This is a genomic window from Sorangiineae bacterium MSr12523 (genome assembly GCA_037157775.1).
GTDB classification, from domain to species: Bacteria; Myxococcota_A; Polyangia; order Polyangiales; family Polyangiaceae; genus Pendulispora; species Pendulispora brunnea.
Genome location: CP089982.1, coordinates 11346537 through 11577222 on the forward strand (window position 1 = coordinate 11346537; position 230686 = coordinate 11577222).

General features: G+C 64.7%; 199 protein-coding genes and 1 tRNA gene (2 of these 200 only partly in view). 90 read left to right on the plus strand and 110 right to left on the minus strand.

Translation table 11 applies throughout. From position 1 onward, the window contains the following. The 3 genes from LZC95_44855 to LZC95_44865 all read right to left on the minus strand — a co-directional run. Positions 1-2791: the 5' end (the start) of an SDR family NAD(P)-dependent oxidoreductase gene (locus tag LZC95_44855; protein ID WXA93571.1), read on the minus strand. 3212 nt of this gene lie to the left of the window's left edge; only the first 2791 of its 6003 coding nucleotides appear in the window; the start codon lies at positions 2789-2791; its stop codon lies beyond the left edge, outside the window. 65 nt (positions 2792-2856) lie between these two features. Beyond that, complete coding sequence (locus tag LZC95_44860; protein ID WXA93572.1) at positions 2857-4488, minus strand: PfaD family polyunsaturated fatty acid/polyketide biosynthesis protein; 1632 nt, start codon at positions 4486-4488, stop codon at positions 2857-2859. A gap of 83 nt (positions 4489-4571) precedes the next feature. Continuing rightward, the gene (locus LZC95_44865) at positions 4572-5396 is read right to left on the minus strand and encodes a 1-acyl-sn-glycerol-3-phosphate acyltransferase (protein WXA93573.1); all 825 of its coding nucleotides are present in this window, start codon (positions 5394-5396) and stop codon (positions 4572-4574) included. Between the two features lie 1042 nt (positions 5397-6438). On the opposite strand from LZC95_44865, the gene LZC95_44870 reads away from it, so the two are divergent. Continuing rightward, entirely contained in the window at positions 6439-7665 is a 1227-nt protein-coding gene (locus LZC95_44870) for a DUF418 domain-containing protein (protein WXA93574.1), read from the plus strand. Between the two features lie 9 nt (positions 7666-7674). Here the strand turns inward: LZC95_44870 and LZC95_44875 are convergent, their stop codons facing one another. Beyond that, a complete protein-coding gene (locus LZC95_44875; protein ID WXA93575.1) occupies positions 7675-9513 on the minus strand; it encodes an MOSC domain-containing protein in 1839 nt (612 codons plus the stop codon). Beyond that, the gene (locus tag LZC95_44880) at positions 9510-10592 is read right to left on the minus strand and encodes a pyridoxal-phosphate dependent enzyme (GenBank protein WXA93576.1); all 1083 of its coding nucleotides are present in this window, start codon (positions 10590-10592) and stop codon (positions 9510-9512) included. Before LZC95_44880 ends, LZC95_44875 begins: the two co-directional genes overlap by 4 nt. Positions 10593-10686: 94 nt before the next feature. On the opposite strand from LZC95_44880, the gene LZC95_44885 reads away from it, so the two are divergent. Continuing rightward, positions 10687-11175, plus strand: a complete 489-nt coding sequence (locus LZC95_44885) for an Lrp/AsnC family transcriptional regulator (protein ID WXA93577.1) — start codon at positions 10687-10689, stop codon at positions 11173-11175. A gap of 59 nt (positions 11176-11234) precedes the next feature. On the opposite strand, the gene LZC95_44890 is transcribed toward LZC95_44885, so the two are convergent. Then, entirely contained in the window at positions 11235-15041 is a 3807-nt protein-coding gene (locus LZC95_44890; GenBank protein WXA93578.1) for a protein kinase, read from the minus strand. A 98-nt stretch (positions 15042-15139) separates the two neighbouring features. Beyond that, positions 15140-16363 (minus strand): trypsin-like serine protease, encoded by a 1224-nt coding sequence (locus tag LZC95_44895; GenBank protein WXA93579.1) that lies wholly within the window; start codon positions 16361-16363, stop codon positions 15140-15142. Positions 16364-16573: 210 nt separating this feature from the next. Between LZC95_44895 and LZC95_44900 the strand changes: the two genes are divergently transcribed. Together LZC95_44900 and LZC95_44905 are read left to right on the plus strand one after the other, a co-directional pair. Continuing rightward, positions 16574-17896: a sigma 54-interacting transcriptional regulator gene (locus tag LZC95_44900; GenBank protein WXA93580.1), complete on the plus strand. Its 1323-nt coding sequence runs from the start codon at positions 16574-16576 to the stop codon at positions 17894-17896. A gap of 23 nt (positions 17897-17919) precedes the next feature. After that, positions 17920-18678: a glucose 1-dehydrogenase gene (locus tag LZC95_44905; protein WXA93581.1), complete on the plus strand. Its 759-nt coding sequence runs from the start codon at positions 17920-17922 to the stop codon at positions 18676-18678. Here LZC95_44905 and LZC95_44910 read toward each other — a convergent pair. From LZC95_44910 to LZC95_44920, 3 genes are read right to left on the minus strand one after another with little or no spacing between them, the layout of a single operon-like run. Next, the gene (locus LZC95_44910; protein WXA93582.1) at positions 18675-19520 is read right to left on the minus strand and encodes an exodeoxyribonuclease III; all 846 of its coding nucleotides are present in this window, start codon (positions 19518-19520) and stop codon (positions 18675-18677) included. The genes LZC95_44905 and LZC95_44910 overlap by 4 nt on opposite strands. Before the next feature lie 17 nt (positions 19521-19537). Next, positions 19538-20416, minus strand: coding sequence for a flap endonuclease (locus LZC95_44915; protein ID WXA93583.1), 879 nt, complete (start codon positions 20414-20416; stop codon positions 19538-19540). 38 nt (positions 20417-20454) lie between these two features. Continuing rightward, positions 20455-20853 (minus strand): hypothetical protein, encoded by a 399-nt coding sequence (locus LZC95_44920; GenBank protein ID WXA93584.1) that lies wholly within the window; start codon positions 20851-20853, stop codon positions 20455-20457. Between the two features lie 30 nt (positions 20854-20883). On the opposite strand from LZC95_44920, the gene LZC95_44925 reads away from it, so the two are divergent. Further along, positions 20884-21843, plus strand: a complete 960-nt coding sequence (locus tag LZC95_44925) for a DUF72 domain-containing protein (GenBank protein WXA93585.1) — start codon at positions 20884-20886, stop codon at positions 21841-21843. Positions 21844-21846: 3 nt separating this feature from the next. Here LZC95_44925 and LZC95_44930 read toward each other — a convergent pair whose 3' ends face one another. Together LZC95_44930 and LZC95_44935 are read right to left on the minus strand one after the other, a co-directional pair. Further along, on the minus strand, positions 21847-22533 hold the full coding sequence (locus tag LZC95_44930; GenBank protein WXA93586.1) for a glutathione S-transferase family protein: 687 nt from the start codon (positions 22531-22533) through the stop codon (positions 21847-21849). A 24-nt stretch (positions 22534-22557) separates the two neighbouring features. Further along, positions 22558-23013, minus strand: coding sequence for a VOC family protein (locus LZC95_44935; GenBank protein WXA93587.1), 456 nt, complete (start codon positions 23011-23013; stop codon positions 22558-22560). 57 nt (positions 23014-23070) lie between these two features. Here LZC95_44935 and LZC95_44940 point away from each other — a divergent pair, with 57 nt between their 5' ends. Genes LZC95_44940 through LZC95_44950 form a run of 3 tightly spaced genes read left to right on the plus strand, consistent with a single transcriptional unit; the run spans position 23071 to position 27854 of the window. Beyond that, positions 23071-24726, plus strand: a complete 1656-nt coding sequence (locus LZC95_44940; GenBank protein ID WXA93588.1) for a DUF255 domain-containing protein — start codon at positions 23071-23073, stop codon at positions 24724-24726. Beyond that, entirely contained in the window at positions 24723-27023 is a 2301-nt protein-coding gene (locus tag LZC95_44945; protein WXA93589.1) for an NB-ARC domain-containing protein, read from the plus strand. The genes LZC95_44940 and LZC95_44945 overlap by 4 nt, the downstream gene beginning before the upstream one ends. Before the next feature lie 15 nt (positions 27024-27038). Continuing rightward, positions 27039-27854, plus strand: coding sequence for a transporter substrate-binding domain-containing protein (locus tag LZC95_44950; protein ID WXA93590.1), 816 nt, complete (start codon positions 27039-27041; stop codon positions 27852-27854). A 4-nt stretch (positions 27855-27858) separates the two neighbouring features. On the opposite strand, the gene LZC95_44955 is transcribed toward LZC95_44950, so the two are convergent. After that, positions 27859-29892: an alpha/beta fold hydrolase gene (locus tag LZC95_44955; GenBank protein ID WXA93591.1), complete on the minus strand. Its 2034-nt coding sequence runs from the start codon at positions 29890-29892 to the stop codon at positions 27859-27861. 95 nt (positions 29893-29987) lie between these two features. On the opposite strand from LZC95_44955, the gene LZC95_44960 reads away from it, so the two are divergent. Then, entirely contained in the window at positions 29988-30557 is a 570-nt protein-coding gene (locus LZC95_44960; protein ID WXA93592.1) for an ABATE domain-containing protein, read from the plus strand. A 14-nt stretch (positions 30558-30571) separates the two neighbouring features. Here LZC95_44960 and LZC95_44965 read toward each other — a convergent pair whose 3' ends face one another. Together LZC95_44965 and lepB are read right to left on the minus strand one after the other, a co-directional pair. Beyond that, the gene (locus LZC95_44965) at positions 30572-31579 is read right to left on the minus strand and encodes a hypothetical protein (GenBank protein ID WXA93593.1); all 1008 of its coding nucleotides are present in this window, start codon (positions 31577-31579) and stop codon (positions 30572-30574) included. Between the two features lie 112 nt (positions 31580-31691). Then, the gene (gene lepB / locus LZC95_44970; protein WXA93594.1) at positions 31692-32741 is read right to left on the minus strand and encodes a signal peptidase I; all 1050 of its coding nucleotides are present in this window, start codon (positions 32739-32741) and stop codon (positions 31692-31694) included. A 96-nt stretch (positions 32742-32837) separates the two neighbouring features. Here lepB and LZC95_44975 point away from each other — a divergent pair, with 96 nt between their 5' ends. Continuing rightward, on the plus strand, positions 32838-33908 hold the full coding sequence (locus LZC95_44975; protein ID WXA93595.1) for a Gfo/Idh/MocA family oxidoreductase: 1071 nt from the start codon (positions 32838-32840) through the stop codon (positions 33906-33908). Here the strand turns inward: LZC95_44975 and kduD are convergent. Continuing rightward, complete coding sequence (gene kduD, locus LZC95_44980) at positions 33857-34615, minus strand: 2-dehydro-3-deoxy-D-gluconate 5-dehydrogenase KduD (GenBank protein WXA93596.1); 759 nt, start codon at positions 34613-34615, stop codon at positions 33857-33859. The two genes, LZC95_44975 and kduD, sit on opposite strands and share 52 nt — an antisense overlap. Positions 34616-34623: 8 nt before the next feature. Continuing rightward, positions 34624-35460, minus strand: coding sequence for a 5-dehydro-4-deoxy-D-glucuronate isomerase (gene kduI, locus LZC95_44985; protein ID WXA93597.1), 837 nt, complete (start codon positions 35458-35460; stop codon positions 34624-34626). A 61-nt stretch (positions 35461-35521) separates the two neighbouring features. Between kduI and LZC95_44990 the strand changes: the two genes are divergently transcribed. Next, a complete protein-coding gene (locus LZC95_44990) occupies positions 35522-37096 on the plus strand; it encodes an L-lactate permease (protein ID WXA93598.1) in 1575 nt (524 codons plus the stop codon). A gap of 212 nt (positions 37097-37308) precedes the next feature. Here LZC95_44990 and LZC95_44995 read toward each other — a convergent pair whose 3' ends face one another. From LZC95_44995 to LZC95_45005, 3 genes are all read right to left on the minus strand, one after another. Then, the gene (locus LZC95_44995) at positions 37309-37665 is read right to left on the minus strand and encodes a four helix bundle protein (GenBank protein WXA93599.1); all 357 of its coding nucleotides are present in this window, start codon (positions 37663-37665) and stop codon (positions 37309-37311) included. A gap of 150 nt (positions 37666-37815) precedes the next feature. Beyond that, positions 37816-38217 (minus strand): hypothetical protein, encoded by a 402-nt coding sequence (locus LZC95_45000; GenBank protein WXA93600.1) that lies wholly within the window; start codon positions 38215-38217, stop codon positions 37816-37818. Positions 38218-38628: 411 nt separating this feature from the next. Then, a complete protein-coding gene (locus tag LZC95_45005) occupies positions 38629-38847 on the minus strand; it encodes a hypothetical protein (GenBank protein WXA93601.1) in 219 nt (72 codons plus the stop codon). A gap of 126 nt (positions 38848-38973) precedes the next feature. Between LZC95_45005 and LZC95_45010 the strand changes: the two genes are divergently transcribed. The 3 genes from LZC95_45010 to LZC95_45020 are packed head-to-tail and all read left to right on the plus strand — an operon-like array spanning position 38974 to position 40353. Continuing rightward, complete coding sequence (locus tag LZC95_45010; GenBank protein ID WXA93602.1) at positions 38974-39462, plus strand: hypothetical protein; 489 nt, start codon at positions 38974-38976, stop codon at positions 39460-39462. A 16-nt stretch (positions 39463-39478) separates the two neighbouring features. Further along, positions 39479-39886, plus strand: a complete 408-nt coding sequence (locus LZC95_45015; GenBank protein ID WXA93603.1) for an HIT family protein — start codon at positions 39479-39481, stop codon at positions 39884-39886. 32 nt (positions 39887-39918) lie between these two features. Next, positions 39919-40353 (plus strand): universal stress protein, encoded by a 435-nt coding sequence (locus LZC95_45020; protein WXA93604.1) that lies wholly within the window; start codon positions 39919-39921, stop codon positions 40351-40353. A 22-nt stretch (positions 40354-40375) separates the two neighbouring features. Here LZC95_45020 and LZC95_45025 read toward each other — a convergent pair whose 3' ends face one another. Both LZC95_45025 and LZC95_45030 read right to left on the minus strand, forming a co-directional pair. After that, positions 40376-40867 (minus strand): hypothetical protein, encoded by a 492-nt coding sequence (locus LZC95_45025; GenBank protein WXA93605.1) that lies wholly within the window; start codon positions 40865-40867, stop codon positions 40376-40378. Between the two features lie 57 nt (positions 40868-40924). After that, positions 40925-41371, minus strand: a complete 447-nt coding sequence (locus LZC95_45030; GenBank protein ID WXA93606.1) for a DUF6184 family natural product biosynthesis lipoprotein — start codon at positions 41369-41371, stop codon at positions 40925-40927. 119 nt (positions 41372-41490) lie between these two features. Here LZC95_45030 and LZC95_45035 point away from each other — a divergent pair, with 119 nt between their 5' ends. The 3 genes from LZC95_45035 to LZC95_45045 are packed head-to-tail and all read left to right on the plus strand — an operon-like array spanning position 41491 to position 44996. Further along, a complete protein-coding gene (locus LZC95_45035; protein WXA93607.1) occupies positions 41491-43506 on the plus strand; it encodes a transketolase in 2016 nt (671 codons plus the stop codon). Beyond that, the gene (tal, locus tag LZC95_45040; protein ID WXA93608.1) at positions 43503-44624 is read left to right on the plus strand and encodes a transaldolase; all 1122 of its coding nucleotides are present in this window, start codon (positions 43503-43505) and stop codon (positions 44622-44624) included. Before LZC95_45035 ends, tal begins: the two co-directional genes overlap by 4 nt. Before the next feature lie 30 nt (positions 44625-44654). Further along, a complete protein-coding gene (locus tag LZC95_45045) occupies positions 44655-44996 on the plus strand; it encodes a cupin domain-containing protein (protein WXA93609.1) in 342 nt (113 codons plus the stop codon). Positions 44997-45101: 105 nt separating this feature from the next. Here the strand turns inward: LZC95_45045 and LZC95_45050 are convergent, their stop codons facing one another. The 6 genes from LZC95_45050 to LZC95_45075 form a co-directional block, all read right to left on the minus strand. Next, on the minus strand, positions 45102-45389 hold the full coding sequence (locus LZC95_45050) for a hypothetical protein (protein WXA93610.1): 288 nt from the start codon (positions 45387-45389) through the stop codon (positions 45102-45104). Between the two features lie 41 nt (positions 45390-45430). Next, positions 45431-47236 carry a CIA30 family protein gene (locus tag LZC95_45055; protein ID WXA93611.1) on the minus strand — a complete coding sequence of 602 codons (1806 nt, stop codon included), beginning with the start codon at positions 47234-47236 and terminating at the stop codon, positions 45431-45433. Between the two features lie 442 nt (positions 47237-47678). Then, the gene (locus tag LZC95_45060) at positions 47679-49223 is read right to left on the minus strand and encodes an ABC transporter ATP-binding protein (protein WXA93612.1); all 1545 of its coding nucleotides are present in this window, start codon (positions 49221-49223) and stop codon (positions 47679-47681) included. Beyond that, entirely contained in the window at positions 49220-50302 is a 1083-nt protein-coding gene (locus LZC95_45065) for an ABC transporter permease (GenBank protein ID WXA93613.1), read from the minus strand. Before LZC95_45065 ends, LZC95_45060 begins: the two co-directional genes overlap by 4 nt. Positions 50303-50318: 16 nt before the next feature. After that, positions 50319-51461 (minus strand): ABC transporter permease, encoded by a 1143-nt coding sequence (locus LZC95_45070; GenBank protein ID WXA93614.1) that lies wholly within the window; start codon positions 51459-51461, stop codon positions 50319-50321. Then, positions 51458-52528 (minus strand): BMP family ABC transporter substrate-binding protein, encoded by a 1071-nt coding sequence (locus tag LZC95_45075; protein WXA93615.1) that lies wholly within the window; start codon positions 52526-52528, stop codon positions 51458-51460. Before LZC95_45075 ends, LZC95_45070 begins: the two co-directional genes overlap by 4 nt. Positions 52529-52997: 469 nt before the next feature. Here LZC95_45075 and LZC95_45080 point away from each other — a divergent pair, with 469 nt between their 5' ends. Both LZC95_45080 and LZC95_45085 read left to right on the plus strand, forming a co-directional pair. After that, positions 52998-53918, plus strand: a complete 921-nt coding sequence (locus LZC95_45080; protein WXB00273.1) for a class A beta-lactamase-related serine hydrolase — start codon at positions 52998-53000, stop codon at positions 53916-53918. Positions 53919-53976: 58 nt separating this feature from the next. Then, positions 53977-55578, plus strand: coding sequence for a hypothetical protein (locus tag LZC95_45085; protein WXA93616.1), 1602 nt, complete (start codon positions 53977-53979; stop codon positions 55576-55578). A gap of 88 nt (positions 55579-55666) precedes the next feature. Here LZC95_45085 and LZC95_45090 read toward each other — a convergent pair whose 3' ends face one another. Both LZC95_45090 and LZC95_45095 read right to left on the minus strand, forming a co-directional pair. Further along, positions 55667-56416 carry an SDR family oxidoreductase gene (locus tag LZC95_45090; protein ID WXA93617.1) on the minus strand — a complete coding sequence of 250 codons (750 nt, stop codon included), beginning with the start codon at positions 56414-56416 and terminating at the stop codon, positions 55667-55669. 67 nt (positions 56417-56483) lie between these two features. Beyond that, positions 56484-57101: a TetR/AcrR family transcriptional regulator gene (locus tag LZC95_45095; protein WXA93618.1), complete on the minus strand. Its 618-nt coding sequence runs from the start codon at positions 57099-57101 to the stop codon at positions 56484-56486. A gap of 175 nt (positions 57102-57276) precedes the next feature. Between LZC95_45095 and LZC95_45100 the strand changes: the two genes are divergently transcribed. Continuing rightward, entirely contained in the window at positions 57277-58134 is an 858-nt protein-coding gene (locus LZC95_45100; GenBank protein WXA93619.1) for a trypsin-like serine protease, read from the plus strand. 23 nt (positions 58135-58157) lie between these two features. On the opposite strand, the gene LZC95_45105 is transcribed toward LZC95_45100, so the two are convergent. Genes LZC95_45105 through LZC95_45115 form a run of 3 tightly spaced genes read right to left on the minus strand, consistent with a single transcriptional unit; the run spans position 58158 to position 62194 of the window. Then, positions 58158-59342, minus strand: a complete 1185-nt coding sequence (locus LZC95_45105; protein ID WXA93620.1) for a beta-lactamase family protein — start codon at positions 59340-59342, stop codon at positions 58158-58160. Between the two features lie 51 nt (positions 59343-59393). Continuing rightward, positions 59394-60431 carry an AraC family transcriptional regulator ligand-binding domain-containing protein gene (locus tag LZC95_45110; GenBank protein WXA93621.1) on the minus strand — a complete coding sequence of 346 codons (1038 nt, stop codon included), beginning with the start codon at positions 60429-60431 and terminating at the stop codon, positions 59394-59396. Then, positions 60428-62194 carry a DUF1446 domain-containing protein gene (locus LZC95_45115; GenBank protein ID WXA93622.1) on the minus strand — a complete coding sequence of 589 codons (1767 nt, stop codon included), beginning with the start codon at positions 62192-62194 and terminating at the stop codon, positions 60428-60430. Before LZC95_45115 ends, LZC95_45110 begins: the two co-directional genes overlap by 4 nt. Positions 62195-62253: 59 nt before the next feature. On the opposite strand from LZC95_45115, the gene LZC95_45120 reads away from it, so the two are divergent. The 6 genes from LZC95_45120 (at position 62254) to LZC95_45145 (ending at position 69503) form a co-directional block, all read left to right on the plus strand. Further along, a complete protein-coding gene (locus LZC95_45120) occupies positions 62254-62886 on the plus strand; it encodes a TetR/AcrR family transcriptional regulator (GenBank protein ID WXA93623.1) in 633 nt (210 codons plus the stop codon). Then, positions 62883-64502 (plus strand): acyl-CoA carboxylase subunit beta, encoded by a 1620-nt coding sequence (locus LZC95_45125; GenBank protein ID WXA93624.1) that lies wholly within the window; start codon positions 62883-62885, stop codon positions 64500-64502. Before LZC95_45120 ends, LZC95_45125 begins: the two co-directional genes overlap by 4 nt. A gap of 11 nt (positions 64503-64513) precedes the next feature. Then, positions 64514-66490, plus strand: coding sequence for a biotin/lipoyl-binding protein (locus LZC95_45130; GenBank protein WXA93625.1), 1977 nt, complete (start codon positions 64514-64516; stop codon positions 66488-66490). 31 nt (positions 66491-66521) lie between these two features. After that, positions 66522-67859: a hypothetical protein gene (locus LZC95_45135; GenBank protein WXA93626.1), complete on the plus strand. Its 1338-nt coding sequence runs from the start codon at positions 66522-66524 to the stop codon at positions 67857-67859. A gap of 109 nt (positions 67860-67968) precedes the next feature. Further along, the gene (locus LZC95_45140) at positions 67969-68571 is read left to right on the plus strand and encodes an RNA polymerase sigma factor (GenBank protein ID WXA93627.1); all 603 of its coding nucleotides are present in this window, start codon (positions 67969-67971) and stop codon (positions 68569-68571) included. Continuing rightward, the gene (locus LZC95_45145) at positions 68568-69503 is read left to right on the plus strand and encodes a hypothetical protein (protein ID WXA93628.1); all 936 of its coding nucleotides are present in this window, start codon (positions 68568-68570) and stop codon (positions 69501-69503) included. The genes LZC95_45140 and LZC95_45145 overlap by 4 nt, the downstream gene beginning before the upstream one ends. Positions 69504-69662: 159 nt before the next feature. On the opposite strand, the gene LZC95_45150 is transcribed toward LZC95_45145, so the two are convergent. Then, the gene (locus LZC95_45150; GenBank protein ID WXA93629.1) at positions 69663-71384 is read right to left on the minus strand and encodes an ATP-binding protein; all 1722 of its coding nucleotides are present in this window, start codon (positions 71382-71384) and stop codon (positions 69663-69665) included. Positions 71385-71534: 150 nt separating this feature from the next. Between LZC95_45150 and LZC95_45155 the strand changes: the two genes are divergently transcribed. The 7 genes from LZC95_45155 (at position 71535) to LZC95_45185 (ending at position 78373) form a co-directional block, all read left to right on the plus strand. Beyond that, the gene (locus tag LZC95_45155) at positions 71535-72056 is read left to right on the plus strand and encodes a hypothetical protein (GenBank protein WXA93630.1); all 522 of its coding nucleotides are present in this window, start codon (positions 71535-71537) and stop codon (positions 72054-72056) included. After that, the gene (locus LZC95_45160; protein WXA93631.1) at positions 72053-73240 is read left to right on the plus strand and encodes an efflux RND transporter periplasmic adaptor subunit; all 1188 of its coding nucleotides are present in this window, start codon (positions 72053-72055) and stop codon (positions 73238-73240) included. Before LZC95_45155 ends, LZC95_45160 begins: the two co-directional genes overlap by 4 nt. After that, positions 73240-74496 (plus strand): ABC transporter permease, encoded by a 1257-nt coding sequence (locus tag LZC95_45165; protein WXA93632.1) that lies wholly within the window; start codon positions 73240-73242, stop codon positions 74494-74496. Before LZC95_45160 ends, LZC95_45165 begins: the two co-directional genes overlap by 1 nt. Further along, positions 74496-75182, plus strand: coding sequence for an ABC transporter ATP-binding protein (locus LZC95_45170; GenBank protein ID WXA93633.1), 687 nt, complete (start codon positions 74496-74498; stop codon positions 75180-75182). The genes LZC95_45165 and LZC95_45170 overlap by 1 nt, the downstream gene beginning before the upstream one ends. A 45-nt stretch (positions 75183-75227) precedes the next feature. Beyond that, positions 75228-75656, plus strand: a complete 429-nt coding sequence (locus tag LZC95_45175) for a hypothetical protein (GenBank protein WXA93634.1) — start codon at positions 75228-75230, stop codon at positions 75654-75656. Between the two features lie 76 nt (positions 75657-75732). Then, positions 75733-76992 (plus strand): hypothetical protein, encoded by a 1260-nt coding sequence (locus tag LZC95_45180; protein WXA93635.1) that lies wholly within the window; start codon positions 75733-75735, stop codon positions 76990-76992. A 16-nt stretch (positions 76993-77008) separates the two neighbouring features. Continuing rightward, positions 77009-78373 carry an MHS family MFS transporter gene (locus LZC95_45185; protein ID WXA93636.1) on the plus strand — a complete coding sequence of 455 codons (1365 nt, stop codon included), beginning with the start codon at positions 77009-77011 and terminating at the stop codon, positions 78371-78373. Here LZC95_45185 and LZC95_45190 read toward each other — a convergent pair whose 3' ends face one another. Next, entirely contained in the window at positions 78374-81211 is a 2838-nt protein-coding gene (locus tag LZC95_45190) for a protein kinase (protein ID WXA93637.1), read from the minus strand. Between the two features lie 119 nt (positions 81212-81330). Here LZC95_45190 and LZC95_45195 point away from each other — a divergent pair, with 119 nt between their 5' ends. Next, complete coding sequence (locus LZC95_45195; protein ID WXA93638.1) at positions 81331-82149, plus strand: AraC family transcriptional regulator; 819 nt, start codon at positions 81331-81333, stop codon at positions 82147-82149. Further along, the gene (locus LZC95_45200; protein ID WXA93639.1) at positions 82146-82520 is read left to right on the plus strand and encodes a hypothetical protein; all 375 of its coding nucleotides are present in this window, start codon (positions 82146-82148) and stop codon (positions 82518-82520) included. Before LZC95_45195 ends, LZC95_45200 begins: the two co-directional genes overlap by 4 nt. Before the next feature lie 68 nt (positions 82521-82588). Here the strand turns inward: LZC95_45200 and LZC95_45205 are convergent, their stop codons facing one another. From LZC95_45205 to budA, 10 genes are all read right to left on the minus strand, one after another. After that, the gene (locus LZC95_45205; GenBank protein WXA93640.1) at positions 82589-82888 is read right to left on the minus strand and encodes a PIN domain-containing protein; all 300 of its coding nucleotides are present in this window, start codon (positions 82886-82888) and stop codon (positions 82589-82591) included. A gap of 12 nt (positions 82889-82900) precedes the next feature. Further along, on the minus strand, positions 82901-83437 hold the full coding sequence (locus LZC95_45210; protein WXA93641.1) for an excisionase family DNA-binding protein: 537 nt from the start codon (positions 83435-83437) through the stop codon (positions 82901-82903). 137 nt (positions 83438-83574) lie between these two features. Beyond that, positions 83575-84909 carry an ATP-binding protein gene (locus LZC95_45215; GenBank protein ID WXA93642.1) on the minus strand — a complete coding sequence of 445 codons (1335 nt, stop codon included), beginning with the start codon at positions 84907-84909 and terminating at the stop codon, positions 83575-83577. Then, on the minus strand, positions 84890-86284 hold the full coding sequence (locus LZC95_45220) for a sigma-54 dependent transcriptional regulator (protein ID WXA93643.1): 1395 nt from the start codon (positions 86282-86284) through the stop codon (positions 84890-84892). Before LZC95_45220 ends, LZC95_45215 begins: the two co-directional genes overlap by 20 nt. A gap of 14 nt (positions 86285-86298) precedes the next feature. Then, positions 86299-86997, minus strand: coding sequence for an ABC transporter ATP-binding protein (locus tag LZC95_45225; protein ID WXA93644.1), 699 nt, complete (start codon positions 86995-86997; stop codon positions 86299-86301). A 53-nt stretch (positions 86998-87050) separates the two neighbouring features. Next, on the minus strand, positions 87051-88295 hold the full coding sequence (locus tag LZC95_45230; protein WXA93645.1) for an HlyD family efflux transporter periplasmic adaptor subunit: 1245 nt from the start codon (positions 88293-88295) through the stop codon (positions 87051-87053). Continuing rightward, on the minus strand, positions 88292-89773 hold the full coding sequence (locus tag LZC95_45235) for a TolC family protein (GenBank protein ID WXA93646.1): 1482 nt from the start codon (positions 89771-89773) through the stop codon (positions 88292-88294). Before LZC95_45235 ends, LZC95_45230 begins: the two co-directional genes overlap by 4 nt. Next, positions 89766-92273, minus strand: coding sequence for an ABC transporter permease (locus LZC95_45240; protein ID WXA93647.1), 2508 nt, complete (start codon positions 92271-92273; stop codon positions 89766-89768). Before LZC95_45240 ends, LZC95_45235 begins: the two co-directional genes overlap by 8 nt. Before the next feature lie 11 nt (positions 92274-92284). Then, entirely contained in the window at positions 92285-94762 is a 2478-nt protein-coding gene (locus LZC95_45245; protein WXA93648.1) for an ABC transporter permease, read from the minus strand. Positions 94763-94878: 116 nt separating this feature from the next. Beyond that, positions 94879-95637, minus strand: coding sequence for an acetolactate decarboxylase (gene budA, locus LZC95_45250; protein WXA93649.1), 759 nt, complete (start codon positions 95635-95637; stop codon positions 94879-94881). An 80-nt stretch (positions 95638-95717) separates the two neighbouring features. Between budA and LZC95_45255 the strand changes: the two genes are divergently transcribed. The 11 genes from LZC95_45255 (at position 95718) to LZC95_45305 (ending at position 111863) form a co-directional block, all read left to right on the plus strand. Next, positions 95718-96617, plus strand: coding sequence for a LysR substrate-binding domain-containing protein (locus LZC95_45255; protein WXA93650.1), 900 nt, complete (start codon positions 95718-95720; stop codon positions 96615-96617). 46 nt (positions 96618-96663) lie between these two features. Beyond that, complete coding sequence (locus tag LZC95_45260) at positions 96664-98409, plus strand: fumarate reductase/succinate dehydrogenase flavoprotein subunit (GenBank protein WXA93651.1); 1746 nt, start codon at positions 96664-96666, stop codon at positions 98407-98409. Further along, entirely contained in the window at positions 98406-98690 is a 285-nt protein-coding gene (locus LZC95_45265; GenBank protein ID WXA93652.1) for a ferredoxin family protein, read from the plus strand. The genes LZC95_45260 and LZC95_45265 overlap by 4 nt, the downstream gene beginning before the upstream one ends. Positions 98691-98701: 11 nt before the next feature. Continuing rightward, on the plus strand, positions 98702-101017 hold the full coding sequence (locus LZC95_45270; GenBank protein WXA93653.1) for a HEAT repeat domain-containing protein: 2316 nt from the start codon (positions 98702-98704) through the stop codon (positions 101015-101017). Beyond that, entirely contained in the window at positions 101014-101790 is a 777-nt protein-coding gene (locus LZC95_45275) for an ABC transporter permease (GenBank protein WXA93654.1), read from the plus strand. Before LZC95_45270 ends, LZC95_45275 begins: the two co-directional genes overlap by 4 nt. Beyond that, entirely contained in the window at positions 101787-102578 is a 792-nt protein-coding gene (locus tag LZC95_45280; protein ID WXA93655.1) for an ABC transporter ATP-binding protein, read from the plus strand. The genes LZC95_45275 and LZC95_45280 overlap by 4 nt, the downstream gene beginning before the upstream one ends. 624 nt (positions 102579-103202) lie before the next feature. Beyond that, positions 103203-105473, plus strand: coding sequence for a M4 family metallopeptidase (locus LZC95_45285; protein ID WXA93656.1), 2271 nt, complete (start codon positions 103203-103205; stop codon positions 105471-105473). 473 nt (positions 105474-105946) lie between these two features. Then, entirely contained in the window at positions 105947-107881 is a 1935-nt protein-coding gene (locus LZC95_45290) for a M4 family metallopeptidase (GenBank protein WXA93657.1), read from the plus strand. A 291-nt stretch (positions 107882-108172) separates the two neighbouring features. Then, positions 108173-109477, plus strand: coding sequence for an Ig-like domain-containing protein (locus tag LZC95_45295; GenBank protein WXA93658.1), 1305 nt, complete (start codon positions 108173-108175; stop codon positions 109475-109477). Positions 109478-109570: 93 nt separating this feature from the next. Beyond that, positions 109571-110155 (plus strand): hypothetical protein, encoded by a 585-nt coding sequence (locus tag LZC95_45300; GenBank protein WXA93659.1) that lies wholly within the window; start codon positions 109571-109573, stop codon positions 110153-110155. A gap of 247 nt (positions 110156-110402) precedes the next feature. Beyond that, positions 110403-111863 (plus strand): Ig-like domain-containing protein, encoded by a 1461-nt coding sequence (locus LZC95_45305; protein ID WXA93660.1) that lies wholly within the window; start codon positions 110403-110405, stop codon positions 111861-111863. 494 nt (positions 111864-112357) lie between these two features. On the opposite strand, the gene LZC95_45310 is transcribed toward LZC95_45305, so the two are convergent. The 9 genes from LZC95_45310 to LZC95_45350 form a co-directional block, all read right to left on the minus strand. Next, on the minus strand, positions 112358-112783 hold the full coding sequence (locus LZC95_45310) for a hypothetical protein (GenBank protein WXA93661.1): 426 nt from the start codon (positions 112781-112783) through the stop codon (positions 112358-112360). 775 nt (positions 112784-113558) lie between these two features. Then, a complete protein-coding gene (locus LZC95_45315) occupies positions 113559-113903 on the minus strand; it encodes a glutaredoxin (protein ID WXB00274.1) in 345 nt (114 codons plus the stop codon). A 191-nt stretch (positions 113904-114094) separates the two neighbouring features. Then, a complete protein-coding gene (locus LZC95_45320; protein WXA93662.1) occupies positions 114095-114628 on the minus strand; it encodes a hypothetical protein in 534 nt (177 codons plus the stop codon). Next, a complete protein-coding gene (locus LZC95_45325) occupies positions 114625-115131 on the minus strand; it encodes a DUF4352 domain-containing protein (protein ID WXA93663.1) in 507 nt (168 codons plus the stop codon). The genes LZC95_45320 and LZC95_45325 overlap by 4 nt, the downstream gene beginning before the upstream one ends. 63 nt (positions 115132-115194) lie before the next feature. Further along, entirely contained in the window at positions 115195-115722 is a 528-nt protein-coding gene (locus tag LZC95_45330) for an RNA polymerase sigma factor (protein ID WXA93664.1), read from the minus strand. A gap of 127 nt (positions 115723-115849) precedes the next feature. Further along, the gene (locus LZC95_45335) at positions 115850-119638 is read right to left on the minus strand and encodes a hypothetical protein (GenBank protein ID WXA93665.1); all 3789 of its coding nucleotides are present in this window, start codon (positions 119636-119638) and stop codon (positions 115850-115852) included. 74 nt (positions 119639-119712) lie between these two features. Further along, positions 119713-120654 (minus strand): hypothetical protein, encoded by a 942-nt coding sequence (locus tag LZC95_45340; protein WXA93666.1) that lies wholly within the window; start codon positions 120652-120654, stop codon positions 119713-119715. Between the two features lie 380 nt (positions 120655-121034). After that, entirely contained in the window at positions 121035-121214 is a 180-nt protein-coding gene (locus LZC95_45345) for a TIGR04563 family protein (protein ID WXA93667.1), read from the minus strand. A 46-nt stretch (positions 121215-121260) separates the two neighbouring features. Next, entirely contained in the window at positions 121261-123081 is a 1821-nt protein-coding gene (locus LZC95_45350) for a PAS domain-containing protein (GenBank protein WXA93668.1), read from the minus strand. A 233-nt stretch (positions 123082-123314) separates the two neighbouring features. Here LZC95_45350 and LZC95_45355 point away from each other — a divergent pair, with 233 nt between their 5' ends. Beyond that, positions 123315-123902, plus strand: coding sequence for a sigma-70 family RNA polymerase sigma factor (locus tag LZC95_45355; protein WXA93669.1), 588 nt, complete (start codon positions 123315-123317; stop codon positions 123900-123902). Further along, positions 123899-124216 carry a hypothetical protein gene (locus LZC95_45360; GenBank protein WXA93670.1) on the plus strand — a complete coding sequence of 106 codons (318 nt, stop codon included), beginning with the start codon at positions 123899-123901 and terminating at the stop codon, positions 124214-124216. Before LZC95_45355 ends, LZC95_45360 begins: the two co-directional genes overlap by 4 nt. 10 nt (positions 124217-124226) lie before the next feature. On the opposite strand, the gene LZC95_45365 is transcribed toward LZC95_45360, so the two are convergent. The 3 genes from LZC95_45365 to LZC95_45375 all read right to left on the minus strand — a co-directional run bounded on the left by LZC95_45365 (position 124227) and on the right by LZC95_45375 (position 127702). Beyond that, entirely contained in the window at positions 124227-125000 is a 774-nt protein-coding gene (locus LZC95_45365; GenBank protein WXA93671.1) for a Stp1/IreP family PP2C-type Ser/Thr phosphatase, read from the minus strand. 200 nt (positions 125001-125200) lie between these two features. Next, positions 125201-125848, minus strand: a complete 648-nt coding sequence (locus LZC95_45370) for a hypothetical protein (protein WXA93672.1) — start codon at positions 125846-125848, stop codon at positions 125201-125203. Between the two features lie 795 nt (positions 125849-126643). After that, entirely contained in the window at positions 126644-127702 is a 1059-nt protein-coding gene (locus tag LZC95_45375) for a S1C family serine protease (GenBank protein ID WXA93673.1), read from the minus strand. A gap of 1186 nt (positions 127703-128888) precedes the next feature. Here LZC95_45375 and LZC95_45380 point away from each other — a divergent pair. Both LZC95_45380 and LZC95_45385 read left to right on the plus strand, forming a co-directional pair. After that, a complete protein-coding gene (locus LZC95_45380; protein ID WXA93674.1) occupies positions 128889-129341 on the plus strand; it encodes a hypothetical protein in 453 nt (150 codons plus the stop codon). Positions 129342-130479: 1138 nt separating this feature from the next. After that, a complete protein-coding gene (locus LZC95_45385; GenBank protein ID WXA93675.1) occupies positions 130480-131181 on the plus strand; it encodes an alpha/beta fold hydrolase in 702 nt (233 codons plus the stop codon). Between the two features lie 27 nt (positions 131182-131208). Here LZC95_45385 and LZC95_45390 read toward each other — a convergent pair whose 3' ends face one another. Beyond that, positions 131209-131619: a hypothetical protein gene (locus tag LZC95_45390; protein WXA93676.1), complete on the minus strand. Its 411-nt coding sequence runs from the start codon at positions 131617-131619 to the stop codon at positions 131209-131211. A 4-nt stretch (positions 131620-131623) separates the two neighbouring features. Next, on the minus strand, positions 131624-132400 hold the full coding sequence (locus tag LZC95_45395) for a DUF975 family protein (protein ID WXA93677.1): 777 nt from the start codon (positions 132398-132400) through the stop codon (positions 131624-131626). A gap of 31 nt (positions 132401-132431) precedes the next feature. On the opposite strand from LZC95_45395, the gene gluQRS reads away from it, so the two are divergent. Then, positions 132432-133355 (plus strand): tRNA glutamyl-Q(34) synthetase GluQRS, encoded by a 924-nt coding sequence (gene gluQRS, locus LZC95_45400; GenBank protein ID WXA93678.1) that lies wholly within the window; start codon positions 132432-132434, stop codon positions 133353-133355. Here gluQRS and LZC95_45405 read toward each other — a convergent pair. The 4 genes from LZC95_45405 to gpmI are packed head-to-tail and all read right to left on the minus strand — an operon-like array spanning position 133352 to position 138436. After that, positions 133352-134428 carry a serine/threonine protein kinase gene (locus tag LZC95_45405; protein ID WXA93679.1) on the minus strand — a complete coding sequence of 359 codons (1077 nt, stop codon included), beginning with the start codon at positions 134426-134428 and terminating at the stop codon, positions 133352-133354. The two genes, gluQRS and LZC95_45405, sit on opposite strands and share 4 nt — an antisense overlap. A gap of 8 nt (positions 134429-134436) precedes the next feature. Next, the gene (locus LZC95_45410; GenBank protein WXA93680.1) at positions 134437-135453 is read right to left on the minus strand and encodes a LysM peptidoglycan-binding domain-containing protein; all 1017 of its coding nucleotides are present in this window, start codon (positions 135451-135453) and stop codon (positions 134437-134439) included. After that, positions 135450-136835 (minus strand): serine/threonine protein kinase, encoded by a 1386-nt coding sequence (locus LZC95_45415; GenBank protein WXA93681.1) that lies wholly within the window; start codon positions 136833-136835, stop codon positions 135450-135452. Before LZC95_45415 ends, LZC95_45410 begins: the two co-directional genes overlap by 4 nt. 14 nt (positions 136836-136849) lie before the next feature. Continuing rightward, positions 136850-138436, minus strand: a complete 1587-nt coding sequence (gene gpmI / locus LZC95_45420) for a 2,3-bisphosphoglycerate-independent phosphoglycerate mutase (protein WXA93682.1) — start codon at positions 138434-138436, stop codon at positions 136850-136852. A gap of 111 nt (positions 138437-138547) precedes the next feature. On the opposite strand from gpmI, the gene LZC95_45425 reads away from it, so the two are divergent. The 3 genes from LZC95_45425 (at position 138548) to LZC95_45435 (ending at position 142231) form a co-directional block, all read left to right on the plus strand. Beyond that, entirely contained in the window at positions 138548-139249 is a 702-nt protein-coding gene (locus LZC95_45425; GenBank protein WXA93683.1) for a ribonuclease HI, read from the plus strand. A gap of 111 nt (positions 139250-139360) precedes the next feature. Beyond that, entirely contained in the window at positions 139361-140155 is a 795-nt protein-coding gene (locus LZC95_45430; protein WXA93684.1) for an SDR family oxidoreductase, read from the plus strand. Positions 140156-140161: 6 nt separating this feature from the next. Further along, on the plus strand, positions 140162-142231 hold the full coding sequence (locus LZC95_45435; protein ID WXA93685.1) for a tetratricopeptide repeat protein: 2070 nt from the start codon (positions 140162-140164) through the stop codon (positions 142229-142231). 11 nt (positions 142232-142242) lie between these two features. Here LZC95_45435 and LZC95_45440 read toward each other — a convergent pair whose 3' ends face one another. The 3 genes from LZC95_45440 to LZC95_45450 all read right to left on the minus strand — a co-directional run bounded on the left by LZC95_45440 (position 142243) and on the right by LZC95_45450 (position 144821). Further along, positions 142243-142797, minus strand: a complete 555-nt coding sequence (locus LZC95_45440; protein WXA93686.1) for a hypothetical protein — start codon at positions 142795-142797, stop codon at positions 142243-142245. A gap of 240 nt (positions 142798-143037) precedes the next feature. Further along, a complete protein-coding gene (locus LZC95_45445; protein ID WXA93687.1) occupies positions 143038-143781 on the minus strand; it encodes a glutathione S-transferase N-terminal domain-containing protein in 744 nt (247 codons plus the stop codon). A gap of 5 nt (positions 143782-143786) precedes the next feature. After that, positions 143787-144821: an SDR family oxidoreductase gene (locus LZC95_45450; GenBank protein ID WXA93688.1), complete on the minus strand. Its 1035-nt coding sequence runs from the start codon at positions 144819-144821 to the stop codon at positions 143787-143789. Positions 144822-144888: 67 nt separating this feature from the next. Between LZC95_45450 and LZC95_45455 the strand changes: the two genes are divergently transcribed. Beyond that, positions 144889-145746, plus strand: a complete 858-nt coding sequence (locus LZC95_45455; protein WXA93689.1) for an NAD(P)-dependent oxidoreductase — start codon at positions 144889-144891, stop codon at positions 145744-145746. Between the two features lie 21 nt (positions 145747-145767). Continuing rightward, positions 145768-147048, plus strand: a complete 1281-nt coding sequence (locus tag LZC95_45460) for a class I SAM-dependent methyltransferase (protein WXA93690.1) — start codon at positions 145768-145770, stop codon at positions 147046-147048. Here the strand turns inward: LZC95_45460 and LZC95_45465 are convergent. From LZC95_45465 to rfbF, 4 genes are read right to left on the minus strand one after another with little or no spacing between them, the layout of a single operon-like run. Then, entirely contained in the window at positions 146946-148346 is a 1401-nt protein-coding gene (locus tag LZC95_45465; GenBank protein WXA93691.1) for a hypothetical protein, read from the minus strand. The two genes, LZC95_45460 and LZC95_45465, sit on opposite strands and share 103 nt — an antisense overlap. Then, on the minus strand, positions 148343-148879 hold the full coding sequence (gene rfbC / locus LZC95_45470; protein ID WXA93692.1) for a dTDP-4-dehydrorhamnose 3,5-epimerase: 537 nt from the start codon (positions 148877-148879) through the stop codon (positions 148343-148345). Before rfbC ends, LZC95_45465 begins: the two co-directional genes overlap by 4 nt. A 7-nt stretch (positions 148880-148886) precedes the next feature. Then, complete coding sequence (locus LZC95_45475) at positions 148887-149870, minus strand: glycosyltransferase family 2 protein (protein WXA93693.1); 984 nt, start codon at positions 149868-149870, stop codon at positions 148887-148889. Next, positions 149863-150660 carry a glucose-1-phosphate cytidylyltransferase gene (gene rfbF, locus LZC95_45480; GenBank protein ID WXA93694.1) on the minus strand — a complete coding sequence of 266 codons (798 nt, stop codon included), beginning with the start codon at positions 150658-150660 and terminating at the stop codon, positions 149863-149865. The genes LZC95_45475 and rfbF overlap by 8 nt, the downstream gene beginning before the upstream one ends. Before the next feature lie 89 nt (positions 150661-150749). On the opposite strand from rfbF, the gene LZC95_45485 reads away from it, so the two are divergent. Further along, on the plus strand, positions 150750-151754 hold the full coding sequence (locus LZC95_45485) for a hypothetical protein (GenBank protein WXA93695.1): 1005 nt from the start codon (positions 150750-150752) through the stop codon (positions 151752-151754). On the opposite strand, the gene LZC95_45490 is transcribed toward LZC95_45485, so the two are convergent. Continuing rightward, positions 151747-152691: an NAD-dependent epimerase/dehydratase family protein gene (locus LZC95_45490; protein ID WXA93696.1), complete on the minus strand. Its 945-nt coding sequence runs from the start codon at positions 152689-152691 to the stop codon at positions 151747-151749. The genes LZC95_45485 and LZC95_45490 overlap by 8 nt on opposite strands. A gap of 65 nt (positions 152692-152756) precedes the next feature. On the opposite strand from LZC95_45490, the gene LZC95_45495 reads away from it, so the two are divergent. Continuing rightward, the gene (locus tag LZC95_45495; protein ID WXA93697.1) at positions 152757-153566 is read left to right on the plus strand and encodes a LamG domain-containing protein; all 810 of its coding nucleotides are present in this window, start codon (positions 152757-152759) and stop codon (positions 153564-153566) included. Then, complete coding sequence (locus LZC95_45500) at positions 153563-155464, plus strand: hypothetical protein (GenBank protein ID WXA93698.1); 1902 nt, start codon at positions 153563-153565, stop codon at positions 155462-155464. The genes LZC95_45495 and LZC95_45500 overlap by 4 nt, the downstream gene beginning before the upstream one ends. On the opposite strand, the gene LZC95_45505 is transcribed toward LZC95_45500, so the two are convergent. The 6 genes from LZC95_45505 to LZC95_45530 form a co-directional block, all read right to left on the minus strand. Continuing rightward, complete coding sequence (locus tag LZC95_45505; GenBank protein WXA93699.1) at positions 155412-156242, minus strand: FkbM family methyltransferase; 831 nt, start codon at positions 156240-156242, stop codon at positions 155412-155414. The genes LZC95_45500 and LZC95_45505 overlap by 53 nt on opposite strands. Before the next feature lie 107 nt (positions 156243-156349). Continuing rightward, the gene (locus LZC95_45510) at positions 156350-157621 is read right to left on the minus strand and encodes a glycosyltransferase family 9 protein (protein WXA93700.1); all 1272 of its coding nucleotides are present in this window, start codon (positions 157619-157621) and stop codon (positions 156350-156352) included. 31 nt (positions 157622-157652) lie between these two features. Continuing rightward, positions 157653-158603, minus strand: coding sequence for a D-glycero-beta-D-manno-heptose-7-phosphate kinase (rfaE1, locus tag LZC95_45515; GenBank protein WXA93701.1), 951 nt, complete (start codon positions 158601-158603; stop codon positions 157653-157655). Between the two features lie 11 nt (positions 158604-158614). Continuing rightward, positions 158615-159115 (minus strand): HAD family hydrolase, encoded by a 501-nt coding sequence (locus LZC95_45520; protein ID WXA93702.1) that lies wholly within the window; start codon positions 159113-159115, stop codon positions 158615-158617. Then, a complete protein-coding gene (locus LZC95_45525) occupies positions 159105-160244 on the minus strand; it encodes an SIS domain-containing protein (GenBank protein ID WXA93703.1) in 1140 nt (379 codons plus the stop codon). Before LZC95_45525 ends, LZC95_45520 begins: the two co-directional genes overlap by 11 nt. Positions 160245-160331: 87 nt before the next feature. Then, on the minus strand, positions 160332-162395 hold the full coding sequence (locus LZC95_45530; GenBank protein ID WXA93704.1) for a hypothetical protein: 2064 nt from the start codon (positions 162393-162395) through the stop codon (positions 160332-160334). Positions 162396-162508: 113 nt separating this feature from the next. Between LZC95_45530 and LZC95_45535 the strand changes: the two genes are divergently transcribed. The 7 genes from LZC95_45535 to LZC95_45565 all read left to right on the plus strand — a co-directional run bounded on the left by LZC95_45535 (position 162509) and on the right by LZC95_45565 (position 168697). Continuing rightward, positions 162509-163447 (plus strand): NAD-dependent epimerase/dehydratase family protein, encoded by a 939-nt coding sequence (locus tag LZC95_45535; GenBank protein WXA93705.1) that lies wholly within the window; start codon positions 162509-162511, stop codon positions 163445-163447. Beyond that, positions 163444-164163 carry an NTP transferase domain-containing protein gene (locus tag LZC95_45540; protein ID WXA93706.1) on the plus strand — a complete coding sequence of 240 codons (720 nt, stop codon included), beginning with the start codon at positions 163444-163446 and terminating at the stop codon, positions 164161-164163. The genes LZC95_45535 and LZC95_45540 overlap by 4 nt, the downstream gene beginning before the upstream one ends. Beyond that, positions 164160-165155: a sugar kinase gene (locus tag LZC95_45545; GenBank protein ID WXA93707.1), complete on the plus strand. Its 996-nt coding sequence runs from the start codon at positions 164160-164162 to the stop codon at positions 165153-165155. The genes LZC95_45540 and LZC95_45545 overlap by 4 nt, the downstream gene beginning before the upstream one ends. Before the next feature lie 22 nt (positions 165156-165177). Next, positions 165178-165777 carry an SIS domain-containing protein gene (locus LZC95_45550; protein WXA93708.1) on the plus strand — a complete coding sequence of 200 codons (600 nt, stop codon included), beginning with the start codon at positions 165178-165180 and terminating at the stop codon, positions 165775-165777. Next, positions 165759-166400 (plus strand): HAD-IIIA family hydrolase, encoded by a 642-nt coding sequence (locus LZC95_45555; protein ID WXA93709.1) that lies wholly within the window; start codon positions 165759-165761, stop codon positions 166398-166400. The genes LZC95_45550 and LZC95_45555 overlap by 19 nt, the downstream gene beginning before the upstream one ends. A gap of 139 nt (positions 166401-166539) precedes the next feature. Continuing rightward, entirely contained in the window at positions 166540-167199 is a 660-nt protein-coding gene (locus LZC95_45560) for a transaldolase (protein ID WXA93710.1), read from the plus strand. A 31-nt stretch (positions 167200-167230) separates the two neighbouring features. Further along, a complete protein-coding gene (locus LZC95_45565) occupies positions 167231-168697 on the plus strand; it encodes a methyltransferase domain-containing protein (protein ID WXA93711.1) in 1467 nt (488 codons plus the stop codon). A gap of 4 nt (positions 168698-168701) precedes the next feature. On the opposite strand, the gene LZC95_45570 is transcribed toward LZC95_45565, so the two are convergent. Next, positions 168702-169328, minus strand: a complete 627-nt coding sequence (locus LZC95_45570; protein WXA93712.1) for a methyltransferase domain-containing protein — start codon at positions 169326-169328, stop codon at positions 168702-168704. A 104-nt stretch (positions 169329-169432) separates the two neighbouring features. Here LZC95_45570 and LZC95_45575 point away from each other — a divergent pair, with 104 nt between their 5' ends. Both LZC95_45575 and LZC95_45580 read left to right on the plus strand, forming a co-directional pair. Next, positions 169433-170398, plus strand: a complete 966-nt coding sequence (locus tag LZC95_45575) for a hypothetical protein (protein ID WXA93713.1) — start codon at positions 169433-169435, stop codon at positions 170396-170398. Positions 170399-170615: 217 nt separating this feature from the next. Next, positions 170616-171473 (plus strand): LamG domain-containing protein, encoded by an 858-nt coding sequence (locus LZC95_45580; protein ID WXA93714.1) that lies wholly within the window; start codon positions 170616-170618, stop codon positions 171471-171473. A gap of 49 nt (positions 171474-171522) precedes the next feature. Here LZC95_45580 and LZC95_45585 read toward each other — a convergent pair whose 3' ends face one another. After that, positions 171523-172404, minus strand: a complete 882-nt coding sequence (locus LZC95_45585) for a hypothetical protein (GenBank protein WXA93715.1) — start codon at positions 172402-172404, stop codon at positions 171523-171525. Positions 172405-172611: 207 nt separating this feature from the next. Here LZC95_45585 and LZC95_45590 point away from each other — a divergent pair. Next, a tRNA-Lys gene (locus LZC95_45590) sits at positions 172612-172684 on the plus strand. A 44-nt stretch (positions 172685-172728) separates the two neighbouring features. Here the strand turns inward: LZC95_45590 and LZC95_45595 are convergent. After that, positions 172729-173778: an NAD(P)-dependent alcohol dehydrogenase gene (locus tag LZC95_45595; GenBank protein ID WXA93716.1), complete on the minus strand. Its 1050-nt coding sequence runs from the start codon at positions 173776-173778 to the stop codon at positions 172729-172731. A gap of 94 nt (positions 173779-173872) precedes the next feature. On the opposite strand from LZC95_45595, the gene LZC95_45600 reads away from it, so the two are divergent. After that, positions 173873-174790 carry a LysR family transcriptional regulator gene (locus LZC95_45600; protein WXA93717.1) on the plus strand — a complete coding sequence of 306 codons (918 nt, stop codon included), beginning with the start codon at positions 173873-173875 and terminating at the stop codon, positions 174788-174790. On the opposite strand, the gene LZC95_45605 is transcribed toward LZC95_45600, so the two are convergent. Further along, the gene (locus tag LZC95_45605; GenBank protein ID WXA93718.1) at positions 174783-175223 is read right to left on the minus strand and encodes a hypothetical protein; all 441 of its coding nucleotides are present in this window, start codon (positions 175221-175223) and stop codon (positions 174783-174785) included. The two genes, LZC95_45600 and LZC95_45605, sit on opposite strands and share 8 nt — an antisense overlap. 158 nt (positions 175224-175381) lie before the next feature. Between LZC95_45605 and fadI the strand changes: the two genes are divergently transcribed. Together fadI and fadJ are read left to right on the plus strand one after the other, a co-directional pair. Next, entirely contained in the window at positions 175382-176704 is a 1323-nt protein-coding gene (gene fadI / locus LZC95_45610) for an acetyl-CoA C-acyltransferase FadI (GenBank protein ID WXA93719.1), read from the plus strand. Next, a complete protein-coding gene (gene fadJ / locus LZC95_45615; protein WXA93720.1) occupies positions 176701-178896 on the plus strand; it encodes a fatty acid oxidation complex subunit alpha FadJ in 2196 nt (731 codons plus the stop codon). The genes fadI and fadJ overlap by 4 nt, the downstream gene beginning before the upstream one ends. Positions 178897-178963: 67 nt before the next feature. On the opposite strand, the gene LZC95_45620 is transcribed toward fadJ, so the two are convergent. Then, positions 178964-179287 carry an RNA-binding protein gene (locus tag LZC95_45620; protein ID WXA93721.1) on the minus strand — a complete coding sequence of 108 codons (324 nt, stop codon included), beginning with the start codon at positions 179285-179287 and terminating at the stop codon, positions 178964-178966. A gap of 137 nt (positions 179288-179424) precedes the next feature. Here LZC95_45620 and purB point away from each other — a divergent pair, with 137 nt between their 5' ends. Continuing rightward, on the plus strand, positions 179425-180723 hold the full coding sequence (gene purB / locus LZC95_45625; protein ID WXA93722.1) for an adenylosuccinate lyase: 1299 nt from the start codon (positions 179425-179427) through the stop codon (positions 180721-180723). Beyond that, complete coding sequence (locus LZC95_45630; GenBank protein WXA93723.1) at positions 180720-181757, plus strand: hypothetical protein; 1038 nt, start codon at positions 180720-180722, stop codon at positions 181755-181757. The genes purB and LZC95_45630 overlap by 4 nt, the downstream gene beginning before the upstream one ends. Before the next feature lie 10 nt (positions 181758-181767). On the opposite strand, the gene LZC95_45635 is transcribed toward LZC95_45630, so the two are convergent. After that, positions 181768-182904, minus strand: coding sequence for a hypothetical protein (locus LZC95_45635; GenBank protein ID WXA93724.1), 1137 nt, complete (start codon positions 182902-182904; stop codon positions 181768-181770). A gap of 176 nt (positions 182905-183080) precedes the next feature. Continuing rightward, the gene (locus LZC95_45640; protein WXA93725.1) at positions 183081-183815 is read right to left on the minus strand and encodes a glycosyltransferase family 2 protein; all 735 of its coding nucleotides are present in this window, start codon (positions 183813-183815) and stop codon (positions 183081-183083) included. Between the two features lie 26 nt (positions 183816-183841). On the opposite strand from LZC95_45640, the gene LZC95_45645 reads away from it, so the two are divergent. Continuing rightward, on the plus strand, positions 183842-184429 hold the full coding sequence (locus tag LZC95_45645) for a hypothetical protein (GenBank protein WXA93726.1): 588 nt from the start codon (positions 183842-183844) through the stop codon (positions 184427-184429). Between the two features lie 174 nt (positions 184430-184603). On the opposite strand, the gene LZC95_45650 is transcribed toward LZC95_45645, so the two are convergent. Next, entirely contained in the window at positions 184604-184993 is a 390-nt protein-coding gene (locus LZC95_45650) for a rhodanese-like domain-containing protein (GenBank protein ID WXA93727.1), read from the minus strand. A 77-nt stretch (positions 184994-185070) separates the two neighbouring features. Between LZC95_45650 and LZC95_45655 the strand changes: the two genes are divergently transcribed. Then, a complete protein-coding gene (locus LZC95_45655; GenBank protein ID WXA93728.1) occupies positions 185071-185628 on the plus strand; it encodes a hypothetical protein in 558 nt (185 codons plus the stop codon). A gap of 10 nt (positions 185629-185638) precedes the next feature. Here LZC95_45655 and LZC95_45660 read toward each other — a convergent pair whose 3' ends face one another. From LZC95_45660 to LZC95_45685, 6 genes are read right to left on the minus strand one after another with little or no spacing between them, the layout of a single operon-like run. Beyond that, positions 185639-186787 carry a polysaccharide deacetylase family protein gene (locus tag LZC95_45660; protein ID WXA93729.1) on the minus strand — a complete coding sequence of 383 codons (1149 nt, stop codon included), beginning with the start codon at positions 186785-186787 and terminating at the stop codon, positions 185639-185641. Positions 186788-186842: 55 nt separating this feature from the next. Further along, on the minus strand, positions 186843-187973 hold the full coding sequence (locus tag LZC95_45665; GenBank protein WXA93730.1) for a hypothetical protein: 1131 nt from the start codon (positions 187971-187973) through the stop codon (positions 186843-186845). 32 nt (positions 187974-188005) lie between these two features. Next, the gene (locus LZC95_45670; GenBank protein ID WXA93731.1) at positions 188006-189169 is read right to left on the minus strand and encodes a PEGA domain-containing protein; all 1164 of its coding nucleotides are present in this window, start codon (positions 189167-189169) and stop codon (positions 188006-188008) included. A 54-nt stretch (positions 189170-189223) separates the two neighbouring features. Then, positions 189224-190423 carry a metallophosphoesterase gene (locus tag LZC95_45675; GenBank protein WXA93732.1) on the minus strand — a complete coding sequence of 400 codons (1200 nt, stop codon included), beginning with the start codon at positions 190421-190423 and terminating at the stop codon, positions 189224-189226. 18 nt (positions 190424-190441) lie between these two features. Further along, positions 190442-191323, minus strand: a complete 882-nt coding sequence (gene prmC / locus LZC95_45680; GenBank protein WXA93733.1) for a peptide chain release factor N(5)-glutamine methyltransferase — start codon at positions 191321-191323, stop codon at positions 190442-190444. Further along, positions 191320-192723: a phosphomannomutase/phosphoglucomutase gene (locus tag LZC95_45685; GenBank protein WXA93734.1), complete on the minus strand. Its 1404-nt coding sequence runs from the start codon at positions 192721-192723 to the stop codon at positions 191320-191322. Before LZC95_45685 ends, prmC begins: the two co-directional genes overlap by 4 nt. A gap of 83 nt (positions 192724-192806) precedes the next feature. On the opposite strand from LZC95_45685, the gene LZC95_45690 reads away from it, so the two are divergent. Beyond that, a complete protein-coding gene (locus tag LZC95_45690; protein ID WXA93735.1) occupies positions 192807-193412 on the plus strand; it encodes a hypothetical protein in 606 nt (201 codons plus the stop codon). On the opposite strand, the gene LZC95_45695 is transcribed toward LZC95_45690, so the two are convergent. The 3 genes from LZC95_45695 to LZC95_45705 are packed head-to-tail and all read right to left on the minus strand — an operon-like array spanning position 193409 to position 198347. After that, positions 193409-195697, minus strand: a complete 2289-nt coding sequence (locus LZC95_45695; GenBank protein WXA93736.1) for a UvrD-helicase domain-containing protein — start codon at positions 195695-195697, stop codon at positions 193409-193411. The two genes, LZC95_45690 and LZC95_45695, sit on opposite strands and share 4 nt — an antisense overlap. Before the next feature lie 32 nt (positions 195698-195729). Further along, a complete protein-coding gene (locus tag LZC95_45700) occupies positions 195730-197415 on the minus strand; it encodes a glycosyltransferase family 39 protein (protein ID WXA93737.1) in 1686 nt (561 codons plus the stop codon). Continuing rightward, entirely contained in the window at positions 197412-198347 is a 936-nt protein-coding gene (locus LZC95_45705) for a hypothetical protein (protein WXA93738.1), read from the minus strand. Before LZC95_45705 ends, LZC95_45700 begins: the two co-directional genes overlap by 4 nt. 56 nt (positions 198348-198403) lie before the next feature. Here LZC95_45705 and LZC95_45710 point away from each other — a divergent pair, with 56 nt between their 5' ends. Beyond that, positions 198404-199930: a hypothetical protein gene (locus LZC95_45710; protein ID WXA93739.1), complete on the plus strand. Its 1527-nt coding sequence runs from the start codon at positions 198404-198406 to the stop codon at positions 199928-199930. A gap of 205 nt (positions 199931-200135) precedes the next feature. Here the strand turns inward: LZC95_45710 and LZC95_45715 are convergent, their stop codons facing one another. Beyond that, positions 200136-201314, minus strand: a complete 1179-nt coding sequence (locus LZC95_45715; GenBank protein WXA93740.1) for an NAD(P)/FAD-dependent oxidoreductase — start codon at positions 201312-201314, stop codon at positions 200136-200138. 109 nt (positions 201315-201423) lie between these two features. Between LZC95_45715 and LZC95_45720 the strand changes: the two genes are divergently transcribed. From LZC95_45720 to pyrE, 5 genes are read left to right on the plus strand one after another with little or no spacing between them, the layout of a single operon-like run. Beyond that, the gene (locus tag LZC95_45720) at positions 201424-202821 is read left to right on the plus strand and encodes a HAMP domain-containing histidine kinase (protein ID WXA93741.1); all 1398 of its coding nucleotides are present in this window, start codon (positions 201424-201426) and stop codon (positions 202819-202821) included. A gap of 53 nt (positions 202822-202874) precedes the next feature. Beyond that, positions 202875-203279 carry a polymer-forming cytoskeletal protein gene (locus tag LZC95_45725; protein WXA93742.1) on the plus strand — a complete coding sequence of 135 codons (405 nt, stop codon included), beginning with the start codon at positions 202875-202877 and terminating at the stop codon, positions 203277-203279. Positions 203280-203312: 33 nt separating this feature from the next. Further along, on the plus strand, positions 203313-203627 hold the full coding sequence (locus LZC95_45730) for a polymer-forming cytoskeletal protein (protein ID WXA93743.1): 315 nt from the start codon (positions 203313-203315) through the stop codon (positions 203625-203627). A 7-nt stretch (positions 203628-203634) separates the two neighbouring features. Beyond that, a complete protein-coding gene (locus LZC95_45735) occupies positions 203635-204306 on the plus strand; it encodes a polymer-forming cytoskeletal protein (protein WXA93744.1) in 672 nt (223 codons plus the stop codon). Then, complete coding sequence (gene pyrE, locus LZC95_45740) at positions 204306-204854, plus strand: orotate phosphoribosyltransferase (GenBank protein ID WXB00275.1); 549 nt, start codon at positions 204306-204308, stop codon at positions 204852-204854. Before LZC95_45735 ends, pyrE begins: the two co-directional genes overlap by 1 nt. 29 nt (positions 204855-204883) lie before the next feature. Here pyrE and LZC95_45745 read toward each other — a convergent pair whose 3' ends face one another. The 8 genes from LZC95_45745 to LZC95_45780 all read right to left on the minus strand — a co-directional run bounded on the left by LZC95_45745 (position 204884) and on the right by LZC95_45780 (position 213946). Continuing rightward, positions 204884-205840, minus strand: coding sequence for a bestrophin (locus LZC95_45745; protein WXA93745.1), 957 nt, complete (start codon positions 205838-205840; stop codon positions 204884-204886). Further along, positions 205830-207338, minus strand: a complete 1509-nt coding sequence (locus LZC95_45750; protein ID WXA93746.1) for an ATP-binding protein — start codon at positions 207336-207338, stop codon at positions 205830-205832. The genes LZC95_45745 and LZC95_45750 overlap by 11 nt, the downstream gene beginning before the upstream one ends. 54 nt (positions 207339-207392) lie before the next feature. Next, positions 207393-208307, minus strand: coding sequence for an ornithine carbamoyltransferase (gene argF / locus LZC95_45755; protein ID WXA93747.1), 915 nt, complete (start codon positions 208305-208307; stop codon positions 207393-207395). Then, a complete protein-coding gene (gene argH, locus LZC95_45760) occupies positions 208304-209746 on the minus strand; it encodes an argininosuccinate lyase (protein WXA93748.1) in 1443 nt (480 codons plus the stop codon). Before argH ends, argF begins: the two co-directional genes overlap by 4 nt. A 2-nt stretch (positions 209747-209748) precedes the next feature. Further along, positions 209749-210231, minus strand: a complete 483-nt coding sequence (locus LZC95_45765; protein ID WXA93749.1) for an arginine repressor — start codon at positions 210229-210231, stop codon at positions 209749-209751. After that, a complete protein-coding gene (gene argJ / locus LZC95_45770; protein ID WXA93750.1) occupies positions 210209-212341 on the minus strand; it encodes a bifunctional glutamate N-acetyltransferase/amino-acid acetyltransferase ArgJ in 2133 nt (710 codons plus the stop codon). The genes LZC95_45765 and argJ overlap by 23 nt, the downstream gene beginning before the upstream one ends. Then, a complete protein-coding gene (gene argC / locus LZC95_45775) occupies positions 212338-213405 on the minus strand; it encodes an N-acetyl-gamma-glutamyl-phosphate reductase (GenBank protein WXA93751.1) in 1068 nt (355 codons plus the stop codon). The genes argJ and argC overlap by 4 nt, the downstream gene beginning before the upstream one ends. Positions 213406-213478: 73 nt before the next feature. Further along, a complete protein-coding gene (locus LZC95_45780; GenBank protein WXA93752.1) occupies positions 213479-213946 on the minus strand; it encodes a hypothetical protein in 468 nt (155 codons plus the stop codon). 485 nt (positions 213947-214431) lie between these two features. Between LZC95_45780 and LZC95_45785 the strand changes: the two genes are divergently transcribed. After that, entirely contained in the window at positions 214432-215277 is an 846-nt protein-coding gene (locus LZC95_45785; protein WXA93753.1) for a kinase/pyrophosphorylase, read from the plus strand. On the opposite strand, the gene LZC95_45790 is transcribed toward LZC95_45785, so the two are convergent. Next, positions 215228-216217 carry an ADP-ribosylglycohydrolase family protein gene (locus LZC95_45790; protein ID WXA93754.1) on the minus strand — a complete coding sequence of 330 codons (990 nt, stop codon included), beginning with the start codon at positions 216215-216217 and terminating at the stop codon, positions 215228-215230. The two genes, LZC95_45785 and LZC95_45790, sit on opposite strands and share 50 nt — an antisense overlap. 69 nt (positions 216218-216286) lie before the next feature. On the opposite strand from LZC95_45790, the gene LZC95_45795 reads away from it, so the two are divergent. From LZC95_45795 to LZC95_45805, 3 genes are read left to right on the plus strand one after another with little or no spacing between them, the layout of a single operon-like run. Then, positions 216287-217381: a TerB family tellurite resistance protein gene (locus tag LZC95_45795; protein ID WXA93755.1), complete on the plus strand. Its 1095-nt coding sequence runs from the start codon at positions 216287-216289 to the stop codon at positions 217379-217381. An 18-nt stretch (positions 217382-217399) separates the two neighbouring features. Beyond that, positions 217400-218239 (plus strand): pyrroline-5-carboxylate reductase, encoded by an 840-nt coding sequence (proC, locus tag LZC95_45800; protein WXA93756.1) that lies wholly within the window; start codon positions 217400-217402, stop codon positions 218237-218239. Between the two features lie 30 nt (positions 218240-218269). Continuing rightward, the gene (locus LZC95_45805; GenBank protein ID WXA93757.1) at positions 218270-220249 is read left to right on the plus strand and encodes a hypothetical protein; all 1980 of its coding nucleotides are present in this window, start codon (positions 218270-218272) and stop codon (positions 220247-220249) included. 18 nt (positions 220250-220267) lie between these two features. Here LZC95_45805 and LZC95_45810 read toward each other — a convergent pair whose 3' ends face one another. The 4 genes from LZC95_45810 to LZC95_45825 form a co-directional block, all read right to left on the minus strand. Then, on the minus strand, positions 220268-220966 hold the full coding sequence (locus tag LZC95_45810) for a hypothetical protein (GenBank protein WXA93758.1): 699 nt from the start codon (positions 220964-220966) through the stop codon (positions 220268-220270). Between the two features lie 426 nt (positions 220967-221392). After that, on the minus strand, positions 221393-221875 hold the full coding sequence (locus tag LZC95_45815; protein WXA93759.1) for a hypothetical protein: 483 nt from the start codon (positions 221873-221875) through the stop codon (positions 221393-221395). Positions 221876-222426: 551 nt separating this feature from the next. Continuing rightward, positions 222427-223470: a hypothetical protein gene (locus LZC95_45820; GenBank protein ID WXA93760.1), complete on the minus strand. Its 1044-nt coding sequence runs from the start codon at positions 223468-223470 to the stop codon at positions 222427-222429. A 199-nt stretch (positions 223471-223669) separates the two neighbouring features. Continuing rightward, positions 223670-224650 carry a hypothetical protein gene (locus tag LZC95_45825; protein WXA93761.1) on the minus strand — a complete coding sequence of 327 codons (981 nt, stop codon included), beginning with the start codon at positions 224648-224650 and terminating at the stop codon, positions 223670-223672. A 125-nt stretch (positions 224651-224775) separates the two neighbouring features. Between LZC95_45825 and LZC95_45830 the strand changes: the two genes are divergently transcribed. The 3 genes from LZC95_45830 (at position 224776) to LZC95_45840 (ending at position 229209) form a co-directional block, all read left to right on the plus strand. Beyond that, positions 224776-226590, plus strand: a complete 1815-nt coding sequence (locus LZC95_45830; protein WXA93762.1) for a hypothetical protein — start codon at positions 224776-224778, stop codon at positions 226588-226590. A 7-nt stretch (positions 226591-226597) separates the two neighbouring features. Then, a complete protein-coding gene (locus LZC95_45835; GenBank protein WXA93763.1) occupies positions 226598-228352 on the plus strand; it encodes a YfhO family protein in 1755 nt (584 codons plus the stop codon). A gap of 197 nt (positions 228353-228549) precedes the next feature. Beyond that, positions 228550-229209 (plus strand): hypothetical protein, encoded by a 660-nt coding sequence (locus LZC95_45840; protein ID WXA93764.1) that lies wholly within the window; start codon positions 228550-228552, stop codon positions 229207-229209. Positions 229210-229318: 109 nt separating this feature from the next. On the opposite strand, the gene LZC95_45845 is transcribed toward LZC95_45840, so the two are convergent. Together LZC95_45845 and LZC95_45850 are read right to left on the minus strand one after the other, a co-directional pair. After that, the gene (locus LZC95_45845; GenBank protein WXA93765.1) at positions 229319-230356 is read right to left on the minus strand and encodes a M50 family metallopeptidase; all 1038 of its coding nucleotides are present in this window, start codon (positions 230354-230356) and stop codon (positions 229319-229321) included. Between the two features lie 72 nt (positions 230357-230428). After that, positions 230429-230686, minus strand: partial view of a hypothetical protein gene (locus tag LZC95_45850; protein ID WXA93766.1) — the 3' portion only. 363 nt of this gene lie beyond the right edge of the window; the window shows 258 of its 621 coding nt (coding positions 364-621); its start codon lies off the right edge, out of view; it ends in the stop codon at positions 230429-230431.

Below are 230686 nucleotides of genomic sequence, written 5' to 3' on the forward strand. Positions count from 1 at the left end.
GCGGCGGTGGGTACGGCTTGCCGACGTTGGCGCCGGTGATGGCAATGGCCATCTGCGGCTTCTTGCGCGCCGGCGTATCGCGCACGGGTGCGTCGTGGGACCACAGGATCGAGAAGTCCACCGCGACGCCCGCCACTGCGAGCCGGCCCAGCGCCTCATTCAAGCTCGTGACGCCGTGGCGTCCCTTGCGATCCGTCGCAATCGCACGATGCGGGCGCTCGCCCAAGGTGCGCGTGACGAAGTCCGTGAGCACCGCACCGGGGCCGACCTCCACGAAGGTCCTCACCCCGCGCTCCCACATCTTCTCGATTTGGTCGACGAACCGCACGGGCCGCGCCAATTGCTCGGCAAGGCGGGTGCGCACATCGTCCGTGTAAAGGTCCGCGTCGGTGTTCGAATACACGTCGAGCACCGGGGTCCGGAATGGCGTCTTCGCGAGGAACTCCCCGAACTGAGCGCTCGCGCCCGAGACCAGCGGGCTATGGAACGCCGTCGCCACGGGCAGGCGCTTCGCGTTGACCTTCTTCTCGGTCAGCGCGCGCTCGATTCGTTCGATGGCCTCCACGCTGCCGGAGAGCACGACTTGCGTCGGATGATTGTGGTTCGCAATGACCACGTCGGTGCCGTCGACCAGCGGGCGAACCTCGTCGATCGGCAGCGGCACCGCGGTCATCGCGCCCGGTGTCGTGGCCGCGTCACGCATCAAGGTGCCGCGCGCCCGCGCCACCGCGACCAGCGACTTCGCATCGAGCGCACCGGCCGCGCAAAGTGCGGTGACTTCGCCGAAGCTATGTCCGGCGACGGCATCCGGGTGCACCCCGGCCTCGCGCAGCACGGAAAGCGCGGCCAGGCTGGTGACGCCGATGGCCGGCTGCGCCCATTCCGTGGCCGTGAGGCGCGCGGCCTGCGCCTCGCGATCGGCATCGCTGAACACCGGGCGCGGGAACACCACCTCGTGCACCGGCACTCCGTCGAACTGCAGGGCCGCCGCATCGTCCCACACTTCGCGCGCCGCATCGAAGGCCATGGCCAGGTCGGCGCCCATGCCGACGTACTGGCTTCCCTGCCCCGAGAACAGAAACGCGATGCTCCCGTCGAGGGCCCCCTCGTCGTAGTGAATGCCGGTCGGCGTGGAGAACGCTTTCCCGCCGCCAGCATCGAGCAGCCCCGCGGCCTGTTCCAACTTGGCCACGAGTTCGTCGGCGCTGCTGGCCACCACCGCGAGGCGCGAGCCTTCGCTGCTGTCGAACCCGGCCTGCGAAGCGCGTGCGCTCGCCGAGAGTCCCGACTCTTTCACCTTCGCCACATGCGTTCGGCACGCCGAGGCGAGCTCCTTGGCCGAGGGCGCGGCGAGCACGAAAAGCTCGCTGGGCTGCGAACGCAACCGAAACGCTTTGGGCGCACTCCCCACGTATTCCTCGAGCGCCACGTGGAAGTTGCTTCCGCCGAAGCCAAAGCTCGATACCGACGCACGGCGCGCATGCGTGCTTTCGCGAATCCACGGACGCGCGTGCGTATTGAGATAAAATGGGCTCTGCTCGATTTCCAGGTTGGGGTTCGGCGCGTCCACCTTAATAGTGGGGGGCAGCACCTTGTGGTGCAGGGCCAGCACCGTCTTGAGCAACCCGGCGATGCCGGCCGACGCTTTCGTGTGACCGATCTGCGATTTGACCGATCCCAACGCGCACCACGCCCCGTTTCCGCGCGCACTCTCGCCGAAGACCTGTTTGAGTGCGGTGAACTCCGCCACGTCACCCGCCTTCGTGGCGGTGCCGTGTCCCTCCATCAATTCGACGGACTCGGGCCCGTACCCCGCTTGCTCGTAGGCACGCCGGAGCGCGCGCGCTTGCCCCTCGGGCAGCGGTGCGTACACGCTCTTGCTGCGCCCGTCGGACGATGAGCCCAACCCGCGAATGACACCGTAAATGCGATTGCCATCGCGCTCGGCGTCCTCGAGACGCCGCAGTGCCAACATGGCCATACCCTCGCCGAGCAAGGTGCCGTCCGCCGCGCTGGCAAAGGGCCGGCAATCGCCGGTCGGCGACAGGGCCGGCGTCTTGCTGAAGCACATGTACATGAGGATGTCGTTCATCGTGTCGACACCGCCCGTGATCACGAGATCGCTCTGGCCGACGGCCAGCTCGTTCATGCCCATGGAGAGCGCCGAGAGCGCGCTCGCGCACGCCGCATCCGTCACGCAATTGGTGCCGTGCAGGTCGAAGCGGTTCGCAATGCGACCGGCCACCACATTGCCCAACAGGCCGGGAAAGCTGGATTCCTGCCAGGGCACGTAATGGTTTGCAATGCGCTCGCAAATGCTCTGGGCCTCGGACTCGGCAATACCGGAGTCGCGCAAAGCCTTGAGCCAAATGGGTCGTTGCAGACGGCTCACCATCGACCCGAGTAATTCCTGACCCGAGGTGACCCCCAAGATGACGCTCACCTTTTCGCGGTCGATCGACTTGAAGGACTCGCCGACGTCATCGAGCACCTTCTGCGCCACGATGAGCGCGAGAAGCTGCGCCGTATCGGTCGCCGGCATGATGTTCGGCGGCACACCGAACTCCATGGGATCGAAATCGACCGGACCGAGGAACGCGCCGCGTTTGCAGTACGTTTTATCCGGCGCCGCTGGGTTCGGATCGTAATAGTCCTCGATCAGCCAGTGGGTCGGAGGTACCTCGGAGACCAGATCGCGACCGGCAAGAATATCGGACCAAAAGCCTTTCGCGTCGGTGGAGCCGGGAAAAAGAGCACTAATCCCGATGACCGCAATGGGAGTCTGGGACATTTCCACGCCTTTTGTGCAGTGGGCACGAAGCCGAGTTGGAGCCGAGTGGGGAGGAGGGTCTTCGCTCAGGAAAGCGGGCGAGGACGAAAGTGGAATGCAGCAGCGGGAACGGGCACACCCGATGCGCGAAGCTGCTGCGCGCGGCTGATGACGGCGGCGCCTTCCAGCAGGTTCAGCGCAATCTGCGCGGCCGAGCGATTCTCGGGATTGGCCAGAAACGACCCGCGAACCCAAGTATTGAATGCGCCCATCGCTGGGCCGCACCAGATCTGGTAATCCGCGCGCCGGGCCGGATCGCCTTCGATGGCCCATCGGCTGGACTTGCCGAGGTACCAGCGGAAGACGAGTGCCATGCGGTGTTTGGGATCGCGCTCGGCGCGCTCGACCTCGCCGGCGTCGCGGCGAAGCCAGAATTGGCGGGTCTCCGACCAGATGGTATCCAGCGACGCATTGAGCACTTCCTTCTCGAGGCGCTTGCGCGCATCGTTGGGAATGGCCTCGAGCGATGGATAGGTGACGTAAGCGTCGTAGAGACGGGCCGCCCGGGTGGCAAACATCGTCCCACGGCGCAACACTTGAACTTTCACCCCGAGCTCGAACATGTCGGCTGCGGGCGCCATGATGACGTCCGCTAGGTCGGCCTGGGCGAGCATCTGCTTTCCGGCCACGGACAATCCCGATTCGAGCGCGGCCTGGTTGATCGATCCGGTGAGCACATAATCGGCCCCCAAGGAGAAGGCCGCGGCGATTGCAGTGGGCGTGCCGAGACCACCGGCAGCGCCCACCCGCATCGGGCGCGTGTATCCATGGCGCTCGGTGAGGTCCGTGCGCAAGGCCGCAATGGAGGGAAAGAGCGCGCCGAGCGGACGATTGTCCGTATGCCCACCGGAGTCCGACTCCACGGTGATGTCCTCGGCCACGGGAACACGCTGCGCGAGCTCCGCCTCCTCGCGCGTGAGCTTTCCGCGCTCGACCAACGCCGCAAGCATATCGGCCGGCGCGGGGGACATGAAACGGGTGGCCACTTCCGGCCGCGAGATCTTTGCAAAAAGGTGAGTCCGTCTCCGGATACGTCCGTCAGGACCAACATGGAGACCGCTCGAGGCATAATGCACGACCGCCGGGGTCAATCCCATGAAGGCCGAAGCGCACACCCGTGCGACACCCTTACGAACCAAAAGGTCCGCCGCGCGCTCCTCGAGCGAGGGTTCGCTCGGTGAGTGAATGAGGTTGATCCCCCATGGCGCAGCACTGCCCAGTGTTCGTTCGAGCTCGTCCAGCGCCTTCTCCACATGAGGAAGACCGAGACCTGCCGCGCCGAAGAAGCCGAGCATGCCGCTCTTGGCCATGGCGATCACCAGCGCCGTGGTGGCGATACCATTGGCCATTTCGCCGGCGATATATGGAAATCGCGTGCGGTGTGCCTCGCAGAACGATCGATCGCCGAGCCACTCCGGGTAGAGCGGAGGCAAGCTCGCGAGCAATGCGTAACCACCCCCGTCGCGTGCACCGTTCGCCTCGCCGCCGGTGCCGACGCCGATGCGACCGCTCGATGCTTCGCGAATCACGTACGCGGGTTCGCGGACCTGCGGAATCGCGCGGAGAAGATCCTGCGCTTCGAACGCGGGAGCCGCATCCTTCGGCGACCACGTTCCCATCGTCGACAATCCATTCGTGTGCACACCGTGCCGTTGCATGACCCCTCCGAGCACACCAAAACAACGTTGTATCTTTTCCGTTTCGGAATCGTTTCTTAAAAATCGATTTCGAAACTAATTAACTAAACAGAGCCATTCGAAGGCCCCAACCCCGAAACGAAAGCGGGAGCCATTCTCGATGCCGGCAGCTTCGGCAGCTTCATCATGAACTTCGAAATCCGTGCCAACGTGTGGCTCGATGTTCGTTCGTCGAGTGTACGTTGAACACGGTCTCTTATTTTCGTGGCCATACGGTGAGCACGTTGTTTCCTTATTTCGACGGGCTCACGTTCATCACCGAGATCGCTGGCGCTCAGCTTTATGGGCTCGTGGAAAATGAATTTCCATCGAGCCGGCAACGGCAGCACCGTGAAGGGCAGCGGCAGAATCGTACCGAGGATCGGTTTGACGAAGCGTAGCGTCCACGCAACGGGCAAGCACTCTTCGCCGCCGACGATGGCGACGGGAATGATGGGTGCGCCCCGCGCGAGGGCGATGCGCAGAAAGCCCGTGCGCCACTCGCGCATGCGGTACGCGTGGAGGAACGATTTGCAATTCCCCTCGGTGCCTTCCGGGTAAACCGAGAAGACTTCCATCTCACGCGGAATCAACTCCGGCGTTCTGAGCCACGATGCGGGGAATCCCCCAAACGCCTCGAAGAACCGGCCAATTTTGGGCACATGCAGCAGTTCATCCTGAACCGCGCCCCAAGGGAGCCGATCGAGTCCAACGTTGTCCGCCAGGGCGATGGCACCAAGGAACGTGTCCATCGTGAACCAGCCAGCGTGATTTCCAACGTAGATGGCGGGACCGCTTCGAGGCACGTGCTCGACGCCCTCGACGCTGAGCGAGAGATATCCCGTTCGCAACAACGCGCGCAGCGGAGGGAACACTCGCTTCGTCATCATCTCGACATCACGTCGAGGTACTGGTCCCAAACCACGAGCATGCAGCGTGGTACCCGTACTGATACGCCGCAGCTCTTCCTCGGTTGTCACGACGGCCGCTGCCATACCCCGTCCCCGCGTAATAGCAATCACGATTGCGCGCCCCGCAATCGCGATGCAAGCCCTGTCCCCACGCCTCGGAACTCGAGGTGTTACGTCGAACGCTTGGAACGTGCAAGGAAATTATCTTGTTAACATCGAATCAATTGTTTCCGGAATTCACTTCATCCGTTGGATAATCCAATTAACTTCTTCCGATGTACCGCGGACGACTCGCACGAGAGTACGAGTCGCCCTATGCGAAACGCAGCGGTCACTCGGCTGTTTCGCATCCGTCTCGTATCGGGCTCGTTCGTGATCGCGCGATGTTTTGCCTGTGTCTCTTCACGCAACACGCAGGTCGCGGAGTGCAACGATTCTTCATTTTGACGGCGCGAGGGGCGCTTGGGGCGCGTCGATTTCGTACGCAAGGCGTCGTCGCAAGACGCTACGGGCGCGACTCATTAATGATACTCACCAGCTCGGGCGCTCTTGCGCTCGAGGTCTGCGCGCGCCGAAGCGGAACGTGTGCCCCGGGTCCTTTTGGACTGCGACATCGCATAAGCCGGCAACCGCGAGACGCCGCGACGACACCCGAACGCCGAGGAGACGTGCGCAGGACCGCAGCACACCGAACAACGTGATCGCGACGTCGACGCGTGCGACCCGATCCATCGATCGCGCGATCGCGCGAGTTGGATGATGACGAGTCCGCGAGCTGCGCGTCGACGTCCATACGCGCCGGCGAACCCGAGAGGCCGTGCGCGATGGGTGGACGCTCGCACGCGGCTTCATGGTGGAGACCGGCATTGCCTTCGGCGCGTCGTGCGGGCAGGTCCAACCGCACGAAACCCGCGGAAAAACGCGGGCGCGCCGGCAAGTCCGGTTACCACCCGGTGGATATTTCTCGTTGGGAAATCTATCGCAATCCTTGTAACGGCAAGCGACAATGGGAGGTTGCCCCATGCTGGAAGTCGCATCGCCCGAGGCCCAAGAGCGTGACGTCGATGCTTCGCGCGCAGTACCGGTCGACGCCGCCTCGCGCATCCACGACGTCGACGTGCTCCGCGGCGCGGCGCTCTTCGGCGTGCTCATGATGAACCTGGTGGACGGCTTCCGCGTCCCCTACCCGCTGCGTTTTCCGCTCCCGCCCGATCCCTCGTGGATCAATCGAGCGACCCAGAACGTGCTGGCCGTCGTTCTTCAAGGCAAGGCGATGACCATGTTCTCGCTGCTGTTCGGCGCGGGCATGTGCATCTTCTACGAGCGCGCCCAGGCCCGCGGGGCGGCCCCCACACCGTTGCTCGGGCGCCGCCTGCTCGTGCTCCTCGCATTCGGCCTCGCGCACATGATGCTCCTGTGGAACGGAGACGTACTCACGTCGTATGCCGTCTCGGGGCTCATCGCCCTTCCCTTGATCCGGAGGCGCCCGGCCATCCTGCTGGCCACCGCCGTGGCGCTGCTCGCGGGGCGCGCCTTCATTCTTTGGCTTTGGCCCACCATCGTTCCGCCCTCGGGCGGCGCCTCGGCCGAGCATTATCGCGATGCCCTCGCCATCTATGGATCGGGAAGTTACCTCGATGTTCTGAAATTCCGGGCAAGCGAAGTTTGGTATTTCGAATCTCGATTTTCTTTGTTGGAGGTCCCCACGGAGGTGAGCAATTTCCTCATTGGTGCGTGCATTTGGCGTGCGGGCATCCTCCGTCACGTCGAGCGTTACCGGCGCCCGCTCCTCTGGGTGGCACTGATTGGGATTGTCGTGGGGGCGGGATATGCCATTTTTCGCCTGACCCCGGCGGGCATGGCCTGGACTCCCCGTCCCCAGGGCGAGATTTTCCGCGCGGCGACCAGCGCGATTTTACGTGTATTTACCTTGGGTTACGGGGCGCTTCTCCTTCTATTGCTGCACCGTCCCATGACCCGCGCGGCCTTGCTGCGCATTGCCCCGCTGGGGCAAATGGCATTTACGAATTATCTATCTCATTCCTTTTTGTTCACGACGCTCTTTTATGGATATGCATTTGGCCTGCTCACGAAACTCGGGGTGGCCTCGGCGTCGGTGCTCGGCGTGGCCGTGTACATCGGCCAGTGCATTTTGAGCACGTATTGGCTCCGCTGGTTCCGATTCGGACCGTTCGAATGGGTGTGGCGCTGCCTCACCTATGGCAAGCTGCAACCGATGCGACGCTGACGCACGGAGTCAACCCTCGATGCACACATCGCTCGTGGGGACGGAGCAGCAGAGCAACGCGGTTTCGGGGGCGGGCGCCTCGAGAAGATCCACGAGGTGCGCGACCGAGCCCTCGGTCACACGATGGCGGCAACTCTGGCAAACGCCGCTCCGGCAACTGGACGCAAGGGCCAGGCCGGCGCGCTCGGCCAATTCGAGCAAGGTGTCGCCCTCGCGCCAGGTGGCTTCGACCCGACTGCGCGCAAAGCGAACACGAAATGGGCCCGGGGCAGGAGGCTTCGCGCACACGGGTGCGGCACGGCGCGGGGAGATGAACGCCTCGTAACGAAGGGGATAGGGCCAGGCGGATTTGGCATCGTGCAAGAAGGCGTCGGGGCCGCAAAGGTAAATGCCGGCGCCTTCGAGGGGCAGGCTTCCTCGAAGGTGTGCGAAATCGATGCGACCGGGGCGGGCGCCGAGGCGGGCGCACACCTCCTCGCGGGCGCGACTCAGATAAAGCGCGGTGTTCGCCGAAGGAAACGCGGATGCGAGGGCCTTCACCTCGGACCAAAGCGCGAGTTCGTCCTCGTTTCGAGCCCCGTGCACGATGTGGATCGGCGCGGGATAGTCACGCGGCAAACCGCGCAGCATGGCGGCGATGGGCGTGATGCCGATGCCCGCGCTCACGAAGACCAGGGGCGGCGTGCGCGCGTCGGGCGTCAGGGTGAACTCGCCGAAGGGACCCGAGAGGACGAGTTCATCGCCTTCGCGCACCGCTTCGTGCAAGTGCGACGACAGCCGGCCGTCGGGCTCGCGTTTGACGCTGATGCGCAAAAGGCCATCGTCGGTGACGTCCGACACCGTGTAGCAACGCCACACGGGCCCTGCGTCCGCAGACAGCGCGGGCGAGGCGTGGATGCGCACGTGTTTCCCCGGTTGCCACGTGCCGCGCAGGTGCGCGAGCGGATCGCGCAGCCAGAAACTCGTGACCTGCGGGCTTTCCTGCTTGCGGCGTTCAACGGTGGCGGCGCGGGCCCATTCGTGCGATGGCGGCGCGGTATCGACGGCGCCGCCGAAGCGCGTGCTGTCCGAGGCGATGCCCACCGCGCGGCAGCCATCCCCGACGGCGGCGCGGCCCGGGCGCACGATGCGGGCGTAGACGCCGCAAAAGACGTGTCCGAAGGTCCGCGCAAGAACCAGGGGGACGTGCACGTCGACGGCGGCGGTGCTCGGATTGACCGACGTGGCCTTGCATCGATCGATGGGACGAATCACCTCCAGCTCGGCGTCGCCGATGCGAATGCGCCGCCCCACCAGCGCGAGCTCACCCCACGCGGCGAGCCCGTCGAGGTACACGTTGCCGCGAAAGCGCAATGGATCGAGCTCGGCGCCGGCGGCGCGCGAGAGTTCGCGGACGGTCTCCAAGTTGATGATCGAAACCGCCGCGTCCCGGTGATCCCACAGGCCGAAACCCCTCGCCTCCACGAGCCCGGGCGAGCCTTGCGGGCCGGCCGGAAACCAGCTGGCCAGGGTCAGATTGCACGCGGCCACGCTTTGCGGCTCGGCCAAGTTCACCTGGATGACCTCACCGCGGGGCGAGCGAATGGAAAGTGCGAGGCCGTCCTCGTCGAAGTCGACTACGAAGGATGGCAAATCGGTATTCTGCGTGAGGCGAACGAAGGCCTGGCAGGGAACCCACGCCGGCACGTTGCCGCCTTCCAATGCGAGGCGCACTTGGCCATTGGCGACGGCGAATCGCCGATCGTGCGGGATGCCGGAGCCCGCCGAGAAATCGACGCTCGCGAGCTTCTGGGGGTGAAATCCTTTGATGGGATAACGGCATATCGCCGCAAGGTGGCCGAGATTCATGATGGTACGGGAGCTTCGGTGCCAATGAGGAGGATGCGTGCACGGGAATCGATGCCCAACACCGAGCGCGTCCCGGCGTCGTGGCAGGCGGCGAGAAGGCCGGCGGCCCCCGCTGCGCCGCACGGCGATTGCGCGATGCCGTCGCGTGCGATGGCGCGGGCCGCTTCCTCCGCGCCTGCATCGGTGATGGCGGCGAACGCGTGCGCCAGCGGCGAGAGGACGCGAAAGGCAAGCACCGAGGGCTCGCGGCAATCGAGGCGGCCGAGGATGGTGCGGCCGCCGGGGATTTGCGCGGGCGCTCCTCGGCGGGCGCTCTCCAGGAGGCAAGCGGCCGACATGGGCTCGACGACCACGAAGACCACGTCGCCCCAGCGTTCGCGAAGGTACGAGGCGCAGACCGCCGCAAGTCCGCCGACCCCCGCCTGCACGAAGACGTGCGTCGCCGGTCCGCCTTGGCGCTCGCAATCCGCCGCGGCCTCGTCGCACAAAACCGTGTAGCCCTGCATCACCTCGCGGACGGGTGTGGCATCTTCACCGGCCGCGTGAAGCGGCACGGTGTCGGAGATGATCGTCCATCCGCGCTGCTTGGCGCGAGCCTCCAGTAGGCGCAGACTCGCCTCGTAGTCTCGCCCGCCGCGCAGTGTTTCGGCCCCCAGGGCGTGCAGCCGCGCCTCGAAGCTTTGGGGAACGGACTCGCTCAGGCACACCACGCTTCGCACGCCCGCGGCACGCGCGCCGGCGGCAACGGAGAGCCCGTGATTGCCGGCGCTCGCGCACGCGACGGTGGTCGACGTTCCATGACGGCGCACATGGCAAAGCACCGCATGCGCCCCGCCCAGCGCCTTGAAGCTGCCCAGACCCATGCGCGCCGATTCGTCCTTGAGCAGGACCGCTTCGACGCCGAGCTCGCGCTCCATCCACGGGAGATGGCGCAGCGGCGTGGGCGCGTAGTCCATGAACTCGGACAGCAGCGCCCGCGCGGGGCCGACATGCTGCGCACCAAACGACAGCGCGTCTTGTGCAAGAGGAGGGCGTCGATTCAAGTGAAGGTCCAGGCGCCAAGGGCTCGACGTCGGCATGCGTTGCAATATAGCGCTCCGCAGGGCGGAATTACCGCGTTGTAAGGCGCAATGACGCGGCGAAACCGCGCATGTATGCCATACAATGCGGAATATGCGCAAAGATCGATATGACGTTCTCGACCGTATCGACCGCGGCATCCTCGCGCGGCTGCAAGAGGACGCACGGATCACCGCCGAGGCGATGGCACCCGACGTGGGTTTATCCATCGCCGCCGTGCAGCGGCGCATCAAGCGGCTGCGCGAAGAGGGCGTCATTCAAAAAGAGATCGCGGTGGTCGATCCGTTCAAGCTCGGGCAGGCGATGACCTTCGTCGTGTCCGTCGAACTGGATCGCGAGCGCCTCACGGATCTGGACGACTTCGAACGCACCATGCGCTCGGAGTCGCACGTCCAACAGTGCTACCGCGTGACGGGGACGACGGACTTCGTGCTGATCCTCCTCGCGCACGACATGACCGACTTCGAGACCTTCACGCGCCGCGCGCTCTACGAAAACGGCAACGTGCGCCGTTTCACCACCAACGTCGTCACCAGCCGCGTCAAAGTCGGACTCTCCGTGCCCATCGACGAATCCGAGTGAGTCTCGAACGTCAGAAGAAAATTCACATCCTTCTTGAGGTCCGAATTGACGTACGAGCTCTAAAGCTCCATGCGGAGGAGGCGCGCGTTCTCTGGGACGCGATCGAGGAAGGACGCGCGGAGGGCACCATCGGTCAACTTGCCGGCGAGGGCGAGTAGGCGCGCGCGAGCTCGAAGGATGGCCTCGCGTGCGGCGTCGCGCTCGCCGGTCGCGCGCAGGGCTTCGGCGTGGACGAGGCGAAGGCGGATCTCGCCGACTTCCACACCGCCGAGGGAGGCGAGAAGGTGCATCCCTTCGCGCGCGCAAAGAAGCGCATCGCGCGGGCGACCGCGCGCCAAAAGAATGCCGGCGAGGATGCCCGCAAAGGCGGAGCGGCTCTGCGGATTCTTGTCGCCGATCTGCTCCAGGGCGGCGCGCGCATAGCGTTCGGCGCCTGCGAGGTAGCCGCCCGACTCCAGCGCCAGCGCCATGTACGCGTGGGCCGTCGCATGCAGGCGCGGGTTGTTGCGCATACCGCCGATGGCTTCGCGCTCGCACGCGACGGCCTCGGCCCCCTCGCCGAGAATGGCCAGCGCCGGGCCCAAGTTGAGTCGCGCATGCGCGGCCATTGCAGGGAGCGCGAGCCGCTCGGCCTCGTCGATGCACGCGCGCAGGATGCGCACCGATTCCTCGTAGGCTCCGAGGAGCCGATAAAAGAGCCCGATGGCCGCGCCGCGCGCACGCAGCACGCGCCGCCGATCGCCGATGCTGGCGTAGAGCTCCGCGGCATCTTCCACCAAGCGAAGCGAGACATCGAGCTCGCCCTGGAGGTACGCCATGTCCGATTGCTCGTGCCGGAGATGCGCGAGCAGGTATGGATCGCTGCGACCGATGGACTCCGCCGCCTCGCGAACACCCCGAACGACCTGGGCAGCTTCGTCGTAGCGATTGCCGTAAAACAGCGCCCGGGCCACGGAGAGGAACGCCACCAGGGCCGGCGCGCGGGCTGGCCCCGGCGAAAGAAGCTCGGCGCGCAGCTGCAGGGTGCGATTCCAATTTTGCGTGGCCCGCATCGACACCGCGAGGGATGCCGCCGCGCGGTACCACGCGTCGGAGTGACGCGGCAGGAGAAGCATCGCTTCGCTGGAGCAGGCCTCGGCGGTCACGGTATCGCCGAGCCACTCGTGGGCTTCGGCTTGAACGAGGCGCAATGCGCCCAGCGATTCGCCGGCCGCACCACACGCCTCCGCCTTGCGGGTCAACTCGAGCGCACCGCGCAAGTCGTTGGCAAACAGGGCACGCTCGGCAGCGCGGGCGTACCGCGTTCGCGCGGCCTCGGTGTCGTCGCCGCGCTCGAAATGCTCCGCGAGCACCATGTCGTCGTCTTCGCCGGCGGCGACGAGCCATGCACCGGCGTGGCGATGGGCGTGCGGCCGATCGTCGTCGGTGAGCATGGCGTACGCCGCCTCGCGGATGGTCTCGTGACGAAATGCGTATTCCGCGTCGCCGACGAAACGCGATTCTGGGCACGGCACGACGACCTCGCGACGCGCGAGCTCCGCGAGCCAGAAGGCCGCATCCTCCTGCCCTTGGAGAAGCGCGCGGACGCCGCCCAGCCAGAAGACGCGCCCGAAGGTGCTGGCCGCGCGAAGCACGCGGCGGGCGCCGGGCTCCATCGCCTCGAGGCGCGCTTGCACCATGGCCAAGACCGTCGCGGGCAGCTCGGAGGAACCTTCCGCGGCAGCGCGAATCAGTTCTTCCAAGTAGAACGCGTTGCCGCCGGCGCGTTCGACCATCGCCGCGAGCTGCGGCGCTGGAACCGATTCACCGAGAAGCGCACGCACGAAGCGCTCGCTCGCGCGGCGTGGCAGCGCATCGAGGCGCATCTCGAGGACGCCGCGCTCGCGAAACAGAGAGGGAAAGGCTTCCTCGATTTCGGGTCGCGCGAACGCCACGACGGTGAGCGGCGCATCGTGCAACGTGCGCAAGGCCATCTCGATGGCGTGGAGGCTCGGGGCGTCACCCCAGTGCAGATCTTCGAGCACGATCAAGAGCGGGTGCGCGGCGCACGCGGCGCTCGTCCAATCGATCCATGCGCGGCGGATCTGGTCGTGCATCAGCGCGGGATCGCGCCGCGCGGCCACGAGTGCGGCGCTCGATGCGGCCGGATCGCCGATGCCGAGCAATTCGCAGAGAAACTCGTGAACCCGTGTCTGCGCAGCCTGGCCGCCGATGATTGCGGAGATGCGCACGCCGAGTTCGGCCCGGCGCTCGATATCGGGCGCGCCATCGCGCAGGCCGGCCGCGCAGCGAACCAAGTCGCGCAAAAAGCCAAAGGGCGAGCGCGCCGAGAGGGGTGCCCCGACCGCGAGCCATAGATGCGCCGCGCGGGAAGCACCGAGCTTCGACGCGAATTCGCGGCGGAGGCGGCTCTTGCCCATTCCCGATGGCGCCGTCACAAGGACGACACGCGCCACCGATTCGGCGATGGACTCGGCCAGCGCGCCCTCGAGGATCTGCATTTCGCGGTCGCGCCCCACGAAGGGGCTCCGCTTTCCGAGCAGGGTGCGCCCGGGAGCCGTGGGCGTGCGCACCTCGCCGAGGCGTGCCCCGCTTGCACCGCGTGCGATGACGAAGAGGCCTTCGAGCAAGCCGGCGGTCACGTCGTCCAGCACGATGGCGCCGGCGTCGCCTTCGCGCGACAACAAGTGCTCGGCGCGCTCGATGGCTTCACCGCTGGGATTCGGCCCAGCGAGAACGGCCCGCCCCGTGACGACGGCGAGGGGTGCATGCGGAAGCGCGCGGCGCAGTCCCATGGCCATCTGGGCCGCCCGCGCAGCGTGATCGGTCGCACTGCCTCGAATTTCCAAGAGCGCGGCGAAGCGCGCACCCGCATGAGCGCCGAGCGAGCGCGGCTCTGCGCCGTGCGCGCGCACGAGGTCGGCCACCCGCGGTATCTCCTCCGCGCGGGGCCCGAGGAGCACCAAGGACACGAGTCGCTGTTCCGCGGAAAGCCATGCCGGCGGCTCGCTCCGGACCAAGCGGATCCCATCGAGGCGGGCGAGCAACTCGGCCCCATCGCGTGGACGCGCCGCGGGCTCTTTCGCGAGCATCTGCGCAATCAGCTCGTCGAGCTCCGCCGGCACACCGGCACGGAGATCCCCAACGCGCGGAGGCTCCTCGAGCGCGATCTTGAGCGCCAGCGCGTGAACGTTGTCGCCGGTGAAGGGCGCGCGCCCCGTCAGGCATTTGTACAAAACGACGCCGAGCGAAAAGACGTCCGATGACGCGTCGAGCGACGAGGATTGCGCGCCGCGTGCTTGCTCGGGCGACATGTACGCGGGCGTACCGAGGAGTAACCCGCGCGAGATGCTCGAGCACACGCCATGGCCTGCACTCACCAAGCCGAAGTCGAGGAGCTTTGCGCGCGCAGGTTCGCGATCGACCAGGAAGATGTTCGCCGGCTTGATATCGCGGTGCACGAGCCCCTCGCGGTGCGCGGCCGCGAGTGCACCGGCCACGGCCCGCCCAAGGGCGACGGTGCTCTTCGGATCGAGCCGACCGCGCGCCAGGCGTGCCGAGAGATCCTCGCCCTGGAGCCACTCCATGACGAGGTACGGCAGGTCCGCAACGCCGTGCCCTACATAGCGCACGATGCGCGGGTGCCGAAGCTGTGCAAGTGCGCGCACTTCGCGTGCAAACCGCGAGGCGACGTGGGGGTCGAGCCCGAGCACGAGTTTGACCGCCACGTCGGCACCGGTTTCGAGATCGCGGGCGCGGTAGACCGCCCCCATGCCGCCCTCGCGAAGCAGCCGATCGAGCAACCATCGCCCACCGAGGACACGACCCACGTGCTCGATGCCTTCGTGTCCACCGTAAATGGTCAATGCGGACCCCCGAATCGCGAAGCGCGATCGTACCAAAGGTCCACTTTTCGGAGAAGGGCGAGGCGCCCGAAGGGTTTAGCTCTCTTTCATGGGATGTTTTACGGCGATCCGACCGTCAACGTGCTCGTGTAGCTCTGCGTCGTATAGCTCGGGGAGGTGACGCGTACGAGGTACCTTCCTCCGCCGTCGGACACGTGGTGCACGCGCGTCGGTGTGGTGTTCTCGACGTAGTACCAGCCGCCGTTCCAATATTTGAAAAGGGAAAGCTGCGCATCGCCGCTCGCCTCGAGGTTGACGTCATATTCGAGGCTCCCGGAGAGCGAAAAGCTCTCGAGGTCGACGTCGCCGGCCGGGCTGAGTGAGCCCCGCAGGCATTGGCCGATCGGATTCGCCTGCGTGGATCGGTTGTTGGGCTCACGTTCCGGCGTCGGACAAGGCTCCCCACCACCCGCGTCGGGGGGCGTCCCCGAATCGGTCCCCGCGTCCGTCCCGGAATCCGTTCCGGCATCGGTGGGCGCGCCGGCATCGCCTGAATTCAGGTACGAATCGATGAAGGACTTGTACACATCGACGCGCTGAAAATGCGAAGGCTCGGTGCAGCCGCTGGTGTTCGTGTACGAATTGGTGCCAATGATGGTTTCCACGCCATTCAAAGTCACCAGCGCAGGCCCGCCCGAATCGCCGAGGCACGTGCGCCGCGTACTGTCCCCCACGACCACCGTGTGCCCATCGTTCTCCAGCTTGTTGACACTCGTCGTGGCCTGATACTTCTTCACATTGAAGGTACCTGAAACCGTCTGACCATATCCAATGATCCGCGACGACTTGCCCACGATGCTGGAATCGAGCGCCGTTCGGTTGATGGGCAACGGCGTGATGGATACCGGCTCGGAGAGAATGGCCACGCCCACATCGGCCGGGTAACCCGCACCATTGGGATCGTACTGCGGGTGCGCGTGCACCTCGCGCACGGCCTTGAGATGCGGCTTGAGCGTCTTGACGCTGGACTTGTACGGTGTCGCATCCGGCTCGAGAAACACGCCGAAGGTATGGCCGGTATGGTTCGGCGTATCGACGCAATGCGCCGCGGTGAGGAGCACGGTGGGGGAAATCACCTCCGCCGTGCAGGTGTAATACGTGGATTCGTCGGCAGGATACGAGACGAGCATCACCACCGCCGGATCGCCTTCGTCGGCGGTGCCGCCGATGATCGGGGACGAGCTTCGTGCGGGCGGCGGAGTGCCCGTGTCGTTGCTGCTGCATCCCGCGTAGCCGATGGCGAGGATGATGCCGGCGAATACGATACTATGACGGTTTCGCATGATGGCCTCCATGGTTCGTGCCGCGCGCCCATGGCAAGCCCTATACCGAAGTACGATTTTGCCAAAAGAACGTTTCACCTTCGCAAAATCCGGTGCGACAAACAGGTCCATGCGACGAATGGGTCGCATCGAAGATCGGATATACGGGCCTGGCTCGAATCGGTTATCGTGATGTGCGTGTCGCACGCCATCGATTTCGAGCGGACTGTGATGCAACAGCACGATGCCGATGCGGGCGAATGCATCTTCGTCGTCACCGTGGTGGATGGCCCCGATGCCGGGGTGGCCATCACCTTGGATGGATCGCAGCCTTCGTGCCTCTTGGTCGGGCAGGGCCCTGCATGCGCGCTCAAGCTGACCGATCGCGAGGTCTCCCGGCGCCACATTGCACTCGAACCGCGCGGCACCATGCTGCACGTGCGCGATCTCGGTTCGACGAATGGCACGTACTTGGAGAAGGTGAAGATCATCGAGGCGGAGCTGTCCGGCGGAGAGGTGGTGCGCATTGGCTCGACGCGGCTTCGGATCGAGCGCCGGTTGGAGCCGGCCACCCCGCCGCCCAAGATGGACGCGTTCGGCCGGGTGCTGGGCGGAAGTCTGGAGATGCGGCGGCTTTATCCGCTTTGCGCGCGCCTCGCACGGTCGAACATTCCCGTGCTCATCGAGGGCGAAACGGGGACGGGCAAGGAACTGCTCGCCGAATCGATCCACGAGGAGGGGCCGCGCGCGACCGCCCCGTTCGTGGTCTTCGATTGCACGGCGGTGCCGGCGAATCTCGTGGAATCCGAGCTTTTCGGGCATGAGCGAGGTGCTTTTACCGGCGCGGTCAGCGCCCGGCGCGGCGTTTTCGAGCAGGCCGATGGTGGCACGTTGCTCATCGACGAGATTGGCGAATTGGATATCACACTTCAGCCAAAGCTCTTGCGCGCCCTGGAGCGCTCGGAAGTCCGGCGCGTGGGCGGTGACCGCTCGATGAAGTTCGATGTCCGCGTCCTATCGGCCACGCGGCGCAATCTCGATCACGAGGTGCAGGCCGGGCGCTTTCGGGATGATTTGTTCCATCGCCTCGCCGTCGCGCGCATCGAGCTTCCGCCGTTGCGCCGCCGCCGGGGCGACATTCCGCACCTCGCGCGGGCCATCTGGGCGGCCTCCGGCGGCGCGCCCGCGGAGCTTTCGGAAACGTTGCTCCGGCAATGGAGTGACTACCCATGGCCCGGGAACGTGCGCGAGCTGCGCAATGCCGTCGTGCGCCGTTTGGCCTTGGGCGAGCTGGCCCCTCCACCGACGAGCGCGCCCGAGCTGCTCGAGTCGCTCGAGTCGTCCCAGGAGGGCCCCATCCACGGGGTGCTCGAGCAGATCCTCGCGCAGAATCTGCCGTTCGGCGCCGCGCGACAACGTGTGCTCGAGGCCTTCGAGCGTCGCTACGTGGAGCGAACGCTGGCCGAACACGGTGGCAACGTCCTGCGCGCAGCGGCCGCGTCCGGCGTCGCGCGCAGGCACTTTCAACGCGTGAAAAGCCGCAGTCTCAAATAGACTCTCACCATGGAGAGACCCACGTGTTCGACTTGATAGGGAAGCGCGCGCTCGTAACCGGTGCATCGCGAGGAATCGGACGAGCCATTGCCGTAGCCTTGGCCAAGCACGGCGCCGATGTCGCCGTGCATGCTCGAACGACGGAAGCCTTGAACGGTGTCGCCACCGAGATCGCCGGCATGAAACGCACCGCGCCGATGCTCGCGGCCAACGTCGCCGATCCCGAGGCCACCGAACGGCTCGTGGCCGAGGCCATTGCCAAACTGGGCGGGCTCGACATCCTCGTGAACAATGCGGGAGGCTCGTACACATCGAGCCCCGTCTCCGTGCTCGAGGTCTCGCTCGAAAATTGGAATCACACCCTCGCCTGGAATGCGACATCCATGTTCGTGCTGATGCGAGCCGCGGGTGCGCACATGGTCGAGCAGCGACGGGGAAGCATCATCAACGTTGCCAGCGTCGGCGGTCTGCGCGGCTCCCGATCGTCGGCTTCTTACGGCGCCGCGAAAGCCGCCGTCATCTCGATGACCCGAATCGCCGCCGTCGATTGGGCCGCCGCCGGGGTCCGCGTCAATGCGCTATGCCCCGGTTGGACGGCGACCGATCTCACACGGCCCCTGCGCGAAAGCGACGATGTCAACCAGCGCATCGTGGCGTCGATCCCGATGCGCCGGTGGGCCGCGCCAGAGGAATTGGCGGCTCCCGCTCTCTTTCTCGCGTCCGACGCATCCTCCTACATGACGGGTCAGACCCTCGTCGTCGACGGCGGAATGAGCGCCTAAAACAGCTTCAACTGCCCCTCTTTCGCGGCCTCGGTCGCGGGAGAAGGTGGCGGCTGTTCGGAGGGCGGCTCGGGCGACACGTCGGGCGCCGGCATGTCGAACACCGCGTGCACCGGGCAGTGATCGCTCGCACCGAACTCGGGAAAGGCCTCGCAGCTCGAGGCGCGCTGGGCCAATGCCGCGCTGCAAAGGACGTAATCCAAACGCCACCCGATGTTGCGCGCGCGCATGTTGCGCCACGGCGCCCACCAGGTGAAGAGCTGGTCGGTGTCCGGATGAAACTGCCGCGAGAGATCGACCAAACCCTCGCCGATGATGTGTTCGAGCTGCGAGCGCTCGTTCGGCGTTTGCCCGATTTGCTGCGGCCGGCGCAAGGTGGGGTGCACGTCGCGCTCCTCTCGCGCCACATTGAGATCGCCCACGAGGATCAGCGATTTGCCTTCGGCGTGCACCTGGCGCACGAAGTCGGCCATGGCATTCAGAAAGCGCGTCTTCGCGGGGAAGTCCTTGCCGCCGTTGGGCACGTACACCGAGGCGAACACCAGATTGCCCGCGGTGGCCGTCACGATGCGCGTCTCGTGATCGAACTCCGGGTGCGCGAACACGGGGCGCGTCGGAAAGGTGGAACGCGCCAGGTGCAGCGCCACACCGGAATAACCTTTGTGACCGTGCCAGTAGCACCAATATTGCTCGAGGTTGGAAAGCGCCGCGGGCACCTGGTCGGGCGACGCCTTCACCTCTTGCAGGCAGAGCACGTCGGGCCGGTGGCGGTCGATCCACGTGAGAACGTCCGGCTCTCGGGCGCGAATGCCGTTGACGTTCCAAGTCGTGATGGTCAGCATCGCCTCATCATAGTGAATCACGTCCAGCGTGCGACGCGATCGACGAGGCCGCTCGCCCCAATGGATGCGCAAAATTCGCGGAAGATGGGCGGCGTGCCCTTGTACTCGAGGCCGTCGAGCGTCTCGGTGAGGGGCACATCCACGCGCAAGGTCGCCAGCGTCTTGTAGAGCAGCGCCTCGGTTTTGCGCTCGACCAAGGTGGCGGCCAATCGATCGGCACCGCGGACGGCCCGCGTCAGGTCCGCCGGCCAGTCCTTGGTGCGCTCGGGGATGGCCTCGATGGATCCGAAGACGCAGAGCACGCGTGCGGCCGATTTTTCCCCCCAGCCGGGTAGCCCGGGGTACCCATCGGCCGAGTCCCCCACGAGGGCCAGCCAGTCGGCAATCGACGCGGGCGGCACGCCGAACTTCGCGCGGACGCCTTCTTCGTTCATCGTGGTATTGCGCCGGCGGTCGAGCATGATGACGTGATCACCGCGCACGCACTGCGCGAGGTCCTTGTCGGGCGTGGCGATGAGCACCTGCTCGACCTCGCCCGCGAAGCGGTCCGCGCCGGCGGCGAGTGCGTCATCGGCCTCGAATTCGACCATGGGCCACACCACGAGACCGAGGGCGCGAATGCCCTCCTCCACGAGATGGAATTGGCTCAAAAGATCCTGGGGAACGCCGATTTCCGTTTTGTAGCCGTCGTAGAGGCCATTGCGAAACGAGCGGACGACGTGGTCCGTGGCGCACGCCACGTGGGTGGCGCCTTCGGTCTGCACGAGCTTTTGCAACGTGCCGAGCACGCCGCGTGTGGCCCCGACTTCTCGCCCATCCGGCGCACGCGTGGAGGGCACGGCAAACCATGCGCGGAACAATTCGTACGTAGCATCGACCAGGTGCAGGCGCGGCATGCTCGCATGGTGGCACACTCACTGCGCGCCGGGGAAAATCAGTGGCGGGCGAGCGCGATGACATGGACGGCCACCGCAAGGACGATGGCCGTGGCGGTGGCCAGGTGTTGCCTGCGCTTTTTGGCGCGATCGCGCAAGCGAAGGTTGCGCAGTTGAAGGCCGAGGCCCGCGTGGGCCATGAGCAGGAAGAAGGCGATGCCGCCGGGAAGCAGCGCGGTCATGCCGCCGCCGACGGCCGCGGGCGAGCCGAGCATTTGCACGATGGCCAAGGTGTGCACGAAGGCGACGCCCACCACGAGCAGCCCGAACACGACGTGCGTACGAATGAGCGGCGAATCGGGCGCGGCCCGCTTTCCGGCGCGCAGTCGCTGTCCGAGCGGCAACGTGGCGGCTAGGACGATGAGAACGACGGAGATCCATCCGCTCCAAGCGGTCATGAGCTGTGGTTTTCGCATAGGATGGCGCCAATGCAAAACGTGCTGTTCGATCTGCCGCCTCCCGCGCTGGATCCCGTTCCCCCCAGCGAAGAGCACGTACGCCTCGCCGCCGAGCTACCCGATGGCATTGCCCTCGGCTGCATGACGTGGTCTTTCCCAGGGTGGATCGGTGTGGTCTACGCGAAGGGCACGCCGGAGAAGCTTTTGGGGGCGCGAGGCCTGACGGCGTACAGCAAGAACCCGCTGCATCGCATCGTGGAGCTCGATCGAAGCTATTACGACCCGATTCCCGCAGCCGCATACCGTGAGTACGCCGACCAAGTGCCCGATGGGTTTCGCCTGTTCGCCAAGGCCCACGAGGAGTGCACGGTGCTGCAATTCCCGCAGCATCCGCGGTATGGCAAAAAGCGCGGTGCGCACAATCCGCGTTTCCTGGACGCGGCGTACGCGTCCGACGCGGTGGTGGGCCCTTTCGCCGAGGGGCTCGGCGCCAAGATGGGCGGGCTCTTGTTTCAGTTTCCGCCGCAGGACGTCGGCGATCCGCGCGCCTTTGCCGGCCAGCTGCACGACTTTCTGCGGCGCCTTCCAAAGGGCGTGCCGTATGCCGTGGAAGTTCGAAATGCCGAATTGCTCACCAAGGCCTATTTCGCTGCACTCGAAGATACGGGCGCCGTGCATTGCCACAATCAGTGGACATCGATGCCGTCGGTGCTGACGCAGGTCAAACTCGCTCCGCCGGGTGCGCGCAGGCCTCTGGTGATTCGATGGCTTCTGCGCGAGGGCGACAAATACGAAGAGGCGCGGGCACGCTATGCCCCCTTCAACCGCATCGTGGCGGAAGACCGCGACAACCGCGACGCGATTGCACGCATCGTCGTCAAGGCGCACCAGCACGGGGTGCCGTCGTTCGTATTCCTGGACAACAAAGCCGAGGGATGCGCGCCCGAGACCCTGCTCCGCCTCGCGCGCGCCATCCGATCCTTGCTGTAGCCGTCAGGCTTTCGCGCGCAGGTCCTCGACCAAGACGCCGTTGCTGCCCACGCCGTCCTCGTGGTCCTTGGGCCGCCACGTCTCCGCGAGCCCGGCCTCGTACCAGCGGCGCACCGACGGAAGCTCGCGCAACCGCGTCGCATACGCCAGCGATGCCTCGTCCAGCGCGAGGCCGTAGGTCTGGATGCGAAAGGCGACCGGCGCGAAAAAGGCGTCCACCGCGGTAAAGCTCTTCCCGGCGAGGAACGGACCGCCAAACCGCGAGAGCCCTTCGTTCCAAAGCTCGCTGAGGCGATCGAGATCGCGGCGAAGCTCCGCGCCAATCTCGCGAAGCTGCACGCGAATGCCAATGTTCATGGGACAGCCACCGCGCAGGGCGGTGAAGCCGGCATGCATCTCCGACGCGGCGGAGCGCGCCCATGCGCGTGCTTTTCCATCTTTGGGCCAAACCCCCTCGTGCCGCTCCGCCAGGTACTCCGCAATGCTGAGCGATTCCCACACGACGGTGCCCTCGTCGATCAAACAAGGCACCTTCCCCGTCGGCGAAAACTTCCGAAACCGCTCCCAACTGGAGCCTTCCTCGAAGGCCACCAAATGCTCCCGAAACGGAATTCCGAGTTCACTCAAAAGCACCCACGGCCGCAACGACCATGAGGAATAATTCTTATTCGCAATATAAAGGTCGTACATGATACGCGCACCTTACATGAATTTTCACTTCGGAACGTAGGCCTCGACGCGGCGTTGGATTTCTTCGTTGGAGAGGTCTTCGATGTGTTGGGTGATGATCCAGCGGTGGCCGAAGGGATCGACCAAGCGGCCTTGGCGTTCGCCGTAGAATTGATCTTCGATGGGAAAGACGACGGTGGCGCCGGCGCGGACCATGCGTTCGCCGACGGCGAGGGCGTCTGCGACCTCCAACGTGAGCATGACGGGGGAGCCGCCCAAGGAGGGAGGCGCGTCGTTTTTCCAATCGCGTGCCTCTTCGGAGAGGCTGAATTTGGTCTCGCCGATCGCAAGCTCGGCGTGCACGATGTGGCCGTTCAACTTCGGATCGGCGAAGCGCGCAATCTCTTTGGCCCCGAGGGCCTCGACGTAAAATTCGATGGCGCGCGCGGCGCCGCGGACGATGAGGTGCGGAGAAACGCGAGGGGGATCTTTCGTCGCCATGGCAACGGATGTTAAGACGGAACCGATTGGGGTGCACGTTCGTACATGACTCGGAAGATGACACGTCGACTCAGGCGCACCTGGCAGGCATCGATTCTCGGCTGTGTACTTGGGCTCTCCGGTTGCGCGCATCCCACGCAGCCTCCTCGAATGACGCATCGCTCGGAGCCGAGCCGCGGACCGGACGCCTCGCCCAAGGAGCCACTCGATTGGGCGCCCTTCGACGCGCGCACCTTCGAGCGGGCGAAACGGGAGCGCAAATTCATCGTGCTCGATGGCTCCGCAGAGTGGTGCCACTGGTGCCATGTCATGGAGTCGACCACGTACCACGATGCCAAAGTGGCCTCCGTGCTTCAGCGCCATTTCATCGCGGCAAAAGTCGATGTCGATGCGCGGCCCGATATCGAGGAACGGTACCGCGCGTGGGGATGGCCCGCCACGGTCATCTTTTCGCCCGACGGCGACGAATTGGGAAAATACCGCGGGTACATGGCGCCAGGTGAATTCGCAGATTTGCTCGCCGCCGTGGTGGCGGCAGGTCCGAATGCAGCACGGGTCGAGGCGGCGGCGGAGCGGCCTACGCCGGATACACCGCTCGCTGCGGAAACATTGGCCTGGGCCGCACATTGGGCCGAGGTCGAATTGGAAGAATATTGGGACCCCAAGGAGGGCGGCTGGGGCGTCGAACCCAAGGTTCCCATTCACGAGAATACCGAATTTGCATTGAAGCGCGCCACTCGCGGCGATACGCGATTGCGCGAGCATGCGCTCACTGTGCTGGAGAAACAAAGAAACATCATCGACCCGGTGTGGGGCGGCATTTATCAATATTCCGTCGCACCCGATTGGGTTCATCCCCACTTCGAAAAATTGATGGAATTCAACGCCGGGGCGCTCGCCGACTACGCGGCGGCCTACACGCTCACCCACGACGAGCGATGGCTGCGAGCTGCACGCGACATCGATCGGTATTTGCGCGCCTTCATGATCAGCCCCGAGGGCGGGTTTCACGGGACACAAGATGCAGATTTGAATGCCCACGACCGTGAAAAACGCTTCATGGACGGCCACGACTATTATCGATTGGGCGACCGCGAACGGCGCGCCTTGGGCGTCCCGCGCGTCGATCCCAACGAGTACGCGGAGGATGGCGGCCTCGCCATTGCCGCCTACGTCACCTTGTACGAGGCCACGCGGGACGCGTCCGCGCTCGCCATTGCGAAGCGCGCGAGCGCGCGTGTGGCCGCCACCCACACCGCGCCGCGCGGAGGTATCACGCACGGCATCGAAACGGAGCCCCCTCGCCTGCTCCACCTCGCAGACCATGCCGCGTATGGATATGCACTGGCGCGACTGCACGACGTGGAGCCCGACGCGGCGACGTTGGCGGCGGCCAAGCGTGTGGCCGACTTTGCCTTGGCCGAATTGTACGACCCGAACCAAGGCGGGTTTTACACGCACACCCGGGATCCCGATGCGGTGGGCGTCTTTCAGCGGCGGCGCAAACCGTTCAACGAGAACATGCTCATGCTGCGATTTCTGGTCAAATTGCGGTCCAAACTGCAAGGGACCGGCCCGACGACGGAATACGCCAAAGCCATCGACAAGAGCTTGCGCTACTGGACCGATCCCGAGCGCATGAAGGACGCGGGGCGGTTCATCGGGGATTATCTCTCGCTCGTGGACGAGATAAGCTCGCCCTCGAGAAAATGACACGCACGCCGCATGCATCGAAAGAGGTCCCCCGCGAGCCGATGTTCGGGCGCGACACCGTGTGCGACGATGTCGCGTCTTGCTTCGATCGCGGGCTGCGCCTGGTCACCTTGGTGGGGCCCGGCGGCATCGGGAAATCGCGCCTCGCGGAGGAAGTCGCCTTTCGCCTGCGCGAAACCTGGCCCACGCGCACGGTGGGCCTTTCGGCCAGCCGCGATGTGACGCGTTCCATCGCGCGCGCCCTCGGGATCAAGCTGGGTCGCACGGCGCAGTCGGAGGAGGACGACTCGCTCACCAGGTTGGTCGATGCGCTGCGCAACCACGATCCTATGCTCATCGTGCTGGACGATGCCGATGCCGTCCTCGAGCAGGCGGCATCGTTCGCCCGCGCATGCCGGGAGGCGCTGCCGGAGATTCGGCTCTTGGTCACCACGCGCGAGCCGCTGGGCATCGCGCAGGAGCACGTCACCGCACTGGAGCCGCTGCCGCTCGATGCCGCGGTGGCCATGTTCGAAGCGCGCGCGGGGCAGACCGAGGGCGAGGACATTCGCCCGCTGGTCGAGCGGCTCGACGGGATTCCGCTGGCCATCGAATTGGCGGCGAGCCGCGTTCGCGTGATGAGCCCGAAGGAGCTGCTCGTCCGCCTCGAGGAGCGCTTTCGTATTTTGAAATCGGACCGGCGCGATTTGCGCGAACGGCATTTGACCCTGGCCGGTACGTTGGAGTGGTCCTGGGAGCTTTCGGCGCCGGACGAGCGGCAAGCCTTCGCGTGCCTCGGTGCTTTTACGGGGCCGCTCACCTTGGAGGCGTTCGAGGCGGTGGTCGGGCCGGAGCTCGAGGGCGATCCCATCGACGTGGCCTCGGCGCTGCTGCGCAAATCGTTGGCCACGCGCCTCGATGTGCGCGGGCCGGCGCGGCTGTCCATGTTGGAGACGCTGCGTGCGTTCGCGCGCTCGAAGCTCGCGTCGCTGCCGGCGCAGGCGGAGATCGAGCGGCGGCATGCCCTGTTTTACCTCGGGCGCGCCGAGCAGATGGCGGCGCGCACGTACGGCGCCGGCGGGGTGCAGGCGCTCGATGAGCTCGAGGCGGACTTGCCCAATTTGCTGGCCATCTTCGATCGCGAGGTCACACGCACGCCGGAGATTGCCGCGCGCATCGGTGTGTCGCTCGCCGATCTCGCGTTTTTCCGAAACGCGATCGACCTTCACAACCCGTGCATCACGCTCACGCGGCGCGCGGCGGATGCGTCGGGCGATGCGGCGCTGCGCGTGCGGGCACGCGTGCTCGGGGCCCGCATCGCGCTGGAGCTCGGGCACGCGGATTTGGCCGAAAAGACGCTGGGGGAGGCACTCGGGCTCGCCCAGGAAACGGCGCTCGAGGCCGAGGTGCTGCGCAGTCTCGGTTGGGCGCGCCTTGCGCTCGGGCGCATCGACGAGGCCGAAGAGGCGCTCGGGCGCGCGTTCGAGCAGCACCACGCGGCGGGCGACGCGCGCGGTGAGGCCGACGCGCTGGCGGCGCAGGGCATTGCGCGCGCGCTGAGCGGCGAGATCGATCGGGCGCACGTGTTCCTCGCGGCGGCGCACGCGTTGCACGTGACGTCGGGGGAGACGATCCGGCGCCTCAAGGTCGTCGAGATGGCCAGCCTCGTGGGTCTCAATCTGGAAGCGGAGAGCGCGCCGCCGACCATCGACGATCTGCGGGCCTCGGCGGAGGCGCACCACACGGCGGGTCGCGCGTGGCGTGCGGCGCTCGATCTGCTTCGCGTGGCGGAGCACGCGTCGGCCGCGGGCCACGATGAGGACGCGCGCGCGGCACTGGAAACGGCGCGGCGCTACGCCGAGGAGGCGCACGTGCCCGCGGCCTTGTGCGACACGGTCGCGCACGCTGCACGTTTTTCGACGCAGCCTCTCTCCCTCCTCGATGTGAAGGGGTCGGCGAAAGGGCCGAAGCGGGAAGCGGCCGATCCCACGCCGCAATGGCGCGTGGGCCCCGAAGCGCGATGGCTGGTGACGCCCGATGGAACGCGCACCGATTTGACGCGGCATGGTCCCGTCCGGCGCATCCTCGATGCCCTGACCACCTTGCATGCGTCGGACAAAGGACACGCGATTTCTGCGGTGGAACTGCTCGAGGCGGGTTGGCCCGGCGAGCGCGTTCGCTACGAGGCGGGCATGCTGCGCGTCTACACGGGGATCCGACGGCTGCGCAAACTCGGGCTGGAGCCCATTCTCGTCACCCGCGACGATGGCTATTTGCTCGACCCGGCGGCCCACGTCATGCGCGACGATGCGCTATGATGCCGCCCCATCTGCATGGTGCCCTCTCGCTTCTTCTTCATGGTCGCATTCGTAGGTGTCTCGTCCGTGCTCCCCGCGTGTGAAGGCAATCACGACGCCGCAAGTCCTCCTTCGACCGGTGCCACGACGGGCCGCCTGCAAGAAATCGCCAACCGCGGCGAGCTTCGCGTGTGCAGCACCGGGGACTACCGCCCCTTCACGTTCTACGAGGCGGGCACCTCGACCTGGAGCGGCATCGACGTGGACATGGCCGACGATCTCGCGCGCCGCCTCGGCGTGCGCCGGACCATGGTGCATACGACCTGGAAGAACCTCGTGCAGGACTTCACCTCCAAGTGCGATATCGCCGTCGGCGGTATCTCGATCACCTTGGAGCGGTCGAAATTGGCATTCTTCAGCGACGCCTACCTCGATGACGGCAAAGTGCCCATCACGCGGTGCGAAAACGAATCGCGTTTTCACACGATCGAGCAGATCAACCGCCCCGAGGTGAAGGTCATCGTCAATCCGGGCGGCACGAACGAGCAATTCGTCCGTGCCCATCTGGCGAGTGCCAACGTCATCGTCCACCCGGACAACAATACGATTCACCACGAAATCGCGGCAGGCCGCGCCGACCTGATGATCACGGACAGCGCCGAGGCCCAGTGGCAGGCCAAGAAGAACCCCGAGCTCTGCGCGGTGAATCCCCAAAAGCCGTTCACCTTCAGCCAAAAGGCGTACCTACTACCCTTGGGCGATACCGCCTTTCAGCATTACGTGAACCAATGGCTGAATCTCACCCGCCACGATGGCACTTACGAGCGCATTGCCAAGCCGTGGCTTGGGTAGGTGATCATCCACGCAGAGTTCGAAACGCGGCACGGAGCTCCGCGCTGAAAAGCGCGGGCTGTTCCCACGCCGCAAAGTGACCGCCCTCGTCCACCTCGTGAAAATAGGTAAGGGTCGGATAGGCGCGCTGCGCCCAGCTCTTTGGTGCACGGTAAACCTCGCCTGGAAATACCGTGACCGCCACCGGGATGGAGATCTCCGCCGTCTTCTGGGCCCCGGAACTAAAGGCGGCCGCCTTGTCCTCCCAGTAGATCCGCGCTGAAGGCGTTGCGGTATTCGTCAGCCAATAAAGCGAGAGGTCGTCGAGCACAGTCTGTTTCGTGAGGAGGCGTTGGGCCTCGGCGTCGTTGAAGTCATATACCCACGCCGCGAGGCCGACGGGCGAGTCCGTCAAGGCGTAGCCAATGGCTTGTGGATGGGTTGCCATCATCGTGTAGTAACCGAATCGCTTCGCGAAAACGCCACTGAGGGCATCGAAGGCGGCCTTCTCCTCGCCGGACAATCCGGGCGGCGCGGCCTGTCCGGCGACGACGGCTTCGAAGACATCCGCGGGGAAGGTTGCAGGAAGGTTCACGTGAATGCCCAAAAGGCCGGCCGCCTTCTGACGCGCCATCGCGGTGGTGATGGCGGACCCCCAGTCGCCGCCTTGGGCCACGTAGCGGGTGTATCCGATGCGTTTCATCAGCTCCGCCCAGGCTCGCGCAATGCGCTCGCAATCCCACCCGGTGTCCGTCGGCTTGCCCGAGAAGCCAAAGCCGGGAAGCGACGGGATGACCACGTCGAAAGCATCTTCCGCACGTCCACCGTGGGCGACGGGATCGGTGAGCGGATCGATGAGCCCCAATTGCTCGATGACCGAGCCGGGCCAGCCGTGGGTGACGAGCAAGGGCATGGCGTTCGGGTGACGAGAGCGGACAAGAATGAAGTGGATGTCGACTCCATCGATCCTCGTCATGAACTGCGGGAGTGAATTCAGCTTTGCTTCGATTTTGCGCCAGTCGTAATTCGTGGCCCACTCGCGCACGAGCTCCTGGACATGGGCCAGTTGGACACCCTGCGAGCGGTCGGCAACGGTTTCCTTGTCGGGCCAGCGCGTCGCACGCAAACGGCGACGAAGGTCGTCCAGGTCTTCCTGGGGAACATGGACCTGGAACGGACGGATCGCGGCATCGTCGAAAAACGCGCGGAGGCGCTGGAGCACTTCCGCGGGCTGCTCTTCGGCGAGAAAGTGCCCGCATTGGGGAATGGCTTCCCCGCGAATGTCGATGGCATAGTCACGCCAAATATCGACGACTGGCTCTTTTTGAAGGATGCCCTCCGCCCCCCACAACAGCAAGAGAGGCATCTTCAATCGAATGCCTGCCTTGGCCGACGCGTCGTCGTCGTCGAAGTCCGTGGGAAACGAGGCTCGGTAATCGGAGAACCCCGCGCGCAGCGCGCCAGGTGCCGAAAATGCGCGCACGTATTCGTCGATGGCCGATTGCGGAAGGCCGTGACGGTTGTGCGTCCATTTTTCGAAGAGGAATCCTAGATATCCTGCAACGTCATTTCCAACGAGGCGCTCGGGAAGCTCGGGCTGAAGGTGAAACCACCAATGCCAATACCCCGTCGTGGAGGCAAAATCGATCCGCCGCACCATTTCGCACGTCGGCAGAACGTCCATGATGACGAGGCGCTCGACTTGATCCGGCCGATCCAATGCCCAGCGATGCGCCACGCGCGCTCCGCGATCGTGGCTAACGACGATGGCGCGAGAAAAACCGAGCTTCTCGACGAGCGTCGCGACGTCCGCCGCCATGGTTCGCTTGTCGTAGCCGGACTCGGGCTTGTCCGTGCGCCCGTATCCGCGTAAATCGGGGGCAATGACGGTATGGGTGGTGGCAAGCTCCGGGATGAGGTATCGCCAGCAATGGCTCGTCTGCGGCCACCCGTGTAAAAGTACGATGAGCGGCCCGCTTCCCGCACGGAGGTAATGCATTCGCAACTCGTTGGACTTTCCGACAGATACGACATCCGCCGTGACCTCCACCTGACCCATGACGAACTCCTCGCGCTTGCCGGCCTCTATACTAACCGTATCATATGGTTATGATCTAGTAACGAACGCGAAGTGGACAAGGGCAGCGATCCGACATGCGAAAGAAATCCTCGAAAGATTGGAATTGGGACGGCGGGCGCCTCTCGCTCGATTTCATCAACACCGTGCGCGACCGAAAAACGGGAGATCGCGAGCTTTTGGTCGACCCTGCCGATCTTGCCGAATGGTTGGTGCAAACCAAGCTTCTCGATGCCGAGCCCGACGTCTCGATGCGCCAGCTCGCACGCGCGCAAGCCCTACGTGAAGCCATCGATCGACTCGCGGTCGGTTTCGGCGGCGGGAACATCGAAGCGGCAGACGTCGATCTGCTGAATGAGTGCGCGCGGGTCCGCCCATCGGCCCCCGAATTGATTCTAGGGCGTGGGGGAAGCCTCGAAGTGCGCTCCGCGCGCGAAAAGGATCCCGTGGGTGTGGCCCTCGGGAAAATTGCCGTCGATGCGATCGAGCTGCTCACGGCCCCGCGGGGCATGTTTCGCATATGTGCGGCGGACGACTGCGGATTACGCTTCGAAGATCGATCCCCGTCGCGCAACCGCCAATGGTGTTCGATGAAAGTGTGCGGCAACCGAGAGAAGGCGCGACTTCATTATCAACGCCAGAAATGAGTACGTCCAAGGCATCAACGTAGAATACGAAATACGCCAATGTCGTCGGCGAGGGCGCCTTGGCTCGGTGCGGTCTGATTCAGGGAAGCCTCGACGCCGACCCAACCGTGGAAGACGCCATTGTCGTCGACGACTTGGAGCAACGGTTTGACGTGCGAGTTGCCCGTGTAGCAGGTCTCGCCGCGAGCATCCGCCAATTGGATTCGCCAGTGCCACAACGTATCGCGTCGGTGGCCCGTGGGGGAATTGGCCGGTGCGACGTAATACTCGGTGCCGGTGGTGGCGCTTCCGGTGCGGGCGCCGAGGCAGGAGCCGCCGCTGCATTTCGACCAGCCGGTGACCCAGAACGGCGCGCCATCGCCGTGGTCGATGAACGGGGTGGAGCTCGTGTCGTTCGTCTTCCACAAGTCGAAGCGGTGAACCATTTGCGTATGGTCGACCCCCGCGATGGTCGCTGCGGATTTGCGCGCGCTCCAGGCGGCATTGCTTCCATTGCCGTAGCCGTGGGTGGCGCCGAAGTTGTTGCCCGCGAGCTCCACATTGGCCAGGGCACCGCCCGCCAAGGAACCGAGCGTCCAATCTTCCCATTGGCCGCCGCTCCAGGCGATGTGCAACTTGGTGCCGTTGACGCTGAAGGTTCCACTCAGCGTTTCCGACGCCCCGGTGGAGTCGTAGCCATTCGCCGTTTGCACGTTGCAGGCGCGTGCCACGCATCCGTTGGCAACGAAGCCCGTATATGTGCGGTTCACACGCTCGCTCTGCGACCAGTGCCAATGCCTTTCGGACACCTTGCCGTCGGCCGAAAAGGTATACATGCCGAGGCGCACCCAGTTCGTTCTCGAGCTGGTGCGCAATCCGCCAATGGCCATGGTGAAGTTCGTTTTCCCCAATGGCAATGCCGCCGCCTCCAGTGGAGACGGCGTCACCTGGACATCTTGGTCTTCATCGTGCGATTCGAGCCCCTCGTCCGCGGCACAAGCCAACAACGACGCGCCCAACAACGCCATCATGGTGAGTTTCATGCCGCTCCCACGAGCGAAGAGCGTACCAACGAGAACAATCACCATGGGCGCGCATTCCATGCCTGCGCGCGCCAGATCGTGTCACGCGCAGGTTGACTCGGCCCATGGGTCGTCAGCGATCCACGCGCGCCGGCGGCACGGTGCGATCAAAGGGAGGCGCTTCTTTCATGCACTTCTCGAACTGCGGTTCGAGCGCGTGCAACTGCGAGGGCAATGAGAGCGATCTCCCGTCCACGCTCCGACCGAACCCGCTCCAGTCCAGGCCCGACGCGTTGACGCTGAACCAAATCAACGTGGCCGGTGCATGCATAAGATCGCGCGGAACGCCACCCCCTTGTCCGGCAAACCACAAACGCGAGTCGTAGCTGTTGTGTCGATTGTCACCCATGACGAAAAACTCGCCCTGGGCGACCGCGTAGGGGCCTTGATATTCCACGGACTGATTCTGCAAATCGAACATCGTGAGAAAGGCTTTCCCCTCGAGGAACTCGACCTCGATTTGGTACGGCCGTGGAGCCTCACCCTCGAGCCCCCTCCGAAGCGTCGCCGTACCCAACACGCAATGCGGAACCTCCCAGCCATTGATCCACGGGTGCCCTTGCTTGGCCTCGACCCTGTCGCCACCACGCCCGATGACCCGTTTGGCAAAGTCCTGTTCCGGCTTCTCGGGAAATGCAAATATCGCGACCTCTCCCCGAACGGGCTCCCGAATGCGGTAGGTCAATTTATTGGCAAAGATATGATCCTCGACGAAGAGCGTCGGTATCATCGCCCCCGAGGGAATCTTGAAGGCCTCGAGAACGAACGTGCGCGTGAGGATCGCCAAGGCGAATCCCAGCACGGCCAACCCCATGCCTTGAAGGACTACGCGCCCCCACGAGAGGTAAACGAATTGCTCCTCCGGAATCAGCAGGGTATCGACGGCAAGCACGAGTCGATACAACGCGAGCGTCAGCACCGCGAGCAGCACCCCCGCGATGGTCAACGGACCGGCAATGGCCAACACCCCCGCCGCGAGGCACAGGCATCCAAAACCAACCCCCAAAAGCCAAAGCCCCCGGCGCGTTTGCCCCAAGTAAGCATGGCCCGCCCCTATGAAGATGAAAGACAAAATGAACGCCAGCACCCGACTCCGAGGCTCCCGCTCCCGATTGCGATCCATGGTGAATGCGCAGTCTAGCGGCCCGTTCGGGGTGCTGTCATTTGATGTCAGCCCACGTCCCTAGCGCAGGCGGCACGGCCGCGGCAGGCTCGGACGATGCACAGTTCGTCCGGAAGCTCGAATCGGGGGGCGCTCATCGTCGGGGCGGGGGCCGCGGGGCTGCTCCATGGCCTCTCGTTTCGTGCGCATGGGGTCCCAGTGTTGGCGGTCTACGATCCCGATCGCGACAAGGCGCGGCGGTTCGCGGAGCTCGTGGGGGGGCCGCGCGTGCTGGATGATTTGGCCGGCATCGACCAGAATTCCGACATCGGGTGCGTCAGCATTTGCAGCCCGCCGCTCGTCCACGTCGAGCAAGCGGAGCGCTGCGCCGGCCCCGATCGGCTTCTCTTCGTCGAAAAGCCCGTGGCCATGACTCGTGACGAAATGCTTCGCTTGGAGAAGCTGCCCTTCGCGGTGCCCATCGTCCAATGGCGCGCGGGCCGTGCCATTCGCACCGTGCGGCGCGCGATCGCCGAAGGCCTCCTCGGCCCCACGCCCAGCGTCGCCATCGATCTCGCATGGCACCGCGATGCGCGTTACTTCTCCGAGGGACGCGACCGCTATGATCTATGGGGCTGCGGCGCGCTGCTCTCCGTGGGTATCCATGCGCTCGACGCCGTGTGCTTCGCGCTCGATCGCCCCATCGCCGAAGTGCACGGCACGCTCGGCTACGCCACGGGCATCGAGGTCGAAACACGCGCGGCCTTGGACATCGCCTTTCGCGGCGGCGCACTCGCCAGCCTGCGCATCACCTTCGACGCGGGCATGGACCAGACGCGCCTCACCTTCTGCGGCGCCGGCGTCACGGCCACCATCGCGGGAAGCGAGGCCGATCCCACCGCCAACCCCGTCGAGTTCATCGCCGCCGATCCCGCCAAGCTCCGCGTGCTGCAAGCCCTCGAGGACAAGGTCGACGGGGTGGGCCAAAGCCCACTCCTCGTCCCGTTCATCGGTCGCGCCCTCGAATCATTCCGCCAGGGCATGATGCCCGGCGCATCGTCGCACTTCCCATCGGTACGCGACGTCGCCATCGCCCACGCGGCCATCTTCCGCGTGTACGAGGGCGAGACTCGGACTCAGCGCGCCATCCACCCGCCGTCGACGGCGAGCACGTGCCCCGTGACATAGTCCGACGCGGACGACGATAGGAACACGGCCGCACCCACCAGGTCCTCGGGATTGCCCCAACGCCCCGCCGGAATGCGCGCCCGAATCGCCGGCTCGCGCTCGGGATCGGCCTGCAATGCCGTCGTGTTGTTCGTGCGAATGTAACCCGGCGCAATCGCATTGACCTGAATGTTGCGCGGTGCCCATTCGTTGGCCAGCGCCTTGGTCAGGCCGGCCACGGCGTGCTTGCTCGCGGCATACGCGGGGACGCGAATACCGCCTTGAAAGCTGAGGAGCGAGGCAATGTTCACGATTTTGCCGGCGCCTCGCTCGAGCATCGGACGGCCCACGGCCTGGCAAAGCACGAAGGTGGAGTCGAGGTTCACGTTCATCACGCGCCGCCAATCGGAAAGAGAGCTCACGGCCGCATCGGCGCGATGGATGATGCCCGCATTGTTCACCAGCACGTCGATCTTGCGCCGCTCGAGAAGCGGGCGAAGCGCAGGCTCGATGGCCTCGGGGTTGGTCAGATCCACCACGACCTGCTCGGCCTTGGCGCCCGCGGCTTCCACCTCGGCCTGCGTTTCATCGAGGTTCGATTCGCGGCCGAGCAGCACCACATCGGCCCCGGCTTGCGCGAGCCCCACGGCGATGGCGCGACCGATTCCCGTTCGCGCCCCCGTCACCAACGCCGTGCGCCCACGCAGTGAAAATAGATTCATCGTCATCTCCAGAGTCAGCGTAATTCCGTCACCGCGACGGGATCCATGTCATCGAAAGCCTGGTTTTCACCGCCCATGGCCCACACGAACGAGTACGCGTGCGTGCCCGCGCCACAGTGGATCGACCAGCTCGGCGAGATCACCGCCTGCTCGTTGGCGACAACCAGGTTGCGCGTCTCTTTGGGCTCGCCGAGAAGGTGAATCACCCGCTCCTCGGGCGGCAAATCGAAATAGAGGTAGCACTCCGTGCGCCGGTCGTGCGTGTGCGGGGCCATCGTGTTCCACACGCTGCCCTCCGACAGGGTGGTGATGCCCAGCACGAGTTGGCTCGAACGAATGCCATCCATATGGATGAATTTGCGGATGGTGCGCTCGTTCGCGCCGGCCTTCGAGCCGATGCGCGCCACCTTCGCCTCTTCGTAGCGGGCCACCGCGGAGGGGAAGTTCGCGTGCGACGACGTCGAAAACAGGTAAAAATGCGTACGTTCCGCGTCGGCATGGAACTCGATGCGTTCCGTCCCGCGGCCAATGTAGAGGCAATCGCGGTGCCCCAACGTGTATTCGTAGCCGTCACCCTGCACGCGTCCCTTGCCGCTCACCACGACGATGGCAAGTTCGCGCCGCTCGCAGAAGTACTTCGAGCGCAGTGGATCCTCCGCCGCGAGCCGCAGCGGCTTGCCGGGCAGCGGCGCCGCGCCCCCGAGCACCGCCCGGTCGGCGTGGCTGTAGACAGTGCGAATTTCCCCAGCCTGAAACAGGTTTTCGACGAGATAATGCCCGCGCAGCTGCGCTGTGTCGAAGCTGGCCAGTTGGCTGGGGTGCGTATTGTGTCGGACCTCCATGAGGAACATGAAACTATGTTTTGCTCGACACAGTAAGGGAAATTTCTTAAGAAATCACGGGAGGTAACCGGTGTACCAACAGGTCCTCGATCCTACGGGATCGCTCACATTGTCCGCGTCATTGGCACTCGTACCGCTGCTGGCGGTATTGATCCTGCTGGGTGGCTTTCGCTGGAAAGCGCACTGGGCCGGACTGGTGGCATTGGCGCTGGCGCTGCTCGTCGCCATGTTTGGCTACCGCATGCCGGTCAGCACCGCGCTTCATGCGGGGCTCTTCGGCGTCGCGCAGAGCGTGCTTCTCGTACTCTGGATCACGTTCAACGCGATCTGGATTTACAACCTGACGGTGCATAGCGGGCACTTCGCCGTGCTGCGTCGTGCCTTCAGCTCGGTTAGCGATGACACCAGAGTGCAAGGCATCGTCATCGCATTCTGCTTTGGCGCGCTGCTGGAAGCGCTCGCCGGCGGCGGCGGACCCGTGGCCATCTGTTCCGTGATGCTCATCGCGCTGGGCGTCGACCCCATGAAGGCCGCCGCCTTGTCCCTTGTCGCCGACACCGCCCCCGTCGCCTTCGGCGGCTTGGGCAATCCCGTGACCGCGTTGGGCGTCATCACCGGCCTCCCCGTGGACGAATTCGGAAAGATGGCCGGCCGCCAAGTCTCGATTTTGGCCGCCCTCGTTCCCTTCGTCTTGGTCTACATCGCCGACGGCAAACGCGGCCTACGCGAAGCCTGGCCCGCCGCCTTGGTCGCCGGCGCGAGCTTCGGCATCACGCAATTCGTGGTGTCGAATTACCTCTCGTACAAATTGTGCGACATCATCGCCGCCATCGTCTCGGCAGGCGCCGTCCTGGCACTCCTGCAAGTGTGGCAGCCCGCAGGCGCCACCCCGCGCAAACGCGACGACGAGCGCAGCGCAGTTCTCGCCTCCTTCGCCCCCTACGCCATCGTGGTGGTGGTGTTCTCGATTGCGCAAATCGAATCGGTGAAGACATTCCTCAAGAAGGGCTCATGGCAAACCGCCTGGCCCGGCCTCTCCATCGTGAGCCCCGCCGGCAAGCCCGTCGCCACCACCTACGTCTTCGGCATCGCCTCCGCCACGGGCACCTTGCTCATGCTCGCGGGCATCCTGTCCCTCTTCGTATTGCGCATCAAACCGACGACCGCCATTCGCATCTACGCACAGACCATCCGCCAATTCGGCTGGGCCATCCTGGCCATCGTCGCCGTCTTCGGCCTCTCCTACGTCATGAACCTCTCCGGCCAAATCGCCACCTTGGGCTCATGGCTCGCAGGCGCCGGCTCGTTCTTCGCCTTCTTGTCTCCCGTGGTGGGCTGGTTCGGCGTAACCATCACCGGCACCGACGTAGGCTCCAACACCCTCCTCGGCGGCTCCCAAATGGCCGCCGCCCACGCATTGGGCGCCTCGCCGATTCTCTTCGGCGCCGCCAACGGCTCCGGCGGCGTCATGGCCAAAATGATCTCGCCGCAAAACCTCGCCGTCGGCACCGCCGCCGTCGGCCTCGTAGGCAAAGAGGGCGAACTTTTCCGCCGCGTCTTCGGCTGGAGCATCCTGCTCCTCTTCTTCATGTGCATCCTAGTCTACCTGCAAGCCACCCCCATCCTCGGCTGGATGGTCCCCTAGAATCCGAATCCGAATCCGAATCCGAATCCGAATCCGAATCCGAATCCGAATCCGAATCCGAATCCGAATCCGAATCCGAATCCGAATCCGAATCCGAATCCGAATCCGAATCCGAATCTGAATCTGAATCTGAATCTGAATCTGAATCTGAATCTGAATCTGAATCGAACGACGAGAGCTGGACACGTGGTCCGGCTCCCGTCGCGTGCGTGCTACCTTGCGGCGCCGAGGCGGTGCAGCATGGCGGCGATGCCGTCGAGCAATTGCTCGCCAGCTTCAACCTCGCGGGCGTTGACGTAGCCCCAGGCGACCGCGACGCGCAACGCCGCGCGTGATTCGCTGTTGGAGCCGGCGGCGGTGGAGAACCGCGCGATGCGATTTCCACCTTGGCTGCAGTTGCCTTCGGCCACATTCAGCGCGATGGAGCTGAGGGCCCGTCGAAGCTGCTCGCCCAAGTCGCGGTCGCACGCCCGGATACGTGCAACCGTAGGCCGAAGAAGCTCGATAGCGCGAAGCGCACAGTCGAGGAGATGAAAGTCATAGGTGCGGAGGGTCGGTTTTGCTTGCATGCCCCCCTCCAGCGAAAGAAGCGTGACAGCGCCTAGCTCTCGAACGCCGACAAGGCCGGGCGCTGGCGCGCTTCTTTCGCGCCCGGGCAGGCAAGCAAAACCGACCCTCCGCAACGAATTTCGACCGAGCCCCGATTCGCACCCAACGATTCAGAACTTCGCCGGCGCAGCCGAAGCAGCGGGGCTCTGGCGCTTGCGAACGACCGCATAGTCGATGCTGGTTCCATGACTGCCAAAGGCACCCTCGCCGACGGCAGACAACATGATGGCCACGCCCTCACCCCCCATGCGGCAGGCCCGCGGCCGAACCTTTTCGCGGTACTTCGGCTCGAGCGGATCGCGAACGCCTTCCTCCTGCAGCACCACATGCCCCAGTATTTCGTACTTCGCGCCCGGAGCCGCCGGGCTCACGTCCTCCATCTTCAACTGGAGAAAGTCCAGTTCGCAGTTGGCCTCTTTGGGAGGGGCCGCGATCATGTGAACCTCGGAAACGGTGGGACCGCAGGCGACAAGCACGAGGGAACTGAACACCAGAAAGGACGAAATGCGCATGCGGCCTCATACGCCAACCCCGGCCATTTCTTCCTTCTTCCCGACCCATAGGGCTGTCCCTTGGCGCGAACCGCTAACGCGAGTCCTATCCGGCGACGCGATCGCTCCGGGGGGAGGGGGTCTACCGTGCATTCGCGATTCGCGAATCGCGAATCGCAAATCCATGGCCCCCCTCCGACGTCGCCGTCGCCGTCGGCGCTTTTCAATGCGCTCCGGGGGGCCCGCCCCTGCGGGCGCGGAATGCCATGCGGCGTGGGGGCCGCGTTGCAACGCGGGGAAGCATGGCATGAGCACCCGCTTTGGGGCGGGCAGCAGCGCGAAATGGGCCCAGTGAGAGCATCGGAGAGCGCTGCCGGGTGGGGCAGCCTCTCTTCTTCTTCTCCCTCTCCCTTGGACCACTCGACCTCGACTCTAGTCGTCGATCACGGTGGACGAGCCCGGGGCGTGCCGGGATTCGTCGTGGGCGAAGGCGAGCGCGGCGTCGACGCTCGTGAACAGTCCGCCGAAGCTGCCGCTTTCCTCGGACAAACTCCATGCCCCGGCGAAGCGGCGAAGGTGAAAGTGCAGCGGCGGGGCGGCGACGCGGACGACTTGAACCATGCGATGCGAGAGGCTCGATTGTGGACTCATTGCGAACCTTAGTGTTGGAGCGGCCGCATAAAGACGCCGCAAAAACGCTGGCACGCCCGTGGCAAGGCATCTCAATGGAATCTTTATCTCGAATCACCCACGCTGAATGCCGTGAAGGAGAAACGAATGCCTCCACCCCCAGACCGCATGATCTCGGCCATTGAAACCGTTCTCGCATCGGAAGACGATGCCATCGCGGCGTACAAAGCTGCTGTGCTTCGAGCAACGGCCATTCCGGACATTCGCCGCTGCGGCGAACTTCTACGAGGGTGCGAACGTGCCGCACGCGAACTCGTCCGGGTGCACGCGCGCCTGCTCGCCAAGCAAGGGACGTGGGGCCGGCCATGGCGGGGCGGCAAGCCCAAGACCGCGCTGCGCATCGGCGCGCTCGTCGACGACGAGGAGACGATGTTCCAGTTGCTCGCGACGGCCGAGGCCAGCCTCGAGGAAAGGATCCACGCCGTCCTCGAAGAAGGGGCGCTCCCGCGCGATATCCAGGCGCTGCTCGAGAGAATCGCGGCCGACACCGTTCAGCGGCGCGCTTGGCTGTCCGAGCGGACCGCGGGAATCCATGCCCCGGTGACGAACGGAGCTCGCATCGCCGCGCGCGGTTAGTTAGCCTCGTCGCTGCATGGCCTGCATCTTCTGCGACATCGCCAGCGGCAAGCTCCCGGCATCCCTCGTGTACGAGCGCGATGACTTTCTCGCGTTCCTCGACAAGAAGCCGCTCTTTCGTGGCCACGTGCTGCTCGTTCCGCGCACGCACGTGGCCACCATGACGGACTTGCCGAGCGAGCTCGCGGCGAAAATATTCCCTGTCGCGCAAGCCATCGCGCGTGCCGTGGAATCGGCCATGGAGGCCGAGGGAAGCTTCGTCGCGATCAACAACCGCGTCAGCCAGAGCGTTCCCCACCTGCACATGCACATCGTTCCGCGGCGAAAAGGGGACGGCCTGAAAGGCTTTTTCTGGCCACGCACCAAGTACGCGTCCGGTCAAGAAATGGATGACGTCGCCGCCCGCATCCGCGAACGGATCTAGACGCGCGCCTGCAATTTGCAGACGCTACAGCCATGAGCACCTTCCAACGCATCCTCATGGCCACCGACCTGGACGAAGCTTCCGAGGCGGCCGCCCACCGGGCCATTTCCCTCGCGCGCCATCTGAAAGCGGAGCTCGCGTTCGTGCACGTGTTCGCCCCGCCCGCCACGATCTACAGCGCATATCCCGATTTCACGGCGGTCTTACCCGTCGAAGAATTGAAAACGGCCGCGCAGCGCGCGCTCGATGCGTGGCTCACCCGCATCGAGGCACCGTCGCAGGCCAAGCGGCTCCTTCATCCTGGGGAGCCCGCGCCGACGATCCTCGATGCGGCAGAAGCCTACGTTGCAGATCTCATCGTCGTGGGCACGCACGGCCGCCGCGGCGTGTCGCGCGTGCTGATCGGAAGCACGGCCGAAAAGCTGGTGAGGCTCTCCCCCGTCCCCGTACTCACCGTGCGCGAATGACATCGCGCCGCGGCTAACCTGGCTAGTGCGCGGGCAATACCATTTTGAGCCGCTGGTACGGTAAGAACCCGACGGCCACGGCCACGGCGAAGATCACGTGCTCCACGATGGCCATTCCCACCGGCACGCTGGCAGCGATCTGCTGCAAGCCCACCATGGGCAACACCACGTAATACATTCCGACCCAGACGATGAATCCCCAGAGCACGCTCGAGACGAGCGTGGCTCCGCGACTGAGCCCGTACACCAACATCGCAAACGGAATGGCCCACGCGATGGATACCGCCATATGTGAAAGCACGCCCACGATTACGGCCGTCGAATCGAAGCCAGGTTGCATGGCGCGCTCTCCCAAAAACGGTGCGCCGGCCCCTTTGAAGGCAGCCCAGAAATCGCGCCCCTCGAGCACGTTGGCCACGACGCCGAACAAAGCGACGACGATGCCGCCAAATACCCCGGCCGCTACACCCCCTTTGAAAATACGATTCCAATCTTCCTTGTCACGCGGAACCATTCGATACCTCTTCTTCTCTCACCGCGTAGCGGTATGTAACCCTGTGGCGAAATTGCCTTAGTACCTCGGTGGCTTCATCGGCGCCCGATCACGCGAGCACAATGCCGATGTGTTGCACGCCGCGAGACGCTCCAGCGTATCGAGTGGATTGCTGCACGATTCGGCGTGAATCTCGGCCAAGCAGCTGTCGAGGGCCTTGCGATCGACACCGCCCGAGCACTTCGAGGCGTTCAAGTCGCCCTCGGCCTTGCCGCGCATTTCCGTGAGGCAGCTTTCACGCGTGGGATGATCGCGGCCTTCACCCAATTTGTTGCACGTTGCTTCGCGATCGCAGCGCGCCAGCGCGACACTCGCGACCGCCGCGGCATTGTCGAGTGCGGGCCCAGCGACGGCCGCACCCGTCGTATTCGTTTCCGAAGTGGGAACGTCGCGCCGATCGCACCCCGTCGCGACGAGAAACGACGCCGCAAGTGCAAGGGCAACCAAACTGATTCGTGCGTTCATGGTGCCTCCCATGGCCGCCCGAAGCTGCATCAGGGATGCCCAATGAAAAATCGCGTATTTCGCGGCAAATCATTGCCGCACGCAATTTGCCTATACCGATCGGCAAGGAGCGAAACCCCATGATGGCAAACACATCCGAGCTCGCGCAGCAGCTTCGCGTCGATAGCCTCCGCTGCTCGACGGCGGCTGGCTCCGGTCACCCCACGTCGAGCCTGTCGGCCGCCGACCTCATGGCCGTACTGCTCGAGCATGCTTTACGCTGGGATTTGCGGCACCCCGACAATCCCAACAACGATCATCTCATTTTCTCCAAAGGCCACGCGTCACCGCTTTTGTACGCGATGCTCAAGGCCGCGGGGGTCATCACCGATGCGGAGTTGCTCTCGTATCGGCGATTTCGAAGTCCGCTGCAAGGCCACCCCGTACCGACTTTGCCGGGGGTGGAGGTGGCCACCGGATCGCTCGGGCAGGGATTGCCCATTGGCGTGGGCATGGCCCTTTCGGGGAAATATCTGGAAAAGCGGCCTTACCGCGTTTGGGTTCTGCTCGGGGACAGCGAAATGTCCGAAGGTTCCATTTGGGAAGCGCTGGACCACGCGCGCCATTTCAAATTGGGCAACCTCATTGGCATTCTGGATATGAATCGCCTCGGCCAGCGCGGAGAGACACCGCTCGGATGGAATGGCAGAGTCTATGCACAACGGGCGCGCGCCTTCGGGTGGAATGCGTACGAGATCGACGGGCACGATCCGGCGGCCATCGCGCAAGCCTACCAAGAGGCGATTGGCGAGGCGGAGGCGCCGACGTTGATCGTGGCGCGCACCGTCAAGGGAAAGGGCGTCTCGCTGGTAGAGAACAAGGACGGTTGGCACGGAAAGGCGCTCGACGAGAAACAATGCGCCGAGGCCATCGCCGAATTGGGTGGCGAGCGCCATCTCACGGTCCGCGTACGCGCGCCCGATCCCGATCAGCCGAGCAAGCCCGCGGTGTACCCTGCGGATTTGCCGACGTACGAGCGCGGTACGCAAGTGGCCACGCGCAAAGCATACGGCGATGCGCTGGAGGCTCTCGGGGGCGCGCGCAGCGACATCGTGGTGCTCGACGGAGAGGTGGGCAATTCGACGTACGCGGAGGAATTCGCCAAAGCCTACCCCGGCCGGTATTTCGAAATGTTCATTTCCGAGCAGCAAATGGTCGCAGCGGCCGTCGGCTTGAGTGCGCGGCACCATGCCCCCTTCGCCTCGTCGTTCGCGGCATTCCTTACGCGCGCGTACGACTTCATCCGCATGGCCGCGGCCTCGCGGGCGAACATCCGCCTCTGCGGCTCGCATGCGGGCGTCTCCATTGGAGAGGACGGCCCGTCGCAGATGGGGCTCGAGGATCTGGCGATGATGCGCGCGGTGCGTGGAAGCACGGTGCTCTATCCCTGCTGCGCGAATCAAACGGCGCGGCTGGTGGAGTCGATGACCAATCGCCGGGGCGTCGTCTATTTGCGCACCACGCGGGAGAAAACGCCGGTGCTCTACGATGACAAGGAGGCGTTTCCCATCGGCGGAAGCAAGGTGCTGCGGCTGTCGACCGCCGATCGCGCGGTGATCATCGCGGCCGGCATCACCGTTCACGAAGCGCTGAAGGCGCACGAGCGGCTTTTGGAACAGGGCATCCGCACGCGCGTCATCGACGCGTACAGCGTCAAGCCCATCGACGCAGCCGGCATCCGCACGGCCGTGGAAGCCACGGGTGGCACCGTGGTGGTCGTCGAGGACCATTGGTCCGAGGGCGGTCTGGGCGATGCCGTGCTCGAATGCTTGAACGGCGAGCGGCCGCTCATGACGCGGGTGGTGCGGCTCGCGGTGAAGACGATGCCCGGATCGGGCAAGCCTGCGGAACTACTGCATGCCGCGGGCATCGACGCCGACGCGATCGCCGCTGCCGTGCGAGGCTTGTTGCCCCGCAAGAAGACCCGAAATTGCTACATCTGTGGCAACCCCGCCGTGTGGCGCATCGCCGTGGCGGGCGAGGACGAATCGGCCACCCACGAGAATGCGTGCGAGACGCACGCGGGCGGGCACCTACGCATCGGGCGGCTCGCCGCCTCTCCCGCGAACCAACGGAACGGAGGAGTTAGACCATGAATGCGAATCCTATTCAGCGGTTGTACGAGCTCGGGCAGAGCGCCTGGCTCGACTTCATCTCGCGCGATCTGTTGACGTCGGGCGAGCTGCGCCGGCTCGTGCAACGCGATGGGCTGCGCGGGGTGACGTCGAACCCGACCATTTTTCAAAAAGCCATCGCGGGCTCGGCCGATTACGACGCATTCATCGATGGAGCCCACCCGTCGGAGGCCGATGCCGCCGTTCTCGAGCGCATCATGGTGCGCGATCTCCAGCTCGCCTGCGACGAGCTTTTCCCTATCTACGAGCGAACCGGGGGCACCGATGGCTTTGCCTCCATCGAGGTCTCGCCCGTATTGGCGCATGAGACGGTGGGCTCCATCGATCAGGCGCAGCGGTTGTGGACCGCGGTGGGGCGACCAAATCTCATGGTGAAGATCCCTGCCACGCGCGAGGGGCTGCCGGCGATCGAGCAGTGCCTGGTGGAAGGGATCAACATCAATGTGACCTTGCTCTTCGGGGTGCCTCGGTACCTCGAGGTCGTCAAAGCGTACCTTCGCGCGCTGGAGACGCGCGCGGCGCAGAATCGCGCCATCGACCGCGTGGCGTCGGTGGCGAGCTTCTTCGTCTCGCGTGTCGATACCAAGGTGGACAAGATTCTCGACATGCTCGCGCCATCCGCGGCCGCCGAGCGCGGGAAGAGCTTGCGCGGGAAGATTGCCATTGCCAATGCGAAGGTTGCCTATGCCGAATTCGAGCGCATTGCCGCGAGCGACCGCTGGCACGAGCTTGCCGCGAAGGGTGCGCGGCCGCAGCGCCTTCTCTGGGGTTCGTCGTCGTCGAAGGATCCGGCTTATCCCGATACGTATTACGTCGAAGCGCTGGCGGGTCCCCGCACGGTGAATACCATGCCGCTGGAAACGTTCCGCGCGTACCTCGATCATGGCAGACCGGAAATACGGATCATCCGTGATCGGGACCTCGCCTTCGAGCAGATCGCGGAGCTCGTCAATTTGGGAATCGATTTCGACGCCATCGTGCAAACCCTGGAGGACGAGGGCGTGGCATCGTTCATCGAGTCGTACGACAAAGCCGTTCACAGCATCTCGGGCAAACGCCGACAACGCCGCAGCGCCTGAGGGTGCGCCGATTGCATGAGGTGACCCGCCATGAACACCACCGTCATCAAGATCGATTCGTCGCGTTCGCCAAAGAACAAGGATGGGCAGAAGTACCTCGCCTCCGGTGTGCGCATCGGAATGCGACTCTGGGACGAGGAGCCCAACACCTCCGCAGAGAGCGTCCGCGAGTACGAAGTCGTCGGCTACGTCCTGAAGGGCCGCGCGGAGCTCCACATCGAGGGCCAAATGGTAACTCTCTCCCCCGGCGACTCCTACGTCGTCCCCCGCGGTGCACGCCACCATTACAAAATACTGGAAGCCTTCAGCGCCGTGGAAGCAACGTCCCCGCCGTCCCACGTCCACGGCCGCGACGAACCGCGCGCCCGGTAAATCGTTCATTTGATTGAGCGGGAGGTTTTTTGAATTTCAATATAGCCGTTGCGCTCATTGAAATCTGACAGCCCTCCCGCTCTCCTGCGGCATCCGTTACGCCATCTAGCCCTTCGACTGCTCCCCGAGCCTGCGTAGCAGTGCCGCCGTCCAGACGAGTGCATAGTTCACGGGTTCCGACCGACCATCCGCGATCTTTTCTATCTCGGCCCAGTCATCGGAGAGCTGTCCAATCGTCAATTCCGTAGGCTTCTCATAGGCGTCGTATATTTTTTCAGCGGGAATGCTCCAATAGAAGTCCACGGGTATCTCTACGACGCCGTGCCCCGTTTCCTCCAAATGCTCCAAAAGCTTCCCGATAGCCGTTCGCAATTTCGAGACTTCAACTTTCATCGAAAAAGCCTTTCGCGTTCACGGATTTCGTGGCCGCGCAATCAATAGATCTCGACGTCGTCGATGGCGAGGTCGAAGGTTCCGGGGGCGGTGCCGCCGATGAAGATGGCGGTGACGTCGCTGCCATCGGTGCCTTCGAATTTGCTCCATGGAATCGTCACCCGGGTGAACTTGGCGCCCGCCGTGAATGTCTGTTCCAGAGGGGCAAAGCCGTGGCGCTGTGTGAACAGCAGGACCGAGAAGCCTTTGCCGCTGCCACGCACCCGAAAGGCGAGCCCCTTCGTCTTCGAGACATCGACGGGTTCGAACCGGCGGCCGCCCGGAGTGAGCAAGGCCCCCGCCCATGTGGCGGCTGCGTTGCCCGCCGCGACCTGTCCACGTAGTCGAAGGGCCCCTTTTTCCACGTTCAGGACGACGGTCGAGTTTCCGCCGAATTTCTTGTCGCTGCTCTCGACCCACGGCTGTCCGAACCGGGTGGCGAGCGTGCCGCTTTCGAAATCGCTGACCGGTCCCGCCGCTGCGATCGGGGCCGCCGATGCGGTGGAGAGGGCGGTGGCTACCTTGGCGCGCACGGCATCGCGATCCAGGCGCGCGCCGGCGTGCCACACTCCGACGATCCGGCGCGTTGCAAGGATGTCCGCGGTCGGATCGCCATCGACCAAAAGAAGATCGGCACGAAGCCCGGGCGCGATGCGGCCGCGATCGGAGAGCGCGAAGGAGCGCGCGGGCGCCGACGTCGCCGCCTCGAGGGCTTGGGAGGGCGTCAGCCCCGCGCTCACCAAAAGCGCGAGCTCGTCGTGCATGCTGACACCGTAAGCGGTGCCCGGGTTCGGGGCGTCGGTGCCGGCTAGGATGGGCACCCCCGCAGCCTCGAGCTGCTTGACGGCAGCCATGCCTGCTGCTCCGCCGGCCGGCCCGATGCCGTGCAAGGGAAAGCTCGCCTGAAGCTGCCGGCGTGCTGCGGGCATCAGATAAGGCGCGAGCGCCTCGTCCTTTTCGAGCGTGCTCTTGCGACCATAGACGCTGCTCATGACCGCCAACGTCGGGGTTACGAACGCCTTGTGTTTTGCTGCCTCGGCAGCGAATCCTTCGGGCGGCATCCGATCCGCGAAGATGTGCTCCACGCCGTCGGCTCCCGCCGCCAAGACGGCCTTCGTGGTCTCCAGCGAGTGCACGTGCACCACCGCCATTTTTCCACGGGCGTGCGCCGCCTTGACCAACGCGACGACCGTGTCGTTGGACAAGGTGGGCGTCCGACGACCAACGGCACTGCCATCGTCGAGGACGATCTTGATGTAGTCCGAGCCTTCGGCGATCCGAGCATCGACGAAATCTTGCGCCTGATCCGGTCGATCCAAGGTGGGGATCTCGAAGCCGTACTCGGTGCCGTGGCCGCCCGGCGCGGTCGCCAGAATGCCGGCCGAACGAATTTCGGCGCGATCGGGCCGTGGGCTGCGCAGCTCTTTGATCGCATCGGGAATCGCGAACATATCGAGCACGGTGGTGACGCCGAAGGCCAGGGATTGCTCGAGCTGTGAGCTATCGAAGACGTGCACGTGCGCGTCAATCAAACCTGGAAGCAAGGTCTTGCCCGCGCCATCGACCACCTCCGCACCGGGCGGCGCAGAGAGGTTTTCCCCGATGGCCACGATGCGCTCCCCATCGACGAGCACCGTCGCTCGCGACGTCACGACTTTCTGGCCGTCGAAGACACGCACATCCCGAATCGCCAACGTGGCGTGTTGCGGTGGCGCGATCGGTGCGGGGGGTTGCGTTTGCACCTGCGTTTGGCCGGTGCAGGCGCAGAGAACGAATGGAAGAAGAGCAAGAAGGAAGGGGGCTCGCATGGTTGCCGTGATAGTGGGGCCGCCGATCGGCCCGCACAAGGAGTCTGGTTGGCACGGCCGTAAGCGAAGCGAAGTCGAGCGCGATGCCAAGGGGGGTCGCCATGGATTTGCGATTCGCGATTCGCGAATCGCGAATCCCCCCTTCACCCTCGGGTCGCGCAGGTTAGTTTGTCCTTCGAAACGCCCTAACCAACAGTTTCCGGCTCATCATAAATATCGAAAGAACATTCCAGATTAAGCTCTGCCATACGCAACATCTGTTCGGGCCACAACGTAGGCCCCCACGTCCTCGCGACCACCAAACACACAGTTGATATTCATCATAACTTTAGCGCCAAATTCAGGATTGTAGCTTTGCTAGCAACCAATCGAGGTGGTGTCGCAGATCCTTGGCAGTCACGTAACCACTGAACAACAACTCCCGGTCTCTAAATCCTCTCGGCTACGCCGTGACTTCGACCGTGCTGCCCTCGGATTGCGCGCGTGAGCCGGCCATCCATGCGCCGAGCTGGGCGCGCGTGACCTGACCCGCGGCCACGGTGGATACGATTTGGCCGCGGTACATCACCGCGATGCGATCGGACAGCGCGAGGATCTCGTCCAGCTCCGCTGAAACCAAGAGCACCGCCGCCCCGCGATCGCGCACGGCCACGAGCTCCTTGTGGATCCGCTCGATCGAGCCGACGTCGACCCCGCGCGTGGGCTGATTGACAACGAGCAACTTCAGCGGCCGCCCTAGCTCGCGCGCAATGATGACCTTTTGCTGGTTGCCACCCGACAGCGCCGATGCCGGCGTCGTGATACCCGGCGTGCGCACGTCGAAGTCCTTCACCGCTTTGCGCGCGTTTTCGGCAATCGCATCGTCCTGCATGACCCCGCGCGTGGCAAACGGCGCTTTGTCGTAGGTGCACAGCACCATGTTGTCCGCGATCGAATACGACAGCACGAGCCCGTGGCGGTGCCGATCCTCCGGCACGTGGGAGATGCCTTGCTCGATGAGCGCGCGCGATGTCGCGGCGGTGATGTCCTTGCCCAGCAGCGAAACGCTTCCCCTGCCCGGCCGCCGCAAGCCCGTGATGGCCTCGATGAGCTCCGTCTGGCCATTTCCCTGCACGCCCGCGATGCCGAGGATCTCTCCTGCGCGCACGGAAAACGAGACGCTCCGCACCTCGTCCATGCCCGCATGACGACCCTCGACGGAGAGATCCTTCACCACGAGGACTTCGTCCTTGGGCTTGGCCTCCGTCTTCTCCACGGTCAACGTCACGTCGCGCCCGACCATGAGCGCAGCCAGCGAGTGCTCGTCCGATTCTTCCGGCTTGGCGCTCGCCACCACGCGGCCGCCGCGCATCACGGTGATGCGATCGGCCACCTCGAGCACCTCACGCAGCTTGTGCGTGATGAACAAAACCGAGACGCCCTTCTTGATGAGCCCTTTGAGCACCACCAGGAGCTCGTCCGTCTCCTGCGGCGTGAGCACCGCGGTGGGCTCGTCCAGAATGAGCACTTGGCAATTGCGGTACAGCGCCTTGATGATCTCCACGCGCTGCTGCGCGCCCACGGGAAGGTCCTCCACGCGCGCGTCGGGGTCCACGTCGAGCCCGTACTCCTTCGACAGCTCGCGAACCCGCGCGCTCACCTTGCGGCGGTCGAGCACCATACCGCGCACTTCTTCGGCGCCGAGCATGATGTTCTCGGTCACCGTGAACACGGGGATCAACATGAAGTGCTGGTGCACCATGCCGATGCCCAGCTCGATGGCATCTTTCGGCGAGCGCAGGTTGATCGGCTTGCCCTTCAAGCGGATCTCCCCCGAGTCGGGCGACGACAAGCCGTAGATGATGTTCATCAACGTCGACTTGCCCGCGCCGTTCTCGCCGAGCAAACAGTGGATCTCGCCCTCGCGCAGATCCAGATCGATGCCGTCGTTGGCGACGACTCCCGGGTACTTCTTGGTGATCCCTCGGACCTCGAGAACGACCGTCATGAGCGCCTCTCCCGATCATACGGCACACCGTCGGCCGCAGGAGGCGTCGTCTTGCCGATCACCCCTGTCAAAATAATCAACGTGAGCACGTAAGGCACGAGCCCCACGACGGACGATTGCTGCAAAAATGTAAACTTTGGCGGAATGAGGTCGCGAAACAGCTGCAAGTTGATCTGAAAGGCCTGCGCCGCGCCAAAGACCAGCGCCGCCGATAGCGCGCCGATCGGCTTCCAATTGCCGAAGATCATCGCCGCAAGCGCGATGAAGCCGCGCCCGTTGGTCATGAGCGGCTCGAACGACGGCACAGATTCCAAGGTGAAATACGCGCCACCGAGCCCGGCGATGGCGCCGCCGATGACGATGTTCGCCCAGCGCACCTTGAGCACGTCGATGCCCGCGGCGCTCGCCGCGCGCGGATGCTCGCCCACCGACCGCGTGCGCAGGCCCCACTGCGTGAAGAAGAGAACGAAGTGCGCGACGAAGACCAGCACGAGCGCGATCAAGGCGATGGGCTGCTGATCGAAGATGCCGCCGATGAGCGGAATGTCGGCCAGGAGCGGGATGCGAACGTGCGGCAACACGCCGGGCGCGCGCGGGATGTGCCCGCCGAACGCGCTACCCGCCCCGAAGAAGAGCTGCCGGTTGCAGAAGCCGGTCATGCCCATGGCGAGCAGGTTCACCACCGTGCCCGCGATGATCTGGTCCACCTCGAAGGTCACCGTGAGCAGCGCGTGCAAGGCCCCCATGAGCGCACCCGAGAGGATGGCCACGAACACGCCCAGAAGAAGGCTGGCCATGGGCCCCACACCGAAAATCGAGCTCACGTAGAGCGATGCAAACCAGCCGAAAAACGCGGCGGTGAGCATCATGCCCTCGATGCCGATGTTGACCACCCCGGCCCGCTCGCAGCAAATGCCGCAGAGCGCGCCCAAGGTCAGCGGCGTGGCCACCGCGATGGTGGTGCCGATCATGCTCGAGACGATCGAGCCGGCCGGTACCTGTCCCGAGCCGAGCTTGACGACGATGCCGATCAGCACGACCACGATCGCTGCGATGAAGCCATAGCGTCGGTAGTCCATCGAGATCCTCTTCTACCTAACTTCCCCAACCACGGGTGATCACGACCCGCTCGCGCTCGCCCTTCAGGCGATACAGGCGCCGGACCATCACGTCCGCCGCGACGAAAAGCAGAATGAGCGCCTGGATGACCGAAATCACGTCGACGGGGATCTGCGTGAGAAACTGCATGCGCGGCGCACCGCTGCGCATCATGCCGAAGAGAAGCGCGGCGGGCACGACGCCGGCCGGCTTGGTCTTGCCCAGAAGGGCGATGGCGATGGCGTCGAAGCCGTAGCCCTGCGAAAAGCCGAGCTGGTGGCGATGATTCAGCGCGCTCACCTCGATGGCCCCGGCGGCGCCGGCAAGTGCACCGGAGAGGGCCATGCTGACGACGATGGTGCGCCCCACGTGCATGCCGGAATAGCGCGCGGCCTCGGGGTTGGCGCCCACGGTGCGGATCTCGAAGCCGAGCGTGGTCTTCTTGAGCATCCACGCCACGCCCCACGCCGCGAGAAGCGCGAGTGGGAAGCCCCAGTGCAGGCGAAACGAGGACAGGATGGGGGAAAGGCTCGCGCTGTCGGCGATGAGCGGGGTGCGCGCGATGACGTTGTCCGGCGCGGGATCCTTCATCGGGCCGTTGAGCAGGAAGCTCACGGCGTTGAGCGCGACGTAGTTCAGCATGATGGTGCTGATGACCTCGTGCGCCCCCGTTCGCGCTTTGAGCCAGCCCGGGATGCCCGCCCACGCCGCGCCGGCAAGGCCGCCGGCGAGGATGGTCAATGGTACGTGGAGCACCCCAGGGACGCTGCCGCCCACAAGCCCGGGAAGGCCGTAGCCCACGAGCGCCGCGAACACGGCGCCGAGCGCGAGCTGCCCTTCGGCGCCAATGTTGAAGAGGCCACCTTGAAAGGCGAGGGCCACCGAGAGCCCGGTGAGGATGTACGGCGTGGACCACACCAAGGTCTCGGCGATGGCCCGCGGCGAGCCGAGCGAACCCTCGAACATGCCGGAGTACGCCGACAGAGGGTCGCCGCCCGCCACCGCGATCAAAATAGCGCCCAACGCCATGGCGGTGACCACCGCGAGGGCGGGCACCTTCCATGGAGCGATGAACTTGAGGAGCTTTTCGCGAGTACCAGAGGCGCCCGGGGCGGGCGATGCAGCGTTGGGAGAGGTCACGGCTTCGTGGGGGCCACGTTGGTCTTGATGGCGCCCGATTGGAGATCTTTCTTCATCCCCTCGAGCTTGGACTTCACGTCATCGGGAACCTGCGCAGCCAGATCGTGGTACGGCGCATTGCCGGCTTTGCCCACGCTGTTTCCGCTGGGGAATTTGCCTTCTTTTGCCTGCTTGAGCAGGTCGAAGACGCCCTCGTCGAGAAGCTTCATCGCGCTCGAGAGCAGGTACTTCTGCGCCTCGGGCACCGTGAAGTACTGATCGGTGTCGACGCCGATGCCGTAAACACCCTTGGAGGCCGCGCCGATGAGCGCGCCGTTGCCGGTCTTGCCGCCGCCGCCGAACACGACGTCGACGCCCTTGTCGATCATGGACAGGGCGGTGGTCTTGCCCCACTCGGGGTCGGAGAAGGTTTTATCGATGCCCACGTCGTTGTGGTAGACGACGGTCAAGTCGATGCTCGGTTTCGCGGCCTTCGCGCCGACCTTGAAGCCCTCGCCGTAACGCCACACGGGGGGCACGGCATCCGTCGCCAGCACGGCGCCGATCTTCCCGGTCTTGCTCGTGAGCGCGGCGAGCGCGCCCACCAAATAGCCCGCGTGGTCCTCGGGGAAGACCAGGCCGGCGAGGTTCTTCTTTTCCGAGCCCGGCGGCTGGAACTGGTCGACACCGATGAATTTCGTGTCGGGGAACTGCGCGGCGGCGGCCCGGGTGGTCTCGCCCAACGCGAAGCCGACGGTGACGACCACGTCGTACTTCTCCTCGGCAAAGGTGGCGATGTTCTTCGAGTAATCCTTCGGATCGGTCGTCTCGATGTACTGCGTGACGGCCCCCAGATCCTTCTTGGCTTTGAGCACGCCTTCCCACGAGGACTGGTTGAACGACTTGTCGTCGACCTTGCCGACGTCCGTCACCACCCCCACACAGAAGACTTCCGGACTCGAACAGTCAGGCTTGTTGGATTTGCTGCACGCACTGCTGCCGAGAGTGGCGGCCGACGCCATCAAGCACAGAGCGGTGAATCTGGCTTTTCGCCACGCCGAACCTGACAGACCCCGATTGTCGGACATGAGACTTCCTCCGAAGACCTACGGCGACAATGGTCGCCAGAGTTTGCAAATGTGGCTGAGCCTAGCAAACTCCACGGGCTCGAGGGAACTCGCTCGGTTCGAGGCCATTTTTACAGTGTAGCGCGCATTCTACGCGCTCACGGCTACCATCCCGCCTGCGTGAAGCCCAGTTCCCCGGTTGATAAGGGCGCGGGCTTCGTGGCGCAAGTTGCGGATGTTCGCCATGCATCTTTTGGATCTAGCGAGCGCCAGCGTCCCGAAGAGGCGAACCGCCAAGGCGCCAAGAACGCCAAGGGTTGGGGTTGAGCGTTCCTCGGACCTTCAGCACATCAAAACAATTGGCGTCCTTGGCGTCCTGGCGGTTCCCCTCCTTCATCTTCGAACCATGGCGCGACTAGCTACATGGGAAATGAAATATCCCAGTATCTCTCTGCTGCGAGGGATACTGCGATGAGCTAGCGTGGCGCGTATGCGGACGGCGTTGCAGCATGGCCTGACGCTCGCATTGTCGTGCGGGCTCGTGTGCGCCCCCGCCTGTTCGCAACAGAAGAAAGAGAAAGCCAATGCGATCCCGCTCCAAGCGGTGCTCGATCGCTTGGGGCCCGAGTGCGGGCAATATTCGCCGGGAACCGATTGTGGCCTCGCCGTTCGCGATTTGACCAGCGGCGAGACGGCCAGTTACCGCGGTGGTGCATATTACGCATCGGCGAGCACCGTCAAAGCGCTATGGGTGGCCGCCGCATTGGCCGACGTCGGGTTGGAAAAGGTGCAGCCGTACGTTCGCGCGATTTTCGTAGATTCGGACAATTCCGCCTCCGGAAGCGTCATCGATTTGCTGGCCTCGCCCGATCGGATCAACACCTTTACGTGGCAGACCCTGGGTGTGAACGATATCGGCTTTTGCCATTGGAATTACGACCACAAGCGCGTTGCCGAGAATTGTCCGCAGGGGCCACGCAAAGGCCATAACTTCATCACCGCCGACGCCGCCGTGGGATTTCTCACCGCCCTCTGGGAAAAGCGTGCACTGAACGAGGCGAACACGCAAAAGCTGCTCGAGTGGATGAAGCTGTCACCGCGCCAGGGCTATGGAGGCTGGCTGGGAACGCAGCTGCCCGAGGCGGCTCGTGCCACGATGCATCATAAGGCGGGGTGGCTGCCACCGGTGGAATCGCCGGAGAATTCCAATGCGAACGAGATTGGAATCGTGGAAGTGCCCGGCGGACACGTTTATGCGGTGGCGCTTCTGCTCAATGGAGCACCGTCGCAGGAGAGCTACGATCAAAAGCAACTTCCGACGCTCGAATATACGTCCTGCGTCATTTACCACGCGGTCGCAAAAGACCAACCCGATCCGTTTGGCGCCTGCCGCCACCCCTCTCTCAATTAGTGCCTTTTAATTCGATTCGAGCCGATTTCCTTCGTTTGAATGGAGGTAGCATCCCGCCATGCGCAAACATACGTCGCTTTGCCTCGTTTCATTCGCCGCATTGGCGGCACTAACGCATTGCGCGTCGAACGAGACGGCGGCCACGCCGCCCGCCACGCCCGCGCAACCCCCGCCGGCGGCCCCCGCGCAAGAAGCCGCGAAGGCCGACAAGAATGCGCCGACGGCCATCATCCAGCACATCGCTGCCGGGCAATCGAAGCTCTATCCAGTCGACCGCAAGGCGTACGAGTCCGTCGATTATTCGCGCCTGCCCATTGGCGTGTTCGATTCGGGCATCGGTGGCCTGACGGTGCTGAATGCCATTTTGAAGGTCGATGAGTTCAACAACAAGACGCACCAGCCCGGCGCCGATGGCATTCCGGACTTCCAGGACGAGCGGTTCATCTATTATGGCGATCAAGCCAATATGCCGTATGGGAAATACCCCTCCGTGGGGAAAGAGAATTTCCTGCGCGAGCTGGTGATCGAAGATGCCGCGTTCCTGCTTGGTAATCGCTATTGGGCAACGCCGCAGGCCACCGCGCCGATGGCCGACAAGCCGCTGGTCAAGGCGGTGGTGGTCGCGTGCAACACGGCCACGGCGTACGGCATCAACGACATCCGCGCGGCGTTCGAGGCGTGGAAGATCCCGATGATCCTGGTCGGCGTGGTCGAGGCGGGCGCGGAGGGCGCCGTTTCGGCCATGAAGCAGGGGAAGCAAGGCTCCGTGGCGGTCATGGCCACCGTGGGCACCTGCAAGAGCGAGGCGTACCCGAAGACCATCGAGAAGTATTCGCGCGCCGCCGGGTTGGAGCCGCCGAAGGTGGTGCAGCAAGGCAGCGTGGGCCTCGCCGGCGCCATCGAGGGCGATCCGGCGTTCGTGCGCTCCACCGGCGCGACGTCGAGCGCGTCCTCCGCCACGCCGTACCAAGGTCCGGCCGTGAGCAACCAGAACGCGAGCATCGATCCTTCGCTGCAGCAGCAGTACGCGTTCGACCCGAAGGGCCTCATCGGTGATCCGCAGGCGCCGGATTCGTGGAAGCTCAATTCGGTGGAGAACTACGTGAAGTACGAAGTGGCCACGATGGTGGAGTCGTACCGCAAGAACGGTGCATCGACGCCGATCAGCACGGTGGTTCTGGGCTGCACGCACTTTCCCTTCCAGCGCGAGCAGATTGCCGCGTCGCTCGAGCGACTTCGCAATTACAAGGACGCAAGCGGCGCGCAGCCCTATGCAAAGTTGGTGAGCGCCAATGTCGAATTGGTCGATCCGGCCAAGCTGACCGCGAAGCAGCTGTATGGCTTCCTCAAAGAGAAGAATCGATTCCGCGACACGAGCAAGCCGCCGGCGCTGGAGCAGAATGCATTCTTCCTCTCGAAGCCCAACGTGACCTTGCCGGAGGTGAAGCTCACCGCCGATGGCACCTTGGATTCGAATTACAAATACGGCCGCGTCGCCGGGACGTACGACACCGAAACGGTGAAGCGCGTGCCGATGCGCACGGGCGATCTCACACCGGAGCTCCAGGGGCTTTTGCAGAAGGCGATGCCGGTGGTTTGGGAGAGCCTGCAGGTGTTCCAAACATCGAAATTCGTCGGCGCGAAGCAGGCATCGCGCTGAGGGCGTAGTACGTCACGGACCATCCTCGAGCGGCGCAGCGATTGTGGAATTGCTGCGTTGCTCGGGTGCGGTGGCGCCGGCGCGGAGATCAGACGCGGGTCATGCCGCCGTCGACCACGATTTCTTCGCCCGTCATGAAGGACGAGTCGTCCGATGCGAGGAAAAGCGCTGCACGTGCGACCTCGTCCACGGTGCCGAGGCGCTTCATCACGATGCGCTCGGTCAGATGTGCGAGGGCGGCGGCGGCAGCCGCGGGGTCCAGCACCTTTTCCGTGATGCCCGAATCCGTGGGGCCGGGACTGAGCACGTTCACACGAATGCCGCGCGGCGCGAGCTCCGCCGCCGCGACGCGCCCGAGTGAACGCAGGGCGGCCTTCGATGCGGCGTAAGCGCTGCTGCCAACCATGCCCAACCGCGCATTGATCGAGGCGTTGAGCACCACCGCACCGCCCGCGCGAAAGAGCGGGGTTGCGTACTTCAACGAGAGCCAAGGCCCAACGACGTTCACGCGCATGACCTCCTCGAAGGTGGCGAGCGACGACTCTTCGATGGTGCCGATGCGCACGATCCCGGCGTTCACGAAGAGCACGTCGAGCCGCTCGTAGCGCCGCGCGATATCCGCAAAGAGTGCTTCGATGGCCACGGGATCACCAGCGTCCGAAGACACCACGTCGGCCGTGCCTCCAAGCTGCACGCGCGCCTCGTCGAGCGTCTTCGGATTGCGCCCGGTGACGATCACGCGGGCGCCCTCCTCGTGAAAGAGCTTCGCCGTTGCCAACCCGATGCCCGTCGTGCCGCCAGTGACGAGCGCGATCTTGCCTTCCAACTTCTTCGCCATGCGAGTCTCCATTGTTGACAGTTTTGTCCAAAATAGACCAAAAAAAAGACTGCCCCTCCCGATCGGGTCAGCTCGTTCTTCCGCGCCGGGGGCGCTCGATGGGGTGCGCGGCCAATCCGTCGAGCGTGGCAATGGCCACCTCGCGCAGCGTTGCGGCGGAGGCGCCGCTCTTCGCGAGCACCTTCATCCCGAGCATCGTGGCATTGATCTGCAGGGCGCCCGCGCGCTCGTCGACCGACGCGCGCACTTGCCCCAGGGACTTCGCCTCGCGCACCAACCCCACGAGCAGCTCCTCGAGGCGCTTGCCGCTCTGCGCCCCAATGGCGGCGACGTCGGGATCGTCCGTCCCCAACTCGCAGATCGCGGAAACGCCCATGCAGCCGAGCGCGCGGCGCTGCGGTTGCTCGTCGACCAAGCCGAACAGGATGCGTTCGAGCCCGGCGAGCGGCGAGCGCGCACTCTTTGCCCTTGCGACGCATTGGGCCACGCCGTCGTCGTTGTAGCGCCGCAACACCTCGAGGAACGTCTCGCGCTTTCCCACGAACGAGTCGTAGAAGCTCTGACGCCCGATCCCCATGGCCTGGCGCAGATCCTCCGTGGTGGTGGCATTGTAGCCCTTGCGCCAGAAGGTCGCCTTTGCTGCTTCGAGCGCCGTGTTGCGGTCGAACTCCTTGGGTCGGGCCATGGTCTCAACGTACAATTTTTTGACAGATGTGTCCACAACAAATCGCGCCGCTCGATGGCCGGACAAGGCAGCCTGGGCTGACTCGTCGGCGCCAACGGTGCTTCTTGACCTGGGTTTAAACGCGCAAGCTCTCCGCGCGGAGCGTCTACAGGGTGAGCCAACGAAGGAGGCCCTCATGATTCGAGAGCACGTATTTACCGCGCTTCTGCTTACGGTGACGCTCGTGTGCGCGGCGTGCAGTGGCGATGCCGAAGAGACGGACGGCACCTCCGCGGAAGCGGAACAAGCCATTCGAAAATGGCCCGGTGCGGGCGACGCCGGACCGCCGCTCGCTTCGGATTACCCCGAGGCGGTCATCGTCGACATGGAGACACGCAGCGGCGGGAGGACCAACCGCGACGGGTGCACGGGAACGCTCATCGCGCCCCGTGTCGTGCTCACGGCTGCGCATTGCACCCTTGGTTCGCCTTCCATCCGGGTGACCGCACCTTTCGTCAAGGACCACCCCGAAACCCATGTACAGAAATCGATACGATGGGATTCCGAGCACTGGTCGAATCAGCAAGACCTGAGCACGGCCGCTGACCCGAAATTCATCGACGTCGCCCTGTTGTTCCTCCAGGATGCCATCCCGCTGGACGTATATCCCAAGCTGGCTTCCGACTCGCTCGCGAATGGATCGCCCGTGCACATCCTAGGCCGCAAGAGAGCGGGCTCCATGACGGACAACGTGTACCTCTCCGAAGAGGTGGCCGTGGAGAATGCTCCGGTGCACGACTACCGCACGATCCGCACGGTGCCCAATGGGGACGCTGCATCACGAGATACGAGCGCTTGCACCCTAGGAACGGCGTTCGAGCCCGTTCACGTCACCGAGCCCGGCGACTCGGGCGGGGCGGTCATGCGAAGCGGAACGCACACCATCGTGGGCATCAATTCCGGGAGCGGCTTGCTTGCCCGCATCGACGACATCCACGACGCCATCGTCCACGAGGTCAACGAGGGCGGCGGCTGCGCAGTTCCGAGGGGCTGATGCCTAGGCTGATTTGGCCATGCTCATTGACCAGCGCACATGACGTCTTCGAGCAGCTGCAACTCCTCTTTGATCCGCTGAGACGCGGGGACGTCGCCGGTGGTGTTCTCCGAGAGCACCAGCGCGCGGGTGCCTTCGTCATTGACCGCATTGCGCGTGGAGAACCCAGGTGTGTCGCCGGGGTGATGCCAGAAGCCTCCACACCTCGTGGGAGACCAAAAGACGCCGAGTCCGTCGCGCAGGCCGGGAAACACGGCCTGCAGCTCGGTCGCCGGAACGGTCTCGTGCATCTCGGCCATGCGCGCGGGGGATAGAAGCTCGCCCTCCTGCAAAGCGCGCCAGAATCGAGTCAGGTCCTCGGTCGTGGTGATCAGGCTTCCTGCAGCACCGCCCCAGCTCATATTGAACAACGTGACGTCGACCAGCGGTTTTCCCTCGGAAAACGCGTTGTAGCCCTGCGCGTGCGGTGCTGGGAGAGCCGGCCAATCTCCCGGCTCGAACGTGTGCCACATCTGGAGCGGCTCCAGGATGCGCGTACGGATCTCCGAGGCCCAAGGATGACCGGTGACCTTCTCGATGATCATGCCCGCGAGCGTGTAATTCGTATTCGAATAACTCCAGCTCGTTCCGGGTGCGAAGTTCGGCTCGTGCGCGATCGCCTTTGCGACCAGCTCCTCGGGCTCGAGGTGTCGGAATCGCTCCGCGTAGTAATCCTTTTCCGTGAATGGATCGAGCATGTCCTGCGTGTAATTGCGAAGACCGCTGGTGTGCTGCAGGAGATGACGAATCGTGATCGTTTTGCCATCGTTTCCATGTCCGGATACCAGCCCGGGCAGCCACCGATCGACGGTGTCGTCGAGCCGAATTTTGCCCTCGTCGACGAGTTTCAAGACGACCACTGCGACGAACGTCTTGGTGTTGCTGCCCATGCGGAAATGGCTCTCGAACGGCACGGGCTCCGCACCATCGCGTCGGGCAGTACCGCTTCGCGCATCGACTTGCTGCCTGCCGTCGCTCGCTCGAGCGACCACGCCGACCACTCCGCCGGCATGAAGCCGATCGAGACCGCGTTGCAACGGCCTTCTTATTTGGCTGTCCTGGACAGTCAGCGCATTCGATCGATCCTCGCTATTCGGCGCATTATCGTCCGCACAACCCGCGAATGCCCAGCCCGCAAATGCCAAGTAGGCAAGCTTGGTAAAATTCATGCGACCTCCTTTTTTGGGTCGCCAAGTAGTTCCCCGCAGGCCGTCGTCCGTTCAACGCGGGATCGAACTTTGGGAACGTGGGCCGCGGGCCGCACGCAATTCGGAAGGGCTGATGCCGATCCAACGCCGGAACGCGCGGCGGAAGGCGCGCGCCTCGGTGAAGCCGACGCGGGCGGCGATTTCTTCGAAGGGGATGTCGGTATCGGCTACCAACGGGATGGAAGCGTCGCGACGGGCGTCGTCGAGGAGGGCGCGGTAGTCGAGGTTCTCTTTGGCGAGAAGGCGCTGCAGGTGGCGCGGGCCCAGGCCGAGACGGCGCGCGACGATGCTCAAGTGCGATTGGCCCTCGTCCACGCCGGTGCGAACGGCGGTGCGAACGTCGTCGACCGTCCGCTGGCGCGATTCGGGCGGGACGTGGGCGAGAAGCTGCGACGCTTGTTCCTCGAGGTAGATCGCGACGTCGGGTTGCGACGTGGTGAGCGGAAGCTCGGCGACCTCGCGATCGAAGGCGATGGAATTGCACCGCTGTCCGAAGTGAACTGGACAGCGGAACCACCGCTCGTATTCGCGAATCTGCGCAGGGCGCGCGTGCTGGAAGTGAACCTCGCGCGCCGCGAAGTTTTCACCGGTCCAGCGGCGGAGAAAGAGCAGGTACGCGAGCAGCGAGCAGTCGGCCACGGAGCGGGGCGAGCCCGACTGGCTCTCCAGCTCGACAACGACGTGGCGATCCGTCGTGACCATGCGCGATCGGATGTCGGGCTTGAGGATGCGGCTGTAGGTCGTCGCGCGGTGGATGCTTTCCGCGACGGTGGCGCTGGTCATCGAGAGGAGGCCGACGACGCCGAGCGACGAGGGGCGCAGCAGCGTTTCCGCATGATGAAGCCCAAAGTCGGGATCGCCGAATTGGTCTTCCAGGCTGCGCCAGAGGTGCACGTGGGTCTCGCGCGGAATGCGCGAGTGGCTCTGATCGAGGGCGCTGCGATCCAGGGGAGTGCGGCCGAGGAGATCGCTCTCGGCGATACCGCGCTCGCGCGCCCATTGCAGGACGCCGCGCGCCATCGAGGCCAGGTTGGTGGCGGTTCCCCTCATCGAAGGAGAAGTGTACGCGGGATGTCGACGATGCGGGAGCGCAGGTATTCGCCCAGGGCCTTGGCCTGGCGATCGAACCGGGTGGTGGCTACGGCCCCGCCGCGCAAAAGTCCGCGGACGACGAAATTGAGGGCGCGCAGGTTCGCGAGCTCGTAGCGCTCGACGCGGAGATCGCGCGCCTCGGGCAGGAGCTCGCGAAAGCGGTCCACGGTGAGGGCGCTTCGGAGCCAGGCGAAGGCTTCGTCGCTGCGAACCCAGAGTCCGACGTTGGCATCGCTGCCTTTGTCGCCGGATCGGGCGTCGACGAGGGTGCCGAGGGGGAGGCGTTGGGTGTCGGGAGCTCCGTATTCGTACCCGGAATCGGGCACGGGCACGGGCACGGGCACGGGCACGGGCACGGGTTCGAGAGCGCCAATCGGCTCCGTCGTCCCATCTGGCAGTGTGACGCTGTGCTCCAGGAGCGATTGCGAAATTTTCGCGGGCCAGTAGCCGCCGACTTCGACGGCCGGCCCGGGGGCACCCAGCATGAAGAGGCCCGGGTAGCTCGCGAGGCCGAGCTCCACCAGCGCACTCGAAAAAATGCGCCCCACGGCCGCCTCATTCTCCGATGTCGCCACCACCCGGAGAAACGCGGACGCCTCGTCCTGTGATGCGGCGTCGACGTTGGCCGTGCCAATCCGCTGAAACTCCACCTGCGCCTTCGTCCTCGCCAACGCGGCACGGGCCGCACGCTCGAACAGCGCGAGCTTCGCGTCGACATCGAGACCCACGGCCACCAAGGTCATCTCGTTGCGGAAAGGACCGCGGGTCGTAATGGCCACCTTGGTCGTCTCCGGAGGCGGCGATCCCCGCGTACCGCGGAGCGCCACCCGATCGGGCCCCTCCTCCGAGAGCGCAATCGTATCGAGGTGCGTCACCACGTCAGGGTTCAGGTACCGCGTCGACTCCACCTCGTACACGAGCTGCGCGGTCACCGTGCCGATGCTCACCTGGCCGCCCGTCCCCGCGTGCTTCGTGATCACGCTGCTGCCATCCGCGTGAATCTCGGCCAAGGGAAATCCCGGGTGCTCCAACCCCAGGATCTCCTGGAACGACGAATAATTGCCCCCCGTCGCCTGCGTCCCGCACTCGATGACGTGGCCCGCAGCCACCGCCCCCGCGAGGCAATCCCACGCATCGCGCGACCAGCCGTGCCAAAACGCGGCCGCGCCCACCACGAGCGACGCATCGGTCACGCGCGGGCAAATGACGATGTCCGCCCCCGCCTCGAGCGCGCGCACGATGCCCCACGCCCCGAGGTACGCATTGGCCGTGCGCACGAACCCCGCCTCGCGCGGCAAAGGCTCCCCCGTCTCCAAGTTCGCCAGAAGCTCGCCCGCCTCGAACAGCGCCGGCAACCGGCCGCGCAGATCATCGCCCTGCACCGTGGCCACGCGCGGCGCCAAACCCAATCGCTCCGCCAATGCCTGCACGGCCTTTGCGAGACCGGCAGGATTCAACCCGCCCGCGTTCACCACCACCTTGATGCCCTTGGTCAGCACCGTCGCCAACGCCGGCTCTAGATGCGCGAGAAACGCGGCGGCGTAGCCGGCCGACGGATCCTTTGCCTGCTGCTTGCCCAAGATGAGCATCGTCACCTCGGCGAGGTAGTCGCCGGTGACGACATCGACGTGTCCCCCCTCGACCATCTCGCGAAGGGCTCGCGCGCGGTCGCCAAGAAAGCCCGATGCATTCGCAACCCGAACCGGTGATTGCCTGCTCATGCGGTCGAAGGTAGCGCATTTGAATTTGAATTCAAATTCAGTTACGTTTCCAGAAATCAATGTCCACCGAGGCCCCGAAACCCCTCACGCGACGCGCCGAGCGCACCCGGGCCAAGCTCGTCACGGCGGCGCGGAAGGTGTTCGAAAAGCACGGCGTCCTCGAAACGCGCATCGTGGACATCGCCAAGGAAGCCGGCGTGGCGGTGGGGTCGTTCTACACGTACTTCGAATCGAAGGAAGAGCTGCTCCGCGAGGTGGCCGCCACCCTTTACGTCGAGCTCATCCCGCCCTTGCCCGCCGAGGTCGGGCCCGATCCGCGGGCGCGCATCGAGGCCGGCAACCGTGCCTACGTGCGCGCCTACGAGAAGAACGCGCGCATCCTGACCTTGGTGCAGCATCAAACGCTGTCCGATGCCACGTTGCGTGGGCTCTACGAGGAGGCGCGTGCGGCCTTCATTGCGCGCGTCGAGCGATCCATCCGGCGCCTTCAGCGCGAAGGGCTCTCGCCGAAGGACGTCTCCCCGCGCCTTGCCGCGCACATGCTCGCGGGCATGGTGCACGAGTTTTGTTACACGACCTTCGGCTTCGGAACCGTCGACTTCGACCCGGAAGAAGCCGTCTCCACGCTGACCACGTTGTGGACGCGGGCGCTCGCGTTGAAACCCGAGACCAAGAAAAAGAGCAAACCATGACGGCGATCTCATCGACCATCGACACGCGCAGCGCGGCCTTCGCCAAGAACCGCGAGGACATGCTGGCCCTCGTGGCGGAGCTTCGCGCCATCGAGGCCAAAGGCCGCACGGAGGAAGAGAGCAAACGCGCCCGCTACGAAAAGCGCGGCCAGCTTCTGCCGCGCCAGCGCGTCATGCGCGTGCTCGACCGCGGAAGCCCCTGGCTCGAGCTTTCGACCTTGTGCGGCTACAAGATGAACGACGACAAAGACGGCGCGCTCGCCGGCGGCAACATGATCGTCGGCATCGGCTACGTCTCGGGCGTGCGCACGATGGTGACGGCGAGCAACTCGGCCATCAAAGGCGGAACCATCGCGCCCATGGGCGTGCAAAAAGGCCTGCGGGCACAAGAAATTGCGCTCGAGCAGAAGCTGCCGGCCATTTCGCTCGTGGAGTCGGGCGGGGCCAATCTCCTCTATCAGGCCGATATCTTCATTCCGGGCGGGCGCACCTTCGCGAACCAAGCCAGGGCGTCGGCCGCGGGCATCCCGCAGATCACGGTGGTGCACGGCTCGTCGACGGCCGGCGGCGCGTACATGCCCGGGCTCTCGGATTACGTCATCATGGTGCGCGGCCGCGCCAAAGTCTTTCTCGCGGGCCCGCCCCTCTTGCTCGCCGCCACCGGTGAAGTCGCCACCGACGAAGACTTGGGCGGTGCCGAGATGCACTGCCGCGTGGCCGGCACCAGCGAATTTCTGGCCGAGGACGACGCCGACGCGCTCCGCATCGCCCGCGAGGTGATGGCCAACATCGGATACGGATCCGTCGCGCCGAAAATCGCGGAGTACGTCCCGCCGCGGTACGATCCCGATGAATTGTGCGGCGTCGTTCCGGTCGACTACAAGAAGCCCATCGACTGCCGCGAAATCATCGCGCGCATCGTCGATGGGAGCGAGTTCCTCGAGTTCAAGTCGGAATACGATGCGCAGACCATCTGCGGACACGCCTCCATCTGCGGCGTGCGCGTGGGCATCCTCGGCAACAACGGGCCCATCACCGTGCACGGCGCCACCAAGGCGGGGCAGTTCATTCAGCTATGTTGCCAGAGCAACATACCGCTCGTGTACTTCATGAACACCACCGGGTACATGGTGGGGACGGCGGCCGAGCGCGGGGGCATGGTCAAGCACGGCTCCAAGATGATTCAGGCCGTGGCCAATGCGACGGTGCCGCAGATCACCATCGTGGTGGGCGGCAGCTTCGGCGCGGGCAACTATGGTATGTGCGGGCGCGGCTTCGGGCCGGACTTCATCTTCTCCTGGCCCAACGCGCGCACCGCGGTGATGGGCGGCGAGCAGGCGGCCAAGGTCATGAGCATCGTCACGCGCGAGAAGTGGAAGGCCGCAGGCAAGACCTTCGACGACTCGGACGAGGGCATGCTCTCGGCCATCGAGAAGACCATCATCGACCAATTCGATCGGGAGTCGCACGCGTTCGCCACCAGCGCGCGCCTCTTCGACGACGGGATCATCGATCCACGCGACACGCGCAAAGTGCTCGCCTTCGTGCTCTCGATTTGCGAGGAGGCGAGGGCCCGCAAGGTCCACCCCACGAGCTTCGGCGTGGCTCGGCTGTGAGAGGTTCTCCCATGACGAAACGCTTTCGACGGGTTCTGGTCGCCAACCGCGGTGAAATCGCCGTGCGCGTTCTGCGCGGCGCACGTGCCGCCGGCCATGAGACGGTCGCCGTGTACAGCGACGCCGACAAAAATGCACTTCACGTGCGCGAGGCGCATCGGGCCGTTCGCATCGGGCCTGCACCTGCAACGGAGTCGTATTTGTCGATCGAACGGCTCCTCGCGGCCGCCAAAGACTCGGGCGCCGAGGCGGTGCACCCCGGGTACGGTTTTCTCTCGGAGCGCGCGGAATTCGCCCGCGCCGTGACCGATGCGGGCCTCGTGTTCATCGGCCCCGACGCGAGCTCCATCGAGGCCATGGGCAACAAGAGCGCGGCCAAGTTGCGCATGATCGAGGCAGGCGTCCCCTGCGTCCCCGGCTACCAAGGTGGCGGCGACGACCAGGCCCTGCTCGAGGCCGCGCGTTCCATCGGCTTTCCCATCATGGTGAAAGCCGCCGCCGGCGGTGGCGGCCGCGGCATGCGCTTGGTGCACGATGCGGGTGCGCTCCCCGACGCGTTGCGATCCGCGCGCTCGGAGGCGCAAAACGCCTTCGGCAGCGGCGAGCTTCTCCTGGAGAAGGCCATCGTGGGCGCGCGGCACGTGGAGATCCAGGTCTTCGGCGATCGGCACGGCAACGTGGTGCACTTCGGTGAGCGCGATTGCTCGGTGCAACGGCGCAATCAGAAGGTCGTCGAGGAGGCGCCAAGCCCCGCGGTGAACGAGGCCCTGCGCGCCGCCATGGGCGATGCCGCCGTGCGTGCCGCGAAGGCGGTGAAATACGTGGGCGCCGGCACCGTGGAGTTCTTGCTCGACCGCGAGGGCCATTTCTATTTCCTCGAGATGAACACGCGGCTGCAGGTCGAGCATCCGGTCACCGAGTTGGTCTACGACGTCGACCTCGTGGCCTGGCAGCTCCTGGTCGCCCAGGGCGAGCGCCTGCCCCTTTCCCAAGAGGAGATCCTGAGGCGGCGGCGAGGCCACGCCATCGAGGTGCGGCTTTGCACGGAAGATCCCGGCCAGGAATACCTGCCGCAAACGGGCCCGGTGCTTCTATGGCAGCCGCCTCGGGGTGAGGGCCTTCGCGTGGACACCTACCTGGAGACGGGCACGGTCATCGGTCCGTACTACGACTCGATGCAGGCGAAGATCATTGCGCACGGGTCGGATCGGGAGAGTGCACGCGCGCGCTTGGTGCAGGCCCTTGCCGACACGGCGCTGTTCGGCGTGCAGAGCAACCGCGAGTTTCTCTCGCGCATCGTGGGCTCCAACGCCTTTGGCGCGGACGACGTGGCCACGGATTTTCTCCAGAAGAACGAGGCGCTCGTCACCGCATCGCCGCCGCCGCACCACATCGCGGTGGCCGCGGCAGCCTTCGTAGCCGATGATGCGCGAAGCCTTGCCGCAGGCGGCGCCTTGGAGTCCTCGCTCCTCGGCTGGCACAGCAACCTGGTCATGCCCACCGCGATGACCGTCGCGCGCCGCGGGCAAGATGCCGCGCTCACGCTGACGCCCCTCGAGCCCGGTGGGTACCGCGTCCAACACGGCTCGCAAGACGGGTGCGAACTCCGCGAGCTCTCCTGCGATGGCACCTCGCTGCGTTACACATTGGGCGGCGTGCGCCATGTGGCGCGGTACGTCCGGCGGGGCGACACGCTCTGGATCGATGCGGAGGGCGCGACCGAGGCGTACGTCGACCGCACGTACCATCCGGCGGAAAAGGCGGTCCCCGGCGCCGATGGACTGGTGCGCGCCAACATGGACGGCAAGGTCGTGCGGGTCGCCGTGGAGGCGGGGGCCAAGGTCGAGAAGGGGCAGCTGCTCGTGGTCCTCGAGGCGATGAAACTCGAGCTCGAGTTCCCCGCCCCCATCGCGGGCACGGTGCAGGAAATCACCGCGCGCACGGGCGACCAGGTGACCACCGGGCAGGTGCTGGTGCGCATTTCGTGAACGAACTCGGACGACCGGGCACTCCAGGGGCATGAAAGTCGTTCGTGCCCTGCTTGCTTTCGTCTTCGTGCTCCTCGGCTACGCGAGGCCGCTCCTCGCCGCCGAGGATCCCATCGTGTTGCAGGTGCAGGGCAGTGAACCCGCCGATCGCGTGCGCGAAGCCGTTCGCGCACGATTGGGAACGACGCCCATCAGCGATGGTGCGGCACCGCCGAACGCGCGCCGCCTCTTGGTGCACGTGAACGACACGGTCGTGACCGTCACGTACCGCGATGAAAAGGGACAAGAAACGACGCGCCTCGTTCAAGCGGCGACCAAAGCCAGCGTGCTTGATGCGGCCGCGATTCTCGCGGAAAACTTGGTGACGGATCAAACCGCGGTGCTGCTCGCGCAAGAGGAGGCGGCGGGAAAAAAGCCTGCTCCCGCGCCTACTTCGCCGCCGCCCGAAAACCGGCCGTGGCATCCCGCCGTGGTGTCGCTCTTCTACCCAGTGGCCTCCAACATGGGCAAGCCGAACGTGCTCACGCACTTCGCGCTGGATGCCCTCTACGGGCACATCGGCGAGCTCGATGGCCTGCAGGTCAGTGGCCTCGGCGGCATGGTCGAGGGGCCCGTGCATGGCATCCAGATCGGAGGCTTGGGCACCTCCGCCACCGGAGTCGACGGCCTGCAGATGGGCGGACTCGGCTCCCTGAACCAAGGTGCACTCCACGGCCTGCAGATCGGAGGCATCGCCGCCTGGACGAAGGACCACGTGAACGGGCTGCAGCTCGCCGGCATCGTGGGGGTTGCCCAGGGCGGCGTCGAGGGCCTGCAGATCGCGCCCGTCACCGCGGCCGGCGACGTGCACGGCATGCAGCTCGGCGTGGTGAACATCGGCGGCAAGGTCAAAGGCACGCAGATCGGCGTGGTGAACATCGCCGACGATATCGATGGCATCCAGTGGGGCGTGTTCAATTATTCGAAGACGTCGCGCTTTGGCGCCGTCGCCTGGGCCAGCAACCACGGGTTTGGCAACTTCGGCATCAAGTACATCACGAAGTACACGTACACGGTGGTGCGCGGCGTCTATGCGCGCGAGCGAGACACCGACTTCCTCGGCCCCGGCTTCAACATCGGCGTGCACATCCCCGCGTTCAATCCGTTCTACGCGGATGTCGACCTCGGCACGGCGTGGATGTTCAAGAACGGGTCGGGCAACGCCGAAGGCTACGACGATCACCAGGCGCGGCTTCTCCTCGGTGCCGACCTCGGCGGGCACATGAGCCTCTTCGCCGGCGGCGGCCTCAGCGTTCAGGTAGAGCGGAAAGGTGCGAAGGACGTACACTTCGCCCCGGTGTTCAGCGGGGGGCTTCAAGTTGCGTACTGAAGCACTTTCCGCCATATATCCGCGCGTTTCCGAAATTCGGCGCCGGCCCATGAACATCGTCGCGGTTGCGGGCACTGCATCCTCGAGGTCCCCAAACGACGACGATGCCATGATGCGTGTTGGCTCCTTCACCCCCACGGAAGTCGAATTGTCACTGCCCGCGGAGCAGGAGCCCGAGGCGCTGGACATTGCCCGCCTGAAGCGAGGCGAGGCCTCGGCCCTCGCCGATGTGTACCGTCGCTACCACACGAAGCTGCGCATCTTCGCCCAACGCTTTCTGGGCGATTCCGCGGCGGCGGAAGATCTGGTGCACGACGTCTTCGTCGCCCTGCCGGGCTCCATCGCGCGGTTTCGCGGGGAGGGCTCGCTCGAAGGGTTTCTCTTTTCGATCGCGATCAACATTTCGCGGCACCACGTGCGCTCGGCCATCCGGCGGCGCGCGGCCATGGCCAAGCTGGCGGTCATCCCTGCGAAGGACTCGGGCGATCCCGAGCGGGATACGTCGCGGCGGCAGCTGGCGGGGGCGCTGCAACGGGCGCTCGATCAATTGAGCCACGAGCATCGCGCCACCTTCGTCTTGAGCGAGGTGGAGGGGCGGGCCGCCGCCGAGGTCGCGAGCATTCTCGGCACACCCGAGGCCACGATTCGAACGCGCGTTTTCTACGCGAAGCGGAAGCTGCGCGAGCTCCTGACGGCAGGGGGGCACACATGAACGACGACGATTTGCTCGAGCTCGCAACGAGCGCCCTGCGCGAGGAGCCCGCGGATCCACCCGTCGATCCGATGCTGACCTTGCGGCGCATTCAATCGAGTGTCGCCCAGAAGAACCGGCGCGTGCGCCGCATGCGCACCTTCTTGCTGCCCATCGCCGCCACCCTTGCGACGTCGACGGCGTTTGCCGCCGCCACGGGGAAGCTGACCCCCGTCTTTCGCGCCGTGGAAACGGCTATTTTCCCCTCGACCACGCGCGAGCTACCGGTCACGCCGCCGCCATCTCCCGCAGCCCCCAAGGCGAAGGCTGCAGCCCCGCCCGCCGCGCCAGCACCACCGCCTCCCGTGGATGAAGTCCCTCCGCCACCCGCCGTCGAACCAGCGCCCCCTGCGCCCGCCGCCGCCGCGCCACCTGTGGTGCACGCGCCAAGGGTCGCAAAGTCCGTCGCAGCCCAGACGCCGTCGACGCCTTCCCCCATCGAGAAGGAGCTCGCGAAGCTTGCGGGCAAGGAGCCCGTGAAGCCTTCCGCCGACGAGTCGGTGAAGAGCATTCCGGCCCCCGCTCCGGCGCAGGAGAAGGAGACCGTGGAGGGCCACGTCTCGGGCAGGGCGGGCATGGACGCCCGAGGCGCCGTCGAACCACCCTCAGCCCCCCTCGATCCCGCCGACGACCTTTACCTGCGCGCCCACCAATTGCACTTCGGCAAGGCCGATCCCGCATCCACCCTCGCCTCGTGGGACGCCTACCTCCAAGCCGCCCCCAACGGCCGCTTCGCACCCGAAGCCCGTTTCAACCGCGCCCTCGTCCTCGTCAAAATGAACCGCCGCGACGAAGCCGCCGCCGCCCTCATCCCCTTTGCAAACGGCACCTACGGCACCTACCGCCGCAACGAAGCCCGCGCCCTCCTCGACATCCTCCGCACCCCACACTGATCGCTAGAGAGAATTCACATGAAGGCGGGAAGGCGGGAAGGTTTTCTGAGGGTTTTCAATCAGCTCAGTAGGCCAACTGAAAACCCCAAAAAAGCGCTCCGCGCCCTCTGTGACGTACGTCCTTCCCGCCTTCATGTGAATTCTCTCGAGCCGTTTCCGCTACGCAGGCTCGGAGAGCGGCATGGGCTCGGCGTCTGCGCCCTCGCAGGAAAGGCGAAACACCGTTTCGACCAGTTTGTCCGGCCACACCGGCTTCGATAGGTGCGCATCGAACCCGGCCGTGCGAATGCGCGCGCGATCCTGCGGGGTGGCCAGCGCCGACAGCGCGCACACCCTCATCGGGTGCCCGTGCTGCCCGTCCAGGGTCTTCAGCCGCCGAATCAAATCGAAACCATCGGCCTTCGGCATCGCAATGTCGCTCACCACCACGTCGGGTCGGTCGCGGCAGGCCACATCCATCGCCTCGTCCACCGAGGCCACCACCGTGGTGCGCGCCCCGTGCTCCGAGAGAATCTCCGACACCAGCTCGCGGATGTCCGGCTCGTCGTCCACCACCAGCACGTGCACCCCGTCCAAGCGACGCGCGCGCACGCGCCGCGCCTTCACCTCCGGGCGCGCTACGGGCAACGCACTCGCCGGCAGCTCGATCGTCAACTTGGCACCCCGCCCTGGCCCGTCGCTCGCCGCCCACACGTTGCCGCCGTGCAACGTCACCAACTGGTGCACGATGGCCAGCCCGAGCCCCAGGCCCCGATGCACGCGCGTCGCCGAGCTGTCCGCCTGACGGAATCGCTCGAAAATTCGCGGCAGAAACTCCGCCTTGATGCCCTGCCCGGTGTCGACGATCTCGACGGCCACCTCCCCAGCGGAGCGCCGAAACGCATGCACCCCGACGTGCCCGCCCACCGGCGTGAACTTCAAGGCATTCTGCATGACGTTCCACACCACCTGCTGCAACCGATTCGCGTCCGCCAACACAGGCGGCAGCCCCGCATCGATGTCCACCGCAAGGTGCACGTTCTTGTCGCGGAACGACGGACGCAGCGAATCGGCCGCCGCCTCCACGATTTCTCCGATGGATACCACCCGCCGATCGAGCGCGAGCTTGCCCGCGATGATGCGCGATACATCGAGAATGTCGTCGATGAGCCTCGCCTGGAGCTGCGCATTGCGCTCGATGGTCTCGAGCGCGCGCTCCTGAATCGCCGGCGTGACCGGCCCCGCCTTCAAGAGTTTTGCCCAACCCAAAATGGCGGTCAGCGGCGTTCGCAATTCGTGCGACACCACCGCGAGAAACTCGTCCTTCGCCGCATTGGCCTCCTCGGCCTCGCGCCGTGCGATTTGTTCCGCGGCGAGCAATCGATCGCGCTCGGCCTCGGCCCGCTTGCGTTCGCTACAATCGAGAATCCAAGAGACGCCGCCGTCGGTCGTCCCCTCCCAGTACGCCGAACCGATCTGGATTGGAACGGTGTGCCCGTCCTTGGCGCGATAGGCCTTTTCGTACGGGCGGCAATAGCCCAGTTCGTTCATTTGGACGAAGGCCTGATCGTCCACATGCGCGAATTCGGACAGCGTCAGCGTTTTCCAATCGAGGCCGTCGCGTTCGAATTCCTTGCGTGAATACCCGAGCATTCCGAGCAGCGCGTCGTTGCAATACGTAATCGTGCCATCGCTTCGCCAATAAACGACGCCGATGATGCCCGTTTCCTGAAACCGTCGCGAGACGTGCTGCATCACCTCCGCCTCGGACTTGGCCAGCGTGTGCTGTGCTTCGGCATTTCTCAGTTGCCACTCCAAATGCCGAATACGCCGACTCTGCTCGCGCAGCACTTGGGCGTGTTTCGAGCGCATGAAGCGCTGCCGGGGTCGCCTCGTACTCACGGCCACCTTGCCACACCCATTCGTCTCAAATAGCAGAGAAGATCGACGTCGCAACGACGGCGGCGCGATCGGGAAAACAAGGGGTTTCGTTTAACTTTTTAGTCATTTCAGTATTGACTGAAACGACTAAATGAATAAATCGCAAGGGCCATGCGAAAGAAGGGTGAGCGCGCAGCCAAAGGCCCGACGGAGGAGGAGAAGGCCATTGCCCTGCGCCAGTTCATCGAGGAGATGGGATTGCTCTTCGAATACAGCGGCCTGCCGCGGATGACGGGGCGCATTTTCGCGCATCTGCTCATTTCCGATCCGCCGCAGCAGGGCGCTGAGGACATTGCACGCGCCATCCAAGCCAGCCGCGCCTCCGTCAGCACCATGACACGGCTGCTCATTCAAACCGGTTTGATCGAGCGGCACGTGCAGCCGGGCAAACGGCAGGACCTTTTTCAGATGAAGCCCGATGCCTTCCGCACCACGGTGCTGGGCAAGGTGCGGCTGCTCACCATGTTTCGCCAAGTGGGCGAGCGCGGGCTTCTCGCGCTGCATGGCGCCCCGCCCGAGCGCCTCGAGCGATTGCGCGAAATGGCGGATTTGTATGCGTTTTTGGAGCGGGAGCTCCCGGTGTTGCTCGAGCGGTTCCTACAGGAGCGCAGGGGCAAACGAGGACGAACATGACGAAAAAGTGGAAGACACGTGGAATCATCGCCGCCGTGGTGCTCCTCGTCGGGGGCGGCGCCGCCGGCGCGAGCCTCACGCGCCGCATCGACGTGGTGGTCACCCCCGTGGTGCGCGGGCGCGCCGTCGATGCGGTGTACGCCACCGGCACCGTCGAGGCCGAGCGCCGCGTCACCGTCAAAGCGAAGACGGCCGGCCCCATCGCCGAGCTGCCCGTCACCGAGGGCGATGCGGTTCGCCATGCGCAGCTCCTCGCGCGGGTCGACGATCCCGCGGCGGCGTTCGAACTGCGCCGCGGCCAGGTGGAGGCACAAGCCGCGGTGGCGCGGCACGCCCCGCAGCTTGCCACGGTGCGGGCCAAGCGCGCTGCGCTCGAGAGCCAACTGCACGCCGCCCAGCGCGAAATGGATCGCGCCGATCGGCTCGTCCACACGGGCGCCATCGGCAAGGCGGACTGGGACCGCACGCACGACGACGTCGTGGAGCTCACCGCGCAGCTCGAGGCCGTACGCGCCGAGGAGCGCGCCCAGCGCATCGACCTCGAGGCCAACGCAGGCCGCGCCCAAGCCGCGGTGCGTTCCCTCGCCAGCAAAGTGTCCGATGCCGACGTGCGCGCACCGCAGGACGGCGTGGTGCTCGCGCGCTACGTCGAGGCGGGCGAGGTCGTCGCGGTGAATCAGCCGCTCTTCAAGGTGGGCGATCCCGCGCAGCTCTTGCTCGAGGTCAGCATCGACGAGGCGGACATCGGCCGGGTGCACGACGGCAGCACCGGCGTCCCCTCGCGCGTCGCGGCAAGCCTTCACGCATTCCCGGGCCGCACCTTCGCGGGCCACGTCGTCAAAGTCATGCCCGACGCCGATCGCGAGAAAAAGAGCTACCTGGCGAAGGTGCAGCTCGACGAAAAGGTCGACGGCCTTCGCAGCGGCATGACCGCCGAGGTGAACATCATCGTCATCGAAAAGCCCAACGCGCTGCTCGCCCCGGCCGACGCCATCCAGGATGGCCAGGTGTGGGTCATCGAAGACGGCCGCGCCGTGCGGCGCAAGGTCACGGTGGGCATTCACGACTTGCTCCGCGCCGAGATCCTTTCGGGCCTCGCCGAGGGCGATCGCACCGTCGTCGGCGGCGCCGACAAGCTCACGCGCGACGGCGCCCGCGTGCGCGTCACCGAGAAGGCACCCTGATGCGCGTCGTCGCCTTTCTCGCGCTGCGCCAGCTCTGGGAGCGGCGCGTGCTGAGCCTCATCGCCATCCTCGCGGTCACCTTGGGCGTCACCACGTTGATTGCCATGCGGGGCATCCAGCTCGGCTACCGGAACAAGTTTCTGCAAACGATCACCCGCGTCACCCCGCAGGTGGCCATCACCGACAAAGAGCTCACGACCGAGCCTCCCCTTTTGGCGCGCCACCTCGGCGACTTCGTCGCTGCGCACGTGGCCCACGAGGCCAAAGACGATCGCCAAAGCCGCATCAAGCGCCCCACGGAGATCCTGCACGCCGCGCGCAGCCTCGAGGGCGTGCGCGCCGCGGCGCCGTCGGTGAGCGGCTCCGCGCTGCTCACGTACGCCGGGCAGGAGCTTCCCTGCGAGCTGCGCGGCATCGAGCCCTTGGCCCAGGACGACGTCACGGCCATCCGCGACTACATCGTGGACGGCACATGGACCGAGTTCGCCCAATCGCGCGACGGCGTGCTGCTCGGCACCGGCGCCGCGCAAAAGCTCGGCGTGAAGGTCGGCGACACCGTGGTCCTCGTCGGCCCCCGCAGCGTGCGCGCACTGGGCAAAGTCATGGGCACCTTCTCCTTCGCCGTGCAGAGCATCGACGATTCACGCGTCATGGTGCCGCTCAAAATGGGCCAAACGGTGCTCTCCCGGCCGGACATCGTGAGCCGCATCGAGGTGCGCATCGACGATGCGGAGACCGCGAATATCTACGCCGAGCGCATGCAGCGCCTCTTCGGCATCGAGGTGGAGAGCTGGCAGAAGGCCAACGCGAGCTTTCTCGGTGTCTTCGCCGTCCAGGACATCGTCACCGCGTTCATCATCGCCTCCATCCTCGTCGTCGGCGGATTCGGCATCCTTGCGGTTCAAATCATGATGGTGCTGCAAAAGACACGCGACGTGGCGCTCCTGCGCGCCACCGGGTTTCGCCGCGGCGACATCCTCGGGTTGTTCCTTTTGCAGGGCGCCATCGTCGCGCTCATTGGCGCCGCCATCGGGAGCTTCTTCGGGCACGAGCTCCTCACCGCGGTGTCGCACATCACGTTGAAGACCAACACCGCGTACGGCACGGCGGACACCATGCTCGTCGACGACGATCCGAGGATGTACCTCTACGGCGCGCTGTTCGCGCTCGTGATTGGCCTCTTGGCCAGCGCCATCCCGGCCGTGCGCGGCTCGCGCATCGAGCCCGTCGACGTGCTTCGCGGCATGGTGACCTGATGCCTGTCCCCATTCTCCGTGCCGACGGCCTCGTACGCGATCTGGGCAACGGCGTCCGCCACCGCGTGCTCGACCACGTCGATGTATCGGTGCACGAAGGCGAATTCCTCGCACTGACGGGGCCGAGTGGATCGGGCAAGTCCACCTTGCTCTATCTGCTGGGCGCGCTCGATCGCCCCACCGAGGGACGCATCTTGCTGGGGGACCTCGAGGTGAGCGCGCTCGACGACGACGAGCGCGCCCGGCTGCGCGGAGAGCGCCTCGGCTTCGTGTTCCAGTTTCATTTCCTGCTGCCCGAGCTCTCGGTGCTGGAAAACATCGTCGTTCCACTCTGGCGTCGAGGAGGCAGCCCGCGCGAAGCCCTGGAGGCGCGCGCCATGGACGTGCTGGGTGCGCTCGGGCTGGCCGATCTCGCGGGGCGGCGGCCGCATCAACTTTCCGGCGGGCAGCAGCAGCGTGTCTCGATTGCGCGCGCCATCGCGGGGCGGCCGAGCGTGCTCCTTGCGGACGAGCCCACCGGCAACCTCGATTCGAAGAATGGCGAAATCGTCATGGATATCTTCCGCCATCTCGCCGAGCGCGAGCGCATGGCCATCGTGATGGTGACCCACGAGATGGGGTTTGCCGCGCGCACCCACCGCCAAATCGAGCTGCGCGATGGAAAAATCGTTTCCGAGCGGCATTAGCCCCGTATCATGCGACCCGCACCACCGTTTTTCTCTGGAGGACTTATGAGCGCCGAATTGGATAGCCTGGAAATTCCGTACGAGCAGTCGCAAGCGAAAGAGACCCTGGAGTTCGGCGACGGCGAAGAAGTCGAGAAGGAGTTCGTCACCACGAGTTTCTCCCTGGTCACGCCGCCCCGCATCAAGGCGAGCTTCACGCACGAAGGTCTGGCCAGCCGAGTCGCCAAACTGTTCAAAAAGGAAATCCAGGTAGGCGACAAAGCCTTCGACGACGTCGTCTACATCACCACGGACACGCCGGCCGAAACGACCGCGTTCCTCAAGTCGGACGACGTTCGCACGACGATTCTGACGGCCGTGACCGAAGGCGGGAACATCGTGATCGACGAACGCGACATCGTGGCGAAGATCCCGACCACGGGCGACAACGACAAGCCGCTCGCGGATCTCGTGCGCGCCGTGCTGAAGGCGTGAAGCTGTCGCGTTGAGTCCTGTCGTTTGACGTAAAGGGTCCTCGACCCCGCACCGGTCCGCGCATATCGAAATAGCCATGCGCGGACTGGCATTCGGTGCATGGGCCCTCGCCTTGGCGGCGTGCTTCGCCTCCAACGACGAGGAGGTACGCGAGCAAGAAGCGCTTCGAACGGCCGGGCTTCCGGCCTTGAACATCGACGTGATGGACACGTCCGTGTCGGGCCTCTCGTCGGGCGCGTACATGGCGGTGCAGTTCCATGTCGCCTATTCGTCCATCCTGCGCGGTGCAGGCATTTTCGCCGGCGGGCCTTTTTACTGTGCCGAAGGCTCGTTGAACACGGCGCTCACCACGTGCATGACGGGCTCGCCGGCGCCGCCCGATCCCGCGCGGGCTGTCGATGCGACGAAGCGCTTCGCCGCGGCGGGGACCATCGACGACCCCGCGAACCTGGCCCGCCAACGCGTGTTCCTCTTCGGAGGCGCCGGCGACACCACGGTGGTTCCGCCGGTGATGGATGCGCTGGAGAGCTATTACCGCGCATGGAACCCTGCGGCCTTGCGCTACGAAAAGCGCCGGCCGGGGACCGCGCATTTGATGCCCACGGTCGCCTACGGCGGCGACTGCAGCGTCACCGGCGAGCCGTGGATCGGCCGGTGCAACTACGACGGCGCCGGCCTCGCGCTCGCGCAGATCTATGGTTCCTTGGAGCCGCCGGCGTCGCTCCTGAGCGGTCGCTTCGTCAGCCTCGAGCAGGCGACCTACTTGGCCAATCCGGCGGCGCACAGCGTCGCCGACACGGGGTACGCCTACATTCCCGCCGCGTGCGAGGCCGGCGCACGATGCCGGGTGCACGTCGCCTTTCACGGGTGCAAACAGTATGCATCCGGGTCGGTCGGCGATCGGTTCTACAAGCATGCCGGTTACAACGAGTGGGCCGACACCAACCGCATCGTGGTCGTGTATCCGCAAACGATCCCCACGAGCGGCACGAACCCCAATGGCTGCTGGGACTGGTGGGGATACGACAGTCCCAATTACGCAACGCGTGCGGCCCCACAAATGGCCATGGTTCGCCGCATGATCGACGCCCTCGCCGGCGCTGCAGATGCGGGAGATGCAGGAGATGGCGGTGCGGCTGACGCAGCGCGCGATAGTGGAGCGACATGTTTCGTCGCGAACAACTACGAACACGTGACCCGAGGCCGCGCGCACCTGTGGTGGGGCTACGCACTCGCGAACGGCTCGAATCAAAATATGGGACTATACTCGGTCGGAATCGTCACCTCACTGCGCCAGGTCGGGGCCGACCATTACGTGATTGGGACTTGCCCGTAATTCGTCGAGGGAAGCCATGACAAATTCCGTTTCCGATAAGCGCGCCATCGTGAAAGTCGCCGTCGCCAGCTTCGTGGGCACGGCCATCGAATGGTACGACTTCTTTCTCTACGGCACGGCCGCGGCGCTGGTCTTCAACAAGCTATTCTTCCCCAAATTCGATCCGCTCATGGGCACGTTGCTCTCGTTTGCGACGTTTGCCGTCGGCTTCGTGGCCCGCCCGGTCGGCGGCGTCGTCTTTGGCCACTACGGCGATCGCATCGGCCGCAAAGCGATGCTCAGTTTGACGTTGCTCATCATGGGCCTGGCCACCTTCGCCATCGGCCTTTTGCCCACGTACGACAGCGTCGGCGTTCTTGCGCCCATTGCGCTGGTGACGTTGCGGCTCTTGCAGGGATTCGGCCTCGGTGGCGAGTGGGGCGGCGCCGTTCTCATGGCCGTCGAACACGCCCCGCCGAACCGTCGCGGCTTCTACGGCAGCTGGCCGCAAACCGGCGTTCCAGCCGGCCTGCTCCTCTCGACGGGCACCTTTGCCCTCGTCTCGCGCATGTCCGAAAGCGAGTTCCTCGCGTGGGGCTGGCGCATTCCCTTCCTTGCCACGGTGGTCCTGGTCGGGGTGGGCGCGTTCATTCGGTTCCACGTGGTGGAAAGCCCCGCCTTCGCGCAAGTGAAAGAGGAGAAGCAGGAGGCGAAGCTCCCCATTTTGGAGGTGCTGCGCAAATACAAGAAGAGCGTGGCCCTGGCCATGGGCGCGCGGCTCGCCGAAAACGCCTTCTTCTACATCTACACGACGTTCGTACTGGCCTATGCCACCGAGCAACTCAAGGTCGCGCGCCAAACGGTGCTCACCGGTGTGCTGCTCGCCGCAGCGATCGATCTCGCGGCCATTCCCTTCTTCGGATACCTCTCGGACCGCTTTGGACGAAGGCCGGTGTACATGTTCGGCGCCGCCTTCTCGCTTCTCTTCGTCTGCCCATTCTTCTGGCTCGTCGACACCGCACGGCCCGAACTTCTCTGGTGCGCCATCATCGTCGGCGTCTCCGTCGGGCATGCCGCCATGTACGGTCCCCAGGCCAGCTTTTTCTCCGAGCTCTTCGGCGCGCGCGTTCGTTACAGCGGCGCCTCGTTGGGCTACCAGCTGGCCTCCGTCCTCGCCGGCGGCCTCTCCCCGATGATCGCCGCGAGCCTTCTGCGCAGCGCCGGCGGTTCCTGGTGGAGCGTCGCCGTCTACATGATGGGCCTCGCGGTGTTGACGCTCGTCGCCGTCTACTTCGCCTCGGAAACGGCCACGGTGAATCCGGGCCCTCCGCCTCCCAAGGATGGTGGATTCAAGGACGAGCCCACCATGCTCGTGCCGCGCGCCTCGATGGATCGCTCGTGACTACTTGCAACCCAGGGCGAGGCGACGGCGTTTGGCTACTTCGGCGGTGATGGATCGGGGCTTGGCGTCAGCCCAGCGGCGGAGCACTTCGCCGTAGGCGGCGCATGCCCCGGGGGTGTCGCCGGCTTCTTCTTTGGCTTGCCCGAGCCAGAGATGGGCCCGCGTGGTGGTGAAGGGCTCTTCGAGGCTGTCGCAACTCTTGGTCGCGGGTTCGAGCAGCGCAATGGCTTGCTTGTACTCGCCCGCCATCATGGCCACGCGGCCTTCGAAGCTGTCCGAAATGGCGCGCAGGGACATGGGCTGCTCCAGCGAGCCTGCCGCCAGCTCGCCGGTGGGGCGGGTCTTCCAGATCTCGGCGGCTTGCTTGCGCGTCATGCTCACCGGGCCCCAACGAAGGCCCCACGTCTTGCTCACGGTGGGGGCGGCATCTTTTTCCCACTTTTCCGTGAGCGTGCGCCAGCGCTCTTCGGGGATGGTCCCCTGTTGCAGCAAGGTTGCGAGAAGGTAGGGCTCGTACATCGTGGTGCTCCAGAAGCCCTCCGTCCACGCATCCCTTCGGCGGAAGAATTGCTCGGCGATGGCCGCGGCGCGGGCCGGCTTTCCTTCCTCGGCCATCAAGTCCATGCGCAGGGTCGCGGTGCGAACGTGATCGTACACATTGGCCGAGTCCTTCCACTCGGCGGAGAGCCGCTCTTCCATCTTTTCCGCGTTGACGAAGTCCCCCGCGAGCGCGGCCAAACGAAGCCGGTGATACATGTACGAGGTCTTACGCGCCTCCTCGGACACGTTGTTGCGGTATTGCTCGAGCGCCGCCTCCACGGATTCCACCGGCGCGCCCTCCGAGGCGAGCGCATTGGCCAGGTGGCGGTAGGCGCCCGAGCTGGTCGGCACATTGGCAATCCAGCGCCGCGCCGCTGCACTCGCGGCCGCACATTGCCCGCGCAGCCGCAGAATGCGAATGCGATCCTCCAGGCAGTCGCCCGAGCCGGGGGCCACCTCCAGGCATTTGTCCAAGGCGGCCATGCCCTCGTCGAGCTTGCCCAGGCGCACCAGCGCGACGGCCTGCGTCTGCCACGCATCGGCGTCTTTCGGATCGAGCTCCGTCGCACGACGCCCGAGCTCGCGCGCTTGCTCGATGGTCGACACCTCGTGCGCGGCGAACGACTTCACCATCGCCATCACCGTCAGCATCTGCGCATCGCTCGGAAAGCGCGCCGTCGCCGCATCGGCCCGCCGCGCCGCCTCTTCGCGATCCGCCGGCTCCCACGACACGAGAGGGGCCAGCGCATCGAGGAACACGCGATTGCGCTCGTTCATCTCGTCGCGCAGGGCATTCGCATGGCGAAACTGCTCGCGTTCGCGCGTGATGCTGTAGCGAAAGTAGCCCGTGAGCAGCAGCTGCAACTGCGCCTCCGGGCACTTGGGATCCTCTTCGACCGCCTTCTCGAAGGAGCGCATGGCCAGCTCCCACGTGGCCTCGCGCATGGCCGTCAGGCCCTCGTGGTAACGCCCCACGGCCGCGCGCGAGCACGTAGGCGACGCCTCGAGCTCGGTCACCAAGGTCGCCGTGGGCGCGCTCGGCGGGTGCGCCGCCACGCTCGATGCAGCCGTAGGTGCAGGCGCGCCCTCGCGCTGCGAGAACGAGCGCACCATGAAGATGCTCGCCGCGGCCACGCCCAACACGGCCCCCACCGCCAGCGCCCGCGAAAACGGCACCACCGAGGGCACCGTCTTGACCTTGGGCGCCGTCGATGGCACGTCGCGCTGCACCTGTTGCACCAGATGCGGGTCCACCATCTGCGCCTCGCCGGTGTTCGCCTGCAAGAGCGCCGTCACATCGGTGGCACCGGGCGCATCCACCCGCGACGGTGTGCGAACGCCGCACGCCGCAATGAGCTCGGCCATCGAGTCGAAGCGGTCTTGCGGCTTCTTCTCGAGCGCGCGCAAAATCGTTTGGGAGATCTGGAACGGCACATTGGCCAGCGGCCTTACCTCGTCGGCGAGCACCGAGGTCAGAACGTAAAACGTCCCACGGTCCGTCGACCAAGGCAGCTTCCCCGTGAACAGCTCGTAGGCCATCACGCCCCAGGAGAACTGGTCCGCTCGCCCGTCGCATGCCTCGCCGCGGATCTGTTCCGGCGCCATGTAGCCGGGTGTTCCCAGCACACGCGGCCCGGGCACGTCGTTCGTGCCGCGCTCGCCCGACTCGTTCATGGTCGGATAGGTGCGAAGCTCCGCGGCGCTGTCGGGGATCGCCTTGTGGTAGCGCGCGATGCCGAAGTCGAGCACCTTCACCACGCCGTCGTCGCGGATCATCACATTGTCGGGCTTGATGTCGCGGTGCACGAGGCCCCGGTCGTGCGCGGCCCCGAGGGCACGCGCCACGTCGATCACCCACTCGAGCCGCGTCTCGAACGATGGCGTCGGCGAGCCCACGAACGCGCGCAGTGACTTGCCCTTGACGTACTCCATCGCGATGAACGGCACGCCATCGCGTTCGCCGACATCGTGGATTGCGACCACGTTGGGATGGTTGAGCGCCGCCGCCGCCCGGGCCTCTCGCAGGATGCGCGCCGAGGCTTCGGACACCGTCTTCCCGGTGGTCGGTGCACTCTGGCCGGAATCGCTCCCCTCGTTGCGGTCACGGCGCAATACCTTCAAGGCCACCCGACGCTGGAGCCGCGTGTCGAACGCTCGAAAGAGTTCCCCCATGCCGCCGGAGCCCACGCGGTCTTCCAACCGGTAACGTTCCGCAAAGGTCTCGCCCGGTCGTAGCGTCCCGGTCACCTCTCCCGAGGGAAGCGTCTCGCGACGGGAAGTGGGCGCATCGTTCGGCATCCGCGACGCCCCATGATACCCCAGCCTTCACCCCTGCCGTGCATGCGCGCTCGGTTTCGATGGAGGCAACGGCCGGTTGCCGCGTCGCGCCCCTCACATTCCCGTACAGTAACCGGGCCGTGTACCGTGAATACGCCCCTGGCCCGCCGCTCGCGCCCTACGTCGAGTGCTTCTGGACGAAGCGCATCGATGTGAGTCGCACGCTCGTGCGTCATCGCGTCCTGCCGGACGGGTGCATGGATATTCTCTTTTACCTGGATGGCCGGCACGGCGAAGTCCGCGAGGGCCTCGTGGTGGGCACCATGACGCGGGCACTCCTCGTCGACGAATCGGCGTCGGGCGAGCGCGTGGTCGCGGTTCGCTTTCGGCCGGGCGCGGCCATCGCATTCCTCGCCACGCCGGCGCACGAGCTCACGGACAGGAACATCGCGCTGAGCGATATCTGGCGCGATACCGATCCCCTTCGCGAACGCCTGCGCACGGCGACCTCCCTGGCGGCGTGTGTCGGCGAGCTGGAACGCGCCCTTCTTCTTCGCCTTGCCGGAAGGGCCGCGCGTCCGCTCGATCCGCTCATCGGCGCCGCGGTTGGCGCATTACGTCGGGTGCAGGACGAGCCACCGCGCATCGGCGAGCTCGCACGCAGCCTGGGCGTCAGCCGGCAGCACCTCGCGCAGAAGTTCAAGATCCACGTGGGCATCGGCCCCAAGGAATTCGAGCGCGTCGTGCGCATGACCCGCCTCACCGAGCGCCTGCTTGCCCCCGGCCGCCCCAAGAGCACGGCGGAACTCGCCTACGATCTCGGCTACTACGACCAGGCGCACATGATTCACGAATTCAAGGCGCTCACCGGGCTCACCCCACGCGAATACGCGTCGGACGTGCGCGATTCCATTTTTCCAATACAGGAACCGGGGGCGGACGCACACTCACCGGTATGAACATCACCGCCAACCTGTTCGTGAAGGAAATCGAACCCTGCCTGGAGTTCTGGGTCACCCGATTGGGATTCGAAAAGGTGACCGAGGTGCCCGAGGGAAAGGGGCTGGGATTCGTCATTCTCAAAAAGGGAAATGCCGAATTGATGCTCCAAAGTTTCGCAAGCGTCGCCAAGGACGTCGAGCCCATCGCCGCCGACACGTACCGCTCCGCGCTGTACATCACGGTCGACGACTTGAAGCCGATTCGCAAAGCCTTGAAGGGCGTGCCCCTCGTCGTCCCCGAGCGCCGCACATTCTACGGCGCCGACGAAATCATCGTCCGCGATCCCGCCGGCAACGTCATTTCGTTCGCGCACCACACCGGGAGCTGAATCGGAGCGTGTCGCCTCCAAGGCGTAAGAATTTCATAGTTGACCGCACGAAAATGAGAAAGCTTCCCCTAAAGCTCGGCGAGCACGATATCTTTAGGATCGTTCGGCATCCGGTCGATCAGCGGCTCATGTCCGACCACCATGGCTTCCGGGAACGCCTCACACATTACGGTGACCAGCCTTTGCGCCTTCTCCTCGGCGACCCTTCCGGTACTGACGAGGTTTCGGCGCATCTCCTCGAGGATCGTCGCAGACCAATAGAGCTGGTACACGCCAGCCTCGGCGGCACGCAACAGCGTGTCGCGGAGGGTACTTGGAAACAGCACGTTGGCGTCGAGGACAACGCGAAAGGGTGCTGAGGGAAACATCCAAGCGGGATGCTATTCCAACTCGGGGTAGCCCCCGAACTCTTCTGTCAAGGAGGCGAGCTCCTTGAGTTTCGCGCGGCGCTCCCGCTCTTTCTTCTTCTTGAAAGCTGCAACGTCTTCGAACCGAAGGCGGCGATGCTTGCCCGTCTTCGTGTAGGGTATCTCGTTGGCGTTCAGCAGTCGGACGAGGTACTGACGCGAGACGTTGAGAAAGTTGGCAGCTTGTTGAGTCGTCAGTTCCTTGTGGGTTGGCACGAGCGTAATCGCGTCGCCACGAGCAAGGACCTCTGCCACTCGCTCGAGCACGTAGAAAGCGGCCTCCGGAAGTTCGATCTTCTCGCCATTCGGACCAAGCAGAACGCACCCCCTCGGATGAGGACGCGCTCTCGCTTTTTCCATCGCATGGGCTACATGGGCCAATGCCGTCTCGTGAAGTATCTCGTGGAGATGGCCAAATAGGTGCCTTTGCTCCCGCGGAACAGCGATGGGAACCATCCGGCGGAGCTTCTCGGGGATCGTTTGTTCCGATGAGACTCCCCTGGAAGCCATGTAGAGCAGCTTACGACTATTCGACCCAAACGCAACCACAGGTGTGCACGGCGTGCACAGGTTGTGAACGCGGTGCACAGGATGACGACGTCGGCCGCGACGTGTGCGCCAATTCTCTCGTAACCGCGGGCATCAGGTCATTGGGCCACCGGAATTCGCAGGCGGGCCACGCAGCCGCGGTGGCCCTCGCGCGGTTCGAGCCCGAGCGTGCCGCCGTGGCCTTCGGCGATTTGGCGGGCGAGCACGAGGCCGATGCCCGAGCCGCTCGGCTTCGTGGTGAAGAAGGGCACGAAGAGGTTCTCGGTGTTGGAGATACCCGGGCCGTCATCGACCACGAGGACCTCCACGGCACCCGCGGTGTGGATCCAGGTGAGCTCGATGCCGGTGCCCTTCGTCTCCAGGGTGGCCTCGGCGGCGTTGCGCACCAGGTTGATGAGCAGCTGGTCGAGTTGATCGGGGTCGGCCGCCATGGTGACCTTCGGGCCAGGGACGACGCGCAGGGGGACGCGCGTCTCCAGTGCGGCGATGCGCTCGATCCAGGAGGCCACTTCGACGTCGGTGAGCTTGGGCGGTGGCAGGCGGGCGAGCTGCGCGTAGGCGCGCAAAAAGCGCCCCAGTGCCTCGGCACGGCGTGCGATCACCGAGAGGCCGCTGCGCAGATCGTCTTCCCAGTCGTGGGGCCGGTCCGCCTCGTCGAGGATGCCGTGCATGTGCCCCGCGATGGACTGAATCGGCGCGAGCGAATTGTTGATCTCGTGGCCGATGACCCGCACGAGGCGCTGCCAGGCCGCACGTTCCTCTTCGCGCAGCGCGCGGTGCAGGTCGGCGAGCACCACGAGCTCGTGCTGAAGACCGCGCTGGCGAAAGGTGGCGCGGCGCAGCTCCCAGGGGCCTTTGCCGCCGGCGAAGGCCATGGCAAAGGTGCGCGGTGCGGCACCTTCGAGCAGCGCGTCGAAGCCGAGCTCCTGCGCGGTGGCGCCCAGAAAGCCGCCCGGACGCGGGCCGAGGAGGCGTTCACCCGCGCGGTTCACCAGGCGCAAGTTGCGTTCATGGTCGAAGGCGAAGAGCGCCACGTCCACCGATTCGATGACCTTCTCGAGAAGGGCCGTGGCCTCCATCGACGCGAGCCGTTGCTCGCGAAGGACCGCACTGAGCGCGTTCACCTCGCCGAGGGCCTCGCCCAGCGCATCGTCGGAGCGCGCGGAGCGACCGCGCAGCGAGTAATCCCCTTCGCGCAGCGCGGCCACGAGATTGGCCACGTTGCGAAGCGAGCGCACGATGTCGGCGCGCACGTACGCGGCCAGGCCGAGCCACGCACCGACGGAGAGCACGCCGAAGGTCCACACCGTCTTCGGCGCATGGTCACCGAAGGCAAGGAGCACCAACGAAGTGGCCACCGCCGGCGCGCCGCCGAGCAGCGCGTACAGATGCAGGCGCGTCTCGTAGGCGACTTTATCCGGCTTTGATCCCATGGGCCTGGAGCCGACGATAAAGAGCGCTGCGGCTAAGTCCAAGCGCGACCGCGGCATCGTTCACGTTTCCCCCCGCGCGGGCGAGTGCGCGCTGAATGGCGTGGTACTCGATTTGATCCAACGTGAGGCCTTCGTCGTCCCCTGATGGCGAGGCGGTGCTCGAGGCGGCGGCCGGCGCGTGGGCTGGCTTGCGCAGGCCGAGATCTTCCGCGGCAATCGCGTCGCCGATGGCCATGAGCACCGAGCGCTCCATCACATGCTCGAGCTCGCGGACGTTGCCCGGCCACGTATGCTCGGTGAGTGCCCGCATCGCGCCCGGCGAGATGCTGCGCGCCGCCTTTCCATAGCGCGCGGAGACGCGCTCGAGAAAGTGCGCCGCCAACCCGCCGATGTCCTCGCGCCGTTCGCGCAGCGGCGGGAGGTGCACCTCCACCGTGTTCAAGCGATACAGCAGGTCCTCGCGGAAGCGCCCCTCGGCCACCTCGCGCCCGATGTCCACGTTGGTGGCGGCGAGCACGCGCACGTTGGCGCGCCGCGTGCGCGACGAGCCCACGGGGTGAAATTCCCCAGTTTGAATCACGCGCAGAAGCTTCACCTGCTGCGCGATGGGCAAATTGCCAATTTCGTCCAGGAACAAGGTGCCGCCGTCGGCCAGCTCGAAGCAGCCGACGCGGTCCGTTTTGGCGTCGGTGAAGGCGCCGCGCACGTGGCCGAATAGCTCGCTCTCGAAGAGGCTCGGCGAGAGGCCGCCCGCGTCGACGGCGACGAACGGCTTCGATGCGCGCAGCGAGCCCTCGTGCATGCGGCGGGCGATGACCTCTTTGCCCGTGCCGTGCTCGCCCAAAATGAGCACGTTGGCATCCGAGGGCGCGACGCGCTCGATCAGGGCCAGCACCGGTTTCATCGCCGGGGCGTTGGCGATCATCTTGGGCAGCTGCTGCGCCCTCTGCCGCGAGGCCTCCTGCTCGAGCCTCCGCGAGCGGCGCAGGGCACCGCCCAATTCGACCTGCGTGCGCAACGTCGCCAGAAGCCGCGCCGACTCCCACGGCTTCTGCACGTAGTCGCGCGCCCCGCGCCGGACGGCCTCCACCGCACCTTCGATGCTCCCCCACGCGGTCATCACCACCACGGGCAAGGTGGCATCGAGCTCGCGCAGCTTGTCCAGCAGCTCGAAGCCTTCCTTGCCCGACGTGGTGTCTCGCGCGTAGTTCAGATCCATCAGCACCAGGTCGAGCTCCTCGCCCGCGGCCACCTCGAGCACCGCCGCCGGCGATGCCGCCGTGTGAACGGTGAACTCGCGCTTGAGCAAAAGGCGCAACGCTTCGACGATGTCCGACTGATCGTCGGCAATGAGAATGCGGGGAGATGATGCCACGGGGTATCCTCGTACTATTGATTGACGGCTTGGGCGAGCGGCGCCCGATTCTCGCGCACGATGCGTCCGTCGAAGAGATGCACCGTTCGCGTCGCCTGCTGCGCGTATTCGGGGTTGTGGGTGACCATGCAAATGGTGGTGCCCGCCGCGTGCAGATCGCGCAGCAACCCCATCACCAGATCTCCATTGCGCGAGTCCAAGTTTCCCGTCGGCTCGTCGGCCAAAAGGATCAAGGGCTCTCCCGCCACCGCACGCGCCACCGCGACCCTTTGCTGCTGGCCGCCCGAAAGCTGCCCCGGCATGTGCTTCGCGCGGTGCCCCATGCCCACGCGCTCGAGTGCGGCCTCGACCCGCTTCTTTCGCTCGGCCGGCGGCATGTCCCGGTACGTGAGCGGCAGCTCGACGTTCTCGTAGACCGACAGATCGCCAATCAAATTGAAGCTCTGGAAGACGAACCCAATCTGGCGATTGCGCACGCGCGCAGCCTCGAGGGGCGAAAGCCCGTCGACCCGCTCGCCGCCGAGCAGGTACGTGCCCGAATCGGGCGCATCGAGCAGCCCCAGCACCGAGAGCAACGTCGTTTTGCCCGATCCCGAGGGCCCTTCGATGGAGACGAACTCCCCGCGCTCGATTTCCAGATGCACCTCGGAAAGCGCGTGCGTCTCGACCTCGTCGGTCGTGAAGATCCTCGTGATGCCTTCCATACGAATCATCGTTTCCACGTTACCTCCATTCCCCGTGCCCGTGCCCGTGCCCGTGCCCGTCGTTACTTGAGCCGAATCCGATCCACCGAAGCCCACGCCGACATGTCCGATAAAATCACTTGATCGCCGTCGCGAAGGCCGCTCACGACCTCGACGGTCTTCACCGACGAGCGACCGAGCTGCACGGGCACCCGCACCGCCTCTTCGCCGACGACCTTGAAGGCCGTCACGCTGCCGGCGGGCGTCGCCATCGGCGGGCGCCCCACATAGAGAACGTTGTCGAGCCGCTCGATTTCGATGCGCCCGTCCACGCTCAAGTCGGGGCGCGCGCCCTGCGGCAGGGGGACGTCGAAGGCGACGTCGATCTTCACGGTGCCGTTTTGAACGGCGCCATCCATGCGGATCACGCGGCCTTGGACCAGGCCATTGCGCGTGTCCACGGTGACGGATTGGCCGATTTGCACGTCCTTGGCCTGCGTCTCGGCCACGCGTAGCTCGGCCTTCAGCTTTTCCGGCTGGGCGACCTTACCGAGCACCACCCCTTGCGTCACCCATTGGCCGACCTGCACGGGCACGTCGGCGAGCACGCCCGCCACCCCCGCGCGCACATGCAGCTCGTCGAGCTGCCGGCGACGAAATTCCGCGATCGACCCGAGCCGCTCCACCTGCGCACGCTGCGAGGCGAGTTGCGCGCTCGCTTCTTTTTCCAGTGACCCAAGGCGCTTCGTCTCGAGCTGCACGCGCCCGTCGAGCGCCTCCGCCCGGCCCTGCGATTGCGCCATTTCCAGCTTCGAGAGAAAGCCGCGCCGGGAAAGCTCGCCGTCGGCCTCCGCGCGGCGCGCGCTCTCCACCGCATCGGCGGAGAGGCCCACGACCTGCGCCTCCTGGGCCAAATGCTGATTGCGCAGCCGCGCCTCCAAGTTCACGAGCTCCGCCTCCGCGGCGGTCTTTTGCCGATCGGCCTCCAGCGACTGCAGCACCAGGTCCGGATTGTCGAGCACCACCACCACCGTGTCGGGCTGCACGACCGCACCGGAGCGCGCCCGCACCTCCGCCACGCGCGCGGGCGTCGTCACCGTGAGCCAGCGGATTTGCTCGGGCACCAGGCTTCCCACGCCTTGCACCTCGCGCAGCATCGCCCCGTGCTTCACCGTATCGATCCACACGGTAGCGCGATCCACCGTGGGAAGGGCGCTGCGCGTGCGCGCCAAGGCCACCGTCACCACCGCCACGATGGCTACGGTGATGCCCACCGCGAGCTTCACCTTTTTCTTTTTCGGCTTTTGCCTGGGAACGTCGTTGCTCATGGTGTGCCCTTCAGCGCAATTCCGTGGCGCGCAAGAATGTCCGTGGTGAGCGCATCGAGCGTGGCCGCCGCTTTGGCGTTCTCCACCTCGGCGCGCAAAAGCCGCAGCCGCACGTCGGTCGCCGATTGCTGACGGCGCAGCACATCGAAGTTCGTCGACCGATTCGCCTGAAAGCGCGCGCGCTCCGCCGACAAATCGAGATCCGCGACCTCCACGGCGTGCACCAGCACCGCCACGCGCCGCTGCGTGCTGTCCAATGCGGCGAGAGCACCCGCGACATCGTTTGCCACGCGCGTTCGCGCGTCCTCCTCGGCCAGGCGCGCCTTGCGGGCTCGCTCGATGGCGGCATCGCGCTGGCCGCGTTGGGTGCGCCGCTCGATGGGCTCTTGGAAGACGAAGCCCGCCTGCACGGTGTAGCCGCCAAAGCTCCCCAGGTTCGACAGCGCCTGCTGCGGATCGGCGGCCATGCCCAGCGCGCCCCCCGAGGCGTACACGTCGAACTGCGGCAAGAGCGCGCTCTCGGCGACGTCGATGTCGATGCCCGCCGCCATCGCCTGCGCGTGCAGCGCGCGGATCTCCGCGTTGCGTGCGAGCGCCCGCCCGAGCACGTCGCCGCGCGCCGCCGCGAGCACCTCGGGCTTCTCCGCCGCGGAGAACGACGCAGGCGCCTCCTGCCCGAGCAACCGACCCAGGTTCGCACTTCGCTGCGTGAGCTCGCGTTGTGCGTCGATGAGTTCCTCCTCGCGGACGGCCACGCTCACCTCCACCTCGGCGGAGCCCGACGGCGATTGCTTGCCCACGTCGATCTGCGCCATCACGGCACGAAGCTGCTCGCGCGTCGCCTCCAGGGCCTCGCGCCGGAGCTCCACCGCGCCCGTCGCATAGGCGAGCTCCCAATACGCGTGCGCCACGTCGCGCACCAGGCCCGACGCCTCCGCGACCAAGGTGCGCGAGGCCACGCTGTGATCCGCGTCGGCGAGGCGGGCCTTCGCACGCGCCACGTCGTACCCACGCCCGCGGAGCAGTGGCTGCGTCAAAGCCAATTGCACGCTGGGCATGTACGCCTCGGAGAGAACCAGGTTCGCATCCGACGGCGCGAAACCCGAGACGGCCCGCCGCACGTACGGGGCATCGAGCTTGAGCGCCACGCTTCCACCCGTGGAAAACGGCCGCGTGAGCGATGCCGCCAGGCCGATGCGATCGTAGGGCGTGAAGGGAACCGTCTGCGCCTCCACGTTGTCCGCGCGGGTGCGGGTCCAACTCCCCGAGCCATCGACGAAAAAGTCATCGAGCCCCTTGGCCTCGAGCACCCGCGCATTTGCAATGGCCACATCGGCAAAGCGCCCCGCGAGCCGTGGATTGTGCGCCACCGCCGTGCGCAGCGCGTCGGCCAGGGTCACCTCCTGTCGCGTTTGCGCTTGCGCCGTCGCCCCGGATAGGCAGACGACACAGGAAACCAACGCCACGAGCTTATTCATGGCGCATCGCCTCCATCGGATGGATCAACGTCGCACGGCGCGCGGGAACGTAGCTCGCCAGTGCGGCCACGCATCCCGTGAGCACGACGACGAGCACGTACGTCGCGGGATCGAGCGCACCGATGTCGAAGAACATGTCCGCTACCCAATGGTCCAACGCCACGGTCATGATGCCGGCCACCACCAGGCCAATCCCCATGCCCACCGCCGCGAGCCGCAAGCCTTCGAGCACGAGCATGCGCTGCAACCGCCCCGCGTCCGCACCCATGGCCATTCGAATCGATAGCTCCTTGGTGCGCTGCTCGACGGCGTAGGACATGACGCCGTAGATGCCAATCGCCGCCATCAAGAGCGCCACCCCGGCGAAAAACGCTAGGAGCGTCGCCACGAACCGCGGTTTGGCAATGGCCTCGTACACCGTCGAATCCATCGTTTGCAGCCGCGCAATCGGCAGTCCGCTGTCGAGCGTTCCCACGAAAGCGCGCACGCTGTTGAAGAGCGCGCGGGGATCGCCCTCGGCGCGCAGGACCAGGTGCATGGTTCGCGGCGTGTGCATCACGCCGGGGAGCCTCGTGACCCACGTCGTCGTTTGCCGCAGCGGAATGTACACCTCGGTGCCCGCTTTGACGCCGACGCCCGCCTGCTTCGAGTCCGCCACGATGCCGACGATGGTCTGTTCGGGCTGCTCCGGTGCATCGGCATACTGCAGCTCGAGCTTCATGCGTTGGCCGATCGGATCCTGCCCGGGCCAGAACTTCGCGGCCATCGCCTCGTTGATCAGCACCACCTTGGGCGCACGTTCGTCGTCGGTGGGCAGGAACAGGCGCCCGCGCACGAGCGAAATGCCCATGGTGGCGAAGTAGTCATTCTCGGCCACCTGCCAGTAGTCGACGTTCCATTCCCATTCTCGGCTCGACACCCGTCCCACGATGTCGAAGCTGTTCGAATTGATGTGGCGGTTCGGCGGTAGCCCCTCCATGACTGTCGCCGCTTTGACGCCGGGCAAGCGCTGCGCACCTTCGTGCAGGCGCTTCCAGAACGCGTACACATCGTCCGACGTCGGGTACGACTTCTTCGGGAGTTGCAGCTGCAACGTCACCAGATTGCGCGGGTCGAAGCCCAGATCCGTCTTCTGCAGCTGAACGAAACTCCGGACCATGAGCCCCGCTCCCGTCACCAGCACCATGGCCAGCGCCACTTGGGCCAGAATGAGCACGCGACGGAAAAGCCGTTTCCTATGTCCGCTGGTGCTGGTTCGCTGGCCGGCTGCACGCAAGGTTCCCGCCAGATCGCCGCGCGCGTGGAGGATGGGCGTGAGCCCGAACACGAGGCTCGTCCCCACCGAGACGAGGACGGCATAGGCGAGAACCGTCGCGTCCAGCCGAATTTCTCCCGCGCGCGGCACCGCATCGGGAAGCAAGGCGACGGCCGCATCGAGACCCCACATGGCGCAAAGGATCCCGAGAATCGCGCCGGCGAGGCCGAGCACCATGCTCTCGGTCAGAAACTGACGCGCCATCCGCGAGCGGCTCGCGCCCAAGGCCACCCGCACCGCAATCTCCGAGCTGCGCGCCTCGGCGCGCGCCAAGAGCAGGTTCGAAATGTTCGCGCACGCGATGAGCAACACGAAGATGACCGCCGCCTGCAAGATGAGAAGCGGGAAACGCGATGCGCTGACCACGTCGTCCTGAAGCGGGCGATACACGACGGGGTGCTTCGGCGTGCCAAGTCGATGCACGCCCTCGGGGAGCGACGCCGCCCACGCCGGCATCAAGGTCGCAAGCTCGGCCTGCGCCGCCTCGAGCCCGACACCGCGCCGCAGACGGCCGAGGACCCTGAACCAGTGATTGCCACGGGCCAGCTTCGATTTGTCCATGCCCAGCGGCATCCAGATCTGCACGCGCTCCGGGAACTCGAAACCGCGGGGCATGACGCCCACCACCGTGGCCGGGATGGCGTCGACCTTCACGGTGCGCCCGATGATGTTTCGGTCGCCACCAAAGGCACTCATGAAGATGCCGTATCCGAGAACGACCGCCCGCGTTCCGCCGACACCGAAGTCGGCCACGCTGGAATCGCCAGGAATGTCTTCACTCGCATCATAGAAGCGGCCGAGCATCGGCGGCACGCCCAGGGTCGGCAGCAAGCTCGCCGTGGTGTACGCGGCATTGACCACGACCGGCTTGTCGCCCCCCGTCAAATTCGCATCCTCTTCCATCCACGCGCCCATCGATTCCATCGATTGGACATCGCGCGAGATATCGAAGTACTCGGGGCCGGAGAAGTTCCAATACCCTTCGAACTGCCCCGGGTAGGTCACATTGATTCGAACCAACCTTTCCGCCTCGGGAAAGGGCAGCGGGCGAATCAAAATGGCATTCACGATGCTGAACACCACCGTATTGGCCGCCACGGCGAGGGCCAATGTCACAATCGCCACCGCGGTAAAGCCGATGTTCTTGATCAAGAGCCTAATGGCAAATCGGATATCTTGAAGCATCGGATGCGTCCTTATTCGCCGCGCATCGCGGTCATGGGGTGAATGAGCGTCGCCCTCCGCGCGGGGATGTAGCTTGCCAGCGCCGCCACACCGCCGGTCACCGCGATGACGAGGACATACGTCACCGGGTCGAGGCCGGGCACGTCGAACGACTCTTTCACCGCCCAGTGGCTGAGGGTGAACATCGCTGCGCCGGCCATCGCCAGGCCCACGCCGATGCCGACCACGGCAAGGCGCAGTCCCTCGAGCACGAGCATCCGCTGCAGGCGCGCGGCATCCGCGCCGAGGGCCATCCGGATGGATAGCTCTTTGGTGCGCTGCTCGACGGCGTAGGACATGACGCCGTAGATGCCGACGGCCGCCATCAAGAGCGCCACGGCGGCGAAACAACCGAGGAGCGTGGTCACGAAGCGCGGCTTGGAAATCGCCTCGTAGACGGTACGGTCCATCGTTTCCATGCGCACGATGGCGAGGTTCTCGTCGAGCGAGGCCACGTGGGCGCGCAAGGTGGAAAACATGGCGCGCGGATCGCCATCCACGCGCACCATGAGGTGCATGGATCGGGGCATGAACGACTCCCCATTCGGTGCCGCGTTGTGGATTTGCGCAATCTGCCGAACGGGTATGTACACCTCGGTCCCCACCGGAGCCTCGAGCCCACCCTGCTTCGCATCCGCGACGACGCCGATGATGGTCTGCTCGACCGGGGACTCTCCGACCGGAGCGACGTTGTAGAGTTGAATGCGCTTTCCAAGCGCGTCTTGGCCAGGGAAAAGCGTCCGCGCCAGCGTTTCGTTGACCACCACGACGCCAGCCTTGTCCTCGTCGTCCGTCGGATCGAAAAGCCGTCCACGAAGGAGCGGAATCCCCAGGGTCTCGAAGTAGCCCTCGCTCGCGATTTGCCAATAATCGATGTGCCATCGGAAGGCGTCGTTGGCTGGCAGCCCCACGATGTGAACGCTGTTCCAGTTCAAGCGCCGCTTCGGTGGGAGGCCGCTCATCAAACTGGCCGCCTTCACGCCAGGCAGGGTCGAGGCGCCGTCGCGAAAGCGCTTCCAAAAGGACAGCATGGCCGCATCGTTCGGATACGATTTCGCCGGAAGCTGCACCTCCACGCTCACCAATCCCCGCGGGTCGAACCCCAGTTCCGTCTTTTGCAAGCGCACGAAGCTACGGATCGTGAGGCCCGCCCCCGTCACCAGCATGATGGCCAATGCCACCTGGGCCAGAATGAGCATGCGCCGAAAAAGCTGCTTGTTCGCGGCCGACGTCGTTCGCTGTCCCGCCGCACGCAAGGTGCCTGCAAGACCGCCATGGGTGTGCACGATGGGTGCGAGGCCGAACACGAAGCTCGCCCCCAGAGCCACGACCACGGCGAACGCCAGCACCGACGTGTCGAGCTGGATCTCCCGCGCGCGCGGGACGCCCTCGGGCAGGAGCATCATCACCGCATCGAGGCCCCACATGGCGAGGACGATGCCCAGCCCCGCCCCCAACGTACCTAGCACGAGGCTCTCCGTCAGAAATTGCCGCGCCATCCGTCCCTGCGTGGCCCCGAGTGCAGCGCGCACGGCGATCTCTCCGCTGCGCGCCTCGGCCCGCGCAAGGAGCAGGTTGGAAATGTTGGCGCACGCGATGAGCAGCACGAAGACGACCGCCGCCTGCAACGTCAACAGCGCTGCACGCACGGGACGGACGAGCTCCTCTTGGAGCATCTGGTACGCGATCGCATGCTTGATCGGGTCGATCACGTCCTCCTTGACGTGCTGGCCGGCCCACATTTGCATGAGCGGACGAAGCTCGTCGCGCGCGGCCTCGAGACCGGTGCCGGGTTTCAGCCGTCCGACGACGTTCAGCCAATGCGAGCCGCGCGTCGATTTCGAAAGATCGATGCGGAGCGGTGCCCACAATTGAGCATGCTCGGGGAACTCGAAACCGCGCGGCATCACGCCGACCACCGTGACCGGCGTCGCGTTGTACTGCACCGTGCGGCCCACCACGCTGGCATCGCCGCCGAAAACGGTGGCAAAGATGTCGTACCCCAGCACGATCGCGCGCACGTCGCCGGGCCGGTCCTCGCTCTCGTCGAAGAACCGCCCCAACATGGGCGGCACCCCCAGGGTGGGAAGGAAGCTCGCGCTCACCGTCGCGGCATGCACCGCCACGGGCTGCTCGGTCCCCGTCAGGTTCGCATCCTCGTCGTCGTAGGCGCCGATCGATTGAAACGCGTGCGCCTCCGCAGCCAGCTCCGTGTACTCGTGGGCGGAGAACGGCCAGTATGTATCGGAGGCCTGCTCGACGTACTGCGTGCTGGTGCGCACCAGGCGCTCGGGCTCCGGAAAGGGCAGCGGCCGAATCAGGATCGCATGGACGATGCTGAACACGACGGCGTTGGCCGCCACCGCGAGCCCCAGCGTCGTGATGGCCACGAGGGTAAAGCCCAGGTTCTTCGCAAGGAGCCGCAGCGCAAATCGGATGTCCTGAAGCATGCGGGCTCAAGCCTAAGCAAGAGCCAGGCCGCGAACTATCTATTCGAAATAACTCGCCTATCGGCTTTCGAGGCGTGTCCGTTTTTGGGACGCCATCCCATGTTCGAAACTGGGATTCACCGCTGCGTCACCAGATCTGCCCCGTAGAAGTCGCCGTGGCCCGGGGTGTCGACGGTGAAGCCGCCCAGCTCCTGAATGGCCACCTCCACATCGTCCACCGCGTAGCCATTCACATGGCCGCCGGCCTTCTTGTCGTCGCTCAAGTAGTGGAAGTGGTAGCCGACGCGGTCGAAACGGCGCATGTACTCGGGGCACCGAAAGCCCACCAAGGTTCCGTCTGTGGCCTTGTAGCTACGCCATTGGTATTCGCGCAGCACGTCCTCGAGCGGCCGGTACGGCTTTTCCTGCGGCTCGCCGTTGCCCGCCTCGACGTGGACGAAGCGCCCGCGAATGCGCACCGCGTAGATGCGATGGTCTGGATCGAGCTCGGCATCGAGCTTCTTCTCGAGCTCCTGCTGCGTGATGGGCCCGCGAATGCGCAACGTCCGCTCGGGCCGGAAGAACGTCATCACCGCGTACGGCGTCGTATCGTTCGGGCCGAGCTCCTGCATCGTCCCGTCCGCCCGCGACCGCCAAAAGGTGCCGCCCAACGCAACGAGCTCGCCATCATTTTCATGGGTGGCGCCTAGGCCAAAATCGCCGTTCGCGCGAAGCCGTTCCATGGGGATCACCCCCTCGTAAACCCCGGCCTGGTACGGCGTGCGAAACGACGCGTGGTAGAGCACCGCTTTCTTCCCAGGCGAAGCGATGGCGCCCATCGCACACACCCCGAGGGCCATCAGCGGCACGACCGTGAAGAGCAATCCGTTGGTCATGTCTAGGAGGTAGTGCCGGCACACACTTTCGAAAATTGAAACATTTGCGAGCTACACATTCGAATCCATAATGTATCGACATGTTTCCGACGTACGACAGCGAACTCCTGCGCAGCCTCGTGGCCATCGCCGATGCCGGCAACTTCGCCAAGGCTGCCGCGCGCCTGGGCATCACCCAATCGACCATCAGCCAGCAGATGAAGCGGCTCGAAGAGCAGGTGGATCAGCCGCTCTTCTCCGCCTCGGGTCGCTGCCGCGTGCTCACCGAATCGGGCGAGCTGCTCCTGGGCTACGCGCGCAAAATCCTCGCGCTCAACGAGTCGGCCCATATTGCCATGCAGCACGGTGTGCTCGGCGGCGTGGTGCGGGTGGGCGTCGTTCAGGACTTCGCCGACACACGCTTCCCGCACGCACTGCGCAGCTTCGCGCGGCGGCATCCTTCGGTGCGGGTCGAGGCGCGCGTGGCCGCCAGCCGCGACCTTTCCGGCATGATCGATGACGGCCTGCTCGACCTCGCCTTGGTGTTCGACGAGCCGAAAACAAGGCCCGGCACAGTCGTCCGCCGGGTCGACCTGGTGTGGCTTGCCGCACGCGAATTCGTTCCGCCCACCGCCGGCGAACCGTGGCCGCTCATCCTGTTCGAGGGCTCGTGCACCTTCCGCGACCGCGCCATCGAAGCGCTCGACGAGCGGCACATTCCATGGCGCGTCGTCTACACGTGCCCCGGTCTCTCCGGCTTGCACGCCGCGGCGCGCGCAGGGCTCGGCGTCTCCGTGCGCATCGAGGACGACGGCCGAGAGGGGCTGCGCATCCTCGGCAAGCGCGAAGGGCTCCCCACGTTGGGCAGCGCCTGCCTCAAGCTCATCACGGCCACGGAAACGCTTCCAGCGGTCGCCGAAGAACTCGCTGACTCCCTCCGCGCCGCGTGTGCGCTTTCCGGCGGTCGAATGAGGCCAACGGGAACATGGCTTGACCTCTGAAAAACTCCATCATAAGAGACATCATGTTCATTTTAATGAACATTGAATGGAGACGGAGTCGATGGAGGCAAACGTCACGCACGCCGACATCGTGGTGGTCGGAGGAGGCAGCGCAGGCTGCACGGCGGCCATTCACGCGCAACAGCGGCTCCCCCGCGGCCGCGTCGTCCTTCTGGAAAAAGCGCACATCAAGCGAAGCGGTGCCATTGCCATTGGCATGGATGGCCTGAACAACGCCATCATCCCTGGTTTTGCGACGCCCGAGCAGTACGTCAAAGAGATCACGATGGCCAACGACGGCATCGTGAACCAGAGGGCCATTCTCGAATACGCCGTCAACAGCTACCCCATGATCGAGCAGCTCGACAAATGGGGGGTCAAATTCCAAAAGACCGAATCCGGCGCATTCGACGTCAAAAAAGTGCACCACAAAGGCGCCTACGTGCTCCCCATGCCCGAGGGCTACGATCTGAAAAAGATCCTCACCCGTGTGGTCATGCGCAGTGGGGTCAAAATCATCAATCGCATGATGGCCACCCGCCTTTTGACCGACGGAGGCCGCATCGCCGGGGTCATGGGCTTCGACGTGCGCGATGGCCGCTTCGAAATCATCGTGGCCAAGGCCGTCATCCTCTGCTGCGGCGCCTCGGGCCGCCTGGGCCTACCCGCATCGGGGTATTTGTACGGCACCTACGAAAATCCATCCAACGCCGGCGATGGATATTCCCTCGCCTACCACGCGGGCGCCGAGTTGACGGGCATCGAGTGCTTCCAGATCAACCCGCTCATCAAAGACTACAATGGCCCTGCGTGCGCCTACGTCACGGGCCCACTCGGTGGCCACACGGTCAATGCCAAAGGGCATCGATTCATCCAGAGCGACTATTGGAGCGGGCAAATGATGATGGAGTTCTACAAGGAGCTCCACTCCGAGAACGGCCCGGTCTACCTCAAATTGGATCACCTCGCCCCGGAGACGCTGACCGAAATCGAACAAGTGCTCCACCGCACCGAGCGCCCGAGCCGCGGACGCTTCCACGCGGGCCGCGGGCACACGTACGGGGAAGACCTGGTGGAAATGCACATTTCCGAGATTGGACTGTGCAGCGGCCATAGCGCGTCGGGCGTCTGGGTCGACGAGCGCGGAGAGACCACGGTCGAGGGCCTTTACGCAGCCGGCGACATGGCCTGCGTGCCGCACAATTACCTCTTGGGCGCGATGACCTATGGGCGCATTTGCGCCGAACACGCACTCGAGCGCATCGCCGGGAGCGACGAACCGCGCATCGACGAAGAGGCGGTGGCCGCCGAGCGCACGCGCATCTTCGGGCCGCTCGAAAGGCCCAACGGCATCCCGCACCATCAATACGAGTACAAGGTGCGTCGCCTGGTGAACGACTACCTGCAGCCTCCGAAAACGGGGACGCGCATGGATCTGGGCCTCACCTATTTCCGCCGCGCCGAGGACGAACTCGGGGAGGTGGGCGCGACCAATCCGCACGAACTGATGCGCGTGGTCGAGTGCGGATTCATCCGCGATTGCGCGGAAATGGCCGCCGTCGCCTCGCTGCATCGAAAAGAGAGCCGCTGGGGCCTGTACCACCACCGGCTCGATTATCCGAAGCTCGACAACGAGCGCTGGTTCGTGCACGTGAATCTGCGCAAGGACGAGAACGGACGCGTGGCCGTCATCGAGCGGCCCGTCGCGCCGTACGTGGTGCCGATGAACGATGACGAATTGAAGGGCTACCACGGCCTTCGCATCCCCGCGCAGGAGAGCGCCTCGCCATGAGAAATCTCGACAACCGCGAGCAGGTGAAGTCGGAACAAGCGCGGCACGTCGGACGCGCGCAGACGTCCGTGCGACTCGACGTGCCCGTCGTGGTGGACCTCGGCAAGTGCATCAAAGGCTGCCGTATTTGCATCGATTCGTGCCCCGTCGATTGCCTCGCCGTCGACCCGAACACGGGCAAGGCGCACATGAAAAACGACGAGTGCTGGTACTGCCTGGCCTGCGAGATCGACTGCCCCAAGGACGCCATCACCGTCAAAATCCCGTTTCTCTTGCGTTAGGAGCACGCATCATGGCTGTGGAATTCGCGCCGTCTTTCTTGTCCCGATTGACGGATCCCGACGCGAGCATCCGCCAACTCGCGCTCATCGAGCTCGAATGGCTCTCGTCCTCCGACGCGGTGGCTGGTGAAGAGCTCTTCGAGGTCCTCGTGGCCAAGGTGCGCGATCCCGATCCCACCGTGCGCTCGCTTGCCGTGGCACGCCTGGAGGACTTGGGCGATGCGCGCGCGGTGCCTGCGTTGGTCAGCGCACTGGAGGACGAGGACGAAAAGGTGCGCGAGACCGCCCTCACCGCGCTGCGAGAATTTCGCACCGAGGCGGGGGCCGCGGCGCTGCTTCCGGGCATGGCCCACCCCAGTGCGCAGGTGCGCGAAGCCGTGATCATCGCGCTGCGCGAGCATCGGGATCCGCGCGCCGTCGAGCCTCTGCTGCGTGCCACGGCGGACGAGTCCCCGCGCGTGCGCCGCGAGGCCGTGGTGACCTTGGCGTACCTGCGCCGCCCGGAGTCCGTGTCCGCTCTGCGCGAGCGGCTGCGCGATCCCGAAGCGTCGGTGCGCAAAGTGGCCATCGGCGCGCTCGACTTTTTCAATTCGCCGGCGTTGGTGCCGGACTTCATCGAGGTCCTCCGCGACGACGATTGGCAAGTGCGCCGCGAGGCGGCCATCGTCCTGGGCCGATCCAAGGTCAGCCAGGGCATTCCGGCCTTGCTCGAGGCGCTGGAAGATCGCTATTGGCAGGTGCGCAAAGAGGCCATTTCGAGCCTGGGCAAACTCGGCGCCACGGCGGCCTCCGGCGCGCTGATCGCACTGCTCCACGACGACACACCCGACATTCGCAAGGCCGCCGCACAGGCCCTGGGCGAACTCCGGGCCCGCAGCGCCGCCCCCACGCTCACGCGCCTGGCCAACGACGCCGACGCCGAGGTGCGCAAGGCCGCGCGGCACGCGCTCGGGTTGCTTCTGGTCCTGGTGCTCTTCGTGCTTGGCGGCTGCAAACGCAGCGAGGGCGAAAAGCCGCAGGAGGTCATTCGCATTTCGTTCGGGGTCCAGGACAGCACCATCAGCTGCGCCACCGGAGGCATCCTCGTGCGCGAGCTTGGCCTATTGGACAAATACCTCCCCAAAACGGGCCGCTACGCGAATGCCAAGTACGAAGTAGAATGGAAGAGCTTCACCTCTGGACCGCCCATCACCACGGACATGGTCGCGGGCAAAATCGATATCGGACTGCTGGGCGATTTCCCATCCGTGGCCAATGCCGACGCCTTCCGCAAGCTGGGGAAGCACAGCTACTACACCGCCATCATCGCCGGCAGCGTGGATGGCAACGGCAATGCCGTTTTGGTGCCCTCCGACTCACCCGTGACCAGCTTGAGTGAGCTCAAAGGCAAGCAGATCTCCGTCCCCTTTGGCTCGTCGGCGCATGGCACCTTGGTGCGCGCCATCCGCGATCTGGGGTGGGATCCCGACAAAGACGTGACCTTGGTCTCGCAGGCCCCCGAGGTCGGCGGCACCGCCCTGCGCGGCCACAAAATCGACGCGCACGCGGATTTCGTGCCCTATGGCGAACTGTTTCAGTTCCGCAAATACGCCCGCAAGATCTACGAGGGCGGCACGGCCCACGTCCCCACGTCGGTCGGCGTGGTGGCGCGCGACGAGTTCGCCGATCGCTACCCCGAGGTGCTCGTGGGCTATTTGCGCGCGACCCTGGAGGCCGATCGCCTCTTCACCGAGGAACCCGAGAAGTACAGTGAGCTCGTTCAAAAGGTGTCGGGCGTCGATGCCGAAGTCGTTTACATGTTCCAAGGCCCGCTGGGCCTTCAGACCCGCGATTACACGCTGAAACCGGAATACCGCAAAGGCCTGGAAACCGCCGTTGCGACGCTGGCGCTGTTGAAGAAGGACTTGAACGTCGACGTGAACGCCTTCGTCGTCGACCGCTTCATCCGCCAGGCGGCCAAAGAGTCGGGGCTCGATTACGACGCCCGCATTCGCAATTACGCGCCGCTGCCCATCGCCGGTGTCGACATCACCGAGCCCAAGCTCGTCGCTCAGATCTGGGTCAAGGACGAGCCCAAGGTTCGGGCCTACGCGACCATCGGCGCGGCGCTCTCTGCGCTGGGCGAGCTCACGGCGGGGGGCAAATCCACGCGCGCCTTCTACGTGCACGACCGAAACACCGGCTCGAAGCTGTTCGCAGACTTCGCCTATTTCGTGCGCTCCGGAAGCGAGATTGCCGCCTTCCTCCTCAAGAAGGACGCCGAAACCTGGTCCCGCGGCCATGGCAACGCCCCCGTCGTCTCTTTCGACGGACTGCGCAAATCATGAACCGCCGCCACCTCGTCCGAGTCGCCTCCGTCCTCGCGGCCATCGTCCTATGGCAAATCGTCTCCTCGCGGCACGTGGACGCGCGCTTCATCAACTTCGGCAACGTGCCCGCCCCCACCGACGTGGCGCAGGCCACGTGGTCCTTCTTGCAATCGCCGAAGGTGCTCCATCACTTCAAAAATAGCATCCTGCGCGTCTTCAGCGGCTTTGGTGCGGCCACCATCCTCGGCATTGCGCTGGGCGTCGCCGTCGGCCGGTCCAAGCGCATCGAGGACATCGTCCTTCCCACCATCGAGACCTTGCGGCCCATTCCGGCCGTCGCCTGGATTCCGCTGGCCATTCTCATGTTCCCCACCACCGAGGGGAGTATCCTGTTCATCACCTTCATCGGCGCGCTCTTCCCCATCGTTTTGAACACGATCCACGGCATCGAAGCCCTCGATCCGCGCCTCATTCTCGCCTCGCGCAGCCTCGGCGCCAACACGTGGAGCGTCCTGCGCGAAATCATCCTTCCCGGCGCATTGCCCAGCATCGTCACCGGCCTGCGCCTCGGCATGGGTGCATCGTGGCTTTGCCTGGTCACCGCGGAGATGATCGCCGGCCAATACGGCATTGGGTATTACACCTGGGAGTCGTACAACCTGCAGCGCTACCCGGATATCGTCGTGGGAATGCTCTTCATCGGCGTCTTCGGCATGGTGAGCAGTGCGCTCATCAACCGACTCGGCATGTGGCTCATGCCTTGGTACCGCCCCAGCGAGGGAACGACATGAGCGAGGGCGCCCGCGTCCAATTTCGAAACGCCACCCTGGCCTTCGGCGACGGAGCACGCCGCATCGAGGCCGTGCACGACCTCACCTTGGACATCGCCCCAGGTGAGTTCTTTTGCATCGTCGGCCCATCGGGTTGCGGCAAGTCCACGTTGCTCAAGGCCATCGCCGGCTACCTCCGCCCGGAGCGCGGCGAGGTCCTCGTCGACGGCCGCGCCTCGAAGGAGCCCGGCCCCGACCGCGGCATGGTCTCGCAGCAGCACACCCTCTTTCCATGGCGCACGGCCCTCGACAACGTCGCCTTCGGGCCGAAAATGCGCGGAATCCCCGCCCCCGAGCGAAAAGACGCCGCCGCGCGTCTCCTCGGCGAAATGGGCCTTTCCGGCTTCGAGCGGAGCTACCCATCGCAGCTCTCCGGCGGCATGCAGCAGCGGGTGGAGATCGCGCGGGCCTTGATCAACGAGCCGAAAGTCCTTCTGCTCGACGAACCGTTCAGCGCCCTCGATGCCGAAACGAGGCGGGTGATGCAGGAGCTCGTGCTCTCCATCTGGCAGGCGCGCAAGCTCACCATCGTCTTCGTCACGCACGACATCGACGAGGCCATGTTCCTCGCCGACCGCATTCTCGTTCTGAGCCGCCGCCCCAGCGAGGTGCGGGCCGACCTCCCCGTCGCCTACGAGAGGCCGCGCACCCTCGACATCGCCGCCTCGGCGGACTTCGTGGCCATCAAACGCCGCTGCCTGGAGCTCGTCCGGGAGGGTTCGAGTGGAGGAAAATTCGCCTTAGGTTAGAAGAGTAACGGCAATCCTTTAAATAGAATATTTCACCACAAGCGCCATATTGCGCCTAATCACATATGATTTCGAAGACTTCGAAGTGCGCTTCAGCACCAAACGTTGTCGGACCCACAACTCAGTTCAACGGTCCATGAAATCACATCTTGACGCACCGTAGAACCAAGTGCTACGCGCTAATCTTTCCTTAATGTTAACGTTTTGACGGTTCTTAGCGTTGCGTTGATGAGGGTGGAAGGCGGAGTTGTCATGACACGGGAGAAGGAGCCCGCGTCATGTAGCCGAAGCGAGTCATAGGAAGCCGGAAACAACCGACTCCTACCGACTCGATTCGGACGGCACCCCTGCGCCCTGAATCGGCAAAAAAAGAGTTTCTGATACGCATGCGCCATTGCGCGCACGTGCGGAAGGGGTGCTCCATTGAGTAGTCTCAACTTTCGTCGAATATTTCGTGGCGTAGGTCTTTTTGCCATCGTTGCCATAGCAACTGCTTGCCAGACGTCTGAAGGGCAAGACGAGGGGGGTAGCAAGCAACCCGCCGGGGGGCGGTCTGGGGAAGATATTCAAGCGGCCCTGGATTCCATTCCGAATACACAGGTTCAAAATGTCGACGCGACCGGAGTGCCCAGCATCATCACTGGCAACTTCGGGACCAAGCAAGGTAACGGCCTCACGGCGGCGGACATTCAGAATGTCGTCGCGGCGATTGCGCCGATCTTCCGCGCCAACGTCGACCAACTTGCTTTCAAGAACGCGCAGGTGGATGGCCTGGGCGACGAACACTTCCGCTTCACGCAGCAGAAGAACGGCCGCCCCGTTCTCGGCGGCGACTTGACGGTTCACGTCCGCAACGGCGTCGCCTACAGCGCGAACGGCACGGTCCGTGACGATCTCGATGCCCCCTCCACGGCGAAAATCTCTGCCGATCGCGCCATCGAAATCGCCAAGGCGCAGTACCCGACCATCACGGACGTTGCCGCCACCGCCAAGGAAGGGGACCTCGTCTACCTCCGCGGCGTGGACCGGCTCGACCTCGTCTACAACGTCACGGTGACCGGCACCAAGGCCGACCAGACGCCGATCAACGACTCGGTGTACGTCAACGCCTCCGACGGCCGCATTCTCCTCAGCGTTCCGCACGTCTACACCGCGAAGAACCGCGAGCTGCACGACGCCCAGAACACGCAGACCCTGCCCGGCGCCCTCGTTCGCGTCGAGGGTGGCGATCCCCACTCCGACGTCGTCGTGAACAACAACTACGACCGCCTCGGCACCACCTGGGACGCGTACAAAGAACTCTTCAACCGCGACTCGTTCGACAACAACGGCGCGAAACTCCTCAGCACCGTCCACTACGGTGTCCAGTACGTCAACGCGTTCTGGAACAGCACGCAGATGGTCTACGGCGACGGCGACGGCGTGAACGCCTCGAACCTCGCCAACTCGCTCGACGTCACGGCGCACGAGCTCACCCACGCGGTCACCGAGAAGACCTCGAACCTCATCTACTCGGGTGAGTCGGGCGGCTTGAACGAGTCGATGTCCGACATCTTCGGAAACGTCGTCGAGTGGTACCGCGACGGCAAGGTCGTCAGCGCCAACACGTGGCTCGTGGGCGAGGACATCTGGACGCCGAACATCCCGAATGACGCCCTCCGCTACATGAACGATCCGGCCAAGGACGGCGACTCGCTCGACTGGTACCCGGATTACACGAGCGGTGTCGACGTTCACTACAGCTCGGGCATCTCGAACCTCGCGTTCTACCTGCTCTCCGTGGGCGGCAAGCACCCGCGCAACAAGTCGCAGCTCGTCGTCACGGGCATCGGCGTCGAGAAGGCCGCGCAGGTCTTCTACCGCGCCAACACGACGCTCTTCCAGCCCTCGACGAACTTCGAGCAGGCGAAGGCGCTGACCGTGCAGGCCGCGACGGAACTCGGCTACTCCACCGACGAAGTCGCCGCTGTCGACAACGCGTGGAAGGCCGTCGGCGTGGGCATCCCGGAGGAGGAGCCGCCGTCGACGCTGCTCACCAACGGCGTGCCGGTGACGAACATCAGCGGCGCCTCGCAGTCCAAGCTCTACTACCGCCTCGAAGTGCCGGCGGGTCAGAACTTGACCATCTCGATCAGCTCACCGCCCAACTCGGGTGATGCGGACCTCTACACGAAATTCGGCATCTGGCCGAAGTCGAACCGCTACGATTGCCGTCCGTACAAGACCGGCAACAACGAGGAATGCAAGGTCGAGGGCACGCAAGGTGGCGTGTACTGGATCATGCTGCACGGCTACTCCGCGTACTCCGCGGTCACCCTCACCGCGAAGTACGAGGCGCCGCCGCCTCCAGGCCGCCTCGTGATCAACGAGGTCGAGTACGACGAGGTTGGCTCGACGGATCGCCAGGAATTCATCGAGATCCTCAACGTGGGTGGCCTCCCGGTCAACCTCGCGGATCACAAGCTCTATCTCGTCGATGGTGAGGGCAGCACGGGCGACACCCTCTACTCGATCGTCGACCTCTCGACGGCGGGCACGCTCAACCCGGGCCAGTACCTCGTCGTGGGCGACGCCGACGTCGCCGTCCCCGCCGGCGTGAAGAAGATCACCTTCCACGGCTTGTACAATCAGATCGAGAACGGCAATCCCGACGGCGTTGCCATCGCCACGTCCACGACGCTGGTCGATGCGCTCTCCTACGGTGGCCTCATCACCACGGCGCCGCTCCCCGGCGTGGGCAACGTGAGCCTCGTCGAAGGCGCGCGCACCACGGCGAAGGATAGCAACACGGTGGCTCGCTCCCTGAGCCGCCTCCCCAACGGCACCGACACGAACAACGCCGCCTCCGACTGGAAAGCGACGCCGAACGTCACGCCGGGCGCTGCGAACAACTAGTTCCCACTAGTCAACGCACGCCGAAACAAACCGGAAACGGAGAAACTCCCTTTCATGACGCCCTGCGGCGCTGAAAGGGAGTTTTCTTTTAATGAGGGAATTCCGTCCTCGCAGGTATTTCGATGTCGGATTCAAAGAATGTTGCACCCACAAGCGATCGATTCGTCGGACGAATAGATGAATTGTACGCTTCATCATTTCAGAACTTGACCGACACGAAATGCACTGTTACGCCCGCTATTCCTTAACGCTTCTTCAAGCAACTTCTTGTGATTCGCGTTGCGTATCGGCGCTGGTGAAGGGGAAGAGCGGTAAATGTCCGACAGGGAGAGGGTAGATAACCCCCCAGTCAAATTTCGTCCCTAGCCCACAGACGAAACTGACCTCCCGCTCGACTTTCATCCCGAGACACACATTGGACAGCGTGCAACCACCGGCACGCACAACCGGAACGGAAACGGAAGGGGTGCTCCATGCGTAGTCTCAAACTTGATCGTACGTTTCGTCTCATTGGTCTCTTCGGTGTCGTTGCCTTGGCAGCAGCTTGCTCGGCCTCGGACCGCAGCGATGAGGGGACGGAAGGTAGTGGGCAACAAGATAAGGGTGCAATTGGCCAAGAGATTCAGGCAGCCCTAGACGCGCTCCCCAGCGCGTCGGTCGCGGATAGAGGTCCTGGTGGAGTTCCGAACTTCATCACCGGCAATCTCGGCGCCGCGGTGTCGGGCAACGGAAACGCCGCCGACGTACAGAACGTCCTCTCGGCAGTGGCACCAGCTTTCCGCGCCAGCGCGGACCAACTCCGCCTCAGGACCGCAGTGACCGACATCCAGGGCGGGGTGCATTATCGCTTTACGCAATTCAAGAATGGGCGCGAAGTCATCGGCGGTGAACTGATCGTTCACACGAACAATGGTGTAGCGTATGCCGCCAATGGCAGTGCGCGCGCCGACCTTTCGGCACCGGCTGACGCGAAAATCTCCGCGCAGGCGGCGGTCGCGAAGGCCAGCGGCCTCGCAGCTTCTTACGTCAACAATCTGTCCGCAAGCGCCGCGCCGGAACTCTTCTACTACCGGCAGGACGACCGCCTCGATCTGGTTTACAAGACCCAGGTCAAAGGCACCGAGGCCAATGGCACGCCGATTGTCGACGACGTCTTCGTCAACGCGGTCGACGGCTCGGTGGTCGCGCGCCATCCGCGCATCCACACGGCCAAGAACCGCGAGGTCCACAATCTGAATCACGGCACCAGCCTCCCTGGCCCATTGGCGCGTGCAGAGGGCGGAGCGGCCAATTCCGATGCCGTCGTGAACAACAACTACGACCACCTCGGCACGGTCTACGACGTCTACAAGAACGACTTCGGTCGCGACTCGTTCGACGGAACGGGCGGCAAGCTGATTAGCTCCGTCCACTACAGCAACAACTACGTCAATGCGTTCTGGAACGGAACGCAGATGGTCTACGGCGACGGCGACGGTGTCCAGGCATCGAATCTCGCCAACTCGCTCGACGTCACCGGTCACGAGTTGACCCACGCCGTCACCGAGCGCACCTCCAACCTGACCTACTCGGGTCAGTCGGGCGGCTTGAACGAGGCGACGTCGGACATCTTCGGCGCCTACATCGAATGGGTCCGCGACGGCCGCGGCACGCCGAAGAACGAGACGACGTGGACCGTCGGCGACGACGTCTGGACGCCCAGCACGCCAGGCGATGGCCTCCGTTACATGTACGATCCGAAGAAGGACGGCAGCTCCATCGACTGGGCACCGGACTTCGCGAACCAGGACGTGCACTACACCTCGGGCGTCCCGAACCTCGCGTTCTTCCTCCTCTCGGTGGGCGGCAAGCACCCGCGCGACAAATCCACCGTCCAGGTCCCCGGCATTGGCATCGAGAAGGCCGCCAAAATCTTCTTCACGGCCAACACGACCATCTGGACGTCGAGCACCAACTACGCGGCGGCCAAGACAGGCACCGCGCAGGCCGCGCAGCAGCTGTATGGGGCAGGTTCGGCCGAGGTCGACGCCGTGAACAAGGCGTGGGAGGCCGTCGGCGTCGGCGCCACGACTCCTCCGCCAACCGCTACGGAGATCTTCAACAACACGCCGGTCTCGGGTATTAGCGGCGCAAGCAAGTCGTCCAAGCTTTACAAGATCACTGTCCCCTCCGGCAGAAGCTCGTTCAAGGTCACCACGACGGGTTCATCCAGTGGCTCCGGCGATGCGGATCTCTACGTGAAGTTTGGTGCAGCGCCCACGACCAGCAGCTACGACAAAGCCTCGGAGAGCTACACCCGCAACGAGAGCGTTAGCTTCAGTGGCAGCGCGGTCAAAGCGGGCACCTGGTACATTTTGGTCTACGGCTACAGCTCCTACTCGGGAGTCACGCTGACGGCCGCGTACTGATCGAGAGATAGGTCTCTCCGTCCAGCATACGACTGCGAAAACCCTCGGCAGCACCGCACGGTGCAGCCGGGGGTTTTTCGTTTAGACTAGCTGGGGTCCATGAGAGCAACCACGACAGTATTTTCGGCGATAACGGGACTCCTCCTATCGGTTGTCACACCGATCGCGTGCAGCTCACCCGACAACCCTTCCGTACCTAGCGACGCTGGAACGGACGTTGGTACCATTCCAGATCCCGACACGGTTGCTCCTCGGGTGCTCTTTCGTACACCTGACGACGGGGAATCGGACGTGTCCGCACGGGCTCCGATTCGTGTGACATTCTCCGAAGCGGTCAAATTTGGTACGAAGCCGGTCACACTGTCGGCAAATGGCGTGGAGATCCCGATCGCGTGCACGCTCTCGGCCGATGCAAAAGTGATGAGCATTTCGCCCACGTCCGAAATTCCGCTCCCCACCAAGCTGTCGGTAGACTTCGGCGATATCTCGGACTTGCGAGGCAATGCTCTGATTCGGCCGACGTGGAGTTGGAGCGTTCCTCAGTGGCTCCAATTCGGTAACTCGTTCCCGTCACAGGGTGGAGACAACATCAGACTGAGCGCAGGGCCGAGCGAGCAAGTCAACGTGACGGTACTCTACTCGAACGACAACGGACCCCTCCCATCGCAGGTATTCAGCATCGGCCAGCCCAGTGGATCATGGCAACGATTGCCCGGCTCGCCCGGCAGAACGACGCATACGCCTGCGGTCGTCGTCGATAAGGATGGCGCGCTCGTCGTTGCGACCGTCGACGAGAGTACATGGAATCTGGTTGTGCAACGATATCGTTCGCAGGAATGGGAGCAGATTGGCGGACCATTCCCGGTTGCCGCGACCGAGGGGTTCTCCCTTGCTGTCGACGCAGGTGGGATTTTATTTCTCGCCTACGATGCGCCCACCAGCAGCGATGGCTCGAACGTCGTCGTGAAAGCCCTCGCCCGTGGAGAGACAAACAATTGGACGCCGCTCCGCGCAAGCGTCAACGACATCTCCACGACGACGAGCGTACGTCTGGAATCCCTAGCCCTGGACTCTCGAGGAACACCTTATGTGGCGTACCGCGTTGAGCGAACGGAAAACGGCCGAACGACACTGGATGGATTCGTTCGCAGCTGGTCTGCAGGTCAATGGCGAGCCGTCGGCAACGCCCTAAACGCATCCGACGAAGAAGTCAGGTCAATTAAGGTCACCGCGGACGCAACGAACACGCCGTTCGTAGCGGTCCAATTGGACAACATCTTCTTGTCGCGAAGCCAACTGCTCATCCGTCGGTTCGATGGATCCGCATGGACCAATTGTGGCCCCGAGATTGGCGAACGAGGCAAATCTCTCCTCTTCTCCCCCATGCGCGGCGGCCACCTGTTCGCCTATATCGCTGTCGACGACGCGTTCCGCACGTTCGACGTAACCGCCACGGGCTGGACACAGCAGCCCTCACCATCTTTGATGCCCGATTTAGGCCCTGAGCCGAGCGCCGCCATTGATCCTGCTGGGATCCCAATCATTGGCTGGAATGACACCGCTTCGAACATACATGTCGTGCGATTGAATCGGTAACTTGGACGAGCTCTCCCCCGCGCATACGGCCGCGAGAAACCTGGCCGCACCACACGCCACAGCCAGGGATTTTCGTTCAAACTTGCCGGGCCAATGAGGGCAACGACAGATGCCCTTTTGGCATCAACCGCACTCCTGCTGATTCGGCCGCCGTGGAGTTGGAGCCTTCCACAGTGGCTCCCGATCGGCAGTGCCTTCCCCTCCGAAGACGGGAAGCAAGATGATGCTGGCCGCCTGCCCGGCGAACAAGTCAACGCGGCGCTCGCCTTCTCGAAACATCGCCCGGCGCCACGTCCTCCAGGCCCGCGGTCGTCGTCGATAAGGACGTGGTCCGGCGGCGAATGGCGAAAGCTGGGCAACAGCCTGAACGCGCCCGACGAGGAAGTCCGAGGGATTACACTCGCCACAGATGCAACGAACAATCCGTTCGTCACCACCATTCAAGTGAATAACCTCTACTTATCGCGAAGCCAGTTTCTCAGCCGTCGATTCGGAGGGTCCGCATGGACGAACTATGGCCCCGAGCTTGGCAAACAGGGCTTCCCTTTCCTGTTTGCCCCCATGCGCGGCGGTCATCTATTCGCTTATGTCGCCTTGGATGACGCTTTGCGCGCGTTGGATATCACGAGCGCCGGATGTTTTTTTCGCCTTCGCCCACGGTTACGTACGATCTCGTGAGCGCGACGATGGATCCTACGGGCGTTCCGATCATCGGCTGGCAAGACGAAGTTACGAAGTTGATGTCGTGCGATTGAATCAGTGAGTTGGTGTGGACGGCGTAGCAACTCGATGTCCCGCAGAGGTAGAGCGCCTCATGGTTCTGACGAGCGCTACTTCATTCCGGCAGCTGCCGTAAGTCCGGCCTCGGATCCCATTGGGTGCCACCGGAGTTTGGTGTACATTCCTCGCAAATATGACGGTCCTTATGAGAACGCTGGTTGCTGCAACTCCTCTTGTATGCACCATGCTTGTTCTTTCGTGCGACTCCGACGACTACTCCCCCGGGTCACTCCCAGACGGCGGCCCGGATACGGGTGTGATTCCAGACCCAGATACGATCTTACCGCGCGTGCTGTCTCTGTCTCCTTCTGACGGCGAAATCAATGTATCGGTGCGAACACCGATCCAAGTCGTATTCTCGGAAGCCGTAAAGCTTGGCACGACTCCTCTCACGCTATTGGCGAATGGCATTCCAGTCGCGACATCCATCTCCCTCTCGGCTGACGGCACGACCCTAACCGTCACGCCGACGGCAAATATTCCTCTTCCGACAAATATGTCGGTCAACTTCAAGGACATCACCGATCTTCGAGGCAATGCGTTGATCCGCCCTCCTTGGAGCTGGACGTCTCCGCTCTGGCTACCCATAGGAACGCCCCTCGATACGGGTGGTTTCAAGCTACCCGTCATCGCGGCGGGACCAGGCGAAGTCGTGACCGTCCTGTCCGTGAAAAACAACGATAGCGCAGGCTACCTCGACCTCGTTCGGAATCAGATCGCGGGGCCGACGAGCACGTGGATGGGACGAGGTTCGCTGGGCCCGACGGAAGCCGGGCGCGGAGCCGCGGTGGTGGACAAGGATGGCGCCTTCGTGAATGCATACTTGGCCAAAGGGAACCACATCGCCGTCATGCGAGACGGTGTTAGGTATCCCAATGTCCCCGACTTTCCAATAGCCAGCACCGGCGGTGTTGCGCTCGCCGTAGACGAACATGGAATCCTCTTTCTCGCGTGCGACATCGTGTGGCCGGACGGAAGCCGACATGTGGCTGCCACGGCCCTTTCACGTGGGTCCGAAGATTGGACTTCGCTTGGCGCGGCGACTGTGCTCGAGAACGACGTGCATTTGAGCAGTCTTACTCTCGACCAAAAAGGCACGCCGTACCTCGCATATTTGGATTCGTCCAACAATGCGAGGGTCCGCGTTTGGAGAAATGGATCGTGGTTGCCCCTCGGCTCTCCGTTGAACATTGAGAGCGAACAAGTCACCGATCTGGCCATTGCACTGGACAGCTCGGCAAACGTGTATGCATTGGTGAGTTTCGCCGATCGCTTCCTACCGCGCTATCGTGTTCAAATCCTTCGATTCGACGGTACCTCCTGGATCGCCTGCGGCCCGGAAATCTCGGAAGACAAACTGGATGGAGTCATCTTTTTCGCACGTATGGGAAACGATCATATCTTTGCGTACTTCGGCACATCTCCAAACGTGGAAGTTCTCGACGTAACACGCAATGGCTGGACAAGAATACCACCGCCCGCAATGGCTCGCCTGAGCGCGAGATTGTCAGGTGGCATGGGCGCAATCGACCCCGAAGGGGTCCCCGTGATTGCCTGGGAACACTCGACATCGGGCGAACTGCAAGTTGTACGACTGAACCGATAACATCGTCAGGGAATGTTGCGATAGGGACAGCGTTTCGGGGGCAGATCGACCAATTCGGCAGACGCGCTGGGCGGCCTGATCGCAGAGTTGGTTCGTCTGACGGCGGGGATGATGTCGCGAAAGATCAACTGGGCCTGCATTTTCCATGCGGCACCGAGTGCGGGGTAGACGTCGGATGCGCGCGGATCGACTTCGTTGTCCGGTGCGTAATGACTTCCGCCGCGCCACGCTTGGGCGCGCGCTCATGGGCTCGCTGGCCACGCGCTCGAAACGAAGAAAGCGTCCAACTTGGAAATCGTGGCCTCCTCGCTAGTGTACTTGGATGCTTGGATTGTGTTCTTCCCTAAGGGCACGTCACCGCCCGAGGCGACGACGACTCGCCCTTGTGCATCGACCGGCACGACAGGGATCGTCGCTTCGCGATGAGCCATCGCGGGCAAAGAAGAAAGCGCCGAAGGGCATCGAATTTCGGCGCCGAAGTAGGGTTCAGAAGGTCAGTGCGCTTTCATGACGGACATGGCACCGGCAACCACGATGGCCACGGCAACGAGGGCATACACGACGATCATGAGCAAGGCGGCGATCCCGCAGAATTTCCAGAACGACTTTTGATGGCCCAGGGAAAGTTCCAAATCGGAGAGCGAGCGACTGGCCACCAGACGGGAAATGCTCCCGGCATATTTCGATAATTTGAAAGCGGGAAAAACATAGAGGACGGCGAGAGGCAGGTAGAACAACCCCAAGTACGACATGGCGATGGGAGCCTTGGGTCCGCTCGGGCTTTCAGGAACGAAGGCCCCGGCGACGAGCATCCCAATGCCTGCCAGCAGCATGAATCCCGCACCAATAAACATGAGAATGCTAATGACAAGTACCCAGGGGCGTGTCTGACGCAGGCTCTCGAGGGCGAGTTCACTCACGGCACCGCCTTGGACGGGCGGAGGCGCCCCATACATGTTGGGATAAGCCCCCTCGGGCGCGTAAGGGATGGGAGCCTGATAGGGGTTGTTCGGGTTAGGGACGTTCATCGTCCCCCAAGGTACGCGTGCGCTTACCTCGTCGCAATCAACGTCGTCGCACGAGCTTTACGAATCTTGGATAGTACTGCGTGCGTCATTCAGGAAACCCTTGAGGCCATTGACGGTGTTGCTCGCATAGGTGATGGCCAGCGCGCCGCCGGCGGACAACTCGGGTGGCCCTTTGCGGCGTAGACGAGAATGTGAAGCGAGGCTTGGCTCGCGGGAAGCGTCGTCGACAACGGCGAGGCACCGGCCATCGACTTCGAATCCGAGCACGCGCCCCGTGTCGCCTTCACGCGTTGAAGAAAGAGCACGAGCCCCGCCCCTACGCGAACGCCGTGCCGCGGCCAGTACCAGTGATTCCCTGCTCGGGGAAAGAGGATTCCGGCGTCGTCGAAGTACCACGCCAGTGAAATGCCATTGCCGCCGTCACCGGATCGTGGCCGCTTTGGATGGCAACCGTGTTGCGCGCCATCGTCGACTGGGCGCGCACGTGCGCCGCACTCGTGGCCACGAACGTTATCGCCGAAGAGCCAAACGATTCGCATCGCAATGGAAAAACGCAGCGGCCTCGTGCCATTGCCTGGCCGTCGCAGAGAACCCGTACCGCCATACTCGCGTGCTTGCGTGCTGCGCACACCGCAAAGCGTCGCCACGCTCGCCAAGCACGGCGAACTCAGAGCGCCTTTTCCAACTCGCTCGCGGCCGGCAATTGTCCCAAGTTGCGAAAAGCACCGTCACCTATGGCGGCGACCGTGAGGTCTTCGCCGCCCACGAGCACGCCGCGCAGGAAGACTTGGGGAAACGTTGGCCAGCCGCTCCAGAGTTTGATGGCGAGCCGCTTCTTCCATCCCGAGAAATAGCTGCCGTATTCGAGATAGGTGAAGGCGATACCCGCGGCCGTGAGCGCTTTTCGGACGTTCTTGACGTGAGGGTTCTGCGCCATGCCCACCACGACGACCGGCGCGGCGGCCACCGCGTGCTCGACCTCACGGATGACGTCCGTATGAAACGCGGACATCTTCTGGAGCGCCGCCGGGGCTATGCGCGATGCATCGAGGTACGGTTTTTCAGCTCGGGGGCCGTCGGTGCGAGATGTCATGGATCGCCATCTTACGTCCGCGCGGACGTTGGGCAGCCCCGGATCAAGACGATTCACGAATCTTCACACTCGCGCAATCACCCGTGGTCACTTCGTCTCTACGGCATCCCTTACCGAAACGGTGGAAATAGATCCGGGTGCGGCGACGAGGGAATCACGCCGCAATCCTCGTACATGCAGTCCCACGCCACCTCGCGGCCTACGCGGCACTTTTGTGAGGCGGTCACCGGGTCGCCGGAGAATTGGTGCACGCGGACCTTGCGAAAGCGGTCTTCGACGCAGCTCGCGATCAACGTTCCCACTGCGGCGATGGGTTGGTCGAGGTGGGTGGTCATCGCCTGGCCATCTTGTTCGAAGGTCGTCGTGACCACCACCGCCACCGGCGGACCATTGTAACAATTGCGAACCGTGTCGCAGGCCGCGGCCAAGGCGTCGGACGCGCTGATGCGATCGAACGGGATATCGACCCCGCGATCGCGTGGGGCGCCGCTCCGTGTGACTTCTGCGTCGACGGAAAACACGGTTTCGTCGAATTTGGCGATGGTGACGCCAGCTCCGTCACCAGCGCGGTTCGCGCTGGAGCCGCCGCAGGCCGCGAGCAGCAAGAAGCAGGCACCGAACAGCGTCGCAATGTTCGTTTTCATCGACCCCCCTCGAATGGAAGCGGCAATACCAACTTTCCACCACAGTCCAACCGGGTTGGATATCGGTCTTCCGGATATGCATAATACAACATGCGCGACACCGATTCACCCGAATCGACGTCATCCGATTTGTCGAGAATGGGAAGATTGACGAGCACATTTCGGTCGACGATGACAGGCAAGAACACTTTGTCGTGACCCGGATCGTCGAGATCGCAATCCTCGTAGTGGAAGGACCGGCGCGCACGCGCATCATTGCGTAGCGAGACGGTGAAGATGAGGAACCGGTGGTGGCCCGGCGGGACCCAGCGCTCCGCGGGCCCCGGCCCACGCGTCGAGACGTAACTGTTCGGACCATCGCGGACGGACTTCACCGTGAAGGCCCAATCGTTTGCTTTCGCCTCGATGCGCTGGTCGAGAACGACCGAGCCGCATGCGGTCAGGAATGACCCTGAGGCCGCAAAAAGTAAAAGCTCAGCCGCAACGAGAAGGCGTGGGATCATCGCTCGAGCGTCTCCTCGGGCGATACATCGACCGGGCGCGCTCGATGGTTGCGGGGAGAGAGCTCAACCGCGTGGCGGTTCGCTGCGTTTCAAGGCGCGTTCCAGCTCGCCGCGGGCCGTGCGGAGGCGATTGTAAACGAGGCTCTCCGAAATTTCGAACGTGCGCGCGATCTCGGAGACGGGCTGCTCTTCGATCTCGTACAGAACGAGCACCGCGCGGCGCTCCAGCGGGATGGTCGAGAGCGCGACATCGAGCCGTGCGAGACGCTCGCGGCGCGTAACGGCCCCCGTTTGCTCCGCGCTGACCGTGAGAAGCGCCATGGCTTCTCCGCCGTCTGCATCTTCGGGATGACGCCGCCGATGGCGCCGCGCGTCGGCGGCTACCCGGAGCGCGATTTGAAAGAGCCAAGAACGCGCGCCGTAGCCATGATCGACGAACTCGGCAAAACGGCGGTGGGCGACGACGAAGACCTCCTGGGCCCTGTCCTCGACGTCTTCCTCGCGCACGCCAAGGCGGCGCAAGTTGCGGTGAATGAAGTGGACCTCGTTGTCATAGAGACTGCGAAAGCTGGGTGCGACGGAACGAGACAAGGCCGCATCATGAAGCATGGACGATGAGCATTCGCTAACACGCCACGTCCATCGACGCTAGCGCAGCGTGACCTCCCTCGGAGTTCACACATACCGCAGTTTTTTTGGCTTGAATTGCGACGCACGCTTATGACCGACCGGATGCGCTGCACGCCTTTCGTCGTTGCCATAGCGCACCCGTCGCTCGCCTTCGCCGCACCATGAGCGCTGCGATGACGAACATCCCCGCCACGGCTTGCCCGCGCACGCTTTGCTGCTCTTGCACATGGCACCCGCAGCCGCCGCCATGTCCGATGTCGCCGGCTTCCGCGTCCCACGGTCCGGCATCGTAGTCGGGCGGCGGCGGCCATTCGCCGCTCCCACTGTCGTAGGTGGAGGGCGAGCCGGAGTCCCCACCGTCGCGGACGCCGCCGTCGGCACTTCCGCCATCCGCGACACCGCCGTCGCCCGTTCCCGCGTCGGGCAAACCGCAATAGGGAATTTTCGACCATTCCGTCCGGCTACGGTACGGATTGCACTCCTCGCATCGATCGGCCGGATTGACTTGATCCCGTGCGTAACACGCAGCGCCAATTATGCAATTGAGCCCCGACAAAGTGTGCTCGCAGGCCCCGGCGCGGCATTGGTCCGACGTGCACCACTGGTCGTCGCTGATGCACGCCGTACCGTCGGGCTTGGCCGTGAATTGCGTTTGCGATACCGCCGGCGCACAGCCAATGCAGCCGTCCCCGGCCGTGTCGCCCGGCGCGTGGCAAACGCCATTGACCAAGCACGTGTCTCGCCGGATCTCCTGCACGCACGCACCCTCGCCGCAAACCGCAATGGTGCACGCCAAGGCATCGGCGGCGCATTCCGCATCGGGATCCGTGCCACGCAAAACCGGTGCACACGTTCCGTTTGCCATGCCCGTCTTCGTGGCGCTGCACGCTTGGCAGGTACCGTTGCACGCTGTATTGCAGCAAAAACCGTCGACGCAGAAACCGCTCGCGCAACCGCCGGCGCCGCTGCACGCTGTTCCGCTGGCGGTATCGCTTGCGAGCCGCGCATACACACGGGTCGCGGCAATCGGTGGCGCAGGATCGAACCGGGAGTACGCGATGAGAACCTGCCCCTTGCCGGCGCCGGCAAGGACCGGATCGCGATCGTCCTCGGCGTGCGCCGAAATGGTGACGTCCGCCGCATCGACACGAGCACCCTTTGGGTTGATCCTCGCGCCGAAAACGTCGCCCTTCCGATATGGCCCCTTCGTCCAGACGGCAAAATAGGAATCTCCGTACCAGGCGATGTCCGAGCCCGAGATCTCTTCGGAGGGCGCCTCCTTCACCATCCAGAATCCAGGCCTGTCCAGCAACGTACCGACCCCGCTGATCCGAGCGCCCCGCAGCCCCGAGCCGTCGTCGCCGTAGGACCGCCACGTCACCATCCAATTGGATCCGCCCGAGGCCACGGACGCATCTTTCGCCCATTCTGCAATGGGAAGAACGGAATCCGCGAGTGCGCCGTCTTTGCCAATGCGAACGGCGTTCACCCTGTTCCAGTCGCCTTCGTCCCATACCAAAAGGTATTGCGCGCCATTGTATGCGATATCCAAAACTTGGGCGTTCGTCCCGGCGAGCTCGAATGCGGGACGCGATCCCGTGTCCGCGGGGGCCGTCGCTCCGCGGAGGTGCCACTGGTCGTCGACCCATGCCACCAGGTAACCCGTGCCATCGGATGCGATGGCCGGACTGGGCCGGTCGTAGCTGGTCATCGTGCCCAACGCGAAGCCGCCCGGCTCCTTCGCGCCGCCGGCGGCATCGACGCGGGCACCGTAGATCTGCGGCCTATTCTCCTCCCGCTCGTCCCTCCAGGCGACCATGTAGCCCGTCCCGTTGCTCGCAACGGTAGGGTGCATTTTTCGCCCTACGCCCCGCGCGACGGCAATCCCGGAAGGATCGAGCACCTTGCCTGTCGCGTCCACGCGCGCGCCGGAAATTGCGAATTCGACACCGCCACGGCCGTCCTCCCACACGACGAGGTACTGGGACCCCATGGCGGCAACGGCAGGTCGGCTCTGCCCATTGGCCGATTGGATCGGGAGAGGCACGCCGGTGCCATCGACCGGACGCAACACCGTCGAGAAGCGGCCCGAGTGCACGGTCTCGTGCCATGAACGGCCGACCTGAATGGGCCGGCTCCAGACCAACAGGACATTCGAACCATCGAAGGCCATTTGCGGCCCATCGTCGGTGGTCGTATCGGCAACGAGAACCCCGCGCGGGGGATGCAGCACTTCCCCCTGCAAGCCCACCCGTCCAAGTCGGATTTCCCCGTTGTGATAGTACGGCCGATTGCGCTCCCAGGCCGCGACGTACGATTGTCCGGTGAACGTCACCGTCGGGCTTCGCAGCTCGTACGAACCATCGGTGGCGAGCACGATGGGCGCAGCGTCCCGGATGACGCCGTCCGACGTGATGCGTTTGGCGACAATCGCGTCATCGTAATTGGCATCGGGGTCGGGCCGAATCATCGTTTCATAAATCACCAAAAAGTCGTGTCCGTCGCTCGATACCGACGCACCGGCGGTGTGAATCGACGTCGTATCGATGGGAAACGGATCGAGGTCCAACACCGTGCCCTCGGGTGTGATCCGCGCAGCCACCGCATTCGGCGGCGTGCGCGTCCCCGAGCGATTGCCGAGGACCATCAGGGACAAGCTCCCATTCGAGGCGACGGCCACCGACCCCACTTGGTTGGTAATCGCGAACCCCGACGGATCGAGCAGGGTGCCGTCGGGCCGGATGCGAACCCCCGACGTCCCACTCGCCTTTCCCGCACCCACCGCGAGGTAGTGGTCGCGCACGAACGTGCCCGCAAGGGGGCCCTGCCCCAACGGCAGCTCCACGCGCCCCGCGAGCTTTCCCTCTGCCGAGATGCGCACCCCCGTTGGCTTCGAAGTAGGGCCGATCGAGGCGTCTCCCGGCACGAGGACCAGCCAGCCCGCACCATCCGAAACGACGGCGGGCGGCGTTCCCCTGGTCGCGGATGACACGAGGATCCCATGCGGGTCCAGCAGCGCTCCGCTCGGCGCGACGCGTGCGGCGTAGGTCAAGCTGCCCTCGCGGGAGGCGTCCGCGACGTCGAGCCACGCCACCAAATAGTTGGTCCCATTGAAGGCGACCTGCGGCCATCCTTGGCCACCTCCCCGGGCTACGGAGATGGGCTGGTCCATCCCGAACTCCGGTGAAATCGTCGGGTCGAGCTGCGCGGGGTACTCGGACGCCTCCACCAAGGCTGCGGGCACGGTCAAAATCACATCACCGCGATCCCAGGTGGCCTGAACCGAATGCGATTGGCCATTGGCCTCCATCCATCGAGCCGGCCCGTAGCAAAAGCCCAATCCCGTTTTCGGATCTTCGAAATGGTGGCCAGCGGCACTTTCACCCGTATAGCGCTGTCCGTCGATGCGTATGCGCACCAGCAAATTGCCTTTTCCGGATGGGCGGCGTTCGAAATGCCAACTTTGCTCCGTCCCCTTTTCGTCATTGCGCAGACGCTCCACCACGGTGCCACGCGGAATCGTGAGTGCGCCGTCGGACTCGATGCGGGGAGCCCCCGCCGAGGACGAAAGGGAAATCGATTCACGCTGTACCGAAAGGGTGCGGACGGTGAGAGACTCCCCCGCCTGCGTCCCTTGAAAGGGCGTCATGCGAAGCGCGTCGTCCGTCACGCGCACACCGTAGGCGGTGTCACCTCCGACCCACGCCCCGTCCGCAGGGCGAAATGCAAAGTGCACTTGGCGGGCGATTTGCCCGAAATCCAAGGCGGGTCCGACCCCCGGAGGTGCGGATTGGGCGTCGCCGTCGCAGCCAAATCCCAGAATGGCCAGCGTGGCCACGATCAGAACGAAGCACGCAACACGGCAAATTCTCGACATGGCGCCTCCCGGGTCAACACATCGACCCTGGAGCTCGTCGGGTTGCGCACGAACCGAACCTCAGCCGTGACTTGTTACGAGCTTTTCAACCGAGCATTCGCGTCCAAGAAGCGGAAGCTCGTTACCGCATACCGAATCGCATCGCGCACCGCCTCGGGCGCAATTGGCTTTTTCAATACCGGAACATCGAGCCGCTGCAGGGCAGCGTGGGTGATGCCCGTCAAAAAGATGAATCGAAATCGCCAACTTGGGTCGGACCCGCGCAATGTTTGGTAAAGCTCCAATCCTTTTTCGCCCCGCAGAAACTCGGAAACGATGACGTCGGGCGGTGGCTCCGCACGCGCGCTGCGCAACGCTTGCTGGACGGAAACGACGTATTCGGCGGTCATGTCCTCGACGACGACGGATTTGCGATAAAACGAATGCGACGCGGGATCGTCGTCCACGAAGAGGATACGGCAACGCAAACCCGGTGCCTTGCGGGCGGAAAGAGACATTTGCGGGTCGAATACGCCGCTGGTCCTCACCGTGCCGCTCGAACGCGTGCGTTGCCCATTCAGCCAAGCGGTGACTTCGCGCACGAGGTGCGTGAGGTCGGCGCTCTTTTGAATGTAGCCGTCCGCGCCACAGGCCAAAACCTTGAGGCGAAGTGTCGGCGCAGGCAGGTTCGAGTGAAGCAGTACAATCGTCTCGGGGCGCGTGTCGGCGCGCGAGAGGATTCTTGCGATGGCGTCGGCCGTAAGACCACCATCTTTTCCCTGCGACGGTGACGATGTCCCTGCTTTGGGGGCCGCCTCGGGATGCGAAGCCGTACCCGGAATAACATTGGCGTCCAACAAAACGAGATCGGGCCTTACTCGAAGAACTGCGGAAACCGATCCCTGACGCCCGTGACGTGTAAGAACGCGACAGCCCGCCGTACTCAATGCTCCGCGGATTTGCTCCAGATCCGATTCACTGTCGCCGATGACCAAGACGGTATGCCCTGCGCCATTCAACGTGCCACCTCCCCGCATGCCCCCCATCGACGAGCGCAGGCAGGCAAGTGACGCCCGTGCACACGGCCGACGGAGAGAGCCCCTCCATCAATCCAACTTGTGTTCGACCCTTACAGCCTACAGCCGATCCTGCCTCACCACCGATCAAAGCACCTTCAGAATGAATACAGTGCGCACGCGCGGGCGCGACGCAACCTCTACTGCAACATTCTCTCGATACGGTGCCGCTACTCGGGCGGGTATTCGAGCTGACCGGCGAGGGCGGGGCACAATTTCGACCTCGCGGGGCCCGATTTTCGGGCCACCGTCTCGTTGCGAGGTCGAAAGGGCAAGGGACTCACGCCGTTGCCAAACGGATCCTACTTGGAATTAATGAAGTGAAGTTGGCACTTGGAAAATCACGGTTCCGTCGAACCGGGCATCTTCTTTACTTCTTCGCGCGCCACCTTCCACGCGCGCTGCACCACCCAGGAGAGCGAGCGTTGAAGCCGTGTCGCCTCTTGCTGAATTTCGACGAGCATCGACTCAGGGAAGTACAAGCTTTGCTTTCGCTTCTCGGATTTCGATTCGGTGGACATGGCGTGAGCTACTTTAGTACGGCGCGAGCGAAGATCCTACCCTTCATCACGGTCCACTCGGCAACGTGAAGAAAAAGGTGGTGCCCGTCGCGCCTGTTTCCGCCCAGAAGCGCCCACCGTGTGCCATCACGATGGCCTTGGCGATCGCAACACTTAAGCCGATCGCATGACCATCGCGGTCGCGCTGGCGCGTATTTCCAGCGAGCAGTCGGTCGAGCTGTTCGCGCGGAATGGATTGCCCTTCATCGCCTACACCGATTTTGACTTCGCCAGGCACCGACTCGAGGTGCAAGGTGATGCGCCCCGCACGTGGCGTGACGCGCACCGCATACGCAATGAGGCGCGACAAGACATGCACGATGCGCCGCCGATCGCAGGTGACGGATAGCCGCGGTGCGGCGCCGCGCATCAAAGTGAGGCCCTTTTCGCCGATGGCCGAGCGGTTCATTTCCACGGCCTCGAGAACGATGGCCGATGGGTCATGTTGCTTCGTGTCGAAGGCCACCGTGCCGGCCTCGAGCTGCGCCAGATCGATGAAGCTTTGAAGGAACGCGAGCATACGCTCGGAGGTGCGCCAGACATTTTCCAGGCGCTGTCGGTCCACGTGCGATTCCTGAGGAACCGTCTTGAGAAGGATGCCTACGTCGTTGATGACCGAGGCCAGCGGATTTTTCAAATCATGCGAGAGGACGTCGAGCAAATCCTCTTTCATGCGGACGGAACGCTCCGCGTCGCGATAGAGCCATGCATTCTCGATGGCCAAGCTGGCGCGTCGCGCGAGCTCTTCGGCGAACTCGCGATCGCTGGGCCCATATCGGCGGTTCGACGCGGTGGAGCCCAGCGAGAGCGCACCGACGACGGAGCCGCGCGCAAAGAGCGGCACGTGAATCATCGAGCGAAGCTCGAGCCGGCGAAAGATGGCGAAGAGCTCGTCGTCGTCTTGGCTGAAGTCGCGCGAGGCCGTGCGGGCGGCGAGGACCTCGGACAGCTCGGTGGTCAGTTCGCTTTCGCCCGTGGCCATGACCCGCCCCGCACCGATGGAGTCGTCGGGGCGCGGTGGCCGTTGGTGGGCAAGCTGCCAGGCGATGGCCACCTTCGACGGGTCGGAGTGGGCGAGCTCGAGGCGGTGGATGTCCGCCAGCGATTCGCCGCTCAAGTCGACGGCGAAGAAGTCGGCCACCTCGGGCACGGCGATTTTCGCCAGGCTGGCCAAGGTCGATTCGTAATCGAGCGACGAGGCGAGCACGCTGCTGGCCTCCGCGAGAAAGCGAACCTGCACCTCGACGCGCTTGGTCTCGGTGATGTCGAGCACCGCGCCCGCCATGCGGATCGGCGTCCCGCGCGCATCCCACTCGGCCTGGCCGCGCGCCGAACAGGTGCGGTAATCGCCCTCCGGACCGCGCACGCGGAAGCTCACGAGAAAGGGTGCACGCCGATCGAGATGCGCCTGCAGGGCCGCGGAGACGCGCGGGCGGTCCTCCCCGTGGACGCGGGCCATGAAGCCATCGAGGCTGCCGCGCATCGATTCGCGGGACACGCCGAGGATGGCGAGCATGCGGTCCGTGTATTCGACGGTGCCGGCGCGGATGTCCCAAAACCACAGGCCATCTTCGGCGGCTTCCGCGAGGAGGCGGTGGCCAGCCATGCTCTCGTGAAGCGCAGTGTGGGCGCTCTTGGCCTCGTCGGTGAGCTTCTGGACGAGGTCCCGCAGCTCGTGAACCTCGATTTCCAGCTCGTCGCGGCCTCGTTCCGTGGATGCTGGAGCGACGCTCACGCGGTCCTCGGCCTTGCCGCCATCGGCGGTTTCGCCGTGGTCAATTTCGCGTTCGGGCGATGCGGATTCCTTCTTCGGGCTCAAATCGAACATGCGAACTTGGTGAGGGTGCCGACAGCCGCCAATTGTTGCTGATGACCGCGACGCCGCGCTCGTCGCGAACCCGCGCAGGAACTTCCACGCGGGCGACGTGTCCAAGTCGAAAATGGGCCAGACCTGACGACGGAGACGGACCTACTCCTATTTAACCACGGCACGGCCCCCTGCGCCGCGCCGTTCTTGCAATTTGCTAGGCAAGGACGCCTCATGCACGATGGCCGCTCCACGTGAGCTTCGCGGACGCCACTGAATCGAAGCTGATCGAGCGACTCGTGCGCCGCGACGAGCACGCGTTCAACGAGCTGGTGCGGCTCTACGAGCGGCGTGTCTTTTCGCTGGTGCTTCGTTTCATTGGACACCACGCCGAAGCCGAAGAGCTTTGCCAGGAGGTCTTCGTCCAGGTCTTCAAGGCCATCGGGACCTTTCGTGGCGACAGCAAACTTTCAACCTGGATTTACCGAATTGCGATTAACTTATGTAAGAATCGCACCAAGTACCTGAAACTGCGTCGGTCCAACGAAGCGCCACCGGACGAGGACGAAACCGCATCGCGCCCCTCGAACACGGGCCACGTGGCACGGCCCGACGAGGCGCTGGCCGGAAAACAACTGGAGCAGATCGTTCAGCGCTCCATTTTGCGCTTGGAGCCCAGCTTTCGGGAGTGCCTCATCTTGCGGGACGTCGAAGAGCTCAGCTACGAGGAGGTGGAGCAGATTACCGGGCTCGCCGCCGGCACCGTGAAGAGCCGCATCTTTCGAGCGCGTGCCATGCTCAAAGAGATGGTGGAGCGCGAGCTCGGGGAGAAGATCGGATGAGCAACGAGCACGAGCTGCCCAAGGACAGCGACGAGACGGAGGTGTCCGAGGCCGAGCTCGCCGAGCAAGAGCGCGCGATGGAGGCGCTGCTGGGCAAGAGCGGCAAGACCGGCGCGGCCGAAGATGCAGCGCGCTCGGAGGTGGTGCTGCGCGGGGTGCAACGGAAGCTGCGCGAGCGCTCGCGGGGGAAATTCTACGGGGACGGATGGAGCACGTCGCCGCTGCGTACGAGCTATGGGCTCGTGGCGTTGGTCATGCTGGTGATCTTGGCGGCCGCGTACTTCGCGCTTTCGCCGACGGGGTTGTCGGGGTAGCGGCGCGCGGTCAGCCCACCCAGCGGGCGAGGATGACGGTGATGTTGTCCGGCCCGCCATTGGAGTTGGCCGCGGCAATGAGGCGACCCGCCGCCGTCTCCAGGTCCGGTGAGCTCGTGACCATCTCGAGCATCTCGGCGTCGGTCACGGGGCCCGACAGGCCGTCGGAGCAGAGAAGGTACGTATCGTTCGCCCGCGGCGTTTCGAACCGCGTGTCCACCTTGACGGTGTCCTTCATCCCGAGCGCGCGCACGATGACGTTCTTGTGCGGGAAGTTCGCGATCTCCTCGGGCGTGAGGCGCTTCATCTTGATGTAGTCGTTGAGCAGCGAGTGGTCCTCGGTGAGCTGCTCGATCTTGCCATCGCGGATGCGATACCCGCGCGAATCGCCGACGTGGGCGATGTACACGCCGTCCTCGACGGCGAACATGGTCACGATGGTGGTGCCCATGCCGCGCTTGCCTGCGTCCCGTTGGGCGGTCTCGTAGATGCGGAGGTTCGCCAGCTTGATGCCGGTGATGAGGCGATTCTCCTCGTAGCCCTTGGAGCGGTCCATCTTGTAGGGCCACGTCCGCTCGGGATCTTGCGCGGTGGAGAGGAAGAACTCCCGCATCGCATCGACGGCCATTTGGCTCGCCACCTCGCCCGACGCGTGGCCGCCCATGCCATCCGCTACAATGTAAAGGCCACTTTCCTCGATTATGGAAAAGTTGTCCTCATTGTGGTTTCGCTTCTTGCCAACGTCGGTTTTGCCGGCAAGTTCAATCCGGAGCGGTCTGGTCACGACCTCACCCACCCCTACGTTACGCGTTACCACCCGGGAAGAGTGGCAAGGCGCAGGCAGAGGTGTCAAGGTCCTCGCGCACCCCGAAGGTACGATAGGGGTCGGCTCGGTCGGGGCTCAGTGAAAAAATCGGGTAAATGATGGGCTTGGTGGCGCTTCGAGCCACCCTCGATGTGGTGCGAACGACCGATGTGAGAGGGTCAGTTGCAGCCCATCACGATGCCGGCGTCGTCGACGGGAAAGCCTCCGCAGGAGCGCACGCTGCGACCACGGCAACCCTGGGTCACGCAGGTGCGGGCGTCGGCACCTGCATCGGCGCAGTCGCTGTCGGTCTTGCAGGCGTGGCGGCCGACCCCGGAGGCAGCACGCTGGCACTGGGCGGTGGTTTGGCAGCGGTTGCCGACCTCGTTGACGATGCCTGACGCGAGCCGCACGCAGCAGACGAGGCCCGAGGCGCCGGCATCGTTGCAGTCGGCCGCTTCGTCGCACTCGATACGCGTTCCGTTGGCGCACGTGCCTCCGCCACCGCCGTCCCGCCCACCGCCGCCCGTCGTGTCGTTGCAGGACTGGACGCCTCCGTCCGGGCGGATGCAGCAGTATTGAGAGGCCGTGTTGCAGGAGCTCGAGCCGCACGCCACGAGGCCAGGGTCCGAGATGGGCTGCTGCGCATCGGTGCCGGCGTCCTGGGTGTTGCCGCCCGTGTCGGGGAGTGCCCCCGTGTCGAGCTTCCCATCGGTCGACGCGTCTTGCTGAGGAGCCGACGAGTCGTCATTGCTGCACGCGAGAAAGCCGGCACTCGCGGCAAGGGTGGCGATTCCGAGTGCAGCGGCAAGGCGCATCGTGTTCATGGAGGCCTCCTAGTCGAAGAAAGAGTGAGGGTCGGACGACGAAAGCCGTCAGCCGCCCGGTGCAGGGCGACGACGGCTTTCGAGCGTAACTTGGTTCGAGTGTTAGGGCGAGATGCTGGACGCCTTAATTCGAGCAGATGAGGGGATTATCCGAGACCCCTCCGCACGACGAGATGACCGTCCCGTTGCAGTTCTGGGTCTTGCACTTCAAACCATCCTGGCATTCCGCGTCGGTCTTACAGATCTGCCGCTGGAACTGCGTGGGAGGAAGCCCCGGCTCTCCCGTCCGCGGACACGCAGCGGCACATTCCACTTTGGCCGTGCCCTTGCTGCTCGATTGAATGTTCGTCTGAGAACAACAAACTTGATTCGCGTTCGGGCAGTCCGCCTTCTCGTCGCAGTGCACCTCGCCCGTGACGGGTCCCGTGCATGCATTGCCGTTTGCTTGGCATTTCGCCCCGGCATCATTCACGCAGCAATAGTCGGTGGCGAGCGTGCACTCCTGTCCACTACAACGGACCTTCCCAACGTTCGGCGCTGCGGCCTCCAGAGGTGCCGAATCGCGACCAGCGTCGCCGCCCCCCGTGCCCGTATCTTGGTTACCGCCACCCCCATCCGGCGTCGAACCATCCGGTCCTCCGCCCGACGAAGAATCGTCACCGCCGCACGCGATAAATCCGGCGCTGGCCACAAGCACACAAATCCCCAAAGCTGCCGCAAGGCGCATCGTATTCATAATGGTGTCCCCTTCCCTCCCCTGTTGGATATGAAGCAAGCCTTAGCGCGACCTTGGAACTACGGGGGCGCACGAAGGACGACCGAGACTTCTTTGAACTTTTCCGACTCAAGCACAAGGAGCTTCACGGTTTCGCCCACCGAGTGCTTACTGATCCGATCGGCGAGTTTTTCGGGCGTGTCAACCGGATTACCATCTACTGCAACAATTAGGTGAGCAAGCGTCTGATCGTTATTCGTTTTTAGCCCGGCCTTGGCCGCCGGACTCGCCGGAGCGATCTGCATCACGCGTACCCCACGCGTATTTCCCACAGAATCGGGGGCACCCACGATGCCTAACCATGGCGACGGCGCCACGGCATTGAGCGGCGTCCTCACGAGAAAATTACGAATCGCTGCCACAGGCGCCGCATAAATCGATTGGAGACATACGCTCCCGTCGACCGGTTTGCATGCACGGACGAGAATTCCCACTACGCCACCCGATGCATCGACCACAGGCGCGCCCACGATGGGGCTCCCGCGCAACTCCAGATCAAGGGCACCATCGAGTTGCGTCCCATCCTTGGCCCGGGCATCGACCTTGGCCTTCACACGCCCCGACGCCGGAGCCGCCCGACCGCCCGCGAGAAACACTTTCAACTCGCTGCTTGACGGATCGGTCTCGCTCGCCGTGAGCCCGTCGGTCCATCGTCCCGACATGGGAATAAGCAGCGCCAAGTCCCACACGGCATCCTTATGGCCGAGCCGAGCCCGCACCACATGCCCATCGGCATACTTCACGTCCACCAGCTCGGAGCCGCGCAGCCCACTCAAGGCGGTAAGAATTCGCCCATCGCCGCCGAGCACCGTGCCAACCCCCAAGGTCCGCCCGCCTTCCTGCACCGAAACGATACCCTTCTTGGCATCGGTTGAGTCGCCCGACTTCGCCGGCTTCGCCGTGGAATCGGTAGATGGTGGCGCGGGGGTGTTGGTCGCAGGTGGTGGAGTTGGCTCCGTCCCGGGCAGTGCAGGGAGAGCAGCCGACGCCGTCCCCCCAACGGTGAAAACTGCAAGAAAACCCATAAGAGCCGGCCGTTTGCCGGATGTGCAAGAAGCGCGTTTCATCGCGCCGATCATGATAGCGCGTACCCGGCTACGCGCACATCGTCCGTGGAAAAGACCGCGCCGGCTCGAGCGTGCGTTCCGCCAGGCTTTGACGCGCCCTTCCTAAGCCCGCCACGCAACCAATGCGAGCGACGGGTCGATGGGGCTACCTGTGACACGGAGCGACGGCTCCGAGCTAGACGCCCACCCAAGAAAACCCCCGGGCAACGACCGCCCCTTCGGCAGAAGAGCGCGGCCCTGATCCCAAGGAGCATCTCCGATGAGCCCTCCCATGCATAAGACACGATTGTCTCCGATGTTCGCGCGAGCCGCGAGTATCGCCACGTTGGCCCTCGTCGGAGTTTCTGCGGTCGTCGCGCTGATGACGGCTTGCGGAGGCAGCGATTCGAACGACTCGCCCGCGGACGCCGGCACGGACCGAGTTCCCATTATCAAACCGCCGGGCAATCGAGATCCCGTAGATCCGACAACACTGCGGCCGGTCGTTCACACCTCAGGACACCACGCGTGCGCAATTCTCGACGATCAGAGTGTTCGGTGCTGGGGGAACAATTCTCACGGAGAACTCGGCTATCCGAAAGTCGTAGACCTTCCCGACGGAGGCTACACGTTCGATGGTCGCCCCATTGGCGTACCGCAGCGCGTGAGCGTTGGACCTGCGAGCACGATCGCCTTGGGAGGCTTTCCTGACATCACGGGTCAATTCGGTTCGTCCTGTGCACTTTTTGCCGATAAGCAGGTCCAATGTTGGGGCGACGACCGGAATGGGGCACTCGGTCGTGGCAACGCGAGCGAGGATCCCAACATTGCCAATCGCCCCCATCCCGAGGCTGCGGCAGTCGTCAACATTCCCCCTGTCGATCGAATTGCCACCAATGGATGGTTTTCATGTGCGCTGAGCGGCGGACGCCTTCTGTGCTGGGGATTCAACCCCAAGAGTTCCGCTTGGACGAACGCGAATCAAGACGGCAAAGTTCGCCCGCTCGAACTCACACTTCCCGGGGGCCGGACCGCCAAACAGGTTGCAACGTCCCAATCACACATTTGCGCGCTTCTCGACGATGGCACGGTTGCGTGCTGGGGCGGCAATGCAAATGGGCAGTTGGGAACCAATGCCACGAGTCCAAATTCGACGCCGACGCTCGTCCCGAGACTCGAGGGAATTGCGGAAGTCGAAATTGCCGCCGAACTAACCTGCGTGCGAGCCGCTTCGGGAGAAGTGCGCTGCTTCGGTTCGAACGAGAACGGCAAATTGGGGCGTGGCTCCTTCACCGGTGAACGAGATAGCTCGCCTGCACCAGTGGCTTTGCCCGCTGGCAAAACAGCCACCCAAATTACGACGAGCGTGAGCCACGCGTGCGCCATCGTCGACGATGGCTCGGTGTGGTGCTGGGGACGTAACCAATGGGGCGCACTCGGCGCCGGTCACTCGGATGGCACCAAGATGGATCTTCCCGAATCGAGCACTCCCGTCATGGTCCAAGGATTGTCCACCGGAGCGCTCTACGTGAGCGCTGGAATCGACTTCACGTGCGCAACCCTCGCGGACCGTAGCGTGATGTGCTGGGGAGCCAATCACTTGGGTCAACTTGGACGCGGCAACGTCGACGACAAGAGCCCGCACCCCGAACCAGCTCGCGTCAGCTTCTGATTCAAGATGACTCGACTGATTCTCGACGTCTCGACCGCGCTGCGCGGATAAGAGCGTGAGAATCGAGCATCGCGAGACTCTGCGAAACATGGGGTTCGTGGGCTTCGGATTCCGCTCGCCGAGTGTTCGCGGCGTTCCCGAGGTCCTGGGGCCATCGGCGCGTTCTCCTCTTGAACTGGTCATCCGATCAGATTCATTGACGACGGGCATGAGACAAGTCCGTCGACCGGCTGGCGGAAGTCGATGTGGACGGAACACACCTGCGAGTCAGGCGTTTGGTAACTGTACGTCGTTTCAGCTCGATGGCGGCGATTGCTAGAATCGCGCTTTTGACATGAGCTCATGTCCAGGCATTCCTTTCGATGAAGTCAATTGAGAATGACCTCTCGAAAATTTGAAGCACCTCGCTCACGCGGCGGGTCGAACTGTGTTTTGTACCGGATCGTGCGGTGCAGGCTGTCCTGGGACAGGCTGCAACTGTCCCGGGACACCCGGTAGATCGATATCGATCGATTAATATCGATGAATCCGAGTGGCATCGGACGTGCAAAAGGGGTGGTTATGACAGACGCAAATACGTGGGTGGACGAGGTAATTGATCTCGATGAGGAAGACGAGGCTTCGCGCGTCGCGGCCAATGTTCGGGCGCTCTTGGGGCGAGTTCGTTCGAAATCCGAGACGTTCGTGGGCTTCGAAATTCCATTGGCGGAAATGTGGAGGTCCACGAGCTGATCAAGCGTACAGGAATATCTTTGATATGCCTCGGTATCCAAACTTCGCATTAGGTCGGGATCGAAATCGCGTTCGGCGGCAAATGCGTTGTGGGCTCGACAGCGTACGCGAAGATTCGTTGCATCGTCGCAGTCTCCGAGCGCGGGCGCGGTTCGGTGATCACGTTCGAGAAGGCCTGTGACTCGCAACGACGGCGCGTGGTTCGACACGGATTTCACCCGTGTCCACTGGACGAGCGCGCGGGGAAATTCTCGCAATGGGCCCACAACGACCAGGCCGTTGCGTCGCGCGGATGCCTTGTCGACGCCACGTCGGGCAACCTTGAGCACGCCCTCGTGGATCAAGCATCGCCAACGACGCGTGCTGAGCATGTCATCGTGGCCCCTAATCTGCTAACAAGAACGACATGCGCGGGGGACTCTCTGGAATGGGTGTCATCGCTTCGGTGTTGCTCTGCACGAGTTCGCTGATGGCGAGCGCGCCTGACGAGTTGCCCGCGGCGCGAGATGGGCGTGAGCCCGTGGTCTTGGTGCATGGTTGGGCAGCTTCGGCGGCGGATATGGCGACGATGCGGGATGCGATCGCCGCGGCGGGATATGTCACGTACGTGGCGAATTTGCCTGGGTCGAACAATATCGAGAATGGCAAAGTCATTGCCCGGCTCGTCGCCCAGGCCCTGTCGGAGACGCATGCCGCAAAGGTGCACTTGGTCGGGCACAGTATGGGCGGGCTCGCCATGCGCTACTACGTGAAACGGCTCGGCGGTGAGCGGCGGGTGCGGACATATGTGGCATTTGGGACCCCGCAATATGGGTTCCCATTTGCTTGCTACCTCGATGAAAACCAAGGCGGGCAGATGTGTCCGGCGAATCCTTTTCTGGCGGACCTCAATGCGGGCGACGATACGCCGGGGAACGTGGACTACTTCACATTTCGCAGTACGAAGGATACGCCGAACATCACGCGGCTCGATGGGGGCGCGTGCTTTCACGAGATTCCCGACGTCGAGCATTTCGATGAACCGAAGTCGCCCGCATTTGCCCAGGCGGTGCTCGCGGCGATTGGCGGCAGTTGCCCCGGTAGTTACGTCGATCTTCCGATTGAATGACGCCGCACGAAACGAAATGGCCGCGCGCTAGCGATTTTCCAGTCGCCATACGAAGCGCAAGCCCGACCAGACCTCGTCGATGGCGCACACTTTGTTGTCCACGAGGCCCAAGGGGAGGCCGACTTCGCGGGCGACGTTTTCCGTCATGTCCGTGGCAATCTTCGAGGCTTTTTTGGGCCAGGCCACCCATAGGCTGCCCGCGCGCTGAATGCGTTTGGACGATTTGGAAAAGCATTTCTCCAATTCGGTGCGCGCGCGGACGAAGAGAACGACGATATCGGCCGACGGGGACGATGGCAGTGACTCCGAAAATGCCACGCCCGCCGGAACCTCGCCCAAGGTTTTCCGAAAATCCGGCGGGGCGCCCAGCAAGACGACGCTGTGGCCTTCCTTGATGCCGAGCTTTTTCGACAGAGGGGTACCGGAATATCCAACCATGGAATCACCCGTAAGGGCCTTGGCCGTATCCTGGATAGTGGTGGGGCGCGTAGATGCTCGTGGCGGTGCCGCGACCGGAAAGGCGAACGTATACGATGGCCAAGGCAACGGAACAAACGGGGGCGGCCACGAAATAGCCGATGCAACAGAGCATGCTGCCGAAGAAGAGAAGCGTCGCCGAGACGAGGCCAAGGAGAAAGAGATCCCCTTTGTGGCCGGTGGTGGCTTTCCAGCTCTCGCGCAAGGCGGCGATGGGGCCCAGCTCGGCGTCGACGAGATAGAACGTCGACACGGCCAAGCCGAGCGAGATGATCACGCCTGGAACGATCAGCGCAACGAGCCCCACGAACATGACGATGGCCGTCAACAGGCGCATGCCGAGGAAGGCGAAGAAGCGGTTGCCTCCACCGAACAAGACGGCGAAATTCGCCGTTTGCCCGCGGGCGACGGAGAGCCAGAGGCGAACGAGGCCCACCTCGAAAAAGGTGCTCACGACGAGGGAGGCGGCGTTGGAGATGCCCCATACGATCCAGTAGGACGTGGACTTCGGCGCGACGATGCGGGTCGCGAGAACGGCGGCTGGGGCCAGGGTGGGCAGCATCGAGATCATGGCCACGAGAAAATGTGCACCGGCCAGGGCGAGCCATTCGCGCTTGAATCCTTCCCACGCCAGCTGGATCGTTTCGCCTACCGCCCACGGCTGCGGGCGCTGCGGAACGATGGGGCCACCGCCATCGTGCAAGGAAACGGTTTGCGGAGCCTGGTAAGGATTGTAATTCACCTAAGGCATCCTCCCGAACTCGGTAACCCGCATGGCTCCCATCGTCACACGTTTTGCGCCCTCGCCAACGGGCGATCTGCACCTCGGCGGAGCGTACGTTGCGCTCGCGTCGTGGTGGCTCGCGCGGCGTAGCCCCGCCGGGCGCTACGTGTTGCGCATGGAAGACATCGATACCCCGCGCGTGGTGACGGGATCGGCCGAACGCATCGTGGCGGATCTCGTGGGGCTCGGGCTCGCTTGGGACGAGGGCCCCATCGCCCAGTCGGAGCGGCTGCACCTCTATGCGGCCGCCATCGATGCGCTGAACGCGCGCGGGCTCGTCTACCCGTGCGATTGCTCACGCGCGGACATTGCGCGGGTGGCGAGCGCACCGCACGCGGGCGAGGAAACGGTGTACCCGGGGCTCTGCCGCGATCGCGATCCCGGGCGGCCGATGAAGCGAGCGCCTGCGCTTCGCATGCGCGTGCCCGACGAGGAGATCTCCTTCGACGACGGCGTCGCGGGGCGGTTCGTGCAGAACCTTGCACGCGACGTCGGCGACTTCGTGCTCCGGCGGGGCGATGGCGTCTACGCCTACCAGCTCGTCGTCGTGGTCGACGACTTGGACATGGGCATGACCGACGTCGTGCGCGGCGCCGATCTGCTCGCATCCACGCCGAGGCAGATCTTTCTCGCGCGCATGCTCGGCGCAACCGCGCCCCGCTACCACCATGTGCCGCTGGTCGTGGATGCCCATGGCGAACGGCTGGCCAAGCGCACGCCGGGTGCCCACGTCCGCGCGCTGCGGGAGGCGGGCATCGCGCCCGAGGAGATCCTCGGCGAGCTCGCCCACGGGCTGGGCATCATGCCCTCCGGCCAGCCGTGCAGCCTGCGGGATCTCCTCGCTTCGACGGCGGCGCAGCTCGCCCCGCGCGCGTTTCGCATCCCGTCTCGCTGGCTCGCCCCAAAGCGCTAACGCCCCGTGTGCAACGAGAGCCACACGCCCACCGCAATGCCGGTGGCAATGGCCGCAACCCACACGAGAACCCATCGCGCGGCAATCCCCCGCGGCGCCTCCCGCACCTGCGGCGCACTCGCACGCACCAGCGGCGGCGGAATCGACGGAAGCGGCACCGTGTGGCTGCGCGGAAGACGCGGCGAAACGGCATCCACGTCGTCCGGAGCGCGCAGGGCATGCTCGAGGGCGCGCGCCATATCCGACGCGCTCGCGTAGCGCTCGTCGGCCGACTTGACCAACGCCGCGTGAATCACCGCACGAAGCGCCGGCCCGACGTCCCGCTCGAGCGGCGGAAGATCCGCGGTCATATGCGCCGTCAGCGTACTGAGCGGGCTCGTGCCCTGGAACGGCACCTTGCCCGCCAAAAGCTCGTACAGGATGATCCCCACCGCGTACACGTCGCAACGCGCATCCAGCTCGTCCCCGCGCGCCTGCTCCGGGGCCATGTATTCGGGCGTGCCGAACACCATGTTGTGCGTCGTCAAATCCGTCGTGCCCGTGCCCCCGGTACCGGTCACGATCTTCGCCATCCCGAAGTCCACCACGAAGGCGTGCTCTCCATCGCGCAAAAGCACGTTGGCCGGCTTCAAATCGCGGTGAATGACCCCTTGCCCGTGCGCATCGACCAAGGCCGAACAAATCTGGAGCACGATGTCGATGCTGCGCTCGATGGGCAAGGGCCCCGCACTCGCTACGAGCTTCTCCAGCGACGGTCCCTCGACCTTGGGAATGGCCATGTAGAGCAAGGCATCCGACGTGCGCGGATCGAGAAGCTCCCCCGAATCGAGAATCGGGCAAAGGTGCTTGCCTCTGAGCCGCTGCAAGATGGCAACCTCGCGCACGAAGCGCCCGCGGATCTGCGAATTGCCCATCAAATGGCGGTGAATCACTTTGAGCGCCACGCGCTCGCCGTCCCCCGCCACCACGCGCGCGTCGTACACCACGCCGCTCGCGCCTTCGCCGAGCACGCCGCACACTTCGTACTTGCCGTCCAGCACGAGCCCCACATCGAGCGGCACGGCGCCGTCCACGGCGCGACCTAGCGATCCCGCCCGCGGGCGGACGCAGAAGGCGCCGCCGACGCTGCCCCCGCCCCTGCATGCGACGCCGCCCCCGAAGGAGCCGCGGACGGCGGCGGAGGCGGCGAAGGCGGCGGGCAGGCATTGCGAACCTTGGGCGAGACGAACGCGGGATCCCACTTGATGGTGGGCTCGTTGATGCGGAACGCCGCACACGCCCCTGCCGCCGCCGCGGGTGCATCCAGCGCGACGTACGCATCGAGCAGCGCGCGATGCACCGACCCGAGCTGCACCTTCGTTAGCTCGCCGCTTCCCAAAATGCGATTGCCCCGCGCCACGACCTCGACGTAGCGCCCCGCGCGCAGATCGGCCAAGAGCAGCGGAATTTCCGCATCGGCATGGCGCTGCGCATCGAGCGCACGCCCCTCGGCACTGCGGCCTTGCTCGAGCCCCGAGTGCGACTCACGCTTTCCCTCCTCGGTCAGCGTCAAATCGAGAATCGGCACCAGCACCACCTCGCCGCGCTTCAGTGGCACCGCCCCGGTCGACGAGGCCTTGCGCCCGTTGTACGCCTCCAGCTCCCACGCTCGATTGGCGTCGCCCATGTAGCGGTGCGCAAGCTGGTCCATGCGATCGCCGTCCGCCGCGATGACCGTCAACACGTAGGGGATCTGAATCTCCTGCCCATCGACCGGCGGAATCCAGGCCACGCCGTGATTGATCCGCGCCAGCACGTCGGCGCGCTTGCCGTCGCCGAGCCACTCGAGGGCCAACGTGATCCACGTCTCGTTCGCGCTCACCCGGTGGAAGCCGGGCGCGGGGATCTCCAGGCGCATCCCTGGGACGGGCGCACTTCCGCCCTGCACGTCGAGGAAGTTTGCACCTGCAAGGACCGTCTCCATCTTCGCGTTTCCGTAGACGCGCTGGGCGATGGCCGCGAGCGTCTCCCCCGGGCGGACCACGTGGGAAAATGCATGCGCCGTCGCCGGCGCTGCCATCGCCATCGCCATCACGGCCAGCGCCCCGAAGCCCCTCACGGCCCTGCGTCCTTCGCGCCGCCCCCAGACAGCCCACTCAAATCCATGGTGGCATCCAACAGGGCAGTTTCACCCGATGTAATGGTCACGGCTCGTTTTTGCATCGGTGCATTCGGATGCATCAAGGTGACATAATGCGTACCGGGCGAAAGGGGAATCGGCCGCGCAAACGGCGTCGTGTCGATGTGTTGACCATCGACGAATACTTCCGCCCACGGTGTGACCACCACCCGAAGTTGCCCCATATTCTCGGGAAAAAGCTCCAGCGGGCGATCGCCCGATTCGTTGTCGTGCACCCCGCGCCGTGAGAACTGCAGCGCGCCACCCCCAACGGCAATGAGCAACCCGATTACCGCAAAACCGATGAACGCGCGCCGCAACGGCGGACGTCGCTCCTCGAGCACCTGCGCCAAGGTGATGTCATCCGCCTCGTGCTCCTTGAGCAAACGGACCTTCACGAGCGCGCTGGTGACCAACTTGTTGCGCGGGCCACGAACCCGCGCGCGCACGAAGTCGTCCAGCGACTCCAAGACCGCGTGCGCCGTCGCATAGCGATCCGCCGGCAGCTTCTCCAGCGAGCGCATGACCACCGACTCGAGCGCGCGCGGTACGTCGGGCGCACGCACGCGCAGCGGCACCGCCGGATCGCGCCGCAATCGTGCGGCCCCCGCACGCCGGTCCGCGTCGCCGCGATCGAATGGACGCGTCCCGGTGAGCATCTCGTAGAGCACCACGCCCAGCGAAAATACGTCGCTGCGCGCGTCGACGAACTCGCCCAGCACCTGCTCCGGCGACATGTATGCGGGCGTCCCGAAAGCCTCGTTCTCGTCCGGCCGCGAAGGTGAAAGCCCGCGCGCGAGCGGCTCGTCGGCCGTGGGAAGGTGTTCGCGCTGCGCGATGCCGAAGTCCACGATTTTGACGTCGCCGCGCTTCGACAGGAGCACGTTCGATGGCTTGATGTCGCGGTGCACGATGCCGCGCTCGTGCGCATGCGCGAGCCCGCGCGCGATCTCCGCGCCGATGTGCGCCACCGTCTCCAGCGCCACGCGCCCCTTTCCTGCGCGCGAAATGAGCTCGGCCAGGCTGAAGCCCTCGATGTACTCCAGCACCAGGTACATCTTTTCCGAGGTCTTCACGAAGTCGTGGCACAGCACGATGTTCGGATGACCGAGCTCGCCGAGCAGCCGCGCCTCTCGCTCGAGGTGCGCGGCGAACGGCGACGCCGGCGAGATCGTCGGCTTGAGCGCCTTGATGGCCACGGTGCGGTCGAGCGAGGGCTGTGCCGCCTTGTAGACGGTCGACACGGCCCCGACGCCCAATTCTTCGAGCACGCGGTAGCTCCCGAACAGCGGGAAATCTTGTCCGCGCTCACCGCTGGACATGCACGCTCCTCACGTCAACGCTGAAGCAGCGGAATGCCGGTCATCGGTCCAGGTTGCGCCACGCCCAACAACCCGAGCATCGTTGGGGCCACGTCGCAAATGCGCCCGCCCTCGCGAATGCGCGCCGTGCGATCGGCGTCGTTCACGTAGAGCAACGGCACCGGGTTGAGCGTGTGCGCCGTATGCGGCTCGCCCGAGGCAGGATCTTTCATGAGCTCGCAGTTGCCGTGATCCGCCGTGATGATCACCGCACCACCGCGCGCCCGCGCCGCATCGACGATGCGACCGATGCCTGCGTCCACCGTTTCGACGGCCGTAATCGCCGCACCGAGGAAACCGGTGTGGCCGACCATGTCCGGGTTGGCGAAGTTGACCAGGATGAAGTCGAACTTCTCACTCACGATGGCTTGCTCGACGGCCTCCGCGACCGCGCTCGCGCTCATCTCCGGCTTGTGGTCGTAGGTCGGCACGTCCTTCGGCGAGGGGATCATCTTGCGCTCCTCACCCGGGAACACCTCCTCGCGGCCGCCGTTGAAGAAGTACGTGACATGCGCGTACTTCTCCGTCTCCGCACAACGGAACTGCGTGAGCCCCGCCCGCGCGATCACCTCCGGGAAAATCTCGGGGTACGTCTCCTTGGGGAAGGCGATGGGCAGGCCGAGCTTCGAGTCGTACGTGGTCATGCACGCGTACTCGGTGAAGGGCACCTCGCCACCGCGATCGAACGCGTCGAAGTCCTTCATCGCCAGCGCGCGGGTGAGCTCGCGGGCGCGGTCGGGTCGGAAATTGAAATGCAGGCCCACGTCGCCGGGACGCACACCGGCGTAGTCGCCCACCACGATCGGCTCGACGAATTCGTCGGTCTTCTTGGCCTCGTAGGACGCGGAAACACCTTCCAGCGCCGTCGCAAAACGCGGAGCCGAAGCGGAAACGATGGCGCGGTAGGCGCGCTCCACACGCTCCCAGCGATTGTCGCGATCCATCGCCCAGTAGCGGCCGGCCACCGTGCCGATGACGCCGGCGTTCGTCTCCTTCAACTTGGCGTCGACCTGCGACAGGTAGCCCGGCGCCGTTCCCGGTTGGACATCACGCCCATCGAGGAAGGCATGAACCACCACGCTCACGCCAGTCGCTGCCGCCATGTCGATGAGCGCCTTGAGATGTTCGAGCGAACTGTGTACTCCACCATCGGATACGAGTCCGAAAAGATGCAGGCGACCCTTTTGCGCCCGTGCGCGCTCGAGAATGTGGGAAATCACCGGATTGGACGCCAGCGTCTTCTCGTAAACGGCCTTGTCGATGCGGGAGATGTCCATCATCGCGATGCGGCCGGCGCCGAAGTTGAGGTGGCCCACTTCGCTGTTGCCCATCTGTCCGGGAGGAAGCCCAACGTCGGGTCCGCTCGTGCCGATGAGGCCATGGGGGTAATCGCGGTACAAGGCGTCGAGCACAGGCGTCTTGGCCAGCCGCACGGCGTTGTCCTCACGCTCGGCGCGCTCGCCGAAGCCGTCGAGAATGACGAGCACGAGCGGACGCGGGCGCTTCGCGGAAACGGACGAAATCTCGTTGGACGGTGATACGCTTTTCGATGGGTTGGTCATGGCGATGGTAAAAAAAGGGATGAGGGGGAGTTTCCTGCTGGCGCGAGAGTCAACCACGCGAGCCGAAAAGGCGCAAACGACCATCTTCCTTCCAGTCGCGGATCGCTGACCATGCCCTGGGTCGAGGCCTCGTTTCGCGGACAGAAAGTCATGGCGCGCACCAAGGACGATGGTGCGTTCGATGTGCGAGAAGGTCGCGTGGAGATTCGCTACCGGCCGAGCGATGCGCGCGCCTACCGCGCCTCCTTGGGCAACCTGACACGCATTCCGGGCGCAGAATTGCTGCCCGACGACGCGTGCGTCTCCGGAGCCTACGTTCCCCTTCGCACGCCGAGTGCGCCGTCGATCAAGGCGGCCGCACCGGTGGTTCCTGCGGCCACCGGCGACGGGCGCGCCTGGATCGCGTACACGGACGGCGCGTGCTCGGGCAATCCCGGACCGGCGGGTGCGGGCATCGTGCTCATCAATCCGGATGGAAAAATGTCGGAGAGCTTCGAATCGCTCGGCGAGGGCACGAACAACGTGGCCGAGCTCACCGCCATCCTGCGCGCGCTCGAAGCGGTCCCCAAGACCGCGAGCGAAGTCATCATTCACACCGACAGCCAGTACGCCATCGGCGTGCTGACGAAGGGCTGGCGCCCCAAGGCGAACCAGCAGCTCATTGCGGACATCAAGCGCACGCTCGGAGAGCACAAAAACGTGCGCTTCGTCTATGTCCCTGGCCACGCCGGCGTCCCGCTCAACGAGCGCGCCGACCAACTCGCGCGCGAAGCGATCCGCACCGGCAGCACCCGCCGCCTGGCCCCACTCTGACATTTCTTCCCCCTCCCGATCCCGATCCCGCTCCCGAGCACCCCAAAAGGCGGGAGCGGGAGGGGGAGCGGGAGCGGGCATGGTGGATGGCTTTGGGTGTACTCTGGGCAGATGGGAACGATTTTTCGATCCGGCCTCTTCGATGGCCACGTGGCCGTCGTGACGGGCGGTGGCAGCGGCATCGGTCTCGCCATTGCGACCGGACTCGGGGAGCTGGGTGCCAAGGTCGCCATCCTCGGACGAAAGGCCGAACGCCTCGAGGGCGCGAAGAAGGAGCTCGAGCAGCGCGGCATCGCCGTGCACGCCGCCGTGTGCGACATCCGCGAGGTCGAGCAGATTGCCAGCGCGGTCGATGGCATCGCGGCCGCGTTGGGGCCCGCGACCATTCTGGTGAACAACGCCGGCGGGCAGTTTCCCACCACAGCCGAACAAGTCACCCCGCGCGGGTGGGAGGCCGTGGTTCGCAATAACCTCAACGGTACGTTCTTCATGACTCAAGCGGTGGCGACGAAGCACATGATCCCTGCACGCCGCGGGCGGATCTTGAACATCATCGCCAACGTGCGCCGAGGCTTTCCGGGCATGGTCCACACGGGCGCGGCGCGCGCGGGTGTCGAGAACATGACGAAAACGCTCGCGGTCGAGTGGGCGCAACACAACATCCAGGTGAACGCGATCGCGCCGGGCGTCATCAAATCGAGCGGGACGGATCAATACCCGCCCGAACTTCTCGAGTTGAGCCGTTTACGAACCCCCATGAAGCGCCACGGCAGCCCGGAAGAAGTTGCCAACCTCGCTGTTTACCTCGCGTCGGACGCCGCATCGTTCGTCACCGGCGAAACGTGGTACATCGACGGCGGGGCGAACCTCTGGGGCGACAACTGGACCATCCCCGACCCCACGTGAGACGCAATGGAGGAACTGCGAACGGAGCCGCGGACTGATCTCGACGATCGCACGGACATCTCGCTTCCGCCGAATCCGACGCTCCCGCTCATCGACGCCGACACTGATGAGCCGGACAGTGTGCCGCAGCGCTCGTTCGTACGTTCCGCCCGCACATTTCTACGCGATTATTTCCTCGGCGAAGAGCCCACGGTGGGAGCCGCCCTGGTTCCATTTTGCTTTTTGTCGATTCTGCTCTTCACGCGGCACCCGCTCAAAACGAATTTCATCTTCGACGAGCAGGAAGCCATATTGGCCAATCCGTACGTGCGCAGCATCGCGGAGGCCAATTCGAAGTTGCACTGGCTCGACGCCTTTCGCCGCGATTTTTGGGGTCTTCCGCACGATCGCAGCATTGGTTCGTACCGGCCCATTCCCGATTTGATATGGCGGGCCCTCTGGGGGCTCGGTGCTCGGGACCAGACACCGTTTTTGCATCATTGGGTGAACGTGGTGCTCCACGCGCTCAATGCGGCGCTGCTCACGGTCATCGTCAGCAAGGTCACCAAAGATCGCGCGCTCGGGTGGCTGTCCGGCCTCGTGTTCGTCGCGTGCGCCGTGCTCACGGAGGCGGTGAGCGGCGTGGTGGGCATCGCCGACGTGCTCGGTGCGCTCGGCGTGCTCCTGGCGGTGGCCGCGCTCGCACTGCCCATGTACTGGATGGTGCCCGCCGTGTTCTTGGCCACACTGTTCGGGCTCTTTTCCAAGGAGAGTGCGCTCTGTGCAGTGCCGCTGGTGCCGTTGGCCGCCCTGTTCCTGTCGCGGTACGTGCACCCGGTGTCGCCACGCGCGGGCCTGCGCACGGTGCTTGCGGGATTGGCCACGGTGGCCGCGTTCGTGCTGTACGTCGAATCGCGACGGCGTCTGTTCCCGGCGCCGCTCGGGCCGGAGATCAGTGCCGCGGCCAATGCGAACAAGCCGTTCTTGCAGCGGACCTTCGCGGCGCTCTTGCGCTGGTATGCGCAGCCGATTTTACCGCGCGATCCGCTGAATAATCCGCTCATCGAGGCGACGCCTCCCTACCGGGTCGCCGCGGGATTGCGCATTTACGCCGATGGGCTTTCGCAAATCGTATTTCCGCGGACGCTGTCGGGTGATTACTCCGCGCCGCAAGAGCCAATTCCGAGCACCTTGGTGTTTCCAGCCAGCGTCGCCGGGGCGGTCGGCATGGTGGCGCCCCTGCTGGCGGCGCCGGTCATGGGCATCGTCGCGTGGCGTCGTGCGCACAAGTGGCGCACGGAAACGGGGTACCTCGATTCGCCGCACATCGCGCTGGTCATGGGGCAGAAGTCGGGGCTGCTCGCGCTGCTTGGCGTGGCGATGGTTTGGGTCGTGGTTTCGTATTTCCCGGTGTCCAACATTCCAATCTTGCTGCCCACGGTGCGCGCGGAGCGATTCTGGTATTTCCCGGCGCTCGGAACGAGCATCGCCATCGCGGCGGTGTTCATCACCGTGGGGCGCAAGCTGCGCCGGACGCGCCTGGCCTGGGCGACGACCGCGGTGCTCCTGGTCTTCCTCGTCTTCCAGGCCTACGCCGCGCGCATGCACGCGAACGACTACACCGACGATCTCGTGTTCTGGAATGCGACCCGGCACGCCGTGCCGCGCAGCGCCAAGGCGCATCTCAATTATTCCGTCATGCAGGGCGCACGCGGCCGGCTGGAAGAGCGCCGCGCGGCCAATGCGGTGGCGCTGGATCTGGCCCCGACGTGGCCCATGGCCAATGTCTATTTGGGCGACACCCTCTGCCGCATGCACCGCGCCGACGAGGCGTGGCCGTATTACAAACGCGGATTCGAGCTTTCCCCGAACGATCAGAATTTGATCGCCTTGGCGATTCAATGCCTTTGGGACGAAAAGAAGCTCCAGAACGAATCTTCGCTCATCCGCAACGAGCTGGAAGACTTGGCCACGAAGCACCCGGGCACCTGGGTCTCCTACTTGGCACGCGACACCATCGACAACGGCGAGAGCCACGAGGGGGTCGACCCGCAATACCGGCCGCGCGGATACAATCAGGGGCCCAAAGAAGAATAGCCGTTACCGGATCATTCCACCGCGGGGGATGGCGCGCGCTTCTTGTGTCGGCTCGAATGGCGGGACGGCTTGGCAGGCTTCGGTGCGGGAGCGTCGGCGGTGAGCGACGCCGGTGCGATGGCCGCGGGTGCCGGATTCGCGGGCATGGCGGGGCGCACGTCCTCCTGGGGAGCGGGCGGCGGTGTGGATGGAATGCGCGATTCGCGGACGGCACCGCCGCGGAGGAGAACGATGACCAAGCCGCTCAGAATGCACAGTGCGAGGAGGGCCGCCGTTCGGGCGATCGCAGGAACATGGATCCGCCTCGTCAGCGCTCTCCGAAAGGTCGAACGCGACAGTTTCACGGTCGCCTCGAGCCGGCGGGACGCGGCGACGTCGGGGCTGGGCAGCGGAAGGGCACCTGGGTACAACGCGGTCATCGACTCATTGCCGTCGTAGCCGCCGACTCGATGCAGCGGCTCATGCGGGTTTCGCTTTTCCGGCATCCGCGTCGTGAGGTCGGCATCGATGTCTTGCGCCACCGGCGAATGCGAACGCGCGGGCATCGAGCGAAAGTGAGTCGGCATGGCTCCCGCGATGCTGCAACCGTCGCGCCAGCTACCGGCCGCCTCGCGAATCTGACCTTCGCCGGCACGGGCGCACGCGCGATTCGCGCATTTCGCGGGGCCTGATGCTCTCACGCTTCGCTATATGTCGCCTTCGTTCTCCGGACATTCCACAATCCAGGAGGTTCCGACGATCCACAGCCCCCGTGGCGCGTGCGCCCATATCCGGGGATGCCGAAAGGCGGCTCGCGCTGGTCGGCTCTAGCTCGCCTTTCGGTGCCGCTCGTACAGATCGTCGCGCCAGGCGATGAGGTCCGCATAGTCGCGGGCGACGCTTTCCTCGGTCCAGACGTCGCGAATGGCGGGCGGGAGGCGCAGGTACAGATCCGACACGGGGAGAACGCCTTGGAGGAGCGTGGCCATGGCGATGTCGGCGTAGGTGAATTGGCCGAGCAAATAGCGCTTGTTGCCCTTGAGGCCCTCGCGCAGGGTATCCAGGGCCGAGCGCAACTGCATCCCGTTGGTTCCGATCCCGTCGGAGCGCGTTTGGTATTTGCGCTGCAGATGGCGCACCACCAATCTGGCCGTGGGCCGCAGCAGCGCGCGCGCCCACGTGGGGACGAAGGGTGGCGCCTGGGCGTCGAGCGACTTCGGGTTCTCCAGCATCCGCGCGAGCACGCGCGGACGGACGCCGCCCATGCCGCCATCGGCCACTTGGTTCCAGTGGCGAACCTCGCCCTCGAGCGAAGAGGGCACGAGCTTTTCGCGGGCGCCCGTTCGATCGGCATAGAGCGCGATCTCCCACGAATCGCCGTACGCGCTGCCATCCGCCGCCAGCACCGGCACGGTGATGCGCTCCTTTTGCCGGCCCAAAAGGCGCCTCAACTGCCATTCGCCCAACAGGGGAAGATGGCCCACCGTGTTGTAATCCAGACCATGGTGATCGAGCGCCCAACGCGCCCGCTCGGACCACGGCGATTCATGGATGACGAAAAGGCGTCGCACGGCGCTCATCGTACCGGGCGCAGGTCCTCGCGCAAACTCCCGTCGGCGCGGCGATCCTTCAAGCGCGCGAGCCGCGTGAAGCGGCGATCGAACGCCTCCTGCGTCAATCCGTATTTGGTATACGCCTGAACCAATTCGTCGATACCCGCCTTGACGTTCCATTTCGCCTGGAAGGACGGCATCGCTGCACGAATGCGAGAGAAATCCACCCGGTACGACCGTGGATCCGCCCCCGCTTCGCCGGTGATGGCCAGCCGCGCACCCGGAACTGCGGCAATCACCGCTTCGGCAATCTGCGCGACGGTGAGGTTGTTCTCCTCCGTGCCCACGTTGAAGGCTTTGCAATGCACCGCCTCCCGCGGCGCATCGAGCGAGGCCAAAAACGCCGCCGCGATGTCCTGCGCATGCACGAGGGGCCGCCACGGCGTCCCGTCCGAGAGCACGCGCACCTCGCCGGAGAGCACGGCGCGCCCCACCAGGTTGTTCACCACGATGTCGGCCCGCAAGCGCGGCGAAAAGCCGAAGGCCGTCGCATTGCGCAGGAAAACCGGGGTGAACGAGGCATCGGCCATGGCGACCAAATCGTCTTCCACGCGCACCTTGCTCTCCGCGTACGGCGTGACGGGCCGCAGCGGCGCATCCTCCGTCACCAGCGCCTCACCGGCTGCACCGTAGACCGAACAGGTGGACGCATAGAGAAAGCGCGACACGCCCGCTTCTTTGGCAATCCGGGCCAATTGCACGGAGGCCTTGTGATTGATGTCGTAGGTGAGCTCGGGCGCGAGGGCGCCCAGGGGATCGTTCGACAGCGCGGCCAAGTGCGCGACGGCATCGAAGCCGGCCAGGTCTTTCGCCGTGAGGGCCATTCCCACATCGCGAAGGTCCACGGAAAAGCCATCGGGATCCGCCGGCGCGGGTCCAATCACGCAATCGGCGAACAGCCCCGAATCGAGGCCTCGGACATCGTGCCCTGCGGCCCGCAGCAGCGGGGCCATGACGGTGCCGAGATATCCCTGGTGACCCGTGAGCAGTACGCGCATTGGCTTTCTTCGTCTTTCCTTGCTGGTTTTGCTCGCCCTTCGTACCACGTCGACTAGAAAACGGGGCATGCAACGGCTTTTGGTGGTAGGCGCTTCCGGGCTCGTGGGAGCCGAACTCGTCCGCCGAGCGAGGGGGCGCGACCTCGAGGTCGTTGGCGCGGCACGCACGGTGGCGTCCGAGGCCACGGTGGCCCTCGATTTGGGCGACCGCGCAGCCGTGCGGCGCGTCCTCGAGGAGACGGAACCGGATGTCGTCATTCTGGCCTCCGCATGGCCGCACGTCGACGGCTGCGAAAGCGATCCGCAGCGCAGCCAGCGAGAGAACATCGAGACGTACCGCAACGTCGTCGAGGCCTCGGCGGGCTCGACCCGCCTGGTCTTCTATTCCACCGACCATGTCTTCGACGGCGAAAAGGACGGCCCGTACACGGAGGACGATCGCCCCAATCCGCTGAACGTGTATTCACGTCACAAGCTGGAGGCGGAGCAGCTCATTCTCGGGCACGGGCGCGCGCTGGTCGTGCGCACGGGCTGGGTCTTCGGGCAGGAACTGCGACGTAAAAACTTCGTCTACCGCGTCATCGACGTCGCACGCCGCGGCGAGGTGTTGAAGGTGCCGCCGCGGCAAGCCGGTTGCCCGACCTTCAGCGGATGGCTCTCCGATGCGACGCTCACCTTGCTCGGGCAGGGCACGGAGGGCGTGGTGCATCTCACGGGCGGTGAGCCGCACACCAAAGCGCAATGGGCGGAGACGATTGCGCGGTCGCTCGGGCTCGAGCTTCGCATCGAGGAGGTCGACGCCGCCGCCTCGGGACAAGTCGCCCCCCGCCCCGAGCGCGTCGTGCTCGCGAGCGCCCGGCACACGCTGGCGCAGCCGCCCGTGAAGGGCATTCTGCGGGCCGAGCGGCAGCGCCTTTTGTGTTAGACAGCGTCTCCAGGAGTACCTATGGCCAGTACGCTGAACAAGTTTGATTCTTGCCGCATCTGCGGATCGACCGAGCTTCACGACGTTCTTTCGCTCGGCGACATGCCCCCCGTGAATAGCTTTTTGCGTCACGAGTCGGACGCCACGGTCGAGAAGAAATTTCCTCTCGCCATCGTGTTCTGTCCGCGGTGCACGCACGTTCAAACGACGCACCTGCTCGATCCGAAGGACATCTTCGAGGACTACATCTACTTCTCCTCGATGTCCTCGACGGTGGTGCGGCACGGCCAGACGCTCGCCGCACGCTATGCGAAGGAGCTCGGCCTCGGTGCGGGCGACTTGGTGGGCGAGCTGGCCAGCAACGATGGCTGCATCCTCAAGGCCTTCCGCGAGACGTGCCGCGTCTATGGCGTGGAGCCGGCAAAGAACATCGCCCAAGTGGCCAACGACGAGGGCATCCCGACCCTGCCCGAGTTCTTCAACTCGACGACCGCGCGCAAGGTGCGCGACGCCCAGGGCCCCGCGCGCCTCATCATCGCGCGCAACGTCGTGGCGCACGTGCCCGAGGTGGTGGACTTCATCCGCGGCGTCGCCCACTGGCTCGCCGACGACGGCATCTTCCACGTCGAGGTTCCTTACCTCGTCGAGATGGTCGACAAGGTGGAGTTCGACACCATCTACCACGAGCATTTCAGCTATTACTCCGTCACCGCGCTCGACCGGCTTTTCCGCGAGGCGGGCCTGGCCTTGTGGGACGTCGAGGAAATCGGCTTGCACGGCGGCTCCCTCATCGCGCGCGGCAAGAAGGCCGGCACCGAGCCCACGGCCAACGTGACGCGCTATCTGGAGAAGGAGCGCGCCGAAGGCTACTTGACCATCGCACCGCTCCAGCGCTTCGCCGAGCGCACGCGCGCGCTGCAGACGCGCATTCCGGAGTTTCTCCTTTCGCTCAAGAAGGGTGGAAAAACCATTGCCGGCTACGGCGCAGCGGCCAAAGGCGTCGTGCTGGCCAACTACTGCAACGTCGACAAAGACTTGCTCACGTTCGTGGCCGACCGCAGCCCGTACAAGCAGGGCAAGTGGATGCCCGGCGTGCACCTTCCGGTGGTGTCGCCGGATCACATCTTCGAGGCGAAACCGGATTACCTCTTCGTGCTGGCGTGGAACTTCTTCGACGAGATCCGCGAGCAGCTGGCCCGTTACGAAACGGAGCTCGCCGGTAAATTCGTGCTTCCCGTGCCCGATCCGCGCGTGGTGGCCACCGCCCCGGCTACGGCGGCGAGCCCGGAGACGAAGAAGTAGTAGTTCATGCACATGAATCGGTTGAACAAGTAAAAGCAGAACACGGCCAAGGTCGCCGCCAGCGCAAAAGCATAGGGCGTGCGCGGCGCCTTCCAGGCCGCGAACACCGAGCTGGCGGCGGCGATCACCAGGCCCGGCGGCGTCTTCGTTTGGCTGATCCCGAAGTGCCGCGAGAGCCACGACATGGGGCTCAGCGCCAGGGGGCGGGGCGGGTAAACGAGGAAGTGATCGCTCAGCCAATATTTGAGCGCATGAAAGTCCAATAGCGCGAAGGGCACGAGTGGCGCCCCCGCAGCCGCAAGCAAGGCGACCCACTGGCGAAGGTCGAACTGGAGAAGGAACGCCAGCGGGAGAAACCAAATCATGGATTGCTTGCTGCTGATGGTCAGCCCCACGCAAATGGCGGCGAGGTAGCGCCGGCCGCGCACGTGCGCGAGCACGCCCAGCGCGACGAACATCAGCGGGTAGATATCGTTCCACGCGCTCTCGAGAAAGAAATACGTCTTCGGCGCGAGGCAGATGAGGTACGCGGGCGCGTCCTCCAAGAGCGAGGGAGCATCCGGCGTGCGCTGCCGCACGATGCCCCGCATCGCCACCGCGGTGATGCAGAATGCGATGAGCATGCCCCAGCGCACGTCCCCGCCGAGCAGCAGCGCGATGGCGCTGAGAATGCCCGGCGTGGGCGGATAGAGAAACGCAATGAGCGGATTGCCCGGGCGGCTCTGATCCTCGATGTGGACGTTCTCGAGGATGTACGGATTCTTCCCGTGCAAAAGCGCGCGGGCGCCCTCCGTGTGGCACCAGAACATGTCGACCTCGGGGTTCGGCGATAGGTGCAGCACGCTGATGCCGCCCGCGAGAAACATCGCGAGAAAAATCCCGAACCGCGCGGTGCTCCACATCGCAGAATCACGCTTGCCCGTCCAAATGCCCGGCACGTAGCTCAAAAGCAGCGCAATCTGCCCCATTTGCAGGATGGCGATCAGCGTGGTCGGGCCCCGCCCGTGGATCAAAAGACGCCGGTCACCCGCCGTGGCTGCGCAAAAGACGATGAAGGCCGCCGTCAGCACCAGGAGCGGCACGCGCAGGCCGTCGTCGCCAAAGGGCCGGCTCGCGCCGAACAGCTTTCCGAACATGACCGCCACGAGCCCCAGGCTGAGCATCACCATGAGCAGCGCCGGCTCGGCCAGCGGCCCGTCGTAAATGCCGGCGGTCATCAAGTTCACGATGCCGATGACGTAGGTAAATCCAAAAAGGAAAACCGTCTCGCGCGGTGCTGTGGGAAGGGCGGTTTTCATGGCGCCAGCAGCGGGTAGGCGAAATCCTTGGGCGCGACAATCGCGGGATGCACCGGCCATGGAATACCGAGCGCCGGATCGTCATGGCGAATCCCGCGCGCGGTTTCCGGGGCGAAGAATTCGCTAATTTGATAAAGAATCACGGTTTCATCTTCCAGCGTCTGAAAGCCGTGGGCAAATCCTTCCGGCACGTACAATCCGCGCAGGACGTCGGGCGACGATTGCAATGTGACGGATGTCCACTGCCGATACGTCGGCGAGCCCTCGCGCACGTCGACGATGACGTCGAAAATCGAGCCCGCGATGCAGGTCACCAACTTGGCTTCTTCCGCAGGCGCGACTTGGTAGTGCATCCCTCGCAGGGTGCCGCGCTTCTCGTTGTACGAGACGCTCGTCTGCGAAAGGCGCGGGTTCAGGCCGTGCGCGGCGAATTCGCGGGCGCACCAGGTCCTCGCGAAGAAGCCGCGCTCGTCCCGGTGGCGGGTCAGCTCGACGAGGTACGCGCCCGAAAGGGGAAGCGGGACGAACTGCATGGCCGGCTCACGGCCCCTTTCCCGCGCCCGGCGAGACCGGCGGCACATTGGACTCGCTCGAAAGCGCCGTGTCGACGACGTAGAGCGGCAATGCGATGGAGTCCTTGTAGACGCGCGCCAGATAGATGCCAATGAAGCCGAAGGCGAGCATCGCCCAGCCGAGCTCGAAGGCCACCAGCGCGAGAAGGCACCGCTCGATGCGCGCGCCCGACGGCCCATCGCCCGCGAAGAGCATGGCCAGCGCGAGCACCATGTTGAGCGGCACCAGCGGAAAGCCCCAATAGGCCAGAAGGCGCAAGGCCAACGTCGACGAGGTGAGCACGCCGGAAAAACCGAATCGCGCAGCGCCGATCAAGTTGTAATGCGTTTTGCCGACGATGCGCCGTTCGCGCTTGTACGGAATGCCCTCGCGCCGGAAGCCGACGAAGCCCACCTGGCCGCGCACGAAAGGGAACGTCGAGCGCGTGGACAGCGCCACGTCGCGCACGCGCTTGTCGACGAGGAAGAACTCGGCCATGTCGAGCACGATCTCGTGATCGGCGATGCGGTGCATGACCCGGTAAAAGAGCTTGCGCCCGAGGTGCATGAGGAAAAATTCCTCGCGCTTGTCGCGTAGGCCGTACACGATGTCGACCCCCGAGAGCCAGCGGTCGACGAAGCGCGGGATCATCTCCGGCGGGTCCTCGCAGTCGACGTCGATGTTGGCGATGGCATCGCCGCGCGCGTTCTGCATGCCGCACGTAATCGCCGCCTGGTAGCCATAATTGCGGCTCAACGTGAGGTAGCGCACCCGCGGATCCTTGGCGGCAATGCCGCGCACGATCTCGAGGGTCGAATCGACGCTGCGGTTGTTGATGAAGAGCAGCTCGATGCGAACCTTCTCCTCGAGCGGTGCCACCGCTTTGACGAGGCGCTCGTAGAAGAGAGGAACGCTCTTCTCCTCGTTCATCACGGGGCAGACGATGGTTAGGAGCTTCCTCCCGTCATTCATCGTGATTTTTCCAGGTGCGCCAGGGCGCGCGCGGGCCGGCCCAAAGGTCGTTGAGCATGTTGTATTCGCGCATCGTATCCATCGGCTGCCAGAAGCCGGTGTGTGCGTAAGCCATCAATTCGCCATCGCGCGCGAGCCGCTGCATCGGCTCGCGTTCGAGCACCATGCCCGGGCCGCCTTCGAGGTAGTCCCAAATGCGACGCGCATCGCAGACGAAGAAGCCGGCGTTGATGAAGCCCTCGCTGGCCTGCGGCTTCTCGTTGAACTCGCGCACGCTGCCCCCATCGAGCACCATCTCGCCGAAGCGCCCCGGCGGCCTCGCCGCGGTGACCGTACAGACTTTGCCGTGCTGCCGGTGAAATTCAATGAGCTTGCCGATGTCGATGTCACTCACGCCATCGCCGTACGTGAGAAGAAAGAACTCGTCCGCATCGAGGTACCGACGCACCGCCGCGACGCGCCCGCCCGTCATCGTGTGCTCGCCGGTTTCCGCAAGCGTCACATTCCACGCCTCCGACACATGCCGCCCGTGAAACTGGACATCGTGTCGCTCGCCCAGGCGAACGGTGAGGTCCGTGGTCATGGCGCGGTAGTTGAGGAAGAACTCCTTGATGAGCCAGCCTTTGTATCCCAGGCAAAGGACGAAGTCGTTCACGCCATGCGCGGCGTAGCTCTTCATGATGTGCCAGACGATGGGCTTACCCCCGATGGGAAGCATCGGTTTGGGCAGGACCTCGCTCGCCTCGCGAATTCGCGTTCCCTGGCCGCCGCAAAGAATGACCGCTTTCATGGATGGGCACTTATTACGCCAGGTCGGGAGGGAGGTACAGCAAGTGCAAATTACGCAACGACTCGCCCTGGCTGGCCGAATAGCCAGGTATGAAGGTCCTCCATTCCCGGTACGCCGAGGTTACTTACGCCTGTGTCATTTCCACTCTGGCGGTATTCGCTGCCTATGCCGGGGGTTGCTCGTCCGACTCGGGCGGAGAGCCGGTCGACGCGGGGACCGATCGCGGGAGCATCGTTCCACTGCCAGACGCCTCGGGGCCTTGCGACCTGACAAAGCCGTTCGGGGCGCCGATTTTGCTGGACGGCGTCAATCTCCCGGCGACGGAGTCGGGCACGCTCTCGCCCGACGAACTGACCTTCTACAGCATGAGCAAGAGCTCCGGCCGGTGGCACATCTACGCGGCGACGCGCCAAAGCTTGGATGGCGCGTTTGGTCCACCCAAGCTCTTCGAGGGGATCCGGCCCAGCGGCGAATTGCCCGAGGACTTCGATCCGTTCCTCAGCTTCGATGGGAACCAGTTCTTCTTTTCCTCGATCCGCGAAGGCGCCGGAACGCCCGGCGACTTCGACATCATGGTGGCGACGCGGCCTTCGCCGGGCGCTCCGTTCGACCCGCCGATCGGCATCGGCACGATCAACACGGCAACAGGTGTCGAGCGCTCCCCAGTTCCCAACGCCAACAACAGCGTTCTGTACTTTTCGGGGATGGTTCCAAACAACACGGCCCCATCGCGCGTCTACAAGTCCGTCCGCACCGGGGCGGAATTCGGCTCACCGGAAGTGATCGACCTCGGGGCGACGACGGGCGATGGGTCGCCCGTCCTGGATCAGAGCGATCTCACGATGTTTTTTGGCTCTTCGCGCACCGGCAGCCAACAGGGCGACGTCTGGGTCGCCAAGCGCCAAAACGTCACGGGCAAGTTCACGGGATCCACGAACGCGGCCGACGTGGCGGCGCTCAACAGTGATTCGAACGATACGCCTCGATGGCTCAGCGTCGACGGGTGCCGCATTTATCTCGCGAGCGATCGCCCCGTCCCCAACGATGCGGGCACGGGGCGCTTCAACATGTACGTCGCCACACGGCCTAAGTAGAGACGGCTGCGAGCCACTCGGCTTCGGCGCGTAGCCCCTCGGCCAACGTGACCTTGGGGGCGAAGCCGAGAAGGGTGCGCGCGCGCGTGGTGTCGGCCCACGTGTGGTTCACGTCGCCCAATTGCTTGTTGCCGTGTTCGACCTTCAGCGGGCCGACCACCTCGCCGAGCGTGGCGAGCACTTGGTTCACCGTGACGCGGGAGCCGCCGCCGATGTTGAACACACCGCCCTCGGTCGCGTTCATCGCCGCGATGTTGGCGTCGACGATGTCGGCCACGAAGGTGAAATCGCGGGTCTGCTCACCGTCGCCGAACAGCGGGATCTTCTCACCGCGCCGGGCTGCCTGAATGAACTTGTGAAACGCCATGTCAGGCCGCTGGCGCGGTCCGTACACGGTGAAATATCGCAGCGACGTCGTGGGGATGCCGTGGTTCATGCGATAGAGCTCGCACAGGTGCTCGGCGGCAAGCTTCGTCACGCCGTACGGTGAAAAAGGTCGCGTGGGGCTCGACTCGCGCATGGGCAACTCGTCGATGTTGCCGTAGACCGACGACGACGACGCGTACACCACGCGCCGCACCGGACTACCGCGTCGAGACTTCACCGCCTCGAGCACCCGCTGCGTGGCGAGCACGTTGTCGCGAAGGTACGCATCGAAGGTGCGCCCCCAGCTCGCACGCACGCCGGGCTGCGCCGCTTGATGGAAGATGACCTCGGCGCCATCGAACACCGGCTCGAGATCCGCCGTGGCAAGGTCCACCTCGGAGAGAGAGAACCGGCCTTCGTCGCGCAGGCGCTCGAGGTTCTTCTCCTTCGCATCACGCGAATAGTAATCGGTGAAGCGATCGATACCGACGACCTCGTGACCAAGCGCCACGAGCTTCTCGGACAAGTGCGACCCCACGAACCCTGCTGCTCCAGTGACGACGATGCGCATCTTCGCGCAAGCCTACTCGGGCAGCCGTCGAAGCGAAAGCCGTGCTAGTTTCCCGGGCCCGAATCATGCGACGCCGTTCGAAAGCTCGTTCTTTGCTGATTCCGGCCATCGTCGCCGTGTCGTTGGGCACGCTTTCGTCGTATGGCTGCTCCAGCGATGGCGCGCAACCTCCCGCCGATGCCGGCCAAGACCGTGGGACCATCATTCCACCCCCCGCCGAATGCACGACCATCCCCAACTTGGTGGCCTGGTGGAAGGGCGACGGAAGCAGCACGGATCAAACGGGCAAACACGATGGGCAGTGGGGTGCCGTCGACGCGGGCAGCGCCGGGGGCGGCCCCGCCTATGCCCCCGCCGAGGTCGGACTCGGCTTCCTCTTCAACGGGGCGACCTACGTGGACGTGCCCCCGGACCGCGCACTCGACTTCACGACCGACGTGAGCGTCGATGCGTGGATCAAGATCAACCCGGGGACGCTCAACGAAAAGGGAGGGCGCATCATCGACAAAGTGGGCAACCGGCTTGGATACGCCTTCGACGTTCACGGTGGAGGATTGAGGTTCTTCGTCGGCAACGCCACGGGAGCCGGCGGTGACGTCATCACCGAAAAACCCCTTCCGCAAGGCGAGCTCATTCACGTTGCCGCCGTCATGGGCGCTGGACTCGCCACGGTCTACGTGAACGGCGCCGTGGGCGCGGCCAAGTCGATCCCTCAGGCCTCCCCGAGCGACGCCGCCCTACGCATCGGAGCCGCCTCCACCGAGAACGCTCCGTTCAACGGCATCATCGACGAAGTGGCCTTGTATTCCAGAGCTCTGACGGCAACGGAGATCGCAACGTTGTTCGCCCGAGGCCCGAACGGACGCTGCCCTTGAACGCTGAAACCGAGCAAGTCCGCGGGCCTCGGCCCTTGCGAGAGCGCATCCACCATCGCGTGAGCGCGTTTCGTGCCCAGCTCGACGATCGCGGGGCGCGATTCCGATTCGCGGCGTGGATGGCCATGGTGCTCATCGTCGGAATCGCGACGTGGCAACTCATCGGTCCGATGTTCAAGGACCTCGGTGCCTACGGCCTGCATGATTGGGAAGCGCATCTCGCGTACCGAGCCATCGTTCCCGTCTCCATGCGCTATCTCGAGGGCCCGTGGTGGCATCCGTGGTTCTGCGGCGGCGCACCCGCATGGGGGTATTCGGAGTCGGCGCCCTCATTGGTCTCTCCGTATCTCCCGTTTTATCTTTCCCTGCCCGTCCACGTCGCAGCCAGGTTCGAGGTACTTGGCCAAACGTGTTTTGCCTTCATCGCGTCGTACCTCCTGGCGGGCCGTTTTACGCGCACAATCGCGGTGCGCGCACTCGTTGGCATTCTGTACGGCCTCAATGGCCGCTGGGCGCTGCAGGCAACCACGGGTCACACGTGGCATTTGCAATATGCGCTCTTGCCGCTTGCGCTGTACTTGTTCGACACGGCGCTCGAGGACAAGAAACTTCGCTACGCTATTTACGCCGGAATGTGCCCCGCCCTGGCGATCTATTGGGGCGGGGTCTATCCGGCACCGCACATCGCGCTGATTCTCAGCTTGTACGCCGTGGGAATGGCATTGGCGCGACTCAAACTCCGGCCATTGTTGGCCCTCGCCATCACGGGCAGCACGGCCTTTGGCTTTGCGGCGCCCAAGCTTCTTCCGGTCGCAGACTTCATGTCGCGCTATCCGCGAAAAACGGAAACCGGCATATGGGAATCGACCAATCTTTCCCAAACCTGGGAATTTCTCACCAACCACGGGCAATCTTGGACGAAATTCCCATTCAACACGCCCACGTGGGCTTGGCACGAATACGGATTTTACATCGGGTACGCCGGTGTGGCGGTGATGGCGCTCGGTGCGTTGTTGGGCCTCGAACGGCGCGCCATCGTCCTCAAGATCATTGGGATCTTTCTCTTTGGTTGCGCGTTCGGTGGATTCCACGCGCGGGCGCCGTGGACATTGCTCCACGAGATGCCGGTCTTTTCATCGCAACGGGTCCCTTCCCGTTTCATGGAGCCCGCCGTTCTTCTTCTTGCCGTGGCATTTGCATCCTTCGTCGGACGCCGCTTCGACGCACTCGTCACGCGCCGGCCTTGGCTCGAACTCGCGCTCCTCGTTCCCGTTCTTGTCATGGCGATCGACATCTCGGGCGTGGGTGCGAAATCGACCGATGGATCATTTTCGAAGCAGATGGTCGACGTCCGTCCTCCGAGCCGAGAATTTCATCAAGAGAAGAAGCCCCACGGACGATACGTCCCTTACGACTGGGACAGCTCGGTGCTCATCGCCATGCGCGAAAACACGGGTACCGTCGATTGCTACGGTATCGGTGATATCGACAAAGGCGCCATTGCCAAAGGTACGCCGGGCTACAAGGGCGAAGCTTTCTTCCGCAACGCAGCCTCGGCCGTCGTGACCGAGTGGTCACCGAACCACGCCGTCGTCGAATACGACCACGCTACCCCGGGCGATCTCCTCTTCTACAACATGAATTGGGATTCCAGCTGGAAGGCCAACGGCGTCCCTGCGCTGCGCGTGGACAACCTCGTTGCAACGCGCGTCGAGCAAGAGCACGGGCGCGTGCTCTTTCGCTACTACCCGCGGACCCTACCCCTAGGCCTCGCGCTGTTCTTGCTCACCGTGCTCGCCTGTTGGTGGCGTCCTCTCTGGGGTCTCGTCCTTCACGCGCGCAGCCTCATGACGCGCGCGGACGGTACACTGCAACCCCACAGTACGGGTCCTCGCTGATCGTTCGAAAGCGCACGAACCCGCGGTCGCGGAGCAATGCCTCCACTTCGTCCTGCGACGCGATCCACTTGTGCCACTCGACGACGACGGATGACGTCTTGTCGAGAAGCGCACCACACGTGCGCAGAACTTCGCGCTCGAAGCCTTCGACATCGATCTTGAGCACGTCCACCCGAACATCCCCGGCGTGCTGCATCCAAGCGCTAGCCACGTCGACGGTCGGCACCGTCACTTCCTTGATGCGTCCCTTCGAGGGCACGTCGGGGTTGAGGACGGGCTGGGCCGAGCACGAGACATTCGACGGATTCAAGTAGAACGTCGCCTCTTTGACGTCGCTGGGATACCCGACGATTCCCCAGAGCGGCTTTACGTTCGCGAGATGGTTATGGTCGACGTGCCACCGAGTCTCGTCGGTCATCGAACGATTGCCATCGACGGCAATTCCCACGAGATCACGCCGGCCGGTGAGTTCCACCGCGAAAAGAGGGAAGTATCCGACGTTGGACCCGAGATCCACGAAGCTTCTCACGTCCAAACCTTCGAAAGCCTCACGATAGATCTTTCGTTGGAAGATCTCGTCGGCCATGAGAAAGCTCTCCAAATAGCGGACGCGATACTCGATTCCCGACTTGGGAAGACGCCGCTTGATAGGGCGGACTTTCAGCGCAGCACTCGTTAGTTCCTGCAAGCGAAACGTACGAATCGCACGGTGAACCGCGGGCTGGGCGGCAAGTCGGCTGATCCAAGTGGGCTTCTCGTCCTTGGGCACTCCAAGCATGTGCTCACCCTTATCACGGTCTTGCTCGGCGCGTTCGCCTCGTCCGAATGGAAGGCCCGCTTCTCACCCGACAGCGCAAGCGTTAAAATTTCCACATAGCAAGCAACTCAGTGCACGGTGGGCCGATCCTCGTCCACGCCGTTCGAGTGTTGCGCGGGTTCCAAGAGAGCTCGCACCTTCTGCATGACGTCCTCGACCGACACGGTTTGCGCAGGCACATTGGCGATGGTCTCGGCGGGCCGTCCGGCAAATACGTCTTTGCCGTTGTACACCGTGAACATGGGAATGCTGTAGAGGGAGGGCGCGACCACCTCCACGCGCGACGCCACCGGTGCGAAGAGGGTTGGGGTATCGCCGAAAAATAGGCCGACGATGGGCGTGTCCGTCAGGCAGGCGAGGTGCATGGGACCGCTGTCGTTGGTCACGAGTAGCGAGGCAATCGAAAAGAGCGCCGTCAGCTCCCGCAAGGAGAGCTTGCCCGCAAGCGAGAGCACTCGCCCATTGCGTGCATGTGAGCGCACTCGGTTCACATAGTGCTCCTCGGATTTTGCACCGATGAGAATCACGTGCGCGTCGGGGTTTTCCGCAAGGATGCGATCGGCCAATTCGCCGTAGCGCTCTTCGGGCCACTTTCGCACCTCAGGAGCGAGGTCGACGGACGAATTGGGGTTGAGCACGATGATGTCGCCATCGACGGAGTTCTCTCGCAACAACGCCTGCACGCGCTCCAGCTCCTGCGAGCGAATTTCGATTTGCGGATACTTGTACCGCTTTCGAAACTCGTCGAATCCCACGTAATAGAGATCCCCGGTCCGAAGCAGATAAACCAACGAGAGGAAGATATCCTTCGTGTGAAAATAGTGGTTGTACGAGCCAGGAATGTCGAGGAGCGTGCGGCGCCAGTGCTCCTGAGTGAGATAATAACCGGCACTTTGCTTGATGCCGGCCAGATTGGCGAGCACGAGGGGGAACTTCGCGAAGAACTCGAGGTCGAGGGCGAGATCCACCTTCTCGCGGCGCAGCGTCGCTGCGACCTGGAGGGTCGACGTCGTGAACGCCTGCAAACTCGAGGTGTCGATGAAAAGGGCGCGGTCGGCCACGCGCAAGATCTCGAGAATATCCTTGTTCGACTTGAACGTGACGAAGAGGATTTCGGCGTCCGGAAAGCTTTCACGCAGCGCCGCTAGAGCAGGGGACGCGACGACGATCGACCCGAAGCCGAAGAACTTCATCACGGCAATCTTCTTGAAGCTCGGCAGGGCACCGTTGTTCTTGCTTCGCTCGAGAAGAGAGAGGAGCCGCTTCTTGTACGCGAGGGCATTGCACGCGAGGTTGCCCACTCTATCGTCGATCCACCGCATCAAACTGACGTTGAACATGTGCTCCTCGTGGACACCCAGTTGCGCGGGATTATCCCAAGACCTTGCGAAGTTCTTCGGCGAAAACGGCAGCCGTTCCCCTTTTGCTCACGGCGATACCTGCTGCTTCATTGGCCACGGCCACCGCCGTCTCGAGGGAAATGCCAGCAGCCAGCGCCAAGCCGAGGGTACTTACGACCGTATCGCCTGCTCCCGTCACGTCGAAGACCTCGCGCGCCGTGGCCTTCAGGTGGAGAGGCTCCCGTTCCGGCACGATGAGGGTCATGCCCCGTGCACCTCGTGTCACCAGAACCGCCCCACCCGCGAGGGATGCGAGCAACGAACGACCGGCCGCAATGACGTCCTCGTCGCGCGTCGCCGCGATCCCGGTGGCCGCTTCGAGCTCGTTCAGGTTGGGGGTCACGAGCGTCGCCCCACGATATGCGGAAAAGTCGCGTCGTTTGGGGTCCACGACGACGGGTTTGTTGCCCGCTGCCTGGATGACCGCAGCGCACAATGCCGGTGAGATGACGCCTTTGTTGTAGTCCGAAATAATGCAGGCATCGTGATGCGCCATGGCCTGCACACACCGCGCGGTCAGTTCCTCCCGGACGGACTCCGAGAGAGGTTCACGCGATTCATGGTCAATCCGCACGACTTGTTGCCCGCGCGCGATGATGCGCGTCTTGTGCGTGGTCGGCCGCGCGGTGTCGGCCACCGTCGCCGACAAATCGACGTCGCTCGCGAGGAGTTCGCGCCGCAGGATTTCTCCCTCGCGATCCGTCCCCACGACCCCCGCGATCGATGGGCGCCCACCGAGGCTTCCAACATTGGTCGCCGTGTTTGCGGCGCCACCTGCGCGGTAGGTCCTGCCCCGTACCTCGAGCACCGGTACGGGCGCTTCGGGGGAGATACGCAGCACGTCGCCATCGACGAATTCATCGAGCATGAGATCGCCGATGACGAGCACACGACGTCCCGAAAGCTTGGTCAGGTCGACCATGGAGGTAGACACTAGCATCTCTCGCCTGCGCCGCCGGAGCTAGCTTGCAGCCAGAAAAGAGCGTCCTTCCACGTCCCGAGCTGGAACGAGCCGCAGCCCGCAGCTTTGCCCGCCGCCACATCGCTCGGCTTGTCCCCAACGAGGAGCGATCGCGCCAGATCGAGCTGGTGCTCCTCGGCCGCGCGCAAGAGCAGCCCCGGCTGAGGCTTTCTGCAGATGCAGCCGTCATCCGGACCGTGGGTGCAGTAATAAGTTGCGTCGAGCACGACCCCTTCCGCCGCGAGAAGTTCGGCCATTTTGGCATGCACGCTGGCCAGTTGGTCGTTCGAGACGATGCCCCGCGCCACCCCGGATTGATTGCTGACGACGACGAGCACATAGCCCATGTCCCGGGCGGCCTTCATGGCGGGAACCGCCCCCTCCACGAGCTGCACCTCGCGCGGATCGCGAGGGTACCCCGTGTCGACGATGATCGTCCCGTCGCGATCGAGAAAGAGCGCCCTATGAGCCATCGAGGAGGCGGGCGAGTGTGCTGGTCGATGACCTGCCCGGGATGAGCGGGAGAAACTCCACGCGCCCACCATACGCCGCCACGGTCGCCGCTTCCGGAATGGGTGCGCCGTTCGGCGGGGCGTAGTCGGCCCCTTTGCAATGGACGTCCGGTTGAACGAGCGACAGGATCCGCTCGGGCGTTGGTTCGTCGAAGACGAGCACGTAATCCACGACCTCCAGGGCGGTCAGAACCTCGACTCGCTCGGCAACGGGAAACACCGGTCGAGCGTGGACCTTGGCCGCCTTGGCCACGCGAATAGCCTCGTCGGAATTGACCCCCACGACGAGCACGGTGCCAAACTTCCGCGCAGCACGCAGCGATTCGAGGTGGCCGATGTGAAAAACGTCGAAGTTGCCATTCGTCCAAACGACCGTGTGGCCTTCGGCCCGCCAAAGGCGGCGGAGTTCCATCAGCTCGGCCAGATCGACTTCCTTCGCCGAACGCGAAACCTTCGGGCGCGACTCGACTTTCGGCTCGCCACGAGGCGCTTCGAGCGATGCCTCGAGCACCTCGCAGAGGATGTGGCCAATCGTAATGTGCAATTCTTGAATCCGTGCAGTGTCGTTCGACGGTACGACGAGGCACGTGTCGCATAGGGCTGGCATCTGCCCGCCTTTGCGGCCGGAGAGCCCCATCACGCGCATGCCCTTCTCACGAGCGGCATGGATGGCGGCAATGACGTTTGGCGAGGTGCCGCTCGTCGAAATCGCAACGGCGAGGTCGCCCTCCTGCCCCAGGGCACGAACCTGACGAGCAAACACTTGCTCGAACCCGTAGTCGTTTCCGATGGCCGTCAGAGCGGACGTGTCCACCGTGAGCGCAATGGCAGGCAACGCTTCCCGGTCCTTCACGAAGCGGCCAACGAGCTCGGCAGCAATGTGCTGGGCATCCGCCGCGCTACCACCGTTCCCAAACAGGAGCACCTTTTTCCCAGCGCGAAGAACCCCGGCAAAGAGCCGTATCGTCTCGAGCAGCTCCTGGGCCTGGGACTCGAAAAATGCGCGCCGGAGGCGCCCGCCTTCATGCAGGGCACGCGATGCAATGGCTTTCGCGATGACGTCGTCAGGTACCAGAGCTAACTGAGGCATGGATGGGGCTCGGGGCTGTGCCACCGGGTCAAAGGGGAGTCAAGCAGTGTAGGTGGAGTGTCCTCACGTGTCGAATTCGAACGACCATCAGTGGTTCGTAGCCGGGGTTGCCAGATCGACCACGAAGGTGTCCTTCTCGCTGAAGAGCACGCGGCGTGTGGCCGCAAGCTCGTCGTTGAGACGGAACATATCCAGATAGAACGGTGCGGCCATGCGCCATATGAGCTCGGCGCCGACCTTTTGCCTTTCCCAAGTGTCGCGACGATAGAGCGATATCGACGATTTTGCCCCCACGAAGGCATAATACCGTATTCCCTGATTCAATAGATACTCTGCGAGCGCGTCGGGCCCGCGACCGAGGGGCATGCCAGGAGGGGGGCTCACGGCACCGGGCAAATCCACCAGGTAAATCGCATTGCGACCGAAATCCAAGTAGTAAGGGTCATCGAGCATGGCGAGCATCTTCGCGCCAGGGGGCACCGCTTGCTGGAGGCGTTGGTACGCCGAGTTCCGATGATCCGAAAAAGGCTCTCCAAGCGCCGTTCGGATATCGTCCAAGTATTGACCAAATGTCGACTTGGCCCAATCCCGCGTTTCTTGAATCTGAAGTACGGAAGACACGATCACGAGGCCAACGGCGATCCACACGCGAAAATCACCCTGACGAATGGACTGCGGCAACGCAGCGCCCGCGGCCAAACCGGTGGCGAGAACGAATGCGAGCATCGACGCGTAGTAATACCGGCCGATGTTCGGCGGGTCCGAAAGAGGAAACCCGCGCACGATGGCGAAGAAGCCGATGGCTGCGGCGATGAAGAGCGCCCTGCTTCCTTTGCGGGGTGAAGCATCTGGAACGAGAAGTGCCGCCAAGATGAAGAATGGCAGCGTCCGAATGGGTTCGCTGTACGTCGCGTTGTTCCAAAGGAATTTGAGCTGGGCGAGCTTATCCTGCCCGGCACCAAAAGCGCCATATTCGGAATGATAATTCCCCGGCAGGATCGGAAAGAGAAACGTGCGACTGGACCGATACGACAACACGAGCCACGGCAGAAGAAACGCCAGGGTGAGCGCGGCGCACAGCGAGGCCTCTCGAAGTTCGGGTCGCGCTAGAAGCCGTATTCGGTTTTTCCCGCGAAATGAAAACGCAAGATACGTGGCCACCAGAAACACCGCGCAGACCGCCAGGTAATTCTGGCGGAGCGTACACGCCGCCGCGGCGAGCAACGCCAAGGGCAGCGCCGTCTTGATTCCAAGGTGGACTTCGCGACGGTCCACGGTGCGATACATCGCTAGAAACAGAAGCGCGCCGGTGGTTGCGCTGGCCGTGTTGATCCGAGTGGCGGGCAATACGGCGAGCAGGATCGCAAGTAGCGGAACGAGGTGCCACGCGTGCCGGGCACGCTCGCGTACATGTCCCAAAAGGACTGCCGTTATCAGGACGGGGCCCATTCCCATGTCGATCAAATGGAGATGCCGCTCGTCACCAACCACGAGAACGAGCGCGTGCAGATAGGATTGCCCACCGTACGCGCTCAGGCGACGAAGACTGAACGGGTCGATGAGTGACCCGCCGTCAATCAGCGCACGCGCAAGAGCAAAATACGAAACATTGTCATCATTGAGATTGAAATGCGGATATATCGGCGACACACAATATTGAACCGCCAGCAATCCCCACACGGGAATGAGCGCAACGGCATAGACACCGCGGTATCGTAACCATCGACGCAACGCCCCCGAATGGACGGGGAAACGCACGCCAAATCGCGCGAGCTCCACGACGAGGGAAATCAACCCCGACGCAACCCAGGCGAGCAAAACTCCTCTCGATACGAGGGACAAGGCGGCGAGAAGGCCGCCGGCCACGATGGTCCATGCCATGCCCCACGCCGCTCGCAAACCCCAGTCGGCGGCGCGCGCGTGGCCGCCGACACGATCGATGGCAGCCCCCCAACCGGCAAACGACAGCGACAACAGAACGCCCCAGAGCAGGAGTCCCGGCAACTGGTGCGAGGCTCGATGCAAGAGCCCGATGCCGATGAAGGTAACGAAGATGAAACCGACCATCGGCGCTGCGCCGATTCGTCGAACGATGTCTCGATGCAACCAGAGCTTGGAAACGATATTTTGACGGATCTTCGAGAGAACCATGTGGAGGACGGGGTAAGCGGAAAAAGGCGGGCCGACTCTACATGACACGCTTCTAGGTGTCTCATTCGCAAATGGCCAAGCAAACCGCGACAAAAGGACGTAAAACGTGCGCCATGCGTTTTTTCGTCATCGGCGGCGCCGGGTTCATCGGCAGCCACTTGGTAGACCGACTGGTGGAGCGTGGCTCGGTTACGGTTTTCGACAACCTCTCCGTTGGAAAACCGGCATTCATCGAAGGCCCGCTCGCGAGCGGCAAGGCCACCTTGATACAGGGCGACGCCCTCGATCTCGATGCGCTGACGCGCACCATGGCCGGTCACGACGTCGTATTTCATCTCGCAGCCAATCCCGAGGCGCGCTGGGGACTCGAGCGAACCCGTCTCGACCTCGAGCAAGGAACCATCGCGACGTACAATGCGCTGGAAGCGGCACGACTCGCGGGCGTGCCCAAGTTCGTCTTCTCCTCGAGCGGCACCGTTTACGGGAACACGGCGGAGGCCTGCGGGGAGACCGATTTGGGCAACCTGCCCATTTCTCTCTACGGCGCGAGTAAGTTCGCCGGCGAATCGCTCATCGCAGCCTACGTGGAATGTTTCAAACTACGCGGGTACATCTTGCGTTTCGGCAACGTCGTCGGCCCCAGGGGCACACACGGGGCCATCTTGGACTTCTGCAAAAAGCTCCGCGAGCATCCGGACTACCTCGACGTGCTGGGCGATGGGCGGCAGGCCAAGCCGTATCTCCACGTCACGGATTGTGCGGCGGGTATCCTCCACGTCCTCGATCACGGCCCCGACGCAATCAATGTCTACAATCTGGCCCCCCCGGATTGGACCAGCGTGGCCCGCATCGCCGAGCTCTGCGTAGCCGCCTCGCCAAATCCGGCTGCGCGCATCGAATTCGGCGGTGGAAAACAAGGCTGGCCCGGCGACGTCCCGGTCTCCCGCATCAACCCCGAGAAACTCGGCGCACTCGGATTCCGCGTCCGCTACACCTCCGACGCCGCCGTCGAACTGAGCGTGAAGCAGGTGGCCGCAGAAGTCTTCGGATGAACGTCGCGAACGAGCAGGCAGTCATCCTCGCGGGCGGCCTCGCCACCCGCATGCGCCCCTTCACGCTGAAAACGCCGAAGGCCCTGCTCGACGTGGCGGGTCGCCCCTTCATCGACTGGCAGCTCGAGAAGCTCGCGGCGTGCGGTTTTCGCGACGTCGTCTTGTGCATCGCACACCTCGGAGAAGCGATCCGCGAACATGTCGGCGATGGGGCCCGATTTGGACTGAGCGTGCATTACTCCGACGAGGGGCCGACGTTACTCGGTACTCTGGGCGCTCTTCGAAAGGCGTTCGACCTTTTGGCGCCCACATTTCTGGTCACGTACGGGGATAGCTACCTGCCCTTCGATTACCAGGCGCCGCTCCGGCTGCTCGAAACCTACGACGACTGCGACGGCGTCATGAGCGTCTACAAGAACGCGGGCCAATGGGATGCTTCCAACGTCGTCACCGATGGGATCTGGGTGTCGCGGTATGAAAAGGGCGTGAAGGACCCGGCGTTCGATCACATCGACTACGGCGCCATCGCACTGCGTCGAAACGTGGTGGCGGCAACGGCACCGGGCACGCGCGCCGACCTCGCGGTGTTGCAAGAGGAGCTCGCTCGGCAGGGGCGTTTACGCGCCTACCCGGCTGCGGTAAGGTTCTTCGAAATCGGCTCACCCGAAGGGTTGGCCACCTTGACCGACCATCTTCTTTTCCAGAAAAGACCATGATTGTTTCACGCGCGCCGGTTCGTTTCTCCCTTGGCGGCGGTGGGTCCGATTTGCCCAGCTACGCGTCGCAGCACGGTGGCTTCCTCGTGGCCGCAGCCATCGACAAGCACATCTTCGTCGCCATCAATAGCCGATTTTACGACACCATCCGTCTCGCGTATTCACACACGGAAATCGTCGAGCGGGTCGACCAAATCGAGCATCGTCTGTTCCGCGAAGCCCTGCGTTTCACCGGTGTCTCGCGCGGCGTGGAGCTCGTCAGCATCGCCGACTTGCCTGCCAATTCCGGCCTCGGCTCATCCAGCTCGTTCACCGTAGCTTTGCTCAATGCCCTGCACGCGTACAAAGGCGAATTCGTCTCCAGCGAGCAATTGGCGCGCGAAGCCTGCCACATCGAGATGGATATCCTGAAGGAGCCCATCGGAAAGCAGGATCAATATATCGCCGCATACGGTGGCGTAACCGCGTTCACCTTCGAAAAGGACGGAGCCGTGCACGTGGAGCGGCTCCCGGTGAAGCTCGAGGTGCTGGACGAACTCGAACGCAACCTCATCGTCTTTTACTCGGGTGTGGAACGCGCGGCGTCCGACGTGCTCGTTCAGCAGCGCGAGGTCATCAAAAAGAACGAGGACAGCGCCGTTCAGCGCATGCACCGCATCAAGGAACTCGGCTACGAGACCAAACGCCTGCTGCTCGAGGGCGACGTCGACCGATATGGAGATCTCCTCCACGAGCACTGGACGAACAAGCGCAAGCTCGCCGCCAAAATGACCGATTCGACCATCGATGAGCACTATGAGGCGGCGCGCAAGGCAGGCGCCTTGGGAGGCAAGCTCATTGGCGCTGGCGGTGGCGGCTTTTTTATGTTCTACGCGCGGCCGGGTGACCGTCGCGCCGTAACCGACGCGCTGGTTCGCCGCGGCCTCAAGCCGCTGCGGTTTCGTTTCGATTTCGATGGCGCGCGCATCGTTGCGAACTTCCATCGCTCGTGACATAGGAAGCGGGCGATCTCCCATGAAAACATTCACCGAATCTTTTCTCGACGAGAGCATCGAGCTCATTCGCAAATTGGACACGGCGAGCATCGAAGCCCTGGCCGAAGGTCTGGCCGCCGTGCGGGCCGGTGGCGGGCGTCTTTTCATCCTCGGTGTCGGTGGCTCGGCGGGCCACGCGAGCCATGCGGTGAACGATTTTCGTAAGATCTGCGGCCTCGAATCGTACGCACCGACGGACAACGTCTCGGAGCTCACGGCGCGCGTCAACGACGAGGGATGGGACACGAGCTTCTCCGAGTGGCTCAAAGTCTCGCGGCTGAACGAGCGAGACGGCGTATTGGTCTTCTCCGTCGGCGGCGGCAACCGGGTGAAGAACGTGTCCGTGAACCTGGTGCGCTCCCTCGAGCTCGCACGCGAACGCGGCGCGAAGATCTTCGGCATCGTGGGGCGCGATGGCGGCTACACGAAAGAAGTGGCCGACGTGTGCGTGCTCATTCCCACCGTCGCCAGCGAACGCATCACCCCCCATACGGAAGGCTTTTGCGCCGTCGTCTGGCACTTGCTGGTCAGCCATCCCAAGCTTCAAGCACAGACCACGAAATGGGAGTCGGTGAAGTAACACTACGGCGAGGCGTCATCCTCGACCGCGATGGCACCCTGATCGACGTCGTGCGCGATGAGGAAACGGGGGTCATCACCACCGCGTTTCATCCGAACCAGTTGCGACTTCTCGCCGGTGTCGAAGAAGGGCTGCGCCTTCTCCACGACGCAGGATACGTGCTGGCCATCGCCACCAATCAACCCGGCCCGGCCAAGGGCCATTTCGGGCGCGAAGCCGTGCAGCGAACGAATGACGCTCTCGTGGCATTGCTCGCCCATCGCGGCATTCCCATCGCAAAGGTTGCAACCTGCATGCATCATCCCGAAGGTGGCGCGGGAGGCGACTCGTCGCTGGTCGGACCTTGCGAGTGCCGCAAGCCGAAACCCGGCCTCCTCCTGGACCTCGTCCGAGACCTCGGACTGAACCCAGCGCATTCATGGATGCTGGGGGACACTTCGTCCGACGTGGAGGCCGGTCACGCGGCAGGCTTGCGCACCGGGCTTATTTTTGCGCCGAACCGATGCGAGCTTTGCCCCTTGCGACCCCAACAGGGGACCACTGCGCCCACGCGCCGGTTGCCAGATTTAGCGGGGGCAACCGTACGAGATCTCGCCTCGAAGATTGCAAATACGGCGGAATAGCTTCTTTTCTGCGGATTGCCTTTCTGCGGCGAAAATGTGATCGGAAACGGAGGTGCGGTGGCACTCATGGCGGCCCCCTGCCGGGGATTGCCACTCAGCTTGTGCTAGAGTGCGCCTTCTTTACGTTGGAGCAAAGTGCATGGCCATTTTCATCGACAGCTCGGACCCCAAGGAAATCCAGGAACTCTATGGCTGGGGTGTGCTGTCAGGCGTCACCACCAATCCGCTTATCATTGCTCGAGAGGCCCCCGATGCGGATCTCGGTGAGCGCATTCGCGAAGTTCTCAAGGTGAGCTGGGGCGACGTCTCCGTCGAACTCACGACCGAGACGGAAAAAGAACAACTCGAGGAGGCCCTCGCCTACCACACGTGGGATCGCGAGCGAATCTGTATCAAGGTGCCCATGAGCGAGCACGGTCTACGCGTCGTTCACGCGCTGACCAAAAAGGGCATCAAGACCAACGTGACGTGCATGATGGCCATGAACCAGGCCTACCTTGCCGCGCTCGCAGGGGCCACGTACGTGAGCATTTTCTCGGGCCGCGTGAAGGATCTGGGCTACGACGTCCGCCCGGTCATTTCCTCGACGCGTACCATCTTGGAGCGGGAAGGCCTGCCCGCGAAGATCATCGTGGGTTCGATGCGATCCATGTTCGACGTGAACGAGGCGCTGGAGGCCGGGGCGCACATTCCGACCATTACACCGCCGCTTCTGCGCAAAATGGTCCATCACCCCCGAACCGAATCCACCATCGCGGAGTTCAACAATGCCTGGCGCAACCGCGGAAGCAAAAAGTAGACGACGTCACACGTGGTATAGCGGCTCGAACATGCCCAGCGAGAACAAGGTCCCCAAGTACGTCGTCGAAGAGGTCAACTACGCCCTGACGGACGCCATTGGTCGCCCCCGGACCGTGCTGGACGTGGGGTGTGGCATCGGCACGAACGGCAAGGTCGCACGCGATCATGGCGCGCACGTGGTGGGCATCGAGATCGTCCCCGAATCGGCAGCCCGCGCGCGGGAAGTGCTCGACGAGGTCTACTCGGTCAACATCGAGACCGACGAAGTGCTCGAGACGCTGAAGGACCGCAAGTTCGACCTCATTCTTTTCGCGGACGTGCTCGAGCACACGGTGAATCCGGGCGCCGTGCTCGCGCGCATGTGCAATCTGCTCGAGGACGGCGGGCACGTCATCGTCTCGCTTCCCAACGTGGCGGCTTGGACGGTCCGCCTCGGGCTGCTCGCGGGCAACTTCACCTACGAACCAAGCGGCATCCTCGACGACAGCCATCTGCGCTTCTTCACGCGCGAGACGGCCATGCGCCTCGTGGAGGAGTCTGGCCTCGAGATCATGCGGGTCGATCTCAACCCGATGCTCGTCCGCGCGGCCAAGCCGCTCATCCGCAAACAGCTCCTCGAGAAGCAGTCCAACGGAGAGGTCGACCCGCTTGCGCTGAGCAAATCGCCCCTTTACCAGGCGTACATGCAGTTCGTGCGTCCCGTGGAAGGGTTGGTCGCCAAGAGTGCCCCTGGCCTGCTCGCCTTCCAATGCGTCATCGTGGCGCGCAAACCGCCGCGTGCGAGGAAGCTCTCGCTTACGGTCGGCATGCTCACGCTCAACGAGGAGGAAAGCGTCGAGAAGATGATCGACGAGATCCGCGAGGTCGCTCCCGACGCGGAGATCCTGCTCGTGGACGGTTCGAGCGACCGCACCCCCGAGCTGGCCGCGGCCAAAGGCGCACGCGTCATCCGGCAGCTTCCACCGCGCGGTCATGGCCCGGCGATGGAGCTCCTGATGTACGAGGCGGCGAAGCAGAGCGATGCACTCGTCTACCTCGACTGCGACTTCACCTATCCCGCGCAGATGATTCCGCGCATTCGCGGCCTGCTCGAGCAGGGCGCGGACGTGGTGAACGCGAGCCGCACCTATCATTACCCCAAGGCGATGCCGGTCCCGAACTTCATGGCCAATCGCTTCTTCGCCGCCACGGCGTACGCGGTGCACGGGGTGCCTACGACGGACGTGCACAGCGGCATGCGCGGCTATCGCTCGTCGGTCATTCGCGCGTTCAATTTCGACGGCTCGGGCGACGCCCTTCCGCTGGATACGCTGATTTTGCCGGCGAAATCGAACTACAACATCGTGGAAGTGCCCATCGACTACAACGAGCGGGTCGGCGTCTCCAAGCTGGCCAAGCTGCGCGGCACGGTGTGGACCTTCATCCGCATCGCCACCGCGGTCGGCAAAGGCGAGCGCGTGCGAAGCGGTCGCCGTTACCGCCACGTCGCGGGCTGAAGCCTCACGCGACGGGGCGAACCCGCATCAGGAACTGGTACTCGCTGCGCGTGACGATGCGCCACGGCAGCGAGTGCACCTCGAATGGCCAGACGAGCTCGTCGACGCGTCCTTGCGCCTTGGCAATGAGGGCGACCCACTCCGGAGGCGAAAGGTACTTGCCGCGCACGAGGACACCCGCGGCGTAGTTGCCGACGATGTCCATCGCCAACAGCGTGGCGTTGCTCACGGGGCCGAATCGAAAATGGTCCTTGATGATGAGCGCCCCTCCGGGACGAAGCACCCGCATGGCCTCGCCAACGACGGCCTCGGGCGATTCGGCGTGATGGAGCACGTCCGCGATGGTGACCAGGTCGAATGTTGCATTGGGGAACGGGAGCACGCGTCCGTCGTACTGTTTGACGTCGATGGCCACTTCGTCGCGCACCTTCACGTCCACACCGACGAGCTCCTCCGCACCGATGCGCCGCGCAACATCGCGCGCCAAGGTGCCATCACCGCATCCCACATCGAGCATCGATCGCACCCCGTCGGGGGAAAGCTCGGTGATCGCGCGCGAAAGGCGCTCCACGCGCGGAACGTGAATTTGCGCGGTATGCCATCGGAAAATCGGAAGATTGCTCAGGCGCACCGCTAGTGAGTTACCCGCGCACCGTGCCGAAGGCAAGACGGTTGCCGCAGGCTTCCCGTACGAAGTCACGCAACCAGCGATGCGCCGCGGACGATGGTTCCTGCATGATGAGAGAAAGCCTTCGACTGGGCCGTGGCATGTGGGTCGCCGGCCTCACCGCCTTCGCGGCGACATGCATGTTCATGAGCCCCGTAGGCTGCTCATCGAGCGACTCCGGAGAGTCCTCCACCCCCGATGCCGGGCGAGATGGGAGCATCATTCCACCGCCGCCCGGCCCGTGTGACCTGTCGAAAGATTTCGGTCGTCCCACGCTCGTTCCCGGGCTACCGACAGGGAGCGGGAAGAGCAGCGGGGCCAGGCTGAGCGCCGACGAGCTGACCGTCGTCTACGACGACGGGAAAGACCTCGTCCTCGCCACGCGAAGTGACGTCGCCAGTGGCTTTCAGACGAAGCCATGGCTTGCGGCCACCAACAGCACGGCGGAGGACTACTTGCCGTGGATCAGCACCAACGGCAAAGACCTGTATTTCATGAGCAATCGCGAGGTAACCACCACCTACGATCTCTATCACGCTCGTCGAGATGACACTGGGAGCGCGTTCGGCGCTGCACAAAAGGTCTTTCATCTGCCATCGGGAAACATCGCATCGCCCTACTTGCTCGAGGGTCGCGAACTTTGGCTCACTCGCCTCGATGGCGACAAGCAGGAGATTTTTCGCGCGCCCATCACGGGCGACGCCACCTTTGGCGCGGCCACCCCCGTCAGTGAGTTGAACGATCCCGCGTCGAAAAACGCCGGTGCAGCCGTCACCCAGGACGGACTCACCGTTTACTTCGTTTCAACCCGCAGCGGAGCCGGAGATCAGGACATCTGGGTGGCCACTCGAACCACCGACTCGGGAACGTTCGGGACGCCCACGCGGCTCCCCGGTGTAAACAGCAGCTTCAACGACAGCCCTGGCTGGATCTCGCCGGATGGATGCCGCCTGTATCTCAGCTCCGACCGCGACGAGGGCAACGATGCCGGCGCGCGCGAAACGCACACCTTCGTCGCCCAGCGACCGAAGTGACGGGCTCTCACGCACCGCTCTGTCGGGCATGGCGACCAGAACCTGCATTCAGCGAGAATGCACGCCGATCTAGCCGTATTCCGGGAGGAATTTTCTCGTGACTTCGTCGCCGTCATAACCGCACTCATCGGATGCGTCGACATGGGCGTATGCGAGCCCTGCACGCGCCCTCACGCGGGAGTTTTCCACTGCAATCGTGGATGGTAGTCGTACGCCCGTGATGAACCGCCGCCGCCGTGCGCTCGTAGGTTGGTCGTGTGCTGCTTCCGTATTCGGTGCGCTGGCCACGACCGCCGCCGCGTGCTCGTCGACCGATGCATCGACGGCAAGTGACGCGGGACCGGATCGAGGCTCCATCATTCCGCAGCCGGACGCCCCCTCCTGGACGCCTGCCAATCTTTTTCCTGACCTCTGGCTCGACGGGGACGACGTCGTCGTCGCGGGGGGCGCCGTAACGCAATGGAATGACCGCTCAGGGAAGGAGAATCACGCGGTCACCGCCGTGACCGATTCCGGGGCACGTCGACCGACTGTGGTCGAGATCCATGGCCACAAAATCGTCTCGTTCGACGGGCAATCGCGGCTGGCCGTCGCCGACACCCCGTCGCTGCAGTGGGGTACCGACGACTTCACCTTTTTCGTCGCCCTACGCTCGATCGGCCTCGACGATCCCAATTTCGGCACAATTTACGCGCGAACGACGTCCACCGTACCCAATCCGGGCGTACAGCTCTTCATGACTCGCTCACCGAGCACGTACCTGGTGGGGGCAGAAGCCAATCATCGCATCACGTCACTGCGCAGTGGCTACGACGACGGGCTGCTTCACCTCGTGATGCTTCGACGCTCGGGCCCGAGTCTCGAGCTACGGGTCGACGGGGTACTGGCGGGCAGGGTTACGACCGATCCCGTAAGCGTGAATGCGAGCGACGGCAACGGTACGATCGGGGGCGCACGCGAGGGCGACAAGTTCCTACGAGCCGATATCGCGATCATTCTCGGCGTCCGCGCAAGCTTGGCCGAGGCGGACATCGCGAAGGTAGAGGCCTACGTGCGCGAGCGCTACGGATTCTGAGAAAGTCCGTGCCCCGAACGAAAAGGACTCAACCGATGTTGCTCGATGTCTACAGTCCGTAGCGATCCTTCAAGTACGTCTCCACACGGGTGACGTCTCCGTCGGAAACCGTCGCATGGACGCCAATGAGCTCGGCGATGTCGCCGATGAGAAACTGCGACGAGGTGTTCCCACCAATGCGAACGTCCTGACCGCCGGCGCTGACGTTCACCTGGGAAACGGTCATGCTCCCAGAGGGGCGAAAATCAACGCGCATCGTGAGCTCGGTGCCCACCCGCCGAAACGACGTTACGTGCGGCTTGCCGTCGGCGTAGCCCCTGTCGTCCGCGGATTTAATTCGGCTCACATCGCCTGTGCCCATCAAGAATTCGCCCGGCAATCCGGTACCACCGTCCCTGTTTTTCGGCGTGGTTGCGAAGATCTGGACCCCGCTGTACGGCTCCGGCCCTATGTCCTTGACGAAGATGTCACCGACCAAGGGATCGAGGGCGTCCGTGTACCGGAGGACCGTGAAGAACGCGAAGTCGTCCGTCCCCCAGCGAAGCGAGGGCGCGTCCCGGACGACCAACTGCGTGGCCCCATTGAAGGAGGCACCCTTGTGACCATTGAAGACGACAGCCCTCGGCTGCAGCGAGGCGGTGTCCTGTCTCGCATCATTGCGGTTGCCCGACTTATCGGTCCATTGGACCACGCTGCCGTTCGTCTCTTGGATGTCGTCCCCGTCGAGCCAGATGGCCGGGAATAGATTGACAGGCGTCCACGGCAACACGTCCGGCACCGGAACGATGGGCGGGCGATCTTGCCCTGCATCCGTCGTCATCGGAGCCGCCGCGCCCTCATCGGCGGAAGAACATCCGCCGCTGTGCAGAGACAAAGTGCCCATGGTGGTGAGCGTGAAGGCGGAAAGAAAAATCGCAGAACGATGCGTCATCACCGTGGTCTTCTTTAGGCGATCTCGCGTCCTTTGACACGGCCTCCACGTAGTGGATCCGCTAACGAAAAATGCCGCCCTCGCCAAGCGAACGCGAGGCTTTCTCGCCCACGCTTTGCATCGCACGAATCGGGGAAATCGATCCCTCGATCAACAACCGCTTGACTCGAGCGCTCGTGCCGGATAGACAGCGTCTTCTCTGAGAGCGGGCTATTAGCTCAATTGGTAGAGCAGCGGACTCTTAATCCGTTGGCTGAAGGTTCGAGTCCTTCATAGCCCACCCGTCCTCAAACCTCGCCGGTCCCCCGGCCCCCCCCAAAGGGGTCACGCGCGGAGCGAGGTGCCGTCGATGACGAAGCGGTAACGGACGTCGTTCTTCAACAGGCGTTCGTACGCTTCGTTCACCTGGTGGACGTCGATGGTCTCGATGTCGGAGACGATGCCGTGGGCGGCGCAGTAGTCGAGCATCTCCTGGGTTTCCTTGATGCCGCCGATGTTCGAGCCGGCGAAGCGGCGGTTGCCGCTCACCAGGGCGAAGGGCTCGACGCGCAAGGCTTCGGGGGGCAACCCGACCAGCGCCAAAGTACCGTAATGGTGCAAGGTCTCGAAGTAGTCGTTCAAGTCGTGCGGGGCCGACACGGTGTCCACGATCAAGTGGAAGCGGTTGGCCAGCTTGGGGAAGACGCCCTTGTCGCTCGTGACTTCGAAGGCGTGTGCCCCTAGGCGCTTGGCGTCGGCCTCCTTGGCGCGCGAGGTGCTCAGGACAGTGACCTCGGCGCCCATGGACGCGGCGAACTTCACCGCCATGTGCCCCAGGCCGCCCAGGCCCACGACGGCCACGCGGTCGCCCTTCTTGCAGTTGAACTGCCGCAGCGGCGAGTACGTGGTGATGCCCGCGCAGAGCAGCGGCGCGGTGGCGGCCAAATCCAGCCCTGCGGGAACCTTGAGGGTATAGTGCTCGCGCACGACGATTTGCGAGGAATACCCCCCATACGTGGGCGTCTTCCGGTCCATTTCCGTGCTGTTGTAGGTGTACGCGCACCCCGCCTCGCAGAAGTTCTCCAGGTGCTCTTTGCACGACGCGCACGTGCCGCACGAGTCGACGAAGCAGCCCACGGCGCCGATGTCGCCGACCTTGAACTTCGTCACGTCCTTGCCCACTTGGGTCACGCGGCCGACGATCTCGTGGCCCGGAACCATCGGGAAGATGGCCCCTCCCCACTCGTCGCGCGCTTGATGAAGATCGCTGTGGCAAATGCCCGAGTACAGGATCTCCAAGAGAACGTCCTTGGGACCGGGATCGCGCCGCTCGATGATCGTTGGTGCCAGTTTTGCCCCCGCCCTTGCCGCTGCGTATGCCGGTGTTTTCAACATGTGATGAACTCCTTGTTCGAGGCGGAAGCATGCCCCCGAAGGCCGATGTGGAAAAGGCTCACCCGGCGGACGTGCTATGTAGAAAATCTTACGAATGGCCTTCACGCCGCTTAACGCGCTGAACTCGTTCCTCGCCGTTGCTCGCAGGCAAAGCTTTGCTGCGGCCGCATCGGAGCTAGGTGTTTCGCCTTCGTCGCTGAGTCAGTCGGTGCGCCAGCTCGAGACGCGGCTGGGCGTCACGTTGCTTTCTCGAACCACGAGAAGCGTATCACTCACCGATGCAGGGCGCCGCCTGCTCGAGCAAGCAGGGCCCGCGATCCAGCAGGCTCTGGATGCTCTGAAGGGCTCTTCTGCGCGCCCTGGCGAGGTCACGGGCCGGGTGCGGCTCACCGTGCTTCCTCTCGCGTGGGATCGGGTCATCGCGCCCATCCTTCCGCGCTTCGGGACGCGCTTTCCTGCCGTCGAGGTCGAGGTGCAAATCGAAAACCGCCGCGCGAACATCGTGGCCGAGGGACTCGACGGCGGCATCACCCTGGAAGAATTCGTGGCCCGCGACATGGTGCACGTGCGCCTCACGGGCTCGGCGCGCTTCGTGGTGGCGGCCTCGCCACGCTACGTGAAGAAGCACGGCGTCCCCAAGACGCCGCGCGATCTCGCCGCGCACAACTGCATCTGCTACCGCTCGCCCAACACGGGGCGGATCTGGCCCTGGGATCTCGAGCGCGGCAAGCGCACCTGGCGCGTGCCCGTGCGCGGCACGTTCGTCACCAACGACGAACGTGCCGTCCTCTCGTTGACCGAGGCGGGGCTCGGGCTCGGTTACGTCTTCGAGCCGGACATCACGGCACAACTCAAGAGCGGAAGCCTGCAGATCGTCCTCGAGGACTTCGCGGCCTCCGTTCCGGGCTTCTACCTCTATTTTCCGAGCCGCGCGCAGGTCTCGCCGGCCTTCCGCGCCTTCATCGACGTCGCCCGCGAGACCACTGCACGTCGCGCAGCTGGCGCTAGTTAGAGTGCTTCTCGATCATCTTGCCGAGGCGCGGGACCGCGGCCTCGACGTTCTTCTTCGCGCTACCGCGAAGTTTGTCGTAGGTGCCCTTCACCACGCCGCTCTTCGACTTCTGCGCCTTGGCATCGGTGATGGCCAGAAGGGCGTCGGCCACCTTGCTCGTGTTGTTCTCGAAGAACGTTGCGACCGGCTTGTTCTCGGTCTGGGCCTGTTGGTACAGCGGGTCGAGCGCATCGGCGAACTCGGGCAGGAGATCCGCCACGACTTGCTTGATGAAGCCCGGCTTGACCCCTTTCACCGCCGCATAGCCCGCCTTGATGGCGAGCCCCGAGATGCCGGACTTATCCGCGACTTCGGCGTCGATGAGCGCGAGGCAATCGTCGACGACGGCGGGCTTCTTGGCTTCGCTGGTGAGTACTTCCGGGAGCTTCGGCATCGGGCTTTCCACCTTTCGTGGGGTTAGGTCGTAAGAAGAATGGATCGGCGATAGCACACCTTGTCGGCATGTGCATGCGCCTGCAAGGCTGTGCTTGACTCGTCGCGTTAGTGGTGGTCCACCTTGGTGACTGAATCGTCATTCACTAAGGAGACGTCATGGCCACCGGCAACGGAAACGGAAATGGCAAGGGGCGTAGCGAGCGCATCGCCATCGTCGCAGGGCTGCGTACCCCCTTTGCGAAATCGCAGACCGCCTACCGCGATCTGAGCGCACTCGACCTCGGCAAAATCGTCGTCGCGGAGCTGCTCGCGCGCTCCGAGTTGTCCCCCAAGGAAGTGGGCCTCTGCGTCTACGGCCAGGTGCTGCCCTCCATCGCCGCGCCCAACATCGCGCGCGAAATCGTGCTCGGCACGGCCATGCCCAAGGACATCGAGGCCTTCTCGGTCAGCCGTGCGTGTGCGACGTCGTTCCAATCGCTCACCAGCGCCGCCGAATCGCTGCTCGCCGGCCAGCACGACGTGGCCATCACCGGCGGTGCCGACAGCGCGAGCGACGTGCCCATCACCGTCTCCAAAAAGCTAGCCGAGGCGCTCATGAACGCCAACAAGGCGAAGACGTTCGGCGAGAAGCTCAGCGCCTTCCGCAAGCTCTCCGCGCGCGATTTCCTCCCCGTGCCGCCCTCGCTGAAGGAGCCCACGACGGGCCTCACCATGGGCGAAAGCGCGGAAAAGATGGCCAAGGAGGCCCACATCTCGCGCGAGGCGCAGGACGAGTTCGCGCACCGGAGCCACTCGCGCGCCGCCAAGGCGTGGAGCGATGGAGTCTTCGACCAAGAGGTGATGCACGTCGTTCCGGGCCCGCGCTACGACAAGCCCATCGCGCGCGACAACACCGTGCGCGACGATTCGAGCCTCGAGGGCTACGGCAAATTGAAGCCGGCCTTCGATCGCAAATTCGGCAGCATCACCGCGGGCAATTCCTCGCCCCTCACGGACGGCGCCAGCGCGCTGATCGTGATGACCGAGCAAAAGGCGAAGGCCCTCGGCTATCGCCCGCTGGGGTATCTCCGCTCTTGGGCCTACGCCGCGCTCGATCCCGGCGATTGGATGCTCATGGGCCCGAGCTACGCGACGCCCATCGCGCTCGAGCGCGCGGGGCTCACGCTCAAGGACATGGACCTGGTCGATATGCACGAGGCCTTCGCCGCACAGATCTTGTGCAACACGCAGGCCTTCGCCTCGAAGAAGTTTGCCGAGGAGAAACTCGGACGCAGCGAAGCCATCGGCGAGATCGACGATGCGAAATTCAACGTGCACGGCGGCTCGATTTCCATCGGGCACCCGTTTGCGGCCACCGGGGCGCGCATGGTCACCACGGTGCTCCACGAATTGAAGCGGCGCGGGAAACAATTCGGTCTCGCGACGGCATGCGCTGCCGGCGGGCTCGGGGCGGCGGTGGTGTTGGAGGTGGGCGAATGAGCACGCAAACAGTGGCAACGACGCAGACGTCGCAAGACGGGACGGCTTCCATCGTGCGCATCGACGTGCGCCCGGATGGCGTCGCGGTGATCACGCTCGATGCACCGGGTGAGTCGGTGAACACGCTCACCGAGCGCTTCGGCACCGACTTGCGCGCAGCGTTCGATCTCGTCACGCAGGACGCGAACGTCACCGCGGCGGTCCTCACCAGCGGCAAGAAGGACTTCGTGGTCGGTGCGAACATCGACATGCTCAAGGCCATCACGCTCGCGGCCGATGCCGAGCGCCTCTCGCGCGACGGCGCACTGGCGTTCCGGGCCATCAAAGCCTCGAAAAAGCCCGTCGTCGCCGCCGTGCACGGGCAGGCCCTGGGCGGCGGCTTCGAGCTCGCGCTCGCGTGCCACGCCATCGTGGCCAGCGACGACAAAAAGACGCTGTTCGGCCTTCCCGAGGTGCAGCTCGGCCTTCTGCCCGGGGCCAATGGCCTCATGCGCGTCGCCGAGCGCGCGGGCCTCCAGGTGGCGCTCGATCTGGGCCTCACGGGGAAGAACACGCGCGCCGCCAAGGCGAAGAAGCTCGGCCTCGTCGACGAAGTCGCCCCGGCGTCGATCCTGCTCGAAGTCGCCGTGAAAATCGCCAAGGAGCTGGCCGAAGGAAAGCCGCGCGCACGCCCCGGTTTCAAGTTCGACGGCCCACACCTCACCTTGCTCGCGCTGGAGAAGAACCCCGCCGGCCGCGCCCTGCTCTTCCGCAAGGCGCGCGAGGCCACGCGCAAGAAGACCCACGGTCATTACCCCGCAACGGAGCGCATCATCGACGTGCTCGAACGCTACGGCGACAAAGGCTTCGACGCGGCGGCGGAGCTCGAGGCGCGCGCCTTCGGGGAGCTCGTGGTCAGCGAAACGGCGCACCGCCTGGAGGAGATCTTCTTCGCCACCACCGCGCTGAAGAAGGACACCGGCGTGGACGATCCGCAGGTGAAAGGCGAAGTCCCGAGCAAAATCGGCATGCTGGGCGGTGGCCTCATGGGTGGCGGCATCGCCTACGTGTCCATCAACGCCGGCGTGCAGGTTCGCCTCAAGGACAAGGACGACGAGGGCGTCGGGCGCGGTCTGCACTACGTGCGCGGCATCCTCGACGAGCGCGTGAAGAAGCGCCAGCTCTCGCGCGAGGAGCGCGATCAACTCTTCGCGCGCCTCACCGCCACCACGGATTACAGCGGCTTGCGCGATGCCGGGATCGTCATCGAGGCCGTCTTCGAGGATCTCGCGCTCAAGCACCGCGTCCTGCGCGAGGTCGAGGCGGTGACCAAAGAAGATACGATCTTCGCCTCGAACACGTCGTCCATCCCCATCGGCAAGATCGCGGAAGCCTCCAAGCGCCCGCACACCGTGGTGGGGATGCACTACTTCAGCCCCGTGCACAAGATGCCGCTGCTCGAGGTGATCCGCACCAAAGCGACGTCACCGCAGGTGGTGGCCAGCGCGGTGGCGCTCGGGAAAAAGCAGGGCAAAACCGTCATCGTGGTGAACGATGGCGTCGGCTTCTACACGAGCCGAATCCTTGCACCGTACATGAACGAGGCGGCGTACTTGCTCTCCGAGGGCGTGCCCATCGAGACGTTGGATCGCGCGCTCGTCGATTGGGGATGGCCGGTCGGCCCCGTGACCTTGCTCGACGAGGTGGGCATCGATGTGGCGGCGCACGTCGGGCCCATCATGCTGGAAGCGTTCGGCGAACGCCTCACGCCGCCCGACACCATGTCGAAGCTCGTCGCGGACGACCGCAAGGGGCGCAAGAACGAGCGCGGCTTCTACCTCTATGGCAAAAACGCCAAGGGAAAGAAGAAGGCCGTCGATCCTTCGGTGTACACCACGCTCGGCATCGAGCCGAAGGTGGGCGCGCCCGTCTTGGCCGAGGAGCTGCAGATGCGCTGCTCGCTCCAATTCGTGAACGAGGCCCTGCGCTGCTACGGCGAGGGCATCTTGCGCACGCCGCGCGACGGCGACATCGGCGCCATCTTCGGCCTGGGCTTCCCGCCCTTCCGCGGCGGGCCGTTCCGCTACGTCGATACCATTGGCGCGGCCGAGATCCTTCGGCGCACGCAGAGCTACTACGACCGATTCGGCAAACGCTGGGAGCCCGCACCCTTGTTGGTCGAGATGGCCAAGAAGGGCTCGCGCTTTTACTGAGGGTTTAGGGTGTAGGGGATAGGGTTTAGGTGAGAAGAAAGCTTTCTGTTCCCTAAACCCTAAACCCTTAACCCTTACCCCTAGGTGGGCGCGAGTTTCGCCGCTCGCGTCCTCCACCTCCGCCTCCGCCACCCGCGCCTTCGCGTGGCCGCGCTTCGTTCACCGTCAAGGTGCGGCCGCCGAAGACGAAACCGTGCAGGGCATCGATGGCCCGTTTGGCGTCGTCGTCGGAGGCCATTTGGACGAAGGCGAAGCCGCGCGGCTGGCCGGTCATGCGATCGTGAATGATGGCGACGTCGGCCACGTTGCGGCCATCGGCCGCGAAGAGGTCACGAAGCTGCGATTCGTCGCACGTGTAAGGAAGGTTTCCCACGTAGACCTTGGTCCCCATGCTCCTCACTCCCAAATACGAGCGTACGGGGCTCAGTGCGCTTTGCAAGCGTCGCCTGCCGCCGGGATGGCCGAATTCCCGCGCGATTGCGACCGACTGGCCACCTTTGGCGCCCGGAAATGGCTATAAGAGCCCACATGATTCCGCGCTATACGCCTGCCGATTTCCAGGAGCTCTGGTCGCCTGAACGCAAACTTTCCACCTGGCTCGAGGTCGAATTGGCCGCCTGCGCCGCCATGGAAGAAGCCGGATCGGTGCCAGCCGGCACGGCGGCAGGCCTGCGCGCCAAAGGAATTGTGCTCGATGCCGCGCGCGTCGATGCCATCGAGAAGGTCACCAAGCACGACGTCATCGCCTTTCTGACGCATGTCGAGGAAAAGGCCGGCATCGAGGCCCGTTGGCTTCACCGTGGGATGACCTCGAGCGATGTGCTCGATTCGTCGTTCGCCATTCTATTGCGCGATGCGGCGGGCCTCCTGCTCACGCGCGCCGAGCGCCTATTGCGCGCCCTCGAAAAGCGCGCCCGCGAGTTTGCCAAGACGCCATTGATTGGCCGGAGCCACGGCATTTTTGCCGAGCCCACCACCTTTGGCCTGGCCCTCGCCGGACATTATGCGGAAATTGCACGAGGTGTAGGCCGGCTGCAGGCTGCGAAGAAGGAGATCGCGGTCGGGAAGATCGCAGGCGCGGTCGGCACCTACGCGCACCTCTCGCCCGAAATCGAGAAGAAGGCGCTCGGGGCGCTGGGCCTGGAGCCCGAGACGGTGGCCACCCAGATTGTCGCGCGCGATCGGCATGCGGCGTTCTTCTCGGCGCTGGCCCTGCTCGCGGCGGGCATCGAGCGCTTCGCCACCAACGTGCGAAGCTGGCAGCGCTCCGACGTCGGCGAAGCCGAGGAGCCGTTCACCGTGGGCCAAAAAGGCTCGAGTGCGATGCCGCACAAGCGCAACCCGGTGGTGAGCGAAAACCTGTGTGGCCTCGCGCGCATCGTTCGCGCCGCGGTCACGCCGGCCCTGGAGAATGTCGCCCTTTGGCACGAGCGCGACATTTCGCACTCCTCGGTGGAGCGCATGATTGCGCCCGATGCGACGGCGACGCTGGGGTATATGCTGGATCGCTGCGCGGCGCTGGTGGAAGGCCTCGTGGTGTACCCGGAGAACCTGCAGCGCAATTTGGATCGCGCGGGCTCGCTCTACTTCTCCGAGGCCGTGCTCCTGGCCCTGGTCGATTCGGGCATGGCGCGGCAGGAGGCGTACGTGCTCGTGCAGCGCAATGCGATGCGCGCGTGGTCGGGCGAGGGCAAGTTCTACGACAATCTGGCTGCCGACGCGGACATCAGCGCGCGCCTGCCCGCGGGCAAGCTCGCCGAGTGCTTCGATCTGGAGCACGCGCTGGCCCACGTGCCGGCCATCCTGGAACGCGCCTTCGCGCGATGATGCGGACATGGGCCATTGCGGTGGGCGGGTTCGCCGCGCTCGGCGGGGTCACCTTCTTCTTCTGGAAGATCGGGAGCCCGCCCGCGCAGACCGCCGCCGCCGTGGCCAACGTGGCCGAGAGCGAGGCCGGCGCGGATGCCTGCACCGCTCTGCACGACGCCAACGAGGCCGTGCTGGAGAAGCTTCAGCAGGGAAAGAAAGACTGCCACATCGTGCGGCCCGATCTCGGGTGCGTGACGACCCGCACGGGCGTCACCTGGGGCTACCGCATCGCGCGCACCCGCACCGAGCCGGCGGAGATGCCTGCAGAGCACAACGAAATCCAGGACTGCGCCACGGATCACGACGTGGAGCTCGTGCGCCGCGATTCGGCCGGGACGAAGGTGCTCGCCGGCGGGCACGAGACGCTGTCCTACACGTGGTCGACCAAGCAGAACGATCTCTCGCTGGAGGCCCTGGCCGACTACGACGGCGATGGTGAGATCGAGATCTTGCGCCTTCACGATGCGCTCGCCCACGAAGGCTCGCCCGAACACGACGTGGCGGTGTTGACCTTCAAGGATGGCGACGTGAAGCCGTATCCGCCCGCCGCGGCGCTGAAGATCGACGCGCAACGCGACATCGATGGCGATGGCCGGCCCGATCTGCTTTCACGCGGTCCGTACGCCAGCGTGACGGTGAGCGACGCGCTCGGAAACGAGTGGAACGTCGGGTCGGCGATGTTCGCGTACCACGCGCTCCCGAACGGCGCGTTCGAGCTTGGCGACGCGGCATCCATCGCGTACACGCGCAGCCGCTGCCCGTCGGCGCCAAAGGACGTGCCCATCACCTTGGACGATACGACGGGCGCCACCGGACACGAGGCACTCGCCGATTCGCTCGTTTGCGCGCGGCTCTGGGGCATGCCCCAGGAAAAAATCGACCGCGCGTGGGGCAGCGTATGCCGCGGCTTCGACGCCACCGAAAACCCGTTCGGGTGCCAAACGTGGCCCACGGCCCTGGCGTCCATCGCGCCCCCCTTCACGTTGCGCTGATCGCGGCGGCTTACTTCTTTTTCCCTTTTTTGGCGCCCGCCTTGGCACCACCCCTGGACGGTGCCGGTGGCGTGAACGGCGCCGGCTCGGTGTAGGCGCCGCCCACCCCCGCGGCAAGCTTCGGAGGCGTGATCCACGGACGGCCGAGGAACGCCTGCCGCTCGATGGCGGTGCGGTTGAACGGCGCGTCGACGCCGGCAGGGATGTCGACATCGGTCAGAAACGTCGTCCGCGACGCAAAGGCCCCCGGACGCGGCGGCGTTTGCTCGGGGCCCGCCACGATGCCGAGCTTCGGATCGAGCTGGAAGCGCAACGTGCGCAGCACCTTGGCCTTGAAGATCATCTGGCATTCGTAGCGGCCCGGCTTCCACCTGCCGCTCTCGCGCGACACGTAAATGCCGCCATCGAGCTGCGTCCACTGCACCTTCTTGTTGCGCGCCCCGTCGCTGTAGGAAAACGAGTCCTGCCCGAAGTTCACGTCCCCATCGGTCCCGAAGGGTTGCCCGTTCATCGTGCAGCGGAGTTTGCCCGGGTCGTTGAAGTCGCCCTCTTGCTTGGTAATCGCCCGCACGTGGAGCGAACCCCCGTCCCAATCCCAATAGGCGACATTTTCGATCAATTTGTAATCACGATCGACGTAATAATCGATCTGGGCATACTCCGAATCGTTCGATCCATAATTGCGCACGGTAAAATTGATCTTACGCAGCAATTGATCCGACTTACCCGCTGCGCGATACGCGATTTCGGCATCGTAGGTACCGATTTTGGAATAGTTGATGGCGCCATCCTTGATGTCGCAAAGGACCTCGCCCTGATCTTGCCAATTCGGGAACGTGGCACCATCGGGCTTTGCCTCCGTGATTTGGGGAACGGCGCATTGGGTCGTGCCCACGGTCTTCGTGCCGTCTTTCCACGTGACCACGATGGCCGCCGCGTCGTCGGCCTTGCCCCAAAGCTCGAATTTCAGGCGCGTCGGCTGCCACCCGCTCCTCTTGGTACCACCCTTGGGATCGGCCACCCAGCCGCTGCCAACCTGCAGATTTATCGTGGTGTCGACGACGAGCAAGCCGGCGCCGGGCTTGAGCGCACGCCGCTCGGCGACGACCTGCGCGCTGTCCGCCTTCGCGGGCGATGCGGCGAACATCGATGTTGCCGCCAAGGAAAGTACGCAAAGAACCCCTCTCGTTGCCAATCGCATGAAGTAACCTCCAGCGAGAGGATGCGCGGCAGAGTTCCAAGTTGCGCCCGCTGACTCATTTTAATTCGCGCGTTACGAAACGACTTCGCGCGTATGTTCACTGGTCCTTTTCGCGTCCTTGGTCACACGCGCGACGAGCGCACGGTCCATGCGCTCTTGGCGATGATGCGGACGATGCGCGGCAGATGCCATAGACGCAGCTTGCTCTCCTCGTCGGCATAAATCGGGCGCACGGGGACCTCCGCGATGGTGATGCGGCGGGCGGCGAGTTGCGCGAGCAGATCGTTCGGGTAGCCGTAACGCGGCCAGAGCGCATCGAGCGCTCCGTCGCGCGCGAGCCTCTCGCATGCAGCGCGCGACAACGCTGTGTAGCCGCACTGGCTGTCGTGAATGGGTAAACCGATGGCCCACGAGGTGAGGCGCGAGAACACGACCCCACCGAGGCGGCGTGCCTTGGGCATCACGGCGCCCACGTCGGGCGCGGAGAAGCGCTCTCCTTTGACGTAACCGGCTTCGCCCCGCGCGATGGGAGCGACCACGGCGGGCAGATCGGCGGGATCCATTTGGCCGTCTCCGGCCATCACGACGAGAACGTCGCGCTCGCCGTCGGTTCGGGTCAGCGCGTGCCGGTAACCGCTCACGATAGCGGCGCCGACCCCGCGATTCTCGGGGTGGCGAAGCACGACCACGCGCGGATCGCCCACGTTTTCTGCGGCCTCGGCGGTTCGGTCGCGACTGTTGTCGTCCACCACGACGACGTGGTCGACCCAACCGGGAAGCGTGTGCAAGACACGCGCGATCCGCGCCTCTTCCTCGAAAGCTGGAACCACAACGACAACGTGGGCATCGGCGAACATGGGTCGCGTGTAGTATCACCCCGGACGTGCGCAAACGAGTCGCGCTCGGAGTGGCATTGCTGGTGGTGGGCGTTCTCGCCTTCTCGGTCTTGTACCGTCCGTTTCCCTCGGACCGTACGCCGGAAGGCGCGTACATGCGCATCGCGCGGGCGGTGACCGACGACCGGCTGACCGACATGTTCCCGTACCTCGAGACCGACGCGCAGTGGGCGAGCTACACCATCCGCGACATGCGCGCGAAGGCCTGCACGCGCATCCGAGGTAGCTACCCCGAGCCCGAGCGCAGTCGCATGCTCGCCGCCTACGAGCCCCAGGCCAACGTGCCCGACGGCGCCGACGTCTTCGCCTTGCTCGCGCGCCAGCGTGGCTGGGTGGCCCGCCTGCGCAAAGATCTCTCGGGCGTCGTCCGCACCGAGATCGACGGCGACCGCGCGAGCGTCGTCACCGCGCGCGGCACACGCTACCCCTTCCACCGCCGCGACAACGGCATCTGGGGCCTCACCATCTTCACCCCCGAGCTCATCGCGGAAAGCGAACGCGCCTCCCGCGATCTCGCCGTGGTCACCTCCGCCGCCGACGACTACGGCCGCGCCGGCGACGCGCGGCGCCACTAGGTCGGCCAGAGAAGAATTACAGGGAGGCGGGGAGGCGGGGAGTTTTTTGGTTTTCACTTCGCCCCGTGGGCCAACTGGAAACCCTAACAAAAGCGTTCCGCGCTGCGCGTGCAGGTTCCCTCCCCGCCTCCCCGCCTCCCTGTAAAATCTTCGGGGTTTCAACGCCGAGAATGCTCAGGGTTCCGTCGGGAGGCCGGCGCGGGACCAGCCCGGCTCGGTGAGTTGGCCGAAGGGATCGCGTGCACCGTCCCAGCCGGCACGTTGGTCCACCACGTCGGTGAAGCCCGCCTCGAGCAGCGCACGGGCCGCACGCAGGGAGCGACCGCCCGACTTGCAGCCCACGACGAGCTTCGCATCCTTGGCGTAGCGCGCGCTCACGTCGGCGACGAAGTTGGGGTTCGGCACCATGCCGCCGCCACTCAAGACGGCAAAGGGAATGTTCACCGAGTGGGCCGGACGGCCCTCGGCGAATTCCTCTTCGGTGCGGACGTCCAGATAGATGTAGCCGCGCGTGACATACTCGGCGGCTTCCTGTGGGGAAATGCGGGTGGGTTCAGCGGCCATGTGCATGTTTTCCATGCTCTTTTCGGAAATGGCAAGACGCGGAAGCAATCTCAGGCATGCCGCGCTATGATGTCAGGATGAAGCGGCACCGCGGGCTGATGGATCAACGCGGCGCATCTCTTACGGAGTATGTGCTGATTTTGGCGGCGGTGCTGTGCGCCGTTGGCGTGGCGTACAAGCTGTTGGGCAAGAAGGTCGGCCACCAAGCGGCGCATGAGTCGAACACCACGTTCCATGGTGAGACGGCAGAGCCTACCGCGAGTTCGAGTCCGGAAAACGGCGGCCTACCGATCGCTGGGAAGAGCAGCATCGCCTCGAAGGCGTCCATCGACAACGGTGCGGTCACGCGCGCGCGGGCGCTCGCCACGGACGTGAAGACGAAGGTCAACGAGAAGATCCACGAAGCCGCCAACGCGGACTTGGAAGACTTCAGCCTGAAGAAGATGGCGCGTTGGCTCGCCATCGTGATCGCGGCCCTGGGCCTGGGGGTCGGCTACACCGTGTACCGGCGCGGCCGCGCCGAAGCCACGACGGCCGACAACGATCCCGATGCAACGGGTCCGCAGACGGTGCGACCACCGACTGCCGTTCGCGCTGCACCGCCGAACGCGGCACCGACGAAGTACACGGACTGACGTCCCCTCGTCACTCCGAGTGGCTGCGCGTGCGTTGCACGAGGGGCCGCATCGGCACACCGCGGCGCTTCGCTTCGGTGCGCATGCGCACGTACTCGACCTTGCGCGCTTCCTCGAGCGCCGCGCGGTTGGGGAACGGCTGCGGGCGCTGCGACGTGGCGCGCAGGTACTCCGCGAGATCCACGATGCGGTAGCCCGGCGTCTCGGGGTGCGCGGGATCGTACTTGCGCTCGTCGAGCCACGCGAGAAGGCGTGGAAGCGCGGCGACCGTCGAAGGCTTCACATCGTGCAGCAAGATGATGCCGCCGCCGTTGTATTCGAGCTGACCTTCCAGGCTCGCGGCCAGCTGAATGGGGTCATTGGCAAGCATGTCCTGCGACTCGACGCTCCAGAGAACGAGCTCCCACGCACGCTCCGCGATCGCCTGCTGCGTGAACGGATCGAGGCTGCCGTACGGCGGGCGGAAGAACACGGGACGACGCCCGGTGACGCGCTCGATCGAGGCGGCGCCGTCATCCATCTGCGCGAGCGCGCGCGTGTGCGGCACCGCGGTGAGCTGCTCGTGATCGTGCGTGTGGTTGCCCACCGCATGCCCCGCGCGCACGATCTGGCGAACCACCTCGCGCGCGGCCTCGGCGTGCTCGGTGTCGCCGTCGAGGTAGCGGCCGATGAGAAAGAAGGTCGCGCGGACGCCGTACTTCTCGAGCAGACGCAAGATCGCCGGCGTGGTCGCGGGCGAGGGACCATCGTCGAAGGTGAACGTGACCAGGCGCTCACCGACTTGCGGATCGGGATCGGGCCCCTCGGCCAAAAGCCAGGCGCGGTTGAGGCCCGCGTCGGGGTTGAGCCTCGGCCAGGGAAGCAGATCCGGCAACCCGCTGAAGATGGGCGAGAGCGGCTGGAGCGGTGGCGAGGGCGGGAGCGAAGGCGCCGGCCCGGCGGCACGGCGCTGCTGCGGCTGCCCTGCCCGATCGATGGCGTCCCGCGCCACCTTGGTCGCATCGCGCGCCGCGGAGCGGGCCGTGCTCTCGAGCTGCTCTATTTTGTCTGAATTTTCATCAAGATACCGACGCACCCGGGGGATGTCGGGGCGGCCCAGACCCATCCAGGTCCCGGCAGCCAGGGCAAGCAGCGGGATCCATCCTCGGAAGCTCGTCACGAGCCGATCCTAGGAAGCGCAACGCTGGGCGGCCAAGTTCTAGACCGACAGAAACCTACTTATCCCACACCTTGTCCAGCACACCGGGGATGCGTGCGCGGCGCGTTCCGAACGGCTCGGCTCGGACAGGATCCGCGGCCCAGGGCGCGGCGAAGGCATCGCGCATGACCAGCTCGGCGACCTTGCCGCGCGGGGAGAAGCCCCACTCGGCCTCCTGCGAGACATCCTCGGGATCGGCGTAGTAGCGCCAGACGAAGAACCCCGCGAAGTCGGGTTCGTCGAGGAGGGGCGCCAGGAGCGCGTGGTACGCGAGGGCCTGCGCATCCTCGTCGACCTTCACGTGGGCCATGGTGTCGGGCCACTCCCACGGGCGGACGGCGGGATCGGGGCGCGTGGTGTAGCCGATCTCGGTGAAGAGCACCGGCTTGTGCCACGTCTCCGCGAGCGCGTGCACCTTGTCGCGAACCTTGCGCGCGCCCTCGAGTTGCGCGGCGTACCCGTCCCCATCGCGTTGGGCAAGCGGATAGAAGGCGTTGATGCCGATGACGTCGAGATCGCCCAGGATGACGGTGCGCTCGACGTCGTCCCAGTTGGCGGAGTACGTCAGGGTGCCGTGGTAGATGCGGCGAAGGTCGCGCACGATCGCACCGAAGCTGGGGGCGCGGGCGGTGGTGACCCAAGAGCGCAGCTCGACGCCGGCAGAGAGCATTTCGACGCCGGTTTCCTCGGCGAGCTTGGCCCAGGTGCGCACGAAGTCGCCATAACTTTTGGCCCACGCCTCCCAGCCCGCGTCGGTCTTGGGGTCGATTTCGGCGCGCCATCCGCCGGATTCGACCCAGATGTGCGGCACGAGCATCACCTTGAGGCCGCGCTCGTGGGCCATCTCGATGGCACGGCGGACGGCCGCACGGTTTTCTTCGAAGGGCATTTCGAAGGTGAGATCGATGCCGCGGCCCGAGAGATCGGCGGTGCGACCGAACGGCGTGATGGCGATCCATTCGGCGCCGGCGCGCTGGCATTCGGCGAGGGTGCGCTCGTAGGGCTCGGACCCGTAACCTTTGCCGGGGTGGTAGCCGTTTTCGATGGGGCCGATGGTGATGCCGCGGACTCCGCGCGCGCCAGCGTCGTGCCAGCCTCGGGCGGAGGGGAGAGGCTTGTCGCCCCGGGCGGAGACGGCCACGAGCATGGCCCAGCAGAGATTACGAAGGATCGGGGGAATCACTTTGCGTCGAAGGCGAAGCCGAGGGTGGCGCCGAGCCGCCACCATAGCCCGCTTGCATCGACGGTGGACGGCGGGTTTTCGCGGGCGCCCTTCCAGGCCGGGTGCGCTTCGAAGACCAGCGGCGAGAAAAGAAGCCTCCAACCCGGCGTGAGCGAAAGCGAACCCTCGAGGGCCGCACGGCCGAGAAACGTCAACCCGTACGAGCTCGCGCACGAGGCCTTGGAGGCGTCGGCGCCCGAAGAGTCCGCGACCAGGCCGGCCACACCGAGTCCGACGGCCGCGCCCACGCGGAGCCGAGGAAGTGCGCGCACGGCGAAGGCACCCGTGGCGAGGCCGCCCAGCTCGACGGAGGATTCATCGTCGGCTTGCTGGCAAAGGGCCGACGGCTTGGAGCCGCCGTAGGTCATGGCGATGAAACGCAGCCCTCCGGTCACGAGAACGCGGGAGGCAGGGTTGAACACGTAGCGTGCTTCCACGGCGCCGGCCGGGCGCAACTTGCCGTCCACGTCCCCGAGACGCGGAAAGAACGCGCCGATCTCCGCGGAGAAAAGGAACCGCCGCGCGAGGCCGTGCGTGGCCATGGTGGACGGCAGCTCCGTCGGCGGCGGCTCCTCGGTGGCCACGGGGTTCGAGTCCGATACGAGCTTCGCCGTGACGAGGATGGCCCGACCGAAGCGCGCCTCCACGTCGGTCTCGTACACGCGGTAGCCCGGGTGCTCGACGCGCACGCGGTGCGGTCCCGGCGGCACGTCCAAACCGGCGGGCGTCGACGAGCCGGCCGGCTTTCCATCGACGGTCACGCTTGCGCCCGCGGGATCCGAGTCGATGGCCAGCTGCGAGGGACGGCGTCGCAGCTCGTTGAGCTCGCGGCTCGCCTCCGCGCGCTCGGAGGGCATGAGGTCCGTTTGCTCGAGGTAGCTCGCGAGCGCGCGCGCTGCATCCTCGGGCTCGTCGAGCCGCTGATGGCACCGCGCGATGTTCCAAATCTCGCTCGCGGGCCCGCCCAACCGACGCGCCTCGGTGAAGAAGCGAATCGCATCGCGAAAGCGGCCCTCCCGAAACGCGCGCACCCCCTGCTGGTCCAGCCCGCGCGCGCGCACGACTCCCTCCCCACTGGGGATCTGCGCAAACACGAGAAGCGCCAACGCGAAAGCGTGCATCGCGGTCTACCTTTGGTAGACGAGCGGCGACAGGAAATCACTTTTATGGCGTGTCTATGCGGAGACGAGGATGATCTTCGTGACTTCGGGGGGCGCGCCCACACGCGAGGGCGGGCCGGCGACGCCGAATCCGCGATTGACCCACAACGTGGAGCCCTCTTCCTCGTACCGACCGGCGAGGTAGTGCATGAAGAGCGAGGCGGGGCGGAAGCCCGGGTTGATCTGCCCGCCGTGCGTGTGGCCCGATAGCTGAAGCGCAACGCGACCGCGGGCGGTGGGGAAATACTGGGGTTGGTGCGCGAGCAGGATGCGCGGTCGATCGGGCGGGACCATCGCGAGCGCGCGCTCGAGCGACGGCGGCTCCTCGCGGGCGCCCGAGGCGAAGACGTCCGCCACGCCGAGCAGCGAGAAGCCGCCCTGATCGCGCCCGCGCAGGACGAGCCCCTCGTTGACCAAGGTGCGAACGCCGGCGGCATGCAGGCCCGCGAGGACGTCCTGCGCGCCCGTATAGTAATCGTGGTTGCCGAGGATGGCGGTCACGCCATCGCGCGTGTGGCCGCGGAGCGAGGCGAGCGCCCTCGCCATCTGCGGGATGTAGTGCTCGTCGTGATCGACCAGGTCGCCCGTGGCCACGATGAGATCGGGCTTCGTCTGCAGCACGCGCTCGAAGCCTTCCGCAAGCTCGCGATCGCCGACGAACAGGCCGACGTGAATGTCGGAGATCTGCGCGATGGTGTAGCCGTCGAGCGCGCGCGGAAGCCCTGCGATGCGCACCGGCACTTCCTCGATCTCGAAGGCATGCCGCCCGCGGACGATGCCCCAACCGAGCGCCGTTCCGGTCCCGGCCAACACCGCCGCACCGCCCACGCCCTCGATCACCTGCCGCCGGGTCAGGCCCTCGGGCTCCTCTTCCTGGGGGGCCGAAGCCTCTTCCTTCTTCCCCCAACGCTTGCGCAAGCCGAAGCTCAGATCCAGCCCGATGTGGATCAGAAACAGCGGGATCATGCTCAGCGCCACGGCCGACGCTTCGATCATGCCCGCGGCAAACAGCTGCTGGCTCTTGCTGCCGTGCCATGCCGATTGCATCATCCGCGCGGCCGGCGTGATGACCACGAGGCATGCCACGACGGCCCAAACCCAGCGACGCCGTGCGGCGAGCCAGGGGGATACACGCATGGCCCACATCGCGAGCAACGAATGGGTGCACGCCGTGATGCCGAACAGAAACGCCGAAAATACGAGCGTGCGAACCATGCTTGGAGGATCGAACGGCTACGGTAGCACGCGCATTCCGGCCGGCCATGCGCCGGACACGACGCGCTCGATCCCTCCGTAATCGCGGGCTATTTTCACATCCTGGAAGCCACGCTGTTCGAAGAGCTGTGCGATGTCGGGCGCCTCGCCTGCCCCCACCTCGACGGCAAGCACACCGCCTTCGACCAAGAAAGCGGGCGCTTCCTCGACGATGCGGCGGAGGAGATCCAGCCCGTCCGGTCCGCCATCGAGGGCGAGGCGCGGCTCGAAGCTGCGGATGTCCTCCGCCAAGGTCGCGATCTCCTCGCTCGGGATGTACGGGGGGTTCGCTGTGACCACATCGAACCGCTGCCCTTCGCGCAGGGCGCCGAACAGATCGCCCGAGGCCCAGCCAACGTTGTACGCGCCAAGGCGCTGCGCATTGTCGCGCGCCACCGCCAGCGCGCCCTCGCTGATGTCGCTCGCGATGACGTAGCCCGTCGGGCGCTCGCGGCCCAAGGAGATGGCCACGCACCCGCTGCCCGTGCACAGGTCGAGCGCGCGCATGCACATGGAAACGTGGCGCGAGCGCTCGAGGGCGACTTGGACGAGCACCTCCGTGTCGGGGCGCGGGATGAGCACGCGCGCGTCGACGCGAAAGGGGCGACCGTAGAATTCGCGCTCGCCGCGCAAAAAGGCGACCGGCTCGTGCTTTCGCCGCCGTTTCACCAGCTCGCGAAAGCGCCCGAGCTCGTCCGCCTCGAGCGGGCGGCGTGCATCGACGATGAGGCGCACGCGGTCCGTGTTCAGCGCGAACGCGAGCAACACCTCCGCGTCGAGGCGCGGCGATTCGATGCCGCGCGCGCGAAAGTCGTCGGTCGCCCAGCGGACGACGGCCTCGATGGTCCAGGTTTCTTTCACGGGGCCGTCGTGCGGCGCGCCTCGAGCACGGCAGCTTCGACTTCCGCGCGGATGCGATCGCGCTCTTCGGCGGTGGTTGCCTCGAAGCGCATCACCAGCACGGGACCCGTGTTGGACGCGCGCACGAGACCCCACGCGGGCTTGCCCGGTTGACCGAATTGAATGCGCGCGCCATCGATGTCGATGACCTCGCGCCCGCTCTTTTTGTAGTGCTCCGTGACCGCGCGCACGACGTCGAACTTGATGGCATCGGGGCAGTCGACCCGCAACTCCGGCGTCGAGAACGTGGTGGGCACGTCGGCAAGCATCTCGCCGAGGGAGCGCCCGTCGTTGGCCAGGATCTCCAGCAAACGCAGCGACGCGTAGATGGCATCGTCGAAGCCGAAATAGCGGTCGGCGAAGAACAGGTGCCCGCTCATTTCACCGGCGAGGAGCGCGCCCGTTTCCTTCATCTTGGTCTTGATGAGCGAGTGCCCCGTCTTCCACAAGACGGGCTTCCCACCGTGCGCCGCGATGTCGTCGTACAGGGTCTGCGAGCATTTCACCTCGCCCAGGATCGCCGCACCGGGGTGCTCCTTCAGCAGGGCGCGCGAGAAGAGGATCATGAGCTTGTCGCCCCAGATCACGTCACCGTTGGCGTCGATGGCGCCGAGTCGATCCGCGTCGCCGTCGTAGGCGATGCCCACCCGCGCGCCGGTCTTCTTCACGCGATCGATGAGCTCGGCGACGTTGTCGAGCACCGTGGGATCGGGGTGGTGGTTGGGGAAATTCCCGTCCATTTCGCAGTAAAGCGCATCGGGCGAGAGGCCGAGTGCTTTCATGACGGCAAGCGCCGTGGGGCCACCGGCACCGTTTCCGGCATCGACGACGAAGGGCAGAGGGCGCGGGGGAAGCTTGATGCGTTCCTTCACCGCCTCGATGTACGCGGGGAGCACGTCCACGACCTGGTGCGAGCCCTTGGCGTCCGGGGCAAAGCGCTTCTCTTCGATGAGGTTGAAGAGATTCACGATGTCCGGGCCGAAGAAGCTGGCCTTGCCCTTCATGATCTTGAAGCCATTGTCCTCGCCCGGGTTGTGGCTTCCCGTGATCTGGATGCCGCCATCGGTGCCAAGGTGGTGCACGGCGAAGTACAGGAGCGGCGTGGGCACGACGCCGATGTCGACGACGTCGATCCCGACCTGCGTGAGCCCGGCGACGAGCGCGGCGTGCAGCCGCGGGCTCGACAGTCGACAGTCGCGACCGACGGCCAATCGCGTGCGCCCGCCCTCCACGTTGGGCTTGGCCAGCATCGTCCCGATACCGCGGCCGAGGGCATTGGCCAGGGCATCCGTCAAATCCCGATCGGCGACCCCCCGGATGTCGTACTCGCGAAAAATGTGGCGCAGGGAAGCGAAACTCATGGCCCGTCCTTATACGCCAGGCCCCGCCCGGGCGCGAAGCGATAGGAACTTGGCCCGGACAGTACTATGGTCGCCGCCCGTCGATGGACGCTCCGCCGCCCCCGCCTCGAGATCCGCCCGCGTACGTGTATGCCGCCGGTGACATTCACCCGCTCACGGAGCGCGAAGAGACGCTGTGCAAGCGCGCGAGCACGGTGGACTGGGTCTACCTGTCCGCGCTGGCCCTGGCGGACGTGGGGACGGTGCTGCTCGATGGGCAATTCTTCAAGGACAAGCAACAGCCAGGGGTCCGCCTGATCGGGCCGTCCTTGATTGGCTTGACCTGGGGCGCCACGCTCGGGGCGATCTATCCGGCACTGCCCAAGTGCGATCCCAACTGGGTCCGCTACGCACCGCCCGAGGGGGACATTCGCACGTCGGTGCCCTATGCGCTCTCGATGGCGATTCTCGCAGGGGCCACCGCACCCATTTTGGTTGGGGTGGAGACCGGACCGCTCCGCGACGAGTGGCAGACGAGCGAGCGCGCCATGCGCGTGATCCTCGCCGGGGTGACCGGCTTCGCGGGCGCGCTCCTGCCGTATTGGACGCTCATTTCGCCGAAGACGTGGCGCGCGGGGAAAGAGCTGGTGAAGCTGCGCGCCTGGGGCGATTCCCAAGGCGCGTTCATCGGCTACGGGTTCCGCTTCTAGGCCGGGCGCAGGAAGCGCGCGAGCACCTTTTTCTCGCCCCAGCCCGGGAAAAACGCGATGACCGCGGGCTCGCCGGCGTTGACCACGCTGCGTACTTCCCCTTCGCCGAAGCGCTGATGGTGCACGCGCGAGCCGCGGCGAATGGGCGCCGCGCTCTCGCCGCCGCCGTGGTCGTCTTGGAAGAACTCGCGGTCGACGTAGCGCTGTCCAGGCGGCGCGCTCGGGGCGGGGCGGGCCGGGCCCCCTCCCGATGAAGCCGGTGCAAGACCGCTGGTGCGGCGTGACCACGGCATAGGCTGAAGGTCCCGATCCGGGCGATCGATGAAGCGCTGCGGGGTGCTCTTCGCCCCGCGCGTCTGCTTGTGGACCACGCCTTCGCGCGGCAAATTGGCGATGAAACGGCTCGGGGCGCCCCAGCGCGTCTTGCCGAAAATCTGCCGGGCCGACGTGTGCGTGATGAGCAGATGGCGCCGCGCACGCGTGATGGCCACGTAGGCGAGGCGGCGCTCTTCCTCCATGTCCTCGTCGCCGCGGTCCTCCATGCTCTTGTACGGGAACATGTCCTCTTCCATGCCCGTGAGAAAGACGTGCTGGAACTCGAGGCCCTTCGCACCGTGCACGGTCATCAACGTGACGCGTGGCTCGTCGCGCATGGCATCGATGTCGGCCTGCAGCGACACGCGCTCGAGGAAGCCCTCGAGCGTGGGCTTTTCGCCCGCAGCAATCGCCTCCGTCTCGTAGTCGCGGATCGTGCCCACGAGCTCCGCGAGGTTCTCCAGGCGCGCATCGGCCTCCGCGGTGTTGTCGGCGCGCAGGGCCTCGCGGTAACCGGTGCGCTCGAGGGTCTCGAGCAGCACGTCGCTCGGCGAATCCGTGGCCGTGCGCGCACGCAGCTCGGCGAGCAGGTTGCGCAGGCCCCCGAGCCGTTTTTGCGCAGCTGCAGCGATGTCGCGCGCCTCGTCGATGCACTCCAGGGCATCGTTCAGCGACTCCGAGCGCGAGCCTGCAAAGGCCACCAGGCGGTCGATGGTCGTGGTGCCGATACCGCGCGCCGGCGTGTTGATGATGCGCAGCATGTCGACGTCGCTGCGCGGGTTGATCAAGAGGCGCAAGTACGCGAGGGCATCTTTGACTTCCGCACGCTCGTAGAACTTCGTGCCGCCCACGATCTGGTACGGAAGGTTCGCCGCGCGAAGCGCTTCTTCCAAGACGCGCGACTGCGCGTGCACGCGGTAGAACACGGCCATCTCGCCCAGGCTCGTGCCCTGCTCGCGCGCGTCGAGAATGCGGCGGGTGACGAAGGCGGCTTCGTCGCGTTCGTCCGCGCAGCCGAGAACCTCGATGGGCGGGCCATCTTCGTTCTCGGTCCACAGCTCCTTCGGCTCGCGGTGGGGCGAAGGGGCGATGACGCCGAGCGCCCCGCGCACGATGTGACCCGTCGAGCGGTAGTTCTGCTCGAGTTTGACCACGGTGGCGCCGGGGAAATCGCGACGGAAGTAGCGGATGTTGCGCACGTCGGCGCCGCGCCAGCGGTAAATCGACTGGTCGTCGTCGCCAACGACGCACACGTTCTGGTGATCGCGCACGAGCGCACGCACCAGGCGGTACTGCATGGCGTTGGTATCTTGGAACTCGTCGACCAACACGTGCGTGAAACGGCGGCGGATGGCATCGCCCTCGGTCTCGCGCTCGAGCAGGCGGACCATGTGGCCGATGAGGTCCTCGAAGTCGACCGCGTTGGCCTCGCGCATGTGCGCTTCGTAGCGGCGAAAGACCTTGATGACGGCATCGTCGACGTACGACTCGGCGGTCATCTCGTCGGGGCCGCGGCCTTCCTGCTTTTCCTTGTGGATCTGGTAGAGGACGCTGCGCGGAGGGTAGCGGCGCTCGTCGAGATCGAGCTCGCGCAGGGCGCGCGTGACGACGGCCTTTTGGTCCTGCGTGTCGTAAATGAGAAAGTTGCGCTGCAGGCCGATGGCCTCGCCATGACGCCGGAGCAGGCGCGCGCACGTCGCGTGGAAGGTGCCGACCCAGAGATCGCGCACCACGTCGGCACCGGCCAGGCCTTCGAGGCGGTGCTTCATCTCACCGGCGGCCTTGTTGGTGAAGGTGACCGCGAGGATGCGGTAGGGCGCGACGCCTTCGCGGGCGATGAGGTTGGCCACGCGGTAGGTGATGACCCTCGTTTTTCCGCTTCCGGCGCCTGCAAAGACGAGGAGCGGCCCGTTTACGTGGGCGACGGCCTCGGCTTGCGGCGTGTTGAGTTCGACATCGACAGAGGACACGGGCGCAGCTTAGTCCAGGATAGGCACGGAGATCACTTGCGTCGATAGACGCTCACGATGGGAACTCCGTCGTGGGTCAGAACATAGGCCGGCGCCGTGCTGCCGTAGACGACCCAGATCTGATGGTCGACCTCGTTCATGTGCAGCTCGTGCTGCACCAGGGAAAACATGGCATCGCCGGGGCTCCAGGTCGCGCGCAGATCGCGGCGCATGCGCCCTTCGTCGAGCATGCGCGCCCAGGCATCGCCCGTCGTGTCGTGGATGAAGACGCTCGCGCCCCGCGGCGCATTGGCCTGCAGGTACGGCGCAACGCTCTGGGTGGTGAAGCCCCAAAATTGGCGATTGAGCCCCAAATCGGCTCCGCCGGCGGTGCCACCGACCAGCGGGACGTACGCCGACAGCCCGAACGGATGCGAGTGCACCGTGATGGCCAACGGCGCCGCGATGCAAAGCGCGCCGAGCGCCCACGTGAGCTCGCGCTGCCGTTTGGCGAGGGCACCCGGCAAGGCCGAGACCGCACGCCCCAACGCGTCGGCCACCAGGTCGAATCCACGCCCGGCGAAAATCGCCAAAAGCGGGTACGCGGGCATCCAATGCTTCGTCCCGCCGAAAATGGGCGTCTTCGGCAGGAAGAACACGGCCAGCGGCGCCGCGAACGCGAGCAGGAGCAGCAAATCGGGCTCGTCCGAGGTGCCGAGCAGCTTTTCCCGGAGCCGCTTCCAAAGCGCCGCCAGCCGCTCGCCTGCGCCGAGGCCGAACAAGAGCAACGTGATGCTCGGCACCGTGGCCAAGATCATCACGGGGGCATAACTCGGCGGCGACGGCGGCCCGAAGTAATTCTTACCGAGGTATTCGATATTGTAATATTCGTGATGAACGTGGAATTCGACGTATTCGCGAATGCGATTGGCCGTATCGCTCCACAGCCAAGGCCATAGTGCGTAAAAGACGAATGGCCCCACGATGGCGATCGAAATGAGCTCCATCGGCAGACGCAACTTTTCGCGCTTCTCACCTTTGTCCCCGAAGAACGCGCGTCCGTACACCACCAGGGTGTGCGGGACGAACACGGCCGGCAAAATCCAGGCATTGTGCTTCGTCTCCAGGGTCAATCCGTAGACGATGCCCGCGGCCAGTGCCCACCCCAGCGTCTTCTCCTGAACGGATCGGTAATACACATAAACCGAGAGAATCCACATCGCCGCAATGGGCATATCGAAGCAGGCCAGGTGCGCGTGAAAGAAGATATGCGGCATGAGTGCCAAAAGCACCGCCGCCATCAGCCCCGCACGACGCGAATACACGCGCGCGCCGAACAGGTACGTCACCCAGAGAGAAAGCCCGCCCGTGGCCATGCCGGGCAGACGGAACGCCGTGCTGGCGTCGGCGATGATCTTCCACTTTTGGTGGAGCACCAGCCACGAGATCCCGAAGAGGCTCTTCATGAGCGACGGGTGCTCGTGGTTGTAGCCCCAGGCTCCGTCGATGGCCCCGCGCTCCATGGCGGCCTTGGGGTGCGCGACCAGCTGATCGAACCAGCGCGCGTAGCTCTGGCCGGCGTGGAAGTAGAAGCTCTCGTCGCGCGGAAAGCCGAGGGAGCGTGCGGTGATCAGCAGCCAGATCACGTACGCGACGAACAACGCCGCCCCGACCGCGTGATCGCGCCAGCCGATGCTCTCGGGGAATTTCGCCCAGGAAAACCGTTTCGGCTCATTCATCGGGTGATCGCCTCGAAGCAGTAGATCCGGCGGTCGGCGTTGGCGCTGGTGATTTCCACGGTGAGATCGGCAGTCTTTCCGGCCAAATCCGGTGTGGGAAGGTCGAAGCTCTTCCACCCGTCGCCGTCGGAGTGGGTCACCTTGGCGATGTGGCTATCGCCCACCCAGAAACCGAGATGCACGGGCGCGCGGAGCCGCTCGCGCTCGGCCTCGACGTAGAGGCCGTGATGGCCATGGAGCGATTCGCCGAACGTGACGCCGTGGAACACGATGCGAAGCGCCTGGCCGCCGCCGGGTGGGGGCGCGAAAATGCATTTGTGCGGCATGTAGTCCAAATCGGACACCACGCTGATACCGGCAAAGGTGCCCGGGCAGGTGAACTTCTCCGCCGGAATGGCGGGACCGAAACCGAGATTGCCCGATTGCGCCGAGCCCTTGCCCCAGCCGCACGGACGTGCCGCGGTGTCTTGCAGCGGGCGGACCGACACGTCCGCCTCGGGCGGGTGAACGAGCTTGAGCAAATCCGTGATGGTCGGCCGGTACGAGGGATTTTCCAGCGTGGTGAGCGTGATGCCGTCGACCTTTTTCGTCGCCACGGGCTTCCACTCGGAAAGCTCGGGCGCGTGCTCGCCGCGGATGGAGACCTCGATGGCGCGCGGGAATCTCTCCACGTCCGCCCAGGCTTCTCGCTCCAGCGTGGCCAGCTCGTCGCCGAAAACTTGGCGCCCCACGGGATCGGCCCAGCGGGGCGCGAAGATGACGAGGTCATCGGGCTTGGCCAGCGCGCGGGTTTCCTCGCGGGCGCGCGCCCAGCTCTCGTCTCCGATGACGCTGCGCACCTGCACCACGTGCGCGACCAGCTCGAAAATCGCAATGGCGGGCACCAACGCGAAGCCCCACGTCTTTAACTGAGCGCGAAGGTCCAAGGCCAAGATGGGCGGGGAGCTTACACCGTGCGCGGGTCCTCGTGTAACGTGGGCGCGCCGACATGCGGCGTTTACCTTCCCTTCTCTCCTTCGTACGCCTTCCGAAAGAGCCGAGCACGTGGCTGTGGCTGGCCGTCGCCGTCGTGGCCAGCGCACCGGCGTGGATCGTGCGGTACCCGCCGATACAGGATCTGCCCTTCCACCTCGCGGCGATTCGGGTCATCCACGACTTCCACGACGCGCGCTACGGCTTCGATCAGGACTTCGTGCTGACCTTGGGGCGCACGCAGTACGTCTTCTATTACTTGCTGGCCAGCGCGCTCGCGTACGGGCTCGGCGTGGTGAAGGCCAACATCGCGCTGATGTGCGTCTACCTCGGCGGCACACCGCTGGCGATCCGCGCGCTGCTCAAGGCCTTGGGCAAGGACGAGCGGCTCGCGCTCTTCGCGGTGCCGCTGCTCGCGAACGTGATGTTCATGTTCGGGCTCTTGCCGTTCTTGCTTGGCATTCCACTGCTCTTTTATGGGCTCGCGCTGGCGATCCGCTATTTCGAGCACCCCACGCCGGCGCGGGGCGCGGGCCTGGCGTTTTTGGTGCTGGCCCTCTTCTATTCGCACTTTTTTCCCTTCGCGCTTTTCGGCTTGGGCTTTGCGCTCATGTTCCCATGGCAACAGCCGAAACGCTGGCTCATCGCGGGCGCGCCCACCGTACCTGCGCTCCTCATGGTGGCGCGTTGGACCTTGTTCACCGATGCCGGGAAGCTCACCACCGGCGTCCTGCACCCCACCGAGGCCGATCACGTTGCACCGCTCAATGCGGCCATTCCCGGCGCCTACCAATGGCTCACGGACGTGTGGCACGACACCAGCGACGAATTCATCCTCGTGTTGGTCGTGTGCGCCGCCATTTTGATCACCGGCCTCGCCCAGGGCGATCGTGATCGCTCCAAACCGGTGGCGCGGGCCTATACGCTTTTACCCATATTGTGCATTTTCTTCTATTTCACATTGGGCGAACGGCACGGTTACATCTGGCTCATTTCGCAGCGATTCCCCATCTTGTGCCTTTTTGCGGCCATTCCCCTTTTGCGCATGCCCCAGGGTTTGCGCGGCTGGGTGGGGACCTCGCTCGCCGCGGGCCTGGCGCTGGCGGCCACGATCAACACGTGCAAGCACTTCGTCAAATTCCAGCTCGAGGAAGTCGGGGACATCAACGAGGCCCTCGGCGCCATGGAGCCGAAGAAACGCGTGGCGGCGCTGATTTACGACAAGGGCTCCCAAGTGACCAATTGGGTCCCTTTTCTGCATTTCGGCTCGTATTACCAAGTCGAAAAAGGCGGCGTCGTTCAATTCACCTATGCGGGCTATTATCATTGGCCCTTCGACTTCAAATCAGGCCATTACCCGCCGCCCGGCGGCCCCGCCCGCGAACGCTGGGAGTGGACCCCCGAACAAGTGCCCGTCCGTGGCGAGCTTTATCCGTATTACGATTACGTCCTCACCCGCGGCCAGGGATTCCATCCCCCGCCGGGCACCTTCCACGTGAAGTGGCGGGGCGACCGCTGGATGGTCTGGGAACGCGATCGCTGACGTATCACGCTACGCCGGCGAGCGCAGCGTCACGAAGAGAAGAAGAAACCGCCAGGACGCCAAAAGAGAGGCGCCAGGATCGCCAGGTGAACCAACAATAGACCCTTATTTTTTTAGGATTTATTGTTGGTTCCGTTGGCGATCCTGGCGTCCTGGCGGTTTCCTTCTTCCTGTTCGAGAATCGTGCTCGCCAGTGCTCGCCCATTTATGAGGCGCGCAGGCTGTGGCCGAGCCAGTGGGCGCTGGCGCCGAGGAAGGACAAGGCCATGTCGCGCGGGGAGTGACGGTGGGCGGCGAAGTGGCGGATGCCCGTGCGCAGGGGCGAGCCCTGGCTGCCCACGATGAAGCGCTCGGCGGGGGCGCGGAGATCGCCGAAAAACAGGGGCAGCATGCGTGTGCGCTTGCGTAGATCCCAACCGAGGCGCGAGCGGCGCACGACATGGGTCCAGTTGGTGAGGAGCGCGCGGCCGGCGAGAACGTCGGCAACGAATGGGCCGGCCAAGGCTCCGTATTCGATGGCCTGGGCAATGCCTTCGCCGGTGACGGGATCGATGCCCGCGGCCTCGCCCACGAGCATCATATGGCGCGTGGCGAGCGGAAGGTCCGGATCGTAACCGCGCTCCGCAAAGCGCTTTTGGCGATAGCGCGACAAGTCGAGGCCCATCCCGGCGAGACGCGCCCCAAAACGCGCCCCCAGATCCACCGGTCTGTCGTCGAGTAAAATACGGTAAATGCCGCGGCACTGGAGTGGCTTGCCGTCGACCAAGGTGGGAAAGTCCCAATAGTATCCGGTGAACGAATGATCGGTGAGGTCGAAGTGAATCACCGAGCGCTCGAGATCGCTCGCGACGGACTCCGTATCGATTTCGAGAACTTGCGCGCGGTACCGCCCCGCCCCATGGCCCATGGCCTTGCGCACGGTGCTTCCGACGCCATCGGCGCCGATGACGACGCGCGCGCGGTAATCGCCACGAGAAGTCGCCACGCGCACACCGTGATTTTCGCCGGCGTGAATCGCATCGACGCGCGCATTCTCGACGATGGTGACCCCGCGCTCGGCCGCGATGTTGGCGAGGGCGTGGTCGAATTCGAAACGACGAACCACCCGACCAATGGGGCCGACGCATTCTTTGCGGCCGCCGCCCGCCCCCGTGAACGAGATGCCCTCCAGCGGCACCGATGGGACGTTCGGCATGGCGTCGAGTTCGCCAAGGAGCTTCTCCCCGCGCCCGCCGAGCGCCCCGGCACAGTATTTTTCACGCGGGTAAGAAGCCTTTTCCAACAGCGCGATCGAGCGGGAGGGATCCGCCTTGGCGAGGGCGATCGCCGTGGTGGTGCCGGCGGGCCCACCTCCCACGATGACCACATCGAATTCGGCGCGCATGCCGCTCTCTTACAACAAGTCCAGGCACAATCGCGCGCAGGTGGTGGTTAAACTCTGGATGCAATGGCTCGCGCGGGTAGATAAGCGTGGGTGGGGCGAGGGATGTGCCATGGCGCCGGTGCAACGGGTGGGGGATCGCGAAGCTCTCGGTTTGACCTCGCGCTACAGCGTGTTGGTCCTCGCGTCGTTCGCCATCGTGGTGGCCTGTTTTGGCGCCTCGACCTTGTATTCGGATCTGCGGCTGCAGAACGTGGCCCTTCAATCCGAGGATCTCTCGCACAATTCCCTGCCGAGCATCGTCCACCTGGCCGAAATTCGCACCACGCTTCACGACCTCGACGAGGTAACGGAAGACGCGCTTTCGCCGCCGTACCGCGGCTCGGTGCCCATCGAGCGCACCTTGGCGTCGCTGCGCAAATCGCGCGCGCTCTACGAGGCCATCCCGTCGTACAAGGGTGAGCGGCTCATGTGGCAGCCCATTCGCGCGGGGCTCGATGCCGTCGAGAAGCATGCCGATGCCCTCGCCACCAAGGTCCACGCCAGCGACACCGATGCGTCACTCTTGCGAACGGCGCGTTCCGATTTGCGGGAGGAAGTGGGCCGGGTCGATGCAGCACTGCGCCAACTCGTCGAGTTCAATGCGGTGCAGGGAAGCCTGGTCACCTCGCAACTCGACGAGGAACGGCGGCGCATTCGCCTGGTGGGCTTCACCTTGGACGGGGTCAGCCTGCTGGTCTCGATTGCGCTGGCCGTGCTCGCGGCGCGGGCGGTGCGGAAATATACCGGGCTGGTCGAGCGGCGCGCCGAAGAGTTGGAAAGCTTTGCCAATCGCGTCGCACACGATGTGCGCGGGCCGCTTACGCCGGCGTTGGGCGCGCTGGAAATCGCGCGCAAAAAGCTGACCGACGAGCACGAACTGGCCCCGGTGCTCGATCGCGGTGTGCGCAGCGTGCGGCTCGTGGAGAGCATCGTGGACGGCCTTCTTGCCTTCGCGCGAGCAGGTGCGCAGCCGGAGCCGGGTACCTACGCGGATTTCCGCGGCGCCGTGGAGGAGGTCATCAGCGAGTGCCAGGCGTACGCCGCCGCGCGCAAGGTCGATCTGCGCGCCGAGCCGGTGCCGGACGTCGCCGTGCGCTGCGCGCCAGGCCTGCTCGCCAGCGTGCTCTCGAACCTCGTGCGCAACGCCATCAAGTACATCGGCGACGGAAAAGACGGGAATCTGGACCCGGCGGAAGTCTTCGTCCAGGTCATCATGCAGGGTGACATCGTCCGCTGCGAGGTGGTCGACACCGGCCCGGGCATCCCGCCGGCCATGCAACGGGCGATTTTCCTTCCGCACGTGCGCCTCGATCGGCGTGCCAACGGACTTGGCCTCGGCCTTGCCACCGTCGATCGCGTGGTGCGCGCGCACGGCGGGCAGGTGGGGGTTTTGCCCAACCCCAAAGGGCAGGGCTCCGTCTTTTGGTTCGAGCTCCCCCAAGCCACCGATCTGGCGATGGCCCGTTGACGCGATGGTCCGATGACAAGTCGGGCAAGCTGTATTAGGAAGCGTCACCACGTATGGCTCGATCCACGACACGCAATAGCTCGGATCTACAAGGCGAGGCACGCATCGGCAGCAGCGCGAAGGTGCATGGCCGCATCGCGGGCGAGGGCGATCTCACCGTCGAAGGACGTGTCGAAGGCGACATCGTCCTGCGCGGGCAACTGACCATCGCAGAAGGCGGCACCGTCGCCGCCGAAACGGTGGAGGCGGAAGAGATCACGGTCTCCGGCGTTCTCGAGGGCGAGTTGCGCGTCCGCGGCCCCGTGCGGGCGCTCGCAGGCTCGCGCGTGCGCGGCAACGTGACGGGCGGCAGCCTGGCGTTGGAAGAAGGGGCCGAGTTCGCGGGAAGGGTCGAAATCGAATTCGAACTTCCGGCCGAGCTCGAATCGGCACCGGTCGCCCGAGGCGGCCGCCGCTAAGGCAAAGACTTTTTGGGGAACGAAGAGGACGACATGGCGAGCACGATCATCGGCGCAGGGATCACGATCGAGGGAGAGATCACCACGGACGACGACGTCGTCGTTCAGGGCACCGTTCGCGGCAAGCTTACGGCGAAAGACGCCGTCACCGTCGAATCGGGCGCGGTGGTCGAGGCCGACATCACGGGCGGCCCGCTGGCGGTGGCCGGCTCCGTCACGGGGAACATCCAGTCGAGCGATCGGGTCGATCTCCAACCGGGTGCACGGGTCGTCGGCAACGTGAAGGCCACCCGCATCACCATCGCCGACGGCGCCCAGTTCAAGGGCAACGTCGACATGGACGTGTGAGGACAGAATGGCTGAAACCACCGTAATTGGACGAAGCTCGTACATCCGCGGACGCATCACCGGCGCTGCGGATCTCGAGATTGCGGGCCACGTCGAGGGCACCATCGAGGTGTCGGGCGAGCTGGTCATCGTGGCCGAGGGCCGCGTCGCCGCCAATGCGAGCGCAGGCCGCATCGTGGTGCGTGGCGCGGTCAAAGGCGATCTCACGGCGACGGAAGCGATCGTGCTCGAAGACGGCGCCCGCGTCGTCGGCGACGTGCGTGCCCCGCGCATCGCCATCGCGCAGGGAGCCCTGCTCCGCGGCTACGTGCAGACGTCGGCAACCGCCGCTGCCCCGGCCCGCGCGAAGGCGCAACCGGCAGCCGCCGCGACGCCCGCCCCCCGTGCGACGAACCACGTGCGCGCCCAAGCGACGCCGGCCCCGCAGCAAGGCGCGGCCACGCCCCGCGTGCAGTCGGCACCGCGCGCGCAAGCGACACCTCCGGCACGTGCCGCAACCCCCACACCTGCACCGGTCCGCGCGACGGATGGTCGTGGCGCAGCCCCGGCGCCTGCACGTGCCCCGGCGAACCACGCGCCGGCTGGGCGCAATCATACGGCCCCCAAAGCGCCGCCCGCTCCCACCGTTCCCGTGCTGAAGAAGGGCGCGCGGGGCAGCTTGCAAAAGAAGCGCGCGTGATGTCGCCCTGGCAGCGCCTCCTCGAGTTGCTCAAGCAGCACTCCTACCGCAAGCAGCGCGTCGTGCTGGCCTCCGGCAAGGAGAGCGATTTCTTCATCGACTGCAAGCAAACGGTGCTCGGCGCCGAGGGGCACGCGCTCACGGGCGAGCTGCTCTTCGAGGCGGTGCGTCAGCTGCCAGGATGCGACGCCGTCGCCGGTGTCGAACTCGGGGGCTGCCCGCTCGCCAGCGCCGTCGCGCTCACGAGCTTTCAGCGCGGCCAGCCGCTCGATGCCATTTACGTGCGCAAGGAAGTGAAGGACCACGGCAGCCGCCGCACCTTGGAGGGTGACGTTCGCCTTGCCAAAGGCGCGCGCATCGCCCTGCTGGAGGACGTGATCACCACGGGCGGCTCCACGCTGAAGGCCGTGGCCAAGCTCACCGATGCAGGCCACACGGTGGCGGGCGTCATCGTCCTCGTCGACCGCCTCGAGGGCGGCCGCGAGGCCATCGAAGCCGCCGGCCTCTCGGTGCGCAGCATCTTCACGCGCACCGATTTCGAAGCGTAGCTTCTCGGCGAATTCGGCAAGTCACCCGGTCAGGTGAGAATTCCTTTGTGGGCGGCCACGGGCGGCGGCTGCTCCTCGCCAATCAGGCGGCGCAGATTGCGCTCGATGTTCGTCGAGATGGCATTCAGCGACAGATCGTTGATGTCCAGGCCGAAGGGCTGCTCGATCTCTTGGCCGATGGAATCGAGCCCGAAGAACGCGTACGAGATGCCCAGCACCACGAAGGGCGTGGCCCACCCGATGGTCTCGTCCAGACCGAAGGGCAGCATGGTGCAGTAGACCGCAACGATGCGGTGCATGAGCACCGTGTACGAGTACGGGATGGGCGTCGACTTGATGCGCTCGCACGCGCCCTGGATGTCCGTGAGCGAGACCAGCGACTGCTCGAAAATGGTCACGTGGTACGGGTGCACCCAGTTTCGACGGCGAGCGTCGGCCATCATTTCGCCCATGCGCTGCAGGAGGGCGAGCGGCACATTGTCCTCGTCGCTCACGCGCGCGAACTCGCCCTCGGGCAGGGTCTCTTGCAGCACCTCCGCCGAATCCGAATCGCGCAGGTGATGCCGGAGCGCGTGCACGTAGCCGATGAGCATGTGCACGAGACGCCGCGCGAACGCGCTCACCTCCTGCGCCTCTTCCGGCTGCCGCGGCTCGAGCAAGGTGAGCGCCTGCCGCGTGAGGCTGCGCGACGTGTTCACCAGCGCGCCCCAGAGCTTACGGCCTTCCCAGAAGCGGTCGTACGCCGCGCTGTTGCGAAAGCCGAGGAAGATGCTGAGCGCCAACCCTATCAACGTGAACGGGACGGGCGTGATCGGATAGTGGAAGACGTCGACCTCGCGGTGCAGAATCGTCACCGCCACGCTGATCAACGTCACGGTGAGGACACGCCGCCAAATACGAGGCAGCGCGAACCCACCGAAAAGAACGGTACCGACCCAGGAGCTCTTGCGTTCGACCCACATGCGCGGGGCCAGGCTAGCCAGCATGCCCGCGCGGGAGCAACACGGTAAACGTGGTTCCCGTGTCGCGATCGCTGGTGACCTCGAGGGATCCACCGTGGGCGCGCACGATTTCCTGGGCAATGTACAGGCCGAGGCCGAGCCCACGCGGCGCTCGCTCTGCCGCACGCCCCCGACCACCGCGGCGGTACGGACTGAAGATCATGCCGCGGTCGCTCTCCGGAATGGGTGGCCCGTAGTTCGTGATGGACACGTCGAGGTGCGCGCCCTCTTCGACCATCACCACGAAAATGGGCTCGTCACTTTTTCCGTACGTGACGGCGTTTCCGAGCAAATTCTGAAACACTTGTGTGATCCGATCGGGATCCCAGCAGCCGCGGCCATCTCCATCGACGGCCAGCTGGATTTTCCGCCGCGGATTGACCGTGGCAATCTCGTCGACGAGGTGCTGCATCAACTCGTGCAAATCGAGCGGCTTGCGCGCGATGGGGATGCCGCCGCCCTGCCGCCCGCGGGCGAAGTCCAGGAGATCGCGGATCATGCGGTCCATGCGATCCGCCGAGCGCCCGATGCGGCGCACCAGCTCGCCCGAGTCGCGCTGCAAGCCCTGCTTCGACAGCGTCTCCGAGGCGAAGCTCACCACCGAGAGCGGCTGGCGGAGGTCGTGGCCCAGCATCCCCACGAATCGCTCGCGGAAGTCGGCCTCCCGGCGCCGCTCGGTGACGTCGAGCACCGTGCCGATGAAACGCTCCGCGCGGCCGTGCGGGTCGAAGAACACCTTGCCCTGGCAGGCAACCCATTTTTCCTCGCCGCCATCCAGACCGATGGCGCGGTACTCGATGTGGTACGTGCCGCCGTTCCTCGGATCCAACGTGTGCTGGACGATGGCCTCGACCCGCGCGCGATCTTCGGGGTGGATGCCGCAGACGAAGGCCTCGTACGAAGCCTCGAGGTGTTGAGGAAGTCCCCAAAGCTCCTTGCAGCGGGCGTCCCAGGTGAGCTCGCCCGTCTGCGGACGGAACTCCCACGTTCCAACCTTCGCCGCCTCCAGCGCCAGGCGCATGCGGTCTTCGTCTTCTTCGCGGAGCGCCCGTTGCATGCTCGCGACGCGGTGGATCTCGGCGGTGATTTCCGCGATGGCTTGATCGATCTCGTGATGAACGAGTTCGACCATGTGCGAAGACAACTTGATCCCCGCGCGCGCGGCCACGCGCTGCACCGTGCTGCGGAGCAACGAGAGCTCGCGGACGGCCTCGGAGATGGTGCATCCCTCGATGAAGCGGGCGCTGGGGATGAGCACCTCGCCGGAGACTTCCTCGCCCGCGAAGATGATGCGGTCGACGAGGTTCGGGGCGAAGCGCGCGAGGGCGGGCTCGGTGCGAACGAAACCGAGCCCGTTGGCGGCGGACCGAACACGTCGCTTCCATTCCTCGAGGATTTCGCCTTTGACGTCCTGAAGGAGCCTGCCCTCTCCCCACCCGCTCCCAGGCGGAAACGGGAGCTGCCGGGGCCCTGGAAAAGTCATTCCCCGGGAACCTGGCTCCGGCAGACCCCAACCGGAAGCCTTAAAAATTCATTTTCAAGCGAGCAGGAGCTCGAGCAGCGCCTTCGAGGTATGAAGGCGATTTTCGGCCTCCTGGAAGATCGCCGACTGCGGGCTGTCGATGACCTCGCCGGTGATCTCCTCGCCGCGGTGCGCGGGCAAGCAATGGAGGACGATGGCCGACGGGGCCGCTTTGGCGAGCAGGGCCGCGTCCAATTGGTACCCGCCGAGCACGCGAAGGCGCTCCGCGCTCTCCGCCTCTTGGCCCATGCTGGTCCACACGTCGGTGGACACGACGTCGGCGCCCTGCACCGCCTCACGCGGATCGCTCACGACGTGAACGCGTGCACCCGCACCCACCGTCGAGAGGACCGACGCGGGCGGCGCGTACTCTTTGGGCGCGCCGATGCGCAGCTCGAAGCCGAAGATGCGCGCGGCTTCGATCCACGAGAACGCCATGTTCGAGGCGCCATCGCCGACCCAGGCGACCTTGCGGCCTTCGAGCGTGCCAAGGCGCTCGATGACCGTAAACAAGTCGGCCAAAAGCTGCACCGGGTGGCCGCCCGCCGAGAGGCCGTTGATCACCGGCACACTCGACGCGCGCGCCAAGGTCTGAAGGCGATCGTCGCCGAAGGTGCGGAACACGATGCCGTCGGCGTAGCTGGAGGTCACGCGTGCCGTATCGTCGATCGGCTCGCCGCGCGAGAGCTGGCTATCGGCCGTCGCCAAGGTGATCGCGTGCCCGCCCAGCTGATGGATCGCCGCCTCGAAGGAGAGGCGCGTGCGCGTGGAGTTCTTCTCGAGCACGATGGCCAAGGTACGCCCGGCCAAGGTCTGGTGCGTCTTGCGCGCGCGCCGATCGGCCTTGAGCACCGCGGAGCGCGCGAAGAGCTGATCGAGCTCCTGGCGGGTCAGATCGGCAAGCTGGAGGAAATCACGCTTCGTCGTCATAGGGAAGCCTCTCGCAATTGGGCAAATAGGGTCGCAACACGCGGGATCGACTCCACGCGTGCTTTCGTTCGCGTGACGACCTCACGCAAAGACTGCAATTGCTCGCGCACCGAATCGGGCCCCGTTCCGCCGGGGCTGGTCTTGCGCGCGACGGCGCCGCGGATGCGCGCGGCTGCGAGCACCTCGTCGTCGAGGCGCGGATCGACGGCCTGGGCCATCTCGGTGGTGACGTTGGCGAGCGGCACGCGCGCATCCTGGCACGCACGCACCAAGGTGCCGGCGAGCTGGTAGGCGGTGCGGAATGGGAGCCCCTTCTGCACGAGCGCCTCGGCGACGTCGGTCGCCTGGGTGGCGTCTTGCTCCACGGCCTGCAGGCAGCGCATCTTGTCGAAGGTGACGCGCCCGATGCCGAGCTCGAGGATCTCGAGCACGCTGCGAACGAGCGGCCCGGTGGCGAGGATCGGCCCGCGGTCTTCCTGCAAATCGCGGTTGTAGCCGCTGGGCAGGCCCTTCATGTCCACGAGCAACGTGACCAGGTTGCCAATGCCGGCGCCGCTCTTGGCGCGCACCAGCTCGAACAGGTCGGGGTTGCGCTTCTGCGGCATCATGCTCGACCCGCAGGCGATGGCGCCATCGAGGCGAATGAAGCCGAACTCCGGGGAGGCGAAGTCGACGAAGTCCGTGGCGATGCGGCTCGTATGCACGAGCAATCGCGACGATGCGTAGGCATAGTCGAGGGCAAAATCGCGATCGCCCACGGTATCGAGGCCGTTCGCGGTGATGCGCTCGAAGGCGAGCAGCTCGCGCACCAACTGCCGGTCGATGGGAAGCGACGTGCCGGCGATGGCGCCCACGCCGAGCGGCGAGGCGTCCGCCTGCTGCAGCACGAAGGAGAACGCGTCGATGTCACGCGCGAGCATGGCGCCGTACGCGGCGAATAGGTACGACAGCGTGATGGGCATCGCGCGCTGCCGGTGCGTGTACGACGGCAGAATCGTGGACGACTCCACCTCGGCGCGCTCCACGATGGAGCTGAGCAGCTTGACGAGCGAGGTGAAGATCTCCGCACATTGCTCGCGGACGTACAGGTGTAGGTCCAGCGCGACCTGGTCGTTGCGCGAACGCGCCGCATGCAGCGCACCTGCGGTCGGACCGAGCTTGCTGGTCAGCAGCGACTCGACGGCCATGTGCACGTCTTCCTCGTCGGGAAGCTGCAAGGTGCCCGCCTGCACGGCGTCCCAAATGCTCACCAGCCCCTCGCGGATGGCACGCGCCTGCTCCTGCGGCACGATGCCACGGCGCGAGAGCATGGTGAGGTGCGCGAGGCTCCCCAGGAGGTCTTCCCGGATCAGGGCGCGATCGAGCGAGAGTGAACTCGTGAACGCGAGGACTTCCGGCAAGAGCGTGGGCCCGCCGGCGGCGGCCGTTTTGGCAATCATCGCTACTGCATTCCTTTCTTCCAGACCGAAATCAACCCCTTGACCAACTTGGACGGGGCCACGCCGCGTGCGGGCGCGAGAAATATCGTGTCATCCCCGGCGATGGTGCCCAATAGCTCGCTGAGCTTGGCGGCATCCAGCGCGCGCGCCACCGCGGAGGCGGCGCCCGGGAGCGTGTGCACCACCACGAGCCCATCGCCCGCGGCGACATGGGTCACCATGTCGCGCACCCGCTCGAGGTCTCCACCGCGCGGGGCCGCCGCGGGAAAGCCCTCGATCTCGTACACCATGCCCCCCTCGGCCAAGGTCACGCGGCGAGCCCGAAGCCGCGCGAGATCGCGCGAGAGGGTCGCCTGCGTGACGTCGAATCCGAGCTTCGCGACGCGCTCGCGCAGCTCCTCTTGCGTGCCGATTTGCTCCGTCCGGATCAAATGCCGGATCGCTTCACGCCGAGAGAGCGACTCATTTGGACGCACTGGCCCCATGGCTCTCTCCGGCGTCGTCCACGTGCAAAATGGTTCCGACGCCCTTCTCGGTGAAGAGCTCCGCGATGATCGAGTGCGGCGTGCGCCCATCGATCACGTGCACGTTCTTGGTGGCGCCCGACTGGAGCACCTTCAAAATCGACTCGGATTTGACGGCCATGCCGCCCTTCACCGTGCCGCTCTGCATTTTGGCGCGAAGCTCGGATGCCGACAGCTCGCTCAGAAGCTCCCCGTTCTCGAGGATGCCCGCCACGTCGGACAGGTAAATGAGCTTCTCGGCCTTGGTGGCCACCGCCACACCCGCCGCCACGATGTCGGCGTTCAGGTTGTAGCTGTGGCCGTCGTTTCCGAGGCCCACGGGCGAGATGACCGGGATGTAGCCCTGATCGAGCATCAAGTTGAGCAGCCCGGCGTTGACCTCCACGAGCTCGCCCACGTGCCCCAGATCGGGTCCGTTCGGCTTGACGAGCTTCTTCGCCTTGAGCAGCGCCGCGTCCTTGCCCGACAGCCCCACCGCGCTTGCGCCGTTGCGATTGAGCAAGGTCACGAGCTCGGTGTTGATCGAGCCGGTGAGGACCATCTCGACGACCTTGAGATCCGCCGCCGAGGTGACGCGCATGCCATCGATGAACTCGGGCGTGCCCGACCCATGCCGCTCGAGGGCGCGCGTGATGTCCGGCCCGCCGCCGTGCACCACGATGGGTCGCAAGCCGACGGCGCGCAGGAGCAGAATGTCCTGGCAAAACGAGTGCTTCAGCGATTCCTTGGTCATCGCGGCGCCGCCGTATTTCACGACGCAGCGCTGGCCTTTGAAGCTCTCGATGTAGCGGAGCGCCTCGACCAACAGCGACACCTTGAAGGCGGGGCTGTAGTTCGAGAAGCGATCGTCCTTGGCCACGCCGCCCGAGGGCGTCTCCACGATGAGCGAGGTGTAGTCGGCGTTGATCTTCACGTAGTCGTACGAGAGATCGCAGCCCCACGCGACGCCGCTCTCCTTGCCCGCGGCGAGGTCGACCTCGATGAGCACCTCGGGCTCGCGCATCTTCGCCTTGAGGAGCTCGCGCTGCTCGAAGATGTCGCCCGCGCGGTACACGGTCACGCCTTGGATGCGCACCGTCGCGAGATCCGGCTTCACCTCGGTGAGGCCGAGCGTGCCGGTGTGCGCACCCACGGTGGCGAGTACGCGGCCCCAGTTCGGGTCGGCGCCGAAGATGGCCGACTTGACCAGCGGCGAGCCGGCAATCTTCTTCGCGATGTCGCGCGCAAGCTCCACGGTGGGGGACTCGTGGATGCGCACCTCGATGCGCTTCGTCGCGCCCTCGCCGTCGGCGGCGATTTCGCGTGCGAGCTCTTGGCAGATGCTCTCCAGGGCGGCGGCGAAGCGCTCGTACTCGGGGCCGGGCTCTTCGATGGGCCGGTTCTTCGCGGCCCCATTGGCCAGGATGAACACGGCGTCGTTCGTGCTCATGTCGCAGTCGACGGTGAGCTGGTTGAACGATGTGACCGCGGCGCGGCGCAAGGCCGTTTGCAGGAGCTTCGCCTGGATGGCGCAGTCGGTGACGACGACCCCGATCATGGTCGCGAGCGCCGGGGCGATCATGCCCGAGCCTTTGCAGATGGCCGAGATGGTGACCTCGGTGCCGCCCAGATCCAAGGTGCGGCTGGCCATCTTCATGCGCGTGTCGGTGGTGAGGATCGCCTCGGCGGCGGCCTCGGGCTCCTCGCCCAAGGTCTCGACCAGGCGCGGCGCCGCCGCGACGATTTTGTCGACGGGAAGGCGCACGCCGATGACGCCCGTCGATGCCGAGAGCACTGCCGACGCAGGCACACCCAACGCCGCGCCGAGCGTCTCGTTCACCTGCTGCACGGCCTCGAGGCCCGCCGGGCCGGTGAGCGCGTTGGCGTTGCCGCTGTTCACCACCACGGCTTGCACACCGGAGGCGGGCAAACGCGCCTCGGCATCCACCACCGGCGCCGCCTTGGCGGCATTCTGCGTGAAGACGCCCGCGGCTTGCGCCGGCACGGTGCTGAACACCAGTGCGAGGTCCTTCTTCTTCGGCTTGATGCCGGCTCCAAGGCCTGAAAACTTGAACCCGATGGGGCTTTTCACGTGTGAAATCTCCGGAGTTGCGTGAGGCCGGCGTCCTCGTCGCAACCCAGTACGAGGTTGAGATTCTGGACGGCTTGCCCGGCCGCCCCCTTCAGAAGGTTGTCGATCGCGGAGACGACGACGACGCGCCCCATCGACTTCGCTTCGCACGCGACGCCGATGACGCATCGATTCGTTCCCACGACTTGCTTCAGCGACACGTCGTTCGGCGAGCGCGCCACGGTGACGAAGGGCTCGTTCGCGTAGGCCTTGCTCAGCGCCGCGGTCAGATCGGCCGACGAGGCCTGCACCGCCAAGCGCGCATACGCCGTGCTCAAAATGCCGCGCGCGAGCGGCACCAGGTGCGGCGTGAAGGTCAGATCGATGGGCCCGCCCGACGATTCCACGCGCCGCTGGAGCGTCTGCGCGATCTCCGGCGTGTGCTGGTGCGCCAGCACGCGGTAGGCGCGCACGTCTTGGTCGATGGCCACGAAGCCGTATTCTTCGGTGGCTTTGCGCCCGGCGCCGGTGACGCCCGAAACGGCGCTCACCACCAGATCGGTGCGCGCGATGAGTCCCTGCTCGAGCAGCGGCGCCAAGGCCAGCGCGGCGCACGTGGCATAGCAACCGGGGTTGGCGACGAGCTTCGCGTCCACCACCTCGTCGCGGAAAAACTCGGGCAGACCGTAGGCGCCCACGGCCACGTCGGACTTCGAGCTCTCCACGTCCTTGCCGTAGTAGGCGCGCGCGACACCGGCGTCGGTCAGGCGAAACGCACCCGAGAGATCGATGACTTTGCAGCCGGCGGCGAGCAGCCCAGGAGCGACCTTGGCCGATACTTCGGCGGGCGTGGCGAGGAGCACGACGGCGCATTCCTTCGCGCGCTCCGCGGCTTCGTCGAAGGACGCGTAGACGCGCTCGCCGGCTTTGCCCGAGATGGCGAGTTGTTTGGCTACCGAATCGCCGACCCAGCGATCGCTCGATACGACCTCCAGGCGGGCGCGCGGGTGGTGCGCTAACAAATAGGTCAGCTCGATGCCGGCGTAACCGGAGCCTCCGAGAACGGCAATGGGCGCTGTATGCATAGGAGGCGCATGTTTATGCGACCGTTATGCATACCTGTCAAGCAACCAACGCGTTACAAAAGCGAAGAGTTTCTCAGTCTTCGCTCTTGAATGCGCTTCCGAAGCCCTGCATACCCTCGAGCACCTGCTGGAAGCCGGGCGGCAGCGCCATTTCGCCTTCGCCGGCGGCGTTGGGAGCGGCCGCGGCCTTTTTCGAATCGTCGGCCTCGCCCTTCTTCTTTCCCTTGGAATTCCCCGCGCGCTTGCTCGCAGCCGCCGCCGACGGATCGGGCGCGGCCTTGGGCAGCTTGTTCACGTCGACCTCGGGGATGCGCGCCGACTCGGGCGGGCGCGGAAGGATGGCGGAGGCAATGGCCTGCGGGAGCGTCGACGCCGAGGGCATCGCTTGCTGAACCACGTTGGCCGTACCGAACGATGGGTCGTCGTTGGTGAAGGCCACGATGGCCGAAGCGCCAATGATGAGGCCCAGGAGGAGAAAACGAACGCGCGCTCCGTTCAGCGATTCTCGCTTCTGCTCGGCCTGCTCGCGCGATTCCGACATGCCACCACTCCTCGAGGACGATACAGGTAGGTGTCGATCCCGGGCAACCGCCATGGCGAGCTCGCTTCGCTGGGTGCGGCGCACCGAGGGGAGCTGCGAGCGGTGGATGGAAGGATCGGTCTTCCTTTCACGGGATTCGCGGGGGTCGAAGGGATTCATGAGCTGCGGGGACGCCTCCGTCTTCAATCGCCGCTCAGCATGAAGTATACCTATGTAGGACACTGGTCCAGTTTGCTTCGTTTCCGCTCGAAATCGCGCGGATTCATTGGCAAATGAACATCGGATGTTTCACCCCGCCCGAAGCGTCCACCCAGGACAAAATTCGAAGAAGGTGGGGCCTCATGGACCCAGCGGCGGAGCCAGGCTTGACCTCGCTGCGCGCGACGAAACAAGTGCCGCGGCACCGCGATTGAAGTTAGCGGAACGCCACGGAGGTTGATAAACGTACTTCCCGTACTGCCCCTGCAACGCAATCGGAGGCTCGGTTGAGCGACATTCGCACCATCGACGTACTCAGTGATTCCACCGGCGAAACGGCCGAAAAGGTCGTGCGCGCCGCGCTTTTGCAGTTCCCCCATTCGGGTGTCCAGATCCGTCTGCATACGCGCGTTCGAACGAGGGAATCGGCTCGTCCGGTGCTCGAGCGTGCGGCCCAGGAGGGGGCACTCGTCGTCTTCACCGTGGTCAGCCCGGAGCTTCGTGAGTACATCCACGCATCGAGCTACGAGCTGCGGGTCGAGGCGCTCGATCTGATTGGTTCGCTCATCGGCAAGCTGGGCACCTATTTGGATCGGCAACCGATCAACACGCCCAGCGCGATGCTGCCACTGTCGGACGAGTACTTCCGTCGCATCGAGGCGGTGGAGTTCACCGTCAAGAGCGACGACGGCAAAGAGCCGCGCAATTTCAAGAAGGCGGACATCGTGCTCGTGGGCGTGAGCCGCACCTCGAAGACGCCGCTGTCGACATTGCTCGCGCAGCGCGGTCTTCGCGTGGCCAACCTGCCCATCGTGCTCAACTTCGAGGTGCCGCCGGAGTTGGAAGAGGCCCCGCAAGATCGCGTGGTCGGCCTCACCATCGGGCTCGATCAGCTCGTGGAAATCCGCAAGGCACGCCTGAAGCAGCTGGGCATGCCCGTCGATGCGAGCTACGGCCTGCGCGAGCAGGTGAAAGAGGAGCTCGAGTACGCGGCGAAGATTTTCCGCGCGCACCCGCAGTGGCCGGTCATCGACGTGACCGGGCGCGCCATCGAGGAGACCGCGGTCATCATTCTGGAGTCGCTCAAAGAACGCGACGAGCAGACGAAGAACGCGCGGGCGGCCATCGTTTAGGTTCCATCGGCACGACGCTGCAGATGGAGGGGCCGTTCGCACGCGGCTCCTCCAGGGGCTCCGGATCGGCGGTGAGGGTGGCCAGCGATGCGGCGAGCTCGCGGAGGCGCGTGGGCCCGAAGGGGCCTTCGCGCAGGCGGGAGATGCGGCCCCACGGCAAGGACGCGGCGCCGGACAAGGTGCCGATCCAGGCGCCGAGAATGGCCCGGCTGGCGCGAGCCCCAGGCCCGGCTTGGGGGGCCGCTCTTGACGGCGTGCCCACGGCGGGGGCGAATTGTTCCATGGCGATGTCGAGCGAGTCGCCGAAGCGCATGAAGGCGAAGGCGGCGAGCGGCACCGCCTCGGTGACGTCGTTGCCGATGCCGAGCTCGCGCACGGCGAGGTCCATGGTCACCTTTTTCTCGACCAGCTCGAGCGCGAAGTGCAGGGCCACCACGAGCTCGGGCGCGCGCACGACCCAGCGGGCACGCTCGACGATGCTGGACCGGTCGCCATTGGCCGGTGCGAGGACGCAGGCGGCGGCTACCTCGGCCACGAACAATGCCGCGTCGACGGAGCGCGGATCGGCATGGGTGACCTCGGCAAGGGCGCGGCCGACGGCAAGGCGCTCGTCCACGTCGTACGGCATGGCGGCGCCGACGATGGCGGCACGGGCCGCGGCACCGCCGGTGGGTGACAGCGTGCCCGAGCGGCGAAGCCCCAGGGCGATGCAGCCCGCTGCGTGAAGCGTATCGGCATCCGCTGTCCACGGATGTCGCAACGACCAGCCGACCAGGGCTCCACGGAAGGCCGTGGCGATTTGCTCCGGGGAGGAGGCGGTCGCCAGGGCCGCGGCGGCGATGCCCGATTGGACGGTGGCGACACCGTTTCCATCGATCGCGTCGTTGGCGGCCACACCGAGCAAGGTGCCAGCCAGCCGGTCTTGTCGAAAGAGGTCCATGCGCGTGGATTCCGACGTTCGAGCGGCCCTCTGTATTCCACGCGGCCCGGGGTGTACCGTACGGGTCCCATGACCGATCCGGCGACGTTCGCCCTCACGCAACTGGTTCCCGTGCTGGCCGAGGCGGCAATGTTCGCCACCATCGCCGCGCCGGGCGCGACACGCGATGCCGTGGAAGGCATTCTCAAGCGTCGTCATGAGGCACACGTGGCGCTCGCGCAGGGCACGTCCTCGCCGCGCATGCTCGAGTCGGAGGACGCGTGGATCGTCGCGCTCACGCGGGCCATCGCGCCCATTGCGCCGCCGGTGTGGCTGCCCATGGCCGATGTGCTCAAGCAAAAGGTGACCCTGGAGGTCGGCGCGCGGGGCCTGCGGTCGTTCTTTTCATCGAAGCCGAGCGACAAAGAAGTGCAGCGCGTGAAGCGTCTCGGCGCACTCGCGGTGCGATCGCTGCGCGCGGTGCTCTCCGCCGACGGGTTGTTCGACAAGGTGGAGCGGCGCAACATCGCCGCACTGATTGGTGCGCTCGGTCTGCCGGAGGATGACGCGCAATCGCTGCTGGACGAGGATCCGATCAGCGTGGAACGGCTCGATATTTACGGCGATCTCGAGGTGGACGTCGCACGCGCCGTCCTGAGCGGAGCATGGTACGCGGCCGCCGCCGACGGCCTCGATCCCCGCGAGGAGCAAGTGATCCGAGCGCTCGCGGTGAAGCTTCATCGCACGCCGGAGGAAGTGGAAGATGCGCGGAGCGCGGCCAACGCGCGCGCGGAGACGGGGCGGCTCATCGGGCTGGCGTTGGTGGAGGTGGTCCGCACGTTGCTCGCGGATCGCGCGGCGGGCTCCGGGACCGACTTGGTCCCGGCCCTCGGGCGACTGGCGGCGCCGCCGCGCTACCACGAGGAGGTGCTCGCACACCAGCCGGGGCAAGGCGAGATCAAGAAGCGATACGCGGGATTGAGCGCCACCGATCGCGGCGCCGTACTCGCGGCGGCATGGGGCGCGGCGCTGCACGAGGACCCGCCGTTGTCGCGCCGCTCGGCGTTGCGCGCACGTTTCGATCGCATCGCGGCGGAACTCGGCGACGAGGGCGGGCGCATCCGGGCTTCGGTGGAAGGGCCCATCGACGAAGCGCTGGCAACCCTGGCCAGCGGCATGCGGTAGCAAGAGAGAGCAACGACAATGTCCAAAGAGCGAAGAACGGTAGGATTTCTCGGCGCCGGCAACATGGCCGCGGCGCTCATCAAAGGTCTGCTCCACGCCGGCGTCTTTCTGCCGTCCGAGATCTATGCGAGCGATGCCAAGGCTGACCGCCTGAAGCACATTCAGACCACGCACGGCATCCGCGTGACGAGCGACAACCACGAGCTCGCCCGCACCGTCGACGTGCTCGTCCTCGCCGTGAAGCCGCAGGTGCTCGACCGCGTCCTCGACGCCATCGCGGGCGATCTCCGACGCGACACGTTGGTCATTTCCGTCGCCGCCGGCGTTCCGCTCGAGGCCCTCGAGGGCCGCCTGCCTTCGCATGCGCGCGTCGTCCGCTCCATGCCGAACACGCCGGCCACGTCGTTGGCAGGTGCCACGGCCATCTCGCCGGGCTCGCACGCCACGGAGTCCGATCTGGAAATCGCGCGTTCGCTCTTCGAGGCCGTCGGCCGCGTGGTGACCTTGGACGAGCCGCTCCTCGACGCGGTCACCGGCCTCTCGGGCAGCGGCCCCGCGTACATCATGCTCATCATCGAGGCCCTGGCCGACGGCGGCGTCAAAATGGGCCTGCACCGCGACACCGCGCTGCTGTTGGCCGCGCAGACCGTCTACGGCTCGGCGAAACTCCTTCTCGAAACGGGCGAGCACCCAGGTCGCTTGAAGGACATGGTCACGAGCCCCGGCGGCACCGCCATCGCAGGCCTGCACACCCTCGAATCGGGCGCCCTCCGCAAGACGCTCATCGACGCCGTCGAAAGCGCAAGCCTCCGCGCCGCCGAACTGGGCCAACAGATGACGCAGAAGATGCGGAAATGACGCGCGACTGGTATTGACCGCGCGTCGTCCATGTTCGTCCTGCGGGTCGTCGTTCTCTCTATCCTGAGCCTTCTCGCGCTGCTCGCTGCTGCGGCCGTTGCCGCGCGTATGCGCTACGAATCGCGTGCGGAGCGGGCAGCAGCCACGGGCCTGCTCTGCAACGCGATCATCGTTTTTCCCATTTACGCACTCGCGTGCACCCGGCTCCTGACGGCGCGGGCGCTGGGCGTAACCTCGGGCGCTTTCTCGGTGGCCGTCTTCGCGGGTGCAGCATTGGGGCGCCCTCTTTGGCCCTTCCTTCGTCAGGTCTTGCGCGATCTCGGCGAGGAGGCGCTCATGCCATTCCTTGCGCTCCGCGACGCGTGGCGCGCGCGCAGCTTGGTGCTTCTCGGGTTGCTCTTCAGCGCAGGGCTCATCGTGTGGACGGGCATCACGTCGTACTACGCGCCGTCGTGGCGTCAGTGGGACGCGACCTGGTACCACGAGCCTGTCATCGGCTTCACCTTGCAAAACCACGGATTCCTCTTCGATGGAATCCCGCTTCCCCCGGCGTCGGGCGTGCAAAAGGTCAACGGGTACCCCGCCCTTTGCGAGATGACGCAATTGTGGTTCGTCATCTTCACCGATCGACGCCTCATCGAAATCGCGAACAGCTTCCTCGCGCCGCTGTTCATGTTGCTCGTATACCTACTCGTGAAACGGCATGCGAACGACCGCGTGGTCCCCACAGGTTGGGCGGCGGTGATGCTCATCATGCCGGGAACGTCGATCCTGCTGGGCAGCGTCTACGTGGACCTGCACACGTCGCTCCTCGTATTGGGCGCTTTGTATTTCGGTACGCGCGCGCCGTTTCGTCTGCGCGACATGCTGCTTACGGCCATGTGCCTCGCCATGGCCATTGGGGCCAAGGTCCTCGCACTCGCACCCGTGGGCGTCATCAGCCTGATCGTGCTCGCCCGCACAATCTGGAATCACGTGCGAAGCCGCCCCCGGCATACCCTTGGAGCCTTGCTGACAGGCAGCGCCATGATGGCCGTGCCCACCACGTGGACGTACTTTCGCAACTGGAGAAACTTCCACAATCCGTTTTGGCCGGACCTCGTTTACGACAACCCGAGCCTCGGGATCCATTGGCAGGGACACTCGGATGGTGTCGAAGCCGGCCAGCCTCTGGGAACCCTACTCGACAACCTTACGAACATCCCCTATTCGCGCCCGCTCGGACACGCCACCCAACTCAATGAGTACGGGTTCATCTCCGGCTGGTTCTTCTTTCCCCTCGCCGCCGTTTGCCTCGTACCGCTCGTCTTCGTCATCGTCCGCGCCCCCCTCGGGCGTATTTGGCGCGTTCGACGCTGGGGCATGAGCACGAATACCGTCACCATCGCCTACGTGACGGTCGTCCTTTTGGGGAGCATTTACCTCGACCCGGCGCCGTTCTGGAGTGCCCGCTACTACACGGCGCACACGGCCATGGCGGCGGCCCTGGTGACGTGGGCGTGCGGCCGTCGCGGCTTCGAGCGTTTGCATGAGGGTGCCGTTGCCGCGGTTACCGTGGGGATGATCATCGCGTTCTTCTGGACACCGCGGTGGTGGTACAGGCCGTCGGAGCTCCTGGAGCTCGCACGCATCCCGTATCCGGCACGCGAGTTCACGCCGGCCGCCGCGATTTCACCGACGTTGAGCCTCACATCGGGATCGGCGATCCCGCTGGAGACGGGCCTCGCTCGCGAACGGCAACTCGGGCCGGGCGCCGTGCTCGCGACGGGTGACAATGATGGCGCCATCGTTGGCCTCTTTTGGAACAACGACTATTCCAACAAGGTCGTCTACGTCCCCAGCGGCCCGGATTTTCTCGCCCGTGTCGAGGCCACGGGCGCCACTTGGGTCTTCTGCGGAAACGCCGACCCTATTTACTCCACGCTGCGCGCCAAGGACTCCGGTTGGACGGAAGTCGGCGCATCCAATGTCGAGCACTGGGGCACCTTCTTCCGTCGCACCCGTTGGTAGCAGCGGCGATGATTCCGCTTATCGGGAGGCGACGTAGACGAACTGGGCGCCCTCGCGTTTCGAGATGAAGTACAAACGGCAGCCATCGGGAGAGATCCACGTGGGCCACTCGTTCGACTCACTGTTAAGTTCGGTTACTTTGCGAACATAGAAGGACTCGTCGAGGCTTCCCCGCGTGCCGAGCCAAATATCGAAATCGGAACGACCAGACGGGGGACCGCCATCCGTTTCATGGTTCGCGCTGGCCCAAAACGCGAGTAGACCCTCCGGCGTGACAACCGGCGAAATCTCAGGAGTCGCTGCGTAGTTCAATTCCGACACTGGTGTCGCGGGACCCGCCATGCCATTCGTCAGCGTGCTCCAGTAGATATCGCCATTGCCATCCGGCCCTTGGAACCAAAGTTCATTCCCTCGCAAATACGGACTCTGCAGAGAGCCCGGCGGCAGACCCGAGATCTCCTGTGCGGGTCCGAAAGGCACCGATGTGGTGCTTCGCCGCGATAGGAAGATCCGGCTCTTGCCCGGCCGGCCTCTGTCCGACGCAAAGACGAGCGTGAGACTATCAGCGGAGATGAACGGCCACCGGTCCGTCTGGGGCGAGTTGATACCCTCGAGCCAAGTCGCCTTGCCAACGCTCGTGCTGGACGTCCGTTGTCCGACCACCAGGTCCCAAAGTCCTTTGGAAGACTCGTTCTGGTATTGAGTGTCGACGTACATGGTGGCCTCGTCTGGCGTTAGACGGGCGCTGGTCATATCCCCGGGGATCACCCGCGTACCGCCGTCCCTGTGTGGGCCAACGAAAACGCGATTGGGAGCCCCAAACGGTGACCTGGGGTCGCACGCGGCCACACTTTCGAGCAAGGGTTGGCGCTCTGCCGAGACCGCCCGCATCTCGTCCTGAGACTGCGAGGAGCAGCCGGTGTGGAGCGACACTGCCAGCATGGCCGGTAACGTAACGAATTGCAGAGCAATGAGGCGATGGTAGCCGGTGGCATTCATGACAATCAAATCGGCCCTCCGTGCCGCCAAGTTTCGTCAAACAGCGTGCGATTCCGCCTGCCGAGCGAGCTCGTTCGTTCCGCCTTTCAGCGATGACAAGTACGAAGCCGAGTCGCTAGCGAGAATCTTCCGGAGACTCTGGGATCAGCGAGGGCGCTCCGCAACGTAGACCGTGCGGACGCCGTCGCGATCGGAGTTCATGTAAAGACGGCAGTTGTCGGGAGAGATCCACCCGGCCCAATCACCCGCACTGGAGTTCAATGCGGGGACCGGCTTCGGAGCGGAGAACGTGCCGGTGGGACTCGTTCGTTCTGCGGTCCAGATATCTTCCTGTCCCTGCGTATTCGCACCGCTGCGATCGGTCGTAAAGAAAATCGTCAATCCGTCAGGGGTGAGCAGAGGCCCCTCTTCGTGGGACGAGGGGTCATTGAGCTCGGACACCGGCTGCCCCTGCTGGTAATAACCGTTTACCAGAGCACTGCGGTAAATATCGGTGTTGGCCGTATACCAAATATCGACTCCATCGCGTAGGAAGGGGCACGTAATCTGGCCGGTGGAGTTCGGGACGGCCACCTCCGACGGGCTGCCGAATTCGACCAATGTATTCGGCCGAGTCGCAAGGTACATTTTCCAACTGTCTTGAGTACGATTCGATCCGAAGTAAAGGAACGTACCGTCGCTATTCACCCAAGGCCATATTTCGTAACGGTCCGTCGTATTGATGTTCTTGGGCCAAGCCGGATCGCCGAAAGCGCTATTTCGATCCAGCCTGGTGACGTATCCGACGTCATACTGAACCTCCCTCGCCGGAGTGGCCGCAAAGTACATCGTGCGCTCGTCCGGAGAGAGCCTGGGACTGTGCACGTCCTTTCCGGTGATTCCGAATAGCTTCGTCGGCGACCCAAAAGGTCTGCTCGTATCACATGGAGGAATGTTGCCATCCCAGTCAGGGAGCGGAACGATTTCGCGATCCGAGCCGGCATCCCGTACAGTCGCCGCGGACTCATCGCCATTCGAGCATCCGCTGTCGAGCATCGAACCAGCAACCCCCGCCATGAGCATGAGTGCCGGGGCAACGAGGTGTCGCGAGCGTTGTTTCATTGCGAGGCAAATCTACCGAAGCGCATGCAAGATGCCTACGGGAGCTGTGTGTCGCTCGTCGTTGAAGCCGGGCGGTCCTACTTCGGGCGCTCGGCCATGTAGAGCACGCGCTCTCCGGTTCGGTTGGAAGTCAAATAGATGCGGCAACCATCCTCGGACAGCCAGGTCGGCCAGTCGCTGTACTCACTATTGAGCTCACTGACGTTCGTGGGTGTTTCCACGCCGTCGCCTTCTGTATTCCGCTTGGCGACCCAGATGTCGTGCTGCCCGCGCGCACCGTTTCCCGAGCGATTGGATGCGAAAAATACGAGCTTCCCATCCGAGCTCGGAAGGGGATCATCATCGTCCGCCGTTTCGTCGTTGATGCCCTTCACCTTGGAAGCGACATAGCCATCTTCGAGGAGGCTTCGGTAGATCTCGCCGTTGGCGCGAAACCATAATTCGGAGCCTCGCAAGATGAATGGCCCGCCCAAATCCCCCGGGATGTTGAAGGCATCACTCATCCTCTCGAGCTCGCCGAATTGGCCGCCATCGACACGGCGCGCACGAAATAGCCCCCAGTTGTCGAGGGGTCCACCATCTCGGTTGGCGGTGTAGTACAGGGTCGTCGCCTTTGCGTTCACCCATGGCCACTGTTCGTTGTATTTCGTCGTATTGAGCTCGGAAAGGTACGTCGGAGGGCCCGAGAAGGGCACGTTCCGATCCTCACGGGTGATGTAAGCCAAGTCGTACGCGTAAGGTACGGGCGCCATGGCGACGAACACCGTTTTCTCGTCCGCCGTGAACCGCCCACCGAACACGTTGTACTTGGAGCGCCCGTAGACGTATTTCAGTTCCCCAAAGGGTTTGCTCGTATCGCACGGAAAATCGGATGCATCCGCGGCATCGCCCGCATCGGCGGTATCCCCCGCATCTCCTGCATCCCCTGCATCACCGGCATCGCCCAACGGCGGAGGCGGAATGATCCTATCGGGGGGCCCCGCATCGCGCGTAGCCGTTGCGGGGTCGTCGTCCGAACACCCCAGATCGATACCGACCACTGCCACCGACGTCACGACACCAAGAACCGCGAGCAGCCGACCGTATCCGAGCTTCATCCAGATGCACGTGACGTACGCCAAGGCGGGACGCGAGGCAAGAGCACCGTAGTCTCATGCCGAGCCGCGTAAAAAACGAGCGCCCCGCAGGTTCTTCGTGCTTCGAGCCGGACACTTTCCCGTACATGGCGGAGTGAACAAGCCCACCGAGAAACGCGCGGACGCACACGACCGTGTGGTCGTCGAGGAACCGACTCGGGTTGGACTCGCAAAAGGACTGCCGTCATCTCGCGGCAACGTAAACCAACTGAGCTCCCCCTCGCGCGGAGACGAAGTACAAACGGCAACCATCGGAAGAGAGCCACGTGGGCCACTGATCCGCGGAGCTCATAAGCTCGGCGACCAGAGTGGGTAGAGGGAAGCGATCGCTCGTGCTCTTCCGACTGGCCGTCCAAATGCGGAACCTCGGTGGTCCGGCGTCGGTACCGCCGTCCGAGATAGACTGCGACGATCCGAAAAAGGCGACGAGTCCGTCGGCGCTCAACACCGGCGAAATCTCTGAATCTGATGTATTGAACTCGGTCACAGGCGTGACCTGACCGGCCGTGCCGTTCGTCAATGGGGCCCGGTAGATATCGCCGTTCCCGTTCGGCGCCTGGAACCAAAGTTCATTCCCGCGCAAATAGGGACTGTCCAGAGAGCCTGGCGGCAGACCCGAGATCTCCTGCGGGAGCCCGAAGGGCGCCGACGTGCTGCTTCGCTTCGATAAGAAGATCCGGCTCGTACCTGGCTGGTTCCTGTCCGACGCAAAGACGAGCGTGAGATTATCGTCGGAGATGGAGGGCCACCGGTCCGCCTGCGGCGAGTTGAGGCCTTGGAGCCACGTCGCCTGCGCGAAAGTGGTGTTGGATGACCGTTGTCCGGTCACCAGGTCCCAGGCTCCTTTGGAAGACTCGTTCTGGTACTGCGTGTCGATGTAAATGGTGGTCTCGTCCAGCGTCAGACGGGCACTCGTCTTATCGCCAGGGATCGTCCGCGTACCCCCATCCCTGTGTGGGCCAATGGAAACGACGCTAGGCTGGCCAAAGGGCGCTGTCGGGTCGCACGCGAGGACGCCTTCACGCAACGTTCGGCCCTCTGCCGAAACCGTCGCCACCTCGTCCTGGGACTGCGCGGAGCAGCCGGTGTGGAACGATAGCGCCATCATGGCGGGTACCGAGAGAAGCTGCAGAGCGATGAGACGCCGATAGCCGGTAGGATTCATGACAAGCCACTCGACCCTTCCGCACTGCCAGTTTCGCCAAATACGGCAAGGAGCGGCGGCGGATCCCCACCTTGTTTCACATGGGGCTCGCGCCAAGGGGCCAAGAGCCGCTAGAAAGTAGCCCCATGCCGAGCCCGCGCACGAAACGAGCCACCCGCTTGTTCTTCGTGCTTCTGGCCGTCATTTACACGTGCGTTTTCCCGTACATGGCGTGGGTGAACAACCCCAACGAGAACGCGCGGACGTACATGACGATGGCGCTCGTCGAGGACCACACCTTCCAAGCGGACCGGATCGTCGAACGTCAGGGGTGGACCAACGACATGGCGACGGTCCCTTCGCCTGTGCCCAACGAGCCTCCGCACCACTATTCGGTCAAGGCGCCCGCCATCAGCTACGCAGGGATCCCGGTGTATTGGGCGTTCACCAAGATCGCGCCACTCTTTGGCCACCCGGTACCCACGCGGGGGTCGCCTGCCGAGGAGCGCGCCTTTTGGCTGCGCGCGTCCACCTTCACATTGCGACTTTTCGTCGTTCAGATCCCGGCGTTCATCTTCCTCGTATTTTTCGAACGATACCTGCGCCACATCAGCAAGGATTCCATCTATCGCCTCTCGGCGGTTGCCGCAGTCGGCCTGGGGACCAACTACCTCGCGTACTCGTTGATGTACGTGAGCCATGCACTCTGCGGTGCGGCGGCGTTCACTTCGTTTGCCATCACGGAAATGGAACGTGCGCGGTCCTCCAGTTCGCGTGAACGGCGCACCTCGCGTGCCTTCCTGGCGGGATTTTTCGCGGGGCTCACCACACTGTTCGAGTACCACGCGTTCCCCGTTTCATGCCTTCTCGGCCTCTACGCGCTCAGCGCATTCTGGCGGCCGACGCGATTGCTGGCGCTCATCGCGGGCGGCTCCATCGATGTCGCGCTTTTGATGCTGTTCCAATGGCGTGCGTTTGGCAGCCCGTTCACGCCGGGGCACCGCATGGTCGACGACCCGGGGCTCGCCCAGAAGCACCATCAGGGCTTGTACGGCATCGCCGCGCCAGATTGGGACGCCTTCAAGGATCTATCCCTAAGCCACGCGTTCGGATTCTTCGGCACCAGCCCATTCATGTGGCTCGGTTTGCTCGCGATTCCTTTCGGGTTGCTCGTCGTCCACGGGACGAAGCACTTTCGATGGCATCGGCGGCTGTCCACGTTCGTGTGGATGTTCACCATGCTCGTCTTCTTTCTGACGGCGAGTGCCGCGGCCGTGTGGCGAGGAGGTTGGACGATTGGCCCGCGGCTACTCGGTGCGGCGCCTGCATTCTTCGCGTACGGAGCCGTCACCGCGCTCGAGGCCATCGCGCCGCACGGATGGCGGCGCACCGTGGCGCGCGGTGTAGCAGTTGGCCTTGCCCTCGCGAGCGCCATCACCATTGGCCTCGTGGCGCTCGTTTACAATACGCTGCCCGAATCGGTCACGCGACCCCTCGTGCAGATTGCCCTGCCGTTCCTGCGCGCAGGCTTCGTCCCGTACCACGTGGGCCATCTCCTCGGCCTCGAAGGGCCGAACGTTTTCGTCGTGGTGCTCGGCATCGGGTTCGCCGGCCCATTGCTTTTGATTCTGCTCTGGAGGGCGAGCGACACGCTTCGAGCGTACCTCGTTCGATTGGGCATCACGGTGGCGGTCGCCTTCATCGGGCTGCAGGGCGCCTTGAGTGCGCCATCTTCCGACGAAGGCGGCGACGGCGCGCACGACACACGCAACATGTCGCAGTCATGGGAGCCGAAGGGAAACGACCGCATCGCCCACGCGCGGGAAGAGGCTGACCGCTACGGACCACGGGGCCCCTGTCTATGGTACCAGTTGGCCGATCTCGAACGGATCGTGCGCTGGGACCGTGAGGCTGCCCACGATGAAAAACGCGCCACCGAACCGCGCTCCAACTGCCGCTAGGCCCCTCATGGATCCCGAACCGCCCATCCCTTCGCTCCGCTGGCGCATCGTCCTTCTCGGACTGTTGTCCGTCGGGATGAGCATCTTCGCCTGGTACACGATGCTGGGCAATTACCCGCGAACGCAGTTCGGCGATGGCCAGATGTTCCACAAGGGCATCGAGGCCGCGCGGGTGAGCGTCGTTCGCTATCACGAATTGCCGCTTTGGAATCCCTACGAATGTGGCGGCAATCCGCTATGGGACAACCCCGAGCAGCCCACAGCAGCACCGCTGCTCTGGCCCATGCTCTTTCTGGGGACCACGGCGGAGGTCTATTTTTGGCACATCATCCATGGCGCGCTCGGCTTCGTCGCCATGTGGCTTTTCGGCCGGCACGAGCTTCGACTCACGCGCGTGGCCACCTTCCTCGCGGCATCGGTTTGGGCCTTCTGCGGTTTTCATCAGCAGCATGCATCGACCGGCCACCTTTCGTTCGCCTCGTTCGAATACTTGCCGCTGGCGATCCTCTTGTGGCGCCGAGCCGAAATCGATCTACGTGCGGCCGCTGGGCTTGGCGCGCTCGTCGCGTGGATGTTCTACGAGGCCGGCACGTATTCGATACCGCACCTCGCGCTCTTCCTCGCAGCCGAAACCCTGACCCGCGCTTGGCCGGCGAGGCGCCTCGTCCCGATCGGGCGTGCGGCCGCCGTGGTCGTCGTGATCATGTTCATCGTGGGTGCTCCGCGATTGTTTCCACTCATCGCGCAGCTCCGCTCGCATACGCGCGCCCTCGAACCGGAGACGGACTACCTCACGTGGCCGACGTTGCGTGACATGTTCCTCGCGCGCCAGCATGCCTGGGGCGCACCAGGGCAGACGTATGTATGGCCCGAATATTGGTCGTATTTGGGCCCTATCGTTCTTCTACTCGGATTGGTCGGAATCGTACTCGCGGGCGTGGAATACGCTTGGCTTCTCGCGCTTCTCGTTCTCGCCTTCGTACTAATGTGCGGCCACTTCGCGCCGTGGGCTCCCTGGTCCATCTTGAAAGAGCACATTTTCCCGTTCAAGGAGATGCGGGTGCCCGCCCGATTTCGCTGCGAGGTAAGCCTCTTCATCGCAGCCTTCTGCGGCATCGCCATCGATCGACTCCGCCGTCTCGCGCAGAAAAAAATGCCCTCCAACGCGGCGACGCTCGGGGCCTTCATCGTCGCGATGGGTTTCGTAGGTGTCGGCGATTTGATTAGCACCAGCCTCGTCTGGATCGAGACGCGCTGGCCACAAGCACCCGAATCGCACCCGCAGCCGTCCACGAGACTCTATTACGGCGGTCCCAACCTCGCGCCCTTCATCGATCAGCCCCAGCAAAATCGCGGGCGGTTCGACTGTTGGGGCGAGTGGGGCTCCTTTTACAACGGGGCGCCTCTCTGGGAGGGCGATGTGCCGCAGGCGCGTGGGGCTAGTCGCGATGTCGTCGTGGAAGTGGGCAACCGCACGCAGAACACGTTCACCATCGATGCCGTGCTGACACGGCCGGGGCGGGTGTTGGTCAATTCTTCGTACGACCGCGGGTGGCGCACCGACGTGGGGACGCTCATCGAGGTGAACAGGCAACTCGTGCTGGAGCTTCCCGAAGGCCGCCATCACGTGCACCTTCGTTATTGGCCCATCGGTTTGACCGCGGGATTCATCCTTTCCGGATTGGGTACCGCCGCCGTGGTGGCGTATTTCGTTTGGGATGCGCGACGGAAGCGACATCAACGGCTCGCATCACTCTCGTAGAGTTGCTCGGAATTGACACAGTAACGTTGCGCGTCCCCGACATGGGGACTCGATATTGGCGGCGCAGCGTTAACGGAAACCGCGCGACGAAGTGATGTGAAATTAATCCGAAGGCTCGCGCGAACGCAGTGAAAGTACGCCGCACGAAGCGCGGCTGTTTTCCGAGCGCTTCGTCAGGCACCCGAAAGGATTATCAGATGAGCCTCACCATGCAGCGCTTGCTCCCTACCGTTGTACTGCCCATGGTCGCTTTGGCCGGCCTCGGTGCGTTCCTTCGCAAGGACAAGAACGAGGCGCAGTTGCGGAACGTCGAAGACGCACGACCGGCTGCGCAACTCTCGCCCGTGGCGCGCATCGAGATGCTTCCCGGCGAGAACACCGTACGGCTTCACCTTCACGATGTGAGCTGCGCCACCTGTGCGCCGCAGCCGATCTCGGAGCCGAACGAACACATCACCGGCTTCACGGTGACCGCCGATGGCAAGCACGTTCTCTTCGTCGCCGATGCGATGCGCGGCCAGCGCGAGGGCAACTATTCTCTCTACCGCTACGACGTCAGCACGCACCGGCGCGTGGAGTTGACCCCCGACGAGACGCTCGATCGCGATGTACCGCTCTTGCCGCGCAAGCAACCGGATCTGGCGATCTACTCGGCTCGCACGCAGGGCGAAGCCTCGACCAAGGTGTTTGCGCAGTCGCTCTCCGGCCGCGACAAGCCGAAGCTCGTCTACGTCGACCCCGAGCCGGGTGAGCTGGTCGAGGTGAGCGACGACGGTACGCGCGGCGTGTTCCGGCGCTTCATCGCGCCGGAGCAATCCGTGTACATCGCCGTCGATCTGCGCAAGCGCGAATCTTAGGGGTTAGGGAAGAGACGAATCCGAGAGATGAGGGTCAAGGATCAGGAGCGAGAAACCGCTTCTCTCTCCCCAAACCCTAAACCCCAAACCCTAAACCCTAAACCCTCTCTCAGTGCTTCGGCATGATCTCGGTGTAGGTCACCACCGCGATCAACGTCAGCATCATGAGCAAACCCACCGCGTGAATGTGCGCTTCGACCTTGGCGTCGGGCTTGCGGCGGGAGGCAGCTTCGAAGAGCAAGAAGAGCAGCCTCCCGCCGTCGAGCGCCGGAATGGGCAGCAGATTGAAGCCGCCTAGGTACGCGCTCAGAGCGCCGAGAAGCTTGAAGTAGTCGCCCGCGCCATTCTTCGCGGCGCCGCTCACCTGCTTCACGATGCCCACGGGGCCGCTCAGCTCGGGTTTGATCTTCCCGCTGATCCAGAGCGCCAGGCCCTTCACCAAATCATAGACGACCCGAACCGGCTCGGTGACGCTCACCATGGCTGCCTGGCCGTAGGTGAGCACGATGATGGGCGTACCGATCTGGATCTTGCCCTCGTACTTCTCGCCCTTGGGCGCCACCACGGGGCGCTTCGTCTCCTGCTGGCCGTCGCGCTCGACGAGCACATCGATGGCCTCGCCGGGGTGCTTGCCCACGGCCAGGCGAAGCTCGTCCCAGTTGTGAATGGCCTCACCGTTCACGGCGAGCACCTTGTCGCCCTCGCGCATGCCCGAAATGGCGGCCGGGCTGTCCGGCATCACCGTGACCCGCATGCTCACGTCGTCGGCGTGCGTGCGGCCGCTGACCAGGAGGCCAATGAAGATGAGCACCGAGGCAAACAGGTAATTCGCGAGCGGCCCGGCGGCGATGGTGACGATGCGCCCCCAGAGCGACGCGTTCGCGTAGCTTTCCGTGTCCTTCGGATCGTTGTCCTCGTACGGGTTCATCCCCGCGATTTGCACGTACGCGAGGAACGGAATGACCGCGACTTGGAAAACCGTCGGACTTCCCTTGGGGCGATGCTTCCAGATCGTCGGGCCGAAGCCGATCGAGAATCGGATGACGCGCATCCCGTATCGCCGCGCGGCCAGGTAGTGACCGCCCTCGTGGACCACCATGAGGACGGCGAGACCAAGCACAGCAATGACGGTGGTGGCAACAGACATGGGCGTCAGTCTAAAACGTGCCGCTCCTTCACGCCATCCGAGCCGTTTGCAGCTCCTCCCTTAACGAAGCCGCTACATGAAAAACGACACGCCGACGGAAAACGTCGGGTACCCAATGCGCATCGTCAGCGAGGTCTTCTCGTTGAAGTGGTACCGGCCAACCGCGTAAAACGCCGGTTGAACACTGGTTCTCGTGGGGCCATCGCAGCTGAATCCCGTGCCTTTGCAGGGGTCGTCGAAAAAGCCATGGTAGATGTACAATCCGGGCTCGGCCGCAACACTCCAGCGCTCGGCGACGAAGAAGTTCCACTGCATGGCGACGGGGAAGAA

Bases quoted from the DNA above. Each gene is read 5' to 3' on its own strand.
- LZC95_44860 (WXA93572.1), bottom strand. From the start codon at position 4,488: ATGCAACGGCACGGTGTGCACACGAATGGATTGTCGACGATGGGAACG.
- LZC95_44865 (WXA93573.1), bottom strand. From the start codon at position 5,396: ATGATGACGAAGCGAGTGTTCCCTCCGCTGCGCGCGTTGTTGCGAACG.
- LZC95_44870 (WXA93574.1), top strand. From the start codon at position 6,439: ATGCTGGAAGTCGCATCGCCCGAGGCCCAAGAGCGTGACGTCGATGCT.
- LZC95_44875 (WXA93575.1), bottom strand. From the start codon at position 9,513: ATGAATCTCGGCCACCTTGCGGCGATATGCCGTTATCCCATCAAAGGA.
- LZC95_44880 (WXA93576.1), bottom strand. From the start codon at position 10,592: ATGCCGACGTCGAGCCCTTGGCGCCTGGACCTTCACTTGAATCGACGC.
- LZC95_44885 (WXA93577.1), top strand. From the start codon at position 10,687: ATGCGCAAAGATCGATATGACGTTCTCGACCGTATCGACCGCGGCATC.
- LZC95_44895 (WXA93579.1), bottom strand. From the start codon at position 16,363: ATGCGAAACCGTCATAGTATCGTATTCGCCGGCATCATCCTCGCCATC.
- LZC95_44900 (WXA93580.1), top strand. From the start codon at position 16,574: ATGCAACAGCACGATGCCGATGCGGGCGAATGCATCTTCGTCGTCACC.
- LZC95_44910 (WXA93582.1), bottom strand. From the start codon at position 19,520: ATGCTGACCATCACGACTTGGAACGTCAACGGCATTCGCGCCCGAGAG.
- LZC95_44915 (WXA93583.1), bottom strand. From the start codon at position 20,416: ATGCCGCGCCTGCACCTGGTCGATGCTACGTACGAATTGTTCCGCGCA.
- LZC95_44920 (WXA93584.1), bottom strand. From the start codon at position 20,853: ATGACCGCTTGGAGCGGATGGATCTCCGTCGTTCTCATCGTCCTAGCC.
- LZC95_44925 (WXA93585.1), top strand. From the start codon at position 20,884: ATGCAAAACGTGCTGTTCGATCTGCCGCCTCCCGCGCTGGATCCCGTT.
- LZC95_44930 (WXA93586.1), bottom strand. From the start codon at position 22,533: ATGTACGACCTTTATATTGCGAATAAGAATTATTCCTCATGGTCGTTG.
- LZC95_44935 (WXA93587.1), bottom strand. From the start codon at position 23,013: ATGGCGACGAAAGATCCCCCTCGCGTTTCTCCGCACCTCATCGTCCGC.
- LZC95_44940 (WXA93588.1), top strand. From the start codon at position 23,071: ATGACACGTCGACTCAGGCGCACCTGGCAGGCATCGATTCTCGGCTGT.
- LZC95_44945 (WXA93589.1), top strand. From the start codon at position 24,723: ATGACACGCACGCCGCATGCATCGAAAGAGGTCCCCCGCGAGCCGATG.
- LZC95_44950 (WXA93590.1), top strand. From the start codon at position 27,039: ATGGTGCCCTCTCGCTTCTTCTTCATGGTCGCATTCGTAGGTGTCTCG.
- LZC95_44955 (WXA93591.1), bottom strand. From the start codon at position 29,892: ATGGGTCAGGTGGAGGTCACGGCGGATGTCGTATCTGTCGGAAAGTCC.
- LZC95_44960 (WXA93592.1), top strand. From the start codon at position 29,988: ATGCGAAAGAAATCCTCGAAAGATTGGAATTGGGACGGCGGGCGCCTC.
- LZC95_44965 (WXA93593.1), bottom strand. From the start codon at position 31,579: ATGAAACTCACCATGATGGCGTTGTTGGGCGCGTCGTTGTTGGCTTGT.
- lepB (WXA93594.1), bottom strand. From the start codon at position 32,741: ATGGATCGCAATCGGGAGCGGGAGCCTCGGAGTCGGGTGCTGGCGTTC.
- LZC95_44975 (WXA93595.1), top strand. From the start codon at position 32,838: ATGCACAGTTCGTCCGGAAGCTCGAATCGGGGGGCGCTCATCGTCGGG.
- kduD (WXA93596.1), bottom strand. From the start codon at position 34,615: ATGACGATGAATCTATTTTCACTGCGTGGGCGCACGGCGTTGGTGACG.
- kduI (WXA93597.1), bottom strand. From the start codon at position 35,460: ATGTTCCTCATGGAGGTCCGACACAATACGCACCCCAGCCAACTGGCC.
- LZC95_44995 (WXA93599.1), bottom strand. From the start codon at position 37,665: ATGCAAGCAAAACCGACCCTCCGCACCTATGACTTTCATCTCCTCGAC.
- LZC95_45000 (WXA93600.1), bottom strand. From the start codon at position 38,217: ATGCGCATTTCGTCCTTTCTGGTGTTCAGTTCCCTCGTGCTTGTCGCC.
- LZC95_45005 (WXA93601.1), bottom strand. From the start codon at position 38,847: ATGAGTCCACAATCGAGCCTCTCGCATCGCATGGTTCAAGTCGTCCGC.
- LZC95_45010 (WXA93602.1), top strand. From the start codon at position 38,974: ATGCCTCCACCCCCAGACCGCATGATCTCGGCCATTGAAACCGTTCTC.
- LZC95_45015 (WXA93603.1), top strand. From the start codon at position 39,479: ATGGCCTGCATCTTCTGCGACATCGCCAGCGGCAAGCTCCCGGCATCC.
- LZC95_45020 (WXA93604.1), top strand. From the start codon at position 39,919: ATGAGCACCTTCCAACGCATCCTCATGGCCACCGACCTGGACGAAGCT.
- LZC95_45025 (WXA93605.1), bottom strand. From the start codon at position 40,867: ATGGTTCCGCGTGACAAGGAAGATTGGAATCGTATTTTCAAAGGGGGT.
- LZC95_45030 (WXA93606.1), bottom strand. From the start codon at position 41,371: ATGAACGCACGAATCAGTTTGGTTGCCCTTGCACTTGCGGCGTCGTTT.
- LZC95_45035 (WXA93607.1), top strand. From the start codon at position 41,491: ATGATGGCAAACACATCCGAGCTCGCGCAGCAGCTTCGCGTCGATAGC.
- tal (WXA93608.1), top strand. From the start codon at position 43,503: ATGAATGCGAATCCTATTCAGCGGTTGTACGAGCTCGGGCAGAGCGCC.
- LZC95_45045 (WXA93609.1), top strand. From the start codon at position 44,655: ATGAACACCACCGTCATCAAGATCGATTCGTCGCGTTCGCCAAAGAAC.
- LZC95_45050 (WXA93610.1), bottom strand. From the start codon at position 45,389: ATGAAAGTTGAAGTCTCGAAATTGCGAACGGCTATCGGGAAGCTTTTG.
- LZC95_45055 (WXA93611.1), bottom strand. From the start codon at position 47,236: ATGCGAGCCCCCTTCCTTCTTGCTCTTCTTCCATTCGTTCTCTGCGCC.
- LZC95_45060 (WXA93612.1), bottom strand. From the start codon at position 49,223: ATGACGGTCGTTCTCGAGGTCCGAGGGATCACCAAGAAGTACCCGGGA.
- LZC95_45065 (WXA93613.1), bottom strand. From the start codon at position 50,302: ATGGACTACCGACGCTATGGCTTCATCGCAGCGATCGTGGTCGTGCTG.
- LZC95_45075 (WXA93615.1), bottom strand. From the start codon at position 52,528: ATGTCCGACAATCGGGGTCTGTCAGGTTCGGCGTGGCGAAAAGCCAGA.
- LZC95_45080 (WXB00273.1), top strand. From the start codon at position 52,998: ATGCGGACGGCGTTGCAGCATGGCCTGACGCTCGCATTGTCGTGCGGG.
- LZC95_45085 (WXA93616.1), top strand. From the start codon at position 53,977: ATGCGCAAACATACGTCGCTTTGCCTCGTTTCATTCGCCGCATTGGCG.
- LZC95_45090 (WXA93617.1), bottom strand. From the start codon at position 56,416: ATGGCGAAGAAGTTGGAAGGCAAGATCGCGCTCGTCACTGGCGGCACG.
- LZC95_45095 (WXA93618.1), bottom strand. From the start codon at position 57,101: ATGGCCCGACCCAAGGAGTTCGACCGCAACACGGCGCTCGAAGCAGCA.
- LZC95_45100 (WXA93619.1), top strand. From the start codon at position 57,277: ATGATTCGAGAGCACGTATTTACCGCGCTTCTGCTTACGGTGACGCTC.
- LZC95_45105 (WXA93620.1), bottom strand. From the start codon at position 59,342: ATGAATTTTACCAAGCTTGCCTACTTGGCATTTGCGGGCTGGGCATTC.
- LZC95_45110 (WXA93621.1), bottom strand. From the start codon at position 60,431: ATGAGGGGAACCGCCACCAACCTGGCCTCGATGGCGCGCGGCGTCCTG.
- LZC95_45115 (WXA93622.1), bottom strand. From the start codon at position 62,194: ATGAGCAGGCAATCACCGGTTCGGGTTGCGAATGCATCGGGCTTTCTT.
- LZC95_45120 (WXA93623.1), top strand. From the start codon at position 62,254: ATGTCCACCGAGGCCCCGAAACCCCTCACGCGACGCGCCGAGCGCACC.
- LZC95_45125 (WXA93624.1), top strand. From the start codon at position 62,883: ATGACGGCGATCTCATCGACCATCGACACGCGCAGCGCGGCCTTCGCC.
- LZC95_45130 (WXA93625.1), top strand. From the start codon at position 64,514: ATGACGAAACGCTTTCGACGGGTTCTGGTCGCCAACCGCGGTGAAATC.
- LZC95_45135 (WXA93626.1), top strand. From the start codon at position 66,522: ATGAAAGTCGTTCGTGCCCTGCTTGCTTTCGTCTTCGTGCTCCTCGGC.
- LZC95_45140 (WXA93627.1), top strand. From the start codon at position 67,969: ATGATGCGTGTTGGCTCCTTCACCCCCACGGAAGTCGAATTGTCACTG.
- LZC95_45145 (WXA93628.1), top strand. From the start codon at position 68,568: ATGAACGACGACGATTTGCTCGAGCTCGCAACGAGCGCCCTGCGCGAG.
- LZC95_45155 (WXA93630.1), top strand. From the start codon at position 71,535: ATGCGAAAGAAGGGTGAGCGCGCAGCCAAAGGCCCGACGGAGGAGGAG.
- LZC95_45160 (WXA93631.1), top strand. From the start codon at position 72,053: ATGACGAAAAAGTGGAAGACACGTGGAATCATCGCCGCCGTGGTGCTC.
- LZC95_45165 (WXA93632.1), top strand. From the start codon at position 73,240: ATGCGCGTCGTCGCCTTTCTCGCGCTGCGCCAGCTCTGGGAGCGGCGC.
- LZC95_45170 (WXA93633.1), top strand. From the start codon at position 74,496: ATGCCTGTCCCCATTCTCCGTGCCGACGGCCTCGTACGCGATCTGGGC.
- LZC95_45175 (WXA93634.1), top strand. From the start codon at position 75,228: ATGAGCGCCGAATTGGATAGCCTGGAAATTCCGTACGAGCAGTCGCAA.
- LZC95_45180 (WXA93635.1), top strand. From the start codon at position 75,733: ATGCGCGGACTGGCATTCGGTGCATGGGCCCTCGCCTTGGCGGCGTGC.
- LZC95_45185 (WXA93636.1), top strand. From the start codon at position 77,009: ATGACAAATTCCGTTTCCGATAAGCGCGCCATCGTGAAAGTCGCCGTC.
- LZC95_45190 (WXA93637.1), bottom strand. From the start codon at position 81,211: ATGCCGAACGATGCGCCCACTTCCCGTCGCGAGACGCTTCCCTCGGGA.
- LZC95_45200 (WXA93639.1), top strand. From the start codon at position 82,146: ATGAACATCACCGCCAACCTGTTCGTGAAGGAAATCGAACCCTGCCTG.
- LZC95_45205 (WXA93640.1), bottom strand. From the start codon at position 82,888: ATGTTTCCCTCAGCACCCTTTCGCGTTGTCCTCGACGCCAACGTGCTG.
- LZC95_45210 (WXA93641.1), bottom strand. From the start codon at position 83,437: ATGGCTTCCAGGGGAGTCTCATCGGAACAAACGATCCCCGAGAAGCTC.
- LZC95_45215 (WXA93642.1), bottom strand. From the start codon at position 84,909: ATGGGATCAAAGCCGGATAAAGTCGCCTACGAGACGCGCCTGCATCTG.
- LZC95_45225 (WXA93644.1), bottom strand. From the start codon at position 86,997: ATGATTCGTATGGAAGGCATCACGAGGATCTTCACGACCGACGAGGTC.
- LZC95_45230 (WXA93645.1), bottom strand. From the start codon at position 88,295: ATGAGCAACGACGTTCCCAGGCAAAAGCCGAAAAAGAAAAAGGTGAAG.
- LZC95_45235 (WXA93646.1), bottom strand. From the start codon at position 89,773: ATGAATAAGCTCGTGGCGTTGGTTTCCTGTGTCGTCTGCCTATCCGGG.
- LZC95_45240 (WXA93647.1), bottom strand. From the start codon at position 92,273: ATGCTTCAAGATATCCGATTTGCCATTAGGCTCTTGATCAAGAACATC.
- LZC95_45245 (WXA93648.1), bottom strand. From the start codon at position 94,762: ATGCTTCAGGACATCCGATTTGCGCTGCGGCTCCTTGCGAAGAACCTG.
- budA (WXA93649.1), bottom strand. From the start codon at position 95,637: ATGACCAACGGATTGCTCTTCACGGTCGTGCCGCTGATGGCCCTCGGG.
- LZC95_45255 (WXA93650.1), top strand. From the start codon at position 95,718: ATGTTTCCGACGTACGACAGCGAACTCCTGCGCAGCCTCGTGGCCATC.
- LZC95_45260 (WXA93651.1), top strand. From the start codon at position 96,664: ATGGAGACGGAGTCGATGGAGGCAAACGTCACGCACGCCGACATCGTG.
- LZC95_45265 (WXA93652.1), top strand. From the start codon at position 98,406: ATGAGAAATCTCGACAACCGCGAGCAGGTGAAGTCGGAACAAGCGCGG.
- LZC95_45270 (WXA93653.1), top strand. From the start codon at position 98,702: ATGGCTGTGGAATTCGCGCCGTCTTTCTTGTCCCGATTGACGGATCCC.
- LZC95_45275 (WXA93654.1), top strand. From the start codon at position 101,014: ATGAACCGCCGCCACCTCGTCCGAGTCGCCTCCGTCCTCGCGGCCATC.
- LZC95_45280 (WXA93655.1), top strand. From the start codon at position 101,787: ATGAGCGAGGGCGCCCGCGTCCAATTTCGAAACGCCACCCTGGCCTTC.
- LZC95_45290 (WXA93657.1), top strand. From the start codon at position 105,947: ATGCGTAGTCTCAAACTTGATCGTACGTTTCGTCTCATTGGTCTCTTC.
- LZC95_45300 (WXA93659.1), top strand. From the start codon at position 109,571: ATGAGGGCAACGACAGATGCCCTTTTGGCATCAACCGCACTCCTGCTG.
- LZC95_45305 (WXA93660.1), top strand. From the start codon at position 110,403: ATGAGAACGCTGGTTGCTGCAACTCCTCTTGTATGCACCATGCTTGTT.
- LZC95_45315 (WXB00274.1), bottom strand. From the start codon at position 113,903: ATGTCCGCGTTTCATACGGACGTCATCCGTGAGGTCGAGCACGCGGTG.
- LZC95_45320 (WXA93662.1), bottom strand. From the start codon at position 114,628: ATGAAAACGAACATTGCGACGCTGTTCGGTGCCTGCTTCTTGCTGCTC.
- LZC95_45325 (WXA93663.1), bottom strand. From the start codon at position 115,131: ATGATCCCACGCCTTCTCGTTGCGGCTGAGCTTTTACTTTTTGCGGCC.
- LZC95_45335 (WXA93665.1), bottom strand. From the start codon at position 119,638: ATGTCGAGAATTTGCCGTGTTGCGTGCTTCGTTCTGATCGTGGCCACG.
- LZC95_45340 (WXA93666.1), bottom strand. From the start codon at position 120,654: ATGCGGGGAGGTGGCACGTTGAATGGCGCAGGGCATACCGTCTTGGTC.
- LZC95_45345 (WXA93667.1), bottom strand. From the start codon at position 121,214: ATGTCCACCGAATCGAAATCCGAGAAGCGAAAGCAAAGCTTGTACTTC.
- LZC95_45350 (WXA93668.1), bottom strand. From the start codon at position 123,081: ATGTTCGATTTGAGCCCGAAGAAGGAATCCGCATCGCCCGAACGCGAA.
- LZC95_45360 (WXA93670.1), top strand. From the start codon at position 123,899: ATGAGCAACGAGCACGAGCTGCCCAAGGACAGCGACGAGACGGAGGTG.
- LZC95_45370 (WXA93672.1), bottom strand. From the start codon at position 125,848: ATGAACACGATGCGCCTTGCCGCTGCACTCGGAATCGCCACCCTTGCC.
- LZC95_45375 (WXA93673.1), bottom strand. From the start codon at position 127,702: ATGATCGGCGCGATGAAACGCGCTTCTTGCACATCCGGCAAACGGCCG.
- LZC95_45385 (WXA93675.1), top strand. From the start codon at position 130,480: ATGCGCGGGGGACTCTCTGGAATGGGTGTCATCGCTTCGGTGTTGCTC.
- LZC95_45390 (WXA93676.1), bottom strand. From the start codon at position 131,619: ATGGTTGGATATTCCGGTACCCCTCTGTCGAAAAAGCTCGGCATCAAG.
- gluQRS (WXA93678.1), top strand. From the start codon at position 132,432: ATGGCTCCCATCGTCACACGTTTTGCGCCCTCGCCAACGGGCGATCTG.
- LZC95_45415 (WXA93681.1), bottom strand. From the start codon at position 136,835: ATGTCCAGCGGTGAGCGCGGACAAGATTTCCCGCTGTTCGGGAGCTAC.
- gpmI (WXA93682.1), bottom strand. From the start codon at position 138,436: ATGACCAACCCATCGAAAAGCGTATCACCGTCCAACGAGATTTCGTCC.
- LZC95_45425 (WXA93683.1), top strand. From the start codon at position 138,548: ATGCCCTGGGTCGAGGCCTCGTTTCGCGGACAGAAAGTCATGGCGCGC.
- LZC95_45430 (WXA93684.1), top strand. From the start codon at position 139,361: ATGGGAACGATTTTTCGATCCGGCCTCTTCGATGGCCACGTGGCCGTC.
- LZC95_45435 (WXA93685.1), top strand. From the start codon at position 140,162: ATGGAGGAACTGCGAACGGAGCCGCGGACTGATCTCGACGATCGCACG.
- LZC95_45440 (WXA93686.1), bottom strand. From the start codon at position 142,797: ATGCCGACTCACTTTCGCTCGATGCCCGCGCGTTCGCATTCGCCGGTG.
- LZC95_45450 (WXA93688.1), bottom strand. From the start codon at position 144,821: ATGCGCGTACTGCTCACGGGTCACCAGGGATATCTCGGCACCGTCATG.
- LZC95_45455 (WXA93689.1), top strand. From the start codon at position 144,889: ATGCAACGGCTTTTGGTGGTAGGCGCTTCCGGGCTCGTGGGAGCCGAA.
- LZC95_45460 (WXA93690.1), top strand. From the start codon at position 145,768: ATGGCCAGTACGCTGAACAAGTTTGATTCTTGCCGCATCTGCGGATCG.
- LZC95_45465 (WXA93691.1), bottom strand. From the start codon at position 148,346: ATGAAAACCGCCCTTCCCACAGCACCGCGCGAGACGGTTTTCCTTTTT.
- rfbC (WXA93692.1), bottom strand. From the start codon at position 148,879: ATGCAGTTCGTCCCGCTTCCCCTTTCGGGCGCGTACCTCGTCGAGCTG.
- LZC95_45475 (WXA93693.1), bottom strand. From the start codon at position 149,870: ATGAATGACGGGAGGAAGCTCCTAACCATCGTCTGCCCCGTGATGAAC.
- rfbF (WXA93694.1), bottom strand. From the start codon at position 150,660: ATGAAAGCGGTCATTCTTTGCGGCGGCCAGGGAACGCGAATTCGCGAG.
- LZC95_45485 (WXA93695.1), top strand. From the start codon at position 150,750: ATGAAGGTCCTCCATTCCCGGTACGCCGAGGTTACTTACGCCTGTGTC.
- LZC95_45490 (WXA93696.1), bottom strand. From the start codon at position 152,691: ATGCGCATCGTCGTCACTGGAGCAGCAGGGTTCGTGGGGTCGCACTTG.
- LZC95_45495 (WXA93697.1), top strand. From the start codon at position 152,757: ATGCGACGCCGTTCGAAAGCTCGTTCTTTGCTGATTCCGGCCATCGTC.
- LZC95_45505 (WXA93699.1), bottom strand. From the start codon at position 156,242: ATGCTTGGAGTGCCCAAGGACGAGAAGCCCACTTGGATCAGCCGACTT.
- LZC95_45510 (WXA93700.1), bottom strand. From the start codon at position 157,621: ATGTTCAACGTCAGTTTGATGCGGTGGATCGACGATAGAGTGGGCAAC.
- rfaE1 (WXA93701.1), bottom strand. From the start codon at position 158,603: ATGGTCGACCTGACCAAGCTTTCGGGACGTCGTGTGCTCGTCATCGGC.
- LZC95_45520 (WXA93702.1), bottom strand. From the start codon at position 159,115: ATGGCTCATAGGGCGCTCTTTCTCGATCGCGACGGGACGATCATCGTC.
- LZC95_45525 (WXA93703.1), bottom strand. From the start codon at position 160,244: ATGCCTCAGTTAGCTCTGGTACCTGACGACGTCATCGCGAAAGCCATT.
- LZC95_45530 (WXA93704.1), bottom strand. From the start codon at position 162,395: ATGGTTCTCTCGAAGATCCGTCAAAATATCGTTTCCAAGCTCTGGTTG.
- LZC95_45535 (WXA93705.1), top strand. From the start codon at position 162,509: ATGCGTTTTTTCGTCATCGGCGGCGCCGGGTTCATCGGCAGCCACTTG.
- LZC95_45540 (WXA93706.1), top strand. From the start codon at position 163,444: ATGAACGTCGCGAACGAGCAGGCAGTCATCCTCGCGGGCGGCCTCGCC.
- LZC95_45545 (WXA93707.1), top strand. From the start codon at position 164,160: ATGATTGTTTCACGCGCGCCGGTTCGTTTCTCCCTTGGCGGCGGTGGG.
- LZC95_45550 (WXA93708.1), top strand. From the start codon at position 165,178: ATGAAAACATTCACCGAATCTTTTCTCGACGAGAGCATCGAGCTCATT.
- LZC95_45555 (WXA93709.1), top strand. From the start codon at position 165,759: ATGGGAGTCGGTGAAGTAACACTACGGCGAGGCGTCATCCTCGACCGC.
- LZC95_45560 (WXA93710.1), top strand. From the start codon at position 166,540: ATGGCCATTTTCATCGACAGCTCGGACCCCAAGGAAATCCAGGAACTC.
- LZC95_45565 (WXA93711.1), top strand. From the start codon at position 167,231: ATGCCCAGCGAGAACAAGGTCCCCAAGTACGTCGTCGAAGAGGTCAAC.
- LZC95_45575 (WXA93713.1), top strand. From the start codon at position 169,433: ATGATGAGAGAAAGCCTTCGACTGGGCCGTGGCATGTGGGTCGCCGGC.
- LZC95_45585 (WXA93715.1), bottom strand. From the start codon at position 172,404: ATGACGCATCGTTCTGCGATTTTTCTTTCCGCCTTCACGCTCACCACC.
- LZC95_45595 (WXA93716.1), bottom strand. From the start codon at position 173,778: ATGTTGAAAACACCGGCATACGCAGCGGCAAGGGCGGGGGCAAAACTG.
- LZC95_45600 (WXA93717.1), top strand. From the start codon at position 173,873: ATGGCCTTCACGCCGCTTAACGCGCTGAACTCGTTCCTCGCCGTTGCT.
- LZC95_45605 (WXA93718.1), bottom strand. From the start codon at position 175,223: ATGCCGAAGCTCCCGGAAGTACTCACCAGCGAAGCCAAGAAGCCCGCC.
- fadI (WXA93719.1), top strand. From the start codon at position 175,382: ATGGCCACCGGCAACGGAAACGGAAATGGCAAGGGGCGTAGCGAGCGC.
- fadJ (WXA93720.1), top strand. From the start codon at position 176,701: ATGAGCACGCAAACAGTGGCAACGACGCAGACGTCGCAAGACGGGACG.
- LZC95_45620 (WXA93721.1), bottom strand. From the start codon at position 179,287: ATGGGGACCAAGGTCTACGTGGGAAACCTTCCTTACACGTGCGACGAA.
- purB (WXA93722.1), top strand. From the start codon at position 179,425: ATGATTCCGCGCTATACGCCTGCCGATTTCCAGGAGCTCTGGTCGCCT.
- LZC95_45630 (WXA93723.1), top strand. From the start codon at position 180,720: ATGATGCGGACATGGGCCATTGCGGTGGGCGGGTTCGCCGCGCTCGGC.
- LZC95_45635 (WXA93724.1), bottom strand. From the start codon at position 182,904: ATGTTCGCCGCATCGCCCGCGAAGGCGGACAGCGCGCAGGTCGTCGCC.
- LZC95_45640 (WXA93725.1), bottom strand. From the start codon at position 183,815: ATGTTCGCCGATGCCCACGTTGTCGTTGTGGTTCCAGCTTTCGAGGAA.
- LZC95_45650 (WXA93727.1), bottom strand. From the start codon at position 184,993: ATGGCCGCTGAACCCACCCGCATTTCCCCACAGGAAGCCGCCGAGTAT.
- LZC95_45655 (WXA93728.1), top strand. From the start codon at position 185,071: ATGAAGCGGCACCGCGGGCTGATGGATCAACGCGGCGCATCTCTTACG.
- LZC95_45665 (WXA93730.1), bottom strand. From the start codon at position 187,973: ATGCTCGTGGCCGTCTCCGCCCGGGGCGACAAGCCTCTCCCCTCCGCC.
- LZC95_45670 (WXA93731.1), bottom strand. From the start codon at position 189,169: ATGCACGCTTTCGCGTTGGCGCTTCTCGTGTTTGCGCAGATCCCCAGT.
- LZC95_45675 (WXA93732.1), bottom strand. From the start codon at position 190,423: ATGGTTCGCACGCTCGTATTTTCGGCGTTTCTGTTCGGCATCACGGCG.
- LZC95_45685 (WXA93734.1), bottom strand. From the start codon at position 192,723: ATGAGTTTCGCTTCCCTGCGCCACATTTTTCGCGAGTACGACATCCGG.
- LZC95_45690 (WXA93735.1), top strand. From the start codon at position 192,807: ATGGACGCTCCGCCGCCCCCGCCTCGAGATCCGCCCGCGTACGTGTAT.
- LZC95_45700 (WXA93737.1), bottom strand. From the start codon at position 197,415: ATGAATGAGCCGAAACGGTTTTCCTGGGCGAAATTCCCCGAGAGCATC.
- LZC95_45710 (WXA93739.1), top strand. From the start codon at position 198,404: ATGCGGCGTTTACCTTCCCTTCTCTCCTTCGTACGCCTTCCGAAAGAG.
- LZC95_45715 (WXA93740.1), bottom strand. From the start codon at position 201,314: ATGCGCGCCGAATTCGATGTGGTCATCGTGGGAGGTGGGCCCGCCGGC.
- LZC95_45720 (WXA93741.1), top strand. From the start codon at position 201,424: ATGGCGCCGGTGCAACGGGTGGGGGATCGCGAAGCTCTCGGTTTGACC.
- LZC95_45725 (WXA93742.1), top strand. From the start codon at position 202,875: ATGGCTCGATCCACGACACGCAATAGCTCGGATCTACAAGGCGAGGCA.
- LZC95_45730 (WXA93743.1), top strand. From the start codon at position 203,313: ATGGCGAGCACGATCATCGGCGCAGGGATCACGATCGAGGGAGAGATC.
- LZC95_45735 (WXA93744.1), top strand. From the start codon at position 203,635: ATGGCTGAAACCACCGTAATTGGACGAAGCTCGTACATCCGCGGACGC.
- pyrE (WXB00275.1), top strand. From the start codon at position 204,306: ATGTCGCCCTGGCAGCGCCTCCTCGAGTTGCTCAAGCAGCACTCCTAC.
- LZC95_45745 (WXA93745.1), bottom strand. From the start codon at position 205,840: ATGCTGGCTAGCCTGGCCCCGCGCATGTGGGTCGAACGCAAGAGCTCC.
- LZC95_45750 (WXA93746.1), bottom strand. From the start codon at position 207,338: ATGACTTTTCCAGGGCCCCGGCAGCTCCCGTTTCCGCCTGGGAGCGGG.
- argF (WXA93747.1), bottom strand. From the start codon at position 208,307: ATGACGACGAAGCGTGATTTCCTCCAGCTTGCCGATCTGACCCGCCAG.
- argH (WXA93748.1), bottom strand. From the start codon at position 209,746: ATGATTGCCAAAACGGCCGCCGCCGGCGGGCCCACGCTCTTGCCGGAA.
- LZC95_45765 (WXA93749.1), bottom strand. From the start codon at position 210,231: ATGGGGCCAGTGCGTCCAAATGAGTCGCTCTCTCGGCGTGAAGCGATC.
- argC (WXA93751.1), bottom strand. From the start codon at position 213,405: ATGCATACAGCGCCCATTGCCGTTCTCGGAGGCTCCGGTTACGCCGGC.
- LZC95_45780 (WXA93752.1), bottom strand. From the start codon at position 213,946: ATGTCGGAATCGCGCGAGCAGGCCGAGCAGAAGCGAGAATCGCTGAAC.
- LZC95_45790 (WXA93754.1), bottom strand. From the start codon at position 216,217: ATGGACCTCTTTCGACAAGACCGGCTGGCTGGCACCTTGCTCGGTGTG.
- LZC95_45795 (WXA93755.1), top strand. From the start codon at position 216,287: ATGACCGATCCGGCGACGTTCGCCCTCACGCAACTGGTTCCCGTGCTG.
- proC (WXA93756.1), top strand. From the start codon at position 217,400: ATGTCCAAAGAGCGAAGAACGGTAGGATTTCTCGGCGCCGGCAACATG.
- LZC95_45805 (WXA93757.1), top strand. From the start codon at position 218,270: ATGTTCGTCCTGCGGGTCGTCGTTCTCTCTATCCTGAGCCTTCTCGCG.
- LZC95_45810 (WXA93758.1), bottom strand. From the start codon at position 220,966: ATGTACGTCGACACTCAATACCAGAACGAGTCTTCCAAAGGACTTTGG.
- LZC95_45815 (WXA93759.1), bottom strand. From the start codon at position 221,875: ATGTACCTTGCGACTCGGCCGAATACATTGGTCGAATTCGGCAGCCCG.
- LZC95_45825 (WXA93761.1), bottom strand. From the start codon at position 224,650: ATGAATCCTACCGGCTATCGGCGTCTCATCGCTCTGCAGCTTCTCTCG.
- LZC95_45830 (WXA93762.1), top strand. From the start codon at position 224,776: ATGCCGAGCCCGCGCACGAAACGAGCCACCCGCTTGTTCTTCGTGCTT.
- LZC95_45835 (WXA93763.1), top strand. From the start codon at position 226,598: ATGGATCCCGAACCGCCCATCCCTTCGCTCCGCTGGCGCATCGTCCTT.
- LZC95_45840 (WXA93764.1), top strand. From the start codon at position 228,550: ATGAGCCTCACCATGCAGCGCTTGCTCCCTACCGTTGTACTGCCCATG.
- LZC95_45845 (WXA93765.1), bottom strand. From the start codon at position 230,356: ATGTCTGTTGCCACCACCGTCATTGCTGTGCTTGGTCTCGCCGTCCTC.